The 230,686-nt window shown below is 37.5% G+C and carries 198 protein-coding genes, 1 tRNA gene, 1 other RNA gene and 3 pseudogenes; 95 read left to right on the forward strand and 108 right to left on the reverse strand.

What is annotated here, in order from left to right; genetic code table 11:
- On the forward strand, positions 1-100 hold a 100-nt coding region (locus DK866_RS04335), incomplete at its 5' end, for an IS3 family transposase (protein ID WP_162556975.1).
- A 14-nt stretch (positions 101-114) separates the two neighbouring features.
- A pseudogene (mrpI, locus tag DK866_RS04340) lies at positions 115-507 on the forward strand (phase variation DNA invertase MrpI); the annotation flags it as partial.
- A gap of 434 nt (positions 508-941) precedes the next feature.
- On the opposite strand, the gene DK866_RS04345 reads toward mrpI, so the two are convergent.
- Together DK866_RS04345 and DK866_RS04350 are read right to left on the reverse strand one after the other, a co-directional pair.
- Positions 942-2,165: an RtcB family protein gene (locus DK866_RS04345; RefSeq protein ID WP_109407872.1), complete on the reverse strand. Its 1,224-nt coding sequence runs from the start codon at positions 2,163-2,165 to the stop codon at positions 942-944.
- Positions 2,162-3,301, reverse strand: a complete 1,140-nt coding sequence (locus tag DK866_RS04350) for a slipin family protein (RefSeq protein WP_109408082.1) — start codon at positions 3,299-3,301, stop codon at positions 2,162-2,164. Before DK866_RS04350 ends, DK866_RS04345 begins: the two co-directional genes overlap by 4 nt.
- Before the next feature lie 549 nt (positions 3,302-3,850).
- Between DK866_RS04350 and rtcR the strand changes: the two genes are divergently transcribed.
- Entirely contained in the window at positions 3,851-5,443 is a 1,593-nt protein-coding gene (gene rtcR / locus DK866_RS04355; protein WP_109407873.1) for an RNA repair transcriptional activator RtcR, read from the forward strand.
- A gap of 9 nt (positions 5,444-5,452) precedes the next feature.
- Positions 5,453-6,370: a ribonuclease Z gene (gene rnz, locus DK866_RS04360; protein ID WP_109407874.1), complete on the forward strand. Its 918-nt coding sequence runs from the start codon at positions 5,453-5,455 to the stop codon at positions 6,368-6,370.
- An 85-nt stretch (positions 6,371-6,455) separates the two neighbouring features.
- Here the strand turns inward: rnz and DK866_RS04365 are convergent, their stop codons facing one another.
- Positions 6,456-7,130, reverse strand: a complete 675-nt coding sequence (locus DK866_RS04365; RefSeq protein WP_109408083.1) for a DUF421 domain-containing protein — start codon at positions 7,128-7,130, stop codon at positions 6,456-6,458.
- 267 nt (positions 7,131-7,397) lie between these two features.
- Between DK866_RS04365 and DK866_RS04370 the strand changes: the two genes are divergently transcribed.
- Complete coding sequence (locus tag DK866_RS04370; RefSeq protein WP_109407875.1) at positions 7,398-8,033, forward strand: hypothetical protein; 636 nt, start codon at positions 7,398-7,400, stop codon at positions 8,031-8,033.
- Positions 8,034-8,400: 367 nt separating this feature from the next.
- Positions 8,401-10,404: a choline BCCT transporter BetT gene (betT, locus tag DK866_RS04375; protein WP_109407876.1), complete on the forward strand. Its 2,004-nt coding sequence runs from the start codon at positions 8,401-8,403 to the stop codon at positions 10,402-10,404.
- Positions 10,405-10,469: 65 nt separating this feature from the next.
- Here betT and hpaR read toward each other — a convergent pair whose 3' ends face one another.
- Positions 10,470-10,907 carry a homoprotocatechuate degradation operon regulator HpaR gene (gene hpaR, locus DK866_RS04380; RefSeq protein WP_109407877.1) on the reverse strand — a complete coding sequence of 146 codons (438 nt, stop codon included), beginning with the start codon at positions 10,905-10,907 and terminating at the stop codon, positions 10,470-10,472.
- A 590-nt stretch (positions 10,908-11,497) separates the two neighbouring features.
- On the opposite strand from hpaR, the gene hpaC reads away from it, so the two are divergent.
- Positions 11,498-12,016, forward strand: a complete 519-nt coding sequence (gene hpaC / locus DK866_RS04385) for a 4-hydroxyphenylacetate 3-monooxygenase, reductase component (protein WP_109407878.1) — start codon at positions 11,498-11,500, stop codon at positions 12,014-12,016.
- Positions 12,017-12,614: 598 nt separating this feature from the next.
- Positions 12,615-14,102: a dipeptide/tripeptide permease DtpB gene (gene dtpB / locus DK866_RS04390; RefSeq protein WP_109407879.1), complete on the forward strand. Its 1,488-nt coding sequence runs from the start codon at positions 12,615-12,617 to the stop codon at positions 14,100-14,102.
- 261 nt (positions 14,103-14,363) lie between these two features.
- Here the strand turns inward: dtpB and fbaA are convergent, their stop codons facing one another.
- The 14 genes from fbaA to dnaQ all read right to left on the reverse strand — a co-directional run bounded on the left by fbaA (position 14,364) and on the right by dnaQ (position 25,125).
- Positions 14,364-15,443, reverse strand: a complete 1,080-nt coding sequence (fbaA, locus tag DK866_RS04395; protein WP_072070716.1) for a class II fructose-bisphosphate aldolase — start codon at positions 15,441-15,443, stop codon at positions 14,364-14,366.
- 63 nt (positions 15,444-15,506) lie between these two features.
- The gene (gene pgk / locus DK866_RS04400) at positions 15,507-16,670 is read right to left on the reverse strand and encodes a phosphoglycerate kinase (RefSeq protein WP_109407880.1); all 1,164 of its coding nucleotides are present in this window, start codon (positions 16,668-16,670) and stop codon (positions 15,507-15,509) included.
- Between the two features lie 86 nt (positions 16,671-16,756).
- Positions 16,757-17,776, reverse strand: coding sequence for an erythrose-4-phosphate dehydrogenase (gene epd / locus DK866_RS04405; RefSeq protein WP_072070718.1), 1,020 nt, complete (start codon positions 17,774-17,776; stop codon positions 16,757-16,759).
- A 257-nt stretch (positions 17,777-18,033) separates the two neighbouring features.
- Positions 18,034-20,028, reverse strand: coding sequence for a transketolase (gene tkt / locus DK866_RS04410; protein ID WP_109407881.1), 1,995 nt, complete (start codon positions 20,026-20,028; stop codon positions 18,034-18,036).
- A 552-nt stretch (positions 20,029-20,580) separates the two neighbouring features.
- A complete protein-coding gene (locus DK866_RS04415) occupies positions 20,581-21,039 on the reverse strand; it encodes a hypothetical protein (protein WP_109407882.1) in 459 nt (152 codons plus the stop codon).
- Positions 21,026-21,418, reverse strand: coding sequence for a hypothetical protein (locus DK866_RS04420; RefSeq protein WP_109407883.1), 393 nt, complete (start codon positions 21,416-21,418; stop codon positions 21,026-21,028). Before DK866_RS04420 ends, DK866_RS04415 begins: the two co-directional genes overlap by 14 nt.
- Before the next feature lie 2 nt (positions 21,419-21,420).
- Positions 21,421-21,750: a hypothetical protein gene (locus tag DK866_RS04425; protein WP_109407884.1), complete on the reverse strand. Its 330-nt coding sequence runs from the start codon at positions 21,748-21,750 to the stop codon at positions 21,421-21,423.
- A 55-nt stretch (positions 21,751-21,805) separates the two neighbouring features.
- Positions 21,806-22,156: a hypothetical protein gene (locus DK866_RS04430; RefSeq protein WP_109407885.1), complete on the reverse strand. Its 351-nt coding sequence runs from the start codon at positions 22,154-22,156 to the stop codon at positions 21,806-21,808.
- 185 nt (positions 22,157-22,341) lie between these two features.
- Positions 22,342-22,671 (reverse strand): hypothetical protein, encoded by a 330-nt coding sequence (locus DK866_RS04435; RefSeq protein WP_109407886.1) that lies wholly within the window; start codon positions 22,669-22,671, stop codon positions 22,342-22,344.
- Positions 22,668-23,021, reverse strand: coding sequence for a hypothetical protein (locus tag DK866_RS04440; protein WP_109407887.1), 354 nt, complete (start codon positions 23,019-23,021; stop codon positions 22,668-22,670). The genes DK866_RS04435 and DK866_RS04440 overlap by 4 nt, the downstream gene beginning before the upstream one ends.
- 1 nt (position 23,022) lies before the next feature.
- Positions 23,023-23,568: a nuclease gene (locus DK866_RS04445; RefSeq protein WP_109407888.1), complete on the reverse strand. Its 546-nt coding sequence runs from the start codon at positions 23,566-23,568 to the stop codon at positions 23,023-23,025.
- 33 nt (positions 23,569-23,601) lie between these two features.
- Complete coding sequence (locus DK866_RS04450; protein WP_109407889.1) at positions 23,602-23,997, reverse strand: immunity 22 family protein; 396 nt, start codon at positions 23,995-23,997, stop codon at positions 23,602-23,604.
- Positions 23,998-24,172: 175 nt separating this feature from the next.
- Positions 24,173-24,249, reverse strand: a tRNA-Asp gene (locus tag DK866_RS04455).
- A gap of 123 nt (positions 24,250-24,372) precedes the next feature.
- Positions 24,373-25,125, reverse strand: a complete 753-nt coding sequence (gene dnaQ / locus DK866_RS04460) for a DNA polymerase III subunit epsilon (protein ID WP_109407890.1) — start codon at positions 25,123-25,125, stop codon at positions 24,373-24,375.
- 65 nt (positions 25,126-25,190) lie between these two features.
- Here dnaQ and rnhA point away from each other — a divergent pair, with 65 nt between their 5' ends.
- Positions 25,191-25,676 carry a ribonuclease HI gene (gene rnhA / locus DK866_RS04465; protein WP_109407891.1) on the forward strand — a complete coding sequence of 162 codons (486 nt, stop codon included), beginning with the start codon at positions 25,191-25,193 and terminating at the stop codon, positions 25,674-25,676.
- 6 nt (positions 25,677-25,682) lie between these two features.
- Here the strand turns inward: rnhA and DK866_RS04470 are convergent, their stop codons facing one another.
- Positions 25,683-26,399, reverse strand: coding sequence for a methyltransferase domain-containing protein (locus DK866_RS04470; RefSeq protein WP_109407892.1), 717 nt, complete (start codon positions 26,397-26,399; stop codon positions 25,683-25,685).
- A gap of 38 nt (positions 26,400-26,437) precedes the next feature.
- Here DK866_RS04470 and gloB point away from each other — a divergent pair, with 38 nt between their 5' ends.
- Positions 26,438-27,193 carry a hydroxyacylglutathione hydrolase gene (gene gloB, locus DK866_RS04475; protein WP_109407893.1) on the forward strand — a complete coding sequence of 252 codons (756 nt, stop codon included), beginning with the start codon at positions 26,438-26,440 and terminating at the stop codon, positions 27,191-27,193.
- Positions 27,194-27,268: 75 nt separating this feature from the next.
- On the forward strand, positions 27,269-28,603 hold the full coding sequence (gene mltD / locus DK866_RS04480) for a murein transglycosylase D (protein ID WP_109407894.1): 1,335 nt from the start codon (positions 27,269-27,271) through the stop codon (positions 28,601-28,603).
- Between the two features lie 234 nt (positions 28,604-28,837).
- Here the strand turns inward: mltD and DK866_RS04485 are convergent, their stop codons facing one another.
- The 4 genes from DK866_RS04485 to mazG all read right to left on the reverse strand — a co-directional run bounded on the left by DK866_RS04485 (position 28,838) and on the right by mazG (position 34,852).
- Positions 28,838-30,220, reverse strand: coding sequence for an SLC13 family permease (locus tag DK866_RS04485; protein ID WP_109407895.1), 1,383 nt, complete (start codon positions 30,218-30,220; stop codon positions 28,838-28,840).
- A gap of 321 nt (positions 30,221-30,541) precedes the next feature.
- Complete coding sequence (gene eno / locus DK866_RS04490) at positions 30,542-31,843, reverse strand: phosphopyruvate hydratase (protein ID WP_072070732.1); 1,302 nt, start codon at positions 31,841-31,843, stop codon at positions 30,542-30,544.
- 62 nt (positions 31,844-31,905) lie between these two features.
- A complete protein-coding gene (pyrG, locus tag DK866_RS04495) occupies positions 31,906-33,543 on the reverse strand; it encodes a glutamine hydrolyzing CTP synthase (RefSeq protein ID WP_072070733.1) in 1,638 nt (545 codons plus the stop codon).
- A gap of 511 nt (positions 33,544-34,054) precedes the next feature.
- Positions 34,055-34,852, reverse strand: a complete 798-nt coding sequence (mazG, locus tag DK866_RS04505; RefSeq protein WP_109407897.1) for a nucleoside triphosphate pyrophosphohydrolase — start codon at positions 34,850-34,852, stop codon at positions 34,055-34,057.
- Positions 34,853-35,744: 892 nt separating this feature from the next.
- Here mazG and DK866_RS04515 point away from each other — a divergent pair.
- Positions 35,745-36,370 (forward strand): annotated as a pseudogene (locus tag DK866_RS04515) (colicin-like pore-forming protein).
- Positions 36,371-36,393: 23 nt separating this feature from the next.
- Here the strand turns inward: DK866_RS04515 and DK866_RS04520 are convergent.
- The 4 genes from DK866_RS04520 to dgt form a co-directional block, all read right to left on the reverse strand.
- On the reverse strand, positions 36,394-36,732 hold the full coding sequence (locus DK866_RS04520) for a colicin E1 family microcin immunity protein (RefSeq protein WP_103005062.1): 339 nt from the start codon (positions 36,730-36,732) through the stop codon (positions 36,394-36,396).
- Between the two features lie 148 nt (positions 36,733-36,880).
- Positions 36,881-39,118 (reverse strand): GTP diphosphokinase, encoded by a 2,238-nt coding sequence (gene relA, locus DK866_RS04525; RefSeq protein WP_109407900.1) that lies wholly within the window; start codon positions 39,116-39,118, stop codon positions 36,881-36,883.
- Between the two features lie 71 nt (positions 39,119-39,189).
- The gene (gene rlmD, locus DK866_RS04530; RefSeq protein ID WP_109407901.1) at positions 39,190-40,515 is read right to left on the reverse strand and encodes a 23S rRNA (uracil(1939)-C(5))-methyltransferase RlmD; all 1,326 of its coding nucleotides are present in this window, start codon (positions 40,513-40,515) and stop codon (positions 39,190-39,192) included.
- Between the two features lie 389 nt (positions 40,516-40,904).
- Entirely contained in the window at positions 40,905-42,413 is a 1,509-nt protein-coding gene (gene dgt, locus DK866_RS04535; protein WP_109407902.1) for a dGTPase, read from the reverse strand.
- Between the two features lie 127 nt (positions 42,414-42,540).
- Between dgt and mtnN the strand changes: the two genes are divergently transcribed.
- Together mtnN and btuF are read left to right on the forward strand one after the other, a co-directional pair.
- The gene (mtnN, locus tag DK866_RS04540) at positions 42,541-43,236 is read left to right on the forward strand and encodes a 5'-methylthioadenosine/S-adenosylhomocysteine nucleosidase (protein WP_109407903.1); all 696 of its coding nucleotides are present in this window, start codon (positions 42,541-42,543) and stop codon (positions 43,234-43,236) included.
- 104 nt (positions 43,237-43,340) lie between these two features.
- On the forward strand, positions 43,341-44,168 hold the full coding sequence (gene btuF / locus DK866_RS04545; RefSeq protein WP_109407904.1) for a vitamin B12 ABC transporter substrate-binding protein BtuF: 828 nt from the start codon (positions 43,341-43,343) through the stop codon (positions 44,166-44,168).
- 415 nt (positions 44,169-44,583) lie between these two features.
- Here btuF and DK866_RS04555 read toward each other — a convergent pair whose 3' ends face one another.
- The 16 genes and pseudogenes from DK866_RS04555 to erpA all read right to left on the reverse strand — a co-directional run bounded on the left by DK866_RS04555 (position 44,584) and on the right by erpA (position 60,206).
- A complete protein-coding gene (locus DK866_RS04555; protein ID WP_109407905.1) occupies positions 44,584-45,057 on the reverse strand; it encodes a hypothetical protein in 474 nt (157 codons plus the stop codon).
- Between the two features lie 213 nt (positions 45,058-45,270).
- Positions 45,271-46,221, reverse strand: a complete 951-nt coding sequence (locus DK866_RS04560) for a hypothetical protein (RefSeq protein WP_109407906.1) — start codon at positions 46,219-46,221, stop codon at positions 45,271-45,273.
- Positions 46,222-46,267: 46 nt separating this feature from the next.
- Positions 46,268-47,194, reverse strand: coding sequence for a hypothetical protein (locus DK866_RS04565; protein WP_109407907.1), 927 nt, complete (start codon positions 47,192-47,194; stop codon positions 46,268-46,270).
- A 23-nt stretch (positions 47,195-47,217) separates the two neighbouring features.
- Positions 47,218-47,487: a PAAR domain-containing protein gene (locus tag DK866_RS04570; protein ID WP_109407908.1), complete on the reverse strand. Its 270-nt coding sequence runs from the start codon at positions 47,485-47,487 to the stop codon at positions 47,218-47,220.
- Between the two features lie 25 nt (positions 47,488-47,512).
- On the reverse strand, positions 47,513-48,304 hold the full coding sequence (locus DK866_RS04575; RefSeq protein ID WP_167395470.1) for a hypothetical protein: 792 nt from the start codon (positions 48,302-48,304) through the stop codon (positions 47,513-47,515).
- Positions 48,304-48,573: a PAAR domain-containing protein gene (locus tag DK866_RS04580; protein ID WP_109407910.1), complete on the reverse strand. Its 270-nt coding sequence runs from the start codon at positions 48,571-48,573 to the stop codon at positions 48,304-48,306. Before DK866_RS04580 ends, DK866_RS04575 begins: the two co-directional genes overlap by 1 nt.
- Complete coding sequence (locus DK866_RS04585; RefSeq protein WP_109407911.1) at positions 48,566-49,492, reverse strand: hypothetical protein; 927 nt, start codon at positions 49,490-49,492, stop codon at positions 48,566-48,568. Before DK866_RS04585 ends, DK866_RS04580 begins: the two co-directional genes overlap by 8 nt.
- 23 nt (positions 49,493-49,515) lie before the next feature.
- Positions 49,516-49,785 carry a PAAR domain-containing protein gene (locus tag DK866_RS04590; RefSeq protein WP_109407912.1) on the reverse strand — a complete coding sequence of 90 codons (270 nt, stop codon included), beginning with the start codon at positions 49,783-49,785 and terminating at the stop codon, positions 49,516-49,518.
- The gene (locus DK866_RS04595) at positions 49,778-50,704 is read right to left on the reverse strand and encodes a hypothetical protein (RefSeq protein WP_109407913.1); all 927 of its coding nucleotides are present in this window, start codon (positions 50,702-50,704) and stop codon (positions 49,778-49,780) included. Before DK866_RS04595 ends, DK866_RS04590 begins: the two co-directional genes overlap by 8 nt.
- 23 nt (positions 50,705-50,727) lie before the next feature.
- Positions 50,728-50,997 (reverse strand): annotated as a pseudogene (locus tag DK866_RS04600) (PAAR domain-containing protein).
- 49 nt (positions 50,998-51,046) lie between these two features.
- Complete coding sequence (locus DK866_RS04605; RefSeq protein WP_109407914.1) at positions 51,047-51,994, reverse strand: hypothetical protein; 948 nt, start codon at positions 51,992-51,994, stop codon at positions 51,047-51,049.
- Positions 51,985-55,167, reverse strand: a complete 3,183-nt coding sequence (locus DK866_RS04610; protein ID WP_109407915.1) for a toxin VasX — start codon at positions 55,165-55,167, stop codon at positions 51,985-51,987. The genes DK866_RS04605 and DK866_RS04610 overlap by 10 nt, the downstream gene beginning before the upstream one ends.
- Positions 55,164-56,357 (reverse strand): DUF4123 domain-containing protein, encoded by a 1,194-nt coding sequence (locus tag DK866_RS04615; protein ID WP_109407916.1) that lies wholly within the window; start codon positions 56,355-56,357, stop codon positions 55,164-55,166. The genes DK866_RS04610 and DK866_RS04615 overlap by 4 nt, the downstream gene beginning before the upstream one ends.
- 13 nt (positions 56,358-56,370) lie before the next feature.
- The gene (locus DK866_RS04620) at positions 56,371-58,518 is read right to left on the reverse strand and encodes a type VI secretion system Vgr family protein (RefSeq protein ID WP_109407917.1); all 2,148 of its coding nucleotides are present in this window, start codon (positions 58,516-58,518) and stop codon (positions 56,371-56,373) included.
- A gap of 99 nt (positions 58,519-58,617) precedes the next feature.
- Positions 58,618-59,136 (reverse strand): Hcp family type VI secretion system effector, encoded by a 519-nt coding sequence (locus DK866_RS04625; protein ID WP_036933014.1) that lies wholly within the window; start codon positions 59,134-59,136, stop codon positions 58,618-58,620.
- A gap of 725 nt (positions 59,137-59,861) precedes the next feature.
- Positions 59,862-60,206 (reverse strand): iron-sulfur cluster insertion protein ErpA, encoded by a 345-nt coding sequence (gene erpA / locus DK866_RS04630; RefSeq protein ID WP_006534944.1) that lies wholly within the window; start codon positions 60,204-60,206, stop codon positions 59,862-59,864.
- A 275-nt stretch (positions 60,207-60,481) separates the two neighbouring features.
- Here erpA and hemL point away from each other — a divergent pair, with 275 nt between their 5' ends.
- On the forward strand, positions 60,482-61,768 hold the full coding sequence (gene hemL, locus DK866_RS04635) for a glutamate-1-semialdehyde 2,1-aminomutase (protein ID WP_109407918.1): 1,287 nt from the start codon (positions 60,482-60,484) through the stop codon (positions 61,766-61,768).
- 92 nt (positions 61,769-61,860) lie between these two features.
- On the opposite strand, the gene mrcB is transcribed toward hemL, so the two are convergent.
- Positions 61,861-64,167 carry a bifunctional glycosyl transferase/transpeptidase gene (mrcB, locus tag DK866_RS04640; RefSeq protein WP_109407919.1) on the reverse strand — a complete coding sequence of 769 codons (2,307 nt, stop codon included), beginning with the start codon at positions 64,165-64,167 and terminating at the stop codon, positions 61,861-61,863.
- Positions 64,168-64,295: 128 nt separating this feature from the next.
- Positions 64,296-66,728 (reverse strand): ATP-dependent helicase HrpB, encoded by a 2,433-nt coding sequence (gene hrpB, locus DK866_RS04645; protein ID WP_109407920.1) that lies wholly within the window; start codon positions 66,726-66,728, stop codon positions 64,296-64,298.
- Between the two features lie 85 nt (positions 66,729-66,813).
- Here hrpB and sfsA point away from each other — a divergent pair, with 85 nt between their 5' ends.
- The 16 genes from sfsA to DK866_RS04725 all read left to right on the forward strand — a co-directional run bounded on the left by sfsA (position 66,814) and on the right by DK866_RS04725 (position 86,508).
- Positions 66,814-67,524: a DNA/RNA nuclease SfsA gene (gene sfsA, locus DK866_RS04650; RefSeq protein WP_109407921.1), complete on the forward strand. Its 711-nt coding sequence runs from the start codon at positions 66,814-66,816 to the stop codon at positions 67,522-67,524.
- A gap of 196 nt (positions 67,525-67,720) precedes the next feature.
- Entirely contained in the window at positions 67,721-68,176 is a 456-nt protein-coding gene (gene dksA, locus DK866_RS04655) for an RNA polymerase-binding protein DksA (RefSeq protein WP_023580786.1), read from the forward strand.
- A gap of 59 nt (positions 68,177-68,235) precedes the next feature.
- Positions 68,236-69,147, forward strand: a complete 912-nt coding sequence (gene gluQRS, locus DK866_RS04660; RefSeq protein WP_109407922.1) for a tRNA glutamyl-Q(34) synthetase GluQRS — start codon at positions 68,236-68,238, stop codon at positions 69,145-69,147.
- A gap of 310 nt (positions 69,148-69,457) precedes the next feature.
- Positions 69,458-70,795, forward strand: coding sequence for a polynucleotide adenylyltransferase PcnB (gene pcnB / locus DK866_RS04665; RefSeq protein ID WP_241254075.1), 1,338 nt, complete (start codon positions 69,458-69,460; stop codon positions 70,793-70,795).
- Positions 70,788-71,282 carry a 2-amino-4-hydroxy-6-hydroxymethyldihydropteridine diphosphokinase gene (folK, locus tag DK866_RS04670; RefSeq protein WP_109407923.1) on the forward strand — a complete coding sequence of 165 codons (495 nt, stop codon included), beginning with the start codon at positions 70,788-70,790 and terminating at the stop codon, positions 71,280-71,282. The genes pcnB and folK overlap by 8 nt, the downstream gene beginning before the upstream one ends.
- A gap of 362 nt (positions 71,283-71,644) precedes the next feature.
- Positions 71,645-72,436 (forward strand): 3-methyl-2-oxobutanoate hydroxymethyltransferase, encoded by a 792-nt coding sequence (gene panB / locus DK866_RS04675; RefSeq protein ID WP_109407924.1) that lies wholly within the window; start codon positions 71,645-71,647, stop codon positions 72,434-72,436.
- A gap of 43 nt (positions 72,437-72,479) precedes the next feature.
- The gene (panC, locus tag DK866_RS04680) at positions 72,480-73,331 is read left to right on the forward strand and encodes a pantoate--beta-alanine ligase (RefSeq protein ID WP_109407925.1); all 852 of its coding nucleotides are present in this window, start codon (positions 72,480-72,482) and stop codon (positions 73,329-73,331) included.
- A gap of 32 nt (positions 73,332-73,363) precedes the next feature.
- Positions 73,364-73,744, forward strand: coding sequence for an aspartate 1-decarboxylase (panD, locus tag DK866_RS04685; protein WP_036932765.1), 381 nt, complete (start codon positions 73,364-73,366; stop codon positions 73,742-73,744).
- Positions 73,745-73,970: 226 nt separating this feature from the next.
- The gene (locus DK866_RS04690; RefSeq protein ID WP_072070962.1) at positions 73,971-74,603 is read left to right on the forward strand and encodes a response regulator transcription factor; all 633 of its coding nucleotides are present in this window, start codon (positions 73,971-73,973) and stop codon (positions 74,601-74,603) included.
- 1 nt (position 74,604) lies between these two features.
- Positions 74,605-76,161 carry an MASE1 domain-containing sensor histidine kinase gene (locus tag DK866_RS04695; RefSeq protein ID WP_109407926.1) on the forward strand — a complete coding sequence of 519 codons (1,557 nt, stop codon included), beginning with the start codon at positions 74,605-74,607 and terminating at the stop codon, positions 76,159-76,161.
- Positions 76,162-76,228: 67 nt separating this feature from the next.
- Positions 76,229-77,581 (forward strand): MFS transporter family glucose-6-phosphate receptor UhpC, encoded by a 1,353-nt coding sequence (uhpC, locus tag DK866_RS04700; RefSeq protein WP_273801830.1) that lies wholly within the window; start codon positions 76,229-76,231, stop codon positions 77,579-77,581.
- Between the two features lie 2 nt (positions 77,582-77,583).
- Positions 77,584-78,615, forward strand: coding sequence for an ABC transporter substrate-binding protein (locus DK866_RS04705; protein WP_109392034.1), 1,032 nt, complete (start codon positions 77,584-77,586; stop codon positions 78,613-78,615).
- 74 nt (positions 78,616-78,689) lie between these two features.
- Positions 78,690-80,768, forward strand: a complete 2,079-nt coding sequence (locus DK866_RS04710) for an ABC transporter permease (RefSeq protein WP_109407928.1) — start codon at positions 78,690-78,692, stop codon at positions 80,766-80,768.
- 15 nt (positions 80,769-80,783) lie between these two features.
- A complete protein-coding gene (gene fbpC / locus DK866_RS04715; protein ID WP_109407929.1) occupies positions 80,784-81,824 on the forward strand; it encodes a ferric ABC transporter ATP-binding protein in 1,041 nt (346 codons plus the stop codon).
- 225 nt (positions 81,825-82,049) lie between these two features.
- A complete protein-coding gene (locus DK866_RS04720) occupies positions 82,050-84,128 on the forward strand; it encodes a TonB-dependent receptor domain-containing protein (protein WP_109408084.1) in 2,079 nt (692 codons plus the stop codon).
- A 10-nt stretch (positions 84,129-84,138) separates the two neighbouring features.
- The gene (locus DK866_RS04725; protein WP_109407930.1) at positions 84,139-86,508 is read left to right on the forward strand and encodes a TonB-dependent receptor domain-containing protein; all 2,370 of its coding nucleotides are present in this window, start codon (positions 84,139-84,141) and stop codon (positions 86,506-86,508) included.
- A 246-nt stretch (positions 86,509-86,754) separates the two neighbouring features.
- Here DK866_RS04725 and DK866_RS04730 read toward each other — a convergent pair whose 3' ends face one another.
- Positions 86,755-88,083: a D-serine ammonia-lyase gene (locus tag DK866_RS04730; protein WP_109407931.1), complete on the reverse strand. Its 1,329-nt coding sequence runs from the start codon at positions 88,081-88,083 to the stop codon at positions 86,755-86,757.
- Between the two features lie 12 nt (positions 88,084-88,095).
- The gene (gene dsdX, locus DK866_RS04735) at positions 88,096-89,433 is read right to left on the reverse strand and encodes a D-serine transporter DsdX (RefSeq protein WP_109407932.1); all 1,338 of its coding nucleotides are present in this window, start codon (positions 89,431-89,433) and stop codon (positions 88,096-88,098) included.
- A gap of 223 nt (positions 89,434-89,656) precedes the next feature.
- Here dsdX and dsdC point away from each other — a divergent pair, with 223 nt between their 5' ends.
- Positions 89,657-90,601 (forward strand): DNA-binding transcriptional regulator DsdC, encoded by a 945-nt coding sequence (dsdC, locus tag DK866_RS04740; RefSeq protein ID WP_109407933.1) that lies wholly within the window; start codon positions 89,657-89,659, stop codon positions 90,599-90,601.
- A gap of 18 nt (positions 90,602-90,619) precedes the next feature.
- Entirely contained in the window at positions 90,620-91,276 is a 657-nt protein-coding gene (locus DK866_RS04745) for a hypothetical protein (RefSeq protein WP_109407934.1), read from the forward strand.
- Positions 91,277-91,330: 54 nt separating this feature from the next.
- Here the strand turns inward: DK866_RS04745 and DK866_RS04750 are convergent, their stop codons facing one another.
- Together DK866_RS04750 and gss are read right to left on the reverse strand one after the other, a co-directional pair.
- The gene (locus DK866_RS04750) at positions 91,331-91,684 is read right to left on the reverse strand and encodes a hypothetical protein (RefSeq protein WP_109407935.1); all 354 of its coding nucleotides are present in this window, start codon (positions 91,682-91,684) and stop codon (positions 91,331-91,333) included.
- A gap of 86 nt (positions 91,685-91,770) precedes the next feature.
- Positions 91,771-93,648: a bifunctional glutathionylspermidine amidase/synthase gene (gss, locus tag DK866_RS04755; protein WP_109408085.1), complete on the reverse strand. Its 1,878-nt coding sequence runs from the start codon at positions 93,646-93,648 to the stop codon at positions 91,771-91,773.
- Between the two features lie 598 nt (positions 93,649-94,246).
- On the opposite strand from gss, the gene DK866_RS04760 reads away from it, so the two are divergent.
- From DK866_RS04760 to efeB, 6 genes are all read left to right on the forward strand, one after another.
- Positions 94,247-94,534 carry a helix-turn-helix domain-containing protein gene (locus tag DK866_RS04760; protein WP_036932801.1) on the forward strand — a complete coding sequence of 96 codons (288 nt, stop codon included), beginning with the start codon at positions 94,247-94,249 and terminating at the stop codon, positions 94,532-94,534.
- 302 nt (positions 94,535-94,836) lie between these two features.
- Positions 94,837-95,394, forward strand: coding sequence for an iron transporter (locus tag DK866_RS04765; RefSeq protein WP_109407936.1), 558 nt, complete (start codon positions 94,837-94,839; stop codon positions 95,392-95,394).
- Between the two features lie 69 nt (positions 95,395-95,463).
- On the forward strand, positions 95,464-95,811 hold the full coding sequence (locus DK866_RS04770) for a cupredoxin domain-containing protein (RefSeq protein WP_109407937.1): 348 nt from the start codon (positions 95,464-95,466) through the stop codon (positions 95,809-95,811).
- A gap of 2 nt (positions 95,812-95,813) precedes the next feature.
- On the forward strand, positions 95,814-96,650 hold the full coding sequence (locus DK866_RS04775) for an FTR1 family iron permease (protein ID WP_109407938.1): 837 nt from the start codon (positions 95,814-95,816) through the stop codon (positions 96,648-96,650).
- Positions 96,640-97,563 carry an EfeM/EfeO family lipoprotein gene (locus DK866_RS04780; RefSeq protein WP_109407939.1) on the forward strand — a complete coding sequence of 308 codons (924 nt, stop codon included), beginning with the start codon at positions 96,640-96,642 and terminating at the stop codon, positions 97,561-97,563. Before DK866_RS04775 ends, DK866_RS04780 begins: the two co-directional genes overlap by 11 nt.
- The gene (efeB, locus tag DK866_RS04785) at positions 97,553-98,818 is read left to right on the forward strand and encodes an iron uptake transporter deferrochelatase/peroxidase subunit (RefSeq protein WP_167395471.1); all 1,266 of its coding nucleotides are present in this window, start codon (positions 97,553-97,555) and stop codon (positions 98,816-98,818) included. The genes DK866_RS04780 and efeB overlap by 11 nt, the downstream gene beginning before the upstream one ends.
- Positions 98,819-98,884: 66 nt before the next feature.
- On the opposite strand, the gene DK866_RS04790 is transcribed toward efeB, so the two are convergent.
- On the reverse strand, positions 98,885-99,574 hold the full coding sequence (locus DK866_RS04790) for an IclR family transcriptional regulator (protein WP_109407941.1): 690 nt from the start codon (positions 99,572-99,574) through the stop codon (positions 98,885-98,887).
- Positions 99,575-99,805: 231 nt separating this feature from the next.
- Between DK866_RS04790 and DK866_RS04795 the strand changes: the two genes are divergently transcribed.
- The 5 genes from DK866_RS04795 to htpX all read left to right on the forward strand — a co-directional run bounded on the left by DK866_RS04795 (position 99,806) and on the right by htpX (position 105,411).
- Entirely contained in the window at positions 99,806-102,142 is a 2,337-nt protein-coding gene (locus tag DK866_RS04795; RefSeq protein WP_109407942.1) for a molybdopterin-containing oxidoreductase family protein, read from the forward strand.
- A 2-nt stretch (positions 102,143-102,144) separates the two neighbouring features.
- Positions 102,145-102,696, forward strand: a complete 552-nt coding sequence (locus DK866_RS04800; RefSeq protein ID WP_072070981.1) for a 4Fe-4S dicluster domain-containing protein — start codon at positions 102,145-102,147, stop codon at positions 102,694-102,696.
- Between the two features lie 2 nt (positions 102,697-102,698).
- Complete coding sequence (locus DK866_RS04805) at positions 102,699-103,517, forward strand: dimethyl sulfoxide reductase anchor subunit family protein (protein ID WP_109407943.1); 819 nt, start codon at positions 102,699-102,701, stop codon at positions 103,515-103,517.
- Positions 103,518-103,806: 289 nt separating this feature from the next.
- Positions 103,807-104,367, forward strand: a complete 561-nt coding sequence (locus DK866_RS04810; protein WP_109407944.1) for a LemA family protein — start codon at positions 103,807-103,809, stop codon at positions 104,365-104,367.
- A gap of 78 nt (positions 104,368-104,445) precedes the next feature.
- Positions 104,446-105,411 carry a zinc metalloprotease HtpX gene (gene htpX, locus DK866_RS04815; RefSeq protein ID WP_109407945.1) on the forward strand — a complete coding sequence of 322 codons (966 nt, stop codon included), beginning with the start codon at positions 104,446-104,448 and terminating at the stop codon, positions 105,409-105,411.
- A 100-nt stretch (positions 105,412-105,511) separates the two neighbouring features.
- On the opposite strand, the gene DK866_RS04820 is transcribed toward htpX, so the two are convergent.
- The 4 genes from DK866_RS04820 to DK866_RS04835 form a co-directional block, all read right to left on the reverse strand.
- A complete protein-coding gene (locus DK866_RS04820) occupies positions 105,512-105,694 on the reverse strand; it encodes a DUF2526 family protein (RefSeq protein ID WP_109407946.1) in 183 nt (60 codons plus the stop codon).
- Positions 105,695-105,781: 87 nt separating this feature from the next.
- Positions 105,782-107,014: an MFS transporter gene (locus DK866_RS04825; protein WP_072070986.1), complete on the reverse strand. Its 1,233-nt coding sequence runs from the start codon at positions 107,012-107,014 to the stop codon at positions 105,782-105,784.
- Positions 107,015-107,200: 186 nt separating this feature from the next.
- On the reverse strand, positions 107,201-107,971 hold the full coding sequence (locus tag DK866_RS04830; RefSeq protein WP_109407947.1) for an ABC transporter permease: 771 nt from the start codon (positions 107,969-107,971) through the stop codon (positions 107,201-107,203).
- Entirely contained in the window at positions 107,968-108,903 is a 936-nt protein-coding gene (locus DK866_RS04835; RefSeq protein ID WP_109407948.1) for an ABC transporter ATP-binding protein, read from the reverse strand. Before DK866_RS04835 ends, DK866_RS04830 begins: the two co-directional genes overlap by 4 nt.
- 848 nt (positions 108,904-109,751) lie before the next feature.
- Here DK866_RS04835 and can point away from each other — a divergent pair.
- Positions 109,752-110,405 (forward strand): carbonate dehydratase, encoded by a 654-nt coding sequence (can, locus tag DK866_RS04840; RefSeq protein ID WP_072070989.1) that lies wholly within the window; start codon positions 109,752-109,754, stop codon positions 110,403-110,405.
- Between the two features lie 116 nt (positions 110,406-110,521).
- Here can and hpt read toward each other — a convergent pair whose 3' ends face one another.
- Positions 110,522-111,064 carry a hypoxanthine phosphoribosyltransferase gene (hpt, locus tag DK866_RS04845; RefSeq protein WP_036932823.1) on the reverse strand — a complete coding sequence of 181 codons (543 nt, stop codon included), beginning with the start codon at positions 111,062-111,064 and terminating at the stop codon, positions 110,522-110,524.
- A 159-nt stretch (positions 111,065-111,223) separates the two neighbouring features.
- Entirely contained in the window at positions 111,224-112,804 is a 1,581-nt protein-coding gene (cueO, locus tag DK866_RS04850) for a multicopper oxidase CueO (protein ID WP_109407949.1), read from the reverse strand.
- 213 nt (positions 112,805-113,017) lie between these two features.
- Between cueO and DK866_RS04855 the strand changes: the two genes are divergently transcribed.
- Complete coding sequence (locus tag DK866_RS04855) at positions 113,018-113,368, forward strand: YacC family pilotin-like protein (protein WP_072070992.1); 351 nt, start codon at positions 113,018-113,020, stop codon at positions 113,366-113,368.
- A 134-nt stretch (positions 113,369-113,502) separates the two neighbouring features.
- Here DK866_RS04855 and DK866_RS04860 read toward each other — a convergent pair whose 3' ends face one another.
- Positions 113,503-114,555, reverse strand: a complete 1,053-nt coding sequence (locus DK866_RS04860) for an AbrB family transcriptional regulator (protein ID WP_109407950.1) — start codon at positions 114,553-114,555, stop codon at positions 113,503-113,505.
- Between the two features lie 111 nt (positions 114,556-114,666).
- Here DK866_RS04860 and DK866_RS04865 point away from each other — a divergent pair, with 111 nt between their 5' ends.
- On the forward strand, positions 114,667-115,077 hold the full coding sequence (locus DK866_RS04865; protein ID WP_109407951.1) for a GNAT family N-acetyltransferase: 411 nt from the start codon (positions 114,667-114,669) through the stop codon (positions 115,075-115,077).
- Positions 115,078-115,352: 275 nt separating this feature from the next.
- Here the strand turns inward: DK866_RS04865 and DK866_RS04870 are convergent, their stop codons facing one another.
- Together DK866_RS04870 and DK866_RS04875 are read right to left on the reverse strand one after the other, a co-directional pair.
- Positions 115,353-115,985, reverse strand: coding sequence for a helix-turn-helix transcriptional regulator (locus tag DK866_RS04870; protein WP_006535016.1), 633 nt, complete (start codon positions 115,983-115,985; stop codon positions 115,353-115,355).
- Between the two features lie 64 nt (positions 115,986-116,049).
- On the reverse strand, positions 116,050-116,682 hold the full coding sequence (locus DK866_RS04875) for a TetR/AcrR family transcriptional regulator (protein ID WP_072069348.1): 633 nt from the start codon (positions 116,680-116,682) through the stop codon (positions 116,050-116,052).
- Positions 116,683-116,914: 232 nt separating this feature from the next.
- Between DK866_RS04875 and DK866_RS04880 the strand changes: the two genes are divergently transcribed.
- Both DK866_RS04880 and DK866_RS04885 read left to right on the forward strand, forming a co-directional pair.
- Positions 116,915-118,126 (forward strand): Tm-1-like ATP-binding domain-containing protein, encoded by a 1,212-nt coding sequence (locus DK866_RS04880; protein WP_109407952.1) that lies wholly within the window; start codon positions 116,915-116,917, stop codon positions 118,124-118,126.
- Positions 118,127-118,142: 16 nt separating this feature from the next.
- On the forward strand, positions 118,143-118,970 hold the full coding sequence (locus DK866_RS04885; RefSeq protein ID WP_109407953.1) for a phosphoenolpyruvate hydrolase family protein: 828 nt from the start codon (positions 118,143-118,145) through the stop codon (positions 118,968-118,970).
- Positions 118,971-119,056: 86 nt separating this feature from the next.
- Here the strand turns inward: DK866_RS04885 and DK866_RS04890 are convergent, their stop codons facing one another.
- Positions 119,057-119,956 carry a diaminopimelate dehydrogenase gene (locus DK866_RS04890; RefSeq protein ID WP_109407954.1) on the reverse strand — a complete coding sequence of 300 codons (900 nt, stop codon included), beginning with the start codon at positions 119,954-119,956 and terminating at the stop codon, positions 119,057-119,059.
- 200 nt (positions 119,957-120,156) lie between these two features.
- On the opposite strand from DK866_RS04890, the gene DK866_RS04895 reads away from it, so the two are divergent.
- Positions 120,157-121,497 carry an MATE family efflux transporter gene (locus tag DK866_RS04895; RefSeq protein WP_109407955.1) on the forward strand — a complete coding sequence of 447 codons (1,341 nt, stop codon included), beginning with the start codon at positions 120,157-120,159 and terminating at the stop codon, positions 121,495-121,497.
- Positions 121,498-121,554: 57 nt separating this feature from the next.
- On the opposite strand, the gene DK866_RS04900 is transcribed toward DK866_RS04895, so the two are convergent.
- Positions 121,555-122,568, reverse strand: a complete 1,014-nt coding sequence (locus DK866_RS04900) for a hypothetical protein (protein WP_109407956.1) — start codon at positions 122,566-122,568, stop codon at positions 121,555-121,557.
- A 593-nt stretch (positions 122,569-123,161) separates the two neighbouring features.
- Between DK866_RS04900 and pepT the strand changes: the two genes are divergently transcribed.
- The 3 genes from pepT (at position 123,162) to DK866_RS04915 (ending at position 127,716) form a co-directional block, all read left to right on the forward strand.
- The gene (pepT, locus tag DK866_RS04905) at positions 123,162-124,415 is read left to right on the forward strand and encodes a peptidase T (protein ID WP_109407957.1); all 1,254 of its coding nucleotides are present in this window, start codon (positions 123,162-123,164) and stop codon (positions 124,413-124,415) included.
- On the forward strand, positions 124,412-125,779 hold the full coding sequence (gene dcuC, locus DK866_RS04910) for a C4-dicarboxylate transporter DcuC (RefSeq protein WP_109407958.1): 1,368 nt from the start codon (positions 124,412-124,414) through the stop codon (positions 125,777-125,779). The genes pepT and dcuC overlap by 4 nt, the downstream gene beginning before the upstream one ends.
- A gap of 614 nt (positions 125,780-126,393) precedes the next feature.
- On the forward strand, positions 126,394-127,716 hold the full coding sequence (locus DK866_RS04915) for a serine dehydratase subunit alpha family protein (RefSeq protein ID WP_109407959.1): 1,323 nt from the start codon (positions 126,394-126,396) through the stop codon (positions 127,714-127,716).
- Positions 127,717-127,901: 185 nt separating this feature from the next.
- Here the strand turns inward: DK866_RS04915 and yjiA are convergent, their stop codons facing one another.
- From yjiA to apt, 11 genes are all read right to left on the reverse strand, one after another.
- Positions 127,902-128,882 (reverse strand): GTPase, encoded by a 981-nt coding sequence (yjiA, locus tag DK866_RS04920; RefSeq protein WP_109407960.1) that lies wholly within the window; start codon positions 128,880-128,882, stop codon positions 127,902-127,904.
- Positions 128,883-128,904: 22 nt separating this feature from the next.
- Positions 128,905-129,111, reverse strand: coding sequence for a YbdD/YjiX family protein (locus tag DK866_RS04925; RefSeq protein WP_004245057.1), 207 nt, complete (start codon positions 129,109-129,111; stop codon positions 128,905-128,907).
- A gap of 60 nt (positions 129,112-129,171) precedes the next feature.
- Entirely contained in the window at positions 129,172-131,322 is a 2,151-nt protein-coding gene (locus DK866_RS04930; protein WP_109407961.1) for a carbon starvation CstA family protein, read from the reverse strand.
- A gap of 336 nt (positions 131,323-131,658) precedes the next feature.
- Positions 131,659-134,166 carry a TonB family protein gene (locus tag DK866_RS04935; protein ID WP_109407962.1) on the reverse strand — a complete coding sequence of 836 codons (2,508 nt, stop codon included), beginning with the start codon at positions 134,164-134,166 and terminating at the stop codon, positions 131,659-131,661.
- Positions 134,167-134,181: 15 nt separating this feature from the next.
- Positions 134,182-135,657 carry a DNA-binding protein gene (locus DK866_RS04940; RefSeq protein WP_109407963.1) on the reverse strand — a complete coding sequence of 492 codons (1,476 nt, stop codon included), beginning with the start codon at positions 135,655-135,657 and terminating at the stop codon, positions 134,182-134,184.
- Positions 135,651-136,406: a PP2C family serine/threonine-protein phosphatase gene (locus DK866_RS04945; protein WP_109407964.1), complete on the reverse strand. Its 756-nt coding sequence runs from the start codon at positions 136,404-136,406 to the stop codon at positions 135,651-135,653. Before DK866_RS04945 ends, DK866_RS04940 begins: the two co-directional genes overlap by 7 nt.
- Positions 136,406-137,074, reverse strand: a complete 669-nt coding sequence (locus tag DK866_RS04950; RefSeq protein WP_227336451.1) for a vWA domain-containing protein — start codon at positions 137,072-137,074, stop codon at positions 136,406-136,408. The genes DK866_RS04945 and DK866_RS04950 overlap by 1 nt, the downstream gene beginning before the upstream one ends.
- Positions 137,075-137,317: 243 nt before the next feature.
- The gene (gene recR, locus DK866_RS04955) at positions 137,318-137,923 is read right to left on the reverse strand and encodes a recombination mediator RecR (RefSeq protein ID WP_072069364.1); all 606 of its coding nucleotides are present in this window, start codon (positions 137,921-137,923) and stop codon (positions 137,318-137,320) included.
- Positions 137,923-138,252 (reverse strand): YbaB/EbfC family nucleoid-associated protein, encoded by a 330-nt coding sequence (locus DK866_RS04960; RefSeq protein ID WP_036932854.1) that lies wholly within the window; start codon positions 138,250-138,252, stop codon positions 137,923-137,925. The genes recR and DK866_RS04960 overlap by 1 nt, the downstream gene beginning before the upstream one ends.
- Positions 138,253-138,306: 54 nt before the next feature.
- Positions 138,307-140,280: a DNA polymerase III subunit gamma/tau gene (gene dnaX, locus DK866_RS04965; protein WP_109407965.1), complete on the reverse strand. Its 1,974-nt coding sequence runs from the start codon at positions 140,278-140,280 to the stop codon at positions 138,307-138,309.
- Positions 140,281-140,531: 251 nt separating this feature from the next.
- The gene (gene apt, locus DK866_RS04970) at positions 140,532-141,083 is read right to left on the reverse strand and encodes an adenine phosphoribosyltransferase (protein ID WP_036932856.1); all 552 of its coding nucleotides are present in this window, start codon (positions 141,081-141,083) and stop codon (positions 140,532-140,534) included.
- Positions 141,084-141,220: 137 nt separating this feature from the next.
- On the opposite strand from apt, the gene priC reads away from it, so the two are divergent.
- The gene (gene priC / locus DK866_RS04975) at positions 141,221-141,763 is read left to right on the forward strand and encodes a primosomal replication protein PriC (RefSeq protein ID WP_109407966.1); all 543 of its coding nucleotides are present in this window, start codon (positions 141,221-141,223) and stop codon (positions 141,761-141,763) included.
- An 11-nt stretch (positions 141,764-141,774) separates the two neighbouring features.
- Positions 141,775-141,942 (forward strand): pleiotropic regulatory protein RsmS, encoded by a 168-nt coding sequence (gene rsmS / locus DK866_RS04980; RefSeq protein ID WP_072069366.1) that lies wholly within the window; start codon positions 141,775-141,777, stop codon positions 141,940-141,942.
- Here the strand turns inward: rsmS and mscK are convergent.
- From mscK to acrR, 3 genes are all read right to left on the reverse strand, one after another.
- On the reverse strand, positions 141,939-145,319 hold the full coding sequence (mscK, locus tag DK866_RS04985; RefSeq protein WP_409076890.1) for a mechanosensitive channel MscK: 3,381 nt from the start codon (positions 145,317-145,319) through the stop codon (positions 141,939-141,941). The genes rsmS and mscK overlap by 4 nt on opposite strands.
- A 166-nt stretch (positions 145,320-145,485) precedes the next feature.
- The gene (locus tag DK866_RS04990; RefSeq protein WP_072069368.1) at positions 145,486-145,839 is read right to left on the reverse strand and encodes a DsrE/DsrF/TusD sulfur relay family protein; all 354 of its coding nucleotides are present in this window, start codon (positions 145,837-145,839) and stop codon (positions 145,486-145,488) included.
- 28 nt (positions 145,840-145,867) lie between these two features.
- Complete coding sequence (gene acrR, locus DK866_RS04995; protein WP_109407968.1) at positions 145,868-146,512, reverse strand: multidrug efflux transporter transcriptional repressor AcrR; 645 nt, start codon at positions 146,510-146,512, stop codon at positions 145,868-145,870.
- Positions 146,513-146,636: 124 nt separating this feature from the next.
- On the opposite strand from acrR, the gene DK866_RS05000 reads away from it, so the two are divergent.
- The 4 genes from DK866_RS05000 (at position 146,637) to DK866_RS05015 (ending at position 152,238) form a co-directional block, all read left to right on the forward strand.
- The gene (locus tag DK866_RS05000) at positions 146,637-147,830 is read left to right on the forward strand and encodes an efflux RND transporter periplasmic adaptor subunit (RefSeq protein ID WP_109407969.1); all 1,194 of its coding nucleotides are present in this window, start codon (positions 146,637-146,639) and stop codon (positions 147,828-147,830) included.
- 14 nt (positions 147,831-147,844) lie between these two features.
- Positions 147,845-150,994, forward strand: coding sequence for an efflux RND transporter permease subunit (locus DK866_RS05005; RefSeq protein ID WP_109407970.1), 3,150 nt, complete (start codon positions 147,845-147,847; stop codon positions 150,992-150,994).
- A gap of 631 nt (positions 150,995-151,625) precedes the next feature.
- Entirely contained in the window at positions 151,626-151,988 is a 363-nt protein-coding gene (tomB, locus tag DK866_RS05010) for an Hha toxicity modulator TomB (protein WP_109407971.1), read from the forward strand.
- Positions 151,989-152,034: 46 nt separating this feature from the next.
- Positions 152,035-152,238, forward strand: a complete 204-nt coding sequence (locus tag DK866_RS05015) for an HHA domain-containing protein (protein ID WP_006535062.1) — start codon at positions 152,035-152,037, stop codon at positions 152,236-152,238.
- Positions 152,239-152,599: 361 nt separating this feature from the next.
- On the opposite strand, the gene ffs is transcribed toward DK866_RS05015, so the two are convergent.
- An RNA gene (ffs, locus tag DK866_RS05020) (signal recognition particle sRNA small type) lies at positions 152,600-152,696 on the reverse strand.
- A 325-nt stretch (positions 152,697-153,021) separates the two neighbouring features.
- Between ffs and tesB the strand changes: the two genes are divergently transcribed.
- A complete protein-coding gene (gene tesB, locus DK866_RS05025) occupies positions 153,022-153,897 on the forward strand; it encodes an acyl-CoA thioesterase II (protein WP_109407972.1) in 876 nt (291 codons plus the stop codon).
- Positions 153,898-153,940: 43 nt separating this feature from the next.
- On the opposite strand, the gene amtB is transcribed toward tesB, so the two are convergent.
- The 5 genes from amtB to DK866_RS05050 all read right to left on the reverse strand — a co-directional run bounded on the left by amtB (position 153,941) and on the right by DK866_RS05050 (position 159,857).
- Positions 153,941-155,233 (reverse strand): ammonium transporter AmtB, encoded by a 1,293-nt coding sequence (gene amtB, locus DK866_RS05030; protein WP_109407973.1) that lies wholly within the window; start codon positions 155,231-155,233, stop codon positions 153,941-153,943.
- A gap of 12 nt (positions 155,234-155,245) precedes the next feature.
- Positions 155,246-155,584: a P-II family nitrogen regulator gene (gene glnK / locus DK866_RS05035; protein WP_109407974.1), complete on the reverse strand. Its 339-nt coding sequence runs from the start codon at positions 155,582-155,584 to the stop codon at positions 155,246-155,248.
- A gap of 235 nt (positions 155,585-155,819) precedes the next feature.
- A complete protein-coding gene (locus tag DK866_RS05040; protein WP_109407975.1) occupies positions 155,820-157,607 on the reverse strand; it encodes a SmdB family multidrug efflux ABC transporter permease/ATP-binding protein in 1,788 nt (595 codons plus the stop codon).
- Positions 157,594-159,339, reverse strand: coding sequence for a SmdA family multidrug ABC transporter permease/ATP-binding protein (locus DK866_RS05045; RefSeq protein ID WP_109407976.1), 1,746 nt, complete (start codon positions 159,337-159,339; stop codon positions 157,594-157,596). Before DK866_RS05045 ends, DK866_RS05040 begins: the two co-directional genes overlap by 14 nt.
- Positions 159,340-159,395: 56 nt before the next feature.
- Positions 159,396-159,857 (reverse strand): Lrp/AsnC family transcriptional regulator, encoded by a 462-nt coding sequence (locus tag DK866_RS05050; protein WP_036911686.1) that lies wholly within the window; start codon positions 159,855-159,857, stop codon positions 159,396-159,398.
- 158 nt (positions 159,858-160,015) lie between these two features.
- Here DK866_RS05050 and queC point away from each other — a divergent pair, with 158 nt between their 5' ends.
- Positions 160,016-160,714, forward strand: coding sequence for a 7-cyano-7-deazaguanine synthase QueC (gene queC, locus DK866_RS05055; protein ID WP_109407977.1), 699 nt, complete (start codon positions 160,016-160,018; stop codon positions 160,712-160,714).
- 148 nt (positions 160,715-160,862) lie between these two features.
- On the opposite strand, the gene DK866_RS05060 is transcribed toward queC, so the two are convergent.
- The 9 genes from DK866_RS05060 to bolA all read right to left on the reverse strand — a co-directional run bounded on the left by DK866_RS05060 (position 160,863) and on the right by bolA (position 171,874).
- Positions 160,863-161,267 (reverse strand): acyl-CoA thioesterase, encoded by a 405-nt coding sequence (locus tag DK866_RS05060; RefSeq protein ID WP_109407978.1) that lies wholly within the window; start codon positions 161,265-161,267, stop codon positions 160,863-160,865.
- 245 nt (positions 161,268-161,512) lie between these two features.
- Positions 161,513-161,878, reverse strand: coding sequence for a ComEA family DNA-binding protein (locus DK866_RS05065; RefSeq protein WP_109408086.1), 366 nt, complete (start codon positions 161,876-161,878; stop codon positions 161,513-161,515).
- A gap of 293 nt (positions 161,879-162,171) precedes the next feature.
- Complete coding sequence (gene ppiD / locus DK866_RS05070) at positions 162,172-164,049, reverse strand: peptidylprolyl isomerase (protein WP_109407979.1); 1,878 nt, start codon at positions 164,047-164,049, stop codon at positions 162,172-162,174.
- A 476-nt stretch (positions 164,050-164,525) separates the two neighbouring features.
- On the reverse strand, positions 164,526-164,801 hold the full coding sequence (gene hupB / locus DK866_RS05075) for a nucleoid-associated protein HU-beta (protein WP_036911695.1): 276 nt from the start codon (positions 164,799-164,801) through the stop codon (positions 164,526-164,528).
- 214 nt (positions 164,802-165,015) lie between these two features.
- Positions 165,016-167,376 carry an endopeptidase La gene (gene lon, locus DK866_RS05080; RefSeq protein WP_109407980.1) on the reverse strand — a complete coding sequence of 787 codons (2,361 nt, stop codon included), beginning with the start codon at positions 167,374-167,376 and terminating at the stop codon, positions 165,016-165,018.
- A 260-nt stretch (positions 167,377-167,636) separates the two neighbouring features.
- Positions 167,637-168,908 carry an ATP-dependent protease ATP-binding subunit ClpX gene (gene clpX, locus DK866_RS05085; RefSeq protein ID WP_109407981.1) on the reverse strand — a complete coding sequence of 424 codons (1,272 nt, stop codon included), beginning with the start codon at positions 168,906-168,908 and terminating at the stop codon, positions 167,637-167,639.
- 145 nt (positions 168,909-169,053) lie between these two features.
- Entirely contained in the window at positions 169,054-169,677 is a 624-nt protein-coding gene (gene clpP / locus DK866_RS05090; RefSeq protein WP_004245088.1) for an ATP-dependent Clp endopeptidase proteolytic subunit ClpP, read from the reverse strand.
- A gap of 256 nt (positions 169,678-169,933) precedes the next feature.
- On the reverse strand, positions 169,934-171,238 hold the full coding sequence (gene tig, locus DK866_RS05095) for a trigger factor (protein WP_072069383.1): 1,305 nt from the start codon (positions 171,236-171,238) through the stop codon (positions 169,934-169,936).
- Positions 171,239-171,559: 321 nt separating this feature from the next.
- Positions 171,560-171,874 carry a transcriptional regulator BolA gene (bolA, locus tag DK866_RS05100; protein WP_109407982.1) on the reverse strand — a complete coding sequence of 105 codons (315 nt, stop codon included), beginning with the start codon at positions 171,872-171,874 and terminating at the stop codon, positions 171,560-171,562.
- 339 nt (positions 171,875-172,213) lie between these two features.
- Here bolA and DK866_RS05105 point away from each other — a divergent pair, with 339 nt between their 5' ends.
- Together DK866_RS05105 and ampG are read left to right on the forward strand one after the other, a co-directional pair.
- A complete protein-coding gene (locus DK866_RS05105; RefSeq protein WP_109407983.1) occupies positions 172,214-172,792 on the forward strand; it encodes a YajG family lipoprotein in 579 nt (192 codons plus the stop codon).
- Positions 172,793-172,847: 55 nt separating this feature from the next.
- On the forward strand, positions 172,848-174,368 hold the full coding sequence (ampG, locus tag DK866_RS05110) for a muropeptide MFS transporter AmpG (RefSeq protein WP_109407984.1): 1,521 nt from the start codon (positions 172,848-172,850) through the stop codon (positions 174,366-174,368).
- 109 nt (positions 174,369-174,477) lie between these two features.
- Here ampG and dbpA read toward each other — a convergent pair whose 3' ends face one another.
- Positions 174,478-175,851: an ATP-dependent RNA helicase DbpA gene (dbpA, locus tag DK866_RS05115; protein WP_109407985.1), complete on the reverse strand. Its 1,374-nt coding sequence runs from the start codon at positions 175,849-175,851 to the stop codon at positions 174,478-174,480.
- Positions 175,852-176,218: 367 nt separating this feature from the next.
- Between dbpA and DK866_RS05120 the strand changes: the two genes are divergently transcribed.
- The 7 genes from DK866_RS05120 (at position 176,219) to DK866_RS05150 (ending at position 183,797) form a co-directional block, all read left to right on the forward strand.
- A complete protein-coding gene (locus DK866_RS05120) occupies positions 176,219-176,980 on the forward strand; it encodes an outer membrane protein OmpK (protein ID WP_109407986.1) in 762 nt (253 codons plus the stop codon).
- Between the two features lie 496 nt (positions 176,981-177,476).
- Positions 177,477-178,427 (forward strand): cytochrome o ubiquinol oxidase subunit II, encoded by a 951-nt coding sequence (cyoA, locus tag DK866_RS05125; RefSeq protein ID WP_109407987.1) that lies wholly within the window; start codon positions 177,477-177,479, stop codon positions 178,425-178,427.
- A 4-nt stretch (positions 178,428-178,431) separates the two neighbouring features.
- A complete protein-coding gene (gene cyoB, locus DK866_RS05130) occupies positions 178,432-180,414 on the forward strand; it encodes a cytochrome o ubiquinol oxidase subunit I (protein WP_109407988.1) in 1,983 nt (660 codons plus the stop codon).
- Positions 180,414-181,025, forward strand: a complete 612-nt coding sequence (locus DK866_RS05135; protein ID WP_072069390.1) for a cytochrome o ubiquinol oxidase subunit III — start codon at positions 180,414-180,416, stop codon at positions 181,023-181,025. The genes cyoB and DK866_RS05135 overlap by 1 nt, the downstream gene beginning before the upstream one ends.
- Positions 181,025-181,357, forward strand: a complete 333-nt coding sequence (locus DK866_RS05140) for a cytochrome o ubiquinol oxidase subunit IV (protein WP_006535101.1) — start codon at positions 181,025-181,027, stop codon at positions 181,355-181,357. The genes DK866_RS05135 and DK866_RS05140 overlap by 1 nt, the downstream gene beginning before the upstream one ends.
- Positions 181,358-181,368: 11 nt before the next feature.
- Entirely contained in the window at positions 181,369-182,253 is an 885-nt protein-coding gene (cyoE, locus tag DK866_RS05145) for a heme o synthase (RefSeq protein WP_109408087.1), read from the forward strand.
- 173 nt (positions 182,254-182,426) lie between these two features.
- Positions 182,427-183,797 carry an MFS transporter gene (locus DK866_RS05150; RefSeq protein WP_109407989.1) on the forward strand — a complete coding sequence of 457 codons (1,371 nt, stop codon included), beginning with the start codon at positions 182,427-182,429 and terminating at the stop codon, positions 183,795-183,797.
- A gap of 78 nt (positions 183,798-183,875) precedes the next feature.
- Here the strand turns inward: DK866_RS05150 and DK866_RS05155 are convergent, their stop codons facing one another.
- Positions 183,876-184,367 carry a YajQ family cyclic di-GMP-binding protein gene (locus DK866_RS05155; protein ID WP_072063676.1) on the reverse strand — a complete coding sequence of 164 codons (492 nt, stop codon included), beginning with the start codon at positions 184,365-184,367 and terminating at the stop codon, positions 183,876-183,878.
- Positions 184,368-184,594: 227 nt separating this feature from the next.
- Here DK866_RS05155 and panE point away from each other — a divergent pair, with 227 nt between their 5' ends.
- Positions 184,595-185,515, forward strand: coding sequence for a 2-dehydropantoate 2-reductase (panE, locus tag DK866_RS05160; RefSeq protein ID WP_109407990.1), 921 nt, complete (start codon positions 184,595-184,597; stop codon positions 185,513-185,515).
- The gene (gene yajL, locus DK866_RS05165) at positions 185,484-186,101 is read left to right on the forward strand and encodes a protein deglycase YajL (RefSeq protein WP_109407991.1); all 618 of its coding nucleotides are present in this window, start codon (positions 185,484-185,486) and stop codon (positions 186,099-186,101) included. The genes panE and yajL overlap by 32 nt, the downstream gene beginning before the upstream one ends.
- A 48-nt stretch (positions 186,102-186,149) precedes the next feature.
- On the opposite strand, the gene DK866_RS05170 is transcribed toward yajL, so the two are convergent.
- The 3 genes from DK866_RS05170 to thiI all read right to left on the reverse strand — a co-directional run bounded on the left by DK866_RS05170 (position 186,150) and on the right by thiI (position 190,064).
- Complete coding sequence (locus DK866_RS05170) at positions 186,150-186,509, reverse strand: hypothetical protein (protein ID WP_109407992.1); 360 nt, start codon at positions 186,507-186,509, stop codon at positions 186,150-186,152.
- Between the two features lie 6 nt (positions 186,510-186,515).
- The gene (locus DK866_RS05175) at positions 186,516-187,913 is read right to left on the reverse strand and encodes a hypothetical protein (protein WP_109407993.1); all 1,398 of its coding nucleotides are present in this window, start codon (positions 187,911-187,913) and stop codon (positions 186,516-186,518) included.
- Between the two features lie 699 nt (positions 187,914-188,612).
- Positions 188,613-190,064 carry a tRNA uracil 4-sulfurtransferase ThiI gene (gene thiI / locus DK866_RS05180; protein WP_109407994.1) on the reverse strand — a complete coding sequence of 484 codons (1,452 nt, stop codon included), beginning with the start codon at positions 190,062-190,064 and terminating at the stop codon, positions 188,613-188,615.
- A 201-nt stretch (positions 190,065-190,265) separates the two neighbouring features.
- Here thiI and xseB point away from each other — a divergent pair, with 201 nt between their 5' ends.
- From xseB to DK866_RS05245, 12 genes are all read left to right on the forward strand, one after another.
- A complete protein-coding gene (gene xseB, locus DK866_RS05185; protein WP_109407995.1) occupies positions 190,266-190,529 on the forward strand; it encodes an exodeoxyribonuclease VII small subunit in 264 nt (87 codons plus the stop codon).
- The gene (gene ispA, locus DK866_RS05190; protein WP_109407996.1) at positions 190,530-191,453 is read left to right on the forward strand and encodes a (2E,6E)-farnesyl diphosphate synthase; all 924 of its coding nucleotides are present in this window, start codon (positions 190,530-190,532) and stop codon (positions 191,451-191,453) included. It abuts the gene before it with no gap.
- Between the two features lie 66 nt (positions 191,454-191,519).
- On the forward strand, positions 191,520-193,385 hold the full coding sequence (gene dxs / locus DK866_RS05195) for a 1-deoxy-D-xylulose-5-phosphate synthase (protein ID WP_109407997.1): 1,866 nt from the start codon (positions 191,520-191,522) through the stop codon (positions 193,383-193,385).
- Between the two features lie 547 nt (positions 193,386-193,932).
- Entirely contained in the window at positions 193,933-194,352 is a 420-nt protein-coding gene (rbsD, locus tag DK866_RS05205) for a D-ribose pyranase (protein ID WP_109407999.1), read from the forward strand.
- A gap of 7 nt (positions 194,353-194,359) precedes the next feature.
- The gene (gene rbsA, locus DK866_RS05210) at positions 194,360-195,868 is read left to right on the forward strand and encodes a ribose ABC transporter ATP-binding protein RbsA (RefSeq protein WP_109408000.1); all 1,509 of its coding nucleotides are present in this window, start codon (positions 194,360-194,362) and stop codon (positions 195,866-195,868) included.
- A gap of 1 nt (position 195,869) precedes the next feature.
- Positions 195,870-196,835 (forward strand): ribose ABC transporter permease, encoded by a 966-nt coding sequence (gene rbsC, locus DK866_RS05215; protein WP_109408001.1) that lies wholly within the window; start codon positions 195,870-195,872, stop codon positions 196,833-196,835.
- A 42-nt stretch (positions 196,836-196,877) separates the two neighbouring features.
- Positions 196,878-197,768: a ribose ABC transporter substrate-binding protein RbsB gene (rbsB, locus tag DK866_RS05220; protein ID WP_109408002.1), complete on the forward strand. Its 891-nt coding sequence runs from the start codon at positions 196,878-196,880 to the stop codon at positions 197,766-197,768.
- Between the two features lie 75 nt (positions 197,769-197,843).
- Positions 197,844-198,770, forward strand: coding sequence for a ribokinase (rbsK, locus tag DK866_RS05225; RefSeq protein ID WP_109408003.1), 927 nt, complete (start codon positions 197,844-197,846; stop codon positions 198,768-198,770).
- A 4-nt stretch (positions 198,771-198,774) separates the two neighbouring features.
- Entirely contained in the window at positions 198,775-199,782 is a 1,008-nt protein-coding gene (rbsR, locus tag DK866_RS05230; protein ID WP_167395472.1) for a ribose operon transcriptional repressor RbsR, read from the forward strand.
- Positions 199,783-199,900: 118 nt separating this feature from the next.
- On the forward strand, positions 199,901-200,143 hold the full coding sequence (vapB, locus tag DK866_RS05235) for a type II toxin-antitoxin system VapB family antitoxin (RefSeq protein WP_109408005.1): 243 nt from the start codon (positions 199,901-199,903) through the stop codon (positions 200,141-200,143).
- The gene (vapC, locus tag DK866_RS05240; RefSeq protein ID WP_109408006.1) at positions 200,136-200,540 is read left to right on the forward strand and encodes a type II toxin-antitoxin system tRNA(fMet)-specific endonuclease VapC; all 405 of its coding nucleotides are present in this window, start codon (positions 200,136-200,138) and stop codon (positions 200,538-200,540) included. Before vapB ends, vapC begins: the two co-directional genes overlap by 8 nt.
- A 439-nt stretch (positions 200,541-200,979) precedes the next feature.
- A complete protein-coding gene (locus tag DK866_RS05245; RefSeq protein ID WP_109408007.1) occupies positions 200,980-201,315 on the forward strand; it encodes a zinc ribbon domain-containing protein YjdM in 336 nt (111 codons plus the stop codon).
- Positions 201,316-201,409: 94 nt separating this feature from the next.
- Here the strand turns inward: DK866_RS05245 and thiL are convergent, their stop codons facing one another.
- From thiL to queA, 10 genes are all read right to left on the reverse strand, one after another.
- Positions 201,410-202,393 carry a thiamine-phosphate kinase gene (gene thiL, locus DK866_RS05250; RefSeq protein ID WP_109408008.1) on the reverse strand — a complete coding sequence of 328 codons (984 nt, stop codon included), beginning with the start codon at positions 202,391-202,393 and terminating at the stop codon, positions 201,410-201,412.
- A gap of 103 nt (positions 202,394-202,496) precedes the next feature.
- Positions 202,497-202,913 (reverse strand): transcription antitermination factor NusB, encoded by a 417-nt coding sequence (gene nusB / locus DK866_RS05255; protein ID WP_109408009.1) that lies wholly within the window; start codon positions 202,911-202,913, stop codon positions 202,497-202,499.
- A gap of 28 nt (positions 202,914-202,941) precedes the next feature.
- Positions 202,942-203,412, reverse strand: a complete 471-nt coding sequence (ribH, locus tag DK866_RS05260) for a 6,7-dimethyl-8-ribityllumazine synthase (protein WP_036932916.1) — start codon at positions 203,410-203,412, stop codon at positions 202,942-202,944.
- Between the two features lie 212 nt (positions 203,413-203,624).
- Positions 203,625-204,779: a bifunctional diaminohydroxyphosphoribosylaminopyrimidine deaminase/5-amino-6-(5-phosphoribosylamino)uracil reductase RibD gene (gene ribD / locus DK866_RS05265; RefSeq protein WP_167395473.1), complete on the reverse strand. Its 1,155-nt coding sequence runs from the start codon at positions 204,777-204,779 to the stop codon at positions 203,625-203,627.
- Between the two features lie 70 nt (positions 204,780-204,849).
- Entirely contained in the window at positions 204,850-205,299 is a 450-nt protein-coding gene (nrdR, locus tag DK866_RS05270) for a transcriptional regulator NrdR (RefSeq protein ID WP_006535128.1), read from the reverse strand.
- A gap of 116 nt (positions 205,300-205,415) precedes the next feature.
- Positions 205,416-206,384, reverse strand: a complete 969-nt coding sequence (secF, locus tag DK866_RS05275) for a protein translocase subunit SecF (RefSeq protein ID WP_099074192.1) — start codon at positions 206,382-206,384, stop codon at positions 205,416-205,418.
- Positions 206,385-206,394: 10 nt separating this feature from the next.
- Complete coding sequence (secD, locus tag DK866_RS05280; RefSeq protein ID WP_075672033.1) at positions 206,395-208,242, reverse strand: protein translocase subunit SecD; 1,848 nt, start codon at positions 208,240-208,242, stop codon at positions 206,395-206,397.
- Positions 208,243-208,274: 32 nt separating this feature from the next.
- The gene (gene yajC / locus DK866_RS05285) at positions 208,275-208,610 is read right to left on the reverse strand and encodes a preprotein translocase subunit YajC (protein WP_006535133.1); all 336 of its coding nucleotides are present in this window, start codon (positions 208,608-208,610) and stop codon (positions 208,275-208,277) included.
- Between the two features lie 85 nt (positions 208,611-208,695).
- Positions 208,696-209,838 (reverse strand): tRNA guanosine(34) transglycosylase Tgt, encoded by a 1,143-nt coding sequence (gene tgt, locus DK866_RS05290; protein ID WP_109408011.1) that lies wholly within the window; start codon positions 209,836-209,838, stop codon positions 208,696-208,698.
- 183 nt (positions 209,839-210,021) lie between these two features.
- Positions 210,022-211,095 carry a tRNA preQ1(34) S-adenosylmethionine ribosyltransferase-isomerase QueA gene (gene queA / locus DK866_RS05295; RefSeq protein ID WP_109408012.1) on the reverse strand — a complete coding sequence of 358 codons (1,074 nt, stop codon included), beginning with the start codon at positions 211,093-211,095 and terminating at the stop codon, positions 210,022-210,024.
- Between the two features lie 107 nt (positions 211,096-211,202).
- Between queA and DK866_RS05300 the strand changes: the two genes are divergently transcribed.
- The 9 genes from DK866_RS05300 to ydhT all read left to right on the forward strand — a co-directional run bounded on the left by DK866_RS05300 (position 211,203) and on the right by ydhT (position 221,566).
- Positions 211,203-211,790, forward strand: a complete 588-nt coding sequence (locus DK866_RS05300; protein WP_109408088.1) for an ACP phosphodiesterase — start codon at positions 211,203-211,205, stop codon at positions 211,788-211,790.
- 454 nt (positions 211,791-212,244) lie between these two features.
- Positions 212,245-212,847, forward strand: coding sequence for a peroxiredoxin C (locus DK866_RS05305; RefSeq protein ID WP_109408013.1), 603 nt, complete (start codon positions 212,245-212,247; stop codon positions 212,845-212,847).
- Positions 212,848-213,149: 302 nt separating this feature from the next.
- Positions 213,150-214,910: a gamma-glutamyltransferase gene (gene ggt, locus DK866_RS05310; protein ID WP_109408014.1), complete on the forward strand. Its 1,761-nt coding sequence runs from the start codon at positions 213,150-213,152 to the stop codon at positions 214,908-214,910.
- Between the two features lie 611 nt (positions 214,911-215,521).
- Positions 215,522-216,151 (forward strand): ferredoxin-like protein, encoded by a 630-nt coding sequence (locus DK866_RS05315; protein ID WP_006535141.1) that lies wholly within the window; start codon positions 215,522-215,524, stop codon positions 216,149-216,151.
- Positions 216,152-216,204: 53 nt separating this feature from the next.
- On the forward strand, positions 216,205-218,307 hold the full coding sequence (locus DK866_RS05320; protein WP_109408015.1) for an aldehyde ferredoxin oxidoreductase: 2,103 nt from the start codon (positions 216,205-216,207) through the stop codon (positions 218,305-218,307).
- Positions 218,308-218,329: 22 nt separating this feature from the next.
- Complete coding sequence (locus DK866_RS05325; RefSeq protein ID WP_227336436.1) at positions 218,330-219,043, forward strand: YdhW family putative oxidoreductase system protein; 714 nt, start codon at positions 218,330-218,332, stop codon at positions 219,041-219,043.
- A gap of 66 nt (positions 219,044-219,109) precedes the next feature.
- A complete protein-coding gene (locus DK866_RS05330; RefSeq protein WP_109408017.1) occupies positions 219,110-219,781 on the forward strand; it encodes a 4Fe-4S dicluster domain-containing protein in 672 nt (223 codons plus the stop codon).
- Complete coding sequence (gene phsC / locus DK866_RS05335) at positions 219,778-220,575, forward strand: thiosulfate reductase cytochrome B subunit (protein WP_109408018.1); 798 nt, start codon at positions 219,778-219,780, stop codon at positions 220,573-220,575. Before DK866_RS05330 ends, phsC begins: the two co-directional genes overlap by 4 nt.
- A 25-nt stretch (positions 220,576-220,600) precedes the next feature.
- Positions 220,601-221,566, forward strand: a complete 966-nt coding sequence (gene ydhT / locus DK866_RS05340; protein ID WP_109408019.1) for a protein YdhT — start codon at positions 220,601-220,603, stop codon at positions 221,564-221,566.
- A 76-nt stretch (positions 221,567-221,642) separates the two neighbouring features.
- Here ydhT and brnQ read toward each other — a convergent pair whose 3' ends face one another.
- The 3 genes from brnQ to phoB all read right to left on the reverse strand — a co-directional run bounded on the left by brnQ (position 221,643) and on the right by phoB (position 225,473).
- Positions 221,643-222,983 carry a branched-chain amino acid transport system II carrier protein gene (brnQ, locus tag DK866_RS05345; protein ID WP_109408020.1) on the reverse strand — a complete coding sequence of 447 codons (1,341 nt, stop codon included), beginning with the start codon at positions 222,981-222,983 and terminating at the stop codon, positions 221,643-221,645.
- 478 nt (positions 222,984-223,461) lie between these two features.
- Positions 223,462-224,760 carry a phosphate regulon sensor histidine kinase PhoR gene (gene phoR / locus DK866_RS05350; protein WP_109408021.1) on the reverse strand — a complete coding sequence of 433 codons (1,299 nt, stop codon included), beginning with the start codon at positions 224,758-224,760 and terminating at the stop codon, positions 223,462-223,464.
- A 23-nt stretch (positions 224,761-224,783) separates the two neighbouring features.
- On the reverse strand, positions 224,784-225,473 hold the full coding sequence (gene phoB, locus DK866_RS05355; RefSeq protein WP_109408022.1) for a phosphate regulon transcriptional regulator PhoB: 690 nt from the start codon (positions 225,471-225,473) through the stop codon (positions 224,784-224,786).
- A 219-nt stretch (positions 225,474-225,692) separates the two neighbouring features.
- Here phoB and sbcD point away from each other — a divergent pair, with 219 nt between their 5' ends.
- Positions 225,693-226,925, forward strand: coding sequence for an exonuclease subunit SbcD (gene sbcD, locus DK866_RS05360; protein WP_109408023.1), 1,233 nt, complete (start codon positions 225,693-225,695; stop codon positions 226,923-226,925).
- Positions 226,922-230,650, forward strand: coding sequence for an AAA family ATPase (locus DK866_RS05365; RefSeq protein WP_109408024.1), 3,729 nt, complete (start codon positions 226,922-226,924; stop codon positions 230,648-230,650). The genes sbcD and DK866_RS05365 overlap by 4 nt, the downstream gene beginning before the upstream one ends.
- Positions 230,651-230,686 lie beyond the last annotated feature (36 nt).

The raw sequence follows: 230,686 nt of genomic DNA on the forward strand, positions 1-230,686 counted from the left end.
CGCGTATATGCGCTATTACAACCTAGAAAGGCTTCATACTGCCAACGGTGATCTGTCCCCCATTGAGTATGAACAAAATTCCTTAAGAAAAGTGTCCTGATTTAGTTGCGCAGAACAAGGATACTCTACGTCAGGCGCTTGAAAGGAGGTTTATCAACAACACAACCTATTATAGAAGAGGAATATGATGCGCTAGTTAACTGGTTGAAAAAAAGGGAAACATGGAGAGAATCTGACTCAGAATGGGTCTTTTTATCTCAAAAAACAGGTCCAATCTCTCGTCAACAAGTATATGGATTACTTCGCCGTTTAGGTAAAGAAGCTAATGTATCTATAAGCCCTCATCCCCATATGTTACGCCATGCATGTGGCTATGCGCTTGCTGATTTAGGTAGAGATACGCGTCTAATTCAGGATTACTTGGGACATCGAAACATTTCACATACTGTTATCTATACAGCAAGCAATTCAAAACGTTTTGTTCACATTTGGGATATAAGAAATTAACATTTAGTTTTTAATTAATATACTTACTGAGAATTAATACACTAAATAGAGTAGGCTATACTTTTTCAATAAGAATAAAGTTAATTTTAATCTAATTAAGAAAATTAGGAATTGTTTTATATTAAATAAATAATCACGATTACTGGTATTAATAATTTATTAATAATCGTTTTCCAGTTAAAGAATAATTTAATATCGATATTCTTTTTTTGATTATCTTTATTGGGAGAGTGTGAATTTAATATCAATCTTTATTTATAAAAAATATTAAACATTCTTTGTTTGATTTTTAATCAGAAAATAAGGGTCTTATTTAAAAAAATTTCTATTCTTAAAGTTTTTATTCATTTGCATTCCATGCACACGCTGTCATATCTCACTATCCCCTACGTTACTGTTAGGGGATAGTTATGAATTACCGTAAAAAAGTACGATTAACCTTTTACACACACCACCTGTCTTAGTGTATGAACAACTTCAACCAAAGATGATTGAGCCTTCATAACCGCATCAATATCCTTATAAGCCATTGGAATTTCGTCAATGACATCTTTATCCTTTCGACATTCCACATGAGCTGTAGCTCGGATCTGATCTTCAACACTAAAGGCTTTTTTAGCCGCCGTTCGGCTCATTACACGTCCTGCACCATGGCTACATGAACAAAAACTTTCAGCATTTCCTTTTCCTCTTACAATAAAGCTCTTAGCACCCATTGAACCAGGAATGATCCCCATTTCACCACTTTGTGCTGAAACAGCTCCTTTTCGTGTTACCAATACCTCTTCACCAAAGTGCATTTCCTTTTGCACATAGTTATGGTGGCAGTTCACTGCTTGTTGTTGTGTCGTAAAAGGTTTAGTGATTTGTGTTGATAATGCGGCCAACACACGTTCCATCATGACTTCTCGATTATGTCGTGCAAAATCCTGAGCCCATTCAACCGCTTCTATATAGTCATCATAGAAAAGCGTTCCTTCTTTTAAGTACGCTAAGTTTTTATCTGGCAAATTAGCAATATGTTCTCTCATATCTTCTTGTGCCATTTGTATAAATAACGTACCGATAGCGTTGCCAACTCCCCGTGATCCACTATGCAACATTACCCAAACGTTATCTGATTCATCAAGACACAACTCAATAAAGTGGTTCCCTGTTCCTAATGTTCCAAGATGACGATAATTATTAGTATTTCGTAAACGTGGATACTTATCAGTTAAAACCTTAAAACGTCCTTCAAGTTGTTGCCAATGTTGATCAACAAGTTTAGGTGGGTTCTTCCATGAACCACGATCATTCCCTGATTGATAACTCGTTCTTCCATGAGGAACAGCTTGTTCTATTGCTGTTCTTATCGCAAATAAATTATCGGGCAGATCATTTGCATGTAATGATGTTTTCACTGCTATCATTCCACAACCGATATCCACACCAACAGCCGCTGGAATAATCGCACCTTTGGTTGGAATAACACTGCCTATTGTTGAACCTTTGCCTAAGTGAACATCAGGCATGACCGCCATATGTTTAAAGATAAAAGGCATCTTAGCGGTATTGATAAGCTGCTTTAGAGCATCGGCCTCAACAGGCACACCATTTGTCCACATTTTAATTTCAGCAGTCCCTGCTTCTTTTACTATTTGGTGATCCAATATCATGCTTGTGCTCCTTTAATTTGGACTAATCCGTTTAATACTTGATCTAAACCGCCATAAACGGAGATCTTATCAATACGTTCTGCAATACGTTCTACCGTTTCTAGCTCTTTTAGCCTTAAAGCGACAGGGTTATTTTCCATCACTTTCGCAGTATTTAATAAAGAACGTGTTGCTGATGTCTCTTCTCTTCGACGAATGACATTAGCTTGTGCTGATTTTTCAGCTTCAACGACTTGCGCTAAAATCGTTTTCATTTCACCCGGTAAAACGATATCTTTTACCCCTAATGAAGCTACTTCAATACCATATCCTTGAGTGACTTCACTGATTTTTTCACTGACTAAACTATCTATCAGGCTTTTATTTTCTAATAATTCATCCAGCGTTCTTGTTCCTACTGCTTCGCGTAAGGCAAATTGCAACTCTTTATATAAGAACTCCAATGGTGAAGCCAGTTGTTGATATGCTAAAAGTACATCGCTATAACGCCAGTTAGCCGATAAATTAATACGCAGTGTCACTTTGTCTTTCGTTAAGATCTCCTGCCCACTAACATCCAGTGTTTGTAAACGCATATCGACTACTTCAACATCTACTTTATACTGATAACGCCAATATCCTTTTAGTCCCGGTGGCAATAAGGCTTGTGTTTCTCCATTGATCCGAATAACACCATTATGCCAAGCAGGAATATCCACATTGAGAACCCCTTCACTTCCCTTTATGACTTGATTTCGTAATTTAGGATGCTGGAGTTTTTTCATCAATATTGAAGATACTTCAAGTTCATCGATAGATACTATTTCTAGAGAACGGTCGGTATAACGCCAATATAAACGTCGCGTTCCTGGTGCTAAGATCTCTTTTAAAGAGCCATTTTCATATAAAAGGCCAATCTCTTCATCCGATAACACAATATCAAAACCATACTCAGCCACCCATTGAGGATAGTATTGACGTAAAAATTCGGCTTTCTCGCTTTCTAATGCTCCCCCATTTAAAGGGAAAACATCCGCACTGAGTTGATGCCCAAAATCAAAAAACTTATGTTCACCTGCTGTTAGCACATCAATGTACTCATCTTTTTTCTTTAAAAGTGCTAACTGCCCCTGTTTTACTACTATTGTTGTTTTTATCATTTTTCGTTCCTTCTTCTTTTTTATTCTTCTTTATATAGTGCAATTTATCGTGACTTACTTTTCCACGGGCAAGCTTTGCGAAACTGAAAGGAAAACAAGAGAGGAACGATACTTTGTTTGTCTCTTCTTCTGCTATCAATCCAGCTCAGTTGCTGGTGGATAAGTAAGGTGACGGTACAGCTGTCACAACGATTTTTTATATTTAAATTTACATTTGGATTTGTAATGGTTTTGGTGTCAGGAATCGAACCTGAAAATAACCCTCTTCACCTACAGAGTCTCGATGTGGAGGAACACATTTAGATAACACTACAGAGTGTTCCTCATGTGCCTACCAGATTTAAAATCTGCTCAAGACAGTAATAACAATGCCAATATCGTGCCAAGTTTTAAAAATATAAAAAATATTTTTAACTTGTTGTTTTTATTATCAAAAATATTTCTTGTGGTTTTTAGATATTTATCTATTAAATTAAAAACAACAGAACACTATCTTTTTATCTATATATTTATAAAAATAGATAAAAAATAAGTAGAGATAATTTAATGAAACGCAAAGTAGTAATTGGTGTTTTAGGCACAACATTAGATAAAAGAGGTAAAAGCCATAAAAGGTGGAACTCGTGGCGCCCAACAATTTCCATTTGTCATCAAAAGGATTTTCCTGTTAGCCGATTAGTGATGATCCACCAGCCTAATGACTCAATGCTAGCATCTAAAATTACAGAAGATATCCATACTGTCTCACCAGATACTGAAGTGTGGCCTTATGAAATTGATATTTGTGATCCGTGGGATCTCGAAGAGGTTTACAGCCATTTTCTTGATTTTGCAGTAAATTATCCATTTGATACTGAAAATGAAGAATATTATGTGCATATCACAACAGGAACACATATTGCTCAAATTTGTTGGTTTCTACTAACAGAAGCACACTACTTACCAGCAAAACTATTACAAACCTCCCCCACTTCTAAAATAGAAAATGAAGACGGTGCTAAAACTATACAGTCAGCTACAGGCAGTTATGCCATTATTGATCTTGATTTAAGCCGTTATACAAAATTAACGAGTCGGTTTGAACACTATCATAATGAGTCACTCTCTTTTTTAAAATCAGGGATTGCCACACGTAATGAACGCTTCAATACCTTAATTGCTCAGATTGAACGAGTAGCGTTGCGCTCTTTTGCTCCTATTCTATTAACGGGTCCCACTGGTGCAGGAAAATCATTTCTTGCTCAACGTATTTATGAATTACGACAATCGCGCCATTTTGTAAAAGGGCGTTTTATCGCAGTTAACTGCGCTACTTTGCGCGGTGACAACGCTATGTCCACTTTATTTGGACATGTAAAAGGCGCATTTACCGGGGCGTTGCAAGCTAGACAAGGATTATTAAGAGAAGCAGACAAAGGGATTTTATTTCTGGATGAAATTGCAGAATTAGGGCTTGATGAGCAAGCGATGCTACTTAAAGCGATAGAAGAAAAATCTTTTTATCCGTATGGCTCAGATACTGAAGTACAAAGCGATTTCCAGTTGATAGCAGGTACACATCGAGATATGGATAAACAAATTGCAAAGGGGCTTTTTCGCGAAGATCTCTATGCAAGGATTAATATGTGGTCTTTTTCATTACCGGGATTAGTCGATCGCAAAGAGGATATCGAACCCAATATCGACTATGAGTTACATCATTTTACAACACTCTATCAAAAAGCGATCCGCTTTAATTCAGATGCAAAATCTCACTATATTCGGTTTGCCACATCTGAGCAGGCTTTATGGCGTGGTAATTTTCGTGAACTTAGTGCTAGTATAACGCGAATGGCTACACTTGCTGAAAATGGTCGTATTACCCTTTCTCTTGTTGATGAAGAAATTAATCGTTTAAAACAAAATTGGGGAGTGGCTTCATCTTCTTTATTTAATAGTACTGATATTGATCTTTTCGATCTTAGCCAACTCAATACAGTTATCAAAACCTGTCAGCAATCATCAACACTCTCAGAAGCTGGTAGAAAACTTTTCGCAGTATCAAGACAAAATAAAAAACAACCCAACGATGCCGATCGATTACGTAAGTATCTTGCGAAATTTGATTTAAATTGGGAACAAATTCAACATGGAGAATAATATTTCATTATGGAGCTCATTTTTTTAGGCACTAACGCAGGCGTTCCGTCTAAAGAGAGGAATGTCACAAGTATGGTGCTTAATTTACAAAATAAACAAAAAAGTATGTGGATGTTTGATTGTGGTGAAGCCACACAACATCAGATACTGCATACTCGCGTGAAATTGCCGCGTTTAAATAAAATTTTTATTACCCATTTACACGGTGACCATATTTTTGGTTTGCCGGGACTACTTTGTAGTCGTTCGATGGGGGGAACTGAAACAGGCTTAACAGTATATGGCCCCTCTGGCATCAAAGCTTTTATAGAAACATCGCTGACATTAAGTCAATCCTATTTAACTTATCCTATTAATATTGTTGAAATTGACGAAGCGGGTTTTCTGTTTGAAGAAGAAGGAATGAAAGTCAGTTGTGAAGCGCTTTCTCATCCAGTACCTTGTTTTGGCTATCGTTTAGAGGAAGAAAATAGCCTCGGTAAACTCGATGCTCAGAAGCTAAAAGCTGAAAATATTCCGACTGGCCCTTGGTTACAAGAGTTAAAACAAGGCAAAACTATTACATTACCCGATGGAAGAGTCATTGATGGCCAAGAGTATATCGGCCCTGAAATAAAAGGACGCTGTATTGCTATTTTTGGTGATACACAACCCACGCCGGATGCATTAAAACTAGCGAATAACGCGGATGTTATTGTGCATGAAGCAACGTTTAAGCATGAAATGGCAGAACAAGCAAATAGTCGCGGGCATTCAACAACAGTACAAGCTGCAACATTAGCAAAAGACGCTAACGTCAAAAAGTTGATTATTACCCATCTTAGTAGCCGCTATTTACCAGAAGACTGTGTTGAGTTGCTCAATGAATGCCAACACGTTTTTAGCCATACTGAAATTGCGTCTGATTTTGCCGTGTTTAAGTTGTAGTTCTACTACTAGAAAGTAACAATAGCGACATTACGTCGCCATTGTTACTCTACAACATTCACCTAATCATCGATTTGTATTTTAGTTAATTATTCTGCAATGATGCGGTACGTTTTATCTTGCCATCTTGCAAAATAAAATTCACTTTCCCATCCCAAAACTCAGCTAAAAAAACATCTTCAGGCTTATCAATATGCTGATTTTTCATTTCTTCTTGTAACCATGCTTCATCTTTTTCTATTTGTACTAATTCTGAAGTACGGATAACGCCATCTTTCATCACAATCAAGGACGGCATTTTAGCACCGTCACACACTACTGTAATTTGTCCATCAGGTTCAATTTGTGCATAGTTTACTTCTTGAAATGAATGGATACCTTGAGCATGAAGACGTGAAGTAATATTAAGAATGTCTATTTTATTCTTCTTCTCCATGATGTTTTCCATAATAAACTCGCCCTTCTTTATGATAGGGATCGGATTTCCAATGGTAACCGCACGAAAAAAATTGAATCGTTTGCTGATATAATTGAGCAAAGAGATAAAACAAACACCAATTAAAAAGACAATAATATATTGGTAAAGAGGAATAGCATCAGTATAAATCACCCCTCCCATAATCCCCCCAAGAACAAAATTGCCAATAAAATCAATGGGAGTTAATTGAGAAAGTTGTGTTTTCCCTGATAAATTCATATGGGCTAATATGATAGTAAAACCAATAATAAATTTAATAATAACCAGAAAATAATATTCCATTTGCATCTCACATTTCCAATAATGTCTGCCCTCATTATTATAAAGCAGAAAACGCTATCCTGATAAAAATTCAAATTATTTTTCATGGGATTTGACTAAGAAAAAACACTTAATATACTTAAGTTAGTTGATTTTAAGACTCACACTATACTTATTACGATAGTTTACCTGTAATCTCTTACTATCAGCGTAATAGCTTCTCGCCTTTTTTACTACTTACGCGGGATATCACTGAATTGTTTTTGAACACACATTTTGGAGAAAAAAATGAATAAAAAACTACTTACTTCATTGGTTCTAGCGGGTTTGGTTACTATCACAGCTGGTTGTGATGATTCATCTAAAAAAGTCGATGATGGTATAGATAAAGCAAAAGAAACTGCAACTCAAGTAACTGAGACAGCACAAGATAAAGCTAACGAGTTGACAGAACAAGCCAAAGATAAAGCCGCTGACGTAAAAGAAGATGCAGCAGCAAAAGCAGATGAATTAACACAACAAGCTCAAGAGCTAAAAGATAAAGCAGAACAAAAAGCCGCAGAATTAAAAGCACAAGCTGATGAAAAAACAGATGCACTAAAAGAGAACATCTCACAAAAAACTGATGAGTTAAAAGATGCGAGTGCAACAAAAGCAGAAGAGATTAAGCAAAGTTTAGAAGCTGAAAGCAATAAACTCTCTGAAAAAGCGGCAGAGTTAAAACAAGATGCCAGTAAAACAGCAGATAACCTGATGCAAGAAGCTGACACAAAAGTTGATCAGCTAAAAGGTGATGCTTCAAAAACAAGTGGTGATATAAAACAACAGGCTCAAGAGACTGAAAATAAAGCACTTGATAAAGCAGATCAATTGACTGATCAAGCAAAACAAAAAATTGATGATTTAAAAACTGAGAACAAATAATCTGATATCAGTATTTTTGATGATTCAAAAGCCAGTTGATTTTCACTGGCTTTTTTTTGTGCAAAAAAAAGACAGGGGTTGATCGATTAAGCAAAAAATGTAACCATATTCTCCTTTTTTCAACAGGAGAAACCTATTAAAGAATGAAAGCACTTATATCACAATAATGGCAATCAATTGATTTAATTCTTTTTTTCTCCATTTTGCGGAAAAAATAATTTACTTCCGTTCTTTTATAAAACATCACTCAGACTTGATGTTTTATTCAAATTTTCTTACGAACTTTTCTTTTCTGATTATAAATAACAATCAGAAAGTTGATAGCGAAAAGTCTCTTTCTAGGAAAATAACAAAAAATAGGTTAACTATGAGTCAACAAAACGATATTACCCCTCAAAAAATTAGGATGAAAATTAATCCTCCCGTTTTTTATACCTCAGCGCTATTAATTCTATTAGTCGTTGGCTTCTCTGCATTATTTCCAGAGTTGGCTAATGACAAATTAGGTCATCTTCAGGAAAATCTCTTCACGAATGCAAGTTGGTTCTACATTCTAGCCGTAGCATTGGTTTTGCTGAGTGTGACTTATTTAGGACTTTCCCGTTTTGGTCAAATAAAACTGGGACCTGATCATGCTCGTCCTCACTTTAGCTATTTTGCATGGTTTGCCATGCTCTTTTCTGCCGGTATGGGGATTGGATTAATGTTCTTTGGTGTTGCTGAACCTGTTATGCATTATTTAATGCCCCCTACAGGTGAAGCGCAAACCATAGAAGCAGCCAAAGAAGCAATGCGATTAACTTTTTTCCATTGGGGATTACACGCTTGGGCAATTTACGCCATTGTTGCGTTAATTTTGGCATTCTTCTCTTATCGTCATGGCTTGCCATTAACACTACGTTCAGCACTTTATCCTATTATTGGTGATCGTATACATGGTCCTATTGGTCATGCTGTCGATATTTTTGCTGTTATGGGAACAGTTTTTGGTGTTGCAACTTCTCTCGGTTTTGGTGTTTTACAAGTTAATGCAGGTTTAAATCACCTTTTTGATGTTCCTATTAATCCAACCGTGCAAGTTGTATTGATTGTTGTGATAACAGGACTTGCAACTATTTCAGTTGTTTCTGGATTAGAAAAAGGTATCCGCTTTTTATCTGAACTTAACTTAGGATTAGCGGTAATTCTTCTTTTATTAGTCATTATTCTTGGTCCAACCGTATTGATATTAAAATCATTTGTTGAGAATACGGGGGGATATCTATCGGAAATTGTGAGTAAGACCTTTAATCTTTACGCATACGAACCCAAATCGAGTGATTGGTTAGGCGGATGGACTCTGCTTTATTGGGGGTGGTGGCTTTCATGGTCCCCATTTGTAGGGATGTTTATTGCCCGTATTTCTCGCGGTCGTACTATTCGTGAATTTGTTGTTGGTGTTCTGTTTGTTCCGGCTGGCTTTACCTTACTTTGGATGACTGTATTTGGTAATACCGCTATTCATTTAATCAAAGATAAAGGTGCAGAAGCTCTCGCAAATATCGTACAACAAGATGTGTCATTGGCTTTATTTGAGTTCTTAAATTATTTCCCATTTTCTTCTGTTTTATCCTTCTTCGCGATGTTGATGGTCGTTGTCTTCTTTGTGACCTCAGCAGACTCCGGTGCTATGGTCGTTGATACTTTAGCTTCAGGTGGCGATAGTGAAACACCTGTGTGGCAACGTATTTTCTGGGCAGGCTTAATGGGTGTTTCTGCAATTACTTTATTATTAGCTGGTGGTTTAACCGCGCTACAAACAGTCACTATTGCAAGTGCACTTCCCTTCTCAATGGTATTGCTTGCTTCTATTTATGGGTTAATAAAAGCATTGCGAGTGGATGTATATAAACGTGATAGCCAACAATTAACGACAATTGCGCCACCAGCAAGCCGTAATCCGATCCCTTGGCAACGCCGTTTAAGAAATATTGCCTATTTCCCTAAACGTTCTCATGTAAAACGTTTTATGGATGAAGTGATCCAACCCTCAATGGAAATGGTCTCTGCTGAGTTAAGTAAACAAGCGACACAATGTATTATCCATAACGATGAAGATGATCGCATTGGCTTTGAAGTCGATTTAGGCGATGACATGAATTTCTTCTATGAAGTTCGTCTGCGTTTTTATACTCAACCCGCTTTTGCTCTAGCTGGATTAAGTGATGAAGAAAGAGACGAAGAACATAAATATTATCGCGCTGAGATTCATTTAAAAGAAGGTGGACAAGACTACGATGTCATGGGCTGGACGAAAGAACAAATCATTCACGATATTCTTGATCAGTACGAAAAGCACATTCACTTCTTACATGTATTAGGTAAGCAATAATTTTGCCGGAGTGAAAACAACAAAAAGGAGATGCCACAGCATCTCCTTTTTTCTTATCAAATAACTTATTTCTCTGATTGTTCAACATCATCTGGATTAAGCGCAATCAACTCTTTTAATAATCCAGCTAGTCGTTGTAGTTTTTCAGTGGAAAACTTTTGCTCAAGCAATTGATAACCTTCTTCTATTTTAGGCTGAATTTTATCGTATAAATTTTGGCCGTTTGTAGAAAGTGAAACGAAAAGTTTACGTTGGTCACTCACAGGTTTTAAACGACAAATTAGCTCGTCTCTTTCCATTCTAATAAGAATACCTGTTAGGCTTGGTCGAAGGATACACGATTTTTGTGCTAATTCGTGGAAATCAATAGAGCGTTTATCCGCAAGTACGCGAATGATCCGCCACTGCTGTTCTGTCAGATTATGCTCTTTGAGAACAGGTCGAAAAAAACCCATCGCAGATTCCCGTGCTTGTAATAGCGCGATAGTTAATGATTCATGCATAATCAAGAAGCTCTTTATATGGTGTTATAGGTGAATGGACGAAAAATCACTCAATATAGACAGTGAAAAAGTACCGCTGTTTATGGTTTATAAAATGACTATATTCTAAGAATAGACTATTTGTTACAATTATTCATATTAACAAATAAATAAAGTTGACTCAATTTTTGCAATTTTATTCTCTTTGTGCAATTTATCACCCTTCACTATTATTTGTTTTAACACCTCTGTTCTCAACCTTTTGCCCTATATGCAATTATTATGAGTTTGCAATTTGTGTTATCCCTCTATCTATTGAAAAAAGTCGCCTGATTTGCCTATTACCTTAGTTATAAATTAGGAATAATGATCGTAGCGATAAGGTTGTCTCACATTTTTTTGAGATAAAGTTAACAGGTTGTAACAAAGAAAGATTGCTATCTTTGTTTATGCGCGGTAGCGTTACGGCTTTAAAACAACGCAACAAAGAGACCGGCAATAACATTACAACTTTGTTAGCGGAGTAGTTAGGTGATTTTTTAGTTATCTAACTAATAATTATTTTAAGTGAAGACGCCCACAGACGAGAAGTCTGGCAGTAGGAGTAAATAATGTCTGAGGAAAAACAGGCTAACCCACTTTTTCGGGATGCAATGGCAAACTTAGGTGCGGCAGTTAATATCGTTGCAACAAATGGCGATGCTGGATGCTGTGGCTTAACCGCAACAGCAGTATGTTCCGTTACTGATAACCCACCTACCGTGATGGTTTGCATCAACAGTAAAAGTCAGATGAACGCTATTTTTCAAGAAAATGGAAAATTGAGCATCAATATATTGAATCATGAGCAAGAAGAAATGGCATGTCATTTCGCCGGAATGACAGGGCTCGCGATGGCAGATCGCTTTACCCAGCCAGGATGGCAAAACGGACAATTACAACAACCCGTATTAACAAATGCACTCGCCTGCTTAGAAGGTGATATTTATGATGTTCGCCAAGTTGGCACACATTTTGTTTATATGGCTGAAATTAAAAATATTGCTGTACGTGAAGATGGTGATGGACTTATTTATTTTAAACGTCGTTTCCATTCTGTTAAAAATGAATTGGCACCTATCTCCATTTAAACTTTGGCTATTTCTGACTCAAGATAAAAACGCGCTTTCAATAAGGGCGTTTTTTATTATTAATAATATTTTTATAAAATTAAATATTTACCCAAAATAAATGAATACTTATTTAATTAAATATCAATTCCTAATTTTTAGGTCTTTATTAAACTTTTATTAACATCTGTTTGTTATAAAAGAATATCTTTAAATTATAATGAAAAAATTCTTTCTATAATCAATCAGTCACATCATCAAAAATATTTTCTTTCCACTTTCATCATGCATCTTTATTTATTTTAATTAGATTAAAATACAAACAAAAAATAATCTTATTGACGAAATTTTATACCAAAAGCCAATTAAATAGCTTTATTTGAAAATAAACTAATGAATATTTTTTTCAATCTGGTATTAATCTTCCCTACAGTGTGATCAACCTTTGAGAAGTCATTCCATCAATATATTAGTCTACTCGACTTGCTGATTACCTTCTTAAATTTGCAAACATCACTCTAAATACGGCAGATAATGTTACCGTCATGTAACATATCTCATAAGTTTGAGTAAATAACATCGTTGTTGAAAATAAATAATAATTAGGGGCATTACAGATATGGATAAACCCGCTCAAGTCGGTTTATTACAACAGCCTAAACCATTCTTTATGATTTTCTTTGTAGAATTATGGGAACGTTTTGGTTACTACGGCGTACAAGGTATTCTTGCCGTTTATTTTGTTAGTAAACTTGGATTCTCTCAAGAACAGGCTTTTATTACTTTTGGTGCATTTTCTGCACTGGTTTATGGGCTTATTTCTATTGGTGGTTATGTTGGTGATCACTTATTAGGAACAAAACGAACTATTGTTTTAGGTGCTATTGTCCTGGCTATCGGTTATTTCATGACTGGTATGTCAATTATGTATCCTAATTTAATTTTCTATGCATTAGGAACTATCGCTGTAGGTAACGGTTTATTTAAAGCGAATCCTGCAAGCTTATTAGCAAAATGCTATCCACCTAAAGACCCCCGTCTTGATGGCGCATTTACGCTATTTTATATGTCGATAAATGTTGGCTCATTAATTTCTTTATCTATTGCGCCAGTACTTGCCGATCATTATGGATATGGGCTGACTTATAATATTTGTGGTATTGGCTTAATTATCGCCTTATTGGTTTATTTCTTCTGTCGTAAGATGGTAGCAAATATTGGTTCTGAACCAGACCATTTACCAATGAATTACAACAAACTGCTATTAGTCATTGCTGGATCTGTCGCAATGGTATTTGCTTGTGCATGGTTACTGCACAACGTAATGATTGCGAATATTGTTTTAGTCAGCTTGTCTATTATTGTTGTCTTCATTTATTTCCGTGAAGCATTTAAACAAAAAGACCGTGTTGCACGTAATAAAATGTATGTTGCTTTTGTTCTGATGTTAGAAGCTGTTATTTTCTACATTCTTTATGCACAAATGCCAACTTCACTAAACTTCTTTGCTATTCACAACGTTCATCATAATATATTGGGTTTTGAGATCCACCCTGTAAGCTTCCAAGCTTTAAACCCATTCTGGATTATCATTGCTAGCCCAATCTTAGCCATCGTATATAGTCGTTTAGGCGCGAAAGGCAAAGATTTCTCAATGCCAGCGAAGTTTACCGCAGGGATGCTTCTGTGCTCGTTAGGATTCCTTACAGCTGCCGCATCGGGTATGTGGTTTGCAGATGCTCAAGGCTTAACATCACCTTGGTTTATCGTTCTGGTTTATTTATTCCAGAGTTTAGGTGAGCTAATGATCAGTGCATTAGGTTTGGCCATGGTTGCAGCTTTCGTACCGCAATATATGATGGGCTTTATTTTAGGTATGTGGTTCTTAACTCAAGCAACAGCCTATTTGTTAGGTGGTTATGTTGCAACCTTCACAGCAGCACCAGAAGGTATTACAGATCCACTACAGACTTTACCTATTTATACCGATGTGTTTGGTAAAATTGGTATTGTGACCTTAATTGTAGGTCTGGTTATGTGGGCAACAGTGCCTCTACTTACCCGAATGATGAAAGAAGAAAGCAAAGGCGTTAAAGTCACAGGCTAATCTTTCAGTTAATATATTGATTGATGTAAGCGTCTATTTATTAATAGGCGCTTTTTTGTATCTGCTTTATCTCAATTTTAGATCTTCTTTCATGTGGATCGGATATCTCTAATAGAGACTAAAGATATTGATTATCAACATAACTTCATACCTAATTTTGCAGATAAATATCATCATAACCAAATTGCCTGATAACTTTCTATCAGACATAAAAAACCCGCCAAGTAAGCGGGTTTGTTTCATTTTGAACGAATTAATTAATTACAGAACATCAATCGCATTCAATTCTTTAAATGCTTGCTCTAAGCGAACAACCATTGATGATTGTGCTTGGCGTAACCAGTTACGTGGGTCATAGTATTTCTTGTTAGGTTTATCAGCACCTTCAGGGTTACCTAACTGACCTTGCAGATAGCCTTCGTTCTTTTTGTAGAACTGTAAGATACCATCCCAAGTTGCCCACTGAGTATCAGTATCGATATTCATTTTGATAACACCATAGCCAACAGCTTCTTTGATTTCTTCAGCAGAAGAACCTGAACCGCCGTGGAAAACGAAATCTAGGCTATTGTGTGGCAGATTGAATTTCTCTGATACGTAGTCTTGTGAGTTACGCAGAATTTTTGGCGTTAATTGAACGTTACCTGGTTTATAAACACCGTGAACGTTACCGAAAGAAGCTGCGATAGTGAAACGAGGGCTTACCGCACTCAGTTTTTCGTATGCGTAAGCAACATCTTCTGGCTGAGTATACAGAGCAGAACTGTCCATACCTGTATTATCAACACCGTCTTCTTCACCACCAGTACAGCCTAATTCGATCTCTAAAGTCATATCGATTTTAGCCATACGCGCTAAATATTTAGCACAGATTTCGATGTTTTCTTCTAATGACTCTTCTGATAAGTCAATCATGTGAGAAGAGAACAGTGGTTTACCTGTTTTAGCGTAGTGTTTTTCACCTGCATCTAACAGACCATCAATCCATGGTAATAATTTTTTCGCACAGTGGTCAGTGTGCAGAATAACAGGAACACCGTAGTATTCAGCCATTTGATGCACATGGTGAGCACCAGAAATTGCACCTAAAATAGCGGCTTGCTGTGGTACATCAGATTTAAGACCTTTACCTGCGATAAATGCAGCACCACCGTTAGAGAACTGTACAATAACAGGAGAACGAACTTTCGCAGCAGCTTCTAACACAGCATTGATTGAGTCAGTACCTACGCAGTTAACCGCAGGCAGAGCAAATTTGTTTTCTTTTGCTACTGCAAATACTTTTTGTACATCATCACCCGTGATGACGCCCGGTTTCACGAAATCAAAAACTTTAGACATGTAATAAGATCCTATATTTGGAACAGGTAGAAAATAACTTTCTACCTGTATGAGCTGACTTAATTACTGTTTAGCGCGTTCTTCTAACATTGCAACAGCAGGAAGTTTTTTGCCTTCAACGAATTCTAAGAAAGCACCACCACCGGTTGAAATGTAAGAGATTTTGTCTGCGATATCAAATAAATCAATAGCTGCCAGCGTATCACCACCACCTGCGATAGAGAATGCTTCGCTATCTGCGATCGCTTTAGCAATGATTTCTGTACCTTTACGGAAGTTAGGGAATTCAAATACACCTACAGGGCCATTCCACAGGATAGTTTTCGCATTTTTCAGGATTTCAGCTAAACGTTCAGCTGTCACATCACCGATATCTAGCACTTGTTCATCGTCTTTGATGTCACTTGCTGATTTTAAAACAGCTTCTGCTGTTTCTGAGAATTCAGTTGCAACACGAACATCACTTGGTACTGGAATATCGCATTTTTCCATCAGTTTTTTAGCGTCATCAACTAGGTCTGCTTCATATAAAGAACGGCCTACTGGGTGACCTTCTGCTGCGATAAAGGTATTTGCGATACCACCACCAACGATTAATTGGTCAGCGATTTTTGATAAAGAATCTAATACAGTCAGTTTAGTTGAAACTTTAGAACCACCAACAATTGCAACCATTGGGCGCGCTGGTTTATCTAATGCTTTACCTAATGCTTCAAGCTCTGCTGATAACAGTGGGCCAGCACAAGCAACTTGTGCAAATTTAGCAACACCATGAGTTGATGCTTGAGCACGGTGAGCAGTACCGAATGCATCCATTACGAATACATCACATAATGCAGCGTATTGTTTAGACAGTGTTTCGTCGTCTTTCTTTTCGCCTTTGTTAAAACGAACGTTTTCAAGAACAACTAATTCACCGGCATTAACTTCAACACCGTTTAAATAGTCTTTAGCAAGGCTAACTGGTGCGGTTAATTTGTCTTTCAGATAGTCAACAACTGGTTTTAAAGAGAACTCTTCGTTGTACTCACCTTCGGTAGGACGGCCTAAGTGAGAAGTTACCATCACTTTAGCGCCTTGTTTTAACGCGGCTTCAATTGTTGGTAAAGAAGCACGGATACGCGCATCTGAAGTTACTTTACCATCTTTTACTGGAACGTTCAGGTCAGCACGGATAAGAACTCGTTTACCCGCTAGGTCTAAATCGGTCATCTTAATTACAGACATGATGAATCCTCTCATTGATTCTCTAAAATTTAGTAATCTTCTGTTCAGTGTGTTGTATTTTACGCGACACCGTCATTAAAACATGATTATTTAAAACCAGTTGTAGCCATTGCTAACGTTGTATCAAGCATCCGATTAGCAAAGCCCCATTCATTATCACACCAGACTAACGTCTTGATCAGGTGTTGCCCACTGACTCTTGTTTGAGTGCCGTCAACAATAGCACTATGAGGGTCGTGGTTAAAATCAGTTGAGACTAATGGCAATTCTGTGTAATCCACTATACCACGAAATGCGCCAGTTGCTGATTTTTGAATTAACCGATTGACATCTAACACATTTACAGCAGTTTTTACAGTGACACTTAAATCAATTGCCGTCACATTAATTGTAGGAACTCGTACAGAAATTGCCTCAAAATGATCCTTAAATTTTGGGAAAATCCGAGTAATTCCTGCGGCCAATTTCGTATCAACAGGAATGATAGATTGTCCTGCGGCACGAGTACGGCGTAAATCCTTATGATATGCATCAATCACGGGTTGATCGTTCATGGCTGCATGGATTGTTGTTACTGTTCCAGATTCGATATTAAACGCATCATCCATCATTTTAATGATAGGAATAATGCAATTTGTTGTACAAGATGCATTTGAAACAATACGGTGTTCTTTTTTAAGTTCATGTTGATTAACACCAAAAACTACTGTTGCATCTAAATCTGTTGTACCTGGATGAGAAAAGAGCACTTTTTTTGCACCTTGTGCAATATGAGCTTCGCCATCAGCACGAGAGCCATAAGCACCACTACAATCAAGCACAACATCAATACCAAGCTCACCCCAAGGTAAATCAGTAATATCAGCATGATGAAAAAGACGAATGCTATCATCACCGACTTGCAATAAATCGTTATTAATTCGTACATCCCAAGCGAAACGTCCGTGACTGGAGTCATACTTGAGAAGATGCCCGATACCTTGTGCATCAGCCAATTCATTTATTGCAACAACTGTTATTTCAGCCCGTTTACCTGATTCATAAAGCGCTCTTAACACATTACGCCCTATACGACCAAAACCGTTAATAGCGACTCTGATTGTCATGTGACTTCCTTGATAACTTGTGATTTGCAACCGCTTAGAATAATAGAGCAAGATACTAATCAACAACGATAAATCAAGTAAATCTAGAAATTGTGCAGTCACCGACATTTTAGCATTAACTGAAACGGTTCAGCTTGTTGATAATCAGATTACGAGAAATGAGAGAAGATCGCAATAGTAAACAAAGATGGAAGGATAAAAAAAGAGCACATCTGAGAAATTCTTCCCAAAAATGTGCTCTTGTTAACACTTATTGATTATTTAAGTAAAGATTTTGCCTGTGTGACCACATTTTCAACAGTAAAACCAAACTCTTCAAATAATTCGTTTGCAGGTGCAGATTCACCGAAGCTACGCATACCTACAATCGCACCATCTAAACCAACATACTTGAACCAGTAGTCAGCAATACCAGCTTCGATAGCAACACGTGCTTTCACTGATGTTGGTAATACTGCTTCACGATAATCTGCATCTTGTTTATCAAATGCATCTGTTGCTGGCATAGAAACAACACGTACTTTACGGCCTTCAGCAGTCAGTTGATCATAAGCACTAACCGCTAGTTCAACTTCAGAACCTGTAGCAATAAAGATTAATTCAGGCGTACCCGCGCAATCTTTCAGGATGTAACCACCCTTCTCGATATTTGCTAGTTGCTCTGGAGTACGTGGTTGTTGTGCAAGATTTTGACGAGAGAAAATCAGTGCTGTTGGACCATCTTTACGATCAATTGCATATTTCCATGCAACAGCTGATTCAACTTGGTCACATGGACGCCATGTGCTCACGTTTGGAGTTACACGCAGGCTTGCCATTTGCTCAACTGGTTGGTGAGTTGGGCCATCTTCACCCAGACCGATAGAGTCATGAGTATAAACAAAGATACTGCGGATCTTCATCAGTGCAGCCATACGCACTGCATTACGTGCATATTCCATAAACATCAAGAAGGTTGCACCGTAAGGAACGAAACCGCCGTGTAATGCAATACCATTCATGATTGCAGACATACCGAATTCACGTACACCATAATGGATGTAGTTACCCGCTTTGTCTTCATTCAGTGCTTTAGAACCAGACCACATAGTCAGGTTACTTGGTGCTAAGTCCGCAGAACCACCCATGAATTCTGGTAATACTTTACCGAATGCTTCTAATGCATTTTGAGATGCTTTACGGCTTGCAATACTTGAAGGGTTTTGTTGCAGATTTTCAATAAATGCTTTGGAATCTTTTTCCCAGTTTGCTGGTAATTCACCAGAAACACGACGTTTGTATTCGGCCGCTAATTCAGGGAACTGTGCTGCGTATGCAGCAAATTTAGCATCCCATGCAGCTTCTTTTGCTTTACCCGCTTCTTTCGCATCCCACTCTTTATAAATTTCTTGTGGAATTTCGAATGCGCCATATTCCCAACCTAACGCTTTACGTGTTTCAGCGATTTCTGCATCACCTAATGGAGAACCATGGGAATCTGCAGTACCTGCTTTATGTGGGGAACCAAAACCGATAGTGGTTTTACAAATCAGCAGTGAAGGTTTGTCTGTGATTTGTTTTGCTGCTTCAACAGCTGCTTTGATGCTTGCTGCATCGTGACCATCGATGCCACTGATGACATGCCAGCCATAAGCGTCGAAACGTTCTGCTGTGTTATCAGTAAACCAACCATGCACTTGACCATCAATAGAGATGCCATTGTCATCATAAAATGCAATCAGTTTGCCTAACTGTAATGTTCCAGCTAAAGAACACGCTTCGTGAGAGATACCTTCCATCATACAGCCATCACCCATAAAGGCGTAGGTGTAGTGGTCAACGATGTCATGACCAGGACGGTTAAACTGAGCCGCTAATGTACGTTCTGCAATAGCAAAACCCACTGCGTTTGCAATGCCTTGACCTAAAGGACCCGTTGTTGTTTCAACACCAGGGGTATAACCATATTCTGGGTGACCAGGTGTTTTAGAATGTAATTGACGGAAGTTTTTCAGATCATCTAAAGAAACTTCATAACCAGACAGGTGCAGTAAGCTATAAATCAGCATTGAAGCATGGCCGTTAGATAATACGAAACGGTCACGATCAGCCCAGTTAGGGTTAGTCGGGTTATGATTTAAAAAATCACGCCATAATACTTCTGCAATATCAGCCATACCCATAGGGGCGCCAGGGTGTCCTGATTTAGCTTTTTGCACAGCATCCATACTTAAAAAACGGATCGCATTAGCAAGGGTTTTACGAGTGGTCATTTTCTACTCCAAGTCGGATAAAAAGCATCTAGATAGCTGATTCTCTCAATGCGGGCAAAAAACCGCAATATAAAAAATCCACAAAGGTGGCTATCGTAATTAGCATAAAGCAATAATTCTTTGATTTGCACGGCATTTTTTACGATCAAAGCGGAAAATAACATTACACCACCGCATTGTTGCGCAACAAAAAGCAAAAAAGACAATGATTTGCGCAATTGAGAAGCGTGCTATTAAACCTTAGCTTGATATGACTAATCAAGATAAAATTTCATTACCTAATTATCCATCAAATCAAATAAATACCGTATTTGTTTTAATTATAGCCTAATAACTGACTGAACTTGTTACAAGGACGTAGAATTATAAGAGCTTAAAAAAGATAAAAAGCAGATAATTCACTGATTCAGTAATAAAAATCTTATTTACATCATATATAACTAAAAGGAAAAATCAGCGTAGCGTAAATGTTACTTTTTAATATCAATAGCAAAGAATAAATTTAATTCTATTTGTCCCTGTGAGTGAAAACTCTTTTTAAGCAACTGACGATTAAATCACCACTAATTTCTTTTTATAAAAACCTATCGGAAAATGACCTTGGTAGTAAATCTGAATGATCTTTTCCCAGCTGTCACCATAATTGAAGTATTTTTCAGTAAGATACTGCCTAAATGCGTAACATATCGCATTTCTTGCTGCAATTTTGAAGTTATGTGCATCGTATTGAAATTGACTATCTGGTACAGGGAAAGCTTTTAGACTCTCTATCACAGCTTTACTGACGACTAATCGCATCTCGACCAAATCTTTGGGATATTCTTGTTTTATATAGAAAGGATCATCTTGCGTGGGAGAAGTTGGCAACCATTCGACATTTAAAGACAATTCAAAACAAGCTTGGATACTTTGAAAATAGATAATCTTTTTATCATCGAAGCTTCCCTTTCCCATATTAGAAAAGAAAAGTGTAATGCTGATTTTTTGTTGGATTTCGTTAAAAAAGCTCATTGCTAATAGACTCAATTATTTCTACGTTAATTCTGTCTGATTTCAACATAACATACTGATTTTCAATATGTGAATATTGATAAAATAGATCATCTTCAAAAACTAAATTAGTGACAATAAACTTATTATCAAGCAATTTACCATTTAATTGATAAGCAAAAGAATTTCCGATTTGAGTCAACGACATAACGTGATCATTTGATGGTTTAATCTCAATGTCATCAAAAAACATTAATACTAACTCAACTAAATAGACCTCCCCTATCACAAATACATTGGGCTCATTAATAAAACAACAAATTTCATATTCACCAAAAGAGAGTCTAACTTCTTCTTCCACATAAGGATTGAGGGCAACAACTCTAGCAAAATATTTCATTCTTATTCTGGCCCATCCCATTTTAGTTGGTCTTTTAAATGCTCAGGTACAATCTCAAATAAGCGCTTAATATTTTTCTTATGCACATTATAATTATCACAAATTCTTTCACTAGCATTATCTAAGTAATACTTGGCCTGTACATTAAGAAAGTGGATATCGTTATTAGTCATCTCTTCCGTAGGTAAAGTACCAACAACATTATGTAGTAATTCAGCTTCAAAACCACAGGATTTGTTTTTTCCTTTACGGATAAAACTGTGTGTTTGAACATTTCGAATATGGGATAATGACCACCATAACATTTCAGAGTAAATTTCTATTTTTTTCATTTTAATGCGTAATATCCTTTATAGTAATTGGATCCTTGCCAGAATAAATTTTAATTTAACTATTATTATCTTCCACTAACGCTAAAAAATGATCTTGAAGATCACCTTGGATTTCTTCATTATCATAAATAAGCTGAAAATCTTCATCGATATTATTAACAAAATGAGTACCGTCTAGCATTCCGAATATTGTTGATGCGGTATCTGTCATCACGATTTTCATCATATCAATCACTGATTGCTTTTCTTTTTCTGATAAATTAACAAAAATCTTATTCACTTGAGAAAAAGTACCTTCATGATAACTCTCTGGATCTTGTCTATTTAATCTTTCACTATACTGTTTTAGGTTATCTTCAAATAACTCTTTGTATATTTCATTAATAATAAATTTATCTTTTCTCATGATTAACACACTAGTTAAAACAAATCATAACTTAATAAAAGTAATATAAAGTTAGATAAGATTTATTTATAATAAATTAGGCTTGATAAAGAATAAATTCCACTAAAAATTCAGCATGAGAATAATATAATAATACTTAACTTAAATTTCCTCGATAAAAGTATCATAATTATTATCCAATTGTATTAAAACCAACGCCCCATAGGTGAATTTTCTCTCAGATTTTTATCAATCAATTCTGGTGTAATGATTTTTTGTTCAATAACAGGAGGCATGATTTCATCTAGAATTTCGCAATCAATATGGCAACCAGTATTATGAAATATAAGGTTTAGAGCCTCATCAATTAATACGTGTTCACCATGTTCTTTCATTTCAAGGATAAACTGAACAATGGCTTGTTTTATTTCTTTATTTTTACTGTATTCGGCTTGTTCAGTTTCAAATTCTTGATAATAAAAGTGGTCGAGCGTTTTAGATAGCATACTTAAACGTAAATAAAATTCCGTGTTCATAAATTAACCCTAAATATCCCTAAGACAATGATTTGATACCGCGCAGGCTGTCTTTCACCAATAGCAAATAAACCAAGCAACTGCATATTTTCTTTTTTTGATTTTTGAATATCATACATTACCGATAATCCATCATAGTTATAGTGCATTCCTAAATTTAAAGTCAGTCCTTTAACCTTATTTATTACCTGCTGTTTTACATCTTTACCTAGGCTGTTTAAGTCTCTTAATTGCGTTACGCTAACTAACATATCTTCATCATAATAAGGGCATTGAATAAGATGATTTAACTGATAAAAATCATCTTCAAAACCATCATAAACCAGCTCTTTTTTCTTTATATTTTTCATCTTATTCAGGTTTTAATTGATACCAAAATGAAGTTGTTTTAGATGAGGTTAGCTCAATAATTCTATCTGGCGAAATATCCGTTAAAAACAGAGTGGCAACTGCGCGAAAAAAAGCAAAAAAATTCACTGCAATATGTTCGAAACTATCCATAGATGACTCACTCGTCATTACAAAAACATTCCCTGTTTGAGTATTTAATAAGAGGGTATAAGGATCAGACAGTGCAATAACAATGACGTTTTCAGGTCGTTCATCACCAATCCACCATTGAGTAAACTCATTGGGGCTATTTAGCATAAAAAGCCTTTCAAGATAATCTTCACCACAGCCAAAACTGATATTAAATAATGAGAAATTATCTAAATTATAGAGAGAGATAAAAGAGGTAAAATCATCAGGAAAAGAGAGTGTTAGCATCTGTTCTAGTAAATCTAAACCAGTAAGAGGTGTTGTCCTTTTAAAAAGAATGAAATCATTAAAATCTTCGCCTAAAGGAGAAAATTTATCTTCTAGCGCTTTTGTGATTTCATCAAACGTTAATAGCATGATTAGCCCAGACTAAATTAATTTTTAAACCAGTTAATCACCATTATATTCGCCAATATAATGTAAATTATTGTAGGTTTGATTATCGCTCTTTTTGATAACAAGCTCAGGATCTTGATACCAAAATATAGCATTCGCACTTTTAATTCCTAGTTCTTCACATTTAGCTTTAATGAACGATATTTCACTTTCATCAACAGCAGCATCTACCAAAACCTCGTCAAGCGTAACATCGTTATCAAAGCGAGGAATAACACCAATAAAATCTTCGTCGTACCACACTATTCCCAGATCTTTGCAAAATCCACATACTCTATAATTAGGAGAGTCAATTCCGTCTTCCTCAGAGTAATCTAATTCAAAATAGTACATATATTCTTCTTCAGAAGAAAAATTACTGCCAATCCATAAATGTACTCTATTTTCCATATTGATTACCCTACGAAATGCCATTGAGCATAGCATTAATATCATTAATAAATTCTAAGATAGTGATATCAAATATTGAAAGCAAGAAATAGTGACTTAGAAAAATAAGAGAAGAGAAAATTGTTGAGGCAGTAAAACGCAAAAACCCCAGCATAAATGCTGGGGTTTGGAATGTTGGCGGAACGGACGGGACTCGAACCCGCGACCCCCTGCGTGACAGGCAGGTATTCTAACCAACTGAACTACCGCTCCGCGTATCCTTTTGGACGAGGTGAATATTACGAATCTCTTGCCTTGTCGTCAACTGTTTTTCTAACAAAAAGATGCATTTGGATAGTTTTTAATCTCAGCTAACTATTTCTGCTTTTTTTATATTCAAACAGCCTCATCATTTGATGCCGGACGCCACAAACAATGCCCACCTTTTTTCTCAACTAAATCTAATCGAGACTCGTGTTCAGCAAGTTCTTCTGCGGTTGCTCTTATTACTCTTAATCCTGAAACAGGGCGTTCGATACGTTGGATATCATTTTGCTCTTGTTCGTTATTTGATTCGCCATCCATTGAAAATGCTAATGCTGTTTGCCCACCAGTCATTGCCAAGTAGACATCAGAAAGTATTTCAGCATCCAATAACGCGCCGTGAAGAGTACGTTTAGAGTTATCTATTAAGTATCTATCACATAAGGCATCAAGATTATTTCGCTTACCGGGAAATAATGCCCTCGCCATTACAAGGCTATCAGTAATTTGGCAGAACGTTTCGGTAAGTGGAATATCACGATTAAGCTTTCTAAACTCATAGTCCATAAAGCCGATATCGAACGAGGCGTTATGAATGATCAGCTCTGCACCACGAATATATTCTAAAAACTCGTCAGCAATATCAGCAAAAGAAGGACAATCTTCTAAAAACTCATCACTAATACCGTGAACTTCAAACGCTTCAGGATCAACTAATCTTTCGGGCTTAATATACACATGGAAATTTCGCCCTGTTAATCGACGATTGATAACCTCTACGGCACCAATTTCAATGATATTATGACCTTCATAATGAACGCCCAGCTTATTCATACCGGTAGTTTCGGTATCAAGTACAATTTGTCGTGTGATTGGAGTGCTCATAATCCGTTTTTATGTCAGACTTAGGGTTAGTTTTTCGTATTAATCAAAAAGGATAAGTCGCCTTTATGCACAAGCAGGTAGAAATATTCACCGATGGTTCATGCTTAGGCAACCCTGGCCCCGGTGGTTATGGCGCTATTTTACGCTATCAACAACATGAAAAAACCCTAAGTGAAGGTTTTTTTATGACCACCAATAACCGAATGGAACTTCTTGCCGCTATCGTAGCATTAGAAACATTAAAATTCCCTTGTAAAATTACACTGACAACAGATAGCCAATATGTCAGACAAGGTATTACACAGTGGATCCATAGCTGGAAAAAGCGCCAGTGGCGTAAAGCAGACAAAAGTCCTGTACTTAATGTCGATTTATGGAAACGCTTAGATAGTGCTATTACTCGTCATGAAATTGAATGGCATTGGGTAAAAGGCCATGCTGGTCATGATGAAAATGAACGTTGTGATGAATTAGCGAAAGCAGCCGCGCAAGCACCAACTCAAGAAGACACAGGTTATATCGAAAGCCAAAAAGATAAAACCATAGATTAGTAAGCATTATGGCTCTGGATGATTACGTGTAGCCCCTAAAACTCGACCTTTTACACTCATGCGTGGCAATGCAAATTTCAAGGCGGTGGGTGTTAAAGGAAGTGTTCTTTTACGTGCAATGATTAAATTTAAACAGCCACCGATGTGATAGCGGCTACCATCACGTTTTATTGGTCTCGAAAATGGCATAATCTGGAAATTCTGTTGTGTCATCACTTCATAATTTAACACACTAAGCCAATCTATTTGGCGGCGAAGTGAAAACATACGACTGGAGTAAGGCTGTTTTTGTCGTAATATCGGCGTGCATTTCCCAAGCCCTAATAAACTAATGGGGTTAAAGCTCGTTAATACAATCCAGCCATCATCAATTAAAACGCGATCTACTTCTCGTAATAGCCAATGGGGGTCTGCACTATAATCCAGTACATGCGCCATAAGGCAAACATCAATCGATTTATTTTCAAAGGGTAAATAATCTAAAGAGGCAATAACATCTGCATTTATTTTATTAGATGTCACATTGACTTGATGTGAAACGATACTTAATTTGGTATCCAGTTCGGCACTGAGTTGACCGAGTTTTAATAAATGAAAGCCATAAATTTTCGGCCACCAATTTTGTAAACGTAGTTCGATAGCCATGCGATAATATTCCCCCCAGGGAATATCGCGCCAAGAATCTGGCATCATAATTGGTTTTGCTGAACGAGCTGCTTTCATCGTTTAACCCTTTATAATTTATAAGTAAGGTAACTTATATGGAGCTTATCAGAATTCCTGCTTTATCCGATAACTACATTTGGCTATTAAGTAATGAAAATAGTGAATGTGTGATTGTTGATCCTTCACAAGCCAAACCTGTTATTGAAATGCTCACACAACGCTCAATAACACCTATCGCGATTTTATTAACTCATCATCATGATGATCATGTTGGTGGTGTTGCTGAACTTGTAAAAAAATATCCTAATATTGACGTTTTCGGCCCACAAGAAACACAAAGTAAAGGAGCTGAAAATATTATTCATAATCAAGAGCGCATTATTGTTGGCTCTTTTACTTTTAATGTAATTGGCACCCCAGGCCATACATTGGGTCATGTTGCTTATTATTGCGAACCTTATCTGTTTTGTGGTGATACACTTTTTTCTGGTGGTTGTGGCCGTTTATTCGAAGGCACTGCACAACAAATGTTCAGTTCATTACAAAGATTAAGTTCATTACCTGATAACACATTAATTTGTTGTGCTCATGAATACACCCTATCTAATATGACCTTTGCACACCATATCATGCCAGAAAATGTGCTTATTACCGATTATTTAGCCCAAGTTAGTGAAATGCGTAAGAAATTACAACCTACAGTGCCGATAACACTGAAAAATGAAAAGAACATTAATCTTTTTTTGAAATCTGACGATATTGATTTACAAAGGATTTTAGGTATAACCACTAACACTTATGCTCCAATTAAGACATTTACAAAATTAAGGGAATTAAAAGATAACTTTTAATACCTATTAGTTGTTTTATTTTGGCACACTAAGTATCATTTGGTTCAAAAAACACACAGGATGAATTTTTCTATTATGAAGACAAAAGCGATTTTGTTCTCCATATTGCTATTGGCAGGCTGCCAGCAATCTGAGAACATTAAACCTAATTTGTCTGCGATAACGCCAACATCAACAAAAGGGACTTCAACTTCTCACCAACCTCAATATGATGTCAAAACCAATTTATGGGGTTATGTGATAAGTGAATTAAAAATGGATCTCCCTGAAAATGAAAGGATCTCGCAGCAAGAATTATATTTTTTAAATAATCCCAAACATATACAAAGCGTTGCTTCTCGCGCCGAACCTTATATGTATTCGATTATTGATGAAATTGAAAAACGTGAATTACCGATGGAGCTAGCTTTAGTTCCTGTGGTTGAAAGTGCGTTTAATCCCCATGTTACCTCTTCTGCAAATGCAGCTGGCTTATGGCAATTTGTTCCAATAACTGGTAATTACTATGGTTTAGCACAAAACCAATGGTATGACGGTCGTCGTGATGTTATGGCGTCAACCAAAGCTGCACTTGATTTACTTGAACGCCTGTATGTAATGTTTGATAGTGATTGGGCACTTGCCCTTGCTGCTTATAACGCTGGTGAAGGCCGTGTTATGCAAGCAATAAAGGCAAATGAAAGTAAAAATCTACCAACAGACTATTGGTCACTCTCTTTACCTAAAGAAACAATGAATTATGTCCCTAAAATTCTTGCTTTGAGTAAAGTTATTCGTGAAAACGAAGAAAATATTACTTTTCCAAAAAGTAACTATCGTGATAAAGCGTTAGCTTCCATTGATGTTGGTGAACAAATCACATTAAATAAAGTTGCTGAATTAAGTCAGCTACCTATTAATACTGTGAAAGATTATAACCCAGGCTATAAACGTGGAATAACTGCACCTAATGGCCCTCATGTCATTATGTTGCCTCGCAATAAGCTTGATCAATTCCGTAACGCTTTTGAAGATGAAGCGGTATTAGAGACTATTCGCTTAGCAGTTGCCAAAACAAATCAGTCAATTAAGCAAGAGGGTGTTTATAAAGTTCGCTCTGGTGATTCATTTTACGCTATTGCTCGTCGCTACAATATGAGCATAAAAGACTTACAACGTATTAATGGATTAAATGCAAAAAGTACCCTATTAGTAGGACAAACATTAAAAATCCATAATGCGGGTAGTACCAGTAATACGACGGTAACAAAACCAGCAAAACCGTCTCCGAGTTATTACAAAGTTCGACAGGGAGATTCTTATTACAGCATCGCTCGTCGTCACGGTATTAACCTTAAATTATTAATGAGTTGGAACTCAGACATTAAAATGTTAAAGCCGGGTACACAACTTACACTTTATACAAAATAATTAACTTATTTTCTATTTTAAATAGCCATCAATGTTATGACATTTTTAGTCTTAATATTGATGGTTTTTTATAGCTCTTAAAAGCCATATCACCTCTCCTTTTTCTAGAGCAACCCCTATGATAACTAAGATGACAACCCAAATAACAGATAAGAAAAAGGCAATAAAAAAGCGCCTGATATAACTATCAAGCGCTCTATTTTTATCTCATCAAGGCTAATTTAGCGTATTGACTTACAACCAGAAGAACCAAGCAAACAGAGAGATAACTAAGATACACACTAAGTTTAACACACCACCTACTCGTACCATCTCTGTCTGTTTAATATAACCAGAGCCAAAGACAATCGCATTTGGTGGGGTTGCAACAGGTAACATGAACGCACAAGATGCGCCGATACCGATAATCATAGTTAACGCCATTACTGGCATACCTAGTGCTTGAGCTACTGTTGCAAAGATTGGCACTAATAACGCCGCACTCGCTGTATTACTGGTAAATTCAGTTAATACGATGATAAAGGTCGTTACTGCAAGGATGATGACAAACCAGTGGCTATTACCAAAGGTATCTTTCATAAAGTCAGCCATAACCAAGCTCGCACCAGATGATTGTAAAATTGCGCTCAGTGTTAAACCACCACCAAACAGCATTAATACACCCCACTCAGTGTTCTCTTGAATTTGGCTCCAACTTGCTACACCTGTTACACCGATAACAATTGCTGCGCTGACCGCAATCACAGTATCAAGATCTTTTACGCCACCAAAAGCACTGCTGATGAAAGAGCTGAAGATCCAGCATACGACAGTAACTAAGAAGATGATCATGGTAATAACACGTTTGTTATTCCACTCCAATACTTCTAATTTCAGGTCAAACTTATGTTTTAAGTTAGGACGCAACATCAGATACATAACGATAAACATGATAGGTAATAATACCAACATGATTGGAATACCGTACTTCATCCACGTAATGAAATCTAAGTTTAATTGAGCAGCAGCAATCGCATTTGGCGGACTACCCACTAACGTACCTAAACCACCGATACTCGCACTATAAGCAACACCTAATAATACGAATACGAAAGTATTACGTTCTGAACGAATATCTAAGTTAGATAAAATACCTAATACTAAAGGCAACATCATCGCAGCTGTAGCTGTATTACTGATCCACATAGAAAGCAATGCAGTAACACCAAATAACAGCAACACGGCGATTGATAGTTTACCTTTTGCAATCATCAGCAAGCGGTTAGCAATTAAGCGATCTAGCCCTTGAATATGAAGCGCTGTTGCTAACGCAAAGCCACCAAAGAATAAGAAAATGATGGGATTCGCAAATGATTTTAATGACTCATTGGTATTCATTAGCCCAAGTACAACGGCTAAAATAGGTATAAATAATGCTGTTATCGTAACGTGAATAGCTTCGGTCAGCCACAACACACCCACAAACACCATTAATGCTAAACCTGCATTGGCCTTCGGATCATAAGGTAAAAATTCTAGCAAAAGTAATAATAAAACTACATCGATTGCCAGAATGATCAACCCTCGTTTATTTATCGGGCTCGACTTCGCCGATGGGGCTAAATTGGACGCGTCCATGATAATACTCCACATTAGCTGATATGAACATTGGGTTCACTAAGCCATAATTGTTAACGAAATAGGTTATATGTGAAATATAAAAACATTTCTCGTCATTGAAAATGCGCAAAACTAATAATTGGGATCTCATCCACGAGAATTAACCAATTTATTAATAAAAGAGTAATAATTGAACACTATTTCCTCTTACACATCACACTTTTTTAAAGATGTTAAGAATAAATATTCTGTTTTTTCTGAAAAAAAATTAAAAAAAAAGGGAGAACTTAAGGTTCTCCCCTTTCAAATTAATAAGATTTTTTAATCAAATAAGCAAGATTATGCTTGGCCTTTAACTTCTTTCAGACCATTGAAAGGCGCTTTGTTACCTAATGCTTCTTCGATACGGATCAGTTGGTTATATTTAGCAACACGGTCAGAACGGCTCATAGAACCCGTTTTGATTTGGCCTGCTGCTGTACCAACTGCTAAGTCAGCGATAGTTGCATCTTCAGTTTCACCAGAACGGTGAGAGATCACAGCGGTGTAGCCTGCATCTTTCGCCATTTTGATTGCAGCTAAAGTTTCTGTCAGTGAACCAATTTGGTTGAATTTGATCAGAATTGAGTTAGCGATGCCTTTATCGATACCTTCTTTCAGGATCTTAGTGTTAGTTACAAACAGGTCGTCACCAACCAGTTGGATTTTGTCACCAAGAACTTTAGTTTGGTATGCGAAACCATCCCAGTCAGATTCGTTTAAACCATCTTCGATAGAAACGATTGGGTACTGTTTAGTCAGTTCTTCTAAGTAATGAGTGAACTCTTGTGAAGTGAAGGTTTTGCCTTCGCCTTTCAGTTCGTAGTTACCAGTTTCATTGTTATAGAACTCAGAAGCTGCACAGTCCATAGCCAGAGTAACGTCTTTACCTAAAACGTAACCTGCTTTCTCAACTGCTTCTTTGATAGCAGCTAATGCAGCGGCGTTAGATTCTAAGTTTGGTGCATAACCACCTTCGTCACCAACTGCAGTGTTCATACCTTTTGCTTTCAGCACTTTTGCTAAGTGATGGAAGATTTCTGAACCCATACGTACAGCTTCTTTCAGTGAAGGTGCGCCAACAGGTTGGATCATGAATTCTTGGATATCAACGTTATTATCTGCGTGTTCACCACCATTGATGATGTTCATCATAGGCAGAGGCATAGAATATTGACCGTGAGTACCATTCAGATCAGAAATGTGCTCGTACAAAGGCATACCTTTTGCAGCAGCTGCTGCTTTTGCGTTTGCTAAAGAAACCGCTAGGATTGCGTTTGCACCAAAGTTTGATTTGTTTTCAGTACCATCTAAATCGATCATGATTTTATCGATGTTAGCTTGGTCTTTTGCATCTTGGCCAAGGATAGCTTTAGCGATTGGACCATTAACAGCTGAAACCGCTTTCAGAACACCTTTACCTAAGAAACGTGATTTATCACCATCACGTAATTCTAATGCTTCACGAGAACCTGTTGATGCGCCTGATGGAGCAGCCGCCATACCAACAAAACCACCTTCTAAATGAACTTCAGCTTCAACAGTTGGGTTGCCACGAGAATCAATAATTTCACGACCAAGTACTTTAACGATTTTGGACATTCGGTTTTCCTCTGTACAAGTTAAATTTCCGAGAAGAGATACCCTATCTCTTCTCATATATCCTATTTCAGCAAACCTTTTTGGTTATCAAAGGCTGCTTTCACAAAGCCTGCAAATAACGGATGGCCGTCACGCGGCGTTGAGGTAAACTCTGGGTGGAACTGACAAGCAACAAACCAAGGATGGTTTGGATTTTCAATAATTTCCACCAGCTTGTTATCTACTGAACGACCTGCAATACGTAAACCCGCATCTTCGATACGTTTTAAAAGTAGATTATTTACTTCATAACGGTGACGATGGCGTTCTGTAATGGTGTTTTTTCCATACAGTGTACGTACTAAGCTATCACCACTTAAATGGCAAGGCTGAGCACCAAGGCGCATCGTGCCACCTAAATCACTATCATCTGAGCGTACTTCAATGTTGCCGTCTTCATCGCGCCATTCGGTAATTAATGCGATAACTGGATATTTACAATCTGGTGCAAATTCAGTGGAATTCGCACCTTCCATACCAACAACATTACGTGCAAATTCAATCATAGCAACCTGCATACCTAAGCAAATGCCTAAGTAAGGGATTTTATTTTCACGCGCATATTGAGCAGCCATAATCTTGCCCTCAATACCACGTTCACCAAAACCGCCCGGTACTAAAATTGCATCTAACCCTTTAAGCATTTCTACGCCACGGGTTTCAACATCTTGTGAATCAATTAGTTTGATATTTACAGTAACACGGCTTTTGAAACCACCATGTTTTAATGCTTCAATCACTGATTTATAGGCATCTGGTAATTCCACATATTTACCAACCATACCAATAGTGACTTCGCCTTCAGGATTAGCTTCTTCGTAAATAACTTGTTCCCACTCTGCAAGATTTGCAACTGGGCAATCCAAGCTGAATCGTTTACAGATATAATCATCTAATCCCTGTGATTTCAATAGTGCAGGGATTTTATAAATGGAATCGACGTCTTTTAATGAAATAACCGCTTTCTCTGGCACATTACAGAACAGTGCAATTTTGGCACGTTCGTTTGCAGGAATAACGCGGTCAGAACGGCAAATCAACGCATCAGGCTGAATACCGATCGATAGTAATTCTTTTACAGAATGCTGAGTTGGTTTGGTTTTCACTTCACCAGAAGCGGCTAAATAAGGCACTAATGTTAAATGCAGGTAGAATGTGTGCTCACGGCCCACTTCTGCTGCCATTTGGCGAATTGCTTCTAAGAATGGTAAAGATTCGATATCACCAACCGTCCCGCCGACTTCAACTAAAACAACATCATGGCCTTCACCGCCACGGATGATGCGTTCTTTGATTTCATTAGTGATATGAGGAATAACTTGAATTGTAGCCCCAAGATAGTCACCACGGCGCTCTTTACGTAATACTTCAGAGTATACGCGACCTGTCGTGAAGTTATTACGACGAGTCATTTTCGTGCGAATGAAGCGCTCATAGTGTCCTAAGTCGAGATCAGTTTCAGCACCATCGTCAGTAACGAAGACTTCCCCGTGCTGAATTGGGCTCATAGTACCTGGATCGACGTTGATATACGGATCCAACTTCATCATGGTGACATTGAGTCCACGGGCTTCGAGTATAGCCGCCAGAGAGGCTGCGGCAATGCCTTTACCCAGAGAGGATACGACCCCGCCGGTCACAAAAATATAATTCGTTTTCATGCTGAACCTGAAAGTTTAGGTGTATTAGGATGATGGATATAACTGGACGGGAACACAGTATACCCGAACCTTATTTTCGCTACAAACATTCTTAGTAGTATAAAGTTCTTTTTCATCACGCCACTTATCCGTTTAAACACGAAAAAACAGTAAAAATTCAATAAACTAAACCCGTGAAAATATTTCTCAAGCATTTTAGCTTAATCCTTTCAGCTAAGATACCACTTTTAGAAAAGAGATGCTTTATTTTTTTCACGACATTAAGTGTAGCAGGTTTATAGCGAGATCTTTTGCTTATGATCATGCTTTTAATTTTTTTGAGGTTAATCACATTTTTAATGCAATAAAATGTAAGTACAATATTTAAAATCATCTAAAAACAAAAAAACGAAATTACCTTTTATAATTTCTATTTTTAAGAACTTTTATAAAAATAACTGAAAAAACGAGATGTTACAGGCTATTTTTATCGCATTTTATGTCACGCTAGTGTTAATTTGCGTGTCACAATTCACTCAACCTGTTGTTTCTTTGCTTTCTGCCAACAGATCTCCATCTCTTCCAATGAAGCATTTTCTATGCCTACACCTTTTTCTGAGAGCGTTTTTTCAACAAAACGAAAGCGTTGTTCAAATTTGCGACATGCTCGATTTAATGCTTGTTCTGGTTTTTGTTTTAAATGCCGAGATAAATTTACAACTGAAAATAGTAAATCCCCCAATTCATCTTCAATTTTAGACGCATCTTGAGGCGTTTTTTTCACTTCAGCCATCACTTCATCGATTTCCTCAAACACTTTACCTAAAACAGGTTCAAGTTCATTCCAATCAAATCCGACAGAAGCACATCGTTTCTGAATTTTTTCTGCTTTCATCAAAGCAGGTAATGTGGCGGGAATATCATCTAATAATGAAAATTGTTCTTTTGCCTCACGCTCTTGCGCTTTAAGTTTTTCCCAGCGATGTTTTTCTGTTGATAAATTGTTTTCGCTTTCAGAGGCAAAAATATGAGGATGACGACGCTCTAGCTTATTACTAATGGCGTCACAAACATCATTAAAATCAAATAACTTTTGCTCTTGCGCCATACGTGAATAAAAAACAACTTGATAAAGTAAGTCGCCTAACTCTTCTTTTAAAGCAGTAAAATCTTTACGAGTAATAGCATCTAACACCTCATACGTTTCTTCTAATGTATAAGGTGCAATAGTGTCAAAAGTCTGCACTTTATCCCATTCGCATCCAGTATTAGGATCACGTAGCTGCGCCATAATTTCTAATAAACGAAAAATTTCACGATTTTCTGACATCATATTGCCTTTTAAATAAGAGTGAGCTTTATCCTGTTTAACACATTTTTAGATAAAAAAATGCCGAGAACAGTTGTCTCGGCATCTTATCATTTCAAGCTCAAGATCTTAAAAATAACTTTTTTGAAAGAATAATGACATTTTAAATTGAACTATGAATTTGTTATTTACAAATATACTCCTCGCTATAAATCCACTTTTCAACATCATATAAATACGTCATTTTTATCAAAGGATTAATAAAATGAGTGAAAATGTAATTCAATTTAGTTCATTAACTGTAACGCCACATAGTGCTTATATTCCAGAGTATGCTTTTAATAATAATTTTTCATTTAATCAAGCTACAAATATTATTTGCAATGCTTTTATGCAGAATAAAAACCAAGAATGCCCAGTTTGTGGAAAGAAAAATTGCCCAGCATTTAAAAATGAATGTAAATCTTACTTAAAACAAAAAACCGAATTAGCATTAAAAAAAGCATTAAGAATGCGACCTTATGGCCGTGCTTTAATGCACAGATCAAACGAGTTTAATGAAAGCTCTCCATTACTATTATTGAATATGAAAGAAAACAATATTCCATTAAATAATGAAAATATAAGTCATATATTCGAAGCAGATCTGAATCTAAGTAGAATGTTTTACCAAAAAATGAACTATATAAATGGTTTTCTCTTTGATATTCATTTTAGTCCTCATCCAGACCCTATGTTACAAAATATAGGTGAAAAATTTGGGGAATATTCCCGCTGGCTACCCTCAGTACGATTAGCCTTACATGCCTTATATGCAGATAAAGGCGCAGACAATATAAATAATTTTCCTGAGATGCAAAAATATATTAGAGAACAAGATTTTAAATCCGCATGCCAAGATTTCCATAATAATATGACGTTTACACATCGCAATTTCCAAATTGCTGATATTCTAGCTCAACAAGCAAATAAAAAAGAACAAACAAACGATGAATTTAAGCTGTTGCATGATTCAATAAAGTTTACGGCTGATTTTTATAAAGAAGTGTTTAATGCTTATGGTGATAAAGCAAGGAAATTAGCGGAATCTTTAGCACAACAAACCAGAGGAAAAACCATCCTAACGTTGATGATGCGCTAAAAGCTTACGAAAAATACAAAGCGGATATCAATAGAAGAATTAATGCCAAAGATCGTAAAGCTATTGCAACCGCATTGGAATCGATCAAACTCGATGATATAGCTCAAAAATTAAAAAAATTTAGTAAAGGTATGTTTTTTGTAAGTAAAGCTCTTGACGTCAAAGATTTATGGATAGAGTTAATAAAAGCAACAGAGACAGATAATTGGCGTCCATTTTTTGTTAAAGCTGAGACTATATTTGCAGGAATGGCGGCTACATCTGTAGCAGGATTTACATTTAGTGTGCTTCTAGGTGGTCCCATAGGGATATTAGGATATGGATTGCTCATAGCAAGTATTGGAGCATTGATTGATAACGACTTAATTGAAAAAGCCAATAATTTGATTGGTATTTAATTAATACTTTAAAGGTTGTTTATTTAGAAAAGCAACCTTTTCACTAACACGAATAATATAAAAATTATTGTAATTGGTATAGATAATAAAAACACAATGAAACTATATAAAGCCAAGCCACCAGCTTTACCTGCTGTATCTGAAAATAGTCCTCGATTCCAAAATTCTTTGGTAGTAAATTGAAGAAAAAAACATTCAATCCCCCATTTAGCCAACGGATATAGTCCAATACCAGCAATACTAATTAACAACATCAGACTTTCATACTTCAACTCATATTCTAAGCAAGAGTATAAAAATAGAGCACCAATAAACCACCCCCAACACATATTTTTAATATAATATTGTTTAGTTATCTTCATATTTATCTACTAGATCCCTTTTATTTAAACCATATTTATTTTAAATAAACCATAACAATTTAATTACTAACTAAATATACAGTTTTTCTGATTTTTAGATAAAAAAATGCCGAGAACAGTTGTCTCGGCATCTTATCATTTTAATGTTTTAGTGAGAAAAGCGTTTCGCCTCTATCACATCAGGCAACTGATTAAGTTTTGCCAAAATACGACCTAATACTTGGAGATTATAAATCTCAATATTCATGTCGATTGTCGCAATTTGTTGCTTCACATCACTACGGCTACTCACGCCTAGCACATTAACTTTTTCATTCGCTAAAATAGTGGTGATATCACGTAATAATCCACTACGATCATTAGCAACAACACGAACAACTAATGAATAACCACTAGAGTAATTCTCTCCCCATACTGCATCAACAATACGTTCTGGTGCGTGAGAGAGTAATTCCGCAAGCTGTTCACAATCAGCTCGGTGAATCGAAATACCACGACCTTTAGTAATAAAGCCAACAATATTGTCACCCGGAATAGGTTGGCAACAACGTGCGATATGATGCATTAAGTTACCCACACCTTCGACAACAATGCTTCCACCTGATCCTGTGGCTCTAGGTGCTGGCGTTTTGTTTTCAAGTGTCCGCAGAGCTTCTTTATCTTCATCTTCCGCAGTGGCTTTATTTAATTTACTTTGAATAAAGTTCACTAACTGGTTAATTCTGATATCACCGACACCAATACCAGCTAATACTTCATCAACACTATGCACGTTATAACGTGCAATCAGCAGTTTTTCTGCTTCTTTCATGTTGATATCCATATGCGCCAATTCATTATCTAAAATCTGGCGTCCAGCAAGAATATTTTTATCGCGATCTTGCTTACGGAACCAGTTATGAATTTTCGCACGCCCACGACTTGTGGTGACATAGCCTAAGTTAGGATTTAACCAATCACGACTTGGATTAGGGTGTTTTTGCGTGATAACTTCAATTTGATCACCCATCTGTAATTGATAGCTAAACGGTACAATACGCCCGCCAATTTTCGCCCCAATACAGCGGTGTCCCACATCACTATGAATATGATAAGCAAAATCAAGAGGTGTTGATCCCGCAGGTAAATCAACTACATCACCTTTTGGTGTAAAGACATATACTCGATCATCAAAAACCTGGCTACGAACTTCATCCAACATTTCGCCAGAATCCGCCATCTCTTCTTGCCACGCAATCAGTTTACGTAACCATGCAATACGGTTTTCATAACTACCTGTACCGCCTTTCGTTGCAGCACCTGTTGCACCTTCTTTATATTTCCAGTGCGCAGCCACACCTAATTCTGCGTCCTCATGCATTTGACGGGTACGTATTTGGATTTCAACTGTTTTGCCTTCAGGCCCTAACACAACAGTATGAATAGATTGATAGCCATTAGGTTTTGGATTTGCAACATAATCATCGAATTCATCAGGTAGATGACGGAAATGAGTATGCACAATCCCTAATGCCGCATAGCAATCTTGAAGCCGTTCCACGACGATACGTACCGCTCTCACATCAAATAACTCATCGAATGCGAGATTCTTTTTCTTCATTTTGCGCCAAATACTATAGATGTGTTTGGGACGTCCATAGATATCTACATCGACATTCTCTTCTTTCATATAACCGCGTACTGTACTGACAAAATTATCAATATACTGTTCGCGATCGATACGACGCTCATGAAGCAAGCTTGCTATTTTTTTGTATTCATCAGGATGAAGATAGCGGAAACAAAAATCTTCTAATTCCCATTTTAATTGACCAATACCCAATCGGTTGGCTAATGGTGCATAAATATTGAAACACTCTTTAGCAGCCAGTACGCGCTCATCTTCAGTGGCATCTTTCACTTCTCGTAAATGGGCAATACGCTCTGAAAGTTTGATGACCACACAACGGAAATCTTCCACCATGGATAACAACATACGACGCACGTTATCCACCTGAACTGAGCTTGTTTCATTGGTATGTGTCGCTTTTAATTGGCGTATGGCATCCATTTCCATAACGCCGCGCACTAAGCTCCAAATAGCATCACCAAAGTGTTCAGTAACGATTTCCTGATCAATAAGATTTTCTTCAGCAAGCGGGAAAAGTAGCGCCGCCCTCATGCTGTCTTTATCCATGCTTAGTGTCGAAAGAAGCTCAACCATTTCAACACCACGCCACAATAACAGTTCGGCATCTTCACGCCCTTGAACAGTACGATGGCAGTATTCCCAGGTTTGCATGATTTCACTACCTGCATTGACATGGGTTAAGTTCAAGCTGTTGACCCATTTATCAACAGCAAACTCTCCTGCAGGTGTTAAGTGAGCACTTCTTACTGCAACCATATTCTCTCCCTACACGGTATAAATCTTATTTGCGACTTATTTACTGGCTAACTGTTCATTTTCAAATAAATTTACTTTCGACTAAACAGTGCCATTGATTCCAGATGACCTGTTTGTGGAAACATATCCAACATTTTTAAACCGGTTAACTGATATCCAGAATCTAATAATATCTTACTATCTCTGGCTAACGTGGTCGGATTACAGGAGACATACACGATTTTTTCTGCGGATAACTTCACAATATGTGACATTACCTCCAAAGCCCCTGCTCTCGCGGGATCTAACAACACTTTGTTAAACCCTTCTTTCGACCACGACATCGCAGAAAAATCAGCCGATAAATCTGCATGCCAAAAATGCGCATTACCTAGTTGGTTTAGTTCTGCATTTCTTTTCGCCATTTCAACCAGCGTAGGTACACCTTCGATACCCACTACTTCACTGACATGTTTTGCGATAGGTAAAGTGAAATTACCCATACCACAAAACAGATCTAGCACACGATCTTCTGGCGATAAATCAAGCCATTCAATAGCTTGAGCAACCATCTTAGGATTTATTTCATCGTTTACTTGAATAAAATCAGTAGGTGCAAAACGTAAATTTAGACCTTCTATTTGATAGAAGGGTTCCTTTTCAATTGAAGTTAATCGTGCTATCTCGCTATTATCACCTGCAAGATACATCGTAACTTGATGAGTTTGAGAGAAATCACGCAAACTCTGTTTATCACTCTCTGGCAATGGTGATAAATGACGTAAAATCACCAACGGCCCATTATCAGCCAGCACCATTTCAACATGTCCTAAATCACGTACTGATGCTAATTGTTTAAGACATGCCCAAAGAGGAGACAATAAATCATTTAACTGAGGTTTTAATACTGGGCATTTTTTTATCATGACCAAATCATTAGAGCGTTCTTGGCGAAAGCCCATTACCAAGCCCTTTTCAGGCTGATAACGCAAACCCAATCTTGCCCTACGACGATAACCATATTCAGCGCCCGCAATAACAGGCTCTGCTGAAATCACCACACCCGTTTCACGTTTAATAAGATGCGATAACACACCTGCTTTTGTTGTACGTTGTAGCGCAATAGGTACATGTTGCTGCTGGCACCCACCACAACGCTCATAATATTCACAATGAGACGTTATACGCTGTTCACTGGTAGTTAAACGCTTAATAACTTCGCCTTTAGCAAACTGGCGCTTTTCTTCTGTTAAACGAATACGAGCAGTTTCTTGTGGGAGTAATCCTTTTACAAAAATCGTTTTGCCCTCAGCATGAGCAATACCTTGACCATTTGCATCCAATGCACTGGCGGTCACTTCCAGAGTTGTCGCCTGTTTTTTCACAGGACGTTTTTTAGGGGAATAAAACTGCACCATAGTATTAAATTAAGTATCAATGACGGATTAACAGTGAAATGACATCGTTTTAGAATACGCTGTATGTTTTTCAGCGTTACATGAATGACTATGCATTTCAGAAGAAAACATGGGGAGAGTATAACATCGAACAAGTTATTTACTTAACTGATATAAGCAATATTTTTGTTAAGTTGAGAAAACTTTTAATGATAACAACCTAAGACACTCGTTTTATGGATTTTATATTGTTCTATAACTAACAAATATTATATATAACTTTTATATTGAATATATTTACAATTAATAACATCTATTTTCTGTTATTTTAATAAATCTTTATTATCTCTAAGAAAAGTCTAAAAATTATCACCAATCAATTAGATAGCATTCTTCTTAATGATTACAAATTAATCACAAACCATTAATTTTCTATATTCTTCATAAGCATAATGATCAGTCATTCCACTGATATAATCTTGAATTAATCTGGTACGATAATAAAACTCTAAAATTTTTCCTCTTTCAGTATTTATATCATTTAGCTTTTCTAACATTTCGTTATAAGCCAGTTTATGTTTAACAGAAAGCTTATGATATAAACGCGTCTCAATTACATATTTAGGATGTTCGTTATATTTATGCAATCTTAAAAAATCTTCAGTTGATAATAAAAGCAAGGGCTTATAGATATCGAGTAATCCACTGATCACGCGATATCCTTTCATTTCAAGCTCTTCAACTTCAGGATGGCTAAACACCCATTTTTTAGCAACACTTTTTAAGGTTGTTAATAAACGATGCTCGGCACTATTCCCTTCCAATAAAGCATGGTTAAAACTTCCTTCATAAACTTGAGGAAGATTTTTTATAAATCGATATGCCGTATAAGGGACTAATTTCCCTGTAATATAAACTCGTAAATACATAAAGAATTGATCTTGCATGCTGCGTTTGGCTTCATTTTGATCGACTTTTTTATAAGCACGATTCACAGTAATATCAAATAAATCACCTTCGGTCACATCACCATTCTCACGCCATGCATCTCGTAAAAGCTGAACAAGGCGGTTGATATCAAAAATCCCCTTTTCTACCGCATCATCTAAATCTGCAATGCAATACGAAATGTCGTCAGCAGCTTCCATAATATATGTAAGAGGAAAGCGACAGAACTCCCCCATATTTAGTTTTTCTTGTACTTCTTTTACAAATGCTAATTCAGACCAGTAATATCCCGGTTTCTTCATTAAATAGCTATATTCTTTGGGGATTTCACCTTGCCAATAAGCAGGACGGGTATATTTTAATACACAGCCAATTTGAGCATAGGTTAAATTCAATTTAAGAAGATGATGCGCCATTCGAATAGCTTGAGCATTACCCTCAAATTGACATAAATCTTGGCGTAAAGTTTGTCGCAATTCATTTAATTGCACTTTAGCTGAATACTGCATAGGGATAAACGGACAACTATCAAATTCGGCTGTCGCCTCTGGTGATAATACTTTTTGAAACCAATGTTTAATCGCAGCTTCACCAAAATGACCAAAAGGTGGATTACCAATATCGTGCATTAAGCACGCCATCTCAATTAAACTTTCAAGGCTATCGATGCGATCAATTAAGCCATACACTTCAAGCTTATTTTGTTTTTTTAATTCACCGATAATTTGTTTAGCGATATAACGACCAATTTGCTGAACTTCAAGAGAATGAGTAAGACGGCTACGTACTGCGGAATTTTGCTCTAAAGGAAAGACTTGTGTTTTCTGTTGTAAACGCCGAATAGCTGCTGAGTTAATAATACGGCCACGATCACTTTCAAATTGACGAGAAACCTGTATTTCATCGTTAATATCGATATCACTGCTGTTATATTTGCGTTGATAATTTAACTTCAGCTTAAAATCGATCATTTCTGTCCTCTTTCTGGTTTCGATGAAACGAATTCTCTATTCTTTGTGTTATATCGTGTTTTTCTGATAGATGTTAAACTCTATTTAAATTTCTATTTATTATTAACCTACAAGTGAGTATGACACAATGAGAGTTGGCGTAATAGGTGCAATGGAGCAAGAAGTCACACTTCTACGTGAGAAAATTGAAGATTGCCAAATCTTATCTCGTGGCGGTTGTGAAATTTATACAGGCACAATCAATGGTGTTGATGTTGCATTATTAAAATCAGGTATTGGTAAAGTTGCGGCTGCGATTGGTACAACCTTATTGCTTGAGCATTTTCGCCCTGATGTCGTTATCAATACTGGCTCTGCGGGTGGTTTAGACTCAAGATTAAATGTCGGTGATATCGTTGTTTCAACAGAAGTTCGCTATCACGATGCAGATGTGACTGCGTTTGGTTATGAACCAGGTCAAATGGCACAATGCCCTCCTGCTTTTATTGCAGATCCTAAACTTATTAGCATTGCAGAAGAGTGTATTGAATCGCTAAAATTAAATGCTGTTCGTGGTTTAATTTGTAGTGGTGATGCATTTATTAATGGTGCAGAGCCTTTAGCGCGCATTCGTCGTACATTCCCAGATGTTGCTGCCGTAGAAATGGAATCCTCTGCGATTGGTCATGTTTGCCATCAATTCAGCACACCATTCGTTGTGGTTCGTGCTATTTCTGATGTAGCTGATAAAGAATCGCATTTAAGCTTTGATGAGTTTTTATCTGTTGCTGCAGAACAATCAAGCTTAATGGTGACAGCGATGTTGGATAAATTAAAAGACTAATTAAGTCGAGATAATCCTAATATCGTTTTATCAATACCCCACCTTTATTTTTTGTTTATTCTAAGATAAAAAATAGGTGGGTATTTTTTATTATCGGAAAAGTAATGCGTTTATTTATCAATCTTGGATTATTACTCTGTTCATTATTTTGGCTAAACTTTGCTATTGCTATCACGCCTGCTGATCGTGTTATTACGCTATCACCATCAGCTACTGAAATGGCTTACGCCGCAGGGATGGGGGGTAATATTGTCGGAGTTAGTGCTTACTCCGATTATCCAGAGGAAGCTAAAAATATTGAACAAGTTGCCAATTGGCAGGGTATTAATATCGAGCGCATTCTATTATTAAAACCTGATCTAGTGATCGCATGGCAAGGCGGTAATCCACAACGCCCATTAGATCAATTAAAAGCTTTGGGTATTCCTATCATTTATTCTGATCCACAAAGTATTGAGGAAATCGCAGACGATCTTGTTACTCTTTCCAGCTATAGCCATCATCCTGATATTGCGATAAAAAATGCCCAACAATTACGCCAGCAATATCAAATGTTACAGCAACAATATGCATCAACTATATCAAATCACTCCAAGAAAAAAGTATTTATTCAATTTGGGATGCAGCCGTTATTTACTACATCAAACAGCACATTACAAAGCCATATCACTGAACTTTGTGGCGGTGAAAATATTTTCGCTAATAGCCCTGTGGCATGGCCTCAAGTAAGTCGTGAGCAAGTACTTACAAAGCAACCTGATTTAATTATATTCAGTGGTAAAGCAGATCAAATACCTACAGTACTAGCATTTTGGCAACCTCAGCTCACAGTACCCGTTATTGCTATTGATGAAGACAGTTTTAGCCGACCTGCACCGCGTATTATTAATGCAGCACAGCAAGTTTGTGAGGCAATAGCAACGAACCATTAGCAAAATAATTAATTACTCAATAGCCACTAATACACAACCCTTTATGCCCTTTATGCCCTTTATGCCCTTTATGCCCTTCTAATGCGACGGGGGTAGTGTTTATTTTCATCATGGAATCCCCCTCAATAATTTTGCCTTTTTGCTGACAAGCAGGGCAATAAACTTCGCCATCAAAAATATTCAAATAATCTTTATTTATTTAATAAACTTACTTTTTAAATATTTACTCATTCCTTTCTCTATTAATTTTAATGGTGTTTCATAATGAATAATATATCCATCATCATTAAATTGGATCACTTTATTTTTATCAATTAAAATAAAGAAAACATTTCCATTGAAAAATGCTATATTTCTTCTTCAGCAATAAAGAATCTTTAATATAATATTTTATACTTTTTCACCTTTAATTAATTTAATCTTTCACTTTAAAGTATAAATTATTCTTTCTAAAAAAATACTCGATATGTTTAGTTAAATTAACTAAATCATTATAAGCGATTGGACCAAATTGAGGCATATTCTCAGCTATATATTGATCCACAGAGTAAGTTGTTTTATTTATTTTTTTCATTTTCTCTTTTTTATCTTGTACATACTTAGTTAAAATACAGTAGTTTATGCCTTTACAATATTCTCTTTTTTTTGAAATTAAAACCCAATCGACATCGCCTTGATAACTACTTATAGCTTGAGTTAACATTTCTATAATTTTTGGATTTTTATTTTTAAATCTAAAACTTGTAAACGGAGGATAAGATGAATGATCTATTATTTCGAGTTTATTACTTATTAATATATATGGATATCTGTGTTGATACTTTTTCCATTCAAGTTCATCCAGTTTAGATATAAATTTTAATAATATTGATCCATCATTGACACCCATTATATTTTTGTTTTCCTTTAACAACATACTTAAATAAAAATATTAATATAGTTTATTTATATTACAATAATCCAACACTAATTTATGCTCATCTTCAAGGAATTCTATTGCTTCCATATAAAATTCCTGAAGAATATTGTCCTTAATTATCTGTTTGCTTTTTGCTGTCAATATCATTTTATAACAAAAGCCTTAGTTTAATTTTAATCAAGATTAAAATAATGTATGAATGACTTTTAGCTCTGGGTTTATTTTAATTAAATCATCTGTAATGTGATGATAAATTTCCGGCATAGTCTCTAACCAACCCACCATATCAGGTCGATGATCGATAGCCATCGGTGTTTTTAGTAATGGATGATCGATTATGGGGGTACTTAAGCCATGACGAGCACGAAAATTTTTCACGGCTTGATATTCAAAAGGCCAAGCAATGAGTATTTCCATATCAACTTCATAACCTGTTGCACTTTGTTCATTTTCATTATTTCGAAATAATGCTGACCACTGAATATGCTTGTCGCATAATTCTATTAACCATGGGATTAAAATTTCATCATTTTCACAATAGAGAGCCTCTTGGCAAAAGCGTTGATAAAAAGGATCAATCGGAATGCCCGCACTTTCCCAATCAATAGTTTCTTTCTTTTCACTGGCTAACATTTCAATCGCTAATACGCCTAATTTTTGAGGTCGCGTATACATGGGGAGCGAGTTTGCCATTTTACCTGACTGAATATTTTCTATTATTCTATCATAACAAAGTTGGCTAGACTTAAAATAATTACAAGCAAAATTCATTAATAAGATTTCACCTTGTTCTGCAAGATTTAAAAAATTTCTCTTTCTATTAAAACAATTAAAATAATCCAAAATAAAATATATATTTTTATGATAAAAAAATCGCTCAAAAGAACATGGTACTTTATTTGTATTTTTATATATTTGATATATATATATAATAGAAATAGCACTGGATTCAATTTTTAAAATTGTCATATACCTTATATATTTATCCTTGTGAGAACTATTATCATTTTGCAGTTTCAAAACATTATCAATAATCTCTTCATTAATTAACTCTTCAATATCAGAGACATCTCTAATTGTTTTATTAACTACTTCTTTTTCAATGTATTTTAAAACTTTATTGACTCTAACCATTTTCAATCCCTTCTATATATTTATTATTTTTCTTTAGTCAAATGTGCTACGCATGTTTGACTTTCTTTTTATCGATTTCGGCTAAAATACAACTTATTTGTTGTTCAAAATCAGCAGGGAGTGGGTTTTTATTAAACCAAAATAGCGGTTTTCTTCGACTATAATTAGTCTGGCTAATTGCATCTCGACCTTCTTTCATAAACGTATTAATAAAAGTCACAAAATGCTTATTTTCAGCCGTTCTACTCACTAAAAGACCGGTTGAGTATGAAATATTGGGTTTAAAATAGCCTTCTATTAATTTTCCTGTTTTTTTATTAAGAAAATAAAGTTTTAAGAACATTAATGTGCCCGCATAACCAAATTCAGCATCGCTATAACGCGTTACTAATAAATGTCTGGAATTCCAAACATAAAGAATTTGCCGTTTTCTATCTACTTTTAATACCACCCAAGGCATATAAAAAATAATCAGCCCCATTAGTATCATTCCAATCAATGGCATAGAAAATAATGCGAGCTCTTGATAAATAGCATTTTTTGTTCCTTGATAAAAATCACCAGAATAATAAGCTTTTAAGTAATCCCAATAAGTAACTTCTTGATTAAAATAAGGATAAATTTTATCATAAACTTTTTTCCATTCTTCACTGAGATTTGAGTATTCTTTTTTGTAATCCTTTTTAAAAACATCTACCATTTGCTGAAAATCTTCTTTTCCGTAGTAAATACTTTCAGCTTTATTGTATATTAAATAAAAAAAACTAAAAAAAAGCACAATAAAAATAGGAATAGCTATATTCTTGATAAGATTTCTATTAGGTGAATCAATTTCACATTTATCTTCAGTCAATTCGTTTAAAAACTCAAAGTCTTTTAATTTAATATTGGAATTATAATTATCATTATCTTCCTTAAAAAGATTCATTTCTATTTTATGAGGATGATTTGTACCACTAAATAAATTTGTCATTATATTCCCATAAAAATAATTAGTTATTCAATAGCCACCAATATACAACCCGTTAAACAGCCGCATTGCACTTTATGCCCTTCTAACGCGACTGGAATATTGCTTATTTTCATCATGGAATCCCCTTCAATTATCTTGCCTTTTTGCTGACAAGCAGGGCAATAGACTTCATCGCCTAAACAGGCAATTTCATGTGTTTGTTTTGCTAATAAAGAACCGCTTAATACGGTTCCTTTAGTATTAGTAGTATCATTTTTTAAAATGATTTTTCGTCCTTGAATTGTGCTACGCATGTTTTCAACATTTTAATTTATAGAATCATGATTGAATTAGAGATAATAACTTTTTATAATTTGGTTTTGACTCATTATTAACTTCTTTTGTACTATCAGAGTAATAAAATGTTCGTTGGATACCTTTTGTTTTACGCTCTGCAGGATATTCAGAATAAACGGTCACATCAGTATGTATAATTGGTCTCCAAGTAATTTCTTTAGCACCACGTGATTTATAATAAAAATATAGTTTTTCTCCATATAGCCACAAAATATTTCCTTTATCATTTTCATATTGTTTATTGACCCAAGGAAAATAATGAGAAGAAATATAAAAATCACCTTCTTTATTAATAGGTTTTTCGCCTATTCTTTGAGGCTGATTATTATCAAATATAATAATAACTCCAGCACCTACTACATCAATGATACTATTAGAAAAATATTCATTGTTTTTTAAATTTAGATTTAAAGTAATGTTACTTAATTGCCAATCACATTTCCCACCTCCTCTATAAGGGATTACTGCACTATATAATGAACTATTACCTTCTTTTTCTAACAAAACCATTTCACTATTAAAACCAGAAACAGTATATGTAGGTACTTCATTATTATTATATGTTTTTCGGCAAAGGTTTGAACGATACATAACCTTCATTGGTGAAAGCTCAGCGACATCGGGTACGTCGACGGTAATTTTTACTGTTCTACCATTTTCAGGAGGGGAGAATGTCCTGTCTATTTGGGGCGTTAATATATTGCATCCAGTTAAAAGTAAACCCATCACCGCGATAGATAAAAGAAATAGCTTATCGATAACGTATTTATTCATTATTCTATTGCCACTAATATACAACCCTTTAAACAACCGCATTGCACTTTATGCCCTTCTAACGCGACTGGAATATTGCTTATTTTCATCATGGAATCCCCTTCAATTATCTTGCCTTTTTGCTGACAAGCAGGGCAATAGACTTCATCGCCTAAACAGGCAATTTCATGTGTTTGTTTTGCTAATAAAGAACCGCTTAATACGGTTCCTTTAGTATTGGTGGTATCATTTTTTAAAATGATTTTTCGTCCTTGGATTGTGCTACGCATTTTTAGCTTTCTTTTTATCGATTTCGGCTAAAATACAGCTTACTTGCTGCTCAAAATCAGCAGGCAGTGGATTTTTATTAAACCAAAATAGCGGTTTTCTTCGACTATAATTAGTCTGGCTAATTGCATCTCGACCTTCTTTCATGAACGTATTAATAAAAGTCACAAAATGCTTATTTTCAGCCGTTCTACTCACTAAAAGACCTGTTGAGTATGAAATATTGGGTTTAAAATAGCCTTCTATTAATTTTCCTGTTTTTTTATCAAGACAATAAAGTTTTAAGAACATTAATGTACCCGCATAACCAAATTCCGCATCACAATAACGCGTTACTAATAACTGTTTGGAATTCCAGACATAAAGAATTTGCCGTTTTCTATCTACTTTTAATACCACCCAAGGCATATAGAAAATAATCATCCCCATTAATATCATTCCAATTAATGGCATAGAAAATAATGCGATATCTTGATAAATTGCATTTTTTGTTCCTTGATAAAAATCACCAGAATAATACGCTTTTAGGTAATCCCAATAAGTAATTTTTTGGTTAAAATATGGCTTGTATTTATTAAATACAATTACCCAATCTTCACTTAATTCTAAGTTATTCTTATTATATTTATTCTCAACCAAAATAACATCATCAATAAACCCCCTCTTCCCATAATAAATTTTTTCATATTTATCATGTAATAAATAAATAAGACTAAAAAAAAGCACAATAAAAATAGGAATAGCCATATTCTTGATAATATTTCTATTAGGAGAATCAATTTCACATTTATCTTCAGTTAACTCATTTAAAAAATCAAAGTCTTTTAACTTAACACTTGAGTTATAATTATCATTATCTGCCTTAAAAAGATTCATTTCTATCTTATGAGGATGATTTGTACCACTAAATAAACTTGCCATTATCTTTCCATAAAAATGATTAATTACTCAATAGCCACTAATACACAACCCTTTAAACAACCGCATTGCACTTTATGCCCCTCTAACGCGACGGGAGTATTGTTTATTTTCATCATAGTATCCCCCTCGATTATTTTGCCTTTTTGCTGACAAGCAGGGCAATAGACTTCATCGCCAAGGCAAGCTATTTCATAAAGTTGTTTCGCTAATAAAGAACCGCTTAATACGGTTCCTTTAGTATTGGTAGTATCATTTTTTAAAATGATTTTTCGTCCTTGGATTGTGCTACGCATTTTTTACTTTCTTTTTATCGATTTCGGCTAAAATACAGCTTACTTGTTGTTCAAAATCAGCAGGGAGTGGGTTTTTATTAAACCAAAATAGCGGTTTTCTTCGACTATAATTAGTCTGGCTAATTGCATCTCGACCATCTTTCATGAACGTATTAATAAAAGTCACAAAATGCTTATTTTCAGCCGTTCTACTCACTAAAAGACCGGTTGAGTATGAAATATTGGGTTTAAAATAGCCTTCTATTAATTGTCCTGTTTTTTTATCAAGACAATAAAGTTTTAAGAACATTAATGTACCTGCATAACCAAATTCAGCATCACAATAACGTGTCACTAATAACTGTCTGGAATTCCAGACATAAAGAATTTGCCGTTTTCTATCTACTTTTAATACCACCCAAGGCATATAAAAAATAATTAGCCCCATTAATATCATTCCAATTAATGGCATAGAAAATAACGCAAACTCTTGATAAATAGCATTTTTTGTTCCTTGATAAAAATCACCAGAATAATATGCTTTTAGGTAATCCCAATAAGTGACTTTTTGGTTAAAATATGGCTTGTATGCATCATATATTTCTTTCCAACTATTGCTAACTACAGAATATTCTTTATCATAATCTTTCTCATATATTTTCACACTTTCTTCAAATCTTATTGTTCCATAATAAATTCGTTCACATTTATCATGTAATAAGTAAATAAAACTAAAAAAAAGTACAATAAAAATGGGAATAGCCATATTCTTGATAATATTTCTATTAGGAGAATCAATTTCACATTCATCTTCATTCAATTCATTTAAAAAATCAAAGTCTTTTAACTTAATATTGGAATTATAATTATCATTATCTCTCTTAAAAAAATTCATTTCTATTTTATGAGGATTATTTGTACCACTAAATAAACTTGCCATTATCTTTCCATAAAAATGATTAATTACTCAATAGCTACTAATACACAACCCTTTAAACAGCCGCATTGCACTTTATGCCCCTCTAACGCGACAGGGATATTGTTTATTTTCATCATGGTATCCCCCTCAATAATTTTGCCTTTTTGCTGACAAGCAGGGCAATAAACTTCATCGCCTAAACAGGCAATTTCATGTATTTACTTTGCTAATAAAGAACCGCTTAATACGGTTCCTTTAGTATTGGTGGTATCATTTTTTAAAATGATTTTTCGTCCTTGGATTGTGCTACGCATGTTTATATATCCTTTTATAAATTATTAACAGCAAACTTAGCTAAAAAATCTAAATAGAATGCTTAATTGCTTCCGATAATTTATCTTCTATTTCTTTACAAGGTGGCAGCTCTTTATCAACCAAAACAACTTGTTGTTCTATTTGTCTATCAAGATCTTTGGGAATAGGCGCTTCTCTAAAAATAGAATATTTTTTTCTTGTATACTTACCTTCAATCAAAGGTGCTAATCCATAAAATAAATATTTGGTAATATATCCTAACCCCCATGCTTTATCATTGCTGCTTCCGCCGCCTAAAAAACTAAACATCGTTAAGTTGGGATAATATTTATGTTCTATTAATTTTTGATTTTCATCAACGCGATATAAAATAACTGCTAATGTCGGCTTAATATCTGCAAAATTGATTTGAGAATATTTAGCAACATAAACATTCATTTTCATATCCCAAGTATAAAATAATTGTTTTTCTCGATCGCATATTAGATAAGGTCTATTTCTAGCAATAAAACCAAAATAGATCATTGGTAAAGAACATAATAATGGAGCTAATAGTAAAAACAAATCTAAAATAATGCTTTTCTCTCTTATAAATGAATTGCTATAATAATAATAGTCCCAATAATTTATAAAAGAAAGTTTTCCATTCTGAATATATTTTTTTTCTAATTCATCATTATCCCTATGCTGGGGTAATATAAATATATTATTCTTATTATCTTTCTTATCTAATATTCTAAGGAAAAGAGATTCTGTATTTTTCCAAGGATCAATATAAATTGTTTTAACACCATAGCTAAAAGCCCAAAGTAAGCCGATAACAAAAGGAATCGCTAACATAGTCCTTCCATTAGAAAAAGCATGGCGTATTACCAAACGTAAATTGTCTATTTTTTCCACAAAATCAAGTGCACCTGCTTGATATTGAGTCATTTTTGGTGTTTCTGTTTGTAATAGTGATTCACAGTGATCACTGAGTTTGTGTTTTAGTTCCATGGATTCCCCTTTGATCTAAGCTTCATTAATCCATAATGTTTTACTTCAAGATCTGAAATTTCATTATCATCCCAATCGTATCGTAATGGTACAATATTATCTTCAAATGGTCTGTAATAGAAAAAGATTTCATTTCCATAATAAAAATTTTCTGGTGTTTTTATAACCATTTCTAAGACAGAACTTCCATTATTATCAATGTAGTTATTTTTTATATTCTCATTAAACTCAGCATCTAGTTCTGTATAATCTATTTTTTTGTATACACTATTATCGTAATGAAATAATTTATTTTTTTCTCTGTATTCGGTATAAACACTTGGAATTCTTGAGGTCATTTTACGACAAATTTGATAAAAAATCTGAGAATCATAAGGTATGAAGTTATTTAACTCCATTTTAATGGTTAGTTTTTTAGCACTATATTCCCATTCTAATTTCGGCATATAAAATACATTCATAAACTCTTGATTTTCTATTAAAAAACCATTGGTGACTTTTATTTCATCACTGTTTATTAATTTAAATCTTTTATTGAAATTTCCTTTTTCTGTATTCAAAAATGGATATTTATCTGAATTTCCCCAAAAACTACATTTAACTAAGGCTTCTAAATCTCCCCATGTTGTAGCTAAATCACCAACTGTTCCTACTAACATTGAAGCAGTTCCTAAAAATATAAAAATAGGCCATAGAGCTAACTCAAAAAATATAGCACCAAGAGTTCCAATAGCTAATAAGCTATAACCAACACCTGTGATTCCTTTAAAAATACTATTTAAATTATTTCCAATTCGCCAAGAATTATAAGCTTCATAAAAAGATATCCCCGCTAATACGGTAAAGCTAACTGTTGATAAAAATCGGAAGCTTTTTATAATAGAAAGCTCTCTCAATTTAGGTGATTTAGGAATATTAGCAATAGAACGAATTATTTTATTGTTAGCCAATAATTTCATTTTTTGTAGTTGTTTTGCTCCCATTACCGTAAATTTACTATTTTCAACAGTAGCAACAAAGCCTTCAGCTATTTTAAATGCGTAATATCCTAAACTTCGCGCCTTTAATGGATTATTTCTGCTGTAAAAACTTTGATTACTTAAAGATAGTACTATTAATGCATTAACACAAAATGCTAATCCTGGAATGGTTTTATCTATATAAGGAACTATGTTCTTTCCATTTAACGAATTATTTTTAGTGCCTACTGATTTTAATGATGACGTTATCTTATCTATACTTGGTAATTTTATCCATGCTTCATTTTTTAATCTTGAAGTTATTTTATCCCAATTAAATAATCTATTTCCCATCTTTAGATTTTCGGGTCTAAGTTTGTCTTTTAATAGCACTCCCCATTTTTTCAACTCGATCTCTAACTGTTGCCCCGTAAAGAGTTTATTCATGTTAATATTAATTTTAATTCCTGATAATTTAGCTACCTCAATAGTAAAGTCAGCCATCAGCTTTCTTCCTTTAAGAAAGGATGAGTTTTGGGATAAATTATCCATATATACAAGTGAAGTTGAAAAACTTTTTCCAAAAATAATTAATATTTTGTCAAAAGATTTAACTAATAGCTTTTTTAATTCTGGGTTTTCTACAAGCTTATTATCTAGAAATGTTCTTAATGCAACTAAAGTATCTTTCCAATCATCAATTAAATTATCATCTTCTGTTGGAAGTGTATCTGAAAATTTTTTGAATGCCTTTTTACTAATCTCTGTATCAAGCATCGTTGTTGCAACAGAAGGTAAAAGATCATATGACTCCATCAAAGAATAGGTCAGTATGTATTTACCTAAACTAGATCGTTCTTGAAGCTTTTCAATCACAGATTTTGGTGTTAATTCTTTATTAAAGAATCTATCTAATATTACAGAACCTAATTCTGTAAACTGCAAAGAATTTGTAATATCAAAAAATAATCCAGAAAAAATATACACCTCATCAATATAGCTTTCACCTGATAATTCAGCGTCACTTAAAAAGCTAAATAAACCTGTTAAATGTAATTTAAGTCCATCATATTTTTCTGAAGACAGTTTATAATTAAAAGCAAATGCATTATATAAGGATAAAATTTCCGCCGTTCTTGCATGAATATTGGAAATATTATTTTTAATTTCTTTCCAGTTAGTATTCCATTCATCTTCATTCAAACTTGATCTTACCGTTTCACGGACTTCACTAGAGTCATTTTTGAGCAGTGCTTCAATATAATTCCCAATAGTTATTGGATAGTTATAACTTTCCATATAAGATTTTAGATATGTAACTAAAAGACTATAAACGTCTAATATATCTTTTTGTCTACCAACAGGATCATGTAAAATAACCAGAGTTCCTTTTTCTCCTTTATTACAGTACGCTTTGAATATATTATCTTTTTTTTCTGGATCTATATAATAACTTTGTTGTGTAGTTCCATAACCCAACTGATAACCACAATCAGCATCTAGTTCCAATTCATTATAGCACCAATTAAATTGCTCATTTTTAATCTTATAATCTTCAACTAAATCTGATAAATTTTCTTTATTTAATTCTAATGTATACTTTTCCTCTGCATCTAAATTAATAAACTGCATTATGTTCTTTCTATATGCTGTATTATCATTTAATTTTTTCAAAATACTTTTTGATAAAGGAATATCACTAAATAATATACTGATGTTTTTAACATCTTTCTTTATCGGTAAAAAACCACAAGGTTTGCATAGTTGTTTTTTTTCTTGATAACTATTATTTTCATTGTTAAATTCGTATTCATAAAAAATCTCACTGACAGAAGCAATGTCACCTTCTTTCTCACTCTCAATTTCATTTAATATATGTTTAAAAATTAGTATTCTATTTTCACTCTGTGAGCCTCTTGTTTTTAATGGAGCCTCTTCTTTTACATACACCCATCCTTCACGTAAAATACGGGCAGTATAACCACCAACTTGATCTAATGACGTCGCAACCATTAAATCTTGAATTGAAGGTGGTAATTGAGGCTTATATAAACCTTTTGTAAAAAAATTCATATAAGCATAACGTACAGGATATACAGGTCTAATATTACGATAACATGGTGAAGAGATTTTTGTAATGTCATCACTATCTGAAAAAATACTATTTGCTTTATCAACTATATTTATAAGATTATTATTTATTGGAAAGTTCATATTTTATCTCTACTCATTTTATTAATAGTTAAATCAAGATAATGTAATGCTCTAATTTCTTGTGATGATGAGTAATGGCTTGCTTCATTCCATAATGATAAAAACTCTTCGTTGAAAAAATCAATTTGAGCAATTATAAAATAATATATTGCTTTAGGATTTGTTAAACCCAATAAATATGCTTTATTTAATTCATTAATAAGTTCTTTTTTTTCTTTAATATTTAAATCTCTTTTATGAATTTTATACTTTGGCAAATTAATAGCTATTTTTTTCATAAAAACAGATTGTTGATAATCATGAAAAACTTTTTGTAAATATGGTGTTATTATTAATTTATTTTTTGAATAAAAATTATAATCAACAGTATTATTTTTCAAAGAAAAAAAACAATTATCTTTTAAAAAGAAGATCTCATCTATATTTTTATAAAAAATATTAGACTCAACTTCATTCAAATGTTCTAAAACCAATGAAAATATATTAGGATCATAAAACCTAAAATAGCTCCAATTATCTTTTCCATACACCTCCAAATATGTAAACTTTCTCAAATGTTTACTTAACTCAAGTAAACTTAAACTTGTTTTAATGAAAATGCAAATTGGATTATCCAAGCATAATTTTACAAATTGCTTTTGAATTATATCCATTTCACTTCTATTTTTTATTTTTATTAAATAAGGAGCACTTCTTTCTAGAATTGATTGAGTTTTTCCTTTAAGTAAACACGTCCAATCAAACCCAAGAACATGTAGTTTAGTTAAAACAAAATCACCACTTAAATGCTCATATTTACTAGCATCAATTAATATAAAAGTATTACTATCAATAAAATCATACTCTATTTCTATTTTACTCAATATAATAGCTGAACTTTCAATTGCTAATGGAAACGATACTTCTCGTTCTTCAAAAACAATCACATCCTGTTTATCTATATTATCCATTGCATTTATACATAATAGTTCTGATTTTTCACTTTGATTAATATAGCTTTCAAATAACAATATTGATTTATAATAAAAAAAAGATTTTTCATATGTGGAAAAATAATCTCTAAATTTTTCTATAGCGCTTTCTTCAGTATCAGAATTTACTAATAGTTTTCCCTCAATTTTACTTTCAGTTGATTCAAAATAATACTCAAGAACCCAAATTTTTTTAATTTTTTCAAATAGAGATAACATTTAATTCCCTTTATCAATTATCCAATTTTTGACAGTCTTCAGCTAATGCCAATCCTTCATTTGAGGCATTATCTAAAGATGATACTGATTCTGGACTCCCTGATTCAATCGAGACATTCCCACAAATATTAATATTACCTGTTAACTTTATGCCTTGAGAGTCAATCAAGATAGAACCTGACTTACTCTTTATTAAAATAGTTTCACTAGCCTGTAAAGTATATATTTTAGTATTTGAATGAATTCCATCTGATGCATTTATATGATATTTTTTCTTTATATTAGATAATTTATCCTCACCGATTTCTTCTATGAAATTAGAGAAAATCGTTTCTGTCTTAGCATTACCAATTTTTATAATTTTATCTTTATTAATTTCTTCAAATTGGTTTAGTCCAATATTTATATGTTGCTCATTAACTATACGAATAAATTCATCATGACAAACCTCATGTTTGCGATCATTTGCAACTTCATGAGATTCATTTTTACCAATATATTGAAATTTATTATGGTTAATATGCGTATTTTGATCCCTCTGCGCATGTAAATACACTTCTTCGCGTCCGCCTGCATCCTCAAATCGCAGTTCATTAAATCCTGTGCCTTTATGCGTCTTGGTACGAAAGGTGGTTCGGGTTTTTTCTTTGGGTAAATCAAGTGGGGGAGCATTACGACCGTTATAAGTGCAACCGGTGATAATTGGTCTATCAATATCGCCATTTAAATAAGACACCATCACCTCTTGCCCAATGCGAGGGATCGCCATAAAACCGAAGCCATCGCCATTCCAACCCTGTGCCACTCGCAACCAACATGAACCACTATGATCAGGCTTTCCGCGCCTATCCCAATGAAAGTAGACTTTTACCGCGCCTTGTTCATTGGTGTAAATCTCCTCACCATCAGGACCAACGACTGTCGCCAACTCATCACCATCCGCCAGCGGTTTATAATGAAAAGGCGGTCGCCATTCCTGCGTGCCGGGAATAAAAGTGACATTATTTGAAAGTTGAGTTCCCTCACCGCCACCGTTATCCGCAGAGGGTTGTACACCATGATGTGAAACGCTGATCACTTGCCAACGCGAATTCATTTTCGCGCTTGGGTGATTGGTTAAGGTAAACACTTTGCCCGGCATTAACGCAAAACAGTTAGTGCTTGCTGAGCCTGTTTGACGATAATTTTGAGATTGCTCATAGCGTAATTGATTTAGCGGCTGCGCTTCTGCCTCTTCTTGAAAACGGCCATAGCTTTCAAAAACAGGGTGTTGCTGATGGACGTCACCCGTTGTGTTTTGCGATAACGGATAAGAAGGACGTGTTGGGTTATAATCTTTATCAATACGTACATCACTGCATAAACGTTCGGTATAGCGCCATGTCGTTGCTGTGGTATCGGTAATATCCGTTTCCGCTTGTGGGTTATACGTCAGCGTGATCCCCGCCGTCATCCCTAAATGATTGTCGCTATAAAACAGTTTTGGCCCTTCTTCAAACCAAAAGTTGATCCCTTCTTCAAACGCTAAACGACACCAGAAGGCATAAGCGGATTCGCGCTTTTGCGTGATATAGCGGCGAGTTTGATGCAGTTCGGGTTGATAGAGCTGGTTGTCATATTTGATATGGGCTTCATCTAGCAATTGCTGAAGAATTTGAGGTACCGTTTTATGTTGGAAAATACGGCTATCTTGATTAAGCGTCATCACCCACATTTCAGGGCGAATAACAAATTGATACCACGTTTTAACGCCGTCGGTGTTGCCTTGTTCAGCACTCGCCAGTAAGCCTTGAACCGTGCGGGTTGTTTTACCGTCACGACTGACAGTTAATGATGAAGCCACACCTAATTGGTTGGCAAAATCAATATCACGTTGCTCACTCACCGCGTGTATCGAAAGCGTGAAAAGCTCTGATAATCCTTCGTTTAAATCAAACTGAGTGACTTGAAAAGTGCTTTTAGGTAAATCGCCAATTTGGCAAGTAAACACTAACCCTGTATGAAGTAATCCCTTTCCTAGGGTGTCGAGTAATTCGCTGTATTTTTTAATGCGAGCTTGTTGTTCAGAGAATGTCATCCCTATTTCAAAAGGGCGAGATGATGCCGGATCATCTAATACCAAACGAGGTTTAGGGGTATTGTTAGCGTCATTCGTTGACATAAAAGCTCCCATTTAAATGTGACAAACACGCAATAAAAAAGACAAAAAATGCAGAGAACAATGGGCCCATGACAGAGCCCATAAATAAAGTGTGAAGAATTAACCTTCGAGTGGCGCACGCCAGTCGTCAGAGCCTGATGTCCCTGCAACGGTGTGTTCCCAATCAATTTTGCGATAAGAAAGAGACACTTCGATCAGTTGAGTGAAGTCAGACTTAGTCGGATCTTGGCAGTGTGGCATTTGGCAATCGATATTCACGATGGTGGCATCAGTTAATGTGGTGGTGAAGAAATGCTCTTGCTTCCCTTCAACCGAGGTGCGATACCATTTTAATGTGATTTTTGGCAACATTTCGCCCGAGGCTAATGCGTTATACAGCAGAGGAACCGCTTTGTTTAACGCCACCGTAAAACGGAAAGGTTTATGCGCACGTTGACCTGAAGGCTGACCTGATTGTGGATCAGTGGGCACAGTCACTACATGAGAGAATGCTTGCACCAGCATTTCATCTTCGTGGCCTTGAACATAAATATTTCCTACTGATTCAGCCGTAAATGCACCCGCAGTAATATTGCCTTGGGTTTTTCCTTCAATGGAGATATAACATGGAGTTGGCATGGCAAGTCCTTAATTAACTATCAGTTATTGTTTCTCAACAAAACTATTATTGTTGATGTCCTTTTCAAAAAATCAGCCAGTGCGCACCGCGATTTGATTAGAGTAGCTTAAGTAATTTTAAGGAGAAGTAAAGGGAGTGACGGAAAAGAAGGACGTTGTATCCTCGTAGGATAAGTGACTTAGCGTAAAATAATTGTTCACACGTTATTTACTGCTTTCGTTTCTTAAAATAAGTGTATTTACTTATACAATTACCTTTCGTAAATGTCCGAAATCTCGCTAAAGCCAGTCAGTTCTAATGTACATGGATTTTTAATATGTAACAAAGTGTGTATTTTGTTTCAATTTGTAACAATGTTGATTTATAAGGAAAAAATAACCCTATTTTCAAAATAATAAGCAAACTACGATTTTTATTCTCAAAGGACAAAAAATCCGCACCTAAAATTTAGCGTATCGCAGAAGATCTATTTAAATAGAGGAAAAAATATCACCCATAGAGTGATTTTATAAAATAAGCTCAGAAAGAATAAATAACGAAAAGAAGATAAGAGAAGATAAGAAAAGAGTAACCAATAAACTCTCACAAACAAAAGTCGTGAGCGAGCAAGCAGTGCAACAAGGCAGACAGCGCACAGTAAGCGGAGCATACATTAGTATGTGAGCATTACGAGCACTGCTCTAACGCCGTGGCACTACTGCACAGCCACGACGCCAAAGAAGGATCAGATACTGAAAGAGGAACCGCAACCACACGTACTCTTAGCATTAGGATTCGTCACAATAAAACGCGACCCCTCCAATCCCTCAGTATAATCCACACAGCCGCCCACTAAATACTGCAAACTCATCGGATCAACCACTAAGGCAACGCCTTGTTTTTCTATGGTCATATCACCTTCATTCATTGCATCATCAAAGGTAAAACCATACTGGAATCCGCTACAACCGCCGCCCGTGATATAAACACGTAAACGCAGATTTGGATTTTCTTCATCCGCAATCAAATCTTTTACTTTATTTGCAGCCGCGTCAGTAAATTGTAACGGCAGAGCCATATCATCACTCATTGTTCACTCCAGACTGGGTATTCCAGCAAAAAAACAGCCAGCAAAAATTTATATTTCTTGCTGATATAATGTGATGATTATCTAATACCTGCTCATAACCTTCAAGTTTGTTGTGGACAAAATACACTTTTTGCTACCTATCGCTTTTTACGATAAATCACGCACCCACAATAACAGTGATAAATCAAAATGTTGTTGTCGTGTATTTGGCTTCATCTGCGTGGTGCTTTAGAATACGCCTTAATCTTACGCTCACCCATCATTAGGAGTCTGACATGAGCAAGTCTGAAACGCTTTATAATCTCGCACAACAAGTGATCCCCGGCGGTGTCAACTCACCTGTTAGAGCATTTAACGGTGTAGGTGGAACCCCTCTTTTTATTGAACGTGCTAATGGTGCGTATATTTATGATGTTGATGGACGAGCTTACCTTGACTATGTCGGCTCATGGGGACCGATGGTTTTAGGTCACAACCACCCTTCCATTCGTCATGCTGTTACTGACGCGGTACAAAAAGGCCTAAGCTTTGGCGCACCAACGGCTGCTGAAGTTGAAATGGCAAACCTAGTCACTGAACTGGTACCTTCTATGGACATGGTTCGCATGGTGAACTCAGGTACAGAAGCGACAATGAGCGCTATTCGCCTTGCTCGTGGTTACACGGGTCGTGACAAAATCATTAAATTTGAAGGTTGCTACCATGGTCATGCAGATTGCCTATTAGTTAAAGCGGGCTCTGGCGCGCTAACGATGGGACAACCAAATTCACCAGGTGTACCCGCTGATTTTGTAAAACACACCTTAACCTGTACTTACAACGATTTAAATTCAGTACGCCAAGCATTTGAAAACTACCCAGAAGAAGTCGCTTGTATCATTGTTGAGCCTGTTGCGGGCAATATGAACTGCGTACCACCAAAAGCAGACTTCTTACCGGGCTTACGTGCATTATGTGATGAGTTTGGTGCATTGCTGATTATTGATGAAGTTATGACTGGCTTTCGCGTGGCATTAGGTGGCGCACAAGCTTATTACGATGTTGATCCTGATTTAACATGCTTAGGTAAAATCATTGGTGGCGGTATGCCAGTGGGTGCATTTGGTGGACATATGGAAGTGATGTCTAAACTCGCACCAATTGGTCCTGTTTATCAAGCAGGTACTTTATCAGGCAACCCAATTGCAATGGCAGCAGGTCTTGCGTGTTTACACGAAGTATCACAACCCGGTGTTCATCAAACATTAAATGAACTAACAACAATGCTGGCTGATGGTTTACTTGAAAAAGCACAACAAGCGGGCATTCCAATGGTTATAAACCATGTTGGCGGGATGTTTGGTCTGTTCTTTACGGATGCAAAAGAAGTCACTTGCTATCAAGATGTGATGAACTGCGATGTTGAACGCTTTAAACAATTCTTCCATTTAATGCTAGAAAAACGTGTCTACCTTGCACCTTCTGCATTTGAAGCAGGCTTTATGTCTATTGCTCACACTAAAGAAGATATTCAACGCACTATTGATGCAGCGGAATATGCTTTTGCTCAGATGAAGGGCTAATATTCGATTCGTTTTTTAATAAAAATAAGATGCGAATAAACAAAAAACGGCACTTATGTGCCGTTTTTATTTTAGCTAATCTATGTGATTACTTACTCAGAAAACAAATCTTGTAACCATTTCGGGGCGCCACTTTCATCAGTATCTTGCTGAACAGGTGTGCATAATCCATCTGGATTTGCTGTCCATACAGGTAAAGTACGAACACCGCCGCCATAACAAGCAAAATTACCTTGAGCATCGACAGACATCTCTGCGATATCTTCTGGCACTGGTGGATTTAATTTCAGCGGTGCTTGATTCTCTAAATAATTACGGTACAGCAACAATGCCCCTGTTGAACCCGTTAAGTTTGTTGGGCCATTATTATCACGCCCCATCCATGCGATGGTGACTTCTTTGCCATCTATTCCCGCAAACCAACTATCACGGAGATCGTTAGTGGTACCGGTTTTACCTGCAAGGTTGTAATTACCAAATTTTGGTTTTAATACGCGCCATGCTGTTCCCGAATTCACCACTTGTTGCATACCAAATAGCGTCATATAAGCAGCTTGAGGTGAAACAGTTGTTTCAGCTTGAGGATAACTTTGGTAAAGCACTGTACCATCTTGGGCAATCACAGAACGCAATGATGATAATTTTGCACGATTACCTAAACTACCAATTGTTTGGAAGGTTTGAGCCACTTCCATTGGTGTTAAGTTTAATGCACCTAATAACATCGCTGGCACTTTTTCTAGATTTTCCGCTGGTGCACCTAAGTTGATCCATGTTTTGATCACTTGGTCTAATCCCACTTCTAAACCAAGATTTACTGTAGGTATATTACGTGAGGTTGCTAACGCATCCACCAGCATTAATTTACCTTTATAACCACGATCGTAGTTACGAGGTTGCCAAGGTTTCCCCCCCGGAATAGGCACTGAAATCGGTTCATCAGCAAGCCATGTATTTAAACGAAAACGCTCTGGTTCACTTAATGCGGTTAAATAGGTCGCGGGTTTTGCCAAAGAGCCAATCGAGCGACGGGCTGATAATGCACGGTTAAAACCTGCATATTGTGGTTGAGATCCCCCCACTAAGGCTCTTACTTCACCACTTAAGCGATCCACAACAACCATCGCCCCTTCAAGATCGTCAATTTTACGAACTTTACGGATATCCGCGACACCCACTTCAACCGCTTTTTCAGCTGCATCTTGTGAGACAGGATCTAATGTGGTGAAAATTTTTGTACCTGATAAATCTTTCACTTTATCGCCCAAGGTTGTTTGTAACTCTTGACGAACCAGTTGCATAAACGCAGGTTGAGGTGTTAACGCTTCGCTACGTGGCTTCACACCCAAAGGACGCGCACTAAGCACATTGTAAAGCTCTTGGTCGATTATCTCTTGGGTTTGCAGTAGTTTTAATACCACATTACGGCGCTCTAACGCTGCTTTAGGGTTACGCCAAGGATTATAAGCAGATGCACCTTTAACCATACCCACTAAAAGCGCTTGCTGATCAAGGCTTAATTCATCAACAGGACGACCAAAATAGTAAAGGCTAGCTAAAGGGAAGCCTCGAATTTGTTCATCACCACTTTGCCCTAAAAAAACCTCATTAAGATACAGTTCTAAAATACGATCTTTGCTATAACTCGCATCCATAATGATCGCCATATAGGCTTCATTAAGTTTTCTTTTTAACGTTCTTTCGTTAGTCAAAAACAGGTTTTTCACTAACTGTTGCGTTAAGGTACTCCCACCTTGAACTGCTTTACCTGCCGTAAAGTTCGCTAATACTGCACGGCCAATAGAATAAAGGCTGATACCGTCGTGCTCATAGAAACGACGATCTTCTGTTGCAATTAATGTATCCACTAATAATTGTGGGAATTTATCTCTTGCTAAGAATAAACGCTGTTCACCATTGGCAGATTGCATCATGGTAATTAATTTAGGATCGAGACGGAAAAAACCAAACTGACGCTGATTTCCCATATTTGTAATACTAACGAGAGAATTTTGCTCAAAAGTCAACTTAGCTAAAATTTGTTCTTCACGACCATCAGGAAAATCGAAAGGTCGGCGCAACATTTCAATCGTGTTGCCTCTTACCACAAATTCGCCGGGACGAGTGATTTTGTTAACATTGCGGTATTGCATACCCTCAAGCAAGCTCACCATCTCTTTTTGGCTATAATTCATGCCCGGTTCTAAGTTAACGGTACGTCCGTAAACAGCCGCTGGCAATTCCCAAACATTGCCATCAAGGCGCTCTTTAATTTGAGAATGTAAATAAACACCATAAATGCCCATTAAAACCGCAACCACAATGGCGATTTTGACAAATAACCAAAACCAAGAACGACCTCTTTTGGTTTGTTTCACTGGTCTTTTCTTTCTACTCATGAACTGTATCTCTCATTAAAACCCCTTTATCACGGGATAAAGAAGCCTAACATTGTCGCTATTTTTCTGTGTGATCCCACAAGAAAGCTCTCAAATACGAATAAAACTAGGGTAAAACTAATATTCATTTATTGGCTATATTTTTTTACTCGCCGTGTGGGTGCGGTATCTGCGGGTGAGTCAGGCCATAAATGCTTGGGATAACGCCCTTTCATCTCTTTTTGCACCTCTTTATAACTTCCTGCCCAAAATGTCGCCAAATCTTGTGTTTTCTGAATAGGTCGATGAGCTGGTGATAATAACTCCATCACAACGGATAATTGACCATTCGCCACAATAGGGCTTTGTTGTTCGCCATAAACCTCTTGAATGCGGATAGCGATCACAGGAGGTAACTCTAAATCATAGTTGATAATCACTTTTGTGCCTGTTGGCGCCAAATAATGCGTCGGAAATAAGCTTTGAAGCAACTGATTTTCATGCCATGTTAATTGGTTTTTTATAATCGTATTAATATCAACTTGTTGTAACGCTTTTAATGTCTGAACTTCTCCCAGTTCAGGCAATAACCATGTTTCTAACGTTTCAAGTAACACCGTTTCTTCTAAATCAGGTAATAAGGCTTCTGGGCACCATTTTTTTGCCAAAGAAAGGCGTATAAAAAGCTGTTGAGTTTCTTCATTCAGTGCTAAAGCATTTAAACCGTTATCTCTCAGCCAATTCAATAATGCTTGCTGCATTTGCTGTTTATTGGGTTTGTCTAATTGGCGCTGGCTTAAGGTTAATCGCCCTAATTGGCGTTGTTGCCATGCGACCAACGTACCGCGTTTTTCATCCCATTCAACAGTCGTATTATTTTCAATAAGCCCTGGAAAAGTAGCTGATATTTCATCGATATCAATCGGTAGTGCTAATAAAATGCGGACATCAGCATAATGCACATTTTGTAGTAATAATGGTGCTAAGATCCACGGTGTATCACTCATTGAGTGCGAATGTTCCATCATGGCACCTTGCCCATTCGCTAAACGAAAACGACCTTGATTATCTCGATTTTTAGCAATCCTATCAGGAAATCCAACCGCTAATAATAAACCTAACAATTCAGGGCAAAACGTCCCTTTCCGGTGTTGAGAAAGCTGTTTTTCACGTCGTGTCCAGAAGGTGTTTTTTTGTTGAGCAATCCACTCCAGATTAATTTCTTGTCCTCGGGGTGGCTCTTCTAAGATTGCACATAAGCGTGCTGCCGTCGCAAGATGATTGTCACTTTGCTCACTTGCATAATCTAAGATCGCAGCGAGTCGAGGCTCTATGCCCCATTGAGCCATGCGCGAGCCTCGTGCGGTTAATCCACCTTGTTTATCTATTGCACCTAAACGATACAATAAATCTTGAGCGGCATGTAATGCTTGAGGTGTTGGCTTATCCAACCAATTCAACTGATTAATGTCGCGACATCCCCATTGCAATACGGAAAGCCATAATGAGGATAAATCGCTACTTAAAATTTCGGGTACTTGATGAGAGGCAATTCGTTGTGATTGTTCTTGGCTCATTAAATGCCAGCAAATTCCAATTTCAAGGCGACCCGCACGCCCTGCTCTTTGTGTTTGTGATGATTGACTAATTCGCTGGCGTAGCAAGCTGGTGACACCACTTTTTAAATCAAACTGAGCACGTTTCTCAATCGTACTATCCAATACAAGGCGGATACCTTCAATTGTTAAGCTGGTTTCTGCGATATTGGTCGCAAGTACCACTTTTCGATAACCTCTTTCTGTAGGTTCAATCGCTTTTTGTTGTTCTGCTAATGAAAGCGCACCATAAAGCGGAAATAACAGAACATTGTTATCTACTTTATCTTTTAGTATTTCTGCAACACGCACTATCTCTGCACTACCCGGCAAGAATATCAACATAGAACCGGTTTCTTGCGCCAATAACCGCAAAGCCATGGTGGCAATTTCTTGTTCAAAAGGTTGATGCGTATTGATAGGAGAATAAACTCTTTCGACTGGGTAACTGCGCCCTTGAGCGCTGATCATTGGTGCTTCAGGTAATAATGTCGTGAGTTTTTGATTATCTAAGGTTGCTGACATAATCAAAACACGCAAATCATCGCGTAATCCCATTTGAACATCGAGTAATAGAGCTAGAGCTAAATCAGCCTGTAAACTGCGTTCATGAAACTCATCTAATATCACAAGGCTTACGTCTGTCAGTTCTGGATCTTGCTGTAACATGCGGTTTAATACACCTTCTGTTACTACTTCAAGTCGAGTGTGCTGGCTCACCTTGCTTTCTGCTTTCATACGATAACCTATCGTATGACCCACATCTTCATTAAGCTGACTTGCTAAACGATAAGCAATGCTTTTAGCGGCAATTCGTCTTGGCTCTAATAAAATTATTTTGCCGTCAAAAAAATTTTGCTCAAGTAAATAGAGAGGAAGCGCTGTTGATTTACCTGCACCTGTTGGCGCATGAAGTAACACTTGTGGGAATTGTTTTAACGCAGTAACGATATTTTCCGTTACCTCAAAGATTGGCAATAAATGCACACAGGCTCCATGACTCATTAACTTTCTCGGCTTGGCATTGTAGCATTAGCGCTTTATTAAAGATCGTATTTTCATCGGAGTTGTCATGATATTTGAGCAACCGCTACAATCTGCCACTTTACTAAAACGGTATAAGCGTTTTTTAGCAGACGTTGTTACCCCAAATGGGGAAGAATTCACGCTTCATTGCGCCAACACAGGAGCAATGACAGGATGTGCGACTCCCGGTGATACGGTTTGGTATTCCACATCTTCAAATGCAAAAAGAAAATACCCCCACAGTTGGGAGCTTACACAGACTCAAACTGATGATTGGATTTGTGTAAATACATTAAGAGCGAACGGTATTGTTGCAGATGCCATTGAAGCGGGTGATATTCCAGAATTATCTGAATATGAAGAGATAAAACGAGAAGTCAAATATGGGAATGAGAATAGCCGTATTGACATTTTACTTAAATCAAATCATAAAGTTGACTGCTATATTGAAGTGAAGTCAGTCACATTGTTAGATAACGGAATGGGTTATTTTCCTGATGCAAAAACTCAACGCGGCCAGAAACATCTTCGAGAGTTGACGGCTATCGCAAAATTGGGTTTAAGGGCTGTCTTATTCTACGCAGTTCCCCATACTGGCATTACGGAAGTGACTGTTGCTAAAGAGATTGACCCTGACTATGCTTCATTGCTAAAAGAAGCGCATGACGCAGGGGTTGAAATCTTGTGTTATCGCATCAATATTAGTGAATACAATTTAACAATCGGACGGCAATTACCTTTTATTTCAAATGGTTAATTGATTTTCATGGCTTTAGTTAATCATTTTTTAACTAAAAAGGGACATTTACTTGCGTGCCTTCACACCATGAGAAAACTTATTAAAGGAATAATTGCTATCCTCGCGGGCATCTGCTATTTATAGCGCCCTATTTTTTCCCCTTCCTGTTTTGAAGGTGGGGATTATTCAGAAATGCGTATGTAGGAGAAGCATTATGCAAGAAGGGCAAAAGCGTAAAACATCGTCCATGAGCATTCTCGCTATTGCTGGCGTTGAGCCATATCAGGAAAAAGCGGGCGAAGAGTACATGAACGAAGCCCAATTAGCGCATTTTAAGCTAATACTTGAATCTTGGCGCAATCAGCTCAGGGATGAAGTCAACCGCACCGTTACTCATATGCAAGATGAGGCGGCAAACTTCCCCGATCCCGTTGACCGTGCTGCACAAGAAGAAGAATTCAGTCTTGAGCTGCGTAACCGTGATCGTGAACGTAAACTCATTAAGAAAATTGAGAAAACACTGAAAAAAGTTGAAGATGATGACTTCGGCTTCTGTGAATCTTGTGGCGTTGAAATCGGCATCCGCCGTTTAGAAGCTCGCCCTACCGCCGATTTATGTATCGACTGTAAAACATTAGCTGAAATCCGTGAAAAGCAGATGGCTGGCTAATTGATGAGCCAACGCCTCAACCTGATACGTTGAGGCGTTTATCTGAATCTTTCCTTTCGATGCACGAGATTACAGACTATATTGGGCGTTTTGCGCCATCACCAACGGGTCAACTTCATTTTGGCTCATTGGTTACTGCACTTGGTAGTTATCTTCAAGCTCGCGCACACCACGGGCGTTGGCTCCTTCGCATCGATGATATTGACCCTCTTAGAGAACCCCCCGGCACGGCATCCTTAATTATTCGCACATTAGAGCGTTATGGATTGTTTTGGGATGGTGATATCCTTTATCAATCACAACGCCATGATGCTTATCATGAAATACTGTCTGCACTTTGGCGAGAAGGTGTCTGCTACCACTGCCAGTGTAGCCGCCATCGTTTACATGATTTGGGTGGTGTATATGATAATCATTGTCGTCATCACGCTCCATTAGCGAATAGCGATACACCTTTTGATAAAAACAGTGCATGGCGATTGATCCAGCAACACCCTGTTTATCATTTTGAAGATATGATCCAAGGTACTTATTATTCTAAAAGTACATCTATCGTACTAGAAGATATGATTATTCACAGAAAAAATAACTTATTTGCGTATAATCTAGTGACGGTGATTGATGATAGTTATCAAGGTGTGACCGAAGTGGTGAGAGGTTCTGATCTACTTGATCCCACATTGCGACAAATCAGTTTACATAAACAACTGAATTTACCTATTCCGCGTTATGCTCATTTGCCTTTAGCAATAAATCATGACGGTAATAAATTATCGAAGCAAAATCACGCGCATGCGTTGCCAGATACTGATCCAAGACCCGTCATTATCGATGCTTTACAATTTCTTAATCAGCCGATTATTGCTGGCTGGCAGGATTATTCGTTAGCATCATTGTTAGAGATTGCGACTGCACAGTGGTCACCTTCTGAGATTTTAAAACAAAATCATCAGCAACAAGGATACGAATAAACCACACAAAGCATTCTCAAAAAATGTTCAGTAGGCTATGATTAGCCGCTTAATTTTTTTAATTATTAGAATTTATTATTCGAGGTGTCATATTTTTAATCGAGTAGCACATTTCTGCCGTAATCTGCTAGGGCGACAAACAACGTCATCAGACACACAACCGGTAGCAAGTGAAAGGCCAGTCACAACTGCATCTGACCGACCAATACAAGAAACACAGAAACCTGTGCGTCGGCGTCCTGCTATATCCGCAGACCGTCCCCGTAAGAAAAAGAGTAATAAAGAAAAGGCGAACGGGAGTGATTTGCCAATGACAGTGATCCCAAGAGATCAACACCCAATTTCACGTAAAGACATCAGTGACAATGCATTAAAAGTGCTTTATCGCCTAAATAATTCTGGTTTTCAGGCTTATTTAGTCGGTGGTGGTGTCCGTGACTTATTACTGGGAAAAAAACCAAAAGATTTTGATATTGCCACAAATGCAACCCCTGAGGATGTACGTCGATTATTCCGCAACAGTCGTTTAGTCGGTCGTCGTTTCCGCCTTGCACATATCATGTTTGGCCCTGAAGTGATTGAAGTGGCTACTTTCCGTGGCTCTCATGAAGATCATGAAATTTCAGACAACAACCAATCACAGCAAGCACAAAGCGGCATGTTACTGCGCGACAATATTTTTGGCTCCATTGAAGAAGATGCCATTCGTCGTGACTTTACATTAAACAGCCTTTATTACGGTGTTGATGATTTTGCTGTACGTGATTACGTTGGCGGTTTAGCGGATCTTAAAGCAGGCATTATTCGTTTAATTGGCGATCCTGAAACGCGTTATCGCGAAGATCCCGTCAGAATGCTTAGAGCCATTCGCTTTGCCAGCAAATTGGATATGCAAATTGCACCTGAAACAGCAGAACCAATTAGCAGACTCGCCCCTTTATTACGTAATATTCCATCGGCTCGCCTTTTTGAAGAGTCACTAAAATTATTACAAACAGGGCAAGGCTATAAAACATACAAACTCATGTGTCGCCATCAGTTGCTTGAGCCGTTGTTCCCGTTAGTAGCATCAAAAATGACAGAACAACATGATACGCCGATGGAGAGAATGCTGGATCAAGTTCTCAAAAATACAGACTATCGTATTAATAAAGATATGCGTGTTAATCCGGCATTCTTATTTGCGGCAATGTTGTGGTATCCATTAATCGAACATGCAGAGAAATTAGTCCAAGAAAGTGGTCTTTCTTACTATGATTCTTTCGCTATGGCGATGAATGATATTTTAGATGAACAATGTCGTACGATTGCAATTCCAAAACGTATTACCACCATGATGCGTGATATCTGGCAATTACAGCAACGTTTACCTAAACGCCAAGGTCGTCGTGCCAATAAACTGCTTGAGCACCCTAAATTCCGTGCAGCGTTCGACTTACTGGAATTACGTGCCAATGTACAACGTAATCCAGAACTTGAAGCGTTAGCTAGTTGGTGGGCAGATTTCCAAGCCTCTAACAATACACAACAACGCTCAATGGTCTCAGAATTAGGTCAAGCACCGGTTCGTAGACGCCCTCGTCCACGTAAGCGTCCTCGCCACCCAAGTGCAAAGCCAGCATCAAGACAAGAGAACAATAATGAGTAAACAGACAAAACGTGTTTATATCATTTTAGGTAGCAATTTGAATTCACCTGAAGATCAGGTAAATTCAGCAATTAAAGCAATCAGTGAGATCCCACAAACCACACTGATTGCTCAATCTTCCTGGTATCGTACTCGCCCTATGGGGCCACAAGATCAACCAGATTTTCTTAATGTTGCCGTTGCTGTCGATACAACTTTGGCGCCAGAAACCTTGCTTGATAACACTCAAGCGATTGAATTAGCACAAGGTCGAGTTAGAAAAGAAGGTAACCGCTGGGGCCCTAGAACGCTAGATCTCGATATCATGTTATTTGGTGATGACGTGATCCAAACTGAGCGTTTAACCGTGCCTCATTACGGGCTAAAAGTCCGTGAATTTATGCTCTACCCATTAGCTGAATTAGCACCAGACCTTCGTTTTCCTGATGGTGAGTTGTTAGCAGATAGATTAGCTTTAGTGCCTGAAAATGGCATGGAAAAGTGGTAATACCACGTAAATCCTCTACTAAAGCTAAAGGTTGATACTGTAAAAAATAAACACGGTATCAGCCTCTATCTCACGGCCACACATTCACTGTATTATAACCCCATCTTTATGACCTCCTCGCTATTTGAGTGATTGTTGCTTTATTCCTACCAATAACCAATTGATATATATAACTTTATCTTATTAATTATTCTTTTTTATTACTCACTTAATTACTTTTTCTTCGTTTTTAGCCCTTAAATGCTACAATCGAAAGCGGCTTTATATTGATGATTTAAAAATCTTCTTAATAAACAAATAATTATGTGAAGCATTTTATTTTATCTGCACACAAAAAACCAACAATGATGGAGTTTGTTATAATGAAACCCACAACGCTTTCAACACTAAATCGCTATAAGCAAGAAAAGAAAAAATTCGCTACGATCACCGCTTATGATGCAAGTTTTGCTCGCCTTTTCGCACAAGAAGGTATTCAAGCCATGCTTATTGGTGATTCATTAGGAATGACGCTACAAGGCCATAGCAGTACATTACCGGTTACGGTTGAACAAATCGCTTATCACACACGTTGTGTTAGAGCTGGTGCACCGAACGCTTTTTTAATTGCTGATATGCCATTTATGTCTTATTCAACCCCAGAACAAGCTTGCCTTACTGCTGGTATTTTGATGCAAGCAGGTGCGAATATGGTAAAAATCGAAGGAGGAAGTTGGCTAATTCCTACTGTTAAAATGCTGACAGAACGTGCAGTTCCCGTCTGTGTTCATTTAGGATTAACACCTCAATCTGTTAACGTATTTGGTGGCTATAAAGTTCAAGGAAGAGAGAGCGATGCGGCAGAGCAATTAAAGCAAGATGCTATCGCCCTTGAAGAGGCTGGTGCGCAACTGACTGTATTAGAATGTGTTCCAGTGGCTCTCGCAAAAGCGATTACAGACGCGCTAACGATGCCAGTTATTGGTATCGGTGCAGGGAATGTTACTGATGGACAAATTCTTGTTATGCATGATTTATTAGGCCTGACACCTCAAGCACCTAAGTTCTCAAAAGATTTTTTACAAGAGGCCGGCTCACTAAAAGGAGCTGTTAGCCTTTATGTTCAGCAAGTAGAACAAGGCCTATTTCCACAAGAACAACATTCATTTAACTGATTTATCATTTCAATTTATAAACATCGTTTAAAGGAGTCACGCCGTGCTAATTATTGAAACTACGCTTATCTTACGCAGAGAAATCAAGCGATTAAAGCAAGATGGTAAACGCATTGCATTGGTTCCAACAATGGGTAATCTTCATGAAGGCCACCTGAAATTAATTGAAGAAGCCCGTCTTCATGCAGATGTGGTTATCACATCTATTTTTGTTAACCCACTTCAATTTGATAGAGAAGCGGACTTAGCAAATTATCCTCGCACCTTACAAGAAGATTGCGAATTACTCCGCGATAAAAATGTCGATATTATTTTCGCTCCTTCAGCGAAAGAGATGTATCCACATGGCATGGAAAACCAAACAACAGTTGATGTGCCTGTACTTTCTACAGTATTGGAAGGTGCAAGCCGTCCTGGTCATTTCCGTGGTGTTACAACGGTTGTTAGTAAGCTTTTTAATCTTGTACAACCTGATGTTGCGATGTTTGGTGAAAAAGATTTCCAACAACTGCAAATTATCAAGAAGATGGTAAGTGATTTATGTATGGATATCAGCATCGTTCCTGTTGCTATTGTACGTGACAAAAATGGGTTAGCGCTAAGTTCACGTAATCGCCTATTATCTGACAAAGAAAAACAGCAAGCCCCTGCACTTTATCAAGCAATGCAAGAAATTGCTGAACAATTAAAGTCAGGCAACCATGATATTAATCAGCTACTTCAAAATGCAAAAAATACCTTAGAGCAACAAGGTTTTCGTGCTGATGAGTGTTTTATTTGTGATGCAGATACACTCACGCCATTAACGGAAGAAAGTCGCCACGCGGTTATTTTAATGGCTGTATGGCTAGGTAATACTCGCCTTATTGATAACCAGCAGGTTAATCTTATTTAATACTCATCATTAGAAAAATAGGAAACACAACAATGCTACGCACTATGTTACAAGGCAAACTTCATCGCGTAAAAGTGACACAAGCCGATCTTCATTATGAAGGCTCTTGCGCGATTGATCAGGATTTTATGGATGCCGCTGGTATTCTGGAAAATGAAGCGATTGATATTTATAACGTAGATAATGGTGAACGCTTTTCAACTTACGCAATTTGTGCGGAAAGAGGATCACGAATTATTTCAGTCAATGGTGCAGCTGCGCGTAAAGCCGCCGTTGGCGATCGCTTAATTATTTGCTCTTATGTGCAAATTCCTGATAGTGATGCGCGTAGCCATAAACCCAATATTGCGTATTTTGAAGACAACAATGAAATGAAGCGCATAGCCAAAGCTGTGCCGGTTCAAGTTGCTTAATTAATAAAATATTACCCACTTCCCATAGGCAGAGGTTCCCTGCTTATGGGAAACAAGAACAATAAACAACCTATTGTTATTATCTGCTTGTCACGATTCACCTTGTGAAAAACGAGATATAAGATTCAAAACCGGGTTTCTTCTCCGTTTTTCCTCGCTTATCTTCCTGTAGCTTGTTATAAATCAGATAAGTATTATCTGACTACTCTCTGACTAATAAAAAATTATGATAAAAGTTGCTTTAGTAGATGATCACATTGTTGTGCGCTCTGGTTTTGCACAACTCCTCATGCTAGAACCCGATATTCACATTGTGGGTGAGTATTCTAATGGGCAAGAAGCATGGCCTTATTTAGCACATGATGATATTGATGTTGCCGTCATGGATCTCTCTATGCCGGGTGAAAGTGGTTTACAACTACAGAGCCGTTTAAAACAAAAACGTCCAGATTTTCGCACGATCATTTTAAGTATTTATGATACCCCAGCCTTTGTTCAAAGCGCACTTGATTCAGGTGCTCGTGGTTATTTAACAAAGCGTTGTGGCCCCGAAGAATTAGTGCAAGCAGTACGCGCTGTACATCAAGGTGGCTGTTATCTTTGCTCTGATGCTATGAAAGCATTACGACATACCCCTGAGAAAGAAGATGCTTTGCATACATTAACGCCCCGTGAAAGAGAAATTTTCAACCTTTTAGTCCAAGGCGTTAATGTCAAAACAATTGCTGTACAACTTAATCTTAGCCATAAAACTGTACACGTTCATCGTGCTAATGTACTGGGTAAATTAGGCTGTGAAACAACCATCGATTTAGTCCACTTCGCCTTAAAAAATCAGTTGATCACAGGATCGCTGTAATATGAAAAGAGGACTGCGTTTTCTTCTTCAATCCCTCTTTTTATTACTCACCTACTCTTTACTTTGGCTATCACTTTGGGTGATTGGTTTTTATTTAAGTAAAAATGGGCAACAAGCGGCCCTTTTCTTACCGCAAGGTCTGCGATTAGCCTTGATTATTTTACTTTGGCGGCGCTTTTGGCTACCGATGTTATTCGCTGAATGGGGGCTTTATTACTGGCTAACGCAAGAGCAGTTAATTACCCATGCTATTATTTATCTTTCTCCATTATTAAGCCTAATTATCGCCTTAGAAGTTCAACGTATTTGGTGGCGGTATCCACTCTACTGGCAACGCTTAACCTTGTTAATTGGTGCTGTTGGCTTTAATAGTCTGTTACAAGCCTTTATTCTTGGCTTTTTTATTAATACCACCAGCGGAATTTTTCTGACCTCAGTCACTGGTGGCATATTACTCGCACCTTTTGTTTTTTTACTTTATGAATATCTTCGTGAATTACAAAGTCGAGCGTTAATTTCTGATGGAACACCTGATCCTCCGTTAAGAACATCATTATTAATGTGGGGATTTCTATTTTGCCTTATTGGATTAAGCACACAGTTTTTCTTAACACCAGAAATAGAGCGCTTATTAGTTATTCTCGTTTTTATTCCTAACGTCTTTATGGCCTACCGTTATGGCTGGCAAGGTGGCGTATTATCGGCATTACTCGGAAGTTTAATTATTACCTTTGCTCGCCAAGTAAACGGCGCATTTAATGACTTACGTGAATTAGAAATGTTCTTAACCACTCAAGCTATTATTGGTATTGGTTTAGGGATAGCAATAAGTCGCCAACAGCAATTAGCCCATAATTTACGTCATTATCGATTACGCCTAGAGCAAGAACTTCAAGCCAGACGTGAATTGATGGAGCAATTGGTTCATACCGAAGAAGATGTTAAAAAAGCGATTGCACGCGAGTTACATGATGAAATTGGACAAAATATTACCGCAATCCAAATTCAATCAATGCTAATGAAGAAAACAGCCAATAACGATAAAACGCGACAAACTGGTGAACAAATAGAACGTCTGGCATTACAAATTCATCAATCTACACGTCAACTACTCCGGCAATTGCGTCCCCCTGTTTTAGAAGAAATGTCTCTTGAAAAAGCCCTGCACCATTTAATCAACGAATTTGCCTTCAATGACAATGGCATCACCTGTAATTTTAATTATTCATTAGATAAAGAGCCTGAAAACGAAACTATAATTTTTACCCTCTATCGTTTGGTACAAGAGTTATTAAATAATATTAGTAAACATGCCAATGCAACCTATATTGAAGTTTCGTTAACCCAAAGCAAAAACCGTCTACGACTGATCATTAGCGATAATGGCATTGGTATGCTCCCCACATCATTATCAACACAACAAAGTAGCGGTTTTGGATTACGTGGCATTGAAGAACGCATTCGCGCTTTAGGCGGAGAATGGGAAGTGATAAATCATCACGGTACGAAAATAATTGTTAACTTACCCACAAATTCAAAAGAAAACAGTGAAAACTAAGAATAAGTCTTAGTCATCTACAACCTTATCTCATTCTTTTTCGCGACATTTTTTTTACATTTGCAACATCAAAGAGGATGTTATGTCAGGTAAAAATTCGGCATCAATAAATAAGACCTATAACTTTTGGCGCAAAAACTTAATGCTGTCGATGATTATCGGTTATGCCACTTTCTATCTCACACGTAAAAGCGTCAACTTTGTTATGCCCGTTATGCAGGTTGAATTGAATTTAGATAAAGGAGATATCGGTTGGATAGCCAGCCTTTTTTATCTCACTTACGGCTTATCTAAATTTGTTTCCGGTATTTTCCATGATAGATGGGGATATCGCTGGTTTATGGGTGTGGGATTAGTGATGACAGGCATTATGAATATTATTTTTGCCTATTGTCTGTCGTTTCCTGCACTGCTTTTGGTCTGGGCACTAAATGGTTTCTTTCAGGGATTTGGCTGGCCCCCTTGTGCAAGATTGTTAACACATTGGTATTCACGCAATGAGCGAGGGTCCTGGTGGGGATTATGGAATATCTCAATCAATCTTGGCGGAATGAGCCTTCCCATTTTAACAGCGTGGTTAGCAACGCATTATAGTTGGCAAGTGGCACTGCTTGTTCCCGGTATTATCGGCATTATCATCGGATTGTGGCTGTGTGTGCGATTAAAAGGTACTCCTGCAGAAGAAGGGCTTCCTACTGTGGGTGTGTGGCGGCGAGATGTTTTTGAATTACGTCAAGAGCAAGCTTCTCCCCCTAAACCTATGCTAACTATTTTGAAAGAGAGCATTTTATTTAACCGAATGATTTGGTTGCTAGGATTTTCTTATATTTTGGTTTATCTCATACGTATGGCGATAAACGATTGGGGAAATATCTGGTTATCAGAAACACATGGCGCCAACTTATTGAGTGCTAATGCCATCCTCTCTTTATTTGAAGTGGGGGGGTTATTAGGGGCGCTATGTTCAGGTTGGGGCTCGGATCTCTTATTCCGAGGCCAACGAGCACCAATGATATTGCTGTTTTCACTCGGACTTTTTACCGCAGTGGCAGCGCTTTGGTTAATTCCAATTCATCATTATGCACTACTCGCAGCCTGTTTTTTTAGTATCGGTTTCTTCGTGTTCGGACCACAGATGTTAATCGGGCTTGCTGCAACAGAATATTGCCATAAAAACGCAGCAGGCACGGTAACTGGCTACTTGGGATTGTATGCTTACTTAGGGGCTGCAATGGCAGGTTGGCCATTAAGTCAGGTCATGGCACATTATGGTTGGACTGGGATGTTTGCATTATTAACCAGTGCTGCGGCCTTAATGGGACTACTGCTAATGCCATTGTTGATTGCTGATGTCAGCAAACAAGAGCATTTAGTAGGCCCTCTTTCATTTTCCGATGACGACACATTTAAAAGGTTCTGAACATGAAATTGAAAACCCTCTCTACACTTGTTGCTGCAGGTCTGGCACTTTCTGCTGTTAGCTTATCAACCCACGCTGCAGGTCGCTTAGTGGTTTACTGTAGTGCGACAAATGCAATGTGTGAAGCTGAAACAAAAGCCTTTGCCGAAAAATATGATGTTAAAACAACTTTCGTTCGTAATGGTTCGGGAAGTACTTTAGCTAAAATTGAAGCTGAAAAACGTAACCCACAAGCTGATGTTTGGTATGGTGGAACGATGGACCCTCACTCTCAAGCAGGTGAAATGGATCTGTTAGAACCTTATGTTTCACCAAATCTTGATCAGATAATGCCACAGTTTCGTGATCCAGCTAAACGCAAAGGTAACTACTCTTCTGCAGTTTATGTCGGTATCTTAGGCTTCGGCGTGAATAAAGATCGTTTAAAAGAAAAAGGGATTGCTATTCCAACTTGTTGGAAAGATTTAATCAAACCTGAGTATAAAGGTGAAATTCAAATCGCCGATCCACAAAGTTCAGGAACTGCCTATACCGCACTGGCAACCTTTGACCAATTATGGGGCACTGAACAAGCCTTTGATTATCTGAAGAAAATCAATACTAATATCTCTCAATACACCAAATCAGGTATTGCCCCAGCACGAAATGCAGCTCGTGGTGAAGCCGCCATTGGTATTGGTTTCTTACATGATTACTCATTAGAAGTTGAAAATGGTGCACCACTTGAATTGATTTCACCTTGTGAAGGTACAGGCTATGAAATCGGTGGTGTCAGTATCATCAAAAATGCCCGTAATATGGATAATGCTAAATTATTCGTAGATTGGACACTCTCAAAAGAAGCGCAAGAAATTAGTTGGAAAGAAGGTAAATCTTACCAAATCCTAACCAATACCTCTGCAGAGTCTTCACCAATGGCACTGAAATTATCAGACTTAAAACTCATTAACTACGACATGGATAAATATGGCGATAGCGAAGTGCGTAAAGAGTTGATTAATAAGTGGGTAACTGAAGTGAAAATGGGTAAATAGCTCATTAACAGAGCGAGATAATTTCTCGCTCTCTTTTTCACATAATAATAAATACATTTACTCTCGGGGGATTTATGTCTCACACACTCGCTTTACCTGAAAAAAAGAGGCGGGAACCCATATTTTTATGGCTCCTAATTGCTTGGATGGCTTTTGCGTTGCTGCCGTCATGGAGCCTTGATTACGGTCTTTTAGATTCTACAGCAGATGAATTACTCACCTCTTACGGTTGGAGTAGTATCAATATCAGTTGGCTCTGGTTTGCATTACCAAGTTTACTGCTCTTTCGTTCATTAAACGAACCTAAGCGTGAGGATCGTTCTCGCCACTATTTTGATGCAAGTTTTGCCTTACTTTGTGCTGTTATTACAATAGTTAGTGCAACGCTTGAAGGACGAGGTTTAGGTTACTCTGCGATCATCCTCTTTATTTCTCTGGGAATGATCATGAAAACCGCCTTAACACGCTTGGAATGGCTTGGTGGTGATAGCTTTGTTATTGGTTCTTTGATAGCCGTTGTTGCACTGATTGGCGCTTTTATTATCTTTCCTAGTATCGCTATTTTTATTCCGATGTTTAAAGATAGCGCAGGTAATTTCGCTCCATTTGAATTTATCGCTATCTTAAGCCAAGCTCATATTGTACAAGTGATGCTCAACTCCATAATGCTCTCTATTGCTGTGGGGATAGGTTGTACTTTCTTTGGTTTAATTCTAGCAATTTATACATCTCGTATTGCGGTGCGATCAGCCATTATTGGTCGAGTATTTTCTATCTTACCTATCGTAACACCTCCTTTTGTTGTCGGTTTAGGGGTCACACTTATGATGGGGCGCTCTGGTTATGTGACAGAGTTTCTTGCCACTTATGCAGGGCTTGAAAATACCAACTGGTTATACGGCTTTACAGGGATTTGGTTGGCTCAAGTGCTCGCCTTTACCCCAATGTCGTTTATGATTTTAGACGGTGCCATTAAAACCATTCATCCTTCATTAGAAGAAGCGTCTTACACCTTAAGAGCCAACCGTTATCAAACCTTCTTTAACGTCTTTATGCCGTTACTTAAGCCCGCGTTAGCCAATGCATTTTTAATTGTGATTGTGCAATCTCTTGCTGATTTTAGTAACCCATTGGTTTTAGGGGGTAACTTTGACGTTATCGCCACACAGATTTATTTCTATATCACAGGCTCTCAATTAGATTATCAATCAGCCAGTACATTAGGTGCGTCACTGTTAGTTTTCTCACTATTAGTGTTCTGCGTACAGTATATGTGGATTGGTAAACGCTCTTACGTCACCGTATCAGGAAAATCCTATCGTGGTGATGTTCAACCTTTGCCATCGTCTTTGATTGCATTTGTAACAACTGTTCTTGGCATTTGGGTTGTGTTTAATATCTTGTTATATGGCAGTATTTTCTACGGTAGCTTTACCGTTAACTGGGGTGTTGATTACACCTTAACCTTTGATAACTTTATCAAGTTATTTGGTCAAGGAATGAGTGACGGTGCATGGCCTTCATTGTTGGATACCTTGTTATATGCAGGTATTGCAGCGCCTATTACAGCCATTCTTGGATTGTTAATCGCCTATATCGTCGTGCGCCAAGACTTTAAAGGTAAGAAAAGTATTGAGTTCACAACAATGCTTTGTTTCGCTGTACCGGGGACTGTTGCGGGTGTCTCTTATATTCTTGCGTTTAACGACTCACCGTTCTATTTAACGGGCACTGCGGCGATTGTGATTATCTCTATGACAATGCGTAATGTGCCAGTAGGGATACGTGCAGGTATTGCGGGATTAGGCCAAATTGATAAATCGCTTGATGAAGCCTCTTTAAGCTTAAGAGCAAATTCAATGAGAACGATTTTCTATGTGCTATTACCGTTATTGCGCCCAGCTATTTTGTCTGCGCTGATTTATAGCTTTGTGCGTGCAATTACCACAGTCAGTGCCATTGTTTTCCTTGTTACACCAGATACACGTGTTGCAACTGCTTATATTTTAAACCGTGTTGAAGATGGTGAATACGGTGTCGCAATTGCCTACGGCTCGATTTTAATCGTCGTCATGTTGGCAATTATTTTCTTATTTGACTATTTGATTGGCGAAGCCCGTGTTTCACGCTCTAAAGCCAAAAATGCACAGTAATACGGAGTATAAATCATGACACAACAACATTTCGTTGAACTGAAAAATGTCATTAAGCGTTTTGGCTCTAACACAGTTATTGAAGATCTCAGCTTGTCTATTCCACAAGGCAAAATGGTTTCATTATTAGGGCCTTCTGGCTGTGGTAAAACAACCGTTTTACGTTTAGTTGCTGGGTTAGAAAAACCGACAGAAGGTAAGATCTTTATTGATGGTGAAGATGTCACTGAACGCTCAATTCAACAACGTGATATCTGTATGGTGTTTCAGTCTTATGCCCTTTTCCCTCATATGTCATTAGGGGAAAACATTGGTTATGGCTTAAAAATGCTTGGGCGCCCTAAAGCAGAAATCAAACAACGAGTGACTGAAGCCTTAGAGTTGGTGGATTTAGCCGGCTTTGAAGATCGTTTTGTTGACCAAATTTCAGGCGGTCAACAACAACGGGTTGCATTAGCTCGCGCCTTAATTTTAAAACCGAAAGTACTGCTTTTTGATGAACCTCTGAGTAACCTTGATGCTAATTTACGTCGTAGCATGAGAGAGAAGATTCGTGAATTACAACAACAGTTTAATATCACCTCTCTTTACGTAACCCATGATCAAAGTGAAGCATTTGCGGTTTCTGATATGGTATTGGTGATGAATAAAGGCAAGATAATGCAATTAGGCTCACCACAAACTCTTTATCGCCAACCGGCTTCTGAATTTATGGCCAGCTTTATGGGAGATGCAAACTTATTCCCAGCAACATTAGGCCCTGATCATGTTGATATCTTCCAATATCGTCTACCAAAGCCAGATACATTTAACACCACTAAAACAGACGTTAGAGTTGGAGTTAGACCAGAGGCTATCACCTTATCTCAACAAGGCGATGCCTGCCAGCAATGTAAAATCGTGCATGTGGCTTATATGGGGCCTCAGTATGAGGTAACCGTCGAATGGCAAAATCAGACTTTGCTATTACAAGTCAATGCTACACAGCTTCAACCAAATGTCGGTGATAGTTATTATCTCCAAATTCATCCTTATGGCATGTTTATTTTAGAATAAGCACCTTTAGCCTATTTTCTTACTTATCTTCAAGGCGCCATTATGGCGCCTTTTTATCTATTCTTTTTTACATTCTCTCTTTTGTTTTTTTATTATTAAATTACAAAAACTTATAGTGTTTTTATTATTTAAAAAAAATCATTACTTGCTAATGATAATTATATTTACTTACAATATTTACAAAATGTTATGTTATAACATTATAAACAAAGGAGAATGAATGGTATGAAGAAATCTATTTTTAACTACACAACACTTTTTATTTCAATAAGTTATTCTTTATTTGCAAATGCAGACACTGCAACAAAATCAAAAGAAAATCAAAGTAATGAGGTATTAAAGGTCTATTCAACTCCTTTACAAACATCTCAAGAGAAAATGGTAATCCCCGTTGCCGTTCTGACTCAAGAAGATCTACGCGCTAATCGGAGTGCATCTATTGCAGAAACGTTAACATCCTTACCAGGTTTTCATGCCAGTTTTTTTGGCGGTGGTTCGGTACACCCTGTTATTCGTGGAATGTCAGGAAATAGAGTCAAGGTATTACACAGTGGTAGTGATCTTATGGATGTTTCATCTATTGGCGCAGATCATGCGATCACTAGTGAACCCTTTTTAAGCCAGCGTATTGAAGTATTAAAAGGGCCTGCAACATTACTTTATGGAGGGGGAACAATTGGTGGTGCAATAAATGTTATTGATAGCAAAATTCCTATGTCAGTACCTAAAAAAGGTTACGAGGGTGAATTACAATATCAATACGATTCTGTTTCTAAAGGAAATACAGGATCAGCTGGATTAACTCTGGGACAAGATAATTTAGCGTTGCGTATTGAAGGCACTAAACGTTATCAAAGCGATTACAAACAACCAGAACCTTTACATCAAGGAGAGCCTAGCCGTTTAGCGGGTTCTTATCAAGATAACCAATCTGCAAATATCGGTGTATCCTGGATCTTCGATGATGGTTATATTGGTATTGGTTATGGCGAACAACATCGTCGATATGGGTTACCTGGTCATACTCATTTTCACGATCACGATGAAGATCACCATCACTCACCTATTACTCCCCCTTTATCTGGTCACCATCATCATGATCACAATCATGAATACCCTGATGAACAACATGAACATGGTATTCCTTATATTGTTATGGAGAGTAAACGATGGGATCTTCGTGGTGAAAAAAACAATCCATTTGCTGGTATTGAATCTGTACGTTTCAGTGCAGCCAGAACCGATTATCATCATGATGAAAAAGAAGGTCATGAAGTCAGCACCCAATTTAAAAACAAAGGAGATGAATTAAGGTTTTCTTTCACACATCAACCAATTTTAGGCTGGCATGGCGTTATTGGCGGTCAATTTAATCAACGTGATTTTAGTGCTAACGGTGAAGAAGCTTACGTTCCCGCAACAAAAACAAAAAATCACTCACTCTTTTTATTAGAAGAATATCAATTAGGTGATTTTCGCTATGAATTAGGATTTCGCCAAGAGTGGCAATCACTGTTAAATAGAGAAACTCAAAAAAACAATAAACAAAGTGCATCTTCTGTTTCTGCCGGATTAGCGTGGAATTTGACGCAAGACTATTTTTTAAATTTATCACTATCACACACAAAAAGGTTACCCGTTGCAGAAGAGCTATACGCAAATGGTGTTCATGCCGCAAATCGGACTATTGAAAAAGGTGATCCTAATTTAACTGCAGAGGCTGCAAATAATATTGATATTGGAATAACGAAAGCAACTGGAGATACTCAATTCAATATTAGTGCCTATTACAACCGTATAAATAATTATATTTATGGTCAGTTTACTGGAGCTGAATTAAATAATGGCTATCGTTCATTACAATATGTTCAACATGATGCACAATTTAAAGGTGTAGAAGGAAATATTGATTATTACTATAACCAAGATAGCTTAATTGGTATTTCTGGTGATTATGTCAGAGCAAATTTACTACATAACAAAGGAAATATACCAAGAATACCGACTTATCGATTAAGTGCTTATATTAAACATAGTTTTTCAGAAAACTTAACAGGACAAATCCGTGTTGACCATTTTGGAAAACAAGACAAAACAGCAGACTATGAAATACCAACAGATGCCTATAACACGATCAGCTTAGGTAGTGAATACATCGGTTATTTAGATAATACGGATTATACCTTGTATGCCAAGATTAATAATCTCTTTGATGCAAAAGGAAAAGATAGCACCTCTTATATTAAAGATGAAATGTATTTACCAGGTCGTAATATTATTTTAGGCGCAACTCTTACATTCTAATATAATTATCATGAAAAAAAGTAAACTCTCTATTATCTTACTTATGCTTTTGTCATCTCCTTTATATGGAAAAGAAAATAACGAAGATAAAAGCAAAGAAAAAGAAACCCCAAATGATGTAATAACAGTTAAAGGTACACTAATAAAAAATAAAGAGACCTTCTCTTCTTTATTACTTAATAATCGAGAAGAAATAAAAGGAAAACAACTTGATCAAATAAAAACGAATACTATTGGTAATACCGTTGCAAAAGTCGCTGGAGTACAAGCCGAAGGTTTTGGCCCTAATGCTGCAAGACCAGTTATCCGAAGTTTATCAGGAAACCGTGTAGGCATTTTAGTCAATAATCTGCCAATTAATGATATTTCATTTATTAGTGGAAATATGCCTATTCCCATTGATATGAATAGAATTAATGAAATATCGATCAGTAAAAATTCTGAAGCCCTCTTTTATGGTGGCGGTACAAGCGGTGGTGCTATTCATTTATGGGATGACAGAATAATGACACAGTTACCAGAAAAAGCGATTTCAGGTACGGTGACATTTAATGGCAGCACTAATAACGGTAATGGTGGCTCTGCAAATATTAAATTCAGTGATGAACAAAATTGGATTTTTAATCTTTCTGGTGCATCAAAACGTGTCTCTAGATATAAAATTCCAACACATTCTAAAGCAGGGGCTTGCTACAGCTTTCAGCAACTCAAAGAACACTTTGCATTACGTGATCAATGCCAAGTAGATATGAAAGTTTTTACCAGTCGTAATCCTGAAGCTTATCCTTATATTAGTGAATTCTGGAAAAAATATAAGATCGAATATGAGTTAAGTGAAGACGATAAATATACCTTTAAAGATAAAGATTATTTTTCAGGTATTGGCTATGTAGATAACGAAGCTAATTCACAATATAAACCCGGTAGTCCCACATCTATTGAACATGTTACTCCCCCTAAACATTATGTTGAAAATAATAATAAAGAGATCCCAAATAGCTTCTTAAAAAGCCAAAGTGGTAATGCATCTCTTTCTTATATTAGAGATGAAGGCTATTTAGGTTTATCTGTTACTGATTTTCAGACGTCTTACGGTGTACCGGGATATGCTTATCTCACCACAAAAACCAGCCGAGAAATGTATAAACCTGTTTCGGTTTCAAACCATAATCGGCGGATAGATATACAAGGAAAACATGAACATTTAACGCCTTTTTTAAGGGACAGTGCTTTTTATTACTCTTATTCTGAATCTAAAGACGAGGAATTAGTGGGTCAAATCGCATCATCTATCTTTGAGACTAAAAATCACCAATTAGCATTGGAAACTGCGCATGTGCCACTTTTCAATCGTTTAAATGGCGCTATTGGCGTTAATGGTAATTATCGTGATCTAAAAACCTCTGGTTATGATGCTTATTTACCGAGTGTATTAACCAAAGAATACGGCATATATTGGGTTGAATCGCTAACTTTATCTCCTTTTGAAATCACTGCGGGATACCGTAAAGGCCATACTCAGCACCATCTTAATATTCCAGATAATTATAATAGCGGTAGAGGACAAGGTTCAAATTTACAAAACCGTGATTTTGATACGAGTGCAAATACATTAGCATTATCTTTTACACCGATTGATGAATGGACATTAAAGCTACAACAAAATATTTCTTATCGAGCACCAGAAATTAATGAGCTTTATACACATGGCCCTCATTATGCCTATCTGATTGAAGAACAAGGTAATAGTCAATTTAATACAGAGAAAAGTAAAAGTATTGAATTATCATCTGTTATTGAGGTTGGTAATTTTTCTAATAAACTTAATTTATATAAAACTGACTATAGTGATTTTAAATTTAGGCGATTAACGGGTGTCAGCCGTGGTGGTGTTACTGTTATGGAATGGGATGAAACTGATCTCGAAACTAAAGGGCTAGAATACGAATTTAAATATTTATATGAAATGCCTCACGAGCATAATCTTACATTTACACTATTCGGTGATTTTGTCGAAAATAAGAGTAAAAGAAAGCTGTTTATTGCAGGTAATTACTTGCCGAACTTACCTAATGAAAAACATGGTATTAGTATTAATTATCAACATGATGAATTAACGGCATTTAGTAGCGCAACTTACTATAAAAAACAGAAAGAGAGTGGTGGATTAATGTATGGTGGAGATATTACTTTTCCTTCCTATACTTTAGTCGATGCTGGTATTGGTAAAAAATATCACCTTGATAATCTAGATGTTTCGGTTGATTTTATTATTAATAATCTCACCAATACTGAAGCAAGGCCCGCATCTTCTCAATTAAAATACTTAGCCCCATTACCGGGTCGAAATTATGGGGTAAATGTCAAAATTGATTTTTAATCTATACGGATTTAGTAAGATATAAAATAAGTGAGGCACCCTATGGGTGCCTCTTTTTTTATGATTATAATACTACGACATTTTCCCCTGGTGTGACATCCTGGTGTGAATGTTTGATGTAACACTTGGTTTAATCCATTGTTACTATATTATTGTTTTATATAATAATTATTGGATACTCGCACTACTCCCTTTTATTTTATATGGAACGATAAAAAACAAACCTTATCGTCCCGGATCTACGCTCTATTTTCCTTGAGCGAGATATTTTTGCATTTCATCTGCAGGAACCATACCACCACCTGTAGCCCATACTAAATGCGTTGCATTTTGCATTTTTTGACTGTCTAGTGATAAACCTTGCAGATAATCTTTAGCTTGAGTGACATGTACAGCTCCTGCCATTCCAGCTAATGCCGAAGGTTCTAACTTAATTCCTTCTTCTTTATTTAACAGACTTAGCAAGTCATAAAGCTCTTGATCATCAATAGTGTAATAACCATCAATTAAGCGCTCCATTGCACGCCCCACGAAGCCTGATGCGCGACCAACAGCCAGACCATCAGCAGCAGTCACGTTGTCGATACCAATTTCTTGTACTGAAATACCTTCATGTAACTGGGTATAAACCCCCAATAACATACAAGGTGAATGTGTTGGCTCAGCAAATAAACAGTGCACAGCATCACCAAATGCCAGCTTTAGCCCAAACGCAACACCACCAGGGCCACCACCAACACCACAAGGCAGATAAACAAACAGAGGATGTTCACTATCAACACGAACACCTTGTTCTTCAAATTGACGTTTCAAACGTAATCCGGCAACGGCATAACCCAAGAATAAGGTTTTTGAGTTTTCATCATCAATAAAGAAACAGTTAGGATCTTTTTCTGCTTGTTTACGACCTTCTTCTACAGCAATGCTGTAATCTTGTTCATATTCAACAACATTAACGCCATGGGAACGTAATTTGTCTTTTTTCCACTGACGTGCATCAGCAGACATATGAACGCTTACACTAAAGCCTAATTTCGCACTCATGATCCCAATAGACATACCTAAGTTGCCTGTTGAACCAACTGCGATACTGTATTGGCTAAAGAATTTACGGAATTCATCAGAGAATAATTTTTCATAATTATCATCTGTACTCAGTAATCCCGCGTTTATTGCCAATTTCTCCGCGTGCGTTAATACTTCATAAATTCCACCTCGCGCTTTAATTGAACCTGAAATCGGTAAATGGCTATCCTTTTTCAAACGCAACTGACCGCTAATGGTTGTGTTATAACGCTTTTCAAGAGCAACTTTCATCTTAGGAATATCAACCACTTCTGATTCGATAATTCCTTGAGTAACCGCTGTTTCTGGAAATGCTTTAGCTAAATAAGGTGCAAAACGTTGTAACCGTGCTTGTGCATCAATTACGTCATCTTGCGTTAAACCAACATATGGAAGTCCCTGGTCAGTGGTGGTCACTTTTGGGTTAAACCAAACCACTTCTTTTAAGTCCACTAAGTCACGAACTAGTGGAAAATTACTTATTAGTTTATTTATATCTATATGGCTCATAGTCGTTCTCTTTTATATGACAAAAGAAAGCATAAATGTACCGCCTAATGCGACAAAGGAGGCAATAAAGGTCGCGACACTGTAAAAACGAAAAGTTTCACTTAAAGTTGCATTACAATACTGTTTCACTAACCAAAACAGTGAGTCTGTGACGATGGTACAACCAATAGCACCTGAACCAATCGCTAAGGTAATAATTTCAGGGCTAATGTCTGGGTATAAAGGCATTAATGGTGCAACAATTGCAGTAGCCCCCATCATTGCAACCGTTGCAGAACCAACAGCAGCATGAAGAATAATGGCGACCAACCAAGCCAATAAAATAGGATGCATGTCCAAGTTAGAAAGAATTAATGCTAAAGATTCACTTAAACCACTGCCTTTTAGGATGCCATTAAAAGCACCACCAGCACCAATGATTAATAATATATTGGCAATAGAGCTAAAACTATCTTCTGTTTTCTTCAATAAGATATTCATGCCCATATTACGGCGAATACCTAAAACATAATAAGCGACAAAAGCAGCAATAAACATCGCAGTAATTGGGTTACCAATAAACTGTAATGCAGTATAAAGCGAAGTACCTTTTGTCATATTTAATTCTGCAGCTGTTTTTATCAGCATCAGAACAATTGGCAATAATACTGTAAAAAGAGTAGCGCCGAGTGAAGGTAAATCTTTTTCTTCACGAACTTCCATATCTGAAAATTCTTCAGGTACGGTTTTAAATGGCAAACGCTCACCTAATACTTTTAAGAATAACGGGCCACCGACTAATGAAGCAGCTAAACCAACAGCAAGACCTGCAACAATAACGGTTCCCATATCTGCGCCCAATTCATTAGTAACAAATAGTGCGGCTGGATGAGGAGGTACAATGCAATGAACGGCCATTAATGCTGTACATAAAGGGATGGCTAATTTTAATAATGATGTATTTGTTTTTTTCGCAATAGAGAAAGCAAGTGGAATAAGCAATACCACACCAACTTCAACAAAAAGTGTAATACCACAAATAAGACCAACTAATACCATAATAACGTCTGGAGATAACCAACGACACTTTTGCAATGTAATACCGATGCGTTCTGCGGCACCTGATATTTCCATCATTTTACCAAGAATAGTACCTAAACCGATAATTGCTGCTAAAAATCCGAGTGTACCGCCAATACCATTTTCAATCGCATTTACCATTTCTAAAGGGTTCATCTTCATTGCAGTACCGACAAAGAAGCTGGCCAACAGTAAGGCTAGAAACGGATGAAACTTAAGTTTTATTATAGTAAAAACAATGAGCAAGATACTAATTATAAGAGTACCTAGTACCCATAATGTTGAATCCATATATCCATCCCAAATCTTTTATTTATTGTTAAACATATTGAATATTAATCATTCGGCACTTACAAATGATGAAAATTTACACTAAGATGAATTCAATTAACTCAAATAAGTGATCACAAGCACAAATAATCACATTTTGATGAGTGATAGCATGGTATTTCATCTTAACATTACCTTGATTGTTAACTAACGTTACTATCAATAATAAAATGAGAATAAAAGAATGTTTGAATCTTCTAGCGTGATTTTAAGAAATAAACGATTATCCAGTTATCAATTAGCCAGACTTCACACTTTTGAAGCAACCGGTCGTCACCTTTCATTTGCTTTAGCAGCAGAGGAGCTGTCATTAACTCCCAGTGCTATTAGCCATCGTATTAATACACTAGAAGAAGAATTAGGTATTAAGCTATTTGACCGCTTTCATCGCCGAATTGAACTAACAGAAGAAGGTGAACGCATTTATTGGGCACTTAAAAAAACGTTAGAAGACATTAATCAAGAAATTTTAGATATCCATAACCAAGAAATCTCTGGTGTGCTTACCGTTTATTCACGTCCTTCCATTGCTCAATGTTGGTTAGTTCCTCGTATTTCAGATTTTACTGAACGTTACCCATCCATTGAATTAAATCTGCTCACAGGAAATGATGATATTAACTTTCGAGGCTATGGTATTGATCTCGCAATCTATTTTGATGATAAACAACTACAAAATCTTTATTGCGAAGACTTAATTTCAGAATCGATTATTCCGGTATGTAGTCCTGAATACGCCAAAAAACATGAACTTATAAACAATATTCATCATCTCTCTAATTGCACATTGTTACATGATAGACAAGCATGGAGTAACAATTCTGATTTTGATGAATGGCGAGCTTGGAGCGAATATATGGGGCTTTCACTTTTCCCTAATCGCAGTAATATCTGTTTTGACCGTTCTGATCTTGCTGTGATTGCTGCCGTTAATCACTCGGGAGTCGCAATGGGAAGAAAGCGTTTAGTACAGAAACAGCTGGCCAATAAAGAATTAATTATCCCTTTTGATAATAGCGAACTTTTTTGTGCTCAGCGTTATTACCTTGTCACTCGAAATGAAAAAAATAATGCCAAAGTACAGCTTTTCATTCAGTGGTTAAAAAAACAGATCAAGGAAAGCATGTAATTTCTTAAGGAGAACCCAATGAAAGAGATGACATTTTCAACACAACAGATAGTCGCTATTGCAGAATATGCTGGTTTAACCATCTTAAATAAAGAACAACTCACTGAGAATAAACGTTATATCTTAGTTGACTTATTGGATGTGAAAACAGATGAAGGGCTTTATTACGGTGCTGCAGTACTAGATTTTAGTGACGTTTATCGCAAAGCACGTATTTTAGAATTTGGCAACGAAGGCTATCAACGAGCTCAAACTCGAGAAAAACAAATCCAAGACTATAAAAATAATCGAAAAGCCCAAGAGCCAGATACCTATCAGCCCCCTATTCATCGTTATAGTCACTACACCGATTTTCAAATAAACCTAACGGCTATCTATCGTCGTTATGGTTATGAAATCGAATTTGATACAGAAACCGAAAAAGTTTGGAGCTCTTTAGATCCCGATGGTGCACTATTTGATTTACTCAAAAATGCTGATGACGCACTCTCTTTATTAGAAGATTGCGAAATGTCATGCACTTATCACAAAGAGAACAAAGTGTGGTCTGTCACTTCAGTAGAAAATGACACGGTTGAACACACATCACTCAATCGAGCTATTGCTGAGTGTTTTTTATTAATGACAGATCATTATGCTGATGATTGGCCTAACATCGAAAAAATTCTTTATTAAAAAATTACAAATAAAATCATTAATTATCAATGCATTATGACTAATAAACAACATCTAACCCAAACACCGAAAAGCATCATACTCACGATAATAGTTAATTTCTTCAATGATCCACTGTAAGGTTTTTTGTTCAACTTGTTGAGTTTGATAAAATAATGCCAAATCACAAATCACCATCCAGCCACGTAAATTTTTATCTTCAACAGCTTTTGGCATTTCCATTTCTTCGTCATCAAGATAAATCTCATCATCCGGTAATTCTTGGATGTAATCCCAAGGAATATAATAAAAAACGGCCTGTTCTGGATGACTATTCCACATTGAAATCTCAGTATATATCCATTCATTTGACTCAAGTGTTGAAAGTGATGCCAATAACTCATCAAGGGTTAAGAATGTTTTCATCATTTTTATTATTCACCTTAACATCGACTGCTATTTAAAACAAACCCGCCAATAAGGCGGGCTATTATTAATACCAAGGTATTGTTGTCTTATTTTACTAAAAAGTGTTTATCTTCAATCACGATCAACGGTTCTATATCACTCTCTTTTTTAATTACCAGCGTAGGATCAGAACGTAAGCAACAACCACCGTAATGACCACCAACAGTAAATGTGCAAACTTGAATATAACGATTTGCTACTTTTGGTAAACACCATAATTCCTGATAAATATTTTCTTGGTGATCAAATTGACCGTGGGTTTCATCTAACACATTTTCTTTATGATCAACTAGACCAATGTTACTACCACAGCGACCTGCTATCGGTTTAACTGCATAACCACTTTGTGCAAGATGAGGAGTCACTTTAAAATCCGTATCTAGTAAATAAGGATTATCAGGGAACAGTTGCCATAAAACTGGTAAAATTGCTTTATTACTAGGTATAAGTGTCCAAAGAGGCTCGAAAACTGTAATTTCAGGACGCAAAAGTACATCGACTAAACGTACTTCACCTTCAGGATGTCCTGTACGTATAGGAATAAGTGCTTGTTGTTCACTCTCTTCTCTGAGTTGATCTAAAGCCGTTTCCCAAGCCCATGTTTTCCAGACACATTCAACAACACGTTTATCTGCATCAATTAATTGACCACGATTATTCCAATGAAGTTCATCTAATCCACGTAGAATTTTGCTCTCATAACCGGCTTGGGTCAGTGATTGTTGCATAAAGAGTGCATGGTAATCTTCTTCACTATCATCATCTTGAAGAATATGCACAAAAGGTTTCGCATCACTGTGTTTCCAAGCATCAGCTAATGCATCAAGTAAGCGCTCACCAGGATTAAAACCTTCTTTAATTCCACTTTGTTGCGCCCATTTTTCAATAATTAAGCCTGCTTCTGTGTGGCAAGAGGCGGAGTCCGCATTATATTCATATACTTTGACACCACGTTCATCCATACAAAAATCTAATCGTCCCGTGATCATTTGATGGCGCCTGTTTTGCCATGACAAACGAATACGAGGCCATAACACGTCAGGGATATCGAACAAACGTAATAAATTATCGTCTTTTAATACTTTTTCGGTCGCATGCAAATACATCAAATGCATCTCATTGCTTGCTCGAATAAGTTCTTGTTCGGCACTTTCTGAAATGGTGAAGTATTCGTAGCTGTTTTGATTGATGATATGACCGTGTTGCGCTAGAACATAGGCTTTTTCTAGAGGTGAGCTTTCATCTAACCATTTCCCATCGAATTGACCTTTATTTTCAAGTTTTTCAGCATGAATATTTAATAGTTCAGGTGTGATTTTGGGCTGAGGAAGACTATAAGCATTAGGTTCCGTTTGGATCATCCAACCTAAAAGCGTTGTGTTATCAAAAGTATCTTGAACAAAGTAGCCGTCACCACTGATGATAAGTGGTAATTCCCGTGTCCATTGCTGGCCTGCTGGTAATCTAGTGTGGATAACGTTTTGTTCTGCAATACGGATTTTATCTTCAAGCACTTCAGTGATCACAGCAACATGACCAGTCACTTTAAACTCACCACCTTCTTGCCAAATCAGTAAGGAACCAACCGCTGGTGCCTGCTTACCACCATTAGCAAACGCTTGGAGAGGTAATATATCGTCATCAATGGTTTTACGTAAAAAACGCAATGAGAAAATCTCATAAGCCATTCCTACATCAGTAAATACAGCGCCGTAATGCAGATAAAGGAAACGACGAGCAAACTCAACACACTGCCACTTGTGCCCCATATATTCATTGCCAATATAGCTACGGAATGAATCATTAGCGGCATAGTCTTCTTTATCGATACTACTGTAATCTGAAGAGTAAATCGCGACACCGCCAGGCGCATAACCTAGCAATGTTCCAAATGGTTCATGACGAATGATATTTTTTACATTCATAATCTCGACCTTGACGATAAATAGATAATTACCAGTAATACTCATAATCTACCTAAGTATTATAGATAACAATCTTAACGCCATAGAGTATTGGAAGTGAATGTAATTTTATTAATTTCAATAAAGTAAAAAGAGGTACGTAGCTTTAGTGCTATTTAAGAAGGAAAATTTGGTTCAAATAAAAAAAAACTCAAAAATAGCCCATCATAAAAAATATAAAAGGTATTTTCGAGTATAAACACAGTCAAAGAGGGCTTTATCATTTTTGTTATAGCCTCATTATTTACTCTTTATTAATCATAAATGCGAGTACAAATAATGGATAAAATGGTGTTTAGGCAATATATAGCACTGTTTATCAAATTTTTCTCGATTATCATGCTAGAAAAAAGAAGGATATCAAAATAGTTTAATAAAAATTAATATCATCTTATAGCCTGACGGGTATAAATAATTCATCCCATTAACCGATAACACTATAGAATGGATTTTACTCATTCAAGCCGGAGTGCTTGTTTACTTTGAAGATCCATCTCAGAAACTTGATATTCGAATTATTGAATATTATTGGTGGTTGATAGGAAGAATGAGGTCACTAATGTCAAAGATTTATCCCATTTCTCAAATTATTGGGCATAAAATTCGTAAACAACGCCAGCAACTTCGCTTATCAGCAAAGGTTGTCGCTGAACGAGTGGGTATTAGCCAACAACAATTTTCACGATATGAGAATGGGCTATGTAAAATTGATGTTGATATGCTCTTTCATATTGCTCAAGAGCTAAAAGTGACACCTGCGTTTTTTTTACCCCCTAATGAAGAGCAAGTTTCTGCTATCGCGCTGACACAGTCCAAACAATTTTGGAGTGCTCAAAGCCAAATTTAATATTCTTGGTATGGAAATCTTCTGTTTTATCTTCTTATTAAGATAAATAAGGTTTCCATTTATCACTCTTAATTTGATGTTCCTCATAGGCATTATCACTTAGAATTATCAATTCTATTTACCCTTTCTCTTTAAACCAACAAATTTTTTTCTTTTATAAAATAAAATGTTAATACATTTTTCACTGTTTCTTTCGTAAACTTAAGCGATATTTTTCGTATAGATTATCTCCTATTTCTAATACAAATTGTGTTAACCTAATTAAGAATAATAACAATTATCATTTGAAATAAGGGTTAAACATGAAATATCGCTATGCACTCTCTCTTACTGCATTATCATTTCTCTCAACCTCGGCTTTTGCTCTAGAGTACCCTGTAGGCCATCCTATTATTAAAAATGGCATGGAAATTCAGGGGGTTTACCTTCAACCTATCACTATGGATACCGAAGAAGGTCATCATGCGATGAACCATCTTGCAGCTGATAAAGCCGATATCCATTTAGAAGCCGATATCCATGCTACAGAAGATAATCCTAATGGCTTCGCGGAAGGTGACTGGATACCTTACCTCACTGTTGAATACACCGTGACAAAATCAGATGCGCCAGCGAAAAAACAACAAGGCGTTTTTATGGCAATGGTGGCTAATGATGGCCCTCACTATGGTGAGAATCTGAAACTCGATGGTAATGGTCAATATAATGTCACTTATAAGATTTACCCACCTTCATACAATAAAGATATTACATTTGGTCGCCATATCGACAAAGAAACGGGTGTTGCGCCTTGGTTTGAACCCTTTGAAGTTTCATGGGATTTCACCTATAGCGGCACAGGTCGTAAAGGTAGTTATTAATTAGCTTGATAACGGATAAGCTCAACAAAATTGGGTTTATCCTTTTTCTCTTTTTTAAGTGAAACGCTGATGATGAAACATCTCTATAAATATACGTTATTACTGCTATTAATGATAACAAGCTCTGTTTTTGCTGCAGAGAAATACACCGTTGAATTAGAAATGAAAGATGGTGAACTTATTCCTCAAGTGCTCGAAGTACCTGCCAAAACCCCCATTAGAATAAAAATCCGTAATACAGGCACCAGCCCTGTTGAATTTGAAAGTACACAGTTACGTAAAGAAAAAGTATTAGCGCCTGGCGCAAATTCTGTCGTTGTGATAGCACCACTAAAACCTGGTCGTTACACCTTCTTTGATGATTTTCATCTTTCTCACCCTCAAGGTGAAATTGTTGCAACTGAAAAGGCAGAGTAAATATGGGACAAGTTCTGTTTGTTGTTTGGAGAGAAAGTTTTGAAGCATTACTGGTAATTGGCATTATTTATGCTTGGATAAAGCGCTCTCCAGCGCCAAAACAAGGTATGAGATACTTGTGGAGTGGCGTTATATTTGGACTATTTCTTGCTGTTATCTTGGCTCTGAGCATTTATGGTGTATTTAGTTCACTCGAAGATATGTGGCAATCTCTATTTATGATCGCAATGGAGATCCTCGCCTGTATACTTATTGTTCAAATGGTTTATTGGATGAATGGGCAAGGAAAGTCATTAAAAACCAACATAGAAAATGAACTCACACAAAAAACACAACAACAAAGTGCATGGGGTATTTTACTGATTATTGCCATTGCAATTGCCAGAGAAGGCAGTGAAGTTGTTGTCTTCCTCTCTAGCCATATTATGGCTCTCAATGCACAAACAGCACTGCCTTTCTTTATCGAAGTCTTTATTGGCTTACTTGTCGCAGCATTCACTCTATGGTTATTTTTACTAACGTCAAAAGTTATTTCATGGCGTTATTTCTTTACTGTAACGGGATTTTTACTGCTATTCCTTGCCGTTTCTCTGCTCTTAAAAGCCGTAGAAGAAATTGCAAATCTACTCATTGAAATGGATTTTGAATTACCTGATTTCTTGATATATCCGCTTTGGGATATCAGCCATATTCTGGATGACTCAAGTATCTTTGGTAATTTCTTAGTCTCATTCTTCGCTTATCGCTCTCAACCCATTGGTTTAAGTGTGGTGACATTTATTATCTATTGGGTGATTGTTGCACTGTTATTTAAGCGAGGTACTCAGCATGCGAAATAACACAAAATTTAAAAGTAAAAATATTGCTATTTTTTTCTTTATTTTGCTGTTTTCTCTGCCTATTTATGCTGAAAAGATCATTCAAGGAATTATTCAGGATAGCGAGAATATCATCATTGCAAAAGGGGATATTCCTACCCCTGAAAAATTTAAAACAGATATTTTAAAGTACCGAGAAAAGGCCGTTGAGCAATTAACCCAAGTTGAAAAAGCACTCGATAAATTAATCATTAATAGCGAAAAAAATCAGCTTATTAATGCTCAAAATGCTTATCAACAAGCACATTATCACTATGAAGTTATTCGCCCTATTATTGCACTTTTTGGATCAAGCGAACGTTTATTAAATAACCGAGCTGATTTCTTTCTTGAAAGAGAAAACTCACCTCGTTTTTCAGGGTTTCATTTAGTTGAATATCAACTCTTTAAATTAAAAGATACGCAAAAAGCGACAGAGTCCGCAAAAGTGCTATTAAGAGGCATTAGTGATCTAAAAAAACGTTTAGCTATTGAAGATATCCCCATTCCCAAATTAGTCCAATCTGCGGGTGATAGCTTGGAGTTTATTTTAATGGATAAATTAGCTGGGATTGAAAACCGATATTCAAATAGCGATCTAGGTGATAGTTATGCAAATTTATCTGGATCACGCTTAATTGTGGAGATCTTATCCGGACATATTCCCCCTACTGAATATCAATCTCTGATCAAGCAATATAATGATATTGGTGCTCTGCTTTTAAAATATCAGCGTGATGAAGGTTTATTCCAACCTTTAAATGCGCTTCCTGAAACAGAAAAAAGCTGGCTTTTCTCTCAAGTAACACAATTAGCAGAGCAAGTGGCGAATTTACGTAGCACGCTCGATATTGATGTTTACTATCACTATAAAGAAGCACGTGATGAAAAATAAAACTCTCTTTAAACCGTTATTAAAAAGCCCTGTTAACCTTGATAAACGTACAACGTTAAAATGGTTAGGTGGGAGCTTATTACTCGCCAGTATAGGGGCTAATGCACAACAAAAACAAAGTGCTTCATCTGTGCCTCGTTATCAACGTGCAATTGCTTATTTAGGTAAACACCAAGCAGGTGTTATTACTCCAGAACAAAAACACGCCTCATTTATTGCTCTTAATCTAACTGTCACTACTGTTGATGAAGTGAAAAAAATATTCGCAACTCTGACACAACGAATTGCGTTTTTAACACAACCTCGTGAACTAGAGCAGAGAGCAAACCCACATCTTCCTCCTGCTGAATCTGGTATTCTGGGCACTCAATTACACCCAGATGAATTAACCGTCACTGTCGCATTAGGTGATAGCTTTTTTGATAATCGTTTTGGTTTCCAACCTAAAAAACCCAAACGCTTAGAACCTATGAAGCCCTTTCCTAATGACCGATTAGATCCAAAATGGTGTGGTGGTGATGTTCTACTCCAGTTTTGTGCTAATAGCCAAGAAAGTGTCATTTATGCGTTAAGAGATATTTTAAAATATCTTTCTGGTCAAGTTTATGCTGTGTGGAAAATTGATGGTTTTCTTCCTGCTCGCGATATTGATAATCACCAAACACCGATTAACCTTTTTGGCTTTAAAGATGGCTCAGGCAACGCGCCTTCATCTGATAATAGCCTGATGGACTCGCTAGTCTGGATCACGCAAGAACAAAAAGAGCCACAATGGTGTTTAGGTGGAAGCTATCAAGCAGTGCGTCTAATTCGGTTTGCATTGGAATTTTGGGATAGAACACCTCTTGAAGATCAAGAGAATAACTTTGGTCGTCATCGATCAACAGGTGCCCCAATAGGTATGAAGCAAGAGATGGACGATCCACAGTTTGAAAAAGATCCTCATGGCGACCGAGTGCTGTTTGATTCTCATATGCGAAGAGCTGAACCAAGAAATCCAGAGCGTTACAGTGCAAAACTACGCCGACGCAGTTACAGCTATTCATTAGGTTTAACACCTTCTGGTCAACTAGATATGGGACTGATTTTTATCTCGTTTCAAAATAACCTTAAAAAAGGCTTTATTGATACCCAAAAACGCTTAGACGGTGAACCCTTAGAGCGCTATATCAAGCCTTTTGGCGGTGGATACTACTTTGTATTACCCGGAATTTCACACCAAGGTGATACCCTTGCAAAAGGGCTATTTGATTAATTCTTCTCTGCATATTAGGCACTTTGGCAGGCAAACCAAAGTGCCTAATAGCATGATTTTATTTAACTAATATGAAAAAGATGTCATTTTTGCTTTTAATGCATTACCAAGTTCTATTTGCCTCTCAGGCTCAATAAAACCCATTGTTAATACCGCAGCGACCATATTTCCTTTTTTACTAAACACTGGGCATGAAATGGATTGTGCACCAGGAATACCTTCAGCTGGTTCATGGCGAATAGCAAAACCTTGTTGGCGAATAGTATTCTTCTGTTTTTCTGATAAACCTGCATCTATCTCTAAATCACTAAAAACAGCAAAAATAGAGCCAGCAGCACTAATTTTATAAGGCACTGGTGTATCAGGTAAAAAATCGATATCCACATGTTTAAAACTACGATTATACCGTGTTAGAAAAAGCTGGTTACCTTGTGCAATCACCAATCCTGTGGACATATTATGTTCATCTCTAAATTCACATAATAATTGATTAATTTCATCTACAAAGGATTGTGGCTTTGGTGTCGCCTGCGCTAAAAAGAGAATTTTACTCCCCAAGCAATACTGACTTCCGCCACTCTCTTGGTACAACATTTCAGAGCGACAAAGTGAAACTAAATACTTATGTAAGCGACTTTTTGAAAGCGAACAGGCTTTTGCAATATCTGACGATCGGGCGATACCTCCATTCGATGCAATAAATTCGAGAATGGTAATAGCGATATCAACCGAGTTAACTCCTTGAGAATTCTGCATTTATTTTTCCCACACCTATTCGTTATTTACTTTATTTTATGACGATATCCCATTATTCTTTTTTTGTCATTTTTACTAGTTTATTTCACTAAAACCTTATTTTAAATGTGACTTTTTAGCCATTTTCTGTCGATTATTTTCTTTGTCTATTTTTAGATGATCTACCTCAAGGTTAACTATATATGAATTGAGTTTATATATAGTTAACTTTTCTTGTGCGTGAGAATGTCTATGTCTAAAAATCAAAAGTGGGAATTAAATAGAAGAACGTTGTTAAAAGGAATGGGTGCCATTGGCGTGGCAGCTCTTTCTCCTAACGCGTTCAGTCTAGTTAATGAAAATAAACCCATATTTAACCAGAAACCACGGATAAAATTATCCGAATATAAAACCTTTCGTTCAACCTGTGCGATGGAATGTTTGCACTGTAACCTAACAGCTTTTACACATAAGGGGCAACTTATCAAAGTTGAAGCCACTGAAGGCTTTAATGTGAAATGCTGTTTACGAGGTATGAGTCGAACTAAGTGGGTATACCATAAAGATCGTTTAACCACACCTTTATTGCGTGTGGGTGAAAAAGGAAAAGCAGAGTTCAAACCTATTAGTTGGGATGAAGCGCTCGATCTCATTGAAAAGAATATTAGAGAAACCATTGATAAGTTTGGTAATGAGGGATTATTTATCTCCACTCATGCTGGCAATATGGACTCAATTAAAAATGATATGGGTAAAGCCTTTTTCGATTACTTAGGCGGTTCAACAAAACAAGCTGGCTCTCTTTGTTGCTCTGCGGTAACCGCAGCAATGATCCCAATGGTGGGTCTACGCTATGCCGATACTCGAGATACAGTAAAGGATAGTCGCTATATTCTTTGTTGGGGAAATAACCCCGCAGTTACTATGCAAGCGTATTTTAAAAACTACAACCAAGCTCGCCGAAATGGCGCCAGAATGGTGGTTATTGATCCTCGCTTCAATGAAACTGCAGCTAAAGCCGATGAGTGGATACCTATCGTTCCCGGTACTGATACGGCACTTGCGTTAGGTATGATCAAAATTATCATTGAAGAAAATCTCACTGATAAGCCTTTTTTGCGTGCGCATACAGGTGCCGTTTACCTTGTTAACTCACAACAAAAACTATTACGCCAATCTGATGATGATAAAGATAGTTATCTAGTTTTTGATACTTTAAGCCAGCAACTGGTTCACCATGAGACTCCGAATATTGTTCCTGCGTTAACTCATGATGAACTACCTGCTAATGCTGATTATGTGACTGTCTTTGAGCAAATTTACCAACAAGCACAACCTTGGACTGTCGAAAAAACCAGCCAAGAAACGGATATCCCGAAAGAAACTATTATTCGTTTAGCACGTGATTATGCCACCACCAAACCTGCTATGATTGTGCAAAATATGTCCGGCGCTCAACGCACTGAATTTGGTGCTTATGTTGCTGCTAGCCAATTTTATCTTGCATTATTAACTGGCAATATCGGTAAAAAAGGCGCTGGAATTTGTGATGCTGGTGGTGCTCGACAAATGGCGAAATTTAGTCCAATTATTCCACCAGCACCGAATGCAAAACCCATCAAACCTATCCCTGTTGCAAAAGTAGGTGATTGGATTGTCAATGAAAGGCCACACCCAATTAATTTCTGGTGGATCATGACCATGGGTGTGATGACGCAACTTCCTAATACTAATATGGTGCGTAATGCACTGAAAAAAGTACCTTTTGTGGTTGTCGCGGATAACTTGATGTCATCCACGGCTCTTTATGCCGATCTTGTACTCCCTGTTACCACTATTTTTGAAGATACCAGTTTAATGGCAGGTGTTCGTAGTCAATATGTACAATTAATGGAAAAAGCGGTTGAGCCACCAGGAGAAGCAAAACCCGATTATTGGATCTTTGCTCGTCTCGCTGAACGTTTTGGCTTTGGTGACGTGTTTAATCAACCTATTGAACACTATATTGATGCTTGTCTTAAAGGCTCCGGCATTACGCGTGAAATGTTAGAAAAAGGCCCTGTGCGTCCAGTTGAGGGTGATTGGGTCCCCTTTAAAGATGGTGTTTTCCGTACCTCAACGAAAAAAGCGCACTTCTTTATTGAAGAGTGGCAGGATAAAAACTTCTCTCCTGTTGTCACCTATTATCCCGTAAAAGAATCGACAAAAGGCTCACCTGAACTTGCTAAAAAATACCCGCTAATGGCAGTGCAACGCAAACTCGCTCGTAGTGTTCACTCTAGCCATGGTATGAATGAGTGGATCTTAGAAGTACAGCGTAATCAACCGAATATTCTTATCCATCCTAATGATGCCTTAGCCAGAGGAATCAAAGATGGTGAATGGGCTATTGCATTTAATGATCGAGGAGAGCACCGTGCGATTGCCGTTGTGACCACGCATATTAAGCAAGGAGTTGTTTCATTAGATAATGGATGGTGGGAACAACAAGGCGGAAGCAGTAGCCATGTCACCAATGATCACGTTGAACCTTTAGGTAATGGTCATTGCTGTAATAGCACCTTAGTTAACGTAAGACGGGAGGCATGATCATGGCGAAGAAACAGTATGGTTTTCTGATAAATACCAAAGATTGCTACGGTTGCCGCACTTGCTCGATGGCCTGTAAGTCTGAAAACGTAACACCTCCCGGCGTGCTATGGCGTCGTGTTCGTGAATTCAACGAAGATCAACCTAATGCACAAGCTTTTATTACTATGTCTTGTAACCATTGTGATGATCCACAGTGCCTAAAAGTCTGCCCTGCTGATACTTATACCAAACGAGAGGATGGTATTGTTGTGCAAGATCATGACAAATGTATTGGTTGCCAGATGTGTATTATGGCATGTCCTTACAATGCGCCTGTTTATGATCCGGTTGAAGGTAAAACCAGTAAATGCAATATGTGTGCGGATAGACTGGATGAAGGCTTGAAACCCCGTTGTGTTGAATCTTGCCCTACTGGCGCTATTGAGTTTGGCGAAATTGAAGATCTGCGTAAAAAACACACGACAAATTGGGCTTTATTAGAAAAACGCTATGGTGTACCAGATCACACCATTAGTAATCCTAATATTGTCATTATTGGTATGGAGGATTAATCATGCATGATTATCAACTGCCGTTAGTCCTGTTTACGGTTATGAGTCAATGGGGGATAGGTGCGGTCTTGGCACTTTCATTGTATCAATGGCAAAACCAAGCCCAAAACGGTGCGATGTTAAGCACCAAAGCATTACGAACAACCATTGCACTAATTTGGCTGATTGAAGTTGTGGGTTCATCAATGTCGATGGGACACTTAGGTGATCCGCTAGGTGCTTATCGTTCTGTATTAGGTATTGCGCATTCTTGGTTAAGTCGCGAAGCGATTGCCTTTGTGATGCTAAATGGCTTAATTTCATTATGGGCGCTAGCCAGTTGGCTACAACCTCATGCTATTCGCCGTAATAGTCTGTTTGGGTTGTTTTGTGGCGTTATTGGTTTACCTGTTATTTTGATTACAGCACAAATCTATTACCAAATGCAGGCTCATCCTCTTTGGCATACACCAGCAACACAAATTAGTTTTATTGGCACAGCGTTATTGCTTGGTTTTGGCTCGATGATCCCTTGGTTGCGTTTACAAGGTAAAACCATTAGTAACTCATTAAAAGTAGGAACCTTAGTTGGTGCATTATTAGTTCTCGTCGGCTTGGTTATGAGAACACAAGTGCCCGGTGCTGATGTTGCAAGCCTATTATTATGGTGGCAAGTGATTGCTAGTCTGATTATTGGTATCTGCATTATTACTTTGTCTCACAGCACGTCATTTACCAAAACTTCGCTCTCTATCATCTCTATTTTGATGTTATTTAGTGGTGAAATTACGGGAAGAATGCTGTTTTATGGCAATGTAATGGCGCAAGCACCTTGGTTCTAAATGCTTTACCTCTGAGTTAAATAGTCTCGTTAACACGATTATTTAACTCAGATTCATCCCCTATGTTTCACTTGATATTTTTATTTACCCTAGCATTACCTTTAATTTTGCCCCGAATTTATTCGGGGTATTTTTTTATCTCAACCAATATCATTAATTTTACTTTATTCATGTTCTTTTTGTTTTTGATGAAATAATCATCTAGCTATATTTATCAATAATAGGCAAAATTAACATTAAAGATTTAACACAATTTCCTGTTTACAATTAGAAAAGAGAGCACTTCACCATGACTGGATTAATTATTACCATCGCGTTATTGGGCCTTATTTTTTATTATTACAACCGTATTATTTCTATGCGTGAAGCTGTTATCTCAAGTGAAACCGAAATTTCAGTACAATTAGATCGTCGTGGTAAAGTCTTTGATAGCTTATTAGCCACAGTAAAAAAATATCTCAGCCATGAATCTGACGTATTTACTAAAATTACTGAATTAAGAACACAGACTCAAAGTGCCAATGGCAAAGAAGCCAAAGCAGCTGAAGACGAATTATCAAAAATTGTTTCAAGTGGTGCAATTAATGTTGCGGTTGAAAATTACCCTGAATTAAAATCCGACACCATTATGGCAAATTTACAAGAAGAGATTGTTTCAACAGAAAATAAACTCTCTTTTGCAAAACGCGGTTATAACCGTACTTTAGAACAATATCGCGCTTTTATTGCTTCTATTCCCGCGGTGTTTATTGTCAAGATTTTCCCAAGCTTAGTGATTGATAAAGAATACTGGCGTCTTGATGAAGGAACCATTAAAGCAGAAGAAGCGCGTCGCATTAATTTCGATTAATCTTTAGAGTAATAAAAAGATACTTATTCCTTCTTGATTGATAAAAACAGCACTTAGCGGTGCTGTTTGGAGTCACTAATGGATTTCAGAAATGTTCTACGAAAAAATGCTATTCGAACGCGTTTTGTTATAGCAACTTATTTACTTTTAATGCTGCTGATTGGTTTGCTGGTGGATACCGCTATTGGCGCAAATCCCTATTTAGATCTCACTGATAATATGTTGGCATTTCTGACTTTCCAATCTATCCCCATTGCGTCACTCATTATTTTAGCCATCTCGATTTTATTGCTTCTTTTTATTCATTTTAAAGGGCACAAAATCATGCTGACAGGAATGAATGCCAAGTTAATTAGCCCAGATGAAACATTAAATGCACAAGAACGCCAACTGCTCAATATTGTGGAAGAACTGAGTTTAAGTGCCACGCTGGGCTATATTCCTAAGCTCTATATTCTTGATACACCTGAAGCTAATGCCTTTGCAGCCGGCTGGTCTGAGAAAAATGCCTTTATTGGTGTAACCACTGGCTTATTAAATCGCCTTAATCGCCAAGAAGTGCAAGCAGTATTAGCACATGAAACAGGTCATATTATTCATGGTGATTCACGACTGACGTTATATGTTGGCATCTTAGCCAACGTTATTCTGACAGTAACAAATATCTTCGGTAGTCGCTTGTATATTGCCTCTGGTAATCGAGGCGGTAAAAGTAATGATGCTGCTAGCAAAGCGCGATTAATTTTAATTGTGTTAAACCTTGTTTTACCGATTATTACGCAAGTGCTCTATTTCTATTTATCCCGAACTCGCGAATATATGGCGGATGCGGCGGCGGTTGATTTAACTCAAGATAATCAAGCAATGATTAATGCATTAAAGAAAATTTCAGCACAGCATGATACTGAAAATTTTGAAGATGGTTCAACGGGACGTGCTTATCGTAAAGCAGCCTTTATTTTCAATAAAGGAGACTCATTTTTTTCAACACATCCATCCATTGAAAATAGAATTGCAGTACTGGAAGGTAAAAAGACTTTTTGATCTGTATGATACAATGCAGTAAAAAGAAAAAAGCGTTTATACCGGTTTATTAAAACGGTTAAAACGCTTTTTTAATGCTTATTTCTTAACAACAATCCGATTAACGATGTTTTTCACCGTGATGGAAAATAGCTGTGCGTAAACGCTCTTGTTGCTCATAACGTAGTGGAAATTCAATCGTTTTATCTTTACCTAATTCCACTAAAAGTTCATTCATGGTTTCAATACTGGTTGTCGCAATAGCATCATCAACCTGTTTAACCACCTCATCATAATGAGACATCTTTTATCCCCTTGCTTCATAAAATTCTTAATCGCTATCATATTACAAGTAAGGGGATTTCTGTATTTTTAGTCACATAAAGTATGATTAAATTGAGTTAAGCGGTTTATTCTTTGTCTCTTTACCCAATAACATCACTGCCAATATCCCAATAACAATTGAAAAACTGAAAATAAGAAATATGGAGCTTATTTCAAATTGATATTGGACTAAATATCCCACCATTAAAGGTCCCAATATTCCACCAATACGCCCTATTGCTGTTGCTGTTCCTGCACCTGTTGCTCGTATTCCATCTGGGTATTGTTCTGGCGTATAAGCATATAAAGCGCCCCAAGCCCCTAAATTAAAGAATGACAGTAACATGCCAAAAATAAGTAGCGTTGTCGTTGTATCAGCCACACTAAAATAATAGGCACTAATGGCGGTTCCTGCTAAATAAGTAACTAACACAAATTTTCGCCCATAACGCTCAATTAACCACGCAGCGGTAAAATAACCAGGTAGTTGTGCTAATGTCATAATAAGCACATATTGAAAGCTTTTTATTAAACTAAAACCTTTTAACATCGCCACACTTGGTAGCCATAAAAAAATGCCGTAATAAGAGAAAACGACACAGAACCATAAGATCCACAACATTAGCGTTGAACGACGATATTGAGGTGACCAAATTAATGCCATTGATTGGCGAATAGATAAACGTGTTTTTTTCTGTGAAATATGAGATGGCGTTGGTTCAGGTAATTTTGATCGTAAATAAAGAGCATATACTGCAGGTAATGCACTTAATAACATAGCCATACGCCAGCCATAATCAGGAATAATAAAATAAGCAATCAAAGCTGCAATTAACCAACCGACAGCCCAAAAACTCTCTAATAAAACAACAATTCGGCCTCGCTCATGAGTTTCAACACTTTCACTGACAAGTGTTGAAGCAACAGGTAATTCGCCACCTAATCCCATTCCAATAAAGAAACGTAAAACAAGAACCACCATCAAAGAACTTGCTAATGCAGTTAATCCGCAACCTAAGCTAAACAGTAGCAAAGTAAAGATAAAGACGGGTTTACGTCCTTTTCTATCTGCAATAATGCCAAATACAAAAGCACCAACAGCCATTCCAATTGAGTTTACACTACCAATCCAGCCTAATTGTGATGCAGTTAATCCCCAATCTTCTTTTAATGCGGTGAGCAAAAAAGCAAGTAGCCCGACATCCATTGCATCAAAAGTCCAGCCCATACCAGCGATACATAAAAGCTTGTTACGAGAGATTGCCTCAGGCGCTTTGCCTGTTTGGCTTGCCGTTGTCATTACATTTCCTTTCTATCCCCTATCAAAGTGTTTAGTATAGTAAACAAGAAAAATCATTTTGTTAATAGCAAAGCGTCGATTTAAAGAAAAATTAACATTCATGCTAAAAAAACAGTTAAAAAAAATCGGTATCTCTAAATAAGATACCGATTTCAACTTTTATAACTTTCTATTTTGCTTTTTTGATTAGCTTCTTAAACCTCTGCCTTTTTCAATCAAGTACCATGCAATAACATAAAATACGGCGATGAAAAGACACAAAACACTAATCGTTACGGTTAAAGAGACATCCGTAATGCCCAGAAAACCGTAGCGGAAGCCACTAATCATATAAACGATTGGGTTAAGCTTAGATACGCCTTGCCAAAATTCAGGTAAGAGTGAAAGTGAATAAAACACACCACCTAAATAGGTTAATGGCGTTAAAACAAACGTTGGAATAATGCTGATATCATCAAAAGTTTTCGCAAAAATTGCATTTAACAACCCTGCAAGTGAAAACACAATGGAAGTCATCAGTAATGTCACCACGACCATTGTCCAAGAATGCATTTCTAAAGGCACAAAGAACAGCGAAACTAAAGTCACTAAGATACCGACACAAACACCTCGAGCCACACCACCACCAACAAAACCGGCAATAACAACATGTGTTGGCACAGGTGAAACTAATAACTCTTCGATACTACGCTGAAACTTGGCACCAAAAAATGAAGAGGAAACATTAGCATAAGAGTTTGTTATTACTGCCATCATAATCAGGCCAGGAACAATAAACTGCATATAATCAACACCGCCCATATCGCCAATTCGTTTACCAATTAGGTTACCGAAAATAACGAAATAGAGAGACATAGTTATTACAGGTGGAATTAATGTTTGTACCCAAATACGACCAAAACGGGTAACTTCTTTAATCCAAATTGTTTTGAGGGCTACCCAATACAGCTGAATCATTCCCTCTCTCCTTCTACTGTATGCTCTTCATTAACTAAATGAACAAATAATTCTTCAAGGCGATTGGCTTTATTTCTCATACTTAACACTTGAATACCTTGTGTATTAAGCTGAGCAAAAACGCTATTTAAACCTTGCTCTCTTTTAACATCGACTTCTAATGTTGAAGTATCCATTAAACGATATTGATAATTCTGTAATTCAGGTAATGGACTTTTTGGCGCTAAATCTAAAATAAAGGTTTCAGACTCTAGTTTACTTAATAAGCCTTTCATACTGGTATTTTCGACCAATTCGCCACGCTGAATAATACCAATATTCCTACACAACATTTCTGCTTCTTCTAAATAGTGTGTCGTTAAAATAATGGTGGTGCCTTCGGCGTTTAATTGCTTTAAAAACGTCCACATTGAGCGACGTAATTCAATATCAACACCAGCTGTTGGTTCATCAAGAATAAGTAATTTCGGCTGATGCATTAATGCACGAGCAATCATTAGACGGCGCTTCATTCCCCCAGATAAAAAACGGGCTCTATCATCACGTTTTTCCCATAAATCTAACTGAGTTAAATAAGTTTCAGCACGTTCTAAAGCTAACTTACGAGGAACACCATAATAACCAGCTTGATTGAGGACAATTTGTAATACGGTTTCAAAAGGGTTGAAATTGAATTCTTGTGGCACTAATCCTAGTTGGCGCTTGGCATTAACCATATCGGTATCTGTGTCATAGCCAAAGACTTTAACTTTGCCACTACTCTTATTAACTAAAGAGCTGATAATACCAATAGTGGTCGATTTTCCTGCACCATTAGGGCCTAATAAAGCATAAAAATCTCCCGCTTCCACGGTGAGATTAATTCCTTTTAGCGCTTTTACGCCATTGTGATAAGTTTTCGTTAACTCCGTTAACTCCAATGCATACGTCATAAGTGGGAATTACCTTTTATCAACTGCATTATTCAGCATTGACTGAGCTGAAATCAGAAAATAGCTATTCAACTAAGCCTTACTAACGCTACGTATTGCTCACACGCCTCGAATTAGAAAATAAGCTTAGTTCAATAGGATCAAAATGGAATAAGGATATTCTAGAGAAAATAAGGTCGTAAATAAACCGTTTTAGGTCTCATGACACAAATGAATAAATAAATTTATTTTAACTATTACAGATAATAAGAATAAAACTTGATATAAGAAAAAATCAGAGATGAAGATGCGATATACTGTTATTTCTTGCTTATATTCCTAATGTATTAATCAATTCATCCCTTGATGCAATCATTTAGCCTAACTGATAGCAATAAAATTATTGCCCTTGTTTCTCAATCTTACTGATTGATATTATCTCGTCATTTATTATCTCAATCAATGCTGACTATCGATTTTTATCATCCCCGCACTGACTTGTATTAAAAAGCAAAAAAACATATACATAAGATTTATTTATAAAATATTTTAATAAATCTATTTCTGAATAGTACAATGGTAGTCTTAACAATCAGTTATCTTTTTACACATTTGATTTACATCAAAGAATGTATTGATAAATTCATTAAACAAATGCTATAAAAAGATCTATCTTATTTGAAAGCGAAAAAATACAGACAATTATCTGTCACTTGGCTTTAAAAAGCCCTCTGATTAATTCAAAAGTAATGGTATAAAAATACCCTTTCTTAGTGGATCTCTCGCATCCAACAATAACACAGTGCTATTTCGTGTTGGCGTACTGTCAGCGCAAATGGTGAGAAACCGAATTTACAGGCAGTCACGTCATGATGAGAAAAATTGAAGAGCTGTTAGCCAATAACAAGCAATGGTCAGAATCTGTTACTGAAGAAAATCCTCAGTTTTTTAAAGATCTCTGTAAAGGTCAAAAACCCCATTTTTTATGGATTGGTTGCTCTGACAGCCGCGTTCCAGCAGAAAAATTGATCAATGCTGCACCTGGCGACCTATTTGTTCACCGTAATGTAGCGAACTTAGTGATCCACACCGACTTAAACTGTCTTTCTGTTATTCAGTATGCCGTTGATGTATTGCAAGTTGAACATATTATTGTGTGTGGCCACTATGGTTGTGGTGGTATTGAAGCGGCTATTGAAGGAACTGAATTAGGACTTATTAATAACTGGTTATTGCATATTCGCGATATTTGGTACAAACACAGTTCAATGTTAGGCGAACTTGCTCCTCATGATAGATTAAACCTACTTTGTGAGCTAAACGTTATTGAGCAAGTATATAACCTAGGCCACTCAACTATTATGCAAGCAGCATGGAAACGTGGGCAAAAAGTGATGATCCACGGTTGGGTTTACGGTTTAAATAATGGTGAATTACACGATCTCGATGTTACCTCAGATAGCCGTGAGAAACTCGAGCTTTCTTATCGCCAAGCGATGGCAAAATTAAGTCATCCACGTTAATTTATTCATCATAGAAAATCATTTTAAGCCCTAATATTTAAAATAATATTAGGGCTTTTTGGTATATAGAAAACCCGCCTAAAGCGGGTTTTTTACTTCTATATTAAGTAAATAAATTACTCATCTAATAACGTTACATGCCCAATATAAGGCAGATGACGATAACGCTGTGCGTAATCAATACCGTAACCAATAACGAATTTATCTTCAATGGAATAGCCAATCCATTCAACAGGTACATCCACTTCACGGCGTGATGGCTTATCCAATAAAGTACAGATAGAAATAGAAGCTGGCTCACGTAAGCTTAAAATCTCTTTAACGCGATTTAAGGTATTACCTGAGTCAATGATATCTTCAACGATCAGAACATCTTTACCACGGATATCTTCATCGAGATCTTTAATGATTTTAACGTCACGTGTTGACGTCATACCATTACCGTAACTTGATACAGTCATAAAATCGACTTCATGGTTCACGTCAATTTCACGGCATAAATCTGCCATAAAAATAAAAGAACCTTTTAACAAGCCGATTAAGACAAGATCATGTTGACCTTGGCGTGGGCGGTAATGTTCTGTGATTTCACGACCTAGCTCAGCAATACGCTGTTTGATCTCTTCTTCAGAGATCATGACATCAACAATATGTTTCATGATTAATTTCGATTGGGTTAACGGGGAAAGCAAACGATTGTACCAGAACTTCCCTCATCATGCGATGATCTGATTTAATGAAAATAAAGGCACAAAATATTAACCCTGTGCCCTTTATCAATTTATCTTACTGATATTAATGATTTTTATAGTGATAGATTATTTACTAACGGTAAATCCCGCCATCATGCCTGTATCTTCATGCTCTAATAAATGGCAGTGCGCCATAAATGGGTGCTCTTTTGTCGCTAAATGGTCGAATTTCACAAGAATTTCACTAAACTGTCCTTCAACTTTCACGATATCCTTCCAACCTTGGCGATGTTTCTCTGGTATTCGACCGTTTTCAGATAGAATACGGAACTGTGTACCGTGTACATGGAATGGATGTAGCATCATATCGCCACGACCTGATACAACCCATTTTTCATAAACACCTTGCTTCACATCAAATGCAGGTTCTGTCATTGAAAATGGAATACCATTGATACTATTAGCATTATAGATATCTAAATCACCATTTCCATGACCGCAATTCATTCCACCACCCATCATGCCATTACCGTTACCTTGGCGCATATGACTCATCCCATGATGAATACCCGCTAATGCTTTATCACCATAACGTTCTGTTAATAGCATCATACCTTGCATATCTAAACGCATATCCATACGTAAATGTAATGTTCGCGTTGAAAGATTGCTGAGTGTTGGTAATGCAGGAATAAGCGCTAATTGCTCAGGTAATAAGCCTTGTCCTTTTTCTGCTGATGGTAATAAACGTAACACAGGAAGCACATTATCAAATGGCGCTAAAACCATTCCCATTTGGCGTACGGGTAAAGTAACAATATCAAAATCACGCCCATCAGATGTATCCACTAAAACTTCAAAGCGCTCACCCATTAAAATTGGCAATTCAGTCACTTTGACAGGTTCCGCTAACAACCCTCCATCGCTAGCAATAACATACATTGGTCTGCCATCACTTGTGGCAAGGTTTAAACTTCGTGCATTACAACCATTTAAGAAGCGTAATCTGATCCAGCCTTTTGGCACAATATGTTGTGGTTGAATAGCACCGTTAGTTAACATCATGTCACCAAACCAACCTATTGCGGCACTCATTACATCAAGTTGATAATCTATCTGTCCATTACTGTCTAAACGTTTGTCTTGTAAAATCACAGGCAAGTCATCAATACCCCAACGATTAGGCAATTTACGGTTTGCGGTTTCATCATCTTCAATAATGACCAATCCACCTAATCCCATAGCAACTTGTTGTCCGGTAACTCCATGAGTATGAGGATGGAACCAACACGTTGACTCAGCTTGGTTTGGTGTAAAAGTCACTGTGCGAGATTTTCCTGGCTCAATCATGGCTTGTGGACCACCATCTTCTTCACCACTAATCTCAAGACCATGCCAGTGAACCGTTGTAGCTTCAGGCAGTTGGTTATTGATATTAATAGTGACGGGTTGGCCACGTTTAAGCTTTAGTGCAGGGCCTAATAAACTACCGTTATAACCCCATGTGGTTGTGCTTGCCGTGGGAATAAATTGAGAAACACCTTGTTGAATATTAAGAACAATCTTTTGTTGAGCGTCTGGGGTAATTTGAGGTGGAATCGCCAATGAAGGCATGTTACTTTGGGCAAACGCAAAACGACTCCAGCTTGGTAATAATGTTACAGCACTTAATGTGGCGCCTAATTTTAAAAATTCACGACGTTGCATAATATATTCCTTTGAATAAAAACAAGTTATTCTGTCTTTATCGAAATAAGATGAGTAAAGAAGCCTTGTAAACTATTACCGATGCTAAAGTTTCCCCTTACTGGAAGGTCAATTTAAAACCCAACAAAATAGTGGGTCTTTGCAAAACTTTTAACTACATTAAGCCAAATAACAAAACTTGCTAAATCATCACATAAAGGAACAGCACTCCTAATGAAAAAAATGTTCGCCTTGTTCTGCACGCTAACGCTTTCTTTTTCTATGCTCTTTTCTTCGGGTGCAAAAGCGTTAACCTACACGCAAGCAGAAGACTTGGCAGATTTAACCGCTATCTACCTTTTTTTGAATAAAGATTGTGGTTATGAGCAAATATCAAAATCTAAAATTGAAAGAGCCTTGATGGTCTTTTCTCGCTCGCAACAATGGGATGTTAGTAATTATTCAACATTACCGATGAGCCAATTAAATGAAGACAGTTACAATGATTTAAAAGGTATTGAAGTGTCACATAATAAGAAATGTCAGCTACTCGCGAATAAGTCATTAAGTTTATTAAATTATTAATATACCTACTGAGTAACATTAAGATAAATAGAAAAAGATAGCCTCTTGGAATAGATTGCTTATTAACAAGGACCATATAAAGCAACTAAATAGAGGTTATCAAAGAAAAGAAACTGACTTTCTTCTCCTACTCTTTATTCCTCTTTGTGCTGATTGTTTTTCTTCTGCCTATATTCATTCCAATACAGAGCCACTGAAGGAATACTTTGAATAATCAACATTCTAAAAATATGATTCGACATCACAAATGCGGCATCCACGTTCATTGTGATAGCGGCAAAAGTCATGGCTTCCATACTTCCCGGAGCCCATGCTAATACTAATGTTGCCCAAGGAACTCCCGTTAGATAAGCAGCCCCATATGCCACCATTACCGTTAAAATCACATTAATAATAACCACTTGAACAGAAGAAAATGCGTTTTTAATTAGTGAGGAAAATGGAAAAACAACAAAATGTGCCCCGATATTCATGCCAATTAGAACCATACTCAATTCATTAAGTAACATTGGAAAGGCAATAGGTTCACTGACAAAAGATTGAATAAGTATTGCACTACCTAATGAAGTCAACATAAAGGGTGCCGGAAATCGGATTTTCTGTAATAAAAGCCCAGTACCTAACCCTAAAACCACAATCAATAATAACCACAATAATGAAACCAATGTCATTTCGGGTATAGCAAACTCAGGCATATTGGCTTTATCAGATCCTACAATAAAACCTGCCAGAATAATCAACACCATTAAACGAATGGTATGAGAAATAACAATTTTTTGTGGTGGTGTTTTAGTGTGATCAGTCAATGCCAAAATAGCAGCCATAGCGCCAGGCACAGCGCCTAACATCGACTCTTCTTTCGTCCAACCAATATGGCGGTGGAACCAAAAATAACTCACAAAAAACTGAATAGCTAAACAAACAACAAGAGTCAGTAAAAGAATAATTAAATTATCAGCACTTCCTAAATGAACTTGATTAAACATCAAACCAACCGATGTTCCTAAAGCAAGCTGAATAAATGTTAATGTATGCTTAGGAACTGCAAGTTCCCATTTAAAACGATAGGCAATAATAACAACGATAATTGGCCCAAACATCAAAGCCATGGGTAAGCCGGAGAGAGTGAGAGCGCCACCAATTAAAGCACAGAACAAAATACCTGGTAGAGTTTTTAAAAACGACATGTTGTGTTACTCAGCTTTTTTAATTATGGTTTATCCTAGCATTTATATAAATATTTAATAACCAAATAGTGGTAATGTAATTATTACTATTCTTAATATTAAGAGCTAATTATGTCGTTAAAAATCACCACTCATCCTACGCATGATGAGATCAATGAAATTTATGAAGGTTTATTAACGCATAACCTTCACTATATTCATATGGATCAATACACACCTCTTGCTGTCTTTAAAGAAGATAATGATAAAAAAATAGGTGGGATCACCGGTGATATTTTAGGAAATTGGTTACGTATTCGCTATTTATGGGTAGATAAAGCCCATCGTGGAAAAAATATTGGCACCGAATTGCTCCATGCAATGGAAAATGCAGCCAAAGAGAAAGGGGCTAAATATGCAGAAGTCGATACATTCAGCTTTCAAGCTCTTCCTTTTTATCAAAAGCAGGGATTTGAAATATTTGGCACTCTAGAAAATTATCCTATTAGCGATAAGAAATATTATTTAAGGAAAGATTTATAATATTTTAAACTTAATCATTATTAATCCAATTTTAGTGCATTTAGTTTTTCTATTTGCATTATTACTGAACTCAACTTTCTTAACGTTATTCGTTAATTTAAAATGCATACAATAGAAATCAATTAACTTTTTTTAAGAAAAGAGATTTTTTAATGAAAAAAAGGAAATAAAAAAGATATCATTAAATGATATCTTTTTTAGTTTATTCATTTATTTATTGGCAATCTTTAAAAGGGTTAGTCTTTAAAGACAATTTAACTGTCGTTATCCAATGACTACTCTTTTAGATCGTTATACACAGTCGCTCTTGAAACACCAAGGTATTGTGCAGTAATTTCCATTGCCTTACGCAGTGAAAGATAACCTTCATCCTGTAAACAGAGTAGTAATTCACGTCGCTGATGTGGTTTTAATGCTCTTGGTGTAACAGAATAAGTTGCCGAAAATTCGTCAATACGTTTTTTCAGCGAATCTTCTGTCACTGAGCTAAAGGTTTCAATAATGTCATTACCTTCTTCAAGGGTTGCAAATTGGTTAAGTACCATTTGCAATCCTTTGATCATTGAAATATCAATATTTAAACATAATGCCGCAACATAATTCCCTTGTTTATCTTTAATGCCGATAGACGTGCTTTTTGCGGTTCTACCATCAGGAAATTGATTTGGGTAATTAGCCACAATTTGTGGGAAGTCAGACGATTCAATACGTGCCATTCCCAATTCTGTTGCTCTATCCCCAACTTTTCTACCTGATAGGTTATTTTCAATGACCATAATGGTATTTTCACTATCAGTTAGATCATGAAGTACAACCTCACAGAAAGGCGATAATGTTTTACCAATGCCTTGTGCAATAAATTGTAGTTGTTCTACCAGCCACTCTTGGTCTTCTGTTTTGTGTGACATAACGATCCCTGCAATAGCTAAAACGTAAATGATTTATACAATTTTAACCGATTTATTCAAATAATTAATCGTTATCTGCAGGATAATCAGATTTTGCCTGATTTAGAATAGCTTTTGCCATCCATTGAGTCATATCAATGACCTGTTGATCATCCATTTTCCAGATATCTTTCATTACCAAAAAGACTTCTGACCCATAAATTAAAGAGAACGATTTAATCACTTTATCCCACATTTCTTGAGGATAGTGTGCTTTTAAAGGTTCAATAACTTTGAGTAAAATCTCTTTACGGTGACCACGAATAAATCGTTTTTCTGCATATTCACTTGATTGTCTCTCTTTTGCCCATTGCTGTAATGAAACTTGCAAAGCACCACGCAGTGCACCTTCATGTTTAAACATTTGTGGATAGGCAAGATTGAGCAATTCAGTAATGCGTTGTTGCGTATTATCTTCGGGAGTTGGTGTCCATGCAATGATCGGCGCTAAACTTGCATCAACCGTGGCACTAATTAAATCACTTTGTGTGGGAAAATAACGATATGCGGTTGCCCTCGAAACACCTGCATGTGCAGCTAATTCTGACACTGTCGGTAACATTCCTTGCTCAAAAAGCCCCAACGCTGTTGTTACCAATAATTGATAGGTTCTTTTTCGTGTACCGGACATGGCATCCGTTTCATCACTGTAACTCATAGAAAATCCTTCGTTATTCCTACACTTTGTATGTCTGGGCTTATCTTAAGCTAAATACTCACAACACTTAACGTTTACTTTAGGTGATTAATTACACCTTATCGACCTTTAATGTGCAAAAAATAAAAATAATGAGACAGGAGTCTCAAAATAGTGCTATGATAAATGAAACTCAAGTCTCATTATGATTATAATCTATCCGTCGATAATTATAAAAGGTATGGGAAGGCTTATGAAACAGTATGCTGGTTCTATTTATATTGCCACAACGCTTGATACTAAAAGTGCTGAGATTTTTTATGTCAGTGATTTAATTAAAAAAGCAGGCCTTCCTGTTAAGACCGTTGACTTGACAACCAAACCCACGACACTCGCACGAGAAGCGGATGTCACAGCAACCGAAGTTGCTCGTTTTCATCCAAATGGCCAAGAGGCTGTTTTCTGTGGTGATAGAGGGAAAGCAATAGAAGCGATGTCAGTCGCTTTTGAACACTATTTAACTCACTGTGATGATGTCTTAGCCATTCTTGGACTAGGCGGCTCAGGGGGGACGGCAGAGATTACACCAGCAATGCAATCTCTGCCAATTGGTGTACCTAAATTGATGGTATCAACGATGGCGTCTGGCGATATCTCAGGCTATATCGGTGCAAGTGATATCTCAATGATGTATTCCGTTACAGATGTATCAGGCTTAAATCGTATTTCTCGTAAAGTTTTAAAAAATGCAGCGAATCAAATCGCTGGTGCTGTTTATTTTTACCAAGAAGAGCATGTTGTCGATAAGCCTGCGGTAGCACTGACCATGTTTGGTGTAACCACCCCTTGTGTACAACAACTCACACAAAAACTTGAAAATAATTATGACTGCCTTGTTTTTCATGCAACAGGAAGTGGCGGCAAAGCCATGGAAAAACTGGTAGACAGTCACCTACTTCATAGTGTGTTAGATCTTACAACAACCGAAGTGTGTGATTACTTGTTTGACGGTGTACTTGCTTGTGATGAAGACCGTTTTGGTGCAATCGCCCGCACCAAAACCCCTTATATAGGTTCTTGTGGCGCATTAGATATGGTGAACTTTGGTCGCCCTTCTAGTGTTCCTGAGAAATATAAAGGACGTCAGTTTTATCATCATAATGCACAAGTCACCTTAATGCGCACAACACCAGAGGAAAACCGTAAATTGGGTATTTGGATCGCTGAAAAAATGAATCAGTGTGAAGGCCCATTACGGTTTGTATTACCACAGGGCGGTTTTTCTGCTCTGGATATTGAAGGGGGTCCTTTTTGGGCTCCAAAAGCAAACCAAGCATTTTTTGATGCATTTATAACAACATTTAAAGAGACAGAGACTCGTCAATTAGTCATCAGTCCTTATCACATAAACTCAGCTGAGTTTACTCAGCAAATTTATGATTTACACCAGGAACTTATTTGTTAACCACGGAGAAAGAAGAATGACTCATTCACGTGAAACGTTACTAAAAAAATTCAACGAAATGATTGCACGCCATGAACCAATTATTGGTGGTGGTGCAGGTACTGGCCTGTCCGCTAAATGTGAAGAAGCGGGTGGTATTGACCTCATTGTTATTTACAATTCAGGTCGTTACCGTATGGCTGGTCGAGGATCTTTAGCGGGTTTGTTAGCTTATGGTAATGCTAATGAAATCGTTATGGATATGGCAAAAGAAGTATTACCTGTTGTTAAACAGACACCTGTACTTGCAGGAGTAAATGGCACAGATCCATTCTGTAACTTTGATAAGTTTTTAGATGATGTCAAAGCTACTGGTTTTGCAGGCGTACAAAATTTCCCAACTGTTGGTTTAATTGATGGTAATTTCCGGGCAAATTTAGAAGAAACGGGTATGGGTTATGGGCTTGAAGTAGATATGATCCGCCAAGCTCACGAAAAAGATCTATTAACCACACCTTATGTCTTTAGTCGTGAAGATGCCATTGCAATGACTGAGGCCGGTGCCGATATTATTGTGCCACATATGGGATTAACTACTGGCGGTAACATTGGTGCAGAAACTGCATTAACATTAGCGGACTGTGTTCCTTTAATTAATGACTGGGCAAAAGCAGCGAAAGCAGTACGTGCAGATGTTATTGTGCTTTGTCATGGTGGCCCGATTGCAACACCTGAAGATGCACAATATATCTTAGATAATTGTCCTGATTGTCATGGCTTCTATGGTGCAAGTTCTATGGAACGTTTACCAACAGAAGTGGCATTAACCGCAACAACAAAAGAATTTAAAAGTATTAAACGCTAATTCAAAATCATCAAGTTTGCCTAAGCGTTAATCCATATTGCCCACGTTATGTGGGCAATATTTTATACAAAGAGCCCTAATTCAAATTAGACTAATTTTGCAATTAATGTATTTAAATCACCCGCTAAAAAATCAACAGGTGGAATTTCAATAACGGTATAAGCCCCCGCACGTTGTTTCATACTAGCTCTTGCCGCTGAAACCATAAATTGAGACGTCAATGCAGGATTGTTAATACGCATTGAATATTCAAATAATTGATTATGGGTTTTACCCGAAACACCTTTATGGGTCATATGAACACCATGCCCAACATCTTTTAAGCTATCGACACAATCAACTTGCTTCACATGGGTTTCATCCGAAGAGAAATAGCTATCCGCTTTAATTGCTTGCTCTACTTGATTAAAATCTACACCCGCTTCTAATTCGACATAAACCATACGACGGTGAACACCCGTGCCTAGTGGAATGGTCATTGAAAGTGCATCTTTGACGCCATCAATGGCCTTAGCCGCAACGCTGTGCCCCATACTCATTCCTGGCCCAAAGTTAGTATAAGTAATCCCTTTTGGCGCCATAGCTAACATTAAAGTACGAACAATAGAATCAGAGCCTGGGTCCCAACCCGCTGAAATAACAGCAACACGATCATGTTTTTTAGCTACTTCATCTAATTCTGTTTTTAATGACACAATTTCGCTGTGAACATCAAAACTATCTACTGTATTAATGCCTAAGCCTAAAATAGATTTAGCTAACTCTTTAATTGCACGAGTTGGTGAACATAAGAGAGCAACATCAACATTACCTAATGTTTTAATATCGTTAGTTACGGTAATATTTTGCAATTCTTCTGGGATGTTGTTTATATCACGACGAACAACCCCTATTAATTCAAAATCTTGAGCAGCTTGAACCGCTTCTAATGCAAATCGACCAATATTGCCATAGCCTACAATAGCCACTTTTATTTTAGTATTCATTAATTCCCCTGACTTTAACGTTAATCATCTCTTAATGATAATAGTGATTACTTATCAATGAATAAACCATATAAATATCTTTTTTGCCAGATAAACATTATTTGCGCTATTCCCTTATAAACAAACCTTGTAGAATCCCTCTTCTTCCGACACGTTTATATTAATAAATCGATTTCACTCTGTTTTTAAGAAGGTTTTCAATGCATCAGTCTGATGTAGCGGATCGCTCGCTTTTCTCTCTTAGTTGGCCAATATTTATAGATATTTTCCTACATCTAGCCACACTATTAATTAATACTTACATGGTAAGCCACGTTTCCACCGCTTACTTAGCCGCGATGGGCGTCGGTAACCAAGTTTTTGATCTTTTCATCACCATTTTTAGTTTTATTAGTGTGGGATGTAGCGTCGTTATTGCCCAATATTTAGGTGCAGGTAAAAAAGAAAAAGCCAGTCAGGCGATCCATATCTCCATTGCATTTAACTCATTACTGGGGATAAGTAGTGCGGTAATTATTCTCTTTTTTGGCTACAACATTCTTAATTTAATGAATACACCATCTCACTTGGTTCAAGATGGTTATAATTACTTGCATATTATTGGTATTTGTCTTATTCCTGAGGCAATTTCAATTATTCTTGCTGCATGTTTAAGAGTTTATGGCAAATCCAAAGCTGCCATGTATGTCACATTGATCGCTAACATTGTTACCGTTATTGGTAATATGATCGTACTTTATGGCTTCTTTGGTTTACCTCAATACGGATTAGTCGGTGTTGCTTGGTCTACTGTTGTTGGTCGTATTATTGCCGTTATTTTATTATGTGGGTTATTGTTCTACGGCTTACGCATTAAATTTCAAGCAAGACAACTTTTTATCTGGTCTAAAAATATGTTAGGGAAAATCCTACATATTGGTTTACCAGCTGCTGGTGAAAATCTAGTTTGGATCTTACATTACATGACTGCATCTGCCTTTATTGGTTTAATGGGTGAAGTCCCTCTTGCAGCACAAACACTTTATTTCCAATTGTCATTATTTTTAATGCTCTTTGGTATTGCAATTAGTATTGGTAATGAAATTCTTGTGGGACATTTAGTTGGCGCTAAACGCTTTGATGATGCCTTTAATCGTGGTTGGAAAAGTTTAAAAACTGGTGTGATATTCACAATTGGGGTAGTTATTATTTATTGGTTTATGCGCGATCCTATTTTGTATTCCATTACAGAAGACCAACGCATTATCGACCAATTGATCCCACTGTTTATTTTGTCTGTCTTTTTAGAGCCAGGTCGTACTTTTAATATCGTAATGGTAAATGCCTTACGTGCCGCAGGCGATGCTAAATTTCCTCTTATGACAGCAATTTGCTTTATGTGGGGTGTCGCTATTCCTGTGGGTTATTTCCTCGGTATTAAGATGGAAATGGGTCTAATTGGTATCTGGATTGGCTTTCTTTGTGATGAGTGGTTACGCGGATTAACTAATGCATGGCGTTGGCGCTCTCGTAGATGGCAAGCTAAGCGTTTGGATATATAATATTTAACGGCCTGATAATATTACTATCAGGCCGTTAAATCGATATTTTGCTAAAATTTAAATAATCCCTTCTTTATCATATTGTGCTAACACCAAACTAATTATTGAGTTTGATATGTCATTAATTTTTTCTATATCTTTAATTTTAGATAAATTAATTCTCTTATTATATTCTTTTGCTAACTTAGAAAAAAGAGTCGTTAAATAATAGTCACCCCTACTTTCTTTACTGATTAATTCATTCAATGTAATTTTATTTGTTTCTAACAAAAGTCTATTTTTAAAATTAGGATGTTCAATTAATTCTGATAGTTTTATTACTATTTTTGTTTTTACTTTTAAAAAATCACTTTTCAGCTCAATTTTTAATGTATTAATTTCTTTATTAATAAGCTCTTTTATTTTTTGAGAATTAGTTTGATTTACTAATTGAACTAAAGAAAAATATCTATCAGTTTTACTTTCATTTCTATTACCTAATCCTTTATGCATAACATCATTTGTTATTTCCTCACGCCCTGTTATTTCATCCATAATTAATTCATTAATTATTATTTCTTTTGTTGACACATTATCTTTATTTCTGATTTTATATTGATGCTCAAATAATGTCATTGTTTTATTATTTTCTATAATAAAAGGAACTATTTGAGATAATTCGTTATTATTTTTTATATCATTATTCTCATTATTTATCTTAATAGAATATTTATCTTCACTGCAATTTTTCTTATTTATCTTAGAAGAACTATAATATTTATCAAAAGTGACATAGACCGAATCTGAATCTGAATCTGAATCTGAACTATCAATCTCCTCATAATCATGGTCTGAATAAATATCATCAATGTCTTTTTCCAAATAATTAATTTCGCCTCCCATTTCCATATAAACAGATTCTTCTCTATTTTCTGAGTGAATTTTCGGATCTGTATGGCTGTTAAATTTATTTACTGAGTTTCTTATTGATAAGATTGGATTATATTCCACATAGATATCTGTATCCACTGAACTAGTTGATAAAACAGAAGAAACTCTTTGTAATTGAGTGCTTATATTTGCAGGACACATCATTATTATCCTATTTATTTAACATGATCATATTCTATAATTTATCATTTTATCTACTATCATTTATCTACCATTTATAGATTTAATTATTATCATCAATAGATAAGAACCAATATTTTTATATAGCTCTATGTACTTTTAATTATTTCATAAGTTTAAAACAATAGTTTATCGTCGTTTTTTGTTAAGAATCGGTATCCTTTTTAAATTTAACTTTTATTAAAACCGTAAAAAACAATTAATAAAATATAATTATTATAGACATCAAATCATTAAAATAAGTAATGAGTTTATTTACCCTCTTAAAAAATATTATTTTTAATATATCTTTTTTATGATTGTGATCACAGAAAACCATCTCAAAAAGGTAAGTAAAAATAACCTCACCCACAAAAAACACTAATTTTTTTAATAAAGAAAAAACCAAAAATTAAATATTAATCAACATTAAACTTTTCTTGCAAAAATAATTATTTTTCTCTAATTCCCTATTGTTTTTTTTATGATACAAGTAGGTGTTAGTCTTTTCTAATAAATGAAATAAGTAAGTATTAGTACAAAGAATACAATTAAAAACACAATGGAGTCTTGTCATGAATCTCGTTGAACGGTTTATTTCTTATACAAAAGTTAACACCACCACAAATAGGGAAAATGGCGCTGCGGGCATTATGCCTTCTTCAGAAGGTCAGCGAGTCCTAGCATTACAATTAGTTGAAGAACTCAAGGCTTTAGGTGTTGAGGATATTAAGATCCGCGATACTGCGATTGTTACCGCAACACTACCTTCCAACCTTGATTATGAAGTGCCTACTGTTGCTTTCTTTGGTCATTTAGATACCAGTGCTGAACAAACTAATGATACCAAAGCGCAAATCTTACCTTATAAAGGTGGTGATCTTTGCTTAAACAAAGAGCTCGATATTTATCTACGTCAAAGTGAATTCCCAGAATTAGAAAACTATATTGGTGACGATATTATCGTGACGGATGGCACCAGTTTATTAGGCGCTGATGACAAAGCCGCAATTGCTTCAATTATGGATATGTTGCAATACTTTAAACAACATCCTGAAGTTAAACACGGCACAGTGAAAATTGGTTTTGTGCCGGATGAAGAGCAAGGTTTACGTGGTGCAAAAGTCTTTGATACTAAAGAATTTGGTGCTGATTTTGCTTATACTTTAGATTGCTGTGGTATTGGCGAGTTAGTGTATGAAAACTGGAATGCAGGGGATGTGGAAATTACCTTTACTGGTGCTTCAGCCCATCCAATGTCTGCGAAAGGTAAATTAAAGAATTCGCTGTTAATGGCACATAAATTTGTTGCTATGTTACCGGGTGGCGAAGCACCTGAATATACTGAAGGCCGTGAAGGTTATTATTGGGTAAAACAATTAGCCGGAAATAGTGCACGTACCGTATTAAAAATGGATGTACGTGATTTCACCGAAAAAGGTTATGCCCACCGTATGGCATTTTTAAAACAACTTTCAGATTATTGTGAAGGTTTATGGGGCGAAGGCTCTGTTACTTGTAAACTCGCTGACCGTTATGCCAACGTCTTTAATAGCCTACAAGGTGATAATCGCTACCCTATCGATATTGCGGTTGCCGCTTATGAAGCTAATGGCATTACTCCTCGCCCAATTCCAATGCGTGGTGGTTATGATGGTGCAGCCCTTTCTCAAAATGGCTTACCTTGTCCAAATATCTTTACTGGCGCTCATAATTTTCATTCTATTTATGAATATCTGCCTGTTAAATCCCTTTATGCTGCCAGTGATGTCTTAAAGTCTGTCGTGAAGATCACTGCAGAACGCTTTGCGCCTGGAGCTAAAGCATGATCCAAATTCTTGCGGTCTTAGTCGTCGTTGTTATTGTCGCTAGGATGATCTTGAAAGGATATAAAGCAGAACCTGTTTTGTTAGTCGCTGGTCTAGCCTTAATGGCGCTAACCATGATGTTTGGTTGGGGAGATATTCTTCCTAAAAATGTCAAAACAACAGGTATTGGCTGGTTAGATCCCTTTGAAGTCATGCGTGATCTCTTTAGTAGTCGTGCCGCTGATCTTGGTTTAATGATCATGGCACTGATGGGATTTGCGCATTATATGGATCATATTGGTGCCAATGAGGCCGTTGTACGAGTTGCAACTCGCCCATTGAAAAATATGCGTTCGCCTTATGTGTTGCTATTTTTCTCTTTTCTACTCGCAAGTATTTTGCAACTTGCTATTCCTTCAGCAACGGGATTAGCTGTTCTATTAATGGGTACGATGTTCCCGATTATGATAGGACTTGGTTTATCTCCAGCATCGGCCGCGGGTGTAATTGCAACTTCATTAGGTGTCGCTTACACCCCAACGGCTATTGACGCTATTCGAGGTGCAAAAGCGGTTGACTTAGGTGTTGTTGAATACGTGCTTTATTACCAAGGGCCTGCAGCAATTGCAACCGTGCTAGCTGTTGGTATTACACATATCTTCTGGCAACGCCATTGTGACCGTAAAGCAGGGTTTGTTCCTCAATTAGGCAAAATGTCTGAAGAAGCAAAGAGTGATAAAAACGTACCCGGCTTTTATGCCTTACTACCAATGTTACCGATTATTATGGCAGTAGGTTCATCAAGCCTATTTGTTGAAGGCATTCACCTTGACGTGGTCACTATTGTATTGATTTCAATGGCAATTTGTATGCTAATTGAAACATTACGTTTACGTGATTTTAAATCAGTGTGTGCGGGCTTCCAGAATTTCTTAAAGGGGATGGGCTCTGCATTTAGTAACGTTGTAGGGTTATTAGTCGCCGCGGGTGTCTTTGCTCATGGTATTAAAGTGAGTGGTGCAATAGATAGCCTGATTGTGATGGCGGAATCTGTAGGCTTGCCGCCATTTGCTATGGCATTGGTCTTCGCAGTCGTGACATTAGCTGCTGCAATTATTATGGGTTCAGGTAATGCTCCTTTCCTTGCATTCGTTGAACTTATTCCACAAATTGCACATAGCATGGGTGTCAACCCAATTGCGATGATTTTACCAATGCAACAAGCGTCACATATGGGACGAGGTATGTCTCCTGTCGCAGGAGTTATTATTGCAGTATCTAGTGGTGCTAAATTGCAACCGTTTGATGTTGTAAAAAGGACGGCGATCCCACTTATGGTCGGCTTTGTATTCCATAGTGCTATTATTGCTATCTTCTATTATTAATAAATATACCTGAAGTAATATTTCTTACTTCAGGTTATTTTCAAATAATAAACATTATATTTTCTCAATAATCTGAATTTATATTCAAAAAAAACAACAATTAATATAAACATAAAAAATTAACAAAATAACAGAAAGTTATTTTTATACTCCAAAAAATAAAGAGCCTACTATTTTCATTGTTAAAATAATGGTGTGATATTTAATTACTATTCATTACTCTTTATTTTAACTATTCAGAGTTAGCCCACTTTAAGTATGATAGTTATACTAGCAATAGGATCGTGTATTCGTTCTATTGCTTTTTTATTTAATTTTATATTTATAAAATTAATTTATTTAATTCACTTATTATTTCATTGGTTCATTTTAAACCAATGAGCAACTGACTCTCTTTTTTCATGTAAATTAAAACAATGACAAAGTGAATTTATGTGTTTTTCTCTAAAGTAGAAAAAATTACCAACACTAAAGACAAAGAAGGTAATATTTTCTCAAATTTTATTCAATGCTAGTAAATTCAGAAAAAACTTTCTCTCATAAATTCAGTATGATGAAGAGAATAAAAATAGAATAACCTATTGAATTTTCATACTGTTTATTGGGTGCATGCAATGAAAGAACAATTATCTTCTCGTTGGAAAATATTGATAGCGGCAGTAAAACAACAAGTTAAACCCGCTTTAGGTTGTACAGAGCCTATCTCACTTGCATTAGCGGCTGCTACCGCAGCAAGTTATCTTCAACACGCTATCACTCGCATTAGTGCTGAAGTTTCCCCGAACTTAATGAAAAATGGTATGGGCGTTACCGTACCAGGAACTGGAATGGTGGGGCTATCTATTGCTGCTAGCTTAGGGGCTGTTGGCGGTGATAGTAAAGCGGGTTTAGAAGTATTAAAAAATGCCACACCAGAACATGTAAAACAAAGCAAAGCGCTGCTAGCTTCTGGTATTGTTAATGTTGCTATTAAAAAAGCGTGCCAAGAAGTTCTTTATAGTGAAGTCACTGTTGAAGATGGCGAAAACAGTGCAACTGTCATTATTGCAGGCAATCACACCAATATCGTTAAAATCATTCATAATGGTGATGTTGTTCTTGATAACACTTGTGATAGTGCAGAACAATCAGCATCGCCTTGCGAAATAAAAGAAACACTAACCCAAACAAATACCCAAGAAATTTATCAATTTGTTACTCAGGTACCTGTAGAAGAAATTTCTTTTATTCTTGAATCAGCACATTTAAATGATGCACTATCAAAAGAAGGTTTGAACAATAGTTATGGTTTACATATTGGACAAACTTTACAACGCCAGCAACAACGAGGCCTATTAGCAAAAGATCTATTATCAGAGATCATGATCCGTACATCTGCTGCATCTGATGCTCGTATGGGCGGTGCAGTTTTACCCGCCATGAGTAACTCAGGCTCAGGCAATCAAGGTATTGCCGCAACAATGCCGGTTGTGGTCGTTGCTGAATATTTACAAGTTGATGAAGAGAAAATGGCAAGAGCATTAATGCTTTCCCATTTACTGGCTATCTATATTCACCATAAATTCCCCGCATTATCTGCATTATGTGCAGCTACAACAGCATCAATGGGCGCTGCAGGTGCAATTGCATGGCTAATGGATGAACGCTATGAATCCATGGCAATGGCGATTAGTAGCATGATTGGTGATATTAGTGGTGTAATTTGTGATGGTGCTTCAAATAGCTGTGCTATGAAAGTTTCAACCGGTGCAAGTGCCGCTTATAAAGCTGTATTAATGGCTCTTGATAATACATTTGTGACAGGTAATGACGGTATTGTGGCACATGATGTTGACTCAACGATTGAAAACTTATGTGCGTTAGCAAGCCGAGCAATGCAACATACCGATATTCAAATTATTGAGATTATGGAATATAAAGCCGTTGCTAATGGCTAATTTCAGTGATTAAAAAAGCACCCCATAATAGTTATTATTATGGGGTGAAACATAAGATCCTAGGAACAGGACCCTCCTCAAGTCAGGAGCTTATCAATATTCGTTACTGCTATTTACGGCTATACTACGGTTACTTCTACTACTTACTTCGTACTACTTTCTAACACTCACTACAGGGTATTAGGTTAATGTGCATTTTCTTGCGTACTTGGCATTAATGCATCAAAACTAGCTCTTATCTCATCTTCTGGTAATTGAATACCAATAAAGACCAATGTGCTTTCGCGAATTTCATCTTCATGCCATGCTCTGTCCCAATCAGCACTATAGAGGCGTTGCACACCTTGGAATAACAAGCGATTAGGTTGATCTTTAATATTTAATATCCCTTTATAACGTAAAAGATTATCAGCAAAGCTTAATAATAATTTTTCCATTACATCGGAGACTTTTTGTAGCTCAACGGGATAATCAAATTTCAGTACAATAGAATGGATATCATCTTGTTTTTCTGGCTGAAAGCGGAAAAGAGGCTGTTTTACTTCAAGGTTATCATTCAACATAAAACCTTTTACATTAAACAATAAACCTAAATCAATTTGTCCATGAATAACGGTATTAACGGGTGCTCTTGCATTAATGCGTCTTAATCTAGCCATTAATTCGGGTGATGCTGGTGCAACATCAGTTTTTGTTAATAAGATGCGATCAGCATAACCAATTTGAGATTGTGCAATAGTAAATTGATCTAATTGTTGTTGAGCATGAATATTATCAACAAGAGTAATAATCCCATCTAACAAATAGCGTTGACAGATCACCTCATGAGAAAAAAATGTTTGGCTAATAGGGCCGGGATCAGCCATGCCTGTACATTCAATAACTAACCTATCAAACTCAATCTCACCACGATCAAGACTGTCACATAAGTCTAATAATGTGTCTTCTAATTCATTCGATTTGCTACAACAAATACAACCATTGGTAAGTGTTTTAATTTGAGTGGCTCTATCACCAATAATTTCATCATCAATAGGCACTTCACCAAATTCATTTTCAATAACAGCGATTTTATAACCATGCTCTTCATTAAGCATATGACGCAAAAGCGTTGTTTTTCCTGATCCTAAAAAACCAGTCAATATCGTCACTGCAATAGGTTCCATTATGTGTCTCCTTTACAGATTATTAGCAACAGCGAAAACCGCCTTTACCATCACCACCACCATAACGGGCTTCCTGACGTTCACGGAAAAACTCGTTATAGGTCATAACTGGCTTATCAGGATGGTTATCTTTCATGTGCTGTACATAGTTATCATAATCGGGAATACCTATCAGCATACGAGCTGCTTGCCCTAGATATTTTCCAGCTTGTCCTAAATTGCCAAACATAAGTTTCTCCTAAACCCCGTACCAGCTAAACCAGTACGGGGTTAAACTATTTACCTAATATTAGTGACCTGAGGACACTTTAACGTCTTTTGGCATAGGAACATACGGTGTTTCTTGTGCTGTTTCTTCTGGGTTTTTACGCGCTTTCATTGCGGTACGGAAACCGTAGAAAATGATGCTGTAAACAACCACTAAGAACAGAATACTTAAGCCCGCATTGGTGTAGTTGTTAATTACAATATGATTCATATTGGTAATTTCAGCCGCAGTTAAATCGGCACCACCTGCTAAGATCTTCGCTTTGTATTCATTTGCTAAGTAGAAGAAACCTTCCATTTGTGGGTCATCGCTGAGCAGTTTCAGACCTAATGCCCATGTTGTACAAATTAATAGCCATACCGCAGGAACCACAGTTACCCAAATATATTTAGTGCGTTTCATCTTAATTAAGATAACCGTACCTAATACCAGTGCAACAGCTGCTAACATTTGGTTTGAGATACCAAATAATGGCCATAAGCTCTTAACACCGCCTAATGGGTCAACAACACCTTGGTATAACAGATATCCCCATAAGCCTACACAACCCGCTGTACCAATAACACCTGGAATGAACGAATTTGTTTTCTTCAAGTAAGGAATAAAGTTACCTAATAAGTCTTGAAGCATGAAGCGACCAGAACGTGTACCTGCGTCTAACGCGGTTAAAATAAAGAGCGCTTCAAACAAGATCCCAAAGTGATACCAGAAGCCCATATCCGCAGCAGGAATGATTTTATGGAATACCATCGCGATACCAACCGCTAAGGTAGGCGCACCACCAGCACGGTTTAATACAGAAGGTTCACCAATATCTTTCGCTGTTTGTAAGATTTCTTCTGGAGAGATAACAAAGCCCCATGAACTGACTGTTGCAGCTGCATGTACAGTAACTTCTTTTAACTGCCCCATGATAACAGCTGTATTTTCACCACCTAATTCATGTAGGTTCGGCATCGTAATGCCTAAACCTGATGGTGGGGTATTCATTGCAAAATACAGACCTGGTTCAATGATAGATGCAGCGACTAATGCCATGATCGCAACGAATGATTCCATTAACATTGCACCATAACCAATAAAACGAGCATCCATTTCATTTGCGATAAGCTTAGGTGTTGTACCTGAAGCTATTAGGGCGTGGAAACCAGAAACGGCACCACAGGCGATAGTGATAAATAAGAATGGGAATAAAGCCCCTTTCCATAATGGTCCAGTACCATCGATGTATTGAGTAACAGCTGGCATTTTTAGTTCAGGGTTTAAAATCACAATACCCACAGCTAAACCAACGATAACACCAATTTTCAGGAAAGTTGCTAAATAGTCACGTGGTGCAAGAATTAACCATACTGGTAATAATGCTGACACGAAAGCATAACCAATAAGACCAAAAGTAATTGTTGTATCTTTAAAGGTTAACGCTGGGCCCCAGAATGGGTCGTGAGCAATAACACCACCAAACCAAATCGCCGCAATCAGTAAAACAATACCAATAACTGACACTTCACCCACACGACCAGGGCGAATATAGCGCATGTAAATACCCATAAATAAGGCGATTGGTACTGTTGAACAAACAGTGAACACTCCCCATGGGCTTTCAGCTAATGCTTTAACAACAATAAGTGCAAGCACAGCAAGAATGATGATCATGATAAGGAAACAGCCGAATAAAGCGATAGTACCCGGAATTGGCCCCATCTCTTTCTTTATCATCTCACCAAGTGAGTTACCATTACGGCGTGTAGAAATAAACAACACCATAAAGTCTTGTACTGCACCCGCTAACACAACCCCTGCTAATAGCCAAAGCGTACCGGGTAAGTACCCCATTTGAGCAGCAAGAACAGGACCAACTAAAGGACCAGCTCCAGCAATAGCCGCAAAATGGTGACCAAATAAGACATAACGGTTGGTCGGAACATAGTTCAAACCATCATTGTTAATAACAGAAGGTGTCGCTCTCGTTGGGTCAAGCTTCATCACTTTTTGAGCGATATACAGACTGTAATAACGATAAGCAACTAAGTAGACGGCAACAGAAGCGACAACTATCCATAGCGCACTAACGTGTTCACCACGGCGAAGTGCAACCACTGAAAGACAAAAAGCACCGATGATCCCGAGGATCACCCAAGGTACGTGCTTTAAAAATGCATTTTTGTTCATGAGACACCTTTTTTTCAGGCAAGACCGAACAGCCAAAGAGTAATGCGGGTCAGCAAAGAATGATTTGAGCGAATCTGAGAGATAACTGCCCGCAGCTACATAATAAGAATTTTGACTCAGGAATGGTGTGACTAAATCGCTTAGCGGTTGTATACCGAATTAAGCGGTCTGTTTTCTCAGTTAAGTGGTTTTGCTGTTTTCAAAAGACGTTTTTTTTGTGATCAAGATAACAATTTTATGTCTTTCAATAAGTTAGAGAATAAGGAAAGATAAAAAAAACGCCTCAAGATCAACAAAAAAGGCGTTTTTTTATAACATTATTTAAACAAAGTGAGGTTATTGTCCAAATTGAACAGATATCAAAAGCACATTACCTTTTCGAGAAGGTGAGCCATTAAATCGCCACTGATAAGCAACATCAATCACTGCATTGTCAATATTCATGTCATCACTACTGGTTTTTAGCATTACCACAGTAGGAACACCTTGAGGATCAACATCAAGTTGTAAAATCATATCGCCCGTTTTAGGTGCAGTAATTGGAGCATTTACTTTCGGTAATAACTGAGTGCTATCTTTGATATTTGCCGATGCAAAATCGACACTAAAGGTACGGTTTGATGGCTCAGTTTTGTCGGTATTTAAAGGCAAGCGAACCACTTTGCTATTCGGATCTGATGCCGGTATCGCTCGTTGAGCCAATTGGATTTGCGTTAAGTCATCGCTGAGATAATCATCTGAAGGCTTAGCTTCAACACCTTCTGGCAAATAGCGCATATCCATTCTTGCTCTCAAAGTTTGGTAACGTTCTAAACGAGCACCTTCAAGAGTATTTATCACCATCCTCATTTCCAGCATTTGCATGACAGAACTAATGCTTTCTTGTGACTTTTGCTGTGCAGCTTTCGCAAATGCGCCCGCTGCAACTTCAGGATCTTCATCTAGCCACGTTATCCCCCAACCTAACCAAACGTCTTCACGATTTGGATTTAGTGCAATAGCTTGCGCAAAATGGCTACGTGCTTGTAATAACAAGGTTTGCCAATACTCTTTATTTTGTGGGTAAATATCAGGAGATTGAGATAAATTATTTGTTCCCACATTGTAATATTGCAATTCAAAGCGGGCTACCATTCTTACAACATCTTCATTATCTTGATGAAGTGCCAATTTTTCATTTAAGAAACGTAGACTATTATCCCAACTTTCGTGGTTATTTTTTCCATTAGGTAATGTCTGGATCTCTTTTAAAATATTTTGTAATACCGCCCGTTCTTCTTGTTGTTGCGCACGTTTTGAATAAATAGAAGAATAGGGATCATAGGTAGAATGCGATGACGATTTACTCGACTCTTTTTCTGGTGCCTGCTTTTGTAGACCTATGAACGCATTTTCAGCACTCGAAATACCTTTAATGCTTTGCCTTGCATAAGCTTTCGCCAATGCAATTAATGTAGGTTGTTGTTTAATAGTGTAGTCATTCCAACCAAGACGTGTACTTTGAAAACGAACGGTAACGCGTTGATGATACCCCTCTTTTGTTGGCATAAAACGCCAGCCACGAGCATCACTTAATGCTTTCGCATCAAACACATTGTATCCACTGCTTTTTTGTACCCAAAGACTTAAAACGTGTCCTTGAGGATCAACATCAACGGATAAAATCGTTTCTGCAATAGGAATATATTGCCCAACAGACGGGTAATGCATTTCCGTCCAGTTCTGTATTTTATTTGGTGAATCAACAAGAACGATCCCAGGATATTCCCTATCATTCATCATTGATTTCCATTCGACATAAGTCTCATTGTTATTTGCTATTGCATAAGTGACAGGCAGTACTTTTCCTGCCAGCTTAGCCACCGCATCAGGAATTGCATTCTTTTGTCGATATAAACGGTCTTCTATCACTCGTGCTTGAAGGATTTGATAAATCTGACGTTGATTTTCTGTCAATTCAGAAATCGCTTTTTCAATAAGCGGTTGTAATGAAGGATCCTGATGCCCCAATTTGTCATATTTTAGCGTATCGGCAACCATTAATGCAGCCATTGCTTTTTCTATCTGCATATTGGGTGGCGTATGAGCAATATAGGTTAATGCTAACGTTTGCCATGCTTCCGGTACTAATGGCGCAGTAATAATAGCGTTAATACCTGATTGCACTAATCTTTCATTACTACTTGTAAGAAGCGATGATAATGCTTGAGCAATAATAATTTCGGGTTGATTCAGCAACCAGTCACCATAAAAAGAGAGCGTTTTAATTGCCTCTTTTTGTTCTGGTGTTCCTTTTATATGAGTCAGATACGCCTCTTTAGCTTGCATTGCGGAAGTTACATCATCCGTTAAATAAACAAGTCCCGGTAATTCGATGCGTTTCTTTTCAAGATCTTTGAGATACCCCAGTGTTTTAGGCTGATTCACAACTATCGTTTTAATGATGTTATCTTCAGCATTAATCACGCTATAACGAAAATCACTCCACTGCGATTGTTCTATATTTTGTAAAACAAAGCGGCGACGATCTTCTAATTCACTATGAGGAATGATTGAAAATGAAAGACTAAATGTCGTTAGAACAACAAAAACGCCCCCAAAAAAATAGAAGATATTTTTAGCGCGCCACGATTGCAATAACATGACAATCGTCATAATGGCAGAACCTAACCATAATCCCAGCAAGAAATTACGCTCATCGAAACGAACTGATGAGGGAAGGATCTTGATACTCACGCTGTCAATAGTGCTAATGATTGAAACTAATAATGCAGGTAACCAAAAAGGAAATAAGAGTGTGGCGATCCCAACAATAATAAGGATCGGTTTAATTGTTTTATTCATATGAACTCCCTCTCATTAAGGTTTTCTTTTCAAAATACGTAATGAAGGGAGAATAAAAATGATGAGTATAATAATGGCTATCATCATTAAAAAAATCACGCTTAACATTGTTATTAGTAACTGCTCAATATAATTCGCTTTTATTAAGTCAGCTATCCAAGTAAAACCTAAATCACCACTTGTTCCTTGAGGAATAAAATACATCAACAGTAATCCGAAAATAATCGGCGCTATGATGGCAATAGCGGTGTGAAAAATAACAGATGGAACTTTACTTATTGCTTGTTTTAACGCGATGAAAATAGCGGGTGGCTGTATTGGTTTAGCTGGAACCGTATGTGTAGGTACATGTCTAATATTGGCATTTTTGATGCTATTTTGGCGTATTTGCTCTCGTTGTGTTTGACTTTGCTTTTGAGTAATAGCCACTTGCTGTAGTTGGGTTTGCCTTGCACATGCTGCACAAGCTTTACCCGCAAAATATTGGTGGTTTTTATCTTTCTGACATACCAACATTTGTTGCTTTTCAGGTTGTGCGTATTCATACAGTGCCGTAGCCCATGTTTTCGCACTAGGTCTTAATGTTGGATTTCCTGAAAAAGCTTTATCAAATAATGTTCTCAGTTTATCGGGCAATTGTTTATGCCCACTAGCAATATTTGGGGTAATTAAATTATGCGTCTTTACGCCATAACCATAAAAACGACCAGCAATACGTCTAGGAATATCCGTAGGAACCGTGTCGTTTTTAGGACGACCACTAAAAGGATGGATACCAAAGTTAAGCAGTTGAAAAATAATAACAGCTAAAGCAAATCGATCTTGTCTTTCTTCTTGATCTTGTGGAATAGTTTGTTTTGCTTGAAATTCTGGGGCTAAATATTCGACAGTAAATTGCCCTGCGGGATAGCGTATGTTTTCCCCTTGAATACTAAAACCATCACAATCAAGAAGAGACATATACAAACTTGATTTATAAAATCGCAGGTTTAATGGCTTCATATCAATAATACGATGCCCTTGTTGATGCAATGCATCAATCAACGAACAAAGATTATAAGCAAGGCTAACTTTAGCGCCCATTCCTGTGGGTAAATTATGGGCTTTAGCTTGACGCTCTTGAAGAATATATTCCAACTCTATGGTATTTTTCACATCAAGTTCGGGCATCACAAAGCCAACAAATTGCTTTTGGCTATTGTATAAACGTGCTTGAGGCCATGCGAGTTGAATTATTGGAATATCATTGACAGAAACAGCCTTTAATGAAGGCTCTAGTTTCTGCATTGCAGTAATTTTTTTCAGGTAATAGGCTTTATCAATTTTATCATGATAAACTTTTGATACTTGGAAAGGTGCATTATTAATGTGACTAACACTTCCTGCTCCCCCGCTTTTTATCAAATCGCCAATCTGATAAATCTTGCCATATTCATCTTGCAGTTGTGTTGTCCCAGATATCGCCGTCCCTTCTTTTCTCGCTTTTACCACAACTCTTCATCCCTGATACAAATCACTAAGGTTTTATCGTCACCCGTAATTGAGTGTGTACGAGGATCTGCCAATGTTCCCGCGAGGGCTTCACTTCCACTGTCTTCAGATACTGTTTTTAAATAACGGATCACTGGAGTGATAAATGGTTCATAAAGAGCATCACACGCTTTATTCATGGCAAAAGGCTGTACACCATCAGACATCAAAATAACTTGTTTTACTGGTTTATTGAGAGGAATAACGCGTAAATGTGCTTCCCAATTTTCTGATGTCACAAACCATGTTTGATTAGCATATTCTCCATTTTCAGGCTGTGATACATAACTGGTACCATCGCAATATTCCACTACTGCAATACCATCACCCAAATGGAATAAATAACCACTATCATCACCGACCCAACATGCAACCAGTGTTGATGCATATTCATTAAGCGCACACTGTTTTATTTCTGCATATTCAGCCAGTTGGAGGCGAATATCTTCAATCAGTTGTTTTGCACCTTGTGTTATCTGTTTTTCGGTTAATAAATCAATGTTTGGCCACTCTGTGATACGTAGCGTAAATAACCGAGCAACAAGTTGAGCGCCTTGCTCACTATAACGAGAGGAGCCTGCACCATCACAAACAGCAGCGATAAGATACTCACCTTTACGGCGAATAAAATAAGCATCTTGACAAGGAATTTGACGTTCTTGATGGGCAATGCCTGTCACCGATGCCCCATAAGCTAACCAATCGTTCATCAAACAGGTACACTCGCCCAAGAATCTGTTGAAGGTAATTGTGCTGTGCCGCCCGGTGTTGACTGAGAAACCACTTGCATACTGGCACTTAACCACAAGAATAATTCTTTAAATTGTAGCCCTTTTAGCATTTTCACACCATTAACACCATTACGGCTAAAACTTCCCATCACTTCTGCTGATGCTCCATCAACCATAATCGGAAATACTGCCGTTTTTTGGCTTTCCTCTGCTTGGCGACAAAGCTGTGCAGCTTGTTCCCATTGATCGGTTGGTACACCATCAGACATTAAAAATAACCAAGGACGAGTATAAGCAACGCCCGCTTGTTTAAAGCGCTGTTTTTCAGCTTCTATCTCTTCAAGTGCCAGCGTGATAGCTTGTCCCATAGGGGTTGTGCCATTTGCTTCTAAAACAGGAGCCGTAAAATCCATAGCATCTTTCCAATCACCATGCACAGTACATTGGTCATATCCACCATATTCAATCACTAAAATACGCACACGTTTTGCGGCAATCACATCATTTTTTAGTTCTTGTTCTAGTAGTTTAAGGCCTTCATTTAATTGTTGAATAGGCTGACCATACATACTACCGGAGCTATCTAACACTAAGATCAGAGGGGTACGTTGTTCACTGTTATCAACTAAGGCTACGTCAGGGATCATAAGATGCTCCATCATTCAGTTATTATTTTTCATGATAATGATTAATGTAACATAAAGATGTAAAATTCATCAGAAAGAAAAAAACGATAATTTGAAGATAAAGATATTTCTTAGAAAAAGTAGGTTTTAAAACTTAAAAATATTCTTTTAAATTAGAATTGCGCTATTTTTCATAATATTAAATGAAAAAAGCACCTTGTTACATTAAGTAAAAGGTGCTTTTTAAATAAAATATTTATTTTATTAATAATGGATTTTTTGGCGTCCAGCAATAGAGTGTGAAAGTGTTGTACCATCAACCATTTCAAGCTCGCCCCCCACAGGAACCCCGTGAGCAATTCGACTTGCCGTAATATCATACTGAGCGCAGATCTCAGCAATATAGTTGGCTGTCGCTTCACCTTCCACTGTCGGGTTTGTGGCTAAGATAACTTCCGAAATTGTTTCTTGGCTCAAACGCTCTTCAAGTCTATCTAAACCAATATCCATCGGTCCGATACCATCTAAAGGAGATAAATGTCCCATTAAAACAAAGTATCGACCCGCAAACTGCCCTGTCTGCTCGATTGCATGAATATCCGCAGGACTTTCGACAACACAAATTTGCCCATTTTGCTGACGACGAGCATTGGCACAAATAGTACAGCGCTCTTCTTCAGTAAAAGTTCGGCAATCACAGCAATGACCGATTTCAGACATTGCACGCGTTAACGCTTGTGCAAGTCGCATACCACCGCTTCTATCGCGTTGAAGCAGTTGGAAAGCCATTCGTTGCGCTGATTTAGGCCCGACACCGGGTAAACAACGCAACGCTTCCATTAATGATTCAAGAAGTGGGCTAGTTTGCATTAGAATGGCATCTTAAAGCCTGGTGGTAATTGCATACCATTAGAGACAGAGGCCATTTTCTCTTTTTGCGTTTCATCAATACGACGCGCAGCATCATTAAAGGCGGCAGCAATCAGATCTTCTAGCATCTCTTTGTCATCTTCTAACAGACTAGGATCGATTTCAACACGACGGCAATTATGAGCACCATTGATAGTGATCTTGACTAAGCCAGCGCCAGATTCACCTGTCACTTCTAAGTTTGCGATCTCTTCTTGCATTTGTTGCATTTTGTCTTGCATTTGTTGGGCTTGCTTCATCAGATTGCCCAAACCACCTTTTCCGAACATAATTGTCTCTCTTTGTAAAAGCCACACAGTATGAAGTCATACAATATGTTGCGATTAAACAGGTCGGATACTCTCTTCATCCAATTCAGCATCAAAATATTGCTGTAATGTTTGAATTGTTTTATCCGTAATAATCGATTGACGCGATAACGCCAATTTTTCATCATAAATGGCTTGTCGCCACTCCAACGGCGTTTTTACCGCTGGATTATCATCTTCTATAATTGTGAGTGAAATTGCTTTTCCATGCAATTCACTTAATGCATTTGTGAGTGTGCGTAATGCATTTGCTGAATTTAAATGTTTCTGTCTAGTTCGTAAATGCAAAATCACGTTTTCTTCACTTACAGTCTCTTTATACGCATTTAATGCCAGTTGTTGCACCAATTTAGGTAATGGCATTTTTTCAATTTCAGCAGCCCACGCATCTCTTTCTTGTGATTCCTTCGCAATTTTGGCCGCTAACTCTGGCGTTTTTTCGTATTCGAGAACTTCTTTAATTTCTTTAGGCGAAGACACTGTCTCTTGTGTTGACATCAACTCAGGATTTTGTGGGCGCCATTGATATGCTTCTTTTTTCTTTTTTTCAGGTGCATTAGGATTAGGTTGACGTTTAGCAACTTGTTGACGTCTTTCACTCACGGCTGCTAGCCGTTCTAATGCACTAGCAGCCGGCTTAGCCTGATTTGGCGTCGCCGGTTCAGGCTTTTTTGGCGGGGTTTGTTGTTCAGTCCCCTTTATCGCCTGCCGTGCTCTTAAAAGTTGTGCCGCTGGACTATTACCTAACGAGGCATTGTTCATGGGCGAAGAAGAACGTGTATTTTGTGGCGAATGAGCCTGAGCCACTGGTTGCTCATGACTCACTGGCATTCGATTCGTTGTCGATGGCGTAGAAGGCAAAGTTTGCGCTAATGGCGCAGAAGAAACCTCATCAATCACTGTTTTGGGATGAAAAGCTAACGCTCTTAATAACGTCATTTCAACGCCCATGCGTCTATCTGGTGCATAAGCCAGTTCTTTTCGTCCAACTAATAAAGTTTGATAATAGAGTTGTAAATCTTGTGGTGAAACAGATTTAGCCAATAGGCGTAAACGCTCTTGGGTAAATTGTTCTTGGGGATTATCCTCACTAGGCAATAATTGCAGCATAGCAATTTGATGCAATAACGAAAGAGTCTCAACTAAGAAGTTTTCCCAATCAGTTCCTCTTGAAGCCACTTCATTGACCAACGACATCACTTGTTGACCATCTGCTTTTACCAGTGCTTCAATCAGTGCTAAAGGTTGTGCATCATCAATAGTGCCAAGCATTTGACTTACAACGTCTGCGGTGACAACGCCTTCACCACTTGCTATAGCTTGATCTGTTAAACTTAAAGCGTCTCGCATACTACCATCGGCGGCACGAGCAATAAGCTGGCGTGCTCTTACATCATTTTCAATGTGTTCGGCAGTAAGCACTTTTTCGAGTTGTGTTGCAATTTGGTCAATATCTAATGCACGCAAATGAAATTGCAAGCAACGCGATAAAATCGTGACAGGTAATTTTTGTGGATCGGTTGTCGCCAGTAGAAACTTAACGTGCTCTGGTGGTTCTTCTAATGTTTTTAATAGCGCATTAAAACTGTGGCGAGAAAGCATGTGAACTTCGTCAATCAAGTAGACCTTAAAACGTCCACGCGCTGGCGCATATTGCACATTATCAAGCAATTCACGGGTATCTTCTACCTTGGTACGCGATGCAGCATCGATTTCGATTAAATCGACAAAACGCCCTTGTTCTATTTCAAGGCAATTTGCACATTGACCACAAGGTTTACTCGTAATGCCTGTTTCACAATTAAGCCCTTTGGCAAATAATCGGGCAATAGTGGTTTTTCCGACACCTCTAGTACCAGAAAAAAGATAGGCGTGATGAAGTCGCTGATGATCAAGACCATTAGCTAAAGCCGTCAACACATGACGTTGACCAACAACATCGTTAAAAGTTTGTGGGCGCCACTTACGGGCAAGTACCTGATAGCTCATTGATTCCGCTAAATTTGAACGAGATTTATCTCTATGCTAACACAGGGACGCCCCATTGAGCGAGATTTGTCAGAAACAAATGAGATATTGATGAAAGAACCATCGAATATTTGAAATGGATCAGAGAGGAAAAACAATTGTGCGGGCCATAGATATTTATATGTCACATCATAAATAACACAAAAGCACCCGCACTATTACTCATGTTTAAAATAATGACGTGTATCACCACATTTTAAACAGTGAAGAAATTAATGTCCTGGAAAATCAACCAGAGTAAAGCTATGAACGCCTTGTTTTTCTAAGCGTTCAATACCGCCTAAATCAGGTAAGCAGATAATAAATGCAGCTTCTGTTACAGTTCCACCTAAACGACGGATAAGACGTGCTGTTGCTTCAATGGTGCCGCCTGTTGCCAGTAAATCATCAACCATTAATACTTTGTCTTTATCCGTAATGCTGTCTTTGTGGATCTCTAAAGTATCTGTGCCATATTCCAAATCATAAGTTTCACTGAGCGTTTCGCGAGGCAATTTACCTTTTTTACGAACAGGAACGAAACCAACACCGAGGCGTAAAGCAACCGGAGCACCAAATAGGAAACCGCGAGCTTCGGTACCCACGACTTTAGTGATACCCTGACCTTGATAGTGTTCTACCAATAAATCAATGGTTGCCTGATATGCAGCAGGATTATCCAGTAATGTAGTGATATCACGAAATAATATCCCTTCTTTTGGATAATCAGGAATGGTTTCAATACTGTCTTTAATAAATTGCAGTTGTTGCGCGTTAGCAGTCATAATCAGTGCCATAATAAAAAACGAAACGATAGAATCTATGCAATATGCCGTTAAAATGCAACAGAAAGCCAGTTAACAACTCTTTTTTGTTGCTTTAAGTCAATTCATGTTTTTATCAAAACAGGAACAAGAACCCGATGAATAAACCTGATCCTTTAAGCTTGTTTAAAAAACAGATAGACAATCTTGCCGAAACACTGGCGCCTATTGCAAACAAAAAAATTGCAGCACCTTGCTTCGACACAGCACTGTTCCACCGCCGAAGTGATTCACTTGGCGGCTATATGCAACAGATCCGCGATAATTTTACCCAGTTAATCGCTTGTGTTGAGGCACAACGAAGCCAGCAGGTTAAATTTCTGGCCACTCAAATCCTACAACAAATAGAAGCATTAACTCGTGAATTATCGACACAAACACTAAGAAAGCAAGAGAACCAGCTTACTCAACGAAAAAAAAGTGTCGATTTATACCAAAAACTTGCCCAACATCAGGATTATGAGCGCAGATTACACGCAATGATCCAAGATAGAGAGCTTTCATTAACGCAAGCACAAAGTTTTATGCAACAACAAGAGTTGCAAAAAGAGATTGCTGCACTTGAAAATCGCCTAGCGCGTTGTAAAAACGCCCTTTTCTCTATTGAAAAGAGCATTGAAAAACAAGAAGATAAATTTTAAAGGCGATAATTATGAGTTTAAAAGAAGCACCAAAATCTGTTCAGTTGGCCGTTGATCTTATCTATTTACTTGAAAGTCACCATATTGATCCTAAAACAGCACTAGAAGCCCTTGAGATTGTGCGCCAAGATTATGAAAACAAATTGGCGACACAATCAACAAACACGCCCCTTAATTAAGCAAAAGGGGTATTGGCTTCAGGTGTCGAACCATCAAGAGGGCGTTTTACCTCTTGTACTTCATCACCTTGTTTATTATGCAAATAAACATCAAGTTGGTTAAACGCAATATTAATATCGTTTTCATTACAAAGCTTATCAATTGCACGATTCACTTCATCAATTGCAATACTTCTATCACCTAATGTTCTGACATAAAAACGTAAATCGTGGTTTAACGTACTTGCCCCAAATTCAGTAAATAGCACCACAGGTTCTGGCTCTGTCATCACTCTGACATTATCTTTAGCCGCTTTCATTAAGATCTCTTTGACCTTATCGAGATCAGATCCATAAGCAACACCTACTTGAATAATAATACGTGTCACCGTATCAGATAATGTCCAGTTAATAAGCCGTTCTGTTACAAAAGCTTTATTAGGAATAATTACTTCTTTGCGATCAAAATCTGTCACTGTTGTTGCTCTAATTCGAATTCGGCTAACTGTACCTGAATATGTTCCGATGGTGACGGTATCCCCAATCCTAACTGGTCTTTCAAACAAGATGATCAAACCAGACACAAAGTTTGCGAATATCTCTTGTAAACCAAACCCTAACCCTACCGTTAAAGCCGCTGCTAACCATTGTAATTTCTCCCATGCCACACCTAATATTCCCAGAGAGACAATGGTACCTATTGCAATAATAACGTAGGTTAAAATAGTCGTAATAGCGTAAGAAGCGCCTTGTTGCAGTTTGATACGCGATAAGATTAATACCTCTAATAAACCCGGTAAATTTCGCGTCATAAACCAAGAGATTGCCATGATAGAAACAGACAATAAGAGATCTGCTACTGTGACGGCTTTAACCACATTTCCCAACTCTGTGGGTAATGTATAGCTCCAGAGTGTAATACCATCTAAATAGGTAAATACAGTAATAAAATCAGACCAAATTCCGTAGAAACTAGACGCAAAAATGATAAATAAAATCATTGTTGTCAGTCTTAATGATTGCTGATTGATTTGCTCCATATCCATTGGAGGCTCTTGAATAGGTTCAAGACTATTATCTTCTTCTTTTTTTTCTTTTAACATTGCTTGTCTACGTTCAAGCGCTCGACGATAAGCAAGTCTTCTGGCAGCAACGGTTAATCCTCGTAAACTGGCATGATAAGCAATGAACCACAACATAAGCAGATATAAGCTATCAATCCAACGATTTGCTAAACGCAACGCCGTATAGTAATAACCAAAAATTACTAATCCCATTAAAATTAAAGGCGAGAATGTTAATAGGGTGATCACAACCGTTCTAACAACATGATTCCCTTTTTCTTGCCACATTTCGCGACAAAACGGCAATGCACATAAACTAATGCAAAACAGTGAAATAATCGCAACCAACTGCCCAATAACATCCCCCACCAGTGATAATGGGTTATTAATACCGTAAGCAGAAAGCAAAATAATCGGCAACATAGGAAGAGAAAGACGCAATAAACGTTTACGGTTTTGCTGAACTCGCTCTACAGGAATTTTAAAATGTTTTACAGCAACGCCATTATCAGACATTAAACGATAAGACCATTCAAACATCAGCCAAAATACCGCAAATTGCCAAGCAAAAGACCAGATAAACTCTTGTTGCACGTTAAAACTATTTATTAGCCAATAGCCAATCGCTAAAACAAAACAAGAAAGTGGTAATGTTTTTAAGAAAACAATACCTAATGCCAGTGGTGTATGTAACTGAGAATCTTTATTGAGCTTATTAATATCCCCATTAAGTTTTTCAAACTGAGTATCAAGTTTTTTACGTTGCCAAATCAGTATTAAACCAAACAGAATCAACGCAATAAGGACAGGAAGTGATTTCTTAGCCCCGATCAACAGATTTTCATTTGACCAATTCAATTTAAAACTTTGGAATTCTGCCACTGCTTGAGAAGGGAATGTTGAAAACCAATTGAGATTGATTGGTTTATTACTACTTACCCAGAAAATTTGTTGTGCTAATGTACTTTCTAAAGAGCTTACGACACTGCGTAATTGTTGCTGATCCATTTGCAGATTAATCGAACCTGAAATTTGATTGCCTAATTGATTATTGAGTTTATCAAGCAACTCCCGACGCGCATCAACAAGTAATTCTAATGCACTACGTAACTCTTTTAGTACATTAGGATCGGTGACTTCAGGATGAGTGATTTGGTATTCCTGCATCAACCGATCAATATAGATATTGGGTTGTATTATCTGATCACGTTGTTTATTAATTTCAAATTGCTCTAACCGCAAATCAGCGATTTTATCAGGCAAATTATTAATAAAAATACCATCCGGCAAATCAACTTGCTCTTCAAATAAAATTCGGGAAAGTAACAAACTTCCTTTTAATACATCAATTTGTTCTTTTAGGTTTCGTTCAGATTGAATGGCTCTATCTAAGCGGTTTTTCACCATTAAGCTATGGCGATTTAGTTCGTTATTATTTTGTGTTGTAACGATCAGTTTATCACTAAGATGCTTATTGATTTCTGTTTGCGCTAAATAGAATGGATCATTATTAATCGCTTGATTATCAAGTTCGGTGCTTTGTGCTTCTTTAGCTGTTTCTTCTGAACTATCTAGACGTTTATCGCTGATGGCATCTTGAAGCAGTTGTGCGCGTTCCTGTGAAAGGTCAATATACGCAGAGCTATAGTCACGTTGAAGTTGTAACAAGCTTTGTAATTGCACATTTGACTGTAATGTACGCTTTTGAAAATTATTTTGTTGTTGAAGATAATATTGCTCTAACTGTAATAACTGCACAGCAGAAGGCCGCATTTGTGCTTTATCTGCACTACTTTTATTCAGCAATGTCCTTATTTGTTGCAATCTATCTGAGTTATTAAATAAAACAGATTGTGCCCTTTCAGGTTGTGTCTGTAATACGATAAGTTCATTACTGTAATTAGCTAAATCATCTTGGGATTTTTGTAAGGATTGTAGAACACTTTCTAATTGCGATTCTAATGTTGCTAATGGTAATGCTTCCAATGATTTTTGGTAGTCATCTGCTTCTTTATTAGCGACTTTTTGTTTTAATTGATTAAGTTGATATTGCGTACTACGTAGCTTTTCAGGTAGTTGCTCTACCGTTTTATCATAATTTACTGATTTTTTTTCTAGCTGTTGAATATTATCGAGTAATAAAAGAGATTGTTCTAAATCCGCAATTGTTAATTTATCTTCTGCACTTAATTCACTACGTTTATTTAATAAATTAAGCTGATTTTGAATATTTTCTTGAGTCGGTAGATTACTGGAAACCGCGGCTAAAACCGAAGTAATAGAGAGGCACCAAAGAATAAAAATAATAGTAGTCGCGGCGACAATCGTCGTCATTCGATTATTGAATTGAGAAAAAAAAGTTTGTATCCGCATGGTTAAGCAACTTGTTCAATTAATATTGAAAAACTGTTTATTAGTATAATCCAATTACGTTCAATTGGCAGTGTAAACAGAACAAGTTGCTTGGGGTTGTTTCTCGTCTGAGAAAATGAAGCGACAATCAGAATGTTAGAATTTTATCCGCATCAAGCGTCCATTGTGCCAAATCAACTAATGTACCTAACTCTGCACCATCAACTAATGGTAAGTCACTGATACCACGAGTATCTGTACATGTTTTGCATAATTTAACAGGAACATTTTGTGCCGTTAAAATTTCCAGCATTTGTTGTAAGTTATAACCTTCTTTAGGCTGTTGGCGAGCTAAAGCCCCTGTAACAGCATCTGACATTAAAAAGATATTTAATTGAGTTTCTGGGTGCTGTTCTTTTAATGTAATAGATAAACGCAGTGCATTAAATAATGACTCATTACCATAAGCTGCACCATTAGCAATAACTAAGACCTTACTCATAGATGTCTTCCTTTTGTTTAATAATAAATTAAGAGGACGCAGATATTCTCATATTTGCACTGTGCTTTATCATATCAATAAAGCTATCAACCAAATATTGACTTTCATCTTTGATAGAAAAGCTTTCTGGTGAAAATAACCAATTTTCAGCAAGCCCAGTCATCATAGCTTTTAACATGATGGCCGCCCTTCTTAAATTAAGGTCGGATGGAAGTTGTTTTTTTTCAACACAACGAGATAAAAATTGTTCTATTCTAGAGTAATCAGCTGCACACAATTCTCTACGAATTTCAACAATTGGTGTCATTTCACCGACAAATTCGCATTTATGGAAATATATTTCTAAAAGTGCATTATGTTTAGGATCTTCGACAATCGATGTCAATATGTAAATAAGTAATTCTCTTAATACAAATAGTGGATCATCTGGGTATTTTGTTTGATACTCTATTTCTAAAGATTCTATTTTTAAGTCGGTGAGTTCGCACGCTTCAGTAAATAAATCCACTTTATTTTTAAAGTGCCAATATATTGCGCCACGGGTAACTCCTGCAGCGGCCGCAATATCTGAAAGTGATGTGGCAGAAACGCCTTGCACAGTAAACAGCCTAAGTGCAGCATCAATAATCTGCTGTCTTGTCTCTTGTGCCTGCCGTTTAGTTTTTCGTGCCATTAATCCTCGATTTTGACTGAAGTTAATTTACATACATTCATGTATGTTTGTACTATACATCGCAATCAATCATCAACTTAATTATTTTTATCCCGGGAAACAACGTTTGAATAGAGGTTTTCTTATGCGAAAAAACAGAGGGGTTTTGCCTCTGGCTCTGTTAGTGCTATCAGGCAGCTTGGTTCTTGCTGGATGTGACGACAAAGCTAAACAGTCTGCTGGGGGGCCTCCTCCTGCTCCGGCTGTAGGTGTTGTGACTTTAGGAGCGCAAGCTCTGACAATCACCACTGATTTACCAGGTCGTACATCAGCCTTCCGTATTGCTGAAGTTCGCCCTCAAGTTGGCGGCATTATTTTAAACCGCAATTACAAAGAAGGTAGCTATGTAGAAGCGGGTACATCTTTGTACCAAATCGACCCAGCTATTTTTGAAGCAACTTTAAATAGTGCGCAAGCTGAATTAGCGAAAGCTAAAGCTAATGCTGAAATAGCTCGTCTCACTGTGGAGCGTTATAAGCCTCTGCTAGGTACAAACTATGTCAGTAAACAAGATTTTGATACTGCAACATCTCAATATGCACAAGCTGTAGCTGCTGTTAAAGCAGGAGAAGCGGCTGTAACAACTGCAAAGATTAATCTTGAATATACAAAAGTAACAGCGCCAATTTCAGGTCGTTCAGGTAAATCTACTGTGACTGAAGGTGCACTTGTCGCTCCAGGTCAGCAAGTAGCACTAACTACAGTTCAGCAAATCGATCCGATTTACGTCAACGTGACACAATCGAGTGAAGATTATCTGAAACTTAAAAATGAAATTGAAAGTGGCGTTATTCGTCAAGAGCAAGGCAAACCTGTTGTTCATTTAACATTGACTAATGGGCAAGCTTACGCACAGAAAGGCCATTTAGAGTTTTCTGATGTCACTGTTGATGAAACAACAGGCTCAATTACTATGCGTGCTATCGTACCTAACCCTACTGGGGAACTATTACCAGGTATGTTTGTTCGTACTAAATTAGAAAATGGTATTCGTCAAAATGCAATTTTGATCCCACAGCAAGCTGTTATTCGTACTGCTCGTGGTGAAGCGACAGCAATGGTTGTCAATAAAGACAATGTTGTTGAAGTTCGTACCATTGATGTGTCACAAGCTGTTGGTAATAAATGGCTCGTTAATAGTGGTGTTCAGGCTGGTGAGCGCGTTATCGTTTCTGGATTGCAAAAAGCAAAACCAAAAATGACAGTAACGCCTCAAGAAGAAAATTTAGATGCTAAGCCATCACCTGAACAAACTGAGCCAGCTAAGAATCCTCAATAAGGAGTCGGTGATCCATGCCTAAGTTTTTTATAGATAGACCGATATTTGCGTGGGTAATTGCGATAATTACCATGCTCGCAGGTCTTCTGGCACTCATCAAACTGCCTGTTGCCCAGTATCCAACGATTGCACCGCCAGCGATTTCTATTTCTGCGGTTTATCCTGGTGCTGACGCCACCACTGTGCAAAATACAGTTACCCAAGTTATCGAACAGAATATGAATGGTATCGATAACATGGTGTATATGTCTGCGACCAGTGACTCAGCCGGTATGATGAATATCACTCTGACCTTTGAAGCAGGTACTGATCCTGATATTGCGCAAGTACAGGTGCAAAATAAATTGCAACTTGCTATGCCATTATTACCTCAGGAAGTGCAACAACAAGGGATTAGTGTTGATAAATCCTCAAGTTCATTCTTGATGGTTGCAGGTTTCATCTCAAATGACGGTTCAATGTCACAAGATGATATCGCAGACTATGTGGGTGCAACGATTAAAGACCCATTAAGCCGTGTAACCGGTGTGGGTGAAACCCAGTTATTTGGTACCCAATACGCAATGCGTATCTGGTTAGATCCAGATAAACTGGTGAAATATAACATGACAACACTTGATGTTATCGGTGCGATTAGAGCACAGAATAACCAAGTGGCAGCAGGTCAATTAGGGGGTACACCTCCTGTTCCTGGTCAGCGTTTAAACGTATCTATTATTGCTCAAACTCGACTTAATACCGCAGAGCAATTTGGCGATATCCTGATGAAAGTCAATACAGACGGTTCGCAGGTTAAGCTAAAAGATCTCGGTGTAGTTGAAATGGGTGCTGAAAGCTACAGTACTATTGCTCGCTTTAATGGCCTACCTGCTTCTGGTATTGGTATTAAATTAGCAACGGGTGCTAACGCATTAGATACCGCCACTGCTGTACGTGCTGCATTAGCTGAAATGGAACCGTTCTTCCCTGCGGGATTAGAGGTCGTTTATCCTTATGATACAACGCCATTCGTTAAGATCTCTATTTTCGAAGTGGTAAAAACACTTGTTGAAGCTATTATGCTGGTATTCGTAGTTATGTATCTGTTCTTACAGAACTTCCGAGCTACGTTAATTCCAACAATTGCAGTACCTGTTGTATTGTTAGGTACTTTCGCCATACTCTCAGCGTTTGGTTATTCGATAAATACCTTGACGATGTTTGCGATGGTGCTTGCCATCGGGCTTCTGGTGGATGACGCCATCGTTGTGGTAGAAAACGTCGAACGTGTTATGCAAGAAGAAGGTTTATCACCTAAAGAAGCAACACGTAAATCTATGGGACAAATCCAAAGTGCACTGGTGGGTATCGCCCTTGTGCTTTCTGCGGTATTTATTCCAATGGCATTCTTTGGTGGTTCAACAGGTGCGATTTATCGCCAGTTCTCTATCACCATCGTATCAGCAATGGTTCTGTCTGTTTTCGTTGCATTGATTTTAACACCTGCACTTTGTGCAACGATGTTAAAACCAGTGCCAAAAGGCAGTCATGGTGTGCAAACAGGATTCTTTGGTTGGTTTAACCGTACCTTTGAAAAAAGCAGCCATCACTATACTGATAGTGTATCCCGTACTCTTCGTGGTACTGGTCGTTACTTATTAATTTACGTTTTATTAGTCGCAGGCATGGCATTAATGTTTATTCGCTTACCTGCATCGTTCTTACCAGAAGAAGACCAAGGGGTATTACTGACAATGGTTCAGTTACCTGCTGGCTCCACACAAGAACAAACTCAAGACGTATTAGAAAGAGTAAATGACTACTTCAATACCGATGAAAAAGAACTCGTTAAATCAGTCTTTACCGTAAGTGGCTTCGGCTTCGGTGGTCAAGGCCAAAATATGGGTCTGGTCTTCGTTGTATTGAACGATTGGGATGAACGTAAAGCAGATGAAGACAAAGTTCCAGCAATTGTAGGGCGTGCCAATATGGCATTATCCCAAATTAAAGAAGCCTTTGTTTACTCATTTAATATTCCAGCAATTGTTGAATTAGGCTCTGCGGGTGGTTTCGAATTCGAGTTAGTTGATAAAGCGAATCTCGGTCACGAAAAACTCATGGAAGCACGAAATCAATTACTCGGAATGGCGGCACAACAACCTCAAATGTTGATGGGTGTGCGTCCTAATGGTCAGGAAGATACGTCACAGTATCGTCTATATATTGACCTGGAAAAAGCACAGGCTCAAGGTGTTGCAATCAGCGATATCTATTCAACATTAGGTACCATGTTTGGTGGTAGCTACGTAAACGACTTTATCGACCGTGGTCGTGTTAAGAAAGTTTATGTTCAAGCTGAATCACAATTCCGTATGTTGCCACAAGATATTGGTAATCTTTATGTTCGTAACAATGTTGGTCAGATGGTTCCATTCTCATCGTTCATTGATACAAGTAAAGATCCTTGGTTATATGGCTCTCCACGTTTAGAGCGTTATAACGGTTTACCTGCAGTCCAAATTCAAGGTAGTGCAACACCGGGTCAAAGTAGTGGTGATGCAATGCTAATGATGGAAGATCTCGCAAGTAAATTACCAAGTGGTATTGGTTATGAATGGACAGGAATGTCATATCAAGAACGTTTATCTGGTAACCAAGCGCCTGCGCTGTATACCATTTCCTTGATAGTTGTATTCCTCTGCCTTGCTGCTCTTTATGAAAGCTGGTCAGTACCGTTCTCTGTTATGCTCGTGGTTCCTCTAGGTGTTATCGGTGCACTGTTATTCACCACATTCCGAGGCCTTGAGAACGACGTTTACTTTAAGGTTGGGCTATTAACAACCATTGGGTTATCGGCGAAAAACGCAATCTTGATTGTTGAATTCGCCAAAGACTTGATGGAAAAAGAAGGCAAAGGACTCATAGAAGCAACGTTAGACTCTGTTAGAATGCGTCTACGTCCAATTCTAATGACCTCTCTGGCCTTTATGTTAGGGGTTATTCCTCTGGTATTAAGTAACGGTGCAGGTTCTGGTGCACAGAACTCCGTAGGTACAGGTGTATTCGGTGGTATGATTGCCGCAACCTCCCTCGCTATCTACTTTGTTCCTATTTTCTTCGTCGTGATCCGTAGACGTTTTGCGAAGAAAAACGAAGATTTAGAGCATCCAAGTAATTCACACTAATTTTTCTGTGAATACAAAAAAGGTCGCGTAAGCGACCTTTTTCTTTATCTATTGATATATCGTTTAAAATGAAAACTTATCTCAGTATATTATTTTTAAAAAATATCTCTTTAATCAATAAACTCATTTTATTTTTTTTCTTATATATGACTTTTTGTCAAAATCAAACAGAGTGTTATTTATAAATAACAACGATAAATAGACCTCATTTACACGCTTAAACATGTAAAACACAATAAAAACAAAGATAATCAGGATGTTAAAAAAACATTATCTTGATTGGAATATATTAATTTTTACGAAAATAGACAAAATTCTGTTGTTCAGATAGTGACTTATGCGATAATAGTGCTATATTAAGCAAAGAAGCATTTTATTGTGTATTTTTTAAACTCCTTTGTATGCAATGAGTATTTGATATCATCTTTTGATATGCTATTACTTTGTTAGAAATAATAAATATAATTATTAAACTCTTTTAGCATACGGGTAAATATAAATGCCCAATCTCAAGTTTGTGTTTTTTTATTAATCCATTAATGAATTATGTGATGTGTCTCATTAATAAGTCTAACTATACGTATTTACCATTATTAATGAATATTTTCTATTAATTCAGCCACGATAAGTTATGGACGAATATTCACCAGAAAAAGTAGATTTAGCTGAATTGTCGTTTTTATGTGAAGAGCTATTGCAACAAGCTTTAGGCTCATTAGATAAAGGCAACACCGTTTGGCACAATGATCTGAGTAGTACAAAAAGCGTTGACCTTAATGTCTTAATTGAACACATTATGGACTTTAGTTGGAAATTTAAGATTAAATACCCGGATAAACAAGTAATTAATACTCTTATAGAAGAGTACCTTGAAGAAACATATCGTTTATTTGGTAATACATCAATTTCTTACTCAGATATCAATAATTGGAAAGAGTTAAATCATTCGCTTTTAACCCTTATAGCCAAAAACCCCAAAAGTTATATTAAGTAAATTTAATTATCTTTAGTTTTATTCTAAATAATAGAGAAAAGACAACATGACTAAGACAGACTATCTAATGCGTTTAAGAAAATGTACCTCAATCGAAACATTAGAGCGAGTAATTGAAAAAAACAAATACGAACTCTCTGATGATGAGCTGGAGCTATTTTATTCAGCTGCTGATCATCGTTTAGCTGAGCTCACTATGAATAAACTCTATGACAAAATTCCAGCATCTGTTTGGAAATTTGTAAGATAATTTAGTTCTATTTAATTACCTTAGTTTTATTTTTGCTATTTTTATTTTTTATAGTAGTAGGGTTATTAGTTCTTAATTTAGATATCGTTTTTATTCACGTTTTCTTATCAGTAGAATGATTACACACCATCATGCCGTTAACTTATTACGGCATGACTGCATTATCTTACTCAAAATCCCCCTTTCATATTATAAATATCATCAGCTATTTTCTAATAATGCATCCAGACATTGAATTTATTATTTTCTACATACGTAATATTGATATTCAAAAACGGGGAAATAACACACAAAAAGCATTGTTAGTTAGTGAAAAAAAATAAGAAGAGATAAATTTTAGAAGGCTAGAAATTGGGTGGGGCCTTGCCAGCGACATCCCGGCACACGCGACACCTGCCATGGCTGCTTCCTTCCGGACCTGACCGAGTTAACAAGTTAGCGTTGCGGGAGAACCAACAAGACCCCATAGATTGTCTTATTGCTAAGACGTCACGCATTATGTTTTAAACTCACAAAAATAGCAAGGACAGTGAGCCTAAGTGATGATTAATTACCCAAATTAAGGCTTGTCTCTTATTCATCGACCTTTAACACTCTTTTTGCCTTTCTTGACATCCTCCCCGTTCTAAAGTGAAGTGACGCCATAAACAATAATCTCATTACCCATGTTCATTTATCATTAGATTGCTACCGAAGATAAAAAGGAGATTGTTTTTTTATATTCTTAGGATTGTATATAATCACTTTATAAAAAATAACCCGATCTAATGGTACAGGTACACTATGAGTCAAGCATTGAAAGATCTCATCAATTTAATGGCACTTGAAAAAATAGAAGAAGGTCTATTTAGAGGGCAAAGTGAAGATTTAGGATTACCACAAGTTTTTGGTGGTCAAGTTGTAGGACAGGCACTGTATGCAGCAAAACAAACTATTGCAGATAATCGCTATATTAATTCCTTTCACAGCTATTTTTTACGCCCTGGTGATAGCCATAAGCCTATCGTTTATGATGTAGAATTTATCCGTGATGGAGGTTCATTTAGCACTCGTAGAGTCAGTGCTATCCAACAGGGTAAGCCTATTTTCTATATGACGGTTTCTTTTCAAGAGTTTGAGGAAGGTTTTGAACATCAAGATGCAATGCCTGATGTTCCTTTTCCCGATGAGCTTATCTCACAAGATGATATTTTGAAAAAATTGGCACCTAAATTACCAGAGCCGATTAAATCTTTAGCATTACGAGAAACTCCTTTTGAAGCACGCCCAGTGCAATACTTTAGCCCTTTTGGCTATTCTAAAGCACCCGCTGAACGCTATGTTTGGTATCGCAGCCGTGGTGAAATGCCATCAGATCCTTTTTTACATCAATATATGTTGGGCTATGTTTCTGATTTTGACTTCTTACCCACAGCTCTCCAACCTTATGGTTTAGGATTTATGGACCCAAGCCTTCAAGTTGCGACAATAGACCATTCAATGTGGTTTCACCGTCCATTCCGCATTGATGATTGGTTACTGTATGTGATTGAAAGCCCATCGGCATCAGGAGGAAGAGGATTTGTTAGAGGTAAATTCTTTAACACGAATGGCCAATTAGTTGCTTCATCCGTTCAAGAGGGAGTTATTCGTCAAAAACGCCCTAAACATACAAAATAATTAAATAAGCATATTCCCCCCTCAAAAGAGGGGGAATAGACAATTACTGCTGATAAGCACGTTCACCATGAGAGGTTAAATCTAATCCATCATGCTCTTCTTCTTCAGAAACTCGTAATCCCACCAGCTTATCTGCGATTTTAAAACTAAGATAAGCTACAACACCTGACCAAATCACTGTAATAACAACACTCATTAACTGTATTAAAACTTGCTTGCTTAATGTCATACCATCGCTATAACCCACTCCCCCTAAAAATGAAGCCGTAAATATCCCCGTTAATAAACATCCCACAATGCCACAAGTTCCATGGATGCCAAAAACATCACAAACATCATCAGCTTTTAGCCACCGTTTTAAAATAACAACACCCCAAAGTCCGATAATTCCACCTGTAACACCAATAAATAATGCGCCCATAACACCGACAGTGCCTGCAGCTGGCGTAATCGCCACCAGCCCAGCAATACAACCAGAGCAGCTACCTAGCATTGATGGTTTTCCTCTAGTGATCCATTCTGATGCAGTCCAAGAAAGCACTGCCCCTGCCGTTGCAATCACTGTATTCAAAAATGCTAAGGCTGCAATTGCATTTGCACTTCCCGCAGAGCCTGCATTGAAGCCAAACCAACCAATATAAAGCACAGCCGTTCCAATAAATACCATCGGTAAATTATGAGGCTTAAGGGCTAAGTGTTGATAATCACGTCGCTTACCGAGTAAGTAAGCACCAACAAGGGCAGCAACAGCCGCATTGATATGAACCACGGTTCCGCCTGCAAAATCAAGTGCGCCATCATCAATTAGCCAGCCGCCTTCTCCCCATACCATATGAGCGATCGGAATATAAGAAAACGTAAACCAAATAACCGTAAAAATAACCAACGCTGAAAAACGGATACGCTCACCCAGTGCTCCAACAATCAAGGCAATCGTTATTACAGCAAAAGAGCCTTGAAAAGCAATGTGTACATATTGATTAATTGAACCTGAAACTGACGCTAAAGAAATATTACTTAAGAAAGTAAGTGACCACCCACCCCACACTTTATTACCTGCAGTAAAAGCTAAACTGTAGCCAAAAGTTATCCAAAGAATGATCACAACACTAAAGATCATCATCACTTGTGTTATCAATGAAAGTACGTTTTTACTTCTCAGTAATCCCCCATAAAACAGGGCAATACCAGGGATAGTCATAAAAAAGACCAGTGCAGTGCAAATCAACATAAAACCATTATCAGCTTTATCGATAACCGAGATTTCAGAGGCAAATGCTGATGAAGAAAAGTTTGTAAGCACTAACATTAATAATAAAGAAAGTAAGCTTTTCATCGAAATTCTCCTTTAAAGAGCCTCATCATCAAATTCACCCGTACGAATACGAACAGCTTGTAATAATTCCAAAACAAAAATTTTGCCATCCCCCACCTTGCCCGTATCTGTCGCTTGCATAATCGTTTGTATAACAGGCTCAAGTTGTTCATCACTGATGGCGAGTTCTATTTTCACTTTAGGAAGAAAATTAACTTCGTATTCGGCCCCTCGATAAAGCTCTGCATGCCCTTTCTGCCGCCCATATCCCTTTACTTCACTGATTGTCATCCCTTTTATACCTAACTCAGAAAGTAACTCTCTGACCTCTTCTAATTTAAATGGCTTAATTATGGCGATGATATATTTCATATAAACCTCGTCGATGTAAGAAAGAACAATGTTTATAGAGCAAAAGACATGCCAATTTTTAATATATTGATACTTAAATAAAAATTTTAATTATTAAAAAATAAAACCAATAAACTCACCGTATTGGTGCAGACATAAACCTGCTATTTTGATAAAAGCAAAATAGTTGGGAAACGAAAAAGGGCACATAATTTTATGTGCCCTCTAAAAAAATCAAATATTAATTTTAAGTCAATTATTCTACTTCAACAGGATCTTGTTCTTGTAAAGATTCTCTAACCTGCTGTAATTGAAACATATTATAGTATCGCCCTTTTTGTGAGAGTAATTCCATGTGATCCCCCTGCTCAACAATTGCACCACGATGAAGCACCACGATTTCATTGGCTTCGATAATAGTTGAAAGTCGATGAGCAATAACAATCAGGGTTGTTTTTTCTCTTACTACTTTTAATGCTTTCTGTATGGCTTGCTCTGTTCCTGAATCAATATTCGCTGTTGCTTCATCAAGAATAAGAATACGAGGTGGTATTAATAATACACGAGCTAATGCAAGTAACTGTTTTTGCCCCGCAGATAAGCGACTACCTTGTTCACCAAGTTCTGTTTGTAATCCTTCTGGTAATGCTTTAGCCCATTGATCAAGTTGTACTGTTTCTAATACTTGCCATAAATGCGACTCTTCACATTCTCGCCCTAATGTAATGTTGTCATACAACGAACCTGATAATAAAACCGGATCTTGCTGCACCATAGCAATACCACTGCGCAACGCATAATGAGAATAATCCTCTAAAGGTTGCCCATCTAAATAAATATTCCCTTTTTGCCAAGGGTAATTTCCCATCAACAGACTTGCTAACGTACTTTTACCACTCCCTGTATGTCCAACAAATGCCACAAAATGGCGAGAAGGAATAGTTAAATTGATATCTTTTAATACCCATTGTTCATCACGATAGGCAAACCATAAGGAATTAACATCAATATTGCCTTGGGTAATGATATGTGATGATGAGCCGTAATGTTGTGTAGGTGCATCCATCAATTCAAAAACACGTTCACCTGAAACAACCGCTTGTTGCAAAATGGACTGCTGTGATGTCAATGTGATTAACGGTTCATTTAATCGCCCCAAATAGCTAATAAACGCATAAATCACACCAACACCAATAACCGCACTGCCTTGATAGCCAAAAAGCATCAATAAGCCACATAAAACCAACGCAGAGAGCATACTTAGCAAAGGACGCAATAACAGCCCATCGAGTTTTAATGCTTTCATACGGGCCTGATAATGCTGCCAGCTATCATCCGACATTTTTTGACCAAATCGAGCTTGTTGCCTAAATTGCTGGATCACTGACATTCCATTGATAACTTCATGGAAACCATCATTAATATTGGCAAGAAAATGGCGTACATTACGGACTATTGGTGTACTGAGCCGCTGATAAAGCATCATCACACCAATAACTGCTGGGAAAATAGTCATCGCTACCAATGCCATTTGCCACTCTAATAAGAACATAGCAATTAACATAACAACCACTAACGCAATGGCACGGAACAATGTCGGTAAGACGTTAACAAACAAATCTTTAATTGTTTCGGTATCATTCGTTACACGAGAAATTAATTGGCCTACGGGTTGATTATCAAAAGCACTTAATGGCTGTTTTAGTGCAGCGCTCATCACATCTGTGCGTAATTGTTGTACAACCCCAACAGCTGCATGATTAAATACAATTGCCTGATAATAATGAAGTGTCGCAGCTATTATTTGTAAAAGAATAAACGCCAATGCCAAACCTAATGAAGATGTTAATTCAACATTATTCGTAGCCACTTTTTGATCAATGAAATAACCAACAATTAATGGGCCACCCACCTCTGCAACTGCGGCTACCCACAACATAATGACGCCCCATGTCATAGGCTTGCGATAGGTTTTACCATAAGTTAAAAGACGCTTTAATGCAGGAAATAGCGCTTTAACGGATTTATTTTTACTCATCGTCATCCAGCGCGGCCTCTAATTGCTGATAATGGTACATATCTTGATACCAACCAGGTATTGAAATTAATTGTTGATGCGTACCTTGTTCTACAATTTCGCCTTGTTTTAGCACTAGGATATTAGTAGCACCAACCAAAGCAGATAAACGATGTGCACTGATAATCAACGTTCTATCTTTTCGCCATTGCGACAAATTTTGTAAAATTTGATATTCAGTTTGTCCATCAACGGCAGATAATGCGTCATCTAATAACAAAATTTCCGCATCTAAGAGTAGCGCTCGCGCAATAGAAATACGCTGTTTTTGCCCGCCAGATAGCATCACACCTTTTTCACCTACCTGCGTTTGATACCCTTCAGGTAAACGCAGAATATCGTCATGAATATTGGCTAATTTAGCTACCGCTTCAATTTCGTCTTTAGTTGCATTAGGACGCCCTAATGCAATATTTCCTGCAATGGTATCTGAAAATAAAAAAGGTGTTTGATTAACCACAGCTAAACGCGCTCGCCATTCATCGAGTTTTAATTGATAAATAGGTATGGATTGAAAACAAATTTCACCTTCAGTTACATCGTAAAGTCGTTGAATAACGGTAAGTAGTGTACTTTTTCCACTTCCAGTCATCCCGCAAATTCCCAACATATCGCCAGGAGATAAGGTGAAATGAATATTCTTAAGCACATCCGTTGTTTGTTCAGGATACTGAAAGCGGTCAATATCAACAGACAATACCCCTCGACCTTGTTTTGGTGATAAATCACCATCAATCATATCGAGTTTTTCATTCAATAAGCTATTAATTCGGCTATAGGCAGCACTACCACGTTCAACAATATTAAACATCCATGCCAGTGCTAGCATGGGCCAAATCATTTGACCTAAATACATAACAAAACTGGTTAACTCACCTAATGTCATTTTGTCATTGAGTACCAAATAACTCCCACCAGCAACTGCGAGTAAATTAGCAAAACCGATCGCCATAAAAATGGTGGGATCAAACAAAGCATCAATTCTCGCAACTCGCATATTTTGACGCCCAGTTTCTTTTGCAACATCATTGAAACGAGAAGCATGCTGTTGTTCAAGTCCAAATGATTTGATCATGCGAATACTACTCAGGCTTTCTTGTGCTTGGTTATTCAGTGAAGAAAAAAATGCCTGCGCAGTTTTAAAACGGCTATGTAACTTATCACCATAACGTTTAATCAAAATGGCCATTAGTGGCATAGGTAATAGTGAAATTAGTGTCAGTTCCCAGCTTAACTGGATGCTCATCATCACAAGTACAGCAAGACCCATTACCATTGAGTCAACTAAAGTTAGAACGCCTTCTCCAGCCGCAAAAACGACTTTATCAACGTCATTCGTGGTACGAGCGATCAAATCGCCAGTACGATAACGATGATAGAAAGAAGAGGATTGCTGATTAAGCTGTTGGTAAATCTGCATTCGCAGTTTTACGGCTAATTGATAAGAAGCACCAAATAACCAAAGTCGCCAAAAATAACGCAAAAGATAAACCGCGAGGGCAATTAACACCATCACGCCAACCCAATTCATTACTTGGCTAAACGACAGACTATGGTTATCAACACCATCCACAATGATCCCTACAATTTTAGGAGGGATCACCTGCAATACTGCGATAACCATCAATAAGAAAATAGCACCTACATAACGACGCCATTCACTGAGGAAATACCAACTGAGCTGTGAAAATAGAGCCACGCCTTAAATCCTAAGGTTATACAAAAAATAAAAGTGCCAGTTGGTAAAGATGAACCTTATTCAGGTATCGGCATTGCCGTTGTGTATTTAATTTTTTCCATTGCGAAGTTAGAAGTCACGTCAATAAGACCTGGTACACCATTAACCATACGCTTATAAAACAAGTCGTAACTTTTCATGTCTACCACTTCAACATGCATTAGATAATCACACTCACCCGCCATTCGATAGAATGTCAGTACTTCTGGCATTTGCTTAACAAATGAAACAAATTGTTCGTACCATTCGCTATTATGTTGCTGTGTTCTAATCATAACAATAACTGTTAGACCTAGCCCAATTTTTTCACTATCAAGTAGGGCAACTCGCTTACGAATATACCCTTCATCCTCAAGTCGTTTCAATCGTTTCCAGCAAGGCGTTGAGGTTAGGTTAACAGCCTCAGCCAAAGTATTCAGTGAGAGGCTTGAATCTTCCTGTAATAGCGCTAATAATTTACGGTCAATCTTATCTAACATAGATACTCCTTCAAAATATGCCCCTACAAAAAATAATGATAACCTGCCCCTTACTATAAGAGTAATCATCTAATGATAAATCGGTAATAAATTGTCATAATATATGTACTTTTATGCGTACTAATCCTTATGTAAATTCAATTTTCAGGAGTATTCCGATGAAAAAAACGGTCGTTGTCTTTAGCGGTGGACAAGATTCGACAACATGCCTTATTCAAGCAAAAGAAAAGTACGATGAAGTACATTGCATTACATTTAATTATGGGCAACGCCATAAAGAAGAAATTGAGGTAGCACAAAAAGTAAGTCAATTACTGGGGGCAACTGCGCATAAAGTTTTGGATGTAAATTTACTCAATGAACTCGCTATCAGTAGCTTAACTCGCGACAATATACCTGTTCCTGATTTCAAAGAAAGTGAAGAAAGTGATATTCCAAGTACCTTTGTACCGGGTAGAAATATTCTTTTCCTCACTTTAGCCGCTATTTACGCTTACCAAATTGGGGCTGAAAGTGTCATTACAGGGGTTTGTGAGACTGATTTTTCTGGCTATCCAGATTGTCGTGATGAATTTGTCAAAGCACTAAATCATGCAGTCAATTTAGGTATTGCACGTGATATTAAATTCATCACTCCATTAATGTGGCTAGATAAAGCTGAAACTTGGGCATTAGCAGATTATTACCAAAAATTAGATTTTGTTCGTCATGAAACCTTGACTTGCTATAACGGTGTTCAAGGTGATGGCTGTGGCGAATGTGCAGCTTGCCATTTAAGACAACGCGGATTAAACACTTATTTAGCTGATAAAACGCAAATCATGCAGGCAATGAAACAGAAAGTAGGGTTAAAATAGTTACTGTAATATCGTCCACTGTTTGTTATCACTGCAACTTGTTGGCTTAGGCAGTGATAACCTCTCATGCATTACCACTGCCTTAAATTACGTTAAGTTAACTCATCTTGCCGAATTACTTTTATTTATAATGCGAAATCACTTCGTATTATGATGATTGGCGCACATACTCTAGTTTTTCTCTTAGTTGATCCGTTAAGGTCAGTGCTTTTTTGGTATTGATGTCTACAAGAACAAAAGTGATTAATGCATCAGAGATAAGCGCACCATCTTTTTTTCTGACTATTTTTTGAGACAGTACACCACTCTTAATCCCGACTTCAGCAACTTCACAGTCAATAACCAACTCATCACCAAGACTTGCTGGTAAGCGATAATTAATATTGATATTAGCGACCACTAACGCCAAACCATTGCGCTTAAACCAAGCAAAATCTAAATGTTGTTCAATCCAATCCCATCGGGCTTGTTCTAAAAACTCAAGGTAACGTGCATTATTCACGTGCTCAAAAACATCCAAATGAAAACCATAAACTTTAATTAATGTACTCATACAAACCCATTACCTCTTGATTGTTATATTAAAATTTTTGATAACGTTTCTTTGCGATACAATAAATATAGTCAAAAAAATAAATTTAGTAATATCTCAATTTAGCTCATTTATCTTTCACTCCATTTAACAAATCAATTCATGGAAATGTGTTTCTCTTATTACGAAGAGAAACACAAGTTATTAAACAATATTTATCTTTTCAATAAACGTGCTACATACAATATAAAATGCAAATTAGCTCATTAGTTTATGACGATAAAATCACGATTTTGTTCGACTAATTTCATCCCTATACCAAATACTTTTTCAAGTTGTTCAATAGAGGTAAATCGACCCAATTGTTCACGGTAATCAATAATAGCTTGAGCTTTCGCTTTACCAATACCTTTAAGCCCCATTAACTCATCAACCGTTGCTGTATTTAAATCAACCTTACCTTCTACATTTGCTTTTACATCTTTTGCTTCTTTATCAACAGATGTGCTCGTTTCAATAGAAATCGAGGGGGTTGAAACTGGTGTTTCTTCTGCATAAGAAAGCGGTGAAAGTCCTAGTCCTAAAGCAAGGCAGATTGAAGCCATAAATCCTGATAACACTTTTTTATCCATCGTCATAATCATAATTTCCTTTTATAAAATAATTTTAAATTCAATAGCAAACAGTGTTTTCTGAATGCAAAAAAATAATGACAAGATATTGATAAACCTGCAATTACATAAAAATAAAATGTCGAGAGAATAGGAAAAACAAAATGAACAAAAGCTGAGTTACAGAAAAATTATCGGGGTTGATCTCAAATATTCTTTTTTAAGAAAAATAGATATAAACACTCAATATCAATATTTGATATTCATAAAAAAACCCAGCCTAAGCTGGGTTTTTATTAAGATTTTAAGATAACTTATTGATAATCTTTGTCAAAGATCTCAATTTTAGCGTTGTCTTTTAAGTCACGTAAAATCAGTTGTAAGGCTTCTTCGCCCATCTGTGCACGATAGAGATTAGCCATAAACTCTAATTGCTCTGATGTTGGTTTACCATCTGTCACGCTATCTAATTGAATAAAGACAACCTTAGTGCCTGGCACATTAGTCATACCATATTCTTTTTTGCCGTCAGCAGGTTTAGGCATAGCAAAAATAGCGGTTTGAACTGCATCTGTCGCAGATGAATGAACAATGCTTTCCACATCACCAAAGGAAAGGTTAGCCGCTTTTAGTGCTTCATCACCTTTGCCTTCTTTTAACGCGGCTAAAATTTTCTGCGCCTGTGTATTCATTGCTTGCGATGCTTTTTGCTGTTTAACAAGCATAACAACTTGATCATGCACTTTATCTAACGGTAGGCTTGCAGAAGGCTTATAACCCTCTACGCGCACGACAAATGCACTATCATTACCTAACGTCACCATATCTGAATTCATGCCCGTAGGGCCATTTTCATCAACTAATGAGCCACCAAAAATTAATTGGGTCAGTTTTTCATTATTTAATGGTGCTGGTACGCTATTTTCATCAAACCAATCTGTATCAACAACTGTCACATTACCCGCTTTAGCAGCAGGTGCTAATGTGTCGTTATCATTAGAGGCAGCCTGACTTACGCGTTGTTGCAATGCAAAGAAATCATCGATAGCTTTGTTTTCGCGCATTTTTGCCAATAAATCTGTTTTCACTTCGTCAAACGGTTTTACGACAGATTGTTTAATATCATCAAGGCGGAAAATTGCGTAACCATTGCTGATTTTAACTGGTGCAGAAAGTTGGCCTTTTTCTGTCAAGCTCGCATTAGCCAGTTCTGGTAATTCTTGCCCGATAGTTATCCAACCTAAAGAACCATTTTGTTTGGCAGAGAAAGCATCGACTGATTTTTCTTTGACTAACGTAACGAAGTCTGCACCTTTTTTCAGCTCTTCTTCTGCTGCTTTTGCAGCCGCTTCATCAGCTAATACTAAGATGCTGTATTGTTTTTGTCCCGCAGCAGTAAATTCATCGATGTTGCTGTCGTAATACGCTTTTGCTTCATCATCGGTAATGTTAATACTATTAAGATCTTTTTGAGCATTTAATTGGATATAACTGACTTTAAATTGCTCTGGCGCGATAAACATTTGGTTATTTTGTTCATAGAACGCCTTCACTTCTTCGTCTGATGCCGTTTCTTTTTCAAGGAATGGCTGAATATCTAATGACGCTAAGCGTACGTTACGACTTTGCAGCATCAGCCCTGCAAATTCTTTAACTTCACTCTCTAAGGCAAAATCAGTGCCTTGGATAGAGAATCTTAATTGCTGATTGATCAGATTTTGGCGAATACCTTCAGCAAATGCATCTGCATCAATATTATTGCCTTTCAATAAATCGACGTATTTTTTATTGTCAAATTTGCCATCAGTTTGAAAGTAAGGAAGCGCAAAAATTGCATCTCTAATTTGTTGATCGCCCGCTGAAATACCAAGATTTTGTGCAAATTGATCAAGTAATGCTTGATTAATAAGTAAATCAAGTGATTGTTGGCGGATCAGTTTCTGACCTTCTTCTGATGAAGCAAGAGCAGCAAAGTTTTCACCCATATCTTGTTGTAACTGAGCGCGACGTTGTTGGTAAGTTTGCTCTAATTGAGAACGGCTAATTTTATACCCGTTAACTTCCGCAGCATCATTAACGCCAGAACTAAAGAGATATCCGCCCACACCAGTTAGGACGAAAGAGAGGATGATCACAGCTAATAATATCTTGATAAATGGATTATTAGCAGTTGAACGAATGTTGTCCATCATAACGAGACGAGGCTCCGTTTGGTGAAATAAAAATTATTTTTATGAGTGTTACACGACTATTTTGAGCACAGCGAAAAGATAATATGCCCATGCTGGCTTAATATCAAAATATCGCGACACGCGACAATCATTAAAAACAGCCAGTCCCGTATTCAATGTGCAGTCTTAAACACGCACTTTCTATCACTAAGAAAACTAAACAGCATTATTTGATTCATTGATTACGATAACCATTTAACTCACCACTGAATCATTCATTGTTGTCTATTTCAGTTATAGAACAACGCGACATTCTATCAAATGACTACTTTAGTTTCACGTCTTATCGCCAGAGAATTCAAGGTTTAATCGTGATTTAACACCTAAAAAAAGAAAAGCGCATCTCAAAAAGATGCGCTTCATTTTTTAATTGAGTCGTTTTCTGTTTATCCATAACGTTAAGTTAATAACCCTTTGGCAGAAAGTTCGTTCAACTATTATTGATTAACTGCGTCTTTTAAGCCTTTACCTGCACGGAATGCAGGAACTTTTGCAGCTTCAATTTGAATTTCTTTACCAGTTTGTGGGTTACGGCCAGTACGAGCTGCACGATCACGTACAGTAAAAGTACCGAAACCTACTAATGCTACATCATCACCTTTTTGTAAAGATTCAGTGATAGAAGCAACCAGAGCATCTACAACACGACCAGCTGCCGCTTTTGAGATATCTGCATTTGCAGCAATTTTGTCGATCAGTTGAGTTTTATTCACGCTTTCATCCCCATAATTTTATGCGTTATTTTTCACCATTAATGGCAAATTTTGCAAACGTCGTTATATCAAGCCTTTTTAGATATAGCAAGACCGATAAAACAGCATTATTAATTAAAATCCCCATTAAATTAGCGACACAAAAAAAGGCTGGCAAGCTTTTATTACTTATCCAGCCTTTTTTTTAGCTATAATTTATGACTAGCATCACTTTTTAGTGTGATTTATCCGTCACAATTTCCATGCCAAACGGCGAGTTTTGTAGGGCTAACGATAAAACTTCCTCAATTGTTTTCACCGGGTGAATATCCAGGTCAGCAACAATATTTTCAGGAATTTCTTCTAAATCACGTTTATTTTCATCTGGGATAAGAACTGTCTTAATTCCACCACGATGTGCAGCAAGTAACTTTTCTTTCAGTCCGCCAATTGGCAATACTTGTCCGCGTAACGTAATTTCACCCGTCATGGCAACATCAGAACGAACAGGGTTACCTGTTAAGCTTGATACCAATGCAGTACACATTGCGATACCCGCACTTGGACCATCTTTTGGTGTCGCACCTTCAGGAACGTGTACGTGCATATCACGTTTTTCATAGAAATCGCTATTGATACCCAGTTTATCCGCACGAGCACGAACAACTGTCATTGCTGCTTGGATAGACTCTTGCATAACTTCACCTAAAGAACCGGTGAATGTTAGCTTGCCTTTACCTGGTACACTAGCTGTTTCAATTGTCAGTAGGTCACCACCAACTTCTGTCCATGCAAGTCCTGTCACCATACCTACTCGGTTTTCAGTATCAGCACGACCGTAGTCCACTTTACGAACACCTAAATAGTCTTTGAGATTATCTTCGTTAATCTCAATATGTTTGATTGTGCTATCCATCAGCAGTTGTTTCACTGCTTTACGGCATAATTTAGAAATTTCGCGTTCTAAACTACGCACACCCGCTTCACGAGTGTAATAACGAATAATGCCCATAATGGCGCTGTCATGGATTGTCAGCTCACTTGGTTTTAATGCATTACGTTCAATCTGTTTTGGTAACAAGTGCTGTTTAGCGATGTTCAGCTTTTCATCTTCGGTATAACCCGATAAACGAATAACTTCCATACGATCTAACAACGGTGCAGGTATGTTCATGGAGTTAGATGTCGCCACAAACATAACATCAGACAGATCGTAATCAACTTCCAAATAATGGTCGTTAAATGCGATATTCTGTTCTGGATCTAACACCTCTAGCAGTGCAGATGCAGGATCGCCTCGCATGTCTGATGACATCTTATCAATTTCATCTAATAGGAAAAGTGGGTTTTTCACGCCAACTTTTGCCATTTTCTGAATTAATTTACCTGGCATAGAACCAATGTAAGTACGACGGTGACCACGGATTTCAGCTTCATCACGTACACCACCTAACGCCATACGAACATATTTACGGCCTGTTGCTTTAGCTATAGATTGGCCCAGAGAGGTTTTACCCACACCTGGAGGTCCAACCAAGCACAGAATTGGTCCTTTGATTTTGCTAACACGAGACTGTACCGCGAGATATTCAAGGATACGCTCTTTAACACGTTCTAAACCATAATGGTCAGTATCAAGCACTTCTTGCGCTTTCACTAAGTCTTTTTTAACTTTGCTACGGCTATTCCAAGGAACTTGAACCATCCAATCGATATAGCTACGTACAACTGTAGCTTCTGCTGACATTGGCGACATCATTTTTAATTTCTGAAGTTCTGCTTCTGTCTTCTCTTTTGCCTCTTTTGGCATTTTTGCAGCGTCGATTTTACGTTTCAGCGATTCCATTTCATCAGGTGCATCATCCATCTCACCTAACTCTTTTTGGATCGCTTTCATTTGTTCATTGAGATAATACTCTCGCTGACTTTTTTCCATCTGCTTTTTAACACGGTTACGAATGCGTTTTTCGACTTGTAGCAGATCGATTTCTGATTCCATCATCGCCATTAAGTACTCTAGGCGTTCAGTCACATCAGACATTTCAAGTACAGCTTGCTTATCTTTCAGTTTCAGCGGCATATGAGAAGCAATGGTATCTGCTAATTTTGCTGATTCTTCGATAGCATGTAATGAAGCCAATACTTCTGGCGGAATTTTTTTATTCAGTTTGATATAACCTTCAAACTGATTAATCGTTGTACGATTTAAGACTTCTTGTTCACGCTCATCAACAGCTGGCGTTTCAAGGTATTCTGCTTTCGCCTGAAAGTACTCACCATTATCAGATAACATCGTAATTTTGGCACGACGAATACCTTCAACAAGGACTTTTACTGTTCCATCAGGCAATTTTAGCATCTGTAAAACAGACGCCACTGTACCAACAGAAAAAAGATCATTAACACCTGGTTCGTCAGTAGATGCATCTTTCTGCGCAACCAGCATAATTTGTTTGTTGTCGTTCATCGCCGCTTCTAAGCAATGAATTGATTTTTCACGACCAACGAACAACGGGATTACCATATGTGGATATACAACAACATCACGTAGTGGCAATACAGGTATTTCAATACATTCTGGACGCTCAGGATTCATAGAGCTCTCTCTTCGTTTTTAGCTTAACGCTTTTACAGGTAATTTTATTCGCATGTCACCAAATAAAATTAATTCCACGGATTGTCAAAATATATAAGGGCACTTTTCTGACATTCAATAGCCTTACCCATTAAAAAAACAAAATGAGGGAAAATTCCCTCATTTTTATTGCGTTGGCGCGCTTTATCTTAAATTTCTCGTCTATTTAAGAGAAAATTACAGATAATGTCAGATAAGAGACATTGCCAAATTACGATGCATTATTCACCTGATGCCTGGTTTTCTGGTTGACTATAAATAATCAACGGCTCAGATTTTCCATTGATGACACCTTCATCAATAACAACTTTCTCTGCATTTTCAAATGAAGGAAGGTCATACATCGTATCAAGTAATGCGGCTTCAACAATTGAGCGTAAACCACGAGCACCTGTTTTACGCACCATGGCTTTTTTCGCGATTGCTGTCAGCGCTTCTTTACGGAATTCTAAATCCACTCCTTCTAACTTAAATAATGCCTGATATTGTTTTGTCAGTGCATTTTTAGGTTCTTGTAAGATTTGGATCAGTGCGTCTTCGTTTAACTCACCTAATGTCGCAACAACAGGTAAACGTCCAATAAATTCGGGAATAAGTCCAAATTTAATCAGATCTTCTGGTTCAACTTGGGCTAATAATTCACCTTCGCTGGCTTTTTCATTTTGGCTTTTGACTTCTGCACCAAAACCAATACCAGAGTGTGTATTTAAACGTTGTGCAACAACTTTATCAAGGCCAGCAAATGCACCACCACAAATAAAGAGGATTTTAGAGGTATCAACCTGTAAAAACTCTTGTTGTGGGTGCTTACGTCCACCTTGTGGAGGAACTGAAGCCACCGTTCCTTCAACTAGTTTCAATAATGCTTGCTGTACACCTTCACCAGACACATCGCGTGTGATTGATGGGTTTTCAGATTTACGAGTGATCTTGTCAATTTCATCAATATAAACAATACCACGTTGTGCTTTTTGCACATCGTAATCACATTTTTGTAGCAGTTTTTGAATAATGTTTTCAACATCTTCGCCCACATAGCCCGCTTCTGTCAGCGTAGTGGCATCTGCCATAGTAAAAGGAACATCTAGGTAGCGAGCTAATGTTTCTGCTAATAGCGTTTTACCACTACCAGTAGGTCCAATCAGCAAAATATTACTTTTTCCTAGCTCAACACCATTGGCTTTATCGCCATTACGCAGGCGTTTATAGTGATTATAAACGGCAACAGCCAGAACTTTTTTAGCCAATTCTTGACCGATAACATAGTCATCAAGGTGCTTACGAATTTCATGTGGCGTCGGCAATTCACTGCGTTCATGATGAGGCGCCAGTTCTTTTATTTCTTCACGAATGATATCGACACAAAGATCAACACATTCATCACAGATATAAACCGACGGACCAGCAATCAATTTCTTTACTTCATGCTGGCTTTTACCGCAGAAAGAGCAATACAGAAGCTTCCCTGAGCTATCTTTGCGCTTATCTGTCATCAGTCAACCTCACTTAGTTATTCTTCTTATCAGGTTATAAGAAGAAGAAAGACTTTTTTTACATAGATATTGCTAGCCGTTTCCTTTGGATTAAAGGCTAACAAAGAAAACGTATTAATTCATTTGCTATTACAACGTGCTGTAATTAACTACGTTGTGTATAGACTTTGTCCACTAATCCGTATTCTAACGCTTCGTTAGCGGATAAGAAACGATCGCGCTCAGTGTCTCTTTCTATTTCTTCAATAGATTTACCCGTATGCTGAGCCATTAATTCATTCATACGCGATTTTACTTTCAAAATTTCTTGCGCATGAATTTGAATATCTGTTGCCTGACCTTGGTAACCACCTAATGGTTGGTGGATCATCACACGAGAGTTAGGTAAGCAAATACGTTTACCCTTTGCACCAGCTGATAATAAGAAAGCGCCCATTGAACACGCTTGTCCCATACAAATCGTGCTGACATCAGCTTTGATATATTGCATGGTATCATAGATGGACATACCCGCAGTAATCACACCACCTGGTGAATTAATATATAAATTGATGTCTTTTTCTGGGTTTTCTGCTTCTAAAAATAGCATTTGAGCGACGATCAGATTAGCCATGTGATCTTCAACTTGGCCAGTCAGGAAAATGATACGTTCTTTTAATAAACGTGAATAAATGTCGTAAGAACGCTCTCCTCGCGAAGTTTGCTCTATAACCATCGGCACCAGAGCCATATTAGGTGCGAATTGTTCCTGTGTGTCGTTAAATGACATGTCTGTCTCCTATTGCATTCTTATTGGTGCCAATGACAACAATTTTACTTGAGATAATTGATCATGACCATTTCTAATGATCTAATCTCTCACAAGACATTCAAGGCGCCTCGCGAGGAGTGATAAAGAGAATATAGAATTATCTGGAGATAATCGCTCAGATTTCAAGGCTAATTTTGATAAATATATACAAACTGAAAAAAACCCGTGGTAAAAACCACGGGTTTTTGCTTAAAACCGATATCGCGGTTAAGAATTAACCCATTTGAACTTCGTTCATCAGTTCAGTGAAGTTAGTCTCTTTTTCAGTTACTTTAGCATTTGCTAAGATTTTTTCTACCGCTTGCTCTTCTAATGCAAGATTACGGATGTTATTCATCAGTTGTTCGTTCTTGTTGTAGAACTCAACAACTTCTGATGGATCTTCGTAAGCTGAAGCCATTTCGTCGATCAGTGTATTAACACGCTCGTCTTCTGCTTTCAGTTCATTACTATTGATCACTTCACCTAACAATAATCCAACGATTACACGACGTTTAGCTTGTTCTTCGAACAGTTCACGTGGTAATTGCAGAGCTTGTTTCTCGTCGCCACCAAAGCGTTGAGCTGCTTGACGTTGCAGAACTTCAATTTCGCTGTCTACAGCGGCTGCTGGTACGTCAACTTCGTTTGCTTTAACTAAGCCATCAATAACTTGTGTTTTAACACGAGTACGGATTGCATTTTTCAGTTCACGTTCCATGTTTTTACGTACTTCTGCACGTAAACCATCAACAGAACCATCAGCAATACCAAAACGCTTGATGAACTCTTCAGTTAATTCTGGCAGTTCACGCTCTTCAACTTTTTTCAGGTTGATAGCGAATTGTGCTTTTTTACCCTTCAGGTTTTCAGCGTGGTAATCTTCTGGGAAAGTCACATCAATTGTGAATTCTTCGCCAGCTTTATGACCGATAACGCCTTCTTCAAAACCTGGGATCATACGACCTTGACCCATTGCCAGTACGAAGTCTTCAGCTTTTCCGCCTTCGAATTCTTCACCGTCAATAGAACCATTGAAATCAACAGTTACGCGATCTTCTGCTGCTACTTCGCCGTCTTTGTCTTTCCACTCTGCTTGTTGCTTACGCAGTGTTTCTAACATGTTATCAACGTCTTCGTCTTTAACTGTGACAACAGGTTTTACAACTTCAATGCTTTCCAGACCTTTCAGTTCGATTTCTGGGAAAACTTCGAATTCCACAGAGTAAACAAAGTCTTCACCTTCTTTGTATTGCTCTGGTTTGTAGTCAGGCGCGCCAACTGGGTTTACTTTGTTTTCGATGATAGCGTTAATGAAATTACGCGACATTAAATCACCAAGAACATCATTCAGTACAGACATACCGTAACGCTGTTTAACCATAGACATTGGAACGTGACCTTTACGGAAACCATCAATGCGAACAGTTTTAGCAGCTTTTTTCAGTTCACTGTCTACAGCAGTTTGGATATCAGCGGCTGGTACGGTGATTGTGACACGACGCCCTAGGCCTTGAGTCGTTTCAACAGAAACTTGCATCTTGTTACCTCAAAATAAGTTTTAGTGCTCGGTCTACTTTAAAGGAAACTAATATGACATTGGCATATTTAGATTTATTTTCCTTTCAGAACCGGGGCCGCCACATTTAAAAAAACGAGGATCCCTGATATCAGAAGCATCCCGAAACCTTACTGAAAATTAGACGCGACATTATAACGATCTAGAGGGGTTGAGTCGAGAAAGAGCCGTTTTATTCCTCAATTTTTTCATAAAATCGAGTAAGTCGCCCCTTTTTCCCTCTATAAAGAACAAAAAATACGCATCTTAGGATCTATTTATTCACGATTAACGATAACATTGTTAATCTTCTTGGCTCCCACCACGACATCCAGGAGAGCGTAATGCTTTATCCTGTTGTTCATTCCATTCACTCAACGTAAAAGTATGCAATGCGAGAGCATGAACACCATTTTCCATTTCATGAGCTAAGGTTTGATACACACCACGATGGCGTGAGACGCTGCGCTTGTCATTAAATTCATCACTAACAATAATGACTTTAAAATGACTTTCAGAGCCTTCAGGCACATTATGGCGATGGCTTTCGTTTATTACTTGTAAAAAATGCGGTGAAAAGCGTGAAATCAGCTTATTCTCAATATCATCACGGATCATTTCTGCCCCTAATACTCTGCCTTTATATCATGGCGAACAAAAAATAAGTCGACCAGATTATATTGATTAAGTCTTTATCAATACAAAATGATGAACTCATTCTTTTTTATTTTGCTGATGATAATCGCTTATTTTTCATCTTGAGTAAAACCATTGGCCGAATATTGTCAAATTCACGAGCAAAAATGAGGTTAATTTGAAATAAAATCAATTGATAAAATCAGATAATTTCGTTCGTTAAAGGGATATTAGCAACCTATCAGCAGTGGTATGATAGGCTAAAGTTTGAAGCCTATTCTACTTGTTAACACAACAGACATATTTAACCGAGATTACCTCATGATTAAAAATTTACTCTGTGCTGTTTTTGCATTAACACTGCTTTCAGGTTGTGCAACTCCTAGTAATAAACTCTCTATTGAGCCTGTAATGTCAGTCCCTGCGGCCGATCCAACCATGCGCCCAATTTCACTGAATATTTCAAGCCAAGACAAACGTACATCCAAAAACCTAGCGGAGATTAACCGTAATGGAAAACTGGAAATACTTGTTCCAACTCGTGATATTGCATTTTTAATGCAAGAAGTATTGCAAAAACAAATGACAGCTCGTGGTTTTATGGTGGGTTCTCCTGCTAGCGCTGATGTGATTATTGTTATCAATAAACTCAACGCTGATGTAGGTGAAGGAAGTGTTCGCCATAATATTAGTGCGAAAGCAGATATCTCAGTTATTGTTACCTTGCCAAATGGCAGTTCTAACACCAAAACATTCCGTACTAGCTACAATGTTCAAGGGCCATTTGGTGCAACTAATGAGAAAATTGCGGCCGCAATTAATAATGTCTTAAGTGAGCTCGTTAGCGATATGGCAAAAGACGCTTCAGTCAGTCAATTTATCAAATCTAACGCCCGTTAATTTATTAGAATAAACGACCTGTTATCTTAAACAGGTCGTCGAAAGGAATTCTTGCATGGTTCAGCCTGCCTTCAAACAAACCACTTGGTACAAATCATTTATTTTACTGTTACTTGGCTTTACTTCTGGATTACCACTTGCATTAACCGCGGGTACATTACAAGCATGGATGACAGTAGAAAACATTGATTTAAAAACCATTGGTTTCTTCTCATTGGTGGGGCAAGCTTATGTCTTTAAATTCCTCTGGTCACCCTTTATGGATCGCTATACGCCCTCTTTTCTTGGCCGTCGTCGAGGATGGATGTTACTTACCCAAATAGGGTTGGTAATGGGTATTGCAGGAATGGGGTTTTTAAACCCTAATGATCATTTATGGTGGCTTGCTTCTTTAGCTGTCATTGTCGCTTTTTGTTCAGCTTCACAAGATATTGTCTTTGATGCTTATAAAACAGATATTTTAAAGGCCGATGAACGTGGTACTGGGGCGGCAGTTTCTGTATTAGGCTATCGCATTGCAATGCTTGTTTCTGGTGGTATGGCACTTTGGCTCGCTGATAAATATATTGGCTGGCAAAATATGTACTGGTTAATGGCTGCTTTAATGGCAATTGGTATTATTGCCACACTACTCGCCCAAGAGCCAGAAACTGCAGTAAAACCCCCTCGTACACTCTATGAAGCCGTAATTGAACCCTTAGCTGAATTCTTCTCTCGTAATAATGCTTGGCTTATTTTACTCCTCATTGTTCTCTATAAAATGGGCGATGCTTTTGCACTGAGTTTAAGTACCACATTCCTTATTCGTGGCGTAGGCTTTGATGCTGGAGAAGTTGGTTTAGTCAACAAAACATTAGGACTTGCTGCCACGATTATCGGTGCCTTATTAGGTGGCTTATTAATGCGCCGTTGGAGCTTATTTAAAGCACTGATGATTTTTGGAATAATGCAAGGTGGCTCAAACATTGGCTATTGGTATCTCGCCATCTCAGAACAAAACATTTATAGCATGGGTGCCGTAGTCGCTTTTGAGAATATCTGTGGAGGAATGGGTACGGCCGCATTCGTTGCACTTTTAATGACTCTTTGTCATCTTTCTTTTTCAGCAACACAATTCGCACTTCTTTCAGCGCTATCCGCCATTGGTCGTGTTTATGTAGGCCCTGTTGCGGGTTGGTATGTCGAAAGTCATGGTTGGGAGGCGTTTTATCTTTTCTCTATCGTGGCTTCAGTTCCTGGCCTTATTTTGCTGATGATTTCAAAAAATACGCTTATGTACACGCAAAAAACAGGCGAATTTCTGAGAAGAACACAATTTATAAAACAATACCGCTTTGCTCTCTATGGTTTGGTACTAGCCGTTTTCTTCTTTATTTGTAGCTTAATTCTCGTTATTACCAATTCATTATCTAGTTTAGAGATGTTCCAATCTATTGATTTTATTCAATCAATAAATAATGAATTATTAGGCCATTGGTCTTCATCACTGTTTTTATATGGTGTTGTTGTTGGTGCAATAAGCCTCGTTGTAGGCACAATATTAGATTATTTAGCACTCAGAATAACAACACATTAGTTTTGTTATATTTAGTGCAGTTAACGAAAAAAGGACAGTCTAAACTGTCCTTTTTCTTTATATTTATATTAATTTTGGTATTAGTAAAAAAAGTTACTGATTATTTAAATTATCTAAATAATCTGACTTTGACCGATTTACCTTTAATTTTACCTTGTTGTAACTGTTTCCAAGCTTGCTTAGCAATTGATTGTTTTACTGCAACATAAGCATGTGTCTGATTAATCATAATTTTGCCAATATCAGCACCATTAAGACCCATATCTCCGGTTAATGCGCCTAAAATATCGCCTGGACGCATCTTGGCTTTTTTACCACCATCGATACATAATGTTGCCATCGTTGCTTCAAGTGGCGCAATTTGTAGACCTGTAGGAACAGGTAACCAATTTATCTTCATATGAAGCATTTCTTCTAAAGCATTAGCACGCTGAATTTCTTCTGGTGCGCAAAAACTGATTGCTAATCCACTTTCACCCGCTCTAGCTGTTCGACCAATTCGGTGAACATGCACTTCAGGGTCCCACGATAATTCGTAGTTAATCACCATTTCTAACGCTTTAATGTCAAGCCCACGAGCCGCAACATCCGTTGCAACTAACACACGGCAACTCCCATTAGAAAAACGAATTAAAGTTTGGTCACGTTCCCTTTGTTCCATATCGCCATGTAAAGCAAGCACACTTTGATTGCTTTCTGTCAGTGTTTCATACACATCTTGGCAATCTCTTTTTGTATTGCAGAACACCACGCAGGAAGCGGGTTGTTCACGGCTTAACAATTTTTGCAACAATCCGATCTTGCCATGACGAGATATTTCATAAAATTGCTGTTCAACAGCTGGGAGCTCATCAACTGAATTTATTTCAATAGTGATAGGGTTTTGCTGTATTTTACGGCTGATTGCAGCGATTTCATTTGGCCATGTTGCGGAAAAAAGCAGAGTTTGGCGGATCGTTGGCATACGAGAAATAATATCATTGATATCATCAAAAAATCCCATATCCAGCATTCTGTCAGCTTCATCAAGCACTAACGTTTTTACATCATCTAAATTGACAGTCTCTTTTTTCAGATGATCAAGTAATCTACCTGGTGTTGCCACAATAATATGTGCAGCGTGAATTAATGAATCACGTTGAATACTAAAGGGAACTCCGCCACATAGAGTTAATACTTTAATATTAGGCAAATAACGAGCAAGGCGACGTAATTCATTTGCAACTTGATCGGCAAGCTCTCTCGTTGGGCATAAAATTAATGATTGGGTATTAAATTGTTTTGCATCAATATGTTGTAACACCCCCAAACCAAAAGCAGCCGTTTTACCACTACCTGTTTTTGCCTGAGCACGGACGTCTTTTCCTGCAAGAATAGCGGGTAAAGCGGCTTCTTGAACAGGAGTCATAGTTAAATAACCCAGTTCATTAAGGTTAGCGAGTTGTTCTGCAGGAAGGGCGTTAAGTTCAGCAAATGAGGTCACAATGAAAATTCCAAGTAAAGTAAAAACAAATATGGGCTAATGATACTATCCCTTTATTCTTGTGTCGTGAGGTATTTTTGCACTGTTTATATTACTTTTTCATCTAAGTGTCATTTTCTACCATTATCTCCTTAAATTTCCTCTTCTTATCAAAAATTTCTTTTTTATTTTTACTATTAACTCGAAAAAATAAATAAAAAAATACAAAATTTCCTATTTTTTAAACTAATATCAAAATTCTAGAAATAGATCTTATTTAAAACTCAAATTCCCACAAAATGGATTTTTATAGTTTATTATTCTAATAAAAAAGAAAAACTGAACATTCACCGCAACTATAATCAGCCATAAAACATCGAGATAATTTATGATCAAAAAACCATTTTTGTTTGTCATCGCAACTACATTCTCTTTATCTTCTCAAGCAACTTATTTAGGGGGATTTGCAAGCACAAGTATTAACTACTTGGATTGGACAACACATACAACACACAAAACAGGCAAAACTTCCCATAAAGATGACTTTGCCTATTTAGAACTTGAAGGTGCAGCTAATTTTTCATGGGGGGAGTTTTATGGCTTTTTCGATTTAGAGAATCCTTTTAATAAAAGAGAAACTCATCCGGGAGATAATCAACGCTATACCATTAAAAGTACTGCTCGTATTTATTTAGGCGAAAGTAACTTTAATTTATATGGACATGTTTATGGTACATGGTCTCTCCCCGGTAAAAAATATGGTGGTAACTTCCATGAAGTAAATACACTTTATGGCTTTGGCTATAACACACAAATTGCTAATTTATGGTTTAAACCTTTTATTGCCCTTCATTATGTCGATCAATCTAAATATTCAGGTAACAACGGTTATGTCGCTGGTTGGGTTGCTGGATATGATTTTAATATAAAAAATCAAAAATTTAGCCTAACAAACTGGCATGAGATGGAATTTCAACGACACAAGCGTTATGGCAATGGAGGTAAAAATGGCATTAATGGCGCTTTAGCCATTTGGTGGCATCCAACAACATCTATCACCACAGGAATTCAATATCGTTATGCTTATAAAAAGCTAGGAGAGAGTTTTCTGCAAGATGGCATTGTATATAGCTTGAAATATAACTTCTGATAGCAAATTGTTAATTTTTATTACAGCGGATCGATTTTTATCCGCTGTAATCCTTTTTTCTTGTTTTAATGAAAAAATTCTCATTAAATATAAACATTCAACAAATGATCTATTATCAACATTAAAAATCACATAGAAGGTAAATTAAGATATTAAACATCAGAATAAAAAGAATTTAGCTCATAAATTCTCCTCCGACCTCCCTACTGTCACTTTTTTAATCAAAATACGTTTTCTTACATTTTTTATTGCATTTTTATTTGTAAAAATATGTATTTATTTTAGAAATATGGTATTTTATGAAATTATCGTTAATATCCAATAATTAAATTAACAATTATTTAATACTTTAATTACTTGTGATCACATTAACACAAAAGAACAACCAATCACTCACTTACCATTACAATTGTTTACACTGTCGCAACCTTACCGTAAAATGTCCTTACTGATACTGATGAAACAACAATAGAACCTTTGTCATTTAGGTCGTTGGATGAGACTTATGAAATACATAAAAAGTATTGGGACACTCTCGCTATTAGCCGCCGCTCTCTTATTAAGTGGCTGTGACATGGCGTTAATGGATCCCAAAGGCGCTATCGGCGCTGAGCAAAAAACATTAATCCTTATTGCACTCGGTTTAATGTTAATTGTTGTGATACCGGTAATACTGATGGTGATTGTTTTCGCTTATCGCTACCGCGAATCCAATACAAAAGCCACCTACCGCCCAAACTGGGCTCACTCAAATAAAATTGAACTCGTTGTTTGGACCGTGCCAATTATCATTATTGTGATTTTGGCAAGCATCACATGGAAAACAACCCATGAGCTTGATCCTTACAAACCCTTAGAGTCCTCAGAAAAACCGGTCACCATTGAAGTTGTTTCAATGGATTGGAAATGGTTATTTATCTATCCAGAGCAAGGTATTGCGACAGTCAATGAATTGGCTTTCCCTGCTAATGTGCCTGTTAATTTCAAAATCACGTCTGACTCAGTCATGAACTCATTCTTTATCCCTCGCTTAGGTGGTCAAATCTATGCGATGGCGGGAATGCAGACCAAACTTCACCTAATCGCTAATGAGCCAGGTGAATATCCAGGTATGTCAGCAAGTTATAGCGGACATGGTTTCTCGGATATGAAATTTACCGCAATAGCAACACCTGATCGCGCTGGTTTTGATGCATGGGTTGAGAAAGTAAAACAATCATCAGATACGTTAAATACTACCGCTGCATTTAATGAACTTGCTAAACCAAGCCAGAAAAATCCAGTGACCTACTATTCAAGCGTGAAGCCAATGTTATTCCAAGAGACCATTTCTAAATTTGGTCACACAGGTCATGGCGCTCACACAAGTAGCAATCAGACAGCACATGCTGATGCAACAATGAATATGAACATGAGCCATGCGGCGCATGCAGGAGCAGAGGAATAAAGGCATGTTCGGAAAATTAACTCTTGATGCAATCCCGTTACATGAACCTATTATCGTAGTAACTTTACTCGGTATCGTTCTGGGCGGACTTGCTGTTGTTGGCGCACTAACTTATTTTCGTAAATGGAAATGGTTATGGAGCGAATGGTTAACCAGTGTTGACCATAAAAAAATTGGTATTATGTATATCATCGTTGCAATGGTCATGATGTTCCGTGGCTTTGCCGATGCCATTATGATGAGAAGCCAACAAGCGCTAGCTTCAGCAGGTGAAGCGGGCTTCTTACCTCCTCATCACTATGATCAGATTTTTACCGCACACGGCGTTATCATGATTTTCTTCATGGCAACTCCTTTCGTTGTGGGTCTGATGAACCTCGTTGTGCCTTTACAAATTGGTGCTCGTGATGTGGCCTTCCCTTTCCTAAACTCACTGAGCTTCTGGTTCTTTGTCGTTGGTGTGGTACTTATCAACCTTTCTTTAGGTATTGGTGAATTTGCACAAACAGGTTGGTTAGCTTATCCGCCACTTTCTGGCTTGGAATATAATCCAGGAGTCGGGGTCGATTATTGGATATGGAGTTTACAGATATCCGGTATTGGTACGCTTCTAACGGGGGTTAACTTCTTTGCGACTATCTTGCGTATGCGTGCGCCAGGTATGAGCATGATGAAAATGCCAGTATTCTCTTGGGCCGCTTTATGTACTAACGTCCTGATTATCGCTGCATTCCCAATTTTAACCGTTACGATTACATTATTAACATTAGACCGCTATCTTGGTACGCATTTCTTTACCAATGATATGGGCGGTAACATGATGATGTACATCAACCTCGTATGGGCTTGGGGTCATCCAGAAGTTTATATCCTTGTTCTGCCTGTATTTGGTGTGTTCTCGGAAGTCACCGCAACATTCTCTAAAAAACGGTTATTTGGTTACACCTCATTAGTCGGTGCAACTGTTGTTATTACCGTATTGTCATTTATCGTTTGGTTACACCACTTCTTTACTATGGGTTCAGGGGCTAACGTAAACGCCTTCTTTGGTATCGCCACCATGATCATCGCCATACCGACAGGGGTTAAGATCTTTAACTGGCTGTTTACGATGTATCAAGGCCGTATCGAGTACAAAAGCCCAATGCTATGGACTATCGGTTTCCTGATCACTTTCTCTGTAGGGGGAATGACCGGGGTTCTGCTGGCAGTTCCGGGTGCTAACTTTGTTTTACATAACAGCTTATTCTTAATTGCTCACTTCCATAACGTTATTATCGGTGGTGTGGTATTCGGCTGTTTCGCAGGTATGACTTACTGGTTCCCTAAAGCATTCGGTTTCACACTGAATGAAAAATGGGGTATTCGTGCATTCTGGTTCTGGTTTATCGGCTTCTTTATGGCCTTTATGCCACTGTATATTCTTGGCTTTATGGGTATGACTCGTCGTTTAAGCCAAAATATCAATCCAGAGTTTAACCCAATGCTGCTAGTTGCCGCAGGGGGTGCTGCACTGATTGCTATCGGTATCGCTTGCCAAGTCATCCAAATTTACGTGAGTATTCGCGACCGTGATCAAAACCGTGATTTAACAGGCGATCCATGGGGCGGACGTACTCTTGAGTGGTCAATTTCTTCACCTGCACCTTTCTACAACTTCGCTGTTGAACCGAATGTTCAAACTCGTGATGAGTGGTGGGATCAGAAAGAAAAAGGCACTGCTTATCAGCGCCCAACCAAATACGAACCAATCCACATGCCTAAAAATACTGGTGCAGGTGTGATTATTTCAGCATTCAGTTTAGTCCTTGGTTTTGCCATGATCTGGCATATCTGGTGGTTAGCTATCGTTGGTTTCGCTGGCATGATTGTCACTTGGATCGTGAAAAGCTTTGATACAGATGTGGATTACTATGTCCAAGTACCTGAGATTGAAGCTATCGAGAATAAGCATTATGAAGAACTGAAAAAAGCAGGTGTGAAATAATGTCTACTCAAACTGTAAATAACACAAACGCCCATGAGCATCATGGGCACCACGATGCAGGAGCGACGAAAGTTTTCGGCTTCTGGATCTACCTAATGAGCGACCTTATCCTGTTTGCCAGCTTATTCGCCACTTATGCGGTGCTTGTTAACGGGATTGCTGATGGTCCTTCTGGTAAAGAAATCTTTAGCTTACCTTTTGTTTTAGTTGAAACCTTCTTATTACTATTTAGTAGTATCACTTTTGGTTTCGCTATGCTGAGCATGAATAAAGGTAGCGTTAGCCAAGTTAATCTGTGGTTATTTGTTACTTTCTTATTCGGCTTAGGTTTCGTCATCATGGAAGTTTACGAATTCCATGAGCTAATCGCAGAAGGTTATGGCCCAGATCGCAGTGCATTCTTATCTGCATTCTTTGCTTTAGTTTCAACGCACGGTCTTCACGTAACAGCGGGTTTAATTTGGATTGTGATCCTAATGATCCAAGTATCACGCCGTGGTTTAACCGAAGTTAACCGTACTCGCTTAAGCTGTTTAAGTCTGTTCTGGCACTTCCTTGACGTTGTCTGGATTTGTGTGTTCACCGTAGTTTATCTGATGGGAGCGATGTAATGAGTCATCCAAATACTTCTCCTTCAGGCGCAAGCCACGGCAGCATGAAGTCTTATCTAATTGGCTTTATTCTGTCTGTTATCCTCACCGTTATTCCATTTTGGATGGTGATGGAAGGAACCGCGACACCAGCAACTATTCTATGGACCGTTGTCGGTATGGCTGTTGTGCAGATTGTTGTTCATTTAGTCTGCTTCTTACATATGAATACGTCATCAGAAGAGCGCTGGAACGTCGTTGCATTCCTGTTCACACTGCTTATTATCGGCATTGTTGTCGTAGGCTCGTTGTGGATTATGTACAACCTGAACATCAATATGATGATGGATTAAGAGTTGTCGCTATGATTAAGCAATACCTACAAGTCACCAAACCAGGAATTATTTTCGGAAATTTAATTTCTGTAATAGGTGGTTTCCTTCTCGCCTCCAAAGGTGAGATTGACTACTCCCTATTTGTCGCGACTCTACTTGGGGTGTCTCTGGTCGTTGCTTCTGGTTGTGTTTTTAACAACTATATTGACCGTGATATTGACCGTATCATGGAAAGAACGAAGAATCGCCCATTAGTTAAAGGATTAATTGACCCTCGAATTAGCCTGATTTATGCCTCAGTATTAGGTATTGCAGGTGTTGTGCTGCTCTATGTAGCAGCCAACCCGCTTGCAATGTTTATCGCTGTATTTGGTTTTATTATTTATGTTGGGGTTTATAGCCTCTATATGAAGCGTAAATCTGTTTATGGCACACTGATTGGAAGTTTATCTGGCTCTGCCCCTCCTGTTATCGGTTATTGTGCCGTTAGCGGTGAATTTGATGCGGGCGCGGCAATCCTATTACTTATCTTTAGTTTATGGCAGATGCCTCACTCTTATGCCATTGCTATTTTCCGTTTTAAAGACTATCAAGCTGCTAATATTCCGGTATTACCCGTTATTAAAGGGATCTCAGTCGCTAAACGCCATATCATTCTTTATATTCTGGCATTTATGATTGCAACCTTAATGCTGACGTTAGTTGGATATGCGGGCTATAAATATCTAATAGTTGCTTCTGCCGTCAGTATTTGGTGGTTGGGCATGGCTTTATCCGGTTATAAAGCAACCAATGATAAAGTTTGGGCACGAAAATTATTTATTTTCTCTATTGTGGCAATCACTTCATTAAGTGTAATGATGTCGGTTGATCCAACAAGCTCAACAGAAACTGTCTTTGCTTATTTAAGATAATGTATTTACTAAAGTAACCGAAAGACCAGTCAGTCTTCTGACTGGTCTTTTTTTATCCTGTTTTGCGACTAAAGAAGATATCAGTACAGTTTTGACTTTTTTGCATCCCATTTATTGATTAACCTCGTTATAAAATGCCATTACAATGGGGTATCAGTAATACGAGGTAATCCATGAATGATAATAAAATGACCCCATTAGAGCGCAAAGCAACATGGGGACTAGGCACTGTTTTTTCTCTTCGCATGCTTGGCATGTTTATGGTACTCCCTGTTTTAACCACTTATGGGCTTCAACTACAACATGCAACAGAATCTCTCATTGGATTAGCCATCGGTATTTATGGATTAACACAAGCGGTATTCCAAATTCCTTTTGGTATTTTCTCTGATAAGTTTGGTCGAAAACCTATGATTGTTTTCGGCCTAATAATTTTTATTGTCGGGAGCCTTATTGCAGCTCTTAGTGACAATATTTACGGCATTATTATTGGTCGAGCACTACAAGGTGCTGGAGCTATATCAGCCGCAGTTATGGCTTTACTCTCCGATCTAACTCGAGAGCAAAATAGAACAAAAGCAATGGCCTTTATTGGTATTAGCTTTGGGATAACCTTTGCTTTAGCCCTCGTTTTGGGGCCAGTCTTAACACATATTTTTGGTTTACATGGGCTCTTTTGGGGGATCGCCCTACTTGCCTTTGGTGGAATTATTATTACGCTTTTTACCGTTCCCAATAGTGAACATCATATTCTTAATCGAGAATCTGGTTTTGTCCGTGGCAGTGTAAAAAAAGTCTTATTTGATGCACAACTTCTTAAGTTGAATACGGGTATTTTTTCACTACATACTTTATTAATGGCGGCATTTGTTGCACTTCCTCTGGTTATGAGTAGCGCAGGTTTAGCAAAAGAAAAGCACTGGATTGTTTATCTTGTCACTATGCTTATCGCCTTTATTACCGTATTACCCTTTATTATCTACGCAGAAAAAAAACGTAAAATGAAACAGGTTTTCTTATTCTGTATCTTTTTACTGATTATCGCTCAAATTATTTTAATAAGCTCAGGCTCTAGTTTATGGCTGATTATTGCTGGCATTCAGGTCTTTTTTATTGGCTTTAATATTATGGAAGCACTACTACCTTCATTAATTAGTAAAGAAGCACCTGCTGGCTATAAAGGTACTGCAATGGGAATTTATTCCACTAGCCAATTTTTAGGTGTGGCATTAGGCGGTATTTTAGGTGGATGGCTTTATCAGCATTATGATGCACAAATCGTATTTCTGGGCTGTTTAGTGATTGGCATTATTTGGTTTTTGATTAGCTTAACTTTACGTCAACCCGCTTATGTGAGTAGTTTACGTATTGAATTACCGTCTAATCTGTCTTTAGGTCAGCAACAAAAACTACAACAAATATTTAAACAACAACCCGGTGTTAATGAAGTTGTGATTATTGCTGATGAGCAAAGCGCCTATATCAAAGTGGATACCAAACAAACATCGAGAGCAATATTAGAGTCTTTAATCCCTTCTATTTAACTCACAATCAATTTGCCTAATGAAAACAAAAATGCGCTGTTTATTCAGCGCATTTTTTATGACTAAATGAATAAATTGTTAGTCACGGAAGTTATTAAATTGGAATGGCTGTCCTAGCTCACCTTCTCGGACTAATTTCATTACAGCTTGTAAGTCATCACGGGATTTACCTGTAACACGAACTTGTTCGCCTTGAATTTGAGCTTGTACTTTTAATTTACTGTCTTTAATTAGCTTAACAATTTTCTTCGCTAATGCAGTATCAATCCCTTGTTTCAAGGTTGCTTCTACACTGTACATTTTTCCGCTGTGAGTCATTTCTTCAGGGATATTTAATACTGCACCATCGATCCCTCTTTTTGCCATTTTCTCACGCAGAATATCTAATAATTGCTGAACCTGAAATTCAGATACGCTGGTCGTTTTCACTGACTCTGCTTTTTCGTTTAATTCAAAACTGGCTTCGACATTACGAAAATCCCAACGAGTAGTCAGTTCACGTTGTGCGTTTTCAACCGCATTACGCACTTCATGTAAGTCAACTTCAGATACGATATCAAAAGATGGCATTCTTTCTTCCTCAATAAATAAATACAACCCAAATAATAGCTTCTTTTAGGGTTGCAAAAAAGCATTGCACATTCAATAACGGCTTTAACACTCAAATTCATACTGATAGTAAAGAGCAAACATACTTTAAACAGAGAAGCACAATCAATGTTATAATTTCAGAAAGATAGTCTAGTGACAGCAAGTCACCGCCTTACTCTATTACGATTTTCAAAAGAAGAGGCACAATGAAAATTACCGTTTTAGGATGTGGTTCAATAGGTAAACTTTGGATCGCCGCATTAACACGTCAAACTCATGAAGTACAAGGCTGGCTAAGAGTGCCACAACCTTTTTTAGATGTGAGTGTCGATAATATTAATGGTGAGCCTTTTTATCAGCGCATTATCGCGAATCAGCTTGAATGGTTGAAACAAAGCGAATTACTTATTGTTTGCTTAAAATCGTGGCAAGTCTCAGATGCTGTAAATGCACTTCTACCTTATTTATCTGCACAATGTCCTATCTTATTAATTCATAATGGTATGGGAACTGCTGATGAATTAACAGCAACACAACACTCTATCACTAGACCAATTTTGCAAGGTATTATTACTCACGGCGCTTATCAACAAGGCCAGAACGTTATTCACACAGCTACAGGTATAACACATATTGGCCCATTGAATGGTATTGCTCAGCAATATAGTCATTTAGCAGAAATTCTGCATCATGCATTACCTGATGTTGCTTGGCACAATGATATTCATACCATTAGTTGGCTAAAATTAGCTGTAAATTGTGTTATTAATCCATTAACTGTTTATTATCAATGCCGTAATGGGGATTTATTGCGCTACCCTGAGCATATTCACAAAATTTGTGATGAAGTTTATCAAGTGATGGAGCGTGAAGGTGTTGTCCCTACATCTAAAACACATCTGCATGGCTACATTATTGATACCATAGAACAAACAGCAAATAATTATTCATCTATGTATCAAGATGTGAAATATCAACGCCACACAGAGATTGACTATATTACTGGTTATTTATTGCGTCGAGCGTCAGCACAAGGCCTTGTTTTACCAGAAAATAACCACCTTTTTCAATTTATCAAACAACAGGAAGGCAATTATGACCATATCAGCGATCATCTGCCTAGCTAATGGAAGTGAAGAAACCGAAGTCGTGACCACGGCAGATTTATTAGTTAGGGCCGGTATTCATGTTGTTCTTGCTAGTGCAGAAGATGATGTTGATGATCTTGTTATCACATGTTCTCGTGGTATTAAACTTGTCGCCGATGCGCCTCTAGTTCGTGTTGTTGATCATCACTATGACGTTATTATTCTCCCTGGTGGATTACAAGGTACTGAAACCTTAAGAGACAGCCCTTTAGTGGTTGAGAAAGTCCGCCGTATGCACAGTGAAAATAAACTTGTCGCAGCCATCTGTGCAGCACCTGCCATTATTCTTGAATCTCACAATATTTTCCCCATTGGCAATATGACGGGTTTTCCTGCATTAAAAGATAAAATATCACCGAAAAAATGGGTTGATTATCGAGTCTATTTTGATGAAAGAGTGAATTTAATTACTAGCCAAGCACCTGCAACATCTATCGATTTTGCACTAAAAATTATCGAGCGCTTAAAAGGCAAAGAAGTCGCTGCTGATGTTGCCAAACAACTCGTATTGCCACCCGGTATTTATAATTACCAAGATGAATTCACAGGCTTTGGGGATAGGTAATTTATTATAACCACTGATGTATATTTTTACTTTAGTGGTTATAAGTTACTAGTTAATCAATCTCAAGTATTGTTCTTTTTTTATAATAATTTGTAAGTGCCCTTTATATTCTTCTATCTTACCAAACCCGCATATTCTTTTATTCTTCAAAAAAAACAATGAACCAAATTTCTTATTAAAGATATTTAGATCACTATCCCAAATTAAAAAAGTAATATTTTGATTTGGATAATTATCATCTAAATTTATTATCACTCGTTTATTTAATTTTTTTATTTCTAAAGCAACACCACAAACTAACAATGATTCATTCAGATGAAACGGTGCTTTATTAGCATTAATAGATGAGCTAGCAAAAGCCATCGGTATTAATATAAAAAAAACAAGTGTTATTTTACAAAAACTCATATTATCTTATCCTCTTAACTGTTTTTTTTCTTTCAAAATAATTCTTGGGACTCCGTTATACTCACTAATAATACCATTAATACATATTGGTTTACCCAATTTCAAATTAATACCCATAAATTTCTTTGCATTATCATCCCATATAACCGCATTAAATAATATATTAGGGTAATGACTATCAATATTTAAAAAGGTCATTTTATTAAATGATTTTATTTGTTCTAACTTTCCACAAACTATTTTTTCTTCATCAATGTAATTATAGGCTTCACTCGCTGATATCGTCTCCTCTATTACTTTAGGAAGATATGTTTTTTTTTCGTCTATAACAATTTCTTGAGTTTCTTTGCCTTCAGAAAATAAAAAAGAATTCTTAATAGGTTCTATTTTATTTACTATATTTTTATTATCATAGAGGTATATTACAAAAACACTCACAATGAATAATGCTAAAAAAGAGAAAATAAGAGCTATTCTATTTTGTTTCAGTGATTTTTCTTTATTTTCATCTAATAACTTTATTATGTTATTTTTAATTTCATTGTTTTTTTCTTGACTTAACATGTCTAGCGCTTCTTTGGTTTCTATTCCTATTAGTTTGCCAAGAGCCACACTGGTTATTCTATCTTTTTCTATTTCACATGAAACTTCATTCCCTTCTATTAAATTAGTTATTTGATTAGTTGTTAAATACTGCTCTGTATCCATATTATTTAATTTGTTTTTAAATAACGTTAAATCATGTAATATTTCCTCTCTTAATGACTGAGTCATTGAGGTGATTTTTTTCTGTTCTTCTAATTTTAACTTTAATTTATTATTAAAATTAAGTATTTTATTTTTCTCTATCAAAAGTTCATCTATTTTTTCTTTATGTTCTTTTAATTTTGATACTTCTAATGTTTTTTCATTTAATTTTAATTCTAAATATGCCTTATAGTCTATTTCTTTAATTTTATCTTCCATTGATTTCGAAAAATCAATTTCTTGCTTTAATAGTTCATTTCTAATTTCATTAATAACAAAATTAGACTGATAACGCCATTGCTGATTTGAGTATCTTAATAACATACAACCTACATTTTTAAGCAATGCATTTTGCCTTTTTAATAAATCCCCCCAACTAGAATAATCAATTATATTATTATGTGACTGTATTTTGGATAATCCATCAATCTCAATAGCCAAACAAATTCCTTTGGTTTCATCTAAAACCATAAAATCTATTCGGCGAGATCGATTATCTTGGTCTTTAAATGGAAACTGTGCGTGTAAATAATAAGTCTTTAGTTCTGGTATTTGGCTAAGAATTTTTTCTACAAATAAAACTTCATAGTTAGCAGGATGCGTCATTAAATGACTATTTTTATTAATCCATTCTTGCCATTCACTCGATATAGTCATATTTACATATTGCTCACATACTAAAATAATTTGTTAATTTTACTTATGTTGAATTTAAAGTCCACACAATTAAATATTTTCAAAAATGTCTAGTCCTAATATAAGTTGACAACTTTTCAGGCATAAAACGCTCAATGAACTTCATCGGGCGTTTTATAATTTAATCATAAGTGTAGTCGTTTTTTATTATAGAGCTGGATTGATTCTTCTACTAATTTTCTTGCTTGTTCGAGATTTCTCGGTTTTATCAGAAGATACTCCATTTTTAACATTTCATTAACTCATTCAGCTAAGACATTTTGATAACAATCATATCCATCAGCTATAGCGCATTGAATATTATGCTCTTTATGTATTTTCTGATATTCCTAAGAACAATACGGTATCCCTCTATTTGAATGATGGATTAACAAGATTGTCTAAGTTCGTTTTTTAAAGCCTAAACCAAAATGGTAGAGCGGCCTTGTATGCCATATTGATATTGAGCATGTTTATAGGTGAATTCATCTTTTTCTACTTGGTCAACAACCGCTAATTTAAAGGCAAGAAAATAATCTCATTGAATTCGTTTAGTGATTGGTTTCATTACATTCTCCAATTTCAGATTGGAAAAGTGTCAACCTTATTTAGGACGGGTCAAAGCAATTAAAAAAAACCACTTTATAGTGGTTTTTTTATCAACAATATAAACGTTATATATTATTTTTTACGGTAGACTTTAACGTTCTCAAAACCTTGTTCACGTAAATACAGTGCTTGTAAACGGCTCATCATTCCGCGATCACAATACAGTAAATAGGTTTTTGCTTTATCTAAATCACCAAACTGTGTGCTGAGTTTATAGAATGGTAATTCTTTAACATCAATGCCATCCATTTTTAATGGTGATGTTTCTTGCTCTTCGGGGGAGCGAATATCAAGAATAACGTCATTTGTACCGAATTCAGAGACCATTTCAACTTCTGTGACTTGCTGTACAGTTTCTTCGGCTATACGGCGAATATCCATATTCTTGGCATTTTCAACAACGTTATCAAGAATAGAAAAATCAAACTTCTCTTCTTCAGCTTCAATTTTCGCTTTAACGGCTTTCACTGTTGGGCTTTTTGAGATCACTCCACAGAATTCTGGCATTGTGCGAGCAAAATCTTCTGTGCCAATTTGACGAGCAATATTGATAATATTCTCTTTATCATGAGTGATAAGAGGACGTAAAATTAACGTATCTGTCGCATTATCAATTAAACGCAAATTAGTTAAGGTCTGGCTAGAAACTTGGCCTAATGCTTCGCCCGTTACAATCGCTTGAACACCATAACGCTCTGCCACTCTTGATGCTGCGCGTACCATCATACGTTTTAGCACAACCCCCATTTGCCCGTCATCGACCTTTTCTAAAATTTCTGCGACAACAGGTTCAAAGTCAACTGCAACGAAATGCACTTTATGAGAACGACCAAAACGATTCCATAAATAATGCGCAACTTGTTTAACACCAATTTCGTGTGCAGAGCCACCTAAGTTAAAGAAACAATAGTGAACTCGGCTACCTCGACGCATTAACATATAGCTTGATACACCTGAGTCATAGCCACCAGAGATCAGTGATAAGACATCTTCTTGTGTACCAATTGGAAAACCACCAATACCTTCATAGCGCGCATTGACTAAAATAAGTTTATCGTCTTCAATTTCTAAATTAATGGTGACATCAGGACGCGTTAACTTCACTTTTGCGCTTTCAACGTGTTGGTTAAAACCACCACCTACATAACGCTCAACTTCATTAGAAGTAAAACTGTGTTTACCACGACGTTTTGCACGAACACAGAATGTTTTGTTTTCAACTAAATGCTTAAATGCTGCAAAAGTTTGCTCAAAAATATTATGTAAGTCGGTATAAGGATGTTCTTCGACTTGTAAAAAGTGATGAATACCAGGAATACGTGTTAAAGCATCACATACAGCTTCGCTTTTACTTTCGTCTTTACTCACCACCACAATGTTATCCCAATTACGGACAACTGTGATTTCATCGCCGATTGAATTTAATACATTACGAATATTACTAGTGAGAATTTTGATAAAACGTATACGAACAGATTGGCTTTTGATCGTAATTTCGGGGAATAATTTAATAATAAACTTCATAGTCAATGGTCATAGGTTATTAAGTAGAAACATAAACTACAGTGATGTAAATTGACTGGAGTTTATAAAAGTCACAAAGTATATCACCAATATTTAGGGCTCACCCGCAAAAATCATCGACTGAATAAGAAATTTTCATCTCACTTGTAGTAAGATGATCGCTATTATTCAGCGCTAACATGCTTTATTATCAAAAATATTATGGCTAAGAAAACGACATCAATTAACGAAGACATCGCAAAAGCACCAAGTTTTGAAGCATCCATGCAAGAACTTGAGCAAATCGTAAACCGCTTAGAATCCGGTGAACTCCCTTTAGAAGAAGCGCTTAATGAATTTGAACATGGCGTTCGTCTAGCCCGTGTTGGACAAAAAACATTACAAGATGCTGAACAGCGTGTTCGTATTCTTCTAAAAGAAGACGATAATGCAGCTCCCGATGATTTTATCCAAGAGGCAGAATAATTGAGTAACGCAACTTCAAGTACGGATGCGTTCCGTCATAAATTAGATTCCGCCCACCAGCGTGTCGATGATGCATTAAACCAAGCGCTATTAGCTTTACCATTTACTGATATGCCTCTAGGTAAAGCCATGCGTTATGGCGCTCTTTTAGGTGGCAAGCGCTTACGTCCTTTCCTTGTTTATGCTGTTGGTGAAATGTTTAAAGTCCCTGCGCTAAACCTTGATGCTCCGGCAGCTGCTGTGGAATGTATTCATGCTTACTCCCTTATTCATGACGATTTACCTGCAATGGATGATGATGATCTGCGTCGTGGTAAACCAACATGTCATATCGAATTCGGTGAAGCCAACGCTATTTTAGCAGGTGATGCACTACAAACTCTGGCTTTTGAGATCTTAGCAAAAAATCCAATGCCCGATGTTTCTATGGCTGATCGTGTTGCAATGATTGCTGAATTAGCCACAGCGAGTGGTCTTTCCGGTATGTGTGGTGGTCAAGCACTTGATCTTGAAGCTGAAGATAAATCAATTGATCTTGCGTCTCTTGAAAAAATCCATTTACACAAAACAGGTGCATTAATTCGTGCGGCTGTTCGTTTAGGTGCATATAGTGCAGGCTCTAAAGGCCATGATGTATTACCTGCATTAGATAAATATGCTCACTCCATTGGCCTTGCCTTTCAAGTGCAAGATGACATTTTAGATGTCATCGGAAGTACCGAAGAAACAGGAAAACGCCAAGGTAGTGACCAAGAGTCAGGAAAAAGCACATACCCAGCCCTCCTTGGTTTAGAGCAAGCTCAAAAGAAAGCACAGGAATTGTATAACGAAGCACTGGATGCCTTAGCGTTTCTTGAGCAATACGAGTACGATACAACCACGCTTAAACAATTAGCGAGTTTTATCGTCGAACGGAAAAACTAATAAAAAATAAAGAGAGCAGCTTACCTGTTCTTTCCCTATTACAAGTGATTAATTAATAGGCATCACATGAGCATTGATATCGAAAAATATCCCACATTGGCGTTGGTTGAAACACCAGAAGATTTGCGCCTATTACCAAAAGAGAGTTTACCTAAACTCTGTGATGAGCTAAGGCTATTTCTTCTTAACAGTGTCAGCCGCTCAAGTGGTCACTTCGCCTCAGGTTTAGGTGCTATTGAGTTAACGGTTGCTCTCCATTACGTCTATAAAACCCCTTTTGACAACCTTATATGGGATGTGGGGCATCAAGCCTATCCCCATAAAATCTTAACAGGTCGCCGTGACCGTATTGATACAATTCGCCAAAAAAATGGATTACATCCCTTCCCTTGGCGTGAAGAGAGCGAATACGACAAACTTTGTGTCGGTCACTCTTCAACCTCTATCAGTGCAGGTTTAGGTATGGCTGTTGCCGCTGAACAAGAAAAACTGAATAGAAAAACAGTTTGTGTCATTGGTGATGGTGCAATTACTGCGGGTATGGCTTTTGAAGCAATGAACCACGCAGGTGATATTGAACCAGATATGCTCGTTGTTCTTAATGATAACGAGATGTCGATTTCAGAAAACGTTGGTGCGTTGAATAATCATCTTGCACAATTGTTATCTGGCAAACTGTATACCACTTTGCGTGAAGGTGGAAAAAAAGTCTTTTCTGGTATTCCACCAATTAAAGAATTACTGAAAAAGACCGAAGAACATATCAAAGGCATGGTCGTTCCTGGCACCATGTTTGAAGAGTTAGGATTTAACTATATTGGTCCTGTTGATGGTCATGATGTTATTGCGTTAGTACAGACTCTCGCTAATATGCGTGATCTAAAAGGTCCTCAACTTCTGCATATTATGACCAAAAAAGGTCGTGGATATGCCCCTGCTGAACGTGATCCTATTAGCTGGCACGCTGTACCTAAATTTGATCCACAAGCAGGTACATTACCTAAAAGCCCTAATGCACGACCTACCTTTTCCAAAATTTTTGGTGACTGGTTATGTGAAGAAGCCTCAACCGATCCAAAATTAATGGCAATTACTCCAGCTATGCGTGAAGGCTCGGGTATGGTGCGCTTCTCAAAAGAATATCCATCACAATACTTTGATGTTGCTATTGCAGAACAACACGCTGTTACCTTTGCAGCAGGTTTAGCCATTGGTGGCTATAAGCCGATTGTTGCTATTTACTCAACATTCTTACAACGCGCTTATGACCAAGTGATCCACGATATTGCCATTCAAAAACTGCCTGTTTTATTTGCTATTGATCGTGGTGGTATTGTGGGAGCAGATGGTCAAACTCACCAAGGTGCTTTTGATCTCTCATTCTTACGCTGTATTCCTAATATGGTCATTATGGCGCCAAGCGACGAAAATGAGTGTCGCCAAATGCTTCATACAGGTTATCACTATCAAGATGGCCCTGTTGCAGTACGTTATCCAAGAGGCTCTAGTATTGGTGCGCAATTGCAACCACTTGATCCACTGCCTATGGGTAAAGGTATTATTCGTCGTCAAGGCAAAGGTATTGCTATTCTAAACTTTGGTACATTACTACCAGAAGCATTAGAAGTCGCTGAAAAACTTGATGCAACGGTAGCCGATATGCGTTTTATCAAGCCTCTTGATAAATCACTTATCCTTTCTCTGGCTGAACAGCATGATATGTTGGTAACACTAGAAGAAAATGCCATTATGGGTGGCGCTGGCAGTGGTGTTAATGAATTACTCATGCAAGAGCGTTGCTTAGTACCTGTTTTAAATCTAGGCATTCCTGATTTGTTTGTACCACAAGGTGGACAAGAAGAGATCCGAGCAGATTTAGGACTTGATGCTGTTGGTATTGAGAAATCTATTACGGATTATCAAGCTAAATAACGTCTTAAATGCCCGTTTTAAACGGGCATTTTTCTATGCTAATTACTTACCAAAACGACTATTAAATCTTTGATTACTAATTCTTCTATTCATTTTTGAATTACAATTCGGGCATAAGTGTTGTTTTTTACCATCGATAGTCCATGTGTAATATTTCCTTTTAAAACTAAGGTTACAAACATCACAATGGCTAGGTTTAAAAATAGCGGACACCAAAGCAAAAAAAATAATAATACCAATTATCCATCCCATACAGCCCCCTTGCATAAGGAAAACTTAATAATAAATTAAACCTAGTACTATTATTACTCAAACTCCTCTATGTAATATGTCGTCTATAACTCATATTTTATGAAAATCACTGCAAATAAAACATTCTCTTATTGAATCCATTCAGCGCTAATTTATTCAGTTAGTTAGATTTTTCTTTCTTTTTGCTTGTCAACGAAACGTTTCGATCACGCTCACAATCTGAATAAATCAAACTTGTTTTCCCCCTTTTCTTTTCTACTATATAAACAGCGAAACGTTTCGCTGAGGAGGAAATATGAAAAAAGGCGTATTACTAAATAGTCCTATTTCGAGCGTAATTTCACGTTTAGGACACACTGACAAAATCACTATTGCAGATGCCGGATTACCCATTCCCTCTTCTGTTGAACGTATTGATCTCGCTCTAACACAGGGTATTCCTGACTTTATGTCAGTATTGCAAACAATCACTCATGAAATGCAAGTTGAAGCAGTGATGCTGGCGGAAGAAATTAAGACCATTAATCCCCTCCTTTTTAATGAGATAGTCTCTTACCTCTATTTATTAGAGCAAGAACAGAAGAAACCCATTCAAATAATGTATGTTTCACATGAAGCATTCAAAAAACAACTTACTGAAAATAAAGCTGTTATTAGAACAGGTGAATGTACACCTTATGCCAATATTGTGTTGTTTTCTGGTGTGACTTTCTGAGGACAATATGAAACCTTTACTCGAACTTAAAGATATTGATAAGTCATTCCCTGGTGTAAAAGCACTATCAGGCGCTACATTGCGCATTTATCCCGGCCGAGTGATGGCCTTAGTGGGTGAAAATGGTGCTGGCAAATCAACACTAATGAAAGTACTTACTGGCATTTATAAAAAAGATGCTGGCGAGGTAATTTATCAAGGTGAAAGTTGTGCTTTTAATGGCCCAAAATCTTCTCAAGAAGCCGGGATAGGTATTATTCACCAAGAGCTTAACCTTATTCCTGAATTAACCATTGCAGAGAATATTTTCTTGGGTCGTGAGTTTACCCGTGCTTTTGGGGCTATCGATTGGAAGAAAATGTATGCTGAGGCTGATAAGTTGTTAGCCCGATTAAACCTTGCTTATAGCAGTCACCGTTTAGTGTCTGAATTATCGATTGGTGATCAGCAAATGGTTGAAATCGCTAAGGTACTTAGTTTTGGTTCCAAAGTCATTATTATGGATGAACCTACTGATGCATTAACCGATACAGAAACTGAATCTCTGTTTAGTGTTATTCGAGAACTAAGAGATCAAGGTTGTGGCATTGTTTATATCTCACATCGCTTAAAAGAAATCTTTGAGATTTGCGATGACGTGACCGTACTTCGAGATGGTCAGTTTATTGGTGAAAAACCCGTTAACACATTACAAGAAGATACGCTCATTGAAATGATGGTTGGCCGTAAGTTAGAAGACCAATATCCTCGTATCAACATCCCCCAAGGCAAAACCAAACTCAATGTCATTAACCTCAGTGGTGAAGATGTTCACGATGTCAGTTTCTCATTACATGAAAGTGAAATTCTCGGTATTTCAGGTTTAATGGGTGCTGGTCGTACAGAATTAATGAAAATTATCTACGGCGCATTACCCAAAACCAACGGCACCGTAGAGCTAGATGGCAAACCCTGCCAAATCAAAAAGCCGGTTGAAGGATTGGAACACGGCATTGTTTATATTTCTGAAGACAGAAAACGAGATGGCTTAGTGCTAGGTATGTCAGTGAAAGAAAATATGTCACTGACCGCACTTCGTTATTTTAGCCGTGGCATGGGAGTACTCAATCATAAAGAAGAGCAACTCACTGTCGGTGATTTTATTAAATTATTCAATATAAAAACCCCTTCAATGGATCAAACAATTGGCTTTTTATCAGGGGGAAATCAACAAAAAGTGGCTATCGCAAGAGGCCTGATGACTCGCCCTAAAGTGCTTATTCTTGATGAACCCACTCGTGGTGTAGACGTTGGTGCTAAAAAAGAAATTTATCAGCTAATTAATAAATTTAAACAAGAAGGATTAAGCATCATATTAATTTCTTCTGAAATGCCTGAGGTAATGGGAATGAGTGATCGTATTTTGGTGATGCATGAAGGTCGTATTAGCGGTGAGTTTTCAGCTCACAATGTCACACAAGAAATGCTAATGGCAGCCGCTGTTGGTAAACAATATGACGCTAAGGTAGGAGTTTGATATGAGCACGAATTCAATTCCAGCGTCAAAACGTTGGTTTTCAAAAGCATGGCTCTTAGAGCAAAAATCACTGATAGCATTACTACTTCTGATTGTTGTCGTTTCCACACTCAGCCCTAATTTCTTTACCTTAAACAATATATTCAACATTCTTCAGCAAACATCGGTTAACGCCATTATGGCGGTTGGCATGACGCTGGTCATTTTAACCTCTGGTATCGACTTATCTGTTGGTTCATTGCTTGCATTAACCGGTGCTGTTGCTGCTTCTATGGTTGGCGCTGATATTAATGCCCTTGTTGCGGTTGTAGGTGCATTAGCACTTGGTGCAGCTATTGGTGGTGTAACAGGGATTATCGTGGCAAAAGGTAAAGTTCAAGCCTTTATTGCTACATTAGTCATGATGTTATTACTGCGCGGTGTTACCCGTGTTTATACCGACGGCAGCCCAATTAATACTGGATTTAGCGATAATGCCGATCTCTTTAGCTGGTTTGGTATTGGTCGTCCATTTGGGGTCCCAACTCCAATCTGGCTCATGATGATTGTCTTTTTAAGTGCATGGTATTTATTACATCACACCCGTTTAGGTCGTTATATTTATGCGCTTGGGGGAAATGAATCAGCAACACGTTTATCTGGTATTAGCGTCGATAAAATAAAAATTATTGTTTATGCACTGTGTGGTTTGTTAGCTGCCCTTGCTAGCGTAATTGAAGTTGCTCGCCTTTCATCAGCACAACCGATGGCTGGTAATGGTTATGAGTTAGATGCCATTGCTGCGGTTGTTCTGGGTGGTACCAGCCTTGCGGGTGGTAAGGGCCGTATTATCGGTACGTTAATTGGTGCACTTATTCTAGGCTTCTTAAATAATGCACTGAATTTATTAGGAATATCGTCAAACTATCAAATGATAGTAAAAGCGGTGGTCATCTTACTTGCTGTTTTGGTAGATAACAAAAAATAACTCTCTATTCTCTTAATCCGAACCCCGACAGGAACTTATATTATGAAACTCAAAAAAATGGCGACACTTCTTTCTGTTGTTGCGTTAAGTGCCACAATCAGCGCTAACGCGTTTGCAAAAGAATCTATCGCACTTGTTATCTCTACACTCAATAATCCATTCTTTGTCACCATGAAAGACAGTGCACAGAAAGAAGCAAATCGTTTAGGTTACGATTTAGTTGTGCTGGACTCGATGGATAACCCAGCTAAAGAGCTTGCTAACGTGCAAGATTTAACCGTAAAAGGCACACGCTTAATGCTTATTAACCCAACAGACTCAGATGCTGTAGGTAATGCGGTTATTTTAGCGAATAAAGCTAAGATCCCAGTTATCACCTTAGATCGTGTTGCAAACAAAGGTGAAGTTGTCAGCCATGTTGCTTCTGATAACCGCCTTGGCGGTAAAATGGCGGGTGACTATATTGCCGAAAAAGTGGCCAATGATGCCAAAGTTATTCAACTAGAAGGGATCACTGGAACCTCTGCATCTCGTGAACGTGGTGAAGGTTTTAAACAAGCGGTTGATGCTCACAAACTGAATGTACTTGCCAGCCAACCTGCTGATTTTGACCGCACAAAAGGTCTTAACGTGATGCAAAACCTATTAACTGCTTATCCTGCTGTCCAAGCTGTTTTTGCACAAAATGATGAAATGGCATTAGGTGCATTACGTGCATTACAAACTGCCGGTCGTAGTGATGTATTAGTGATTGGTTTCGATGGCACAGATGATGGGATCAAAGCGGTAAACCGTGGCATGTTAGGCGCAACCATTGCTCAACGCCCAGACCAAATTGGTATTATCGGTATTCAAACCGCAGATAAAATTCTCAAAGGCGAAAAAGTGGATGCAACAATCCCAGTCGAACTTGAGTTAGTTATTAAAAAATAACAACAAATGCCACGGAGTGATGTTGCTCCGTGGTGGCTTTGATCATTAAAACACGTTTTCACAAGGATAAAGGCTATGACAACACCTCGCCTTGCTGTTCTAGGTAGCATTAATGTTGATCACATTATGAATATTTCACAATTTCCAAAACCAGGTGAAACCATTATTGGTCATCAATATAAAATAGCCTTTGGTGGCAAAGGTGCAAACCAAGCTGTTGCTTGTGGTCGCAGTGGCGCCGATATTACCTTTATTGCTTGTGTCGGTGATGATGCGATTGGCAGTGAGATAATCTCACAACTTAAAACAGATAATATTCATATTGATGCAATTAGTATTATTCCGCAAACACCAACAGGTGTTGCGATGATCCTTGTTAATGAGCAAGGTGAAAACGTAATTAGCATCATTGCAGGTGCTAACGGCGCACTAACACCTATACATCTTGAGCAATATCATCATGTTATTGAACACGCTGATGCCTTATTAATGCAGTTAGAATCACCGTTAGATACCGTATTTGAAGCAGCTAAACTGGCAAAGTCACATCATACAAAAGTTATTTTAAACCCAGCTCCAGCTCAACCTTTATCTGATGAATTTCTGAGTTTTATTGATGTTATCACCCCAAATGAGACAGAAGCCGAAATATTAACCGGCGTTTCTGTGCATGATGAAGCGGGTGCTACAAAAGCAGCCGATATTTTACATCGTAAAGGTATCAAACAAGTGCTTATCACTTTAGGTAGCCGTGGTGTATGGTTTAGTGAGCAAGGAAAAGGGATGATAATTCCTGGATTTCGTGTCGATGCTGTTGATACCATTGCCGCAGGTGATACATTTAACGGTGCATTTGTCACAGCAATATTAGAAGGCAAACCTTCTGTTGAGGCTATTCGTTTTGCCCATGCAGCGGCTGCCATTGCAGTTACACGTCATGGTGCGCAATCTTCAGTCCCTTGGCGTCATGAAATCGAATCATTTTTAGCAGAGCGAGCATAGTACTTTGGCAACAATGAAAGATGTCGCCCGTTTAGCGGGCGTTTCAACATCAACTGTTTCTCACGTTATCAATAACAATCGCTATGTTAGCGAAGGTATTCGTAAAAAGGTTAACGATGCTATCGAAACCTTAAATTACGCACCTTCAGCTTTAGCGCGCAGTTTAAAAATGAACTGTACTCACACCATAGGTATGTTAGTAACAGCAAGTAGCAACCCTTTTTATGCCGAGGTTGTGCGGGGTGTTGAACGCAGTTGTTATGAAAAAGGCTATAGTTTGATTCTATGTAATACCGAAGGTGATTATGAACGCATGGATAGTAGCCTTGAAACCTTGCTACAAAAGCGTGTTGATGGCCTATTGTTGATGTGTACGGAAGCCAGAGCGCCCTCTCATGAAGTGCTAAATCGTTATCCTCGTTTGCCTATGGTCATGATGGATTGGTCCCCATTTGAATATGGGGGAGATATTATTCAAGATAACTCCCTGCTTGGGGGAGAAATTGCTACCAATTATCTGATTGAAAAAGGCTTTACTGAAATTGCCTGTATTGCAGGTCCACAAGATAAACTCCCAGCAAAACATCGTTTGCAAGGCTATTACAATGCGATGCAAAAAGCAGGACTCGCTATTCGAGAAGAGTTTGTTTTAACCAGTGATTTTGAATTTGCTGGTGGATTTAGCGCAATGCAAAAATTACTCTCACATTCTGTCTTACCACAAGCGGTTTTTACCTGTAATGACGCAATGGCAGTTGGTGCTTATCAAGCTATTTATCAAAAAGGTTTGCGTATACCTGATGATATCTCAGTGATGGGCTATGATGATATAGATCTAGCCTCTTATATGATCCCTCCTCTTTCTACTATCCACCAACCCAAAGATGAATTGGGTAAACTTGCTGTCAGCCAATTATTACATCGTATGGAAAATATCGATGCTGATGACAATGTTTTGGTTCTTACACCCAAACTTATAGAGCGTGGCTCGGTAATAGAAAACAAAAAATAATCTATTAACATTAATGAGTTAAAACTTTTAGTATAGATTTCATACAACTCATTTGGTATCCTTTCTAAACTGCTATATACTTATGCTATATAGCAGTTATTGAAAGGAGGCTATCATTATGATCCAGCATGGCAAAGTATTTATGAGCAATAGAACACAAAATGTTCGTTTACCTGCTGATACTCGTTTTCCTGATGATGTAAAAGACGTTGTGGTTCGTGTAAAAGGAAAAGAGAGAATTATTACACCGATACAGAATGCATGGGATAGCTTTTTCTTATCTGAAAAGTCTGTAACAGATGATTTTTTATCTGAAAGACCAGATCAAGCTACAAGCAAAAGAGAATCCTTTGATGATTAAATATCTGCTAGATACGAATATTGTTATATTTACAATTAAACGTAGACCTGAATTTCTGTTACCAAAATTTAATCAGTATGTTGAACAGCTAGCTATTTCAACAATAACACTTGCTGAACTACTATATGGTGCTGAAAAAAGCTCAAATTCAGCAAAAAATTTAGCTACTGTTAATGATTTCGTTTCTAGACTAAATGTTTTACCTTATGACGAACTTGCAGCCTTTCACTATGGTGATATAAGAGCAACACTCGAAAAACAAGGTAAACGCATTGGTGATAATGACTTGCATATAGCAGCACATGCCAGAAGCAAAGGATTAATCGTCGTTACAAATAATACCAGAGAGTTTGAGAGAGTTGATGGTTTAAGGATTGAAGATTGGACTCATCATTAACTCAAATACCAAACTTATAGAGCGTGGCTCGGTGAGTTATTTTGTAAAATAATAACAAGAAGATTAACACTATTAATAATAATGCTCTCTTTTAAGATGAGGGCATTTATTTTTAGTTATATTTGTTAAATAATCACTTAGATATCATAAACTTAAGAAATATTTAAAACTACTTTTATTTATATTTATTTTCTATTTAACTCTCTATATCTAACCTACTTTTTCTCACTCCTCACGCCATAACCTATGAAAGGTGCAAATTTCCATCAAATCCATTATACTATCGCCCTTTCGCATTATCTGATGCCAGATCATTTAGGGCATTACTTTAAATTTTTCATGCTTAAACGATAATGTGTCCTTTAATTTATGGGGCAAGTGTTATCCTCATTTTGACGATTAATCACTTCCCATTTTGATAAAATTTGAGAGTATTATTATGTCATTACCTTCTTGTCCTAAGTGCAATTCAGAATACACCTATGAAGATGGTGCAATGTATGTTTGCCCTGAATGTGCGCACGAGTGGAACGATGCTGAACCTGTCGTTGATACCGATGAGCTAATCGTTAAAGATGCTAACGGCAATTTATTAACTGATGGTGATTCAGTAACCGTGATTAAAGATCTAAAAGTTAAAGGTAGCTCAACCATGCTAAAAATCGGTACTAAAGTAAAAGGTATCCGTTTAGTGGAAGGCGACCATAATATTGATTGTAAAATTGATGGCTTTGGGCCAATGAAGTTGAAATCTGAATTTGTGAAAAAGAACTAAAATAAGAGATTATTAATAATCTTTTTAAATATAAATTTAGATATTATCAAGATCACCAAAGGCGCTAATAAAGCGCCTTTTGATTAAAGTAAGGTTACTCGTTAGCATCACTAAAGTGATCAAACCCTTTAAGATTAGGGTGTACATCTTTACCATCACGTAAGTAACGTATCCCTTCGGCAATCGGCATAATTTGCCCAATACAATGAAAATCGGCTCCAGTATGTGCTAATGCAATCTCTAGCGCACCACGGTTGATTTCAGGTACCGTAAAGCATAATTCGTAATCTTCACCACCACTTAATGCCCAAATCTCCGCTTGTTCTTCGCTTACTTCCGCTTTCATCGCTGGTGAGTAAGGTAATGCGTCTAAATTTAAGCGCGCACCACAACCACTTGCCGTAAGAATATGGTTCAAATCAGAAATAAGTCCATCAGAAATATCAATCGCAGATGTTGCTAAATGGCGCAATGCTTGGCCTTGTAATAAACGAGGCTGAGGACGCAAATGCCTTGCGACAAAATAATCGCTATGTTCTTTTTCTGCTGGTTGTAATCTATTTTGTAGGACGGCAAGCCCTGCTGCACTATCACCTAAAAATCCAGTAACGTAAATCCAATCACCTATTTTAGCACCTGAACGTAATAATGCCGTTCCTTGAGGAACTAGTCCTTGTATTGTGATTGTTAAACTTAAAGGTCCACGAGTCGTATCACCGCCAATTAACTGGATTGCATAATAATCTGCTAATGCAAAGAAAGAACGACTAAAAGCCTCAAGCCATTCACTGTTTGTATCAGGTAATGTTAATGCCAGAGATGCCCAAGAGGGATCAGCGCCCACAGCGGCTAAATCACTAATATTTACAGCCAGCGCTTTATAGGCTAAGTCTTCAGGTGAGATAGAAGGAAGGAAGTGAATGCCACTGACTAAAGTATCGGTACTAATCGCAACTTGCTGCTTTTCGGGTACTGTCAATATTGCGCAGTCATCACCAATACCTGTACTTACGTCTTTTCGTTTTACAGGCTGTGACGTGAAATATTGTTTGATAAGGGAGAATTCACCACAAGGCATTATCAATTTCCTATTTAGCTGTGCCTACTAAACTCGTTTTATTAAACAAAAGGCCGGAAATACCGGCCTTGAATTATTTACCATAGAGGAAACGTGAAAAACGTTATTTTTTACGTCGTACTATTGGTGCTGCTTTATCAAGCACGCCATTAACAAACTTATGGCTATCGTCAGCACCAAATACCTTAGCCAGTTCAATCGCTTCGTTAATCGCAACTTTGTAAGGAACATCTTCGCGGAAGCTGAGTTCAAACATTGCTAAACGTAAAATTGCTTTTTCAACTTGACCAAGTTCTTCAAGTTGGCGGGATAAATAAGGCTCCATTGCCTTATCTAAACGTGTTGCATTAATGGCAACACCCACTAAAAGCTCACGAAAATAAGCAATATCTACACCTTGGGTATCCTGCTCGGATAAAAACTCCAATTCCACATCCGCGATGTCATTTCCGGATAATTGCCATGAGTAGATAGCCTGAACAGCACACTCACGAGCACGACGACGAGCAGCAGGTTTCACAAAATTCCCCTTTAGTTAAAACAGATGATTAGCCTTTTATGGCTTTAAGTACATTGATCATTTCAAGTGCTGTCATTGCAGCTTCAGCACCTTTGTTGCCCGCTTTGGTTCCAGCGCGTTCAATAGCCTGCTCAATATTTTCAGTGGTTAAAACACCAAAAGTCACAGGGATCTCACTTTGCATTGCAACTTGAGATAAACCAGAGCTACATTCGCCAGCAACGTATTCAAAATGTGCGGTTCCACCACGGATAACAGTACCTAACGCGATAACTGCATCGTATTTGTCGCTTTCAGCTAAAGCTTTAACTGTTAACGGTAGCTCGTAAGCACCAGGAACCCAAACGACGGTAATATTTTCAGAGGAAACTTGTCCAATACGTTCTAATGCATCAACCGCACCTTCTAATAAGCTGTCGTTGATGAAATTATTAAAACGGGCAATTGCAATTGCTACGCGTGCGTTTGGCGCCGCGACAACACCTTTGATTACGTTCATAGGTTACCTTTTTCTCCTATCCGCGGGGCGCGGATTTTATCATATTCTTTCCCTTACTGCGCTCTGTTTTATTATTACACAGCAAAGGAGCCAAAAACCCTTGATAAATCAAGGCATTTAGTTGGCTGATAACGATGTCGTAACGACAGGAAATAACACACACGGCGCTATTTTACTACAAATAGCGCCGTAGACACACTTATTTGCGTCTATTAATAACGGGGTTTTAAACAAACTCTGATATCAGAGCCAATCTGTTGAAGAGAATCTACTGTAAATTCAGGTGCTTCGGACAATGATGAAAGGGGAGAAAGTGCAAATAAACCTCGTGCATCATTCCCTAAAATTTTAGGTGCGATATAGATAATAAGTTCATCAACAAGCCCGGCTTCTAATAATGCACCAGCAAAATACGCCCCACTTTCAACCCATACAGTATTGATATTACGTTTACCCAATTGCATCATTAATAAAACTAAATCTACACCACTGTTTTTACCATTCGTTGGTAATAGAATTTCTGAAACATTGCCTTGCCAATCACTTGGCTGTGATTTTGTACGCGCTAACCAGCATTCGCCTTCGATTTGAGTAATTTTATGATTGTCTGTTACTCTATTTTGGCTATCAGTGACAATACGAATAGGTTGGCGTAATGTTTCTTTAGGATAAACAGCTTTGATTTCATCTGAAAGCTCATCCCAACGCACATTCATGGAGGGATCATCTGCTAATACTGTCGCACTAGTAGTCAAGATAGCACTTGCTTGTGCTCTGAAATTTTGTACATCACGGCGGGATGCTTTAGACGTTATCCATTGGCTTTCTCCCGATGCTAATGCTGTTTTACCATCTAAAGACGCGCCAAGTTTTAACTGAACGTAAGGAAAGCCAGTTCTCATTCGTTTGAAAAAACCAACATTTAGTTTTTCAGCTTCTTGCATTAATACGCCATGTGAGACATCAATTCCCGCTGATAGTAATTTGTGCAATCCACGACCTGCAACTTGAGGATTAGGATCTTGCATCGCAGCAACAACTCGTTTTACCCCGGCATTAATCAAAGCATCAGCGCAAGGTGGTGTTTTACCGAAATGGCTACAAGGCTCAAGCGTAACATAAGCTGTTGCCCCTTTTGCTTTATCACCAGCCATTTTCAACGCATTAACTTCTGCATGTGGGCCACCAGCATGATGATGATAACCTTCGCCAACAATGTCTCCTTCTTTAACAATCACACAGCCTACATTCGGATTAGGTGATGTTGTAAAGCGACCTAATGCAGCAAGCTCAATAGCTCGACGCATGTAGTATTCATCGTTCAGGCTTTCATTTTCGTGTTGGTTGTTGCTGTTGTTATTTGTCATAATAATTACATTTAATTTTATTATTTATCGTTATTTTTCAAATAATTAAATAAGGCATAGTATCAATATGTTAATCCTGTAATTTTGCGATTTCTTCACCAAAATCACGGATATCCTCAAAACTACGATAAACAGAAGCAAAGCGAATGTAAGCCACTTTATCGAGTTTTTTTAGTTGTTCCATTACAAAATTGCCAATTTCTTTTGAAGGTATTTCCCTTTCACCTGTTGCTCTTAATTGTGATTTGATATGGCTTATCGCAGCTTCAACATCATCCGAACTAACAGGACGTTTTTCTAATGCTTTAAGCATACCTCGACGAAGTTTCTCTTCATCAAAAGGCTCACGAATTTCATCACTTTTCACAACACGAGGCATCACTAACTCTGCTACTTCAAAGGTAGTAAAACGTTCATGACAAACAAGACATTGGCGACGACGGCGCACTTGTGAACCATCACCAACAAGTCTGGAATCAATTACCTTGGTATCTACGGCTCCACAAAATGGGCAATGCATAGTTATTCCTACTTTTGACAATACTCATAAACAGTGTACCTGTTCAGTGAACAAAAAACACCCTGTCAGTATACACTGGCAGGGTGTTTGCGATGTTTTATCAGAAAAACGCTCTATTATGGTAAGAGTGTTGTCTGATCGGCACCCTCTTTTTCCACTTTCTGTACAATCAGGTGTTCACGTTTCATTCCCATTTTCAGTGCTAATGCAGAAGCCACATAAATGGAAGAAATAGTACCTATTGAAACACCGATTAACATAACTAAAGAGAAGCCTTGAAGCATTGAACCACCAAAGATATACAGCATTAATACAACCAGTAATGTTGTTGCTGATGTCATGATGGTACGGCTTAATGTCTGTGTCAGAGAAACGTTCATAATTTCATATGATGTTCCTCGACGAATTTTACGGAAGTTCTCACGAATACGGTCTGATACAACGATACTATCGTTCAGTGAGTAACCGATAACAGACATCAATGACGCCACAATGGTTAAGTCAACTTCTATGTGGAACAGTGAAAGAACACCCAGTGTTATCACCACGTCATGCGCAAGTGCAATAACAGCACCTAACGCCAAACGCCATTCAAAACGGAATCCAACATAGATAAGAATACAGATAAGTGCGGATAATAACGCCATTGCACCTGTTTGAGCCAATTCGCTTCCCACACTTGGCCCAACAAATTCAATACGTTTTACCACAGCATCGTTATCAACTTTAGCATTGATAACATCGATAACTTTCTTACCTAATTCTTGACCAGCCTGTCCTTCAACAGGAGGCATACGCACCATAATATCGCGGCTGCTACCAAAGTTTTGTAACAGAGGATCTTTAAAGCCCGCTGCATCTAGGCTATCACGCATTTTATCAAGGTCGGCTGGTTGACTGAGATTGATCTCAATTACTGTACCACCTGTAAAATCCAGTCCCCAGTTAAATCCTTTCACGGAAATGATAGCAATTGATGCTATCAAAAGCAGAAACGAAATACTAAAGGCGACGTTGTCCCAACGCATAAAGTCAATGACTCTACGACCATGGTTTAATTGTTCAACAGTATAATCCTGTGCCACAACGTGCTCCTTAAATAGACAGTTTCTTAACGCGTTTACCACCATACAGCAGGTTTACAATCGCACGAGTACCGACGATAGCGGTAAACATGGATGTTGCAACCCCGATTGCAGTTGTGATAGCAAAGCCTTTGATTGAGCCGGTACCGACTGCATAAAGGATCACAGCTGTAATTAATGTGGTTAAGTTCGCATCAATAATACTGGAGAAGGCACCTTTATAACCTTCATGGATTGCTTGTTGTACTGATCGACCATTACGTAACTCTTCTTTGATACGTTCGTTTATCAGTACGTTGGCATCGACGGCGACGGCAAGTGTTAATACGATACCCGCAATACCCGGCATGGTCAGTGTTGCACCCGGTAATAGTGACATTACCCCAACGATTAACACCAAGTTTGCCATTAATGCAGTACTCGCAATCACACCAAATTTACGATAATAAATTATCATAAAGGCAACTGACGCAATCAGACCCCATAAACACGCTTCTAAACCTTGGGTAATATTTTGCAGACCCAAAGTTGGACCAATCGTTCTTTCTTCAACGATTTGAATAGGTGCAATCAACGCACCAGCACGTAATAACAGTGATAATTGACGTGCTTCATTCGCATTTGAAATACCTGTAATACGGAAGCTATTCCCTAAACGACTTTGAATATTCGCAACGTTGATAACTTCTTCACTTTTAACCAATACAGCGCGATCGTTCTCATCACGTTTACCGCTGTCTTTATACTCAACAAAAAGAGTTGCCATCGGTTTACCGACGTTATCTTTTGTAAAGTTAGACATGATAGAACCACCCGCGCTATCAAGTGAAATATTCACTTGAGGTTGACCATATTCATCAGCCTGAGAGGTTGAATCAGTAATGTGGTCACCGGTTAAAATAACGCGTTTATAAAGAATAGTTGGTCTACCTTCACGGGTATATTTCACTTCGGAGTCACCCGGAATACGGCCAGTCTCTAAAGCAGAAGGATCAACGGTAGTATTGACTAAGCGGAATTCTAATGTTGCTGTCGCACCTAAAATTTCTTTAGCACGTGCGGTATCTTGGATACCCGGTAATTCAACAACAATTCGGTCAGCGCCTTGGCGTTGAACTAATGGCTCAGCAACCCCTAACTGGTTAACACGATTACGTAAAATGGTAATGTTTTGCTGTACTGCATAAGTACGCGCATCACGTAAACGTTCATCAGTAAAAATAGCTCTTAATGAGTTATTAGCACCATCTCTAAAAATGAGATCTTGGTTACGACGAGTCAGGTAATCTGAAGCTTTAGAGCGATCATCCGAGTTACGGAAACGGATTTCAACGCCATAGTTATCCGTTTTACGGATAGAAGAATACGGAATGCCTTCATCGCGTAATAATGTACGCAGACTTTCAACATTTTGTTCTTGAAGTTTACCTAGCGCAGTTTCCATATCAACTTCCATTAGGAAGTGAACACCACCACGTAAGTCTAACCCTAGTTTCATCGGTTCACCGCCAATGGCTTCTAGCCATTTAGGTGTTGCCGGTGCAAGGTTAAGCGCAACAATGAACTGGTCGCCTAATGCAGGCAACAACACTTCACGAGCACGTAATTGAATGTCAGGGTTACCGAAACGAGCCAAGATTGCACCATTTTCAAGTGCAATAGATTTCGCTTCAATTTTTTCTTTATCTAATAAAGATCGAACTTGATCCAGTGTTTGCTCATTGGCGGCGGTTCCCCGCGCGCCAGTGATTTGAACAGCCGGATCCTCACCATATAGGTTAGGAAGTGCGTAAAGCAGACCGATGAGGATAGCGGCTATCAACATCAGGTACTTCCACAAAGGATAACGGTTTAGCACGGCAGTTCCCTTTTCCCTTTGGGGAAATGTAATTAAATAGCTTTCATTGTGCCTTTAGGTAATACAGCGGCAACAAAGTCACGTTTGATAGTTACTTCAGTTGTTTCATTCAGAGCAACAACGATATAGCCGTTATCTGAAACCTTAACAACACGACCGATTAAACCACCCGTTGTTAAAACTTCATCACCTTTACCGATAGAATCCATCAGTTTACGATGTTCTTTAGTACGTTTTTGCTGTGGACGTAGGATCATAAAATAGAAAATCAGAATAAAGATCACTAACATCGGTAAAATAGACATAAAGCTAGCTTCAGGTGCTGCTTGTCCAGCAGAAGCTACAGCATCAGAAATGAAAAAACTCATTCACTTTTCCTCATTGTTGTCGATATCGACGATATTCAAGTTATAAGCCCAATATCATACACAGAATTGGGCTTTCTCGTATACATTAATCACACTTACTCGCACTGCCATTTAGCGGTGGTACGGGTTTTCCAATACGTTCGTAGAATTCATGTACAAACTCTTCAAAACGCGAATCTTCAATAGACTGACGAATTTCAGCCATCAAACGCTGATAATAACGCAAGTTGTGGATAGTGTTCAGCCTTGCGCCTAAAATTTCGTTACAACGATCAAGGTGATGTAAATAAGCGCGGCTATAATTTTTACAAGTATAGCAATCACAATGTTCATCTAATGTTGATGTATCTGAACGATGTTTTGCATTACGAATTTTTATCACACCATCAGTTACAAACAGATGACCATTTCGTGCATTTCGTGTCGGCATAACGCAGTCAAACATATCAATACCGCGACGCACACCTTCAACTAAATCTTCTGGTTTACCAACCCCCATTAAATAACGCGGTTTATTCGCAGGAATTTGAGGGCAAACATGCTCTAAAATACGATGCATATCTTCTTTAGGTTCACCGACTGCAAGGCCGCCGACAGCGTAACCGTCAAAACCAATTTCGACTAGCCCTTTTACGGAGATATCACGTAAATCTTCGTAAACACCGCCTTGAATAATACCGAATAATGAATTTTTGTTATTGAGTTCATCAAAGCGTTCACGACTACGTTTAGCCCAACGTAATGACATTTCCATTGAATTTTTTGCGTAATCCCAGTCTGACGGATATGGCGTACATTCATCAAAAATCATCACAATATCAGAACCTAAGTCGTACTGGATTTCCATTGATTTTTCTGGGCTTAAGAAAATCTTTTCACCGTTAATAGGGTTACGAAAGTGAACACCTTCTTCTTTAATTTTACGCATTGCGCCTAAACTAAAGACTTGGAAACCACCTGAATCCGTTAAGATAGGGCCTTGCCATTGCATAAAATCATGTAAATCACCATGTAATTTCATGATTTCTTGACCTGGGCGTAACCATAAGTGGAAGGTATTACCTAAAAGAATTTGCGCGCCTGTCGCTTTAACTTCTTCAGGCGTCATTCCTTTTACAGTACCGTAAGTACCCACTGGCATAAATGCAGGTGTTTCAACAACACCACGTTCAAAAATAAGGCGACCACGACGAGCATTACCGTCGGTTTTATCTAATTCGTATTTCACTCATCCTCCAAGCATCAGAAAAACAGTCCAATGCGCAATAAAAAACAGCACATTCTAATCATTTGTTAGACGGCTGTATATGTTACTTCAACAAAAACCCATGCTTAGTCAAAGGGATTAAGCCATAAAATTGAAATAACACTTCATAAAATGAAGAAAATCGTTAAAAAGAATAATAAATCTTTATTCTTGTCCGACTTTTTCATTGATAGCTAAAGGATTACGCGTAATAAACATCGCATCACCATAGCTGAAAAAACGATACTCTTGCTCAACAGCTTCTTTATAAGCATTCATGGTATTTTTATACCCAGCAAAAGCAGAAACCAGCATGATTAATGTTGATTCTGGTAAATGGAAATTAGTAATCAACGCATCAATAACTTGGTATTGGTAACCAGGATAAATAAAGATTTGAGTATCATCAAAGAAAGGAGCAATTAACGCATCGTTTGTTGCTTTCGCTGCACTTTCTAATGAACGAACAGAAGTTGTGCCTACAGCAATCACACGATTACCGCGCGCTTTACACGCTAATACAGCATCAACCACGTCTTGTGGCACTTCTGCGTATTCAGAATGCATTGTGTGTTCTTCAATATTATCAACACGTACAGGTTGGAAAGTTCCTGCGCCAACATGCAGTGTGACAAATGCCATCTCAACCCCTTTTTCTTTTAAGGCTTGAAGTAATGGTTCATCAAAGTGCAATCCTGCGGTAGGTGCAGCAACGGCACCTGGGCGCTCGTTATAGACCGTTTGATAAAGCTCTTTATCCGATTCTTCATCAGGACGATCAATATAAGGAGGTAAAGGCATATGCCCAATACTATTCAGAATGGTGAGAATATCTCTTTCATCATCAAAGCGAATTTCAAAAAGCGTATCATGACGCGCAACCATAGTTGCTTGTACACTTTCATCCTCGCCTAACACAAGAACTGCACCTTCTTTCGGCGATTTAGAGGCTCTAACATGAGCAAGCACACGATGCTCATCGAGCATACGCTCAACTAACACTTCGATTTTACCGCCTGACGCTTTGCGGCCATAAATACGCGCAGGGATCACGCGAGTATTATTAAAAACCAGCAGATCACCAGCATTTATTTTATCTAACACATCGGTAAAAATACCGTGTGATAAAGCACCAGTCTCACCCTCTAAAGAGAGCAAACGACAACCGCTGCGTTGAGGTTGTGGATAGTGAGCAATCAAGGCTTCTGGCAATTCAAATGTAAAGTCTGATACACGCATAATTAAACGACTACTTTCATAAAAAACAGGCGGACTAGTCTAGTGCTGCCAGCTTATCAGTGCAACAAAGAAGCCCTTTTTTATTCAAAAAGCGCTATGATGATCCAATGAATTATCTCGCTCACCTACATCTGGCCTTTAGAGCAAAAAGCTCTCTATTAGGCAATATGATGGCAGATTACGTCAAAGGCACGCCTAGCTCTGATTACAGCCAAGCTGTTATTGAGGGCATTCGCATGCATAGACGCATCGATGTACTCACAGACACTCACCCGTTAGTTAAACAAGCTCGTTTGTTGTTCCCTGCTGAATATCGTCGAGTCGCCCCTATAACTTTAGATGTCTTTTGGGACCATTTTCTCTCCTTAAATTGGCCTCAATTCGAACCAGACATGTCTTTAACTGAATTCGTCACTAAAACACGAAATATTATTGAGCCAGATTTATGGCAAACACCTGAAAAATTTCAAGAACTCAACGAATATTTGTGGTCACAATCTTGGTTAATTCGTTACGCTGATAAAACGTATATAGCTCAAACATTAAAAGGAATGGCGAGAAGAAGGCCACGATTAAGTGCGCTAGCTGGCTCTTATATTGCACTTGAAACCCATTATGATGAATTAAGTGAGATTTTCTGGCAATTTTATCCACAATTGCTAGAAAGAGCACAACATCATCAACTGGATAACTGATACATTTAACCGCTATTTTGAGTTTCATCTTGTTGTCATATCGTAGGATTACATTCGTGATATCAAAGAGATGCTAAGTCAATTTATCATATTATTCGTAACGATTTGTTAACAAGCATAGTATTCATTTTCAAAGTTGATTAGAATGAATGGTTATACAAGGAGTCATAAATAATCCTACTTTGTTGTATTAAGTTGATAGTTATAATCTATTAAATAGATTGTTTTGTTTTACTTTATCAATAGCGATTGATTATTTATGCTGTAGTCATTATTTAAAAACAGGGTATACCCCCTGAATTTGCTCTAAATAGTTCAAGATGTGGCTAGGCGACAAGTAAATGAGCCGCTAGGAGCATACAAAAGTATGTGACTAGTGCGAATGAACGTAGTCAACAACGCTACAACTTGAAATATGACGAGTATAAACTCTTTCAATTTACAGGAGTACATTATGGTTCTGGTTACTCGCAAAGCCCCTGATTTCACAGCTGCTGCCGTTTTAGGTAATGGCGAAATTGTTAACGATTTCAACCTGCATTCATTTATCAAAGGCAAACCTGCCGTTATTTTCTTCTGGCCAATGGATTTTACTTTTGTTTGCCCTTCAGAACTGATTGCATTTGATCACCGTTTTGAAGAATTCAAAAAACGCGGTGTTGAAATCATCGGTGTTTCTATGGACTCAGAATTCGTTCATAACGCATGGCGTAAAACTCCTATTGATGACGGTGGTATTGGTGAAGTTAAATATCCAATGGTTGCTGATATCAAACATGACATCATCAAAGCTTACGGTATTGAACACCCAGAAGCTGGCGTTGCACTGCGTGGTTCATTCCTGATTGACAAAGAAGGTATTGTTCGTCACCAAGTTGTTAACGATCTGCCATTAGGTCGTAACATTGATGAAATGATCCGTATGGTTGACGCTCTGCAATTCCACGAAGAACACGGCGAAGTTTGCCCTGCTCAGTGGGAAAAAGGTCAAGAAGGTATGGGCGCATCTCCAGACGGCGTTGCTAAATATCTAAAAGCAAACTCTGGCAAACTGTAATTTAACAGTAAGCTAAAGCATTTCTAAAAGCCTGTGAAAACAGGCTTTTTTTATTGTTTATCGCCACATTTAGCTATTCTTAGCTCATCCCCTTATTACCATTATTAATTATCCATAATCTTATTATTTTCCAGCTTAAAGAGAATTTTGTGATCATCACATCAAAAAAAATTCTCCTCAGCAATAACCTCTCTCTATACTTATTGTTACGCAATTGTTAATTAATATTAATAACAGCGTATACCACTCCTATTTTATTTGTCTTTATTCAAGATAACTCACTGTTATTAATGGAGATAATAATGATTATTATAAAAAGAACTCACCTGCTGTTACTCACTACCCTTTTTTCACACTCACTTTATGCAGCCTATGAGCCTGCGGTTGAAGCACAACATGGTATGGTTGTCTCTTCTCAACATTTAGCATCCCAAGTAGGGAATGATATTTTACAAAAAGGAGGGAATGCCATTGATGCAGCTGTTGCTGTTGGTTATGCGCAAGCTGTAGTAAATGCCTGCTGTGGTAACATTGGTGGTGGTGGTTTTATGACCATACACCTTGCTGATGGCACAAATACCTTTATTAATTTTAGGGAAACAGCACCCACTGCAGCTTCTAAAAATATGTATTTAGATAAAGAAGGTAATTTAATTAAAGATGCCAGTTTATACGGTTATCTTGCATCAGGTGTACCTGGTACAGTCAAAGGTCTTGATTCTGCGTTAGAAAAATACGGTACACTTTCACGCAAGGATGTCATGGCGCCAGCCATTAAGCTTGCAAGAGAAGGCTATATTTTAACGCGTGCTGATACGGATGTATTAGAAACAACAACAGAACGCTTTAAGCAAGATCCTGAATCGGCAAAAATTTTCTTAAAGCCAAATGGAACGCCATGGCAGCCCGGTGATCGTCTCATTCAAACTGACTTAGCCAATACACTTGAACTAATTGCAAATCAAGGTGCTGATGCATTTTATCAAGGTGAAATCCCTAAAAAAGTTGAAGAAGCATCGAAACAACATAATGGCCTATTAACTCAAGAAGATTTTGCTAACTTCACGATTACAGAAACCAAACCTATCACCTGCACTTATCGAGGTTATGAGTTTATTTCTGCACCACCGCCAAGTTCAGGGGGTGTCACTATCTGTCAAACGTTGAATATTTTAGAAGGTTACGATCTTAAATCGATGGGCTTTAACTCGGCTGAATATGTTCATACTCTGACAGAAGCAATGCGCCATGCTTATATGGACAGAAATACGTTTCTTGGTGACCCCCAATTTATTAAAAACCCAACAGAAAAGTTATTAAGTAAAGCTTACGCCACCGAACTTCGCCAACAAATTAAACCGAATAAAGCAACGCCATCAGAAAATGTACAACCCGGCATAGCTCCTCATGAAAGTCCTGAAACAACACACTACTCAGTAATGGATAAAGATGGCAATGCAGTTTCGACCACTTACACCATTAATGGTCGCTTTGGTGCCGTTGTTATTGCCCCTGGCACTGGCTTTTTCCTCAATAATGAGATGGATGATTTTACAACCAAAGTTGGTGAAAAAAATCTCTATGGTTTAGTGCAAGGTGAACGCAATAGTATTGCACCATTAAAACGCCCACTATCATCAATGAGCCCAACAATTGTGACTAAAGAAGGCAAACCTTTCCTTATTTTAGGATCGCCAGGAGGTTCACGTATTATCTCGATCACCTTACAAACGGCACTTAATATCATTGAGTTTGGAATGCCCCCACAAGAAGCAGTTAATAGCCCTCGCATTCACCATCAATGGTTACCGGATGAGGTTTATTATGAGCAACGAGGATTATCAAAAGACACTTTAGAAAAACTCTCTGCCATGGGATATAAAATGGTAGAACAAACCCCATGGGGAGCCGCTGAACTCATTATGGTTGGGCTTCCTGGAGAAGAAGGTGTTATCCCTGCATCATCAGGCAATGATTCTGCTGTTTCTGGTGCAGTACGTGAAGGTTATCTTTATGGATCAAATGATGTTCGTCGCCCGGCGGGGAAAGCTGTAGGTTACTAGTCCCTAAACCTCATAATGATATTAATATAAGAAACCTTCTCTCAATTAGAAAAGGTTTCTTTTTTTATAAAAATGATCTAGTCATGGTTTTACAATTTATTCATATATTATTCTATTAATAATAATCAATATCAATTTTTGACTAAATAAATAATTAACATCAAATATCAATTTATTATTAAAACAATAATATTAGATAGAATATAAGAGCAAATCACCTTTAATTTAATTTCAATAATAGAATATATATAAATGGTATTTATTCTCTTTCTTAATTACAGATAAAAATAATAATCATTTAATTAAATAAAATTAATAACATGCGCTATTTTTATTTCTATGATAGCAGTCACAGTATTAATTTATTAATACCCACACTATCAGAGAGGATAATAAAAATACGCAAAAAGTGGAGATAACACATTGTAAATACAAATATTTAACATTTCATCACAATGTATTTTTATCATAAAAAGAGTTGAAATTTATAATATATCCCTTAACGATAGCGTTATTATATTTTTTATATAACGGTAAAGCAAGCGGATAAATAAATAATTTATCATCACAACTTATTTCTTATTAAATTAGTTAAGCGGAGATAAATATTAATGTCTGATACACATCATCGTCCAATATTAGATATTGGGCTATCAAGACTAGAGTTTCTGCGAATATCCGGTAAAGGGCTTGCAGGGATCACTATAGCACCCGCATTGCTTTCTCTTTTAGGTTGTAAGCAAGAAGAAATAGACAGCGGCATCATTCAATTAACCACAACACCTAAAGGCGTTTTAGTTACTAATCGAGCACGTTGCACTGGCTGTCACCGTTGTGAAACAGCATGTACAACATGGAACGATGGAAGTGTTGGTTCCTTCTTTTCTCGAACAAAAATTCATCGCCATTTCTATTTTGGTGATAAAGGTATTGGCTCCGGTGGTGGGCTTTATGGCGATTTAAACTTTACAACGGATACTTGTCGTCAATGTAAAGATCCAGAATGTATGAAGGTGTGTCCTGTAAAAGCTATCCGTTATCAAGAAGAGTTTGGTTGTATTGTCGTAGATACACGCCGCTGCATTGGTTGTGCTGCCTGTACAACGGCTTGCCCGTGGATGATGGCAACTGTCAATCCACAAACTAAAAAATCCGGCAAATGTAATTTATGTGGTGAGTGTGCATCTGCGTGCCCAACTGGTGCGTTGCAAATCATTGAATGGAAAGAAATTACTGTTTAATAAAATCCATACAATCACATCACTGAACCACATTTAGATTAGGAAGCAATATTATGATTAACGGCTGGACTGGAAATATTCTAAGAATCAATTTAACTACCGGTGCCATCACTCGTGAAAGCTCAAGTAAATTTAAATCCTTAATTGGTGGTATGGGCTTTGGTTATAAAATTATGTATGACGAAGTTGGTCCTGGAGTTAAACCTTTTGATGAAGAAAACAAAGTTGTCTTCGCTGTAGGGCCTTTAACTGGATCAGGCGCGCCTTGTAGCTCTCGCGTCAATATCACCTCTCTTTCCACTTTTACTCGTGGCAATCTCGTTGTTGATGCTCATATGGGCGGTTTTTTTGCAGCATGGATGAAATTTGCAGGCTATGACTCTCTGATTATTGAAGGTAAATCAGATAAGCCTGTTTGGATCCATATTGATGATGACCAAGTATCTATTGAAGATGCCTCTTTCTTATGGGGTAAAGGCGTTCGCCAAACCACAGAAGAGTTATGTGCTCAAACAAGCCCTGAAGCTTGTGTTGCAACCATTGGTCCTGCTGGTGAAAACCTTGTACCTTTATCTGGCATTATTAATAGCCGTAACCACAGTGGTGGTGCTGGCGTTGGTGCAGTATTAGGTTCTAAAAAATTAAAAGCCATTGTGGTAGAAGGTAGCCGTGGCGTTAACGTTGCTGATCGTAAAGCATTAAAAGAGCTTAACGACTACATGATGACGCAATTAATTGGCTCCAATAACAACCACGTTGTACCAAGTACACCACAATCTTGGGCTGAGTATTCAGATCCAGGCTCTCGTTGGACCGCACGTAAAGGACTGTATTGGGGAGCTGCTGAAGGCGGCCCAATTGAAACTGGTGAGATTCCCCCTGGTGATATCAATACTGTCGGTTTCAGAACCATGAAATCCACCTTTGACTTAGGCCCTGAAGCAGAAGAATACACTGTCAAAATGGGGGGATGTCACTCTTGCCCTATTCGCTGTATGGCACAACTTAACGTTCCACAAGCGAAAAAATTTGGTGTACCACAAACAGGTGGTAATACTTGTGTTGCTAACTTTGTTCACACAACTATTTTCCCTAATGGCCCAAAAGATGTAGAGAAAAAAGGGGATGGTAACGTTGTTGGTAACTTAGTGGGTCTGAATATTTTTGATGATATGGGGTTATGGTGTAACTACGGCCAACTTCATCGTGACTTCACTTATTGCTACACCCATGGTGTCTTTAAACGCGTTCTTTCTGAAGAGGAATATAATGATATTCCTTGGGATAAGCTTGAAGAAGGTAATCCTGAATTTATCAAAGATTTCTATTATCGCTTAGCGCACCGTAAAGGTGAATTTAGTCACCTAGCTGATGGCTCTTACCTAATTGCACAACGCTGGAATTTAGGTGAAGAGTATTGGGCGAACAAGAAAAATAAACTCTGGTCACCAATGGGCTTCCCTATTCACCACGCCAATGAAGCCTCTGCCCAAGTCGGTTCTATCGTTAACTGCATGTTTAACCGCGATGCGATGACACATACCCATATCAACTATATCGGTAGCGGTTTACCTCTGAAACTGCAAAAAGAGATTGCTGGTGAGCTATTTGGTTCAGGTGATGCTTTTGATGAAACCAAAAACTACACACCAATCAATAAAGCAAAAATTGCGTACACCAAATGGACAATTTTACGTAGTTGCTTACACGATGCAGTCACTTTATGTAACTGGGTTTGGCCAATGACAGTTTCACCTCATAAAAGCCGCAATTATCGTGGTGACTTAGAAATGGAAGCTAAATTCTTTACCGCTATTACAGGTGAACCAACAACCTCTAAAGATCTGGATTTAGCCTCAGAGCGTATCTTCACTTTACACCGTGCTTATACCGTTAAATTAATGAATACCATGGATATGCGTAACGAACATGACCAAATTTGCTCATGGGTATTTGATAAAGATCCTGATATTCCTGTCTTTACTGAAGGTACAGACAAAATGGATAGAGAAGATATGCAGCTTTCTCTCACCATGTTCTATGAAGAAATGGGCTGGGACCCGCAGTTAGGTTGCCCAACAAAAGAAACGTTGGTTCGCCTTGGATTGCAAGATATTGCTGACGATTTAGCGTCTCGTGGTTTATTACCAAGTTAATCGGTAAAAGAAGGAGATCATGATGATAGAACAAAATGCATCAGCTTCTATACCACCCGATATTGCTGATGATGCAGATATTGCGTTAGAGCAACCTGATATCTCTCGCCGCCGTTGGCTACTGCCACTATCAGAAACAGGTGTTGGACGCAGTACTAACACCACAACGGTACTTGAGGAAGAACAGGTTGAAGAAATCGCAGAATTATCTGCTGAACAACATCTAGCGAATGCAATACGTCAATGTTCAAAAGAAGGTGAACTGCTAGCTATTTCAACGCTGTATGATGCGCCCTATTCTCTTACTCAAGAAGATATTGTGCAGTTAGAAACCGCGTTAAAAAGCGACGAGTTTATTGATATCGCCCATTTAAGTCTCAATGGTGAGGATTATTTTTACTCTGATGAATTTATGTCAGATAACTTCGCACAATTGCAATTATTAAATCGTCACGCTGATATTTGTACCGCAATTGCTGGTGTTGTTCGATTTGAGTGCGAAACCTATCCTCGTCCATTGAAACAAAGCATGTTGATGTCTGAACCCTTTCACTATACGGCTTCAGAGATCGAAGATGCACTGACACTGATGAAAGACCACCCTGACTTTCAAGATATTCAACAAGTTTTAGCGTCTAACGATGCCCCTTATCTCTTTAGCAATAGGTTAATGAGTTATGGCAAAGCTCGAGGCTTAACTGAATGGATAGAGGTAGAACAACATGAAAATCCTTAACGTTCTATCTTATCCACGAAATGTCATGTGGGTATTACAACATCATCAGACTGAGGAGCAAAAATAATGCGTGTTTCTCGCCGTAAATTTGTAGCAGGCATGGGATCGGTCATTTTTTTCAGTGCGCCACTAGGAAGTGCACTTGCGGCAACCGCTGAAAAGAAACCAATCCGTTATGCCATGATCCATGATGAGACGCTTTGTAATGGTTGTAATATTTGTGCCACTGCATGCCGTCGATTAAATAAAGTTCCAACTGGAATGGCAAGAATGGATATTGCTCATATTCCATTAAGCCTAAAAGAAGACAACGATAAGTACCATTTCTTTAGACACTCTTGCCAGCAATGTGAAGACGCTCCTTGTATTCCTGTATGCCCTACAGGTGCATCTTGGCGTGATGAAACCAATGGTATTGTGCGTGTAGATAAAGAGAAATGTATTGGCTGTAGCTACTGTATATCAGCATGTCCATACCAAGTACGTTATCTTAACCCAGTGACACATGTTGCTGATAAATGTGATTTTTGTCTTGAGTCTCGATTACAAAAAGGTTTCCCACCAATTTGTGTGAGTGCTTGTCCACAAAATGCCTTGTTATTTGGTAGAGAAGACAGCCCTCAAATTCAAGAATGGCTTAAAACACACGATTATTATATTTATCAACTTGATGGTGTAGGAAAACCCCATCTCTATCGCCGTGTAGGGCCTCATGTTCAAGAGGAGGGTAAAGTATGAGTATCGTCAATACCATGCCAGACAGTGCCCAGTTCCAAGCTGCACTAAAAGAGTATGTTTTAATTTATACACCAGATTATTTACCGCTTTGGCTTATTGTTGCGGGTGTATTATTCGTTGGCATGCTACTCGTGCTCGCACTTCATGGTTTTTTACGCTATCGCTTTGCTACACCACATGGTCAATCACATAAAGAAGAGAAGCTCTACCTTTACTCTAAAGCCGTACGTTTATGGCATTGGAGTAACGCCTCTTTATTTATTTTATTGCTTCTTAGTGGTGGCATTAACCATTTCGCCCTACTTTCTGCTCACGATACAGCGTTATTAGTCAGTGTGCATGAAATCTGTGGTTATCTTCTCTTGGTGTGCTGGTTATCTTTTGTATTCATTAATCTTGTCGGCGGTAATGGTAAATTTTATCGCATTGATGGTAAAAACTGGTTTCAACGTGCTTTTATGCAAACCCGTTTTTATCTCTATGGAATTATTAAAGGAGAAGATCATCCTTTCCCAGCAACTCCAAATGTGAAATTTAATCCACTGCAACAAATGGCTTATTTAGGTGTGATGTATGCATTAGTTCCACTGCTTTTAATAACCGGTGTTTTGCTTCAAAACCCAGCGTTTATTCCTGCTGATGCCGTAACATTTAAAGCTTGGTTATTAATTGCACACCAAATATTAGCGGTATGTAGTGTCTTTTTTATCATTGGTCACCTTTATCTGTGTACAACCGGAAGAACACCATTCCAAACATTTCGCAGTATGGTTGATGGTTATCACAGACACTAATAAAGAGATTTATTAAGGAGCTTATATGTCAGTCCCTTCAAAGGAAAATATCACATTAACAAAAGAAGACTTACGACAACTGCATGTTTCAACTTCGCTTTATCGTTGGTTTTTACGTTATTTTCCTGATGGGGGCACTTACAGTGCTATCCATTGTGAGTTAATAAAACAACGTCGTACACAATGGATAGAAAGCTTTATTCAATATATTTATTTACGTCATTTTAGTGAAGCCTCCTTTGCCAAACAGGAACAAGAAGTGATGGAAAACATCTTGTTCCTACTCAGCGATGAACAACAACAAGGTGTCACATTACAACGCTTGCCATACCACAACACCTTGCCTAGCGCTGAAAATATTCAATTCTCTACCGAATGGCATCAGCTAATTTTAAAAAGCCAGCAACTCAGCGCCGATCTCGCTTTATGTGGTAGTAATAACATTGTGGCATTTTCTGGCGATGAAAATAGCATTGCTAATACAGGCTATAGCAATCAATTGATGAATACTGGTTTTGCAGGAAAAGTGTGTAATACAGGAAATCAGTGTCGTATTGGTAGTTTAGGTGGACGCTCTCGTATTTGTAATAGTGGCAATGATGTCAAAATTTATGCCTCAGGTAATGGCGTTCATATCGCCAATAGCGGTATGCGTAATTTTATTACGGCCTCTCAAGATCGAGCAAAAGTCACCAACACAGGTGATTTAGCGCAAATCAATGTTACAGGAAATAACTCTGTAGCCATTAATACAGGTGATAACTGTAAAGTCACGGTATCTGGCGACGACAGTATTTGTATCTCAACAGGTGATCTCCATCAGTTCTGCTTAGGAAAAGGCGGTAGTGCAATTATTGCTTATCATGACGGCAATCGTACTCGCTTTAAAATCTTCTATGAAGGTGAAGATGGGATCGTCGCTGGTATTCATTACTATTTAGATGAAGACCAGCATCCTGTTGCACAGAAAACAGAACTCGACTTCTGTTAATTAATACCTCAAATATATATCATTAAAAAAGGGAAACTTTCGTTTCCCTTTTTACTTTTGTAATCAATGTATTTTATTACTTATTGATAGCTTCAGTATGGATCACTTTTTTACTCTGTGAGCCTGCCACTTTATCGTAAATACCACAGACAACAATCGTCACTAATACTGGGATCAACCACGCTAAACCTTGCTCACTCAACGGTAGTTTTGTCGCCCATTCTGGTAATAAGTGTTTCAAATAATCAGATGCTTTAATGGCATCAAAAATACCGAAAAACAAACTAACCGCCATTGCTGGTGCAATAATACGGCTTGGATTATTCCACAGGCGTAATGTGAAACTCATTAAAATAATCACAATACAAGGTGGATAAATCATAATCAGCACAGGGATAGAAAACGCGATCAGTTTGCTCAAGCCTAAATTTGAAACAACAGCTGAGAATATCGCTAAAATCAACACTAATACACGATAAGAGATAGGCAAATAACGGCTAAAGAACTCTGCACATGCGCAGGTTAAACCAACCGCTGTCACCATACAGGCTAAGAAGATCAAGACAGCTAAGAAGAAGCTACCAAAGTTACCGAACGTATATTGAACATAAGCATGTAGAATATCTGCACCATCTTGAGCGCCCGGAATAATGCTGCCACTGCTAGAGCCTAATTTAAATAAACTCAAATAAATTGCAGTTAATAATATACCTGCAATAATTCCCGCCCACATAGTATAACGCGTCAACAGCGATGAATTATCAATACCTCGAGAACGAGCCGCATTAACAATCACGATACCAAAAACCATAGCCCCCAATGTATCCATGGTGAGATAACCGTTAATAAAGCCCTGAGTTAATGCCATATCTCGATAAGCTTCTGTAGCAGGAATAGCACCACCAGCAGGCCAAAATATCGCGGCAACACCTAATACCGCCAATGCCAAAATTTTAATCGGTGCCAATATATGACCAACACTATCTAGTAATTTCCCCGGATAAAGCGAAATACCAATAACAATTAAAAAATAGACAATACTATAAATCAGCAATGACATTTCAGTATCACCCACTAAAGGAGCAATACCCACTTTAAAAGAGACGGTTGCAGTACGTGGTGTTGCGAAAAGAGGACCAACAGCGAGATAAGCAACAATTGCTAATAACAGCCCCATTGATTTACCAATAGGTGTACTTAATGCTTCAATGCCTCCACCAACTTTAGCTAATGCAACGATGGTTAATACAGGTAAACCAACACCAGTAATAAGAAAGCCGATTGCAGCTGTCCAAACAAATTCACCGGATTGTAAACCCACCATAGGAGGAAAAATAATGTTGCCAGCACCGACAAAAAGGGCAAAGGTCATAAACCCTAATGCCAGAATATCTCTGGAAGTTAATCTATGTGCCATAAGTTTTGTTAATATGTAGTTACAATAATGGTTAAATAACGCCAAGATGGCGCAACATAAAATCAACAATATCTATTTGAGCTCATATCATTATTATTCAGGATAATATCCACATATAATCATTTCATGCAGAGCAATTAGGTATCAAATAGAAAAAATTGCCGATAACTGGGCACAAGTAAAACTTTTATAATGAAAAAAGGCAATAGCCAATCCAAAAACCAGAATAATCATCTAAACTATTTTTCAGAGGTAGTTATAACTATCATATATCACCGAATATACATGATATGATTTGTGCGTTTTATCACCAATAATATTGGTCATTAGCCATATTTAAAGTTCTTATTAATTAATAATATTAAAATTTAACGCTACGATATTAGTTTTTATTGACATCGAAAAAAGTGATAAAAAGACAAAAACCTTTATCACAAATTAAACATTAGATGATAAAGGCTTTAAATAAAAAAGCTGATTAGTGTACTTTTTTAGCAGATAGTAAGGTTTGAGGCAGAATAAAAGAAAACGTACTTCCACTCCCAACTTTACTTTCAATATTCAATTGTGAATGATGATGAAGCAGTGATTTTTTCACAATTGCCAACCCTAATCCTGTTCCACCAGAATGACGAGAGCGTGCCTTATCAACACGGTAAAAACGTTCTGTTAAACGTGTTAAGTGTTCAGCACTGATCCCTGAACCATTGTCGGAAACACTAAATAACATACCTTGAGGAATTTTCTTCCAGCTAACTTTTATTGTTGTGCCTTCTTCTGTGTGATTAATCGCGTTATAGACTAAGTTAGAAACGGCACTACGCAACTGCTCTTCATTACCACGTACAGCCCACTGTTCATCAATATCAAAGGTAATATGATGTTGGCCTTGGCTTAGTGAGTTTGCCTCTTGTTGCAATAAGGTTAAAATGGCGGGTATATCGACAATCTTATTTAAATCAATATGAGGAGCTGATTCAATACGGGAAAGTTGTAAGAGCTGCTTTACCAACGTATCCATCCGTTTAGCTTGTTCCTGCATTGTCATTATCGCTTTATGTTCTGCGGGTTTTTCTGCACTATTTTCTTCCATCATTTCAAGATAGCCTTGAATAACGGTTAAAGGCGTTCTTAATTCGTGGCTCACGTTGGCAAAAAAATCACGTCGTGCATTTTCTAGTTTATTTTTTTCTGTCACATCTCGCGCTACCATTAGGCGCTGATCTTCGCTATATGGCATCACACGAAATTCCACAATAGAGCCATTATTAAGAGAAATCGTTAAAGGGTGACTAAAATCGCCTGCGGTAAAATAGTGCAAGAAATCTGGGTAACGTAATAAATTAAAAATATTTTGCCCGTTGTCTTCTGGCCAGCGAAAACCTAATAAATGTTGAGCTAAGCTGTTACACCAAAAAATATTACCTTCATTGGTCATCATTACAACCGCATCAGGTAGGCTTTCAGCCCCACTTCTAAAACGCTTAATTAAATCACCTAATTCTCGACGTCGCTTACGATTACGTTGCTGTGTTTGTCGAATACCATAAAAAATAGGCTCCCATCCTCCTCTGCCTTCAGGGGGTAAGACTGAGCGATCGAGCCATAACCATTTAGACAATTTCATCAAATTATAAGCATGCCAAACCAAAGCGCTAAGAAGTGATACCACCAGTAGCCAAGGAAGATGGCCAATAAAAAGCGATAATACAAAGGCAGGTAAGCAAAATAGACATAGCCCCCAGACGAGGGCTTTCCATGATAGTCGTTCTAACACCTGACGATTACTCCCATATTGACTTAGAAACGGGCAGAGAAGCGATATCCCGTTCCACGTACTGTTTGTATCATTCGGTCATGACCATCTTCTTCAATGGCTTTACGTAAACGACGAATATGCACATCCACGGTACGGTCTTCGACATAAACATTCGTTCCCCAAACATAGTTTAGCAGTTGTTCTCTGCTATATACGCGTTCAGGATGAGTCATAAAAAAGTGCAGGAGTTTAAATTCGGTAGGCCCCATATCAATCGGTTTATCTTGACTCGTTACTCGATGAGAAACAGGATCAAGCGATAATCCATTGAATTCAATGATATCTTCCGCTGACATCGGTGATAAACGCCGTAAAATTGCCTTCACACGGGCAACAAGCTCTTTAGGTGAAAAGGGCTTGATAACATAATCATCAGCTCCCGTTTCTAAGCCTTGGACTTTATCTTCTTCTTCCCCTTTTGCCGTTAACATAATAATAGGAATGTCACGAGTATTACTCTCTCGCTTCATCTGTTTTATTACCTGTAAACCGGAGCCTCCGGGGATCATCCAATCTAATAAAACCAGATCAGGGTAAGGATCGATAAGAAAACTCAATGCAGAATCATAATCTTCTGCTTCAATTGATTGAAAACCATTTTGTTCTAAAACAAAACAGATCATCTCTCGAATTGCGGTTTCATCTTCAACAACAAGAATACGCCTTGTCATACTCTATCCTGTGTAATGTATATAGAGGGTCAAAATGATTATGATGCAGTTTTATGACAGATTTATGACTAACCTTAACATTACTGAAATACCATGGTGTTGTTAAGGTAAATAAATCATTTTTTGGTGAAAAATCACTCAAAAAAAGGCTTACTGCTGAGTTTTCACTAAAAAAGCAAGGTGCGCTATACTCTGAGCAAATAAAAAAGAGGGATAGCAATGCGGATTATTCACACATCAGACTGGCATTTAGGGCAATATTTTTTTACTAAAACCCGCGCACAAGAACATCAACAATTTCTTGATTGGTTATTAGTACAAATTAAGGTTCATCAAGTGGATGCCCTAATTGTTGCTGGTGATATATTTGATACTGGCTCGCCCCCAAGTTATGCCAGAGAGCTGTATAATCGCTTTGTTGTTGCAATGAGGGACACACAATGCCAATTAGTTATTTTAGGTGGCAATCACGATTCTGTCGCAACACTCAATGAATCTAAATCACTATTGGCATGTTTAAATACCACTGTTATTGCCAGTGTTCATACCGAAACGCCGCAAGCACCGTTAATTCTTCGTCAAAAAGATAACTCGCCAGGAGCATTACTGTGTGCGATCCCCTATCTACGTCCTAGAGATATGATAACTAGCCGAAGTGGGCAATCCGGTGCTGAAAAACAAAACGCGCTAAAAGAAGCGATTGCTGATTATTATCAAGTTCAATATCAAGTAGCTCTCGATTTACGTGAACAATTGAACGCCAAGATCCCTATTATTGCGACAGGCCATCTGACAACGATTGGCGCAAGTGTGAGCGATTCTGTACGTGAGATATATATCGGCACTTTAGAAGCCTTCTCTGCAACCCTATTTCCTGAATTTGATTATATTGCTCTTGGCCATATTCATCGCCCTCAAGTGGTGAATAAATCAGGACATATTCGTTACAGTGGTTCACCAATTCCTTTAAGTTTTGATGAGAGTGGACAACAAAAAAGTGTCTGCCTTATCGATTTTGAGCAAGATAAATTAGCTGAGCTTACGCTACTCCCTATCCCCGAATTCCAGCTATTGCGTACAATTGCAGGATCATTAAAAGAAATAGCCACACAGCTTGAAAATTTTAAAAACCAATATGCTGAAACAGAGACGACTATCTGGTTGGATATTGAAGTTTCTACACAAGATTATCTCAGTGATATACAAACTCGTATTCAAGAGCTAACTAACGACCCACTTTTTGATGTGGTTTTATTAAGAAGATCTAGAAAACAACGCCAAGTGCTCACTCAAAATGAGAAAGAAACACTGACAGAATTAACGGTCTATGATGTTTTTGAAAGACGTTTAGAACAACATGAGTTTGATTCAGAAGAAACTAAAACGCGATTAACCACATTGTTTAAACAAGCAGTTGAAATGGCAGAACAAGAGGATAACGAAGTAAAATGAAAATCTTAAGTCTGCGCTTTAAAAATATTAACTCCTTAAAAGGTGAATGGAAAATCAACTTTAACCAAGAGCCTTTTGTTAGCAATGGATTGTTTGCGATTACAGGCCCTACTGGTGCAGGAAAAACCACCCTGTTAGATGCCATTAGTTTAGCGCTTTATCATAGAACCCCTCGATTAGATAAAGTAACACAATCTCAAAATGAATTAATGACGCGCCATACCGCAGAATGTTTAGCTGAAGTTGAATTTGAAGTCAAAGGTGTCGCTTATCGTGCTTTTTGGGAACAACGCCGTGCTAATTATAAAGAAGATGGCAATCTTCAGGCACCACAAGCTGAACTCGTCAAAATAAATATCACTGGGGGGGAAGACAAAATATTAGCGAGCAAGATCAGCCAAGTAAAAGAGATGATCATTAATATTACAGGGCTGGATTTTGACCGATTTACTAAATCAATGTTGCTTTCACAAGGACAATTTGCAGCATTTCTTAATGCAGATGATAAATCTCGCGCGGAGTTACTCGAAGAACTCACTGGTACAGATATTTATCGTCATATTTCCCAATCAATCTTTAAACATTGGCGAGAAGAAGAACAAACGTTAAAAACACTCAAGCAACAGGCTGAAATGATGGCATTATTAGATGAAAATGCCCGCCAAGCTTTATTAACGGAACAAACAGATCTTTTTGCTAAAGAAAGCCTCTTACAAAAAGAACAACAGGAATATCAAGTAGCAAAACAGTGGCAAGAAAAAGAGATTGAACTCAATAAAAACAAAATATTAGCGCAAACTGAGGTTAATTTAGCACAAGAAGCATTAGTGGCTGCAAAACCTGATATTCAACGTCTTGAAAATAGTGAACCTGCAGAAAAAATTCGCCCGATTTATGATGAAAAAAATCGCCTATTAAAAGAACAAGCCTATATTGAGTCACAACTCTCAGCATTAAAAGCCGAAAAACAGCTTATTGAACAACAAAGCCAACCAATTAATCAGCATTTAACCGAAGCACGTAACACATTTAAACAACACGATGAGAAGAAACAGCAAATATTACAACTTATTCGTGAAAAAGTGGCGCCATTAGATAATCAATTAGCCTTGCTACAACAAGATATTTCAGCAAAAACACAACAAAAAAGTGCATTCGAAAAAACACAATCAGAATATCTGGAAAAAATCCAATCAACAGCACACCAACTAACAACATCACAAAAACAAGCCAGTGAATTAAATGATTATTTAAGCCAACATACGGCTTATGCTCAACTTGCTGAAAATCTACCTTTATGGCAACGCTATTTTGAGCAATATGATGAAATCACAGAAAAATATTTTGTTAGCAAAAAGAGTGAAAAAACAGAGCAAGAAAAAGAACACACTCTCAAACTCGGCTTAGAAAAAGCAACTAAAGCGCTAGAGCAACAACAGCACAGCCTTAATTTACAGCAACAGCAATTAAAGGAGTTGGAAACACAACTTGAGCAACAAAATAAAGCTGATGCCATTACAGCTATCCCTTCTCGTTTACAGCAAATATCACAACAAAGAAATGCCCTTGCTAAACTGATGGGATTACAAGCTCAATTACAACGAGCGATAAAAACAGAACATCAGTACCAAAAAACTCAGTCAGATAATCAGCAAAAAATAGTTATGTTGACTGAGAGTATTCACAAAAATGACATTGTTTTAAAAGAGAAAGAACAGCATCTTAAAGATTTGAATGATAATTATCTTTTAATACGAAAGTTAGCAGAATATGAAGAAGAGAGACAACGTTTAGTTAAAGACACCCCATGTCCTGTTTGTGGTTCAACGGAACATCCTTATATTGAAAAATATAAGGAAATTAAACCAGACGAAACAAAAACACGATTAGATCTTTTAACGCAACAAGTTCATGCATTAACAATAGAGTTAGTGGAACAAAAAACACAATGTGCTAACTATCAAGCTCAAAACAAAAAACTCAATGAAGATAGTGAACAACTCACCCAAGATATAACGACATTAAAACAACAATGGCAAATCTTAGCCCAAACACACGCATTGCCTGATGTTGACTGCAAAGAAGATACTTTAACTCAATTAGATGCCAAGCTTGAAAAAGAAGATAATTTACTGACGCAAAAACGAGTAAATTACCAAGCATTAGAAGCAAAACTTCAGCAAGAATACAAACTGTTATCTGATACCAAAGAACAATTTTATCAGCAACAGCAAGCCATTCTTCATCAACAAAATGAATTAACTCAGCAGCAAAAAGAAGTTTCCAATAAACAACAACAAACAGCGCAATATCTTCAACAACAAACCCAGTTGGCGCAAGATATTCAATCACTTGTTAAACAACAAGGTTATGAATTACAGATATTTGAAGATAAAATTGAATGGCTTAATGCGCGTAAAATGGAGAGTCAACAATATCAATCGACATTAAAAGCACATCAGGAATTACTGCAAATAATTCGTGAATTGTCATTAACGCAAGAAGAGAGAAAACGCTATTTAGCTGAAACTCAAAAAGAACTTGAGCTTGTTTTAATCCACTTTAAACAACTACATCAACAACAAGAACAGTTGAAAGCACAACGCCAAGCTTTATTCGGCACACAAACCACAGAAGATGCGCGTAATGAATTAGAACAAAAAAGTCAGTTATTACAAAAACAAATTGAGCAATATAGCGAAGAAAAAAACCAACTTGAAGTTCGTCTAAATCAACTTATTGGTCAATATCAGGAAAATGAAAAATCGTTACAACGGCTTCATACACTTTCACAAAGCATTATTGAGCAATATCACAATACGTTAAAAAATAGCCCCTTTGCTGACGAAAATGCATTTTTAGCATCCTTGTTATCAGTCGAAGAAAGAAACCGTTTACAAGAACAACAAAAACAACGGCTTGATAAGCTACTGCAAGAAAAAACACGTTTAGATACACAAGAAAAGACATATCAACAACATTTGTCACAACAGCCATTATTGGCAACACAGCAAAACATCGAACAAATTAATGCTCAATTATTGCTGTTAGAAACACAAATAACTCACTTACAAGAGACAAAATTTCGCATCCAAGAGCAACTACGCACTGATGAAGAAAAACGCAAAGAGCAACAAAGTCTATTGACCCATATTGCTAAACAGCAAGCTCAATTTGATGATTGGAGTTATTTAAACGAATTGGTGGGCTCTGCTTCAGGGGATAAATTTAGCCGTTTTGCTCAAGGATTAACGCTCGATCATTTGATTTATTTAGCCAACCGCCGTTTAGAAAAACTACATGGACGTTATTTCTTACAACGTAAAACACCTGCAAGCCTTGAACTACAAATTGCAGACACATGGCAAGCAGATGCGTTGCGAGATACACGTACTCTCTCTGGAGGAGAAAGTTTCTTAGTCAGTTTATCGCTCGCTCTCGCACTTTCTGATTTGGTCAGTAATAAGACACAGATTGAGTCACTATTTCTAGATGAAGGTTTTGGCACACTCGATCCTGATACGCTAGATATCGCATTAGATGCACTCGATAGTCTTAATGCTTCTGGCAAAATTATTGGTGTGATTAGTCACGTAGAAGCCATGAAAGAACGCATTCCGGTACAGATCAAAGTGAAGAAAGCCGGTGGATTAGGTATTAGCCAGCTTGCTCCTGAGTTTAGATATGAAGATAAACAGAATCTAAATCAAGCAGTTAAAAACTAGGTCGAATATTTTGACGTAACTGATTAAATTTTTTAT

The sequence above is a fragment of the Proteus genomosp. 4 str. ATCC 51469 genome (assembly GCF_003144375.1).
Taxonomy (GTDB): domain Bacteria; phylum Pseudomonadota; class Gammaproteobacteria; order Enterobacterales; family Enterobacteriaceae; genus Proteus.

Coding starts and splice junctions, on each gene's coding strand:
- DK866_RS04345 (WP_109407872.1), bottom strand. CDS start 2,165: ATGATATTGGATCACCAAATAGTAAAAGAAGCAGGGACTGCTGAAATT.
- rtcR (WP_109407873.1), top strand. CDS start 3,851: ATGAAACGCAAAGTAGTAATTGGTGTTTTAGGCACAACATTAGATAAA.
- rnz (WP_109407874.1), top strand. CDS start 5,453: ATGGAGCTCATTTTTTTAGGCACTAACGCAGGCGTTCCGTCTAAAGAG.
- DK866_RS04365 (WP_109408083.1), bottom strand. CDS start 7,130: ATGGAATATTATTTTCTGGTTATTATTAAATTTATTATTGGTTTTACT.
- DK866_RS04370 (WP_109407875.1), top strand. CDS start 7,398: ATGAATAAAAAACTACTTACTTCATTGGTTCTAGCGGGTTTGGTTACT.
- betT (WP_109407876.1), top strand. CDS start 8,401: ATGAGTCAACAAAACGATATTACCCCTCAAAAAATTAGGATGAAAATT.
- hpaR (WP_109407877.1), bottom strand. CDS start 10,907: ATGCATGAATCATTAACTATCGCGCTATTACAAGCACGGGAATCTGCG.
- hpaC (WP_109407878.1), top strand. CDS start 11,498: ATGTCTGAGGAAAAACAGGCTAACCCACTTTTTCGGGATGCAATGGCA.
- dtpB (WP_109407879.1), top strand. CDS start 12,615: ATGGATAAACCCGCTCAAGTCGGTTTATTACAACAGCCTAAACCATTC.
- fbaA (WP_072070716.1), bottom strand. CDS start 15,443: ATGTCTAAAGTTTTTGATTTCGTGAAACCGGGCGTCATCACGGGTGAT.
- pgk (WP_109407880.1), bottom strand. CDS start 16,670: ATGTCTGTAATTAAGATGACCGATTTAGACCTAGCGGGTAAACGAGTT.
- epd (WP_072070718.1), bottom strand. CDS start 17,776: ATGACAATCAGAGTCGCTATTAACGGTTTTGGTCGTATAGGGCGTAAT.
- tkt (WP_109407881.1), bottom strand. CDS start 20,028: ATGACCACTCGTAAAACCCTTGCTAATGCGATCCGTTTTTTAAGTATG.
- DK866_RS04415 (WP_109407882.1), bottom strand. CDS start 21,039: ATGAGCTTTTTTAACGAAATCCAACAAAAAATCAGCATTACACTTTTC.
- DK866_RS04420 (WP_109407883.1), bottom strand. CDS start 21,418: ATGAAATATTTTGCTAGAGTTGTTGCCCTCAATCCTTATGTGGAAGAA.
- DK866_RS04425 (WP_109407884.1), bottom strand. CDS start 21,750: ATGAAAAAAATAGAAATTTACTCTGAAATGTTATGGTGGTCATTATCC.
- DK866_RS04430 (WP_109407885.1), bottom strand. CDS start 22,156: ATGAGAAAAGATAAATTTATTATTAATGAAATATACAAAGAGTTATTT.
- DK866_RS04435 (WP_109407886.1), bottom strand. CDS start 22,671: ATGAACACGGAATTTTATTTACGTTTAAGTATGCTATCTAAAACGCTC.
- DK866_RS04440 (WP_109407887.1), bottom strand. CDS start 23,021: ATGAAAAATATAAAGAAAAAAGAGCTGGTTTATGATGGTTTTGAAGAT.
- DK866_RS04445 (WP_109407888.1), bottom strand. CDS start 23,568: ATGCTATTAACGTTTGATGAAATCACAAAAGCGCTAGAAGATAAATTT.
- DK866_RS04450 (WP_109407889.1), bottom strand. CDS start 23,997: ATGGAAAATAGAGTACATTTATGGATTGGCAGTAATTTTTCTTCTGAA.
- dnaQ (WP_109407890.1), bottom strand. CDS start 25,125: ATGAGCACTCCAATCACACGACAAATTGTACTTGATACCGAAACTACC.
- rnhA (WP_109407891.1), top strand. CDS start 25,191: ATGCACAAGCAGGTAGAAATATTCACCGATGGTTCATGCTTAGGCAAC.
- DK866_RS04470 (WP_109407892.1), bottom strand. CDS start 26,399: ATGAAAGCAGCTCGTTCAGCAAAACCAATTATGATGCCAGATTCTTGG.
- gloB (WP_109407893.1), top strand. CDS start 26,438: ATGGAGCTTATCAGAATTCCTGCTTTATCCGATAACTACATTTGGCTA.
- mltD (WP_109407894.1), top strand. CDS start 27,269: ATGAAGACAAAAGCGATTTTGTTCTCCATATTGCTATTGGCAGGCTGC.
- DK866_RS04485 (WP_109407895.1), bottom strand. CDS start 30,220: ATGGACGCGTCCAATTTAGCCCCATCGGCGAAGTCGAGCCCGATAAAT.
- eno (WP_072070732.1), bottom strand. CDS start 31,843: ATGTCCAAAATCGTTAAAGTACTTGGTCGTGAAATTATTGATTCTCGT.
- pyrG (WP_072070733.1), bottom strand. CDS start 33,543: ATGAAAACGAATTATATTTTTGTGACCGGCGGGGTCGTATCCTCTCTG.
- mazG (WP_109407897.1), bottom strand. CDS start 34,852: ATGTCAGAAAATCGTGAAATTTTTCGTTTATTAGAAATTATGGCGCAG.
- DK866_RS04520 (WP_103005062.1), bottom strand. CDS start 36,732: ATGAAGATAACTAAACAATATTATATTAAAAATATGTGTTGGGGGTGG.
- relA (WP_109407900.1), bottom strand. CDS start 39,118: ATGGTTGCAGTAAGAAGTGCTCACTTAACACCTGCAGGAGAGTTTGCT.
- rlmD (WP_109407901.1), bottom strand. CDS start 40,515: ATGGTGCAGTTTTATTCCCCTAAAAAACGTCCTGTGAAAAAACAGGCG.
- dgt (WP_109407902.1), bottom strand. CDS start 42,413: ATGATCGATTTTAAGCTGAAGTTAAATTATCAACGCAAATATAACAGC.
- mtnN (WP_109407903.1), top strand. CDS start 42,541: ATGAGAGTTGGCGTAATAGGTGCAATGGAGCAAGAAGTCACACTTCTA.
- btuF (WP_109407904.1), top strand. CDS start 43,341: ATGCGTTTATTTATCAATCTTGGATTATTACTCTGTTCATTATTTTGG.
- DK866_RS04555 (WP_109407905.1), bottom strand. CDS start 45,057: ATGGGTGTCAATGATGGATCAATATTATTAAAATTTATATCTAAACTG.
- DK866_RS04560 (WP_109407906.1), bottom strand. CDS start 46,221: ATGGTTAGAGTCAATAAAGTTTTAAAATACATTGAAAAAGAAGTAGTT.
- DK866_RS04565 (WP_109407907.1), bottom strand. CDS start 47,194: ATGACAAATTTATTTAGTGGTACAAATCATCCTCATAAAATAGAAATG.
- DK866_RS04570 (WP_109407908.1), bottom strand. CDS start 47,487: ATGCGTAGCACAATTCAAGGACGAAAAATCATTTTAAAAAATGATACT.
- DK866_RS04575 (WP_167395470.1), bottom strand. CDS start 48,304: ATGAATAAATACGTTATCGATAAGCTATTTCTTTTATCTATCGCGGTG.
- DK866_RS04580 (WP_109407910.1), bottom strand. CDS start 48,573: ATGCGTAGCACAATCCAAGGACGAAAAATCATTTTAAAAAATGATACC.
- DK866_RS04585 (WP_109407911.1), bottom strand. CDS start 49,492: ATGGCAAGTTTATTTAGTGGTACAAATCATCCTCATAAGATAGAAATG.
- DK866_RS04590 (WP_109407912.1), bottom strand. CDS start 49,785: ATGCGTAGCACAATCCAAGGACGAAAAATCATTTTAAAAAATGATACT.
- DK866_RS04595 (WP_109407913.1), bottom strand. CDS start 50,704: ATGGCAAGTTTATTTAGTGGTACAAATAATCCTCATAAAATAGAAATG.
- DK866_RS04605 (WP_109407914.1), bottom strand. CDS start 51,994: ATGGAACTAAAACACAAACTCAGTGATCACTGTGAATCACTATTACAA.
- DK866_RS04610 (WP_109407915.1), bottom strand. CDS start 55,167: ATGAACTTTCCAATAAATAATAATCTTATAAATATAGTTGATAAAGCA.
- DK866_RS04615 (WP_109407916.1), bottom strand. CDS start 56,357: ATGTTATCTCTATTTGAAAAAATTAAAAAAATTTGGGTTCTTGAGTAT.
- DK866_RS04620 (WP_109407917.1), bottom strand. CDS start 58,518: ATGTCAACGAATGACGCTAACAATACCCCTAAACCTCGTTTGGTATTA.
- DK866_RS04625 (WP_036933014.1), bottom strand. CDS start 59,136: ATGCCAACTCCATGTTATATCTCCATTGAAGGAAAAACCCAAGGCAAT.
- erpA (WP_006534944.1), bottom strand. CDS start 60,206: ATGAGTGATGATATGGCTCTGCCGTTACAATTTACTGACGCGGCTGCA.
- hemL (WP_109407918.1), top strand. CDS start 60,482: ATGAGCAAGTCTGAAACGCTTTATAATCTCGCACAACAAGTGATCCCC.
- mrcB (WP_109407919.1), bottom strand. CDS start 64,167: ATGAGTAGAAAGAAAAGACCAGTGAAACAAACCAAAAGAGGTCGTTCT.
- sfsA (WP_109407921.1), top strand. CDS start 66,814: ATGATATTTGAGCAACCGCTACAATCTGCCACTTTACTAAAACGGTAT.
- dksA (WP_023580786.1), top strand. CDS start 67,721: ATGCAAGAAGGGCAAAAGCGTAAAACATCGTCCATGAGCATTCTCGCT.
- gluQRS (WP_109407922.1), top strand. CDS start 68,236: ATGCACGAGATTACAGACTATATTGGGCGTTTTGCGCCATCACCAACG.
- pcnB (WP_241254075.1), top strand. CDS start 69,458: ATGACAGTGATCCCAAGAGATCAACACCCAATTTCACGTAAAGACATC.
- folK (WP_109407923.1), top strand. CDS start 70,788: ATGAGTAAACAGACAAAACGTGTTTATATCATTTTAGGTAGCAATTTG.
- panB (WP_109407924.1), top strand. CDS start 71,645: ATGAAACCCACAACGCTTTCAACACTAAATCGCTATAAGCAAGAAAAG.
- panD (WP_036932765.1), top strand. CDS start 73,364: ATGCTACGCACTATGTTACAAGGCAAACTTCATCGCGTAAAAGTGACA.
- DK866_RS04690 (WP_072070962.1), top strand. CDS start 73,971: ATGATAAAAGTTGCTTTAGTAGATGATCACATTGTTGTGCGCTCTGGT.
- DK866_RS04695 (WP_109407926.1), top strand. CDS start 74,605: ATGAAAAGAGGACTGCGTTTTCTTCTTCAATCCCTCTTTTTATTACTC.
- DK866_RS04705 (WP_109392034.1), top strand. CDS start 77,584: ATGAAATTGAAAACCCTCTCTACACTTGTTGCTGCAGGTCTGGCACTT.
- DK866_RS04710 (WP_109407928.1), top strand. CDS start 78,690: ATGTCTCACACACTCGCTTTACCTGAAAAAAAGAGGCGGGAACCCATA.
- fbpC (WP_109407929.1), top strand. CDS start 80,784: ATGACACAACAACATTTCGTTGAACTGAAAAATGTCATTAAGCGTTTT.
- DK866_RS04720 (WP_109408084.1), top strand. CDS start 82,050: ATGAAGAAATCTATTTTTAACTACACAACACTTTTTATTTCAATAAGT.
- DK866_RS04725 (WP_109407930.1), top strand. CDS start 84,139: ATGAAAAAAAGTAAACTCTCTATTATCTTACTTATGCTTTTGTCATCT.
- DK866_RS04730 (WP_109407931.1), bottom strand. CDS start 88,083: ATGAGCCATATAGATATAAATAAACTAATAAGTAATTTTCCACTAGTT.
- dsdX (WP_109407932.1), bottom strand. CDS start 89,433: ATGGATTCAACATTATGGGTACTAGGTACTCTTATAATTAGTATCTTG.
- dsdC (WP_109407933.1), top strand. CDS start 89,657: ATGTTTGAATCTTCTAGCGTGATTTTAAGAAATAAACGATTATCCAGT.
- DK866_RS04745 (WP_109407934.1), top strand. CDS start 90,620: ATGAAAGAGATGACATTTTCAACACAACAGATAGTCGCTATTGCAGAA.
- DK866_RS04750 (WP_109407935.1), bottom strand. CDS start 91,684: ATGATGAAAACATTCTTAACCCTTGATGAGTTATTGGCATCACTTTCA.
- gss (WP_109408085.1), bottom strand. CDS start 93,648: ATGAATGTAAAAAATATCATTCGTCATGAACCATTTGGAACATTGCTA.
- DK866_RS04760 (WP_036932801.1), top strand. CDS start 94,247: ATGTCAAAGATTTATCCCATTTCTCAAATTATTGGGCATAAAATTCGT.
- DK866_RS04765 (WP_109407936.1), top strand. CDS start 94,837: ATGAAATATCGCTATGCACTCTCTCTTACTGCATTATCATTTCTCTCA.
- DK866_RS04770 (WP_109407937.1), top strand. CDS start 95,464: ATGATGAAACATCTCTATAAATATACGTTATTACTGCTATTAATGATA.
- DK866_RS04775 (WP_109407938.1), top strand. CDS start 95,814: ATGGGACAAGTTCTGTTTGTTGTTTGGAGAGAAAGTTTTGAAGCATTA.
- DK866_RS04780 (WP_109407939.1), top strand. CDS start 96,640: ATGCGAAATAACACAAAATTTAAAAGTAAAAATATTGCTATTTTTTTC.
- efeB (WP_167395471.1), top strand. CDS start 97,553: ATGAAAAATAAAACTCTCTTTAAACCGTTATTAAAAAGCCCTGTTAAC.
- DK866_RS04790 (WP_109407941.1), bottom strand. CDS start 99,574: ATGCAGAATTCTCAAGGAGTTAACTCGGTTGATATCGCTATTACCATT.
- DK866_RS04795 (WP_109407942.1), top strand. CDS start 99,806: ATGTCTAAAAATCAAAAGTGGGAATTAAATAGAAGAACGTTGTTAAAA.
- DK866_RS04800 (WP_072070981.1), top strand. CDS start 102,145: ATGGCGAAGAAACAGTATGGTTTTCTGATAAATACCAAAGATTGCTAC.
- DK866_RS04805 (WP_109407943.1), top strand. CDS start 102,699: ATGCATGATTATCAACTGCCGTTAGTCCTGTTTACGGTTATGAGTCAA.
- DK866_RS04810 (WP_109407944.1), top strand. CDS start 103,807: ATGACTGGATTAATTATTACCATCGCGTTATTGGGCCTTATTTTTTAT.
- htpX (WP_109407945.1), top strand. CDS start 104,446: ATGGATTTCAGAAATGTTCTACGAAAAAATGCTATTCGAACGCGTTTT.
- DK866_RS04820 (WP_109407946.1), bottom strand. CDS start 105,694: ATGTCTCATTATGATGAGGTGGTTAAACAGGTTGATGATGCTATTGCG.
- DK866_RS04825 (WP_072070986.1), bottom strand. CDS start 107,014: ATGACAACGGCAAGCCAAACAGGCAAAGCGCCTGAGGCAATCTCTCGT.
- DK866_RS04830 (WP_109407947.1), bottom strand. CDS start 107,971: ATGATTCAGCTGTATTGGGTAGCCCTCAAAACAATTTGGATTAAAGAA.
- DK866_RS04835 (WP_109407948.1), bottom strand. CDS start 108,903: ATGACGTATGCATTGGAGTTAACGGAGTTAACGAAAACTTATCACAAT.
- can (WP_072070989.1), top strand. CDS start 109,752: ATGATGAGAAAAATTGAAGAGCTGTTAGCCAATAACAAGCAATGGTCA.
- hpt (WP_036932823.1), bottom strand. CDS start 111,064: ATGAAACATATTGTTGATGTCATGATCTCTGAAGAAGAGATCAAACAG.
- cueO (WP_109407949.1), bottom strand. CDS start 112,804: ATGCAACGTCGTGAATTTTTAAAATTAGGCGCCACATTAAGTGCTGTA.
- DK866_RS04855 (WP_072070992.1), top strand. CDS start 113,018: ATGAAAAAAATGTTCGCCTTGTTCTGCACGCTAACGCTTTCTTTTTCT.
- DK866_RS04860 (WP_109407950.1), bottom strand. CDS start 114,555: ATGTCGTTTTTAAAAACTCTACCAGGTATTTTGTTCTGTGCTTTAATT.
- DK866_RS04865 (WP_109407951.1), top strand. CDS start 114,667: ATGTCGTTAAAAATCACCACTCATCCTACGCATGATGAGATCAATGAA.
- DK866_RS04870 (WP_006535016.1), bottom strand. CDS start 115,985: ATGTCACACAAAACAGAAGACCAAGAGTGGCTGGTAGAACAACTACAA.
- DK866_RS04875 (WP_072069348.1), bottom strand. CDS start 116,682: ATGAGTTACAGTGATGAAACGGATGCCATGTCCGGTACACGAAAAAGA.
- DK866_RS04880 (WP_109407952.1), top strand. CDS start 116,915: ATGAAACAGTATGCTGGTTCTATTTATATTGCCACAACGCTTGATACT.
- DK866_RS04885 (WP_109407953.1), top strand. CDS start 118,143: ATGACTCATTCACGTGAAACGTTACTAAAAAAATTCAACGAAATGATT.
- DK866_RS04890 (WP_109407954.1), bottom strand. CDS start 119,956: ATGAATACTAAAATAAAAGTGGCTATTGTAGGCTATGGCAATATTGGT.
- DK866_RS04895 (WP_109407955.1), top strand. CDS start 120,157: ATGCATCAGTCTGATGTAGCGGATCGCTCGCTTTTCTCTCTTAGTTGG.
- DK866_RS04900 (WP_109407956.1), bottom strand. CDS start 122,568: ATGTGTCCTGCAAATATAAGCACTCAATTACAAAGAGTTTCTTCTGTT.
- pepT (WP_109407957.1), top strand. CDS start 123,162: ATGAATCTCGTTGAACGGTTTATTTCTTATACAAAAGTTAACACCACC.
- dcuC (WP_109407958.1), top strand. CDS start 124,412: ATGATCCAAATTCTTGCGGTCTTAGTCGTCGTTGTTATTGTCGCTAGG.
- DK866_RS04915 (WP_109407959.1), top strand. CDS start 126,394: ATGAAAGAACAATTATCTTCTCGTTGGAAAATATTGATAGCGGCAGTA.
- yjiA (WP_109407960.1), bottom strand. CDS start 128,882: ATGGAACCTATTGCAGTGACGATATTGACTGGTTTTTTAGGATCAGGA.
- DK866_RS04925 (WP_004245057.1), bottom strand. CDS start 129,111: ATGTTTGGCAATTTAGGACAAGCTGGAAAATATCTAGGGCAAGCAGCT.
- DK866_RS04930 (WP_109407961.1), bottom strand. CDS start 131,322: ATGAACAAAAATGCATTTTTAAAGCACGTACCTTGGGTGATCCTCGGG.
- DK866_RS04935 (WP_109407962.1), bottom strand. CDS start 134,166: ATGAATAAAACAATTAAACCGATCCTTATTATTGTTGGGATCGCCACA.
- DK866_RS04945 (WP_109407964.1), bottom strand. CDS start 136,406: ATGAACGATTGGTTAGCTTATGGGGCATCGGTGACAGGCATTGCCCAT.
- DK866_RS04950 (WP_227336451.1), bottom strand. CDS start 137,074: ATGATCCCTGACGTAGCCTTAGTTGATAACAGTGAACAACGTACCCCT.
- recR (WP_072069364.1), bottom strand. CDS start 137,923: ATGCAAACTAGCCCACTTCTTGAATCATTAATGGAAGCGTTGCGTTGT.
- DK866_RS04960 (WP_036932854.1), bottom strand. CDS start 138,252: ATGTTCGGAAAAGGTGGTTTGGGCAATCTGATGAAGCAAGCCCAACAA.
- dnaX (WP_109407965.1), bottom strand. CDS start 140,280: ATGAGCTATCAGGTACTTGCCCGTAAGTGGCGCCCACAAACTTTTAAC.
- apt (WP_036932856.1), bottom strand. CDS start 141,083: ATGACTGCTAACGCGCAACAACTGCAATTTATTAAAGACAGTATTGAA.
- priC (WP_109407966.1), top strand. CDS start 141,221: ATGAATAAACCTGATCCTTTAAGCTTGTTTAAAAAACAGATAGACAAT.
- rsmS (WP_072069366.1), top strand. CDS start 141,775: ATGAGTTTAAAAGAAGCACCAAAATCTGTTCAGTTGGCCGTTGATCTT.
- mscK (WP_409076890.1), bottom strand. CDS start 145,319: ATGACGACGATTGTCGCCGCGACTACTATTATTTTTATTCTTTGGTGC.
- DK866_RS04990 (WP_072069368.1), bottom strand. CDS start 145,839: ATGAGTAAGGTCTTAGTTATTGCTAATGGTGCAGCTTATGGTAATGAG.
- acrR (WP_109407968.1), bottom strand. CDS start 146,512: ATGGCACGAAAAACTAAACGGCAGGCACAAGAGACAAGACAGCAGATT.
- DK866_RS05000 (WP_109407969.1), top strand. CDS start 146,637: ATGCGAAAAAACAGAGGGGTTTTGCCTCTGGCTCTGTTAGTGCTATCA.
- DK866_RS05005 (WP_109407970.1), top strand. CDS start 147,845: ATGCCTAAGTTTTTTATAGATAGACCGATATTTGCGTGGGTAATTGCG.
- tomB (WP_109407971.1), top strand. CDS start 151,626: ATGGACGAATATTCACCAGAAAAAGTAGATTTAGCTGAATTGTCGTTT.
- DK866_RS05015 (WP_006535062.1), top strand. CDS start 152,035: ATGACTAAGACAGACTATCTAATGCGTTTAAGAAAATGTACCTCAATC.
- tesB (WP_109407972.1), top strand. CDS start 153,022: ATGAGTCAAGCATTGAAAGATCTCATCAATTTAATGGCACTTGAAAAA.
- amtB (WP_109407973.1), bottom strand. CDS start 155,233: ATGAAAAGCTTACTTTCTTTATTATTAATGTTAGTGCTTACAAACTTT.
- glnK (WP_109407974.1), bottom strand. CDS start 155,584: ATGAAATATATCATCGCCATAATTAAGCCATTTAAATTAGAAGAGGTC.
- DK866_RS05040 (WP_109407975.1), bottom strand. CDS start 157,607: ATGACGATGAGTAAAAATAAATCCGTTAAAGCGCTATTTCCTGCATTA.
- DK866_RS05050 (WP_036911686.1), bottom strand. CDS start 159,857: ATGTTAGATAAGATTGACCGTAAATTATTAGCGCTATTACAGGAAGAT.
- queC (WP_109407977.1), top strand. CDS start 160,016: ATGAAAAAAACGGTCGTTGTCTTTAGCGGTGGACAAGATTCGACAACA.
- DK866_RS05060 (WP_109407978.1), bottom strand. CDS start 161,267: ATGAGTACATTAATTAAAGTTTATGGTTTTCATTTGGATGTTTTTGAG.
- DK866_RS05065 (WP_109408086.1), bottom strand. CDS start 161,878: ATGGATAAAAAAGTGTTATCAGGATTTATGGCTTCAATCTGCCTTGCT.
- ppiD (WP_109407979.1), bottom strand. CDS start 164,049: ATGATGGACAACATTCGTTCAACTGCTAATAATCCATTTATCAAGATA.
- lon (WP_109407980.1), bottom strand. CDS start 167,376: ATGAATCCTGAGCGTCCAGAATGTATTGAAATACCTGTATTGCCACTA.
- clpX (WP_109407981.1), bottom strand. CDS start 168,908: ATGACAGATAAGCGCAAAGATAGCTCAGGGAAGCTTCTGTATTGCTCT.
- clpP (WP_004245088.1), bottom strand. CDS start 169,677: ATGTCATTTAACGACACACAGGAACAATTCGCACCTAATATGGCTCTG.
- tig (WP_072069383.1), bottom strand. CDS start 171,238: ATGCAAGTTTCTGTTGAAACGACTCAAGGCCTAGGGCGTCGTGTCACA.
- bolA (WP_109407982.1), bottom strand. CDS start 171,874: ATGATCCGTGATGATATTGAGAATAAGCTGATTTCACGCTTTTCACCG.
- DK866_RS05105 (WP_109407983.1), top strand. CDS start 172,214: ATGATTAAAAATTTACTCTGTGCTGTTTTTGCATTAACACTGCTTTCA.
- ampG (WP_109407984.1), top strand. CDS start 172,848: ATGGTTCAGCCTGCCTTCAAACAAACCACTTGGTACAAATCATTTATT.
- DK866_RS05120 (WP_109407986.1), top strand. CDS start 176,219: ATGATCAAAAAACCATTTTTGTTTGTCATCGCAACTACATTCTCTTTA.
- cyoA (WP_109407987.1), top strand. CDS start 177,477: ATGAGACTTATGAAATACATAAAAAGTATTGGGACACTCTCGCTATTA.
- cyoB (WP_109407988.1), top strand. CDS start 178,432: ATGTTCGGAAAATTAACTCTTGATGCAATCCCGTTACATGAACCTATT.
- DK866_RS05135 (WP_072069390.1), top strand. CDS start 180,414: ATGTCTACTCAAACTGTAAATAACACAAACGCCCATGAGCATCATGGG.
- DK866_RS05140 (WP_006535101.1), top strand. CDS start 181,025: ATGAGTCATCCAAATACTTCTCCTTCAGGCGCAAGCCACGGCAGCATG.
- cyoE (WP_109408087.1), top strand. CDS start 181,369: ATGATTAAGCAATACCTACAAGTCACCAAACCAGGAATTATTTTCGGA.
- DK866_RS05150 (WP_109407989.1), top strand. CDS start 182,427: ATGAATGATAATAAAATGACCCCATTAGAGCGCAAAGCAACATGGGGA.
- DK866_RS05155 (WP_072063676.1), bottom strand. CDS start 184,367: ATGCCATCTTTTGATATCGTATCTGAAGTTGACTTACATGAAGTGCGT.
- panE (WP_109407990.1), top strand. CDS start 184,595: ATGAAAATTACCGTTTTAGGATGTGGTTCAATAGGTAAACTTTGGATC.
- yajL (WP_109407991.1), top strand. CDS start 185,484: ATGACCATATCAGCGATCATCTGCCTAGCTAATGGAAGTGAAGAAACC.
- DK866_RS05170 (WP_109407992.1), bottom strand. CDS start 186,509: ATGAGTTTTTGTAAAATAACACTTGTTTTTTTTATATTAATACCGATG.
- DK866_RS05175 (WP_109407993.1), bottom strand. CDS start 187,913: ATGACTATATCGAGTGAATGGCAAGAATGGATTAATAAAAATAGTCAT.
- thiI (WP_109407994.1), bottom strand. CDS start 190,064: ATGAAGTTTATTATTAAATTATTCCCCGAAATTACGATCAAAAGCCAA.
- xseB (WP_109407995.1), top strand. CDS start 190,266: ATGGCTAAGAAAACGACATCAATTAACGAAGACATCGCAAAAGCACCA.
- dxs (WP_109407997.1), top strand. CDS start 191,520: ATGAGCATTGATATCGAAAAATATCCCACATTGGCGTTGGTTGAAACA.
- rbsD (WP_109407999.1), top strand. CDS start 193,933: ATGAAAAAAGGCGTATTACTAAATAGTCCTATTTCGAGCGTAATTTCA.
- rbsA (WP_109408000.1), top strand. CDS start 194,360: ATGAAACCTTTACTCGAACTTAAAGATATTGATAAGTCATTCCCTGGT.
- rbsC (WP_109408001.1), top strand. CDS start 195,870: ATGAGCACGAATTCAATTCCAGCGTCAAAACGTTGGTTTTCAAAAGCA.
- rbsB (WP_109408002.1), top strand. CDS start 196,878: ATGAAACTCAAAAAAATGGCGACACTTCTTTCTGTTGTTGCGTTAAGT.
- rbsK (WP_109408003.1), top strand. CDS start 197,844: ATGACAACACCTCGCCTTGCTGTTCTAGGTAGCATTAATGTTGATCAC.
- vapB (WP_109408005.1), top strand. CDS start 199,901: ATGATCCAGCATGGCAAAGTATTTATGAGCAATAGAACACAAAATGTT.
- vapC (WP_109408006.1), top strand. CDS start 200,136: ATGATTAAATATCTGCTAGATACGAATATTGTTATATTTACAATTAAA.
- DK866_RS05245 (WP_109408007.1), top strand. CDS start 200,980: ATGTCATTACCTTCTTGTCCTAAGTGCAATTCAGAATACACCTATGAA.
- thiL (WP_109408008.1), bottom strand. CDS start 202,393: ATGCCTTGTGGTGAATTCTCCCTTATCAAACAATATTTCACGTCACAG.
- ribH (WP_036932916.1), bottom strand. CDS start 203,412: ATGAACGTAATCAAAGGTGTTGTCGCGGCGCCAAACGCACGCGTAGCA.
- ribD (WP_167395473.1), bottom strand. CDS start 204,779: ATGACAAATAACAACAGCAACAACCAACACGAAAATGAAAGCCTGAAC.
- nrdR (WP_006535128.1), bottom strand. CDS start 205,299: ATGCATTGCCCATTTTGTGGAGCCGTAGATACCAAGGTAATTGATTCC.
- yajC (WP_006535133.1), bottom strand. CDS start 208,610: ATGAGTTTTTTCATTTCTGATGCTGTAGCTTCTGCTGGACAAGCAGCA.
- queA (WP_109408012.1), bottom strand. CDS start 211,095: ATGCGTGTATCAGACTTTACATTTGAATTGCCAGAAGCCTTGATTGCT.
- DK866_RS05300 (WP_109408088.1), top strand. CDS start 211,203: ATGAATTATCTCGCTCACCTACATCTGGCCTTTAGAGCAAAAAGCTCT.
- DK866_RS05305 (WP_109408013.1), top strand. CDS start 212,245: ATGGTTCTGGTTACTCGCAAAGCCCCTGATTTCACAGCTGCTGCCGTT.
- ggt (WP_109408014.1), top strand. CDS start 213,150: ATGATTATTATAAAAAGAACTCACCTGCTGTTACTCACTACCCTTTTT.
- DK866_RS05315 (WP_006535141.1), top strand. CDS start 215,522: ATGTCTGATACACATCATCGTCCAATATTAGATATTGGGCTATCAAGA.
- DK866_RS05320 (WP_109408015.1), top strand. CDS start 216,205: ATGATTAACGGCTGGACTGGAAATATTCTAAGAATCAATTTAACTACC.
- DK866_RS05325 (WP_227336436.1), top strand. CDS start 218,330: ATGATAGAACAAAATGCATCAGCTTCTATACCACCCGATATTGCTGAT.
- DK866_RS05330 (WP_109408017.1), top strand. CDS start 219,110: ATGCGTGTTTCTCGCCGTAAATTTGTAGCAGGCATGGGATCGGTCATT.
- phsC (WP_109408018.1), top strand. CDS start 219,778: ATGAGTATCGTCAATACCATGCCAGACAGTGCCCAGTTCCAAGCTGCA.
- ydhT (WP_109408019.1), top strand. CDS start 220,601: ATGTCAGTCCCTTCAAAGGAAAATATCACATTAACAAAAGAAGACTTA.
- brnQ (WP_109408020.1), bottom strand. CDS start 222,983: ATGGCACATAGATTAACTTCCAGAGATATTCTGGCATTAGGGTTTATG.
- phoB (WP_109408022.1), bottom strand. CDS start 225,473: ATGACAAGGCGTATTCTTGTTGTTGAAGATGAAACCGCAATTCGAGAG.
- sbcD (WP_109408023.1), top strand. CDS start 225,693: ATGCGGATTATTCACACATCAGACTGGCATTTAGGGCAATATTTTTTT.
- DK866_RS05365 (WP_109408024.1), top strand. CDS start 226,922: ATGAAAATCTTAAGTCTGCGCTTTAAAAATATTAACTCCTTAAAAGGT.